Annotated in this window: 175 protein-coding genes, 1 tRNA gene and 1 riboswitch (2 of these 177 cut by a window edge); of the genes, 64 read left to right on the top strand and 112 right to left on the bottom strand. The window is 50.3% G+C overall.

The features are described 5' to 3' along the window. Nucleotides 1-2,722, bottom strand: partial view of a TonB-dependent receptor gene (locus P2H89_RS28855; RefSeq protein WP_275833726.1) — the 5' portion only. The gene continues 401 nt to the left of window position 1, outside the view; 2,722 of the gene's 3,123 nt are visible here — the first part of the coding sequence; its start codon is at nucleotides 2,720-2,722; the stop codon falls past the left edge of the window. Nucleotides 2,723-3,294: 572 nt separating this feature from the next. Here P2H89_RS28855 and P2H89_RS28850 point away from each other — a divergent pair. Continuing rightward, nucleotides 3,295-4,275, top strand: a complete 981-nt coding sequence (locus tag P2H89_RS28850; RefSeq protein ID WP_275833724.1) for a YpdA family putative bacillithiol disulfide reductase — start codon at nucleotides 3,295-3,297, stop codon at nucleotides 4,273-4,275. Nucleotides 4,276-4,288: 13 nt separating this feature from the next. Here the strand turns inward: P2H89_RS28850 and P2H89_RS28845 are convergent, their stop codons facing one another. Together P2H89_RS28845 and pepT are read right to left on the bottom strand one after the other, a co-directional pair. Continuing rightward, a complete protein-coding gene (locus tag P2H89_RS28845) occupies nucleotides 4,289-5,425 on the bottom strand; it encodes an OmpA family protein (RefSeq protein ID WP_275833722.1) in 1,137 nt (378 codons plus the stop codon). A 159-nt stretch (nucleotides 5,426-5,584) separates the two neighbouring features. Next, nucleotides 5,585-6,832, bottom strand: coding sequence for a peptidase T (pepT, locus tag P2H89_RS28840; protein ID WP_275833720.1), 1,248 nt, complete (start codon nucleotides 6,830-6,832; stop codon nucleotides 5,585-5,587). Between the two features lie 30 nt (nucleotides 6,833-6,862). Between pepT and P2H89_RS28835 the strand changes: the two genes are divergently transcribed. Next, complete coding sequence (locus P2H89_RS28835) at nucleotides 6,863-7,729, top strand: CPBP family intramembrane glutamic endopeptidase (protein WP_275833718.1); 867 nt, start codon at nucleotides 6,863-6,865, stop codon at nucleotides 7,727-7,729. Nucleotides 7,730-8,066: 337 nt separating this feature from the next. On the opposite strand, the gene P2H89_RS28830 is transcribed toward P2H89_RS28835, so the two are convergent. Both P2H89_RS28830 and P2H89_RS28825 read right to left on the bottom strand, forming a co-directional pair. Further along, nucleotides 8,067-8,672 carry a hypothetical protein gene (locus tag P2H89_RS28830; RefSeq protein WP_275833717.1) on the bottom strand — a complete coding sequence of 202 codons (606 nt, stop codon included), beginning with the start codon at nucleotides 8,670-8,672 and terminating at the stop codon, nucleotides 8,067-8,069. A 90-nt stretch (nucleotides 8,673-8,762) separates the two neighbouring features. Next, on the bottom strand, nucleotides 8,763-9,215 hold the full coding sequence (locus tag P2H89_RS28825) for a peptidylprolyl isomerase (protein ID WP_275833715.1): 453 nt from the start codon (nucleotides 9,213-9,215) through the stop codon (nucleotides 8,763-8,765). A 179-nt stretch (nucleotides 9,216-9,394) separates the two neighbouring features. On the opposite strand from P2H89_RS28825, the gene P2H89_RS28820 reads away from it, so the two are divergent. Together P2H89_RS28820 and P2H89_RS28815 are read left to right on the top strand one after the other, a co-directional pair. Next, complete coding sequence (locus P2H89_RS28820; RefSeq protein WP_275833713.1) at nucleotides 9,395-10,717, top strand: DUF1343 domain-containing protein; 1,323 nt, start codon at nucleotides 9,395-9,397, stop codon at nucleotides 10,715-10,717. Nucleotides 10,718-10,727: 10 nt separating this feature from the next. After that, nucleotides 10,728-11,717, top strand: coding sequence for a methionyl-tRNA formyltransferase (locus P2H89_RS28815; protein ID WP_275833711.1), 990 nt, complete (start codon nucleotides 10,728-10,730; stop codon nucleotides 11,715-11,717). 73 nt (nucleotides 11,718-11,790) lie between these two features. Here P2H89_RS28815 and P2H89_RS28810 read toward each other — a convergent pair whose 3' ends face one another. Then, nucleotides 11,791-12,951: a LysM peptidoglycan-binding domain-containing protein gene (locus tag P2H89_RS28810; protein WP_275833709.1), complete on the bottom strand. Its 1,161-nt coding sequence runs from the start codon at nucleotides 12,949-12,951 to the stop codon at nucleotides 11,791-11,793. Nucleotides 12,952-12,990: 39 nt separating this feature from the next. Beyond that, on the bottom strand, nucleotides 12,991-14,427 hold the full coding sequence (locus tag P2H89_RS28805) for an RNA methyltransferase (RefSeq protein ID WP_275833707.1): 1,437 nt from the start codon (nucleotides 14,425-14,427) through the stop codon (nucleotides 12,991-12,993). Nucleotides 14,428-14,559: 132 nt separating this feature from the next. On the opposite strand from P2H89_RS28805, the gene P2H89_RS28800 reads away from it, so the two are divergent. Continuing rightward, nucleotides 14,560-15,588: a S41 family peptidase gene (locus P2H89_RS28800; protein ID WP_275833705.1), complete on the top strand. Its 1,029-nt coding sequence runs from the start codon at nucleotides 14,560-14,562 to the stop codon at nucleotides 15,586-15,588. Here P2H89_RS28800 and P2H89_RS28795 read toward each other — a convergent pair. The 7 genes from P2H89_RS28795 to proS all read right to left on the bottom strand — a co-directional run bounded on the left by P2H89_RS28795 (nucleotide 15,581) and on the right by proS (nucleotide 22,049). Next, nucleotides 15,581-16,096, bottom strand: a complete 516-nt coding sequence (locus P2H89_RS28795; protein WP_275833703.1) for a hypothetical protein — start codon at nucleotides 16,094-16,096, stop codon at nucleotides 15,581-15,583. The genes P2H89_RS28800 and P2H89_RS28795 overlap by 8 nt on opposite strands. Before the next feature lie 110 nt (nucleotides 16,097-16,206). Further along, on the bottom strand, nucleotides 16,207-16,719 hold the full coding sequence (locus tag P2H89_RS28790) for a hypothetical protein (protein WP_275833701.1): 513 nt from the start codon (nucleotides 16,717-16,719) through the stop codon (nucleotides 16,207-16,209). Nucleotides 16,720-16,802: 83 nt separating this feature from the next. Beyond that, nucleotides 16,803-17,342, bottom strand: a complete 540-nt coding sequence (locus P2H89_RS28785; protein WP_275833699.1) for a hypothetical protein — start codon at nucleotides 17,340-17,342, stop codon at nucleotides 16,803-16,805. 34 nt (nucleotides 17,343-17,376) lie between these two features. Next, the gene (locus tag P2H89_RS28780; protein ID WP_275833697.1) at nucleotides 17,377-18,903 is read right to left on the bottom strand and encodes an NAD(P)(+) transhydrogenase (Re/Si-specific) subunit beta; all 1,527 of its coding nucleotides are present in this window, start codon (nucleotides 18,901-18,903) and stop codon (nucleotides 17,377-17,379) included. Nucleotides 18,904-18,963: 60 nt separating this feature from the next. Next, entirely contained in the window at nucleotides 18,964-19,275 is a 312-nt protein-coding gene (locus tag P2H89_RS28775) for an NAD(P) transhydrogenase subunit alpha (RefSeq protein ID WP_275833695.1), read from the bottom strand. 25 nt (nucleotides 19,276-19,300) lie between these two features. Then, nucleotides 19,301-20,413, bottom strand: coding sequence for a Re/Si-specific NAD(P)(+) transhydrogenase subunit alpha (locus P2H89_RS28770; RefSeq protein ID WP_275833693.1), 1,113 nt, complete (start codon nucleotides 20,411-20,413; stop codon nucleotides 19,301-19,303). A 157-nt stretch (nucleotides 20,414-20,570) separates the two neighbouring features. Beyond that, nucleotides 20,571-22,049 (bottom strand): proline--tRNA ligase, encoded by a 1,479-nt coding sequence (gene proS / locus P2H89_RS28765; protein WP_275833691.1) that lies wholly within the window; start codon nucleotides 22,047-22,049, stop codon nucleotides 20,571-20,573. A gap of 202 nt (nucleotides 22,050-22,251) precedes the next feature. On the opposite strand from proS, the gene P2H89_RS28760 reads away from it, so the two are divergent. Continuing rightward, nucleotides 22,252-23,118: a hypothetical protein gene (locus tag P2H89_RS28760; RefSeq protein WP_275833689.1), complete on the top strand. Its 867-nt coding sequence runs from the start codon at nucleotides 22,252-22,254 to the stop codon at nucleotides 23,116-23,118. Nucleotides 23,119-23,216: 98 nt separating this feature from the next. Then, on the top strand, nucleotides 23,217-24,794 hold the full coding sequence (locus P2H89_RS28755) for a hypothetical protein (protein WP_275833687.1): 1,578 nt from the start codon (nucleotides 23,217-23,219) through the stop codon (nucleotides 24,792-24,794). 333 nt (nucleotides 24,795-25,127) lie between these two features. Here the strand turns inward: P2H89_RS28755 and miaA are convergent, their stop codons facing one another. The 6 genes from miaA to P2H89_RS28725 all read right to left on the bottom strand — a co-directional run bounded on the left by miaA (nucleotide 25,128) and on the right by P2H89_RS28725 (nucleotide 31,489). Further along, nucleotides 25,128-26,030: a tRNA (adenosine(37)-N6)-dimethylallyltransferase MiaA gene (gene miaA / locus P2H89_RS28750; protein ID WP_275833686.1), complete on the bottom strand. Its 903-nt coding sequence runs from the start codon at nucleotides 26,028-26,030 to the stop codon at nucleotides 25,128-25,130. 74 nt (nucleotides 26,031-26,104) lie between these two features. Then, entirely contained in the window at nucleotides 26,105-26,674 is a 570-nt protein-coding gene (locus P2H89_RS28745; protein WP_275833684.1) for a hypothetical protein, read from the bottom strand. Between the two features lie 140 nt (nucleotides 26,675-26,814). After that, nucleotides 26,815-28,356: an HD domain-containing protein gene (locus tag P2H89_RS28740; protein WP_275833682.1), complete on the bottom strand. Its 1,542-nt coding sequence runs from the start codon at nucleotides 28,354-28,356 to the stop codon at nucleotides 26,815-26,817. Between the two features lie 128 nt (nucleotides 28,357-28,484). Continuing rightward, entirely contained in the window at nucleotides 28,485-29,480 is a 996-nt protein-coding gene (locus tag P2H89_RS28735) for a glycosyltransferase family 9 protein (protein WP_275833680.1), read from the bottom strand. 43 nt (nucleotides 29,481-29,523) lie between these two features. After that, a complete protein-coding gene (locus P2H89_RS28730; RefSeq protein WP_275833678.1) occupies nucleotides 29,524-30,090 on the bottom strand; it encodes an L-threonylcarbamoyladenylate synthase in 567 nt (188 codons plus the stop codon). A 16-nt stretch (nucleotides 30,091-30,106) separates the two neighbouring features. After that, complete coding sequence (locus P2H89_RS28725; RefSeq protein ID WP_275833676.1) at nucleotides 30,107-31,489, bottom strand: hypothetical protein; 1,383 nt, start codon at nucleotides 31,487-31,489, stop codon at nucleotides 30,107-30,109. Between the two features lie 99 nt (nucleotides 31,490-31,588). On the opposite strand from P2H89_RS28725, the gene P2H89_RS28720 reads away from it, so the two are divergent. From P2H89_RS28720 to P2H89_RS28710, 3 genes are all read left to right on the top strand, one after another. Beyond that, entirely contained in the window at nucleotides 31,589-32,401 is an 813-nt protein-coding gene (locus P2H89_RS28720) for a 2,3,4,5-tetrahydropyridine-2,6-dicarboxylate N-succinyltransferase (RefSeq protein ID WP_275833673.1), read from the top strand. Nucleotides 32,402-32,523: 122 nt separating this feature from the next. Then, a complete protein-coding gene (locus P2H89_RS28715; protein WP_275833672.1) occupies nucleotides 32,524-33,453 on the top strand; it encodes a DMT family transporter in 930 nt (309 codons plus the stop codon). Between the two features lie 104 nt (nucleotides 33,454-33,557). Continuing rightward, a tRNA-Leu gene (locus tag P2H89_RS28710) sits at nucleotides 33,558-33,641 on the top strand. Nucleotides 33,642-33,732: 91 nt separating this feature from the next. On the opposite strand, the gene P2H89_RS28705 is transcribed toward P2H89_RS28710, so the two are convergent. Next, nucleotides 33,733-35,067, bottom strand: coding sequence for a heparin lyase I family protein (locus P2H89_RS28705; protein WP_275833670.1), 1,335 nt, complete (start codon nucleotides 35,065-35,067; stop codon nucleotides 33,733-33,735). A gap of 523 nt (nucleotides 35,068-35,590) precedes the next feature. Between P2H89_RS28705 and P2H89_RS28700 the strand changes: the two genes are divergently transcribed. The 5 genes from P2H89_RS28700 (at nucleotide 35,591) to P2H89_RS28680 (ending at nucleotide 40,320) form a co-directional block, all read left to right on the top strand. Continuing rightward, complete coding sequence (locus P2H89_RS28700) at nucleotides 35,591-36,622, top strand: sensor histidine kinase (RefSeq protein ID WP_275833668.1); 1,032 nt, start codon at nucleotides 35,591-35,593, stop codon at nucleotides 36,620-36,622. Continuing rightward, a complete protein-coding gene (locus P2H89_RS28695) occupies nucleotides 36,619-37,386 on the top strand; it encodes a LytTR family DNA-binding domain-containing protein (RefSeq protein ID WP_275833666.1) in 768 nt (255 codons plus the stop codon). The genes P2H89_RS28700 and P2H89_RS28695 overlap by 4 nt, the downstream gene beginning before the upstream one ends. Nucleotides 37,387-37,579: 193 nt before the next feature. Further along, nucleotides 37,580-38,290: a hypothetical protein gene (locus P2H89_RS28690; RefSeq protein WP_275833665.1), complete on the top strand. Its 711-nt coding sequence runs from the start codon at nucleotides 37,580-37,582 to the stop codon at nucleotides 38,288-38,290. A 599-nt stretch (nucleotides 38,291-38,889) separates the two neighbouring features. Then, nucleotides 38,890-39,885 carry a helix-turn-helix domain-containing protein gene (locus tag P2H89_RS28685; protein WP_275833663.1) on the top strand — a complete coding sequence of 332 codons (996 nt, stop codon included), beginning with the start codon at nucleotides 38,890-38,892 and terminating at the stop codon, nucleotides 39,883-39,885. Between the two features lie 132 nt (nucleotides 39,886-40,017). Next, nucleotides 40,018-40,320, top strand: a complete 303-nt coding sequence (locus P2H89_RS28680; protein WP_275833661.1) for a polyhydroxyalkanoic acid system family protein — start codon at nucleotides 40,018-40,020, stop codon at nucleotides 40,318-40,320. A gap of 94 nt (nucleotides 40,321-40,414) precedes the next feature. Here the strand turns inward: P2H89_RS28680 and P2H89_RS28675 are convergent, their stop codons facing one another. The 6 genes from P2H89_RS28675 to P2H89_RS28650 all read right to left on the bottom strand — a co-directional run bounded on the left by P2H89_RS28675 (nucleotide 40,415) and on the right by P2H89_RS28650 (nucleotide 54,692). Beyond that, a complete protein-coding gene (locus P2H89_RS28675) occupies nucleotides 40,415-42,253 on the bottom strand; it encodes a beta-galactosidase family protein (RefSeq protein WP_275833659.1) in 1,839 nt (612 codons plus the stop codon). Between the two features lie 21 nt (nucleotides 42,254-42,274). Then, nucleotides 42,275-43,822: a glycoside hydrolase gene (locus P2H89_RS28670; protein ID WP_275833657.1), complete on the bottom strand. Its 1,548-nt coding sequence runs from the start codon at nucleotides 43,820-43,822 to the stop codon at nucleotides 42,275-42,277. Nucleotides 43,823-43,882: 60 nt separating this feature from the next. Then, nucleotides 43,883-45,358, bottom strand: a complete 1,476-nt coding sequence (locus P2H89_RS28665) for an RICIN domain-containing protein (protein WP_275833655.1) — start codon at nucleotides 45,356-45,358, stop codon at nucleotides 43,883-43,885. A 161-nt stretch (nucleotides 45,359-45,519) separates the two neighbouring features. Further along, entirely contained in the window at nucleotides 45,520-47,217 is a 1,698-nt protein-coding gene (locus P2H89_RS28660; RefSeq protein WP_275833653.1) for a RagB/SusD family nutrient uptake outer membrane protein, read from the bottom strand. Nucleotides 47,218-47,233: 16 nt separating this feature from the next. Further along, nucleotides 47,234-50,326: a TonB-dependent receptor gene (locus tag P2H89_RS28655; protein WP_275833651.1), complete on the bottom strand. Its 3,093-nt coding sequence runs from the start codon at nucleotides 50,324-50,326 to the stop codon at nucleotides 47,234-47,236. Nucleotides 50,327-50,615: 289 nt separating this feature from the next. Next, the gene (locus tag P2H89_RS28650) at nucleotides 50,616-54,692 is read right to left on the bottom strand and encodes a two-component regulator propeller domain-containing protein (RefSeq protein WP_275833649.1); all 4,077 of its coding nucleotides are present in this window, start codon (nucleotides 54,690-54,692) and stop codon (nucleotides 50,616-50,618) included. A gap of 226 nt (nucleotides 54,693-54,918) precedes the next feature. Between P2H89_RS28650 and P2H89_RS28645 the strand changes: the two genes are divergently transcribed. Then, on the top strand, nucleotides 54,919-56,397 hold the full coding sequence (locus P2H89_RS28645; RefSeq protein ID WP_275833647.1) for a serine hydrolase domain-containing protein: 1,479 nt from the start codon (nucleotides 54,919-54,921) through the stop codon (nucleotides 56,395-56,397). Nucleotides 56,398-56,494: 97 nt separating this feature from the next. Here the strand turns inward: P2H89_RS28645 and P2H89_RS28640 are convergent, their stop codons facing one another. From P2H89_RS28640 to P2H89_RS28630, 3 genes are all read right to left on the bottom strand, one after another. Further along, nucleotides 56,495-56,731 (bottom strand): hypothetical protein, encoded by a 237-nt coding sequence (locus tag P2H89_RS28640; RefSeq protein ID WP_275833645.1) that lies wholly within the window; start codon nucleotides 56,729-56,731, stop codon nucleotides 56,495-56,497. A 361-nt stretch (nucleotides 56,732-57,092) separates the two neighbouring features. Beyond that, on the bottom strand, nucleotides 57,093-58,655 hold the full coding sequence (locus P2H89_RS28635; RefSeq protein WP_275833643.1) for a hypothetical protein: 1,563 nt from the start codon (nucleotides 58,653-58,655) through the stop codon (nucleotides 57,093-57,095). A gap of 169 nt (nucleotides 58,656-58,824) precedes the next feature. After that, a complete protein-coding gene (locus tag P2H89_RS28630) occupies nucleotides 58,825-60,369 on the bottom strand; it encodes a hypothetical protein (protein ID WP_275833642.1) in 1,545 nt (514 codons plus the stop codon). 258 nt (nucleotides 60,370-60,627) lie between these two features. On the opposite strand from P2H89_RS28630, the gene P2H89_RS28625 reads away from it, so the two are divergent. The 3 genes from P2H89_RS28625 to P2H89_RS28615 all read left to right on the top strand — a co-directional run bounded on the left by P2H89_RS28625 (nucleotide 60,628) and on the right by P2H89_RS28615 (nucleotide 63,362). Next, nucleotides 60,628-61,629 (top strand): SPFH domain-containing protein, encoded by a 1,002-nt coding sequence (locus tag P2H89_RS28625; protein WP_275833640.1) that lies wholly within the window; start codon nucleotides 60,628-60,630, stop codon nucleotides 61,627-61,629. Nucleotides 61,630-61,750: 121 nt separating this feature from the next. Beyond that, nucleotides 61,751-62,842 (top strand): hypothetical protein, encoded by a 1,092-nt coding sequence (locus tag P2H89_RS28620; RefSeq protein WP_275833638.1) that lies wholly within the window; start codon nucleotides 61,751-61,753, stop codon nucleotides 62,840-62,842. Between the two features lie 43 nt (nucleotides 62,843-62,885). After that, nucleotides 62,886-63,362: an energy transducer TonB gene (locus tag P2H89_RS28615; RefSeq protein WP_275833636.1), complete on the top strand. Its 477-nt coding sequence runs from the start codon at nucleotides 62,886-62,888 to the stop codon at nucleotides 63,360-63,362. A gap of 27 nt (nucleotides 63,363-63,389) precedes the next feature. Here P2H89_RS28615 and P2H89_RS28610 read toward each other — a convergent pair whose 3' ends face one another. The 6 genes from P2H89_RS28610 to P2H89_RS28585 form a co-directional block, all read right to left on the bottom strand. Next, complete coding sequence (locus tag P2H89_RS28610; RefSeq protein ID WP_275833634.1) at nucleotides 63,390-64,352, bottom strand: glycosyl hydrolase family 18 protein; 963 nt, start codon at nucleotides 64,350-64,352, stop codon at nucleotides 63,390-63,392. 16 nt (nucleotides 64,353-64,368) lie between these two features. After that, entirely contained in the window at nucleotides 64,369-65,730 is a 1,362-nt protein-coding gene (locus tag P2H89_RS28605; protein ID WP_275833632.1) for a glycosyl hydrolase family 18 protein, read from the bottom strand. Nucleotides 65,731-65,776: 46 nt separating this feature from the next. Further along, nucleotides 65,777-67,357 (bottom strand): SusD/RagB family nutrient-binding outer membrane lipoprotein, encoded by a 1,581-nt coding sequence (locus P2H89_RS28600; protein ID WP_275833630.1) that lies wholly within the window; start codon nucleotides 67,355-67,357, stop codon nucleotides 65,777-65,779. Nucleotides 67,358-67,387: 30 nt separating this feature from the next. Then, nucleotides 67,388-70,879: a SusC/RagA family TonB-linked outer membrane protein gene (locus P2H89_RS28595; RefSeq protein ID WP_275833628.1), complete on the bottom strand. Its 3,492-nt coding sequence runs from the start codon at nucleotides 70,877-70,879 to the stop codon at nucleotides 67,388-67,390. Nucleotides 70,880-70,905: 26 nt separating this feature from the next. Beyond that, nucleotides 70,906-71,940 (bottom strand): FecR domain-containing protein, encoded by a 1,035-nt coding sequence (locus P2H89_RS28590; protein ID WP_275833626.1) that lies wholly within the window; start codon nucleotides 71,938-71,940, stop codon nucleotides 70,906-70,908. A 236-nt stretch (nucleotides 71,941-72,176) separates the two neighbouring features. Next, nucleotides 72,177-73,103 (bottom strand): AraC family transcriptional regulator, encoded by a 927-nt coding sequence (locus P2H89_RS28585; RefSeq protein WP_275833624.1) that lies wholly within the window; start codon nucleotides 73,101-73,103, stop codon nucleotides 72,177-72,179. 156 nt (nucleotides 73,104-73,259) lie between these two features. Here P2H89_RS28585 and P2H89_RS28580 point away from each other — a divergent pair, with 156 nt between their 5' ends. Together P2H89_RS28580 and P2H89_RS28575 are read left to right on the top strand one after the other, a co-directional pair. Next, nucleotides 73,260-74,792 carry an aldehyde dehydrogenase family protein gene (locus P2H89_RS28580; protein ID WP_275833622.1) on the top strand — a complete coding sequence of 511 codons (1,533 nt, stop codon included), beginning with the start codon at nucleotides 73,260-73,262 and terminating at the stop codon, nucleotides 74,790-74,792. Between the two features lie 72 nt (nucleotides 74,793-74,864). Continuing rightward, the gene (locus P2H89_RS28575; RefSeq protein WP_275833620.1) at nucleotides 74,865-75,248 is read left to right on the top strand and encodes a DUF779 domain-containing protein; all 384 of its coding nucleotides are present in this window, start codon (nucleotides 74,865-74,867) and stop codon (nucleotides 75,246-75,248) included. Nucleotides 75,249-75,308: 60 nt separating this feature from the next. Here P2H89_RS28575 and P2H89_RS28570 read toward each other — a convergent pair whose 3' ends face one another. Next, nucleotides 75,309-75,857 (bottom strand): sigma-70 family RNA polymerase sigma factor, encoded by a 549-nt coding sequence (locus P2H89_RS28570; RefSeq protein ID WP_275833617.1) that lies wholly within the window; start codon nucleotides 75,855-75,857, stop codon nucleotides 75,309-75,311. Nucleotides 75,858-75,934: 77 nt separating this feature from the next. Beyond that, a complete protein-coding gene (locus P2H89_RS28565) occupies nucleotides 75,935-78,544 on the bottom strand; it encodes a glucosidase (RefSeq protein ID WP_275833615.1) in 2,610 nt (869 codons plus the stop codon). 156 nt (nucleotides 78,545-78,700) lie between these two features. Between P2H89_RS28565 and fdhD the strand changes: the two genes are divergently transcribed. Both fdhD and P2H89_RS28555 read left to right on the top strand, forming a co-directional pair. Further along, on the top strand, nucleotides 78,701-79,528 hold the full coding sequence (gene fdhD, locus P2H89_RS28560) for a formate dehydrogenase accessory sulfurtransferase FdhD (protein WP_275833613.1): 828 nt from the start codon (nucleotides 78,701-78,703) through the stop codon (nucleotides 79,526-79,528). Nucleotides 79,529-79,578: 50 nt separating this feature from the next. Beyond that, nucleotides 79,579-81,906, top strand: a complete 2,328-nt coding sequence (locus tag P2H89_RS28555; protein WP_275833611.1) for an FdhF/YdeP family oxidoreductase — start codon at nucleotides 79,579-79,581, stop codon at nucleotides 81,904-81,906. 93 nt (nucleotides 81,907-81,999) lie between these two features. Here the strand turns inward: P2H89_RS28555 and P2H89_RS28550 are convergent, their stop codons facing one another. The 3 genes from P2H89_RS28550 to P2H89_RS28540 all read right to left on the bottom strand — a co-directional run bounded on the left by P2H89_RS28550 (nucleotide 82,000) and on the right by P2H89_RS28540 (nucleotide 83,623). Next, complete coding sequence (locus tag P2H89_RS28550; RefSeq protein ID WP_275833610.1) at nucleotides 82,000-82,422, bottom strand: hypothetical protein; 423 nt, start codon at nucleotides 82,420-82,422, stop codon at nucleotides 82,000-82,002. 8 nt (nucleotides 82,423-82,430) lie between these two features. Further along, nucleotides 82,431-82,964 (bottom strand): YceI family protein, encoded by a 534-nt coding sequence (locus P2H89_RS28545; RefSeq protein WP_275833608.1) that lies wholly within the window; start codon nucleotides 82,962-82,964, stop codon nucleotides 82,431-82,433. 83 nt (nucleotides 82,965-83,047) lie between these two features. Next, nucleotides 83,048-83,623, bottom strand: a complete 576-nt coding sequence (locus tag P2H89_RS28540) for a YceI family protein (protein WP_275833606.1) — start codon at nucleotides 83,621-83,623, stop codon at nucleotides 83,048-83,050. A gap of 141 nt (nucleotides 83,624-83,764) precedes the next feature. On the opposite strand from P2H89_RS28540, the gene P2H89_RS28535 reads away from it, so the two are divergent. The 6 genes from P2H89_RS28535 to P2H89_RS28510 all read left to right on the top strand — a co-directional run bounded on the left by P2H89_RS28535 (nucleotide 83,765) and on the right by P2H89_RS28510 (nucleotide 91,359). Continuing rightward, complete coding sequence (locus P2H89_RS28535) at nucleotides 83,765-84,130, top strand: helix-turn-helix domain-containing protein (protein ID WP_275833604.1); 366 nt, start codon at nucleotides 83,765-83,767, stop codon at nucleotides 84,128-84,130. Nucleotides 84,131-84,175: 45 nt separating this feature from the next. After that, entirely contained in the window at nucleotides 84,176-85,195 is a 1,020-nt protein-coding gene (locus P2H89_RS28530; RefSeq protein ID WP_275833602.1) for a cation diffusion facilitator family transporter, read from the top strand. Nucleotides 85,196-85,244: 49 nt separating this feature from the next. Then, nucleotides 85,245-85,940 (top strand): LytTR family DNA-binding domain-containing protein, encoded by a 696-nt coding sequence (locus tag P2H89_RS28525; RefSeq protein WP_275833600.1) that lies wholly within the window; start codon nucleotides 85,245-85,247, stop codon nucleotides 85,938-85,940. A 399-nt stretch (nucleotides 85,941-86,339) separates the two neighbouring features. After that, complete coding sequence (locus P2H89_RS28520; protein ID WP_275833598.1) at nucleotides 86,340-88,535, top strand: ATP-binding protein; 2,196 nt, start codon at nucleotides 86,340-86,342, stop codon at nucleotides 88,533-88,535. 261 nt (nucleotides 88,536-88,796) lie between these two features. Beyond that, nucleotides 88,797-89,324, top strand: coding sequence for a hypothetical protein (locus tag P2H89_RS28515; RefSeq protein WP_275833596.1), 528 nt, complete (start codon nucleotides 88,797-88,799; stop codon nucleotides 89,322-89,324). A 127-nt stretch (nucleotides 89,325-89,451) separates the two neighbouring features. Then, nucleotides 89,452-91,359 carry an AAA domain-containing protein gene (locus tag P2H89_RS28510; protein ID WP_275833595.1) on the top strand — a complete coding sequence of 636 codons (1,908 nt, stop codon included), beginning with the start codon at nucleotides 89,452-89,454 and terminating at the stop codon, nucleotides 91,357-91,359. An 87-nt stretch (nucleotides 91,360-91,446) separates the two neighbouring features. Here the strand turns inward: P2H89_RS28510 and P2H89_RS28505 are convergent, their stop codons facing one another. From P2H89_RS28505 to P2H89_RS28480, 6 genes are all read right to left on the bottom strand, one after another. Continuing rightward, nucleotides 91,447-92,943 (bottom strand): RagB/SusD family nutrient uptake outer membrane protein, encoded by a 1,497-nt coding sequence (locus P2H89_RS28505; RefSeq protein WP_275833593.1) that lies wholly within the window; start codon nucleotides 92,941-92,943, stop codon nucleotides 91,447-91,449. Nucleotides 92,944-92,962: 19 nt separating this feature from the next. Then, a complete protein-coding gene (locus P2H89_RS28500) occupies nucleotides 92,963-96,343 on the bottom strand; it encodes a TonB-dependent receptor (protein ID WP_275833591.1) in 3,381 nt (1,126 codons plus the stop codon). 7 nt (nucleotides 96,344-96,350) lie between these two features. Further along, entirely contained in the window at nucleotides 96,351-97,298 is a 948-nt protein-coding gene (locus P2H89_RS28495) for a FecR family protein (RefSeq protein ID WP_275833589.1), read from the bottom strand. 71 nt (nucleotides 97,299-97,369) lie between these two features. Continuing rightward, nucleotides 97,370-97,921: a sigma-70 family RNA polymerase sigma factor gene (locus tag P2H89_RS28490; protein WP_275833587.1), complete on the bottom strand. Its 552-nt coding sequence runs from the start codon at nucleotides 97,919-97,921 to the stop codon at nucleotides 97,370-97,372. A gap of 166 nt (nucleotides 97,922-98,087) precedes the next feature. Next, on the bottom strand, nucleotides 98,088-98,930 hold the full coding sequence (locus tag P2H89_RS28485; RefSeq protein ID WP_275833585.1) for a phosphatase PAP2 family protein: 843 nt from the start codon (nucleotides 98,928-98,930) through the stop codon (nucleotides 98,088-98,090). Nucleotides 98,931-99,113: 183 nt separating this feature from the next. Continuing rightward, nucleotides 99,114-101,201 (bottom strand): LTA synthase family protein, encoded by a 2,088-nt coding sequence (locus P2H89_RS28480; protein ID WP_275833583.1) that lies wholly within the window; start codon nucleotides 101,199-101,201, stop codon nucleotides 99,114-99,116. Nucleotides 101,202-101,440: 239 nt separating this feature from the next. Between P2H89_RS28480 and P2H89_RS28475 the strand changes: the two genes are divergently transcribed. Genes P2H89_RS28475 through P2H89_RS28465 form a run of 3 tightly spaced genes read left to right on the top strand, consistent with a single transcriptional unit; the run spans nucleotide 101,441 to nucleotide 103,767 of the window. Continuing rightward, on the top strand, nucleotides 101,441-101,854 hold the full coding sequence (locus P2H89_RS28475) for an EamA family transporter (protein WP_275833581.1): 414 nt from the start codon (nucleotides 101,441-101,443) through the stop codon (nucleotides 101,852-101,854). A 3-nt stretch (nucleotides 101,855-101,857) separates the two neighbouring features. Then, nucleotides 101,858-102,535, top strand: a complete 678-nt coding sequence (locus tag P2H89_RS28470; RefSeq protein ID WP_275833579.1) for a response regulator transcription factor — start codon at nucleotides 101,858-101,860, stop codon at nucleotides 102,533-102,535. Beyond that, a complete protein-coding gene (locus tag P2H89_RS28465) occupies nucleotides 102,532-103,767 on the top strand; it encodes a HAMP domain-containing sensor histidine kinase (RefSeq protein ID WP_275833577.1) in 1,236 nt (411 codons plus the stop codon). The genes P2H89_RS28470 and P2H89_RS28465 overlap by 4 nt, the downstream gene beginning before the upstream one ends. A gap of 244 nt (nucleotides 103,768-104,011) precedes the next feature. On the opposite strand, the gene P2H89_RS28460 is transcribed toward P2H89_RS28465, so the two are convergent. Further along, entirely contained in the window at nucleotides 104,012-105,754 is a 1,743-nt protein-coding gene (locus P2H89_RS28460; protein ID WP_275833575.1) for an IPT/TIG domain-containing protein, read from the bottom strand. A 961-nt stretch (nucleotides 105,755-106,715) separates the two neighbouring features. On the opposite strand from P2H89_RS28460, the gene P2H89_RS28455 reads away from it, so the two are divergent. Together P2H89_RS28455 and P2H89_RS28450 are read left to right on the top strand one after the other, a co-directional pair. Then, nucleotides 106,716-107,324: a hypothetical protein gene (locus tag P2H89_RS28455; protein WP_275833573.1), complete on the top strand. Its 609-nt coding sequence runs from the start codon at nucleotides 106,716-106,718 to the stop codon at nucleotides 107,322-107,324. 92 nt (nucleotides 107,325-107,416) lie between these two features. Continuing rightward, nucleotides 107,417-108,373: a hypothetical protein gene (locus P2H89_RS28450; RefSeq protein WP_275833571.1), complete on the top strand. Its 957-nt coding sequence runs from the start codon at nucleotides 107,417-107,419 to the stop codon at nucleotides 108,371-108,373. 23 nt (nucleotides 108,374-108,396) lie between these two features. Here the strand turns inward: P2H89_RS28450 and P2H89_RS28445 are convergent, their stop codons facing one another. The 5 genes from P2H89_RS28445 to P2H89_RS28425 form a co-directional block, all read right to left on the bottom strand. After that, entirely contained in the window at nucleotides 108,397-109,257 is an 861-nt protein-coding gene (locus P2H89_RS28445; RefSeq protein WP_275833569.1) for a hypothetical protein, read from the bottom strand. Between the two features lie 356 nt (nucleotides 109,258-109,613). Further along, nucleotides 109,614-110,291, bottom strand: coding sequence for an FAD-binding oxidoreductase (locus P2H89_RS28440; RefSeq protein ID WP_275833568.1), 678 nt, complete (start codon nucleotides 110,289-110,291; stop codon nucleotides 109,614-109,616). A 58-nt stretch (nucleotides 110,292-110,349) separates the two neighbouring features. Further along, nucleotides 110,350-111,198, bottom strand: coding sequence for an ATP-binding protein (locus tag P2H89_RS28435; RefSeq protein ID WP_275833566.1), 849 nt, complete (start codon nucleotides 111,196-111,198; stop codon nucleotides 110,350-110,352). A 291-nt stretch (nucleotides 111,199-111,489) separates the two neighbouring features. After that, on the bottom strand, nucleotides 111,490-112,182 hold the full coding sequence (locus tag P2H89_RS28430; RefSeq protein ID WP_275833564.1) for a sulfite oxidase-like oxidoreductase: 693 nt from the start codon (nucleotides 112,180-112,182) through the stop codon (nucleotides 111,490-111,492). Nucleotides 112,183-112,598: 416 nt separating this feature from the next. Next, a complete protein-coding gene (locus P2H89_RS28425; RefSeq protein ID WP_275833562.1) occupies nucleotides 112,599-113,144 on the bottom strand; it encodes a hypothetical protein in 546 nt (181 codons plus the stop codon). Between the two features lie 227 nt (nucleotides 113,145-113,371). On the opposite strand from P2H89_RS28425, the gene P2H89_RS28420 reads away from it, so the two are divergent. After that, complete coding sequence (locus P2H89_RS28420; protein WP_275833561.1) at nucleotides 113,372-117,211, top strand: fibronectin type III domain-containing protein; 3,840 nt, start codon at nucleotides 113,372-113,374, stop codon at nucleotides 117,209-117,211. Nucleotides 117,212-117,288: 77 nt separating this feature from the next. On the opposite strand, the gene P2H89_RS28415 is transcribed toward P2H89_RS28420, so the two are convergent. Together P2H89_RS28415 and P2H89_RS28410 are read right to left on the bottom strand one after the other, a co-directional pair. Further along, on the bottom strand, nucleotides 117,289-118,761 hold the full coding sequence (locus P2H89_RS28415) for a hypothetical protein (protein WP_275833559.1): 1,473 nt from the start codon (nucleotides 118,759-118,761) through the stop codon (nucleotides 117,289-117,291). A gap of 213 nt (nucleotides 118,762-118,974) precedes the next feature. Further along, entirely contained in the window at nucleotides 118,975-120,138 is a 1,164-nt protein-coding gene (locus P2H89_RS28410) for a tetratricopeptide repeat protein (protein ID WP_275833557.1), read from the bottom strand. A 148-nt stretch (nucleotides 120,139-120,286) separates the two neighbouring features. Further along, a riboswitch (TPP riboswitch) is annotated at nucleotides 120,287-120,439 on the top strand. A gap of 61 nt (nucleotides 120,440-120,500) precedes the next feature. Between P2H89_RS28410 and pnuC the strand changes: the two genes are divergently transcribed. From pnuC to P2H89_RS28390, 4 genes are all read left to right on the top strand, one after another. Beyond that, nucleotides 120,501-121,133, top strand: a complete 633-nt coding sequence (gene pnuC, locus P2H89_RS28405; RefSeq protein ID WP_275833554.1) for a nicotinamide riboside transporter PnuC — start codon at nucleotides 120,501-120,503, stop codon at nucleotides 121,131-121,133. 15 nt (nucleotides 121,134-121,148) lie between these two features. Further along, the gene (locus P2H89_RS28400; protein ID WP_275833551.1) at nucleotides 121,149-122,258 is read left to right on the top strand and encodes an acyl-CoA dehydrogenase; all 1,110 of its coding nucleotides are present in this window, start codon (nucleotides 121,149-121,151) and stop codon (nucleotides 122,256-122,258) included. 244 nt (nucleotides 122,259-122,502) lie between these two features. Further along, complete coding sequence (locus P2H89_RS28395) at nucleotides 122,503-125,580, top strand: SusC/RagA family TonB-linked outer membrane protein (protein WP_275833549.1); 3,078 nt, start codon at nucleotides 122,503-122,505, stop codon at nucleotides 125,578-125,580. Between the two features lie 11 nt (nucleotides 125,581-125,591). Then, nucleotides 125,592-127,148, top strand: a complete 1,557-nt coding sequence (locus P2H89_RS28390) for a SusD/RagB family nutrient-binding outer membrane lipoprotein (RefSeq protein ID WP_275833547.1) — start codon at nucleotides 125,592-125,594, stop codon at nucleotides 127,146-127,148. 135 nt (nucleotides 127,149-127,283) lie between these two features. Here P2H89_RS28390 and P2H89_RS28385 read toward each other — a convergent pair whose 3' ends face one another. From P2H89_RS28385 to P2H89_RS28345, 9 genes are all read right to left on the bottom strand, one after another. After that, nucleotides 127,284-130,634 (bottom strand): sugar-binding domain-containing protein, encoded by a 3,351-nt coding sequence (locus P2H89_RS28385; protein ID WP_275833545.1) that lies wholly within the window; start codon nucleotides 130,632-130,634, stop codon nucleotides 127,284-127,286. 125 nt (nucleotides 130,635-130,759) lie between these two features. Then, on the bottom strand, nucleotides 130,760-132,355 hold the full coding sequence (locus P2H89_RS28380; RefSeq protein WP_275833543.1) for a glycoside hydrolase family 43 protein: 1,596 nt from the start codon (nucleotides 132,353-132,355) through the stop codon (nucleotides 130,760-130,762). A 35-nt stretch (nucleotides 132,356-132,390) separates the two neighbouring features. Beyond that, nucleotides 132,391-134,616, bottom strand: a complete 2,226-nt coding sequence (locus tag P2H89_RS28375) for a GH92 family glycosyl hydrolase (protein WP_275833541.1) — start codon at nucleotides 134,614-134,616, stop codon at nucleotides 132,391-132,393. A 10-nt stretch (nucleotides 134,617-134,626) separates the two neighbouring features. Beyond that, the gene (locus tag P2H89_RS28370) at nucleotides 134,627-135,784 is read right to left on the bottom strand and encodes a glycoside hydrolase family 130 protein (RefSeq protein WP_275833539.1); all 1,158 of its coding nucleotides are present in this window, start codon (nucleotides 135,782-135,784) and stop codon (nucleotides 134,627-134,629) included. A gap of 94 nt (nucleotides 135,785-135,878) precedes the next feature. Beyond that, nucleotides 135,879-138,128, bottom strand: coding sequence for a GH92 family glycosyl hydrolase (locus P2H89_RS28365; RefSeq protein WP_275833537.1), 2,250 nt, complete (start codon nucleotides 138,126-138,128; stop codon nucleotides 135,879-135,881). A 14-nt stretch (nucleotides 138,129-138,142) separates the two neighbouring features. Further along, nucleotides 138,143-139,252, bottom strand: coding sequence for a glycoside hydrolase family 99-like domain-containing protein (locus P2H89_RS28360; protein ID WP_275833535.1), 1,110 nt, complete (start codon nucleotides 139,250-139,252; stop codon nucleotides 138,143-138,145). 17 nt (nucleotides 139,253-139,269) lie between these two features. After that, on the bottom strand, nucleotides 139,270-141,066 hold the full coding sequence (locus P2H89_RS28355; protein ID WP_275833533.1) for a SusD/RagB family nutrient-binding outer membrane lipoprotein: 1,797 nt from the start codon (nucleotides 141,064-141,066) through the stop codon (nucleotides 139,270-139,272). A 12-nt stretch (nucleotides 141,067-141,078) separates the two neighbouring features. Next, nucleotides 141,079-144,318: a SusC/RagA family TonB-linked outer membrane protein gene (locus P2H89_RS28350; RefSeq protein ID WP_275833531.1), complete on the bottom strand. Its 3,240-nt coding sequence runs from the start codon at nucleotides 144,316-144,318 to the stop codon at nucleotides 141,079-141,081. Nucleotides 144,319-144,530: 212 nt separating this feature from the next. Continuing rightward, on the bottom strand, nucleotides 144,531-147,167 hold the full coding sequence (locus P2H89_RS28345) for a hypothetical protein (protein WP_275833529.1): 2,637 nt from the start codon (nucleotides 147,165-147,167) through the stop codon (nucleotides 144,531-144,533). Nucleotides 147,168-147,448: 281 nt separating this feature from the next. Between P2H89_RS28345 and P2H89_RS28340 the strand changes: the two genes are divergently transcribed. Continuing rightward, complete coding sequence (locus tag P2H89_RS28340; protein WP_275833527.1) at nucleotides 147,449-147,820, top strand: hypothetical protein; 372 nt, start codon at nucleotides 147,449-147,451, stop codon at nucleotides 147,818-147,820. Nucleotides 147,821-147,850: 30 nt separating this feature from the next. Here P2H89_RS28340 and P2H89_RS28335 read toward each other — a convergent pair whose 3' ends face one another. Beyond that, nucleotides 147,851-148,909, bottom strand: a complete 1,059-nt coding sequence (locus tag P2H89_RS28335) for a response regulator (RefSeq protein ID WP_275833525.1) — start codon at nucleotides 148,907-148,909, stop codon at nucleotides 147,851-147,853. A gap of 140 nt (nucleotides 148,910-149,049) precedes the next feature. Between P2H89_RS28335 and P2H89_RS28330 the strand changes: the two genes are divergently transcribed. From P2H89_RS28330 to P2H89_RS28295, 8 genes are all read left to right on the top strand, one after another. After that, complete coding sequence (locus tag P2H89_RS28330; RefSeq protein WP_275833523.1) at nucleotides 149,050-151,443, top strand: heavy metal translocating P-type ATPase metal-binding domain-containing protein; 2,394 nt, start codon at nucleotides 149,050-149,052, stop codon at nucleotides 151,441-151,443. A gap of 107 nt (nucleotides 151,444-151,550) precedes the next feature. Next, entirely contained in the window at nucleotides 151,551-151,700 is a 150-nt protein-coding gene (gene ccoS / locus P2H89_RS28325) for a cbb3-type cytochrome oxidase assembly protein CcoS (protein ID WP_275833521.1), read from the top strand. 3 nt (nucleotides 151,701-151,703) lie between these two features. Continuing rightward, nucleotides 151,704-153,890 carry a cytochrome-c oxidase, cbb3-type subunit I gene (ccoN, locus tag P2H89_RS28320; protein WP_275833519.1) on the top strand — a complete coding sequence of 729 codons (2,187 nt, stop codon included), beginning with the start codon at nucleotides 151,704-151,706 and terminating at the stop codon, nucleotides 153,888-153,890. A gap of 140 nt (nucleotides 153,891-154,030) precedes the next feature. After that, on the top strand, nucleotides 154,031-154,198 hold the full coding sequence (locus tag P2H89_RS28315; RefSeq protein ID WP_275833517.1) for a CcoQ/FixQ family Cbb3-type cytochrome c oxidase assembly chaperone: 168 nt from the start codon (nucleotides 154,031-154,033) through the stop codon (nucleotides 154,196-154,198). A 9-nt stretch (nucleotides 154,199-154,207) separates the two neighbouring features. Beyond that, complete coding sequence (locus P2H89_RS28310; RefSeq protein ID WP_275833515.1) at nucleotides 154,208-155,413, top strand: cbb3-type cytochrome c oxidase N-terminal domain-containing protein; 1,206 nt, start codon at nucleotides 154,208-154,210, stop codon at nucleotides 155,411-155,413. A gap of 64 nt (nucleotides 155,414-155,477) precedes the next feature. Next, nucleotides 155,478-156,899: a cytochrome c oxidase accessory protein CcoG gene (ccoG, locus tag P2H89_RS28305; RefSeq protein ID WP_275833513.1), complete on the top strand. Its 1,422-nt coding sequence runs from the start codon at nucleotides 155,478-155,480 to the stop codon at nucleotides 156,897-156,899. 69 nt (nucleotides 156,900-156,968) lie between these two features. Beyond that, complete coding sequence (locus tag P2H89_RS28300) at nucleotides 156,969-157,406, top strand: FixH family protein (RefSeq protein ID WP_275833511.1); 438 nt, start codon at nucleotides 156,969-156,971, stop codon at nucleotides 157,404-157,406. Then, nucleotides 157,406-158,113, top strand: coding sequence for a sulfite exporter TauE/SafE family protein (locus tag P2H89_RS28295; RefSeq protein WP_275833509.1), 708 nt, complete (start codon nucleotides 157,406-157,408; stop codon nucleotides 158,111-158,113). The genes P2H89_RS28300 and P2H89_RS28295 overlap by 1 nt, the downstream gene beginning before the upstream one ends. On the opposite strand, the gene P2H89_RS28290 is transcribed toward P2H89_RS28295, so the two are convergent. Further along, the gene (locus P2H89_RS28290; RefSeq protein ID WP_275833507.1) at nucleotides 158,110-159,345 is read right to left on the bottom strand and encodes a PAS domain-containing sensor histidine kinase; all 1,236 of its coding nucleotides are present in this window, start codon (nucleotides 159,343-159,345) and stop codon (nucleotides 158,110-158,112) included. The two genes, P2H89_RS28295 and P2H89_RS28290, sit on opposite strands and share 4 nt — an antisense overlap. A gap of 119 nt (nucleotides 159,346-159,464) precedes the next feature. Further along, the gene (locus P2H89_RS28285) at nucleotides 159,465-159,740 is read right to left on the bottom strand and encodes a hypothetical protein (protein WP_275833505.1); all 276 of its coding nucleotides are present in this window, start codon (nucleotides 159,738-159,740) and stop codon (nucleotides 159,465-159,467) included. A 251-nt stretch (nucleotides 159,741-159,991) separates the two neighbouring features. Between P2H89_RS28285 and P2H89_RS28280 the strand changes: the two genes are divergently transcribed. After that, a complete protein-coding gene (locus P2H89_RS28280) occupies nucleotides 159,992-160,414 on the top strand; it encodes a DUF3788 family protein (RefSeq protein ID WP_275833503.1) in 423 nt (140 codons plus the stop codon). Here the strand turns inward: P2H89_RS28280 and P2H89_RS28275 are convergent. Further along, complete coding sequence (locus P2H89_RS28275; RefSeq protein WP_275833501.1) at nucleotides 160,389-160,892, bottom strand: pyridoxamine 5'-phosphate oxidase family protein; 504 nt, start codon at nucleotides 160,890-160,892, stop codon at nucleotides 160,389-160,391. The genes P2H89_RS28280 and P2H89_RS28275 overlap by 26 nt on opposite strands. A gap of 131 nt (nucleotides 160,893-161,023) precedes the next feature. Between P2H89_RS28275 and P2H89_RS28270 the strand changes: the two genes are divergently transcribed. Continuing rightward, nucleotides 161,024-161,896: a universal stress protein gene (locus P2H89_RS28270; protein ID WP_275833499.1), complete on the top strand. Its 873-nt coding sequence runs from the start codon at nucleotides 161,024-161,026 to the stop codon at nucleotides 161,894-161,896. Nucleotides 161,897-161,978: 82 nt separating this feature from the next. Here P2H89_RS28270 and P2H89_RS28265 read toward each other — a convergent pair whose 3' ends face one another. The 5 genes from P2H89_RS28265 to P2H89_RS28245 all read right to left on the bottom strand — a co-directional run bounded on the left by P2H89_RS28265 (nucleotide 161,979) and on the right by P2H89_RS28245 (nucleotide 171,036). Further along, entirely contained in the window at nucleotides 161,979-162,866 is an 888-nt protein-coding gene (locus P2H89_RS28265; RefSeq protein WP_275833497.1) for an aldo/keto reductase, read from the bottom strand. A gap of 153 nt (nucleotides 162,867-163,019) precedes the next feature. Beyond that, nucleotides 163,020-165,053 carry a monovalent cation:proton antiporter-2 (CPA2) family protein gene (locus tag P2H89_RS28260; RefSeq protein WP_275833495.1) on the bottom strand — a complete coding sequence of 678 codons (2,034 nt, stop codon included), beginning with the start codon at nucleotides 165,051-165,053 and terminating at the stop codon, nucleotides 163,020-163,022. A gap of 65 nt (nucleotides 165,054-165,118) precedes the next feature. After that, nucleotides 165,119-167,974 (bottom strand): hypothetical protein, encoded by a 2,856-nt coding sequence (locus tag P2H89_RS28255; protein WP_275833493.1) that lies wholly within the window; start codon nucleotides 167,972-167,974, stop codon nucleotides 165,119-165,121. A 91-nt stretch (nucleotides 167,975-168,065) separates the two neighbouring features. After that, nucleotides 168,066-169,445, bottom strand: coding sequence for a hypothetical protein (locus P2H89_RS28250; RefSeq protein ID WP_275833491.1), 1,380 nt, complete (start codon nucleotides 169,443-169,445; stop codon nucleotides 168,066-168,068). Between the two features lie 217 nt (nucleotides 169,446-169,662). Next, nucleotides 169,663-171,036, bottom strand: coding sequence for a hypothetical protein (locus P2H89_RS28245; RefSeq protein ID WP_275833489.1), 1,374 nt, complete (start codon nucleotides 171,034-171,036; stop codon nucleotides 169,663-169,665). A gap of 186 nt (nucleotides 171,037-171,222) precedes the next feature. Between P2H89_RS28245 and P2H89_RS28240 the strand changes: the two genes are divergently transcribed. Beyond that, the gene (locus P2H89_RS28240; RefSeq protein WP_275833487.1) at nucleotides 171,223-171,993 is read left to right on the top strand and encodes a hypothetical protein; all 771 of its coding nucleotides are present in this window, start codon (nucleotides 171,223-171,225) and stop codon (nucleotides 171,991-171,993) included. A 28-nt stretch (nucleotides 171,994-172,021) separates the two neighbouring features. Here the strand turns inward: P2H89_RS28240 and P2H89_RS28235 are convergent, their stop codons facing one another. After that, nucleotides 172,022-173,392 carry a hypothetical protein gene (locus P2H89_RS28235; RefSeq protein ID WP_275833485.1) on the bottom strand — a complete coding sequence of 457 codons (1,371 nt, stop codon included), beginning with the start codon at nucleotides 173,390-173,392 and terminating at the stop codon, nucleotides 172,022-172,024. Between the two features lie 257 nt (nucleotides 173,393-173,649). Here P2H89_RS28235 and P2H89_RS28230 point away from each other — a divergent pair, with 257 nt between their 5' ends. Then, nucleotides 173,650-174,054, top strand: a complete 405-nt coding sequence (locus P2H89_RS28230; protein WP_275833482.1) for a DUF1801 domain-containing protein — start codon at nucleotides 173,650-173,652, stop codon at nucleotides 174,052-174,054. A gap of 3 nt (nucleotides 174,055-174,057) precedes the next feature. Here P2H89_RS28230 and P2H89_RS28225 read toward each other — a convergent pair whose 3' ends face one another. From P2H89_RS28225 to P2H89_RS28180, 10 genes are all read right to left on the bottom strand, one after another. Next, on the bottom strand, nucleotides 174,058-174,600 hold the full coding sequence (locus P2H89_RS28225) for a hypothetical protein (RefSeq protein WP_275833480.1): 543 nt from the start codon (nucleotides 174,598-174,600) through the stop codon (nucleotides 174,058-174,060). A 106-nt stretch (nucleotides 174,601-174,706) separates the two neighbouring features. Then, entirely contained in the window at nucleotides 174,707-175,510 is an 804-nt protein-coding gene (locus P2H89_RS28220) for a TerC family protein (RefSeq protein WP_275833478.1), read from the bottom strand. Between the two features lie 11 nt (nucleotides 175,511-175,521). Beyond that, nucleotides 175,522-176,181, bottom strand: coding sequence for a VTT domain-containing protein (locus P2H89_RS28215; protein WP_275833476.1), 660 nt, complete (start codon nucleotides 176,179-176,181; stop codon nucleotides 175,522-175,524). 44 nt (nucleotides 176,182-176,225) lie between these two features. Continuing rightward, nucleotides 176,226-176,546, bottom strand: coding sequence for a zf-TFIIB domain-containing protein (locus P2H89_RS28210; protein WP_275833474.1), 321 nt, complete (start codon nucleotides 176,544-176,546; stop codon nucleotides 176,226-176,228). A 129-nt stretch (nucleotides 176,547-176,675) separates the two neighbouring features. Beyond that, nucleotides 176,676-177,056, bottom strand: coding sequence for a hypothetical protein (locus P2H89_RS28205; RefSeq protein ID WP_275833472.1), 381 nt, complete (start codon nucleotides 177,054-177,056; stop codon nucleotides 176,676-176,678). 79 nt (nucleotides 177,057-177,135) lie between these two features. Continuing rightward, on the bottom strand, nucleotides 177,136-177,708 hold the full coding sequence (locus tag P2H89_RS28200) for a hypothetical protein (RefSeq protein ID WP_275833470.1): 573 nt from the start codon (nucleotides 177,706-177,708) through the stop codon (nucleotides 177,136-177,138). Between the two features lie 82 nt (nucleotides 177,709-177,790). Then, nucleotides 177,791-178,441, bottom strand: a complete 651-nt coding sequence (locus tag P2H89_RS28195; protein WP_275833468.1) for a hypothetical protein — start codon at nucleotides 178,439-178,441, stop codon at nucleotides 177,791-177,793. Between the two features lie 113 nt (nucleotides 178,442-178,554). Further along, complete coding sequence (locus P2H89_RS28190; protein ID WP_275833466.1) at nucleotides 178,555-178,764, bottom strand: hypothetical protein; 210 nt, start codon at nucleotides 178,762-178,764, stop codon at nucleotides 178,555-178,557. Between the two features lie 169 nt (nucleotides 178,765-178,933). Continuing rightward, nucleotides 178,934-179,695, bottom strand: coding sequence for a hypothetical protein (locus P2H89_RS28185; RefSeq protein WP_275833464.1), 762 nt, complete (start codon nucleotides 179,693-179,695; stop codon nucleotides 178,934-178,936). A 78-nt stretch (nucleotides 179,696-179,773) separates the two neighbouring features. Then, nucleotides 179,774-180,544 carry a hypothetical protein gene (locus tag P2H89_RS28180; RefSeq protein ID WP_275833462.1) on the bottom strand — a complete coding sequence of 257 codons (771 nt, stop codon included), beginning with the start codon at nucleotides 180,542-180,544 and terminating at the stop codon, nucleotides 179,774-179,776. Between the two features lie 499 nt (nucleotides 180,545-181,043). Between P2H89_RS28180 and P2H89_RS28175 the strand changes: the two genes are divergently transcribed. The 5 genes from P2H89_RS28175 to P2H89_RS28155 all read left to right on the top strand — a co-directional run bounded on the left by P2H89_RS28175 (nucleotide 181,044) and on the right by P2H89_RS28155 (nucleotide 184,612). Further along, on the top strand, nucleotides 181,044-181,718 hold the full coding sequence (locus P2H89_RS28175; protein WP_275833460.1) for a hypothetical protein: 675 nt from the start codon (nucleotides 181,044-181,046) through the stop codon (nucleotides 181,716-181,718). Between the two features lie 348 nt (nucleotides 181,719-182,066). Next, nucleotides 182,067-182,279: a hypothetical protein gene (locus tag P2H89_RS28170; protein WP_275833458.1), complete on the top strand. Its 213-nt coding sequence runs from the start codon at nucleotides 182,067-182,069 to the stop codon at nucleotides 182,277-182,279. Between the two features lie 416 nt (nucleotides 182,280-182,695). After that, complete coding sequence (locus P2H89_RS28165) at nucleotides 182,696-183,571, top strand: GIY-YIG nuclease family protein (RefSeq protein WP_275833456.1); 876 nt, start codon at nucleotides 182,696-182,698, stop codon at nucleotides 183,569-183,571. A 347-nt stretch (nucleotides 183,572-183,918) separates the two neighbouring features. After that, entirely contained in the window at nucleotides 183,919-184,221 is a 303-nt protein-coding gene (locus P2H89_RS28160) for a hypothetical protein (RefSeq protein WP_275833454.1), read from the top strand. Between the two features lie 73 nt (nucleotides 184,222-184,294). Beyond that, a complete protein-coding gene (locus P2H89_RS28155) occupies nucleotides 184,295-184,612 on the top strand; it encodes a hypothetical protein (protein ID WP_275833452.1) in 318 nt (105 codons plus the stop codon). Between the two features lie 112 nt (nucleotides 184,613-184,724). On the opposite strand, the gene P2H89_RS28150 is transcribed toward P2H89_RS28155, so the two are convergent. From P2H89_RS28150 to P2H89_RS28130, 5 genes are all read right to left on the bottom strand, one after another. Beyond that, entirely contained in the window at nucleotides 184,725-185,378 is a 654-nt protein-coding gene (locus tag P2H89_RS28150; RefSeq protein ID WP_275833450.1) for an NAD(P)-binding domain-containing protein, read from the bottom strand. 100 nt (nucleotides 185,379-185,478) lie between these two features. Further along, nucleotides 185,479-186,099, bottom strand: coding sequence for a Crp/Fnr family transcriptional regulator (locus tag P2H89_RS28145; protein ID WP_275833448.1), 621 nt, complete (start codon nucleotides 186,097-186,099; stop codon nucleotides 185,479-185,481). A 122-nt stretch (nucleotides 186,100-186,221) separates the two neighbouring features. After that, a complete protein-coding gene (locus P2H89_RS28140) occupies nucleotides 186,222-187,742 on the bottom strand; it encodes an arylsulfatase (protein ID WP_275833446.1) in 1,521 nt (506 codons plus the stop codon). 175 nt (nucleotides 187,743-187,917) lie between these two features. Continuing rightward, a complete protein-coding gene (locus P2H89_RS28135; RefSeq protein ID WP_275833444.1) occupies nucleotides 187,918-189,330 on the bottom strand; it encodes a S41 family peptidase in 1,413 nt (470 codons plus the stop codon). 152 nt (nucleotides 189,331-189,482) lie between these two features. Next, the gene (locus tag P2H89_RS28130) at nucleotides 189,483-190,964 is read right to left on the bottom strand and encodes a BACON domain-containing carbohydrate-binding protein (protein WP_275833442.1); all 1,482 of its coding nucleotides are present in this window, start codon (nucleotides 190,962-190,964) and stop codon (nucleotides 189,483-189,485) included. A 244-nt stretch (nucleotides 190,965-191,208) separates the two neighbouring features. Here P2H89_RS28130 and P2H89_RS28125 point away from each other — a divergent pair, with 244 nt between their 5' ends. From P2H89_RS28125 to P2H89_RS28110, 4 genes are all read left to right on the top strand, one after another. Then, on the top strand, nucleotides 191,209-192,288 hold the full coding sequence (locus P2H89_RS28125) for a TlpA disulfide reductase family protein (RefSeq protein ID WP_275833441.1): 1,080 nt from the start codon (nucleotides 191,209-191,211) through the stop codon (nucleotides 192,286-192,288). A gap of 82 nt (nucleotides 192,289-192,370) precedes the next feature. Then, a complete protein-coding gene (locus tag P2H89_RS28120; RefSeq protein ID WP_275833439.1) occupies nucleotides 192,371-192,796 on the top strand; it encodes a hypothetical protein in 426 nt (141 codons plus the stop codon). Nucleotides 192,797-193,046: 250 nt separating this feature from the next. Further along, entirely contained in the window at nucleotides 193,047-193,820 is a 774-nt protein-coding gene (locus tag P2H89_RS28115) for an ankyrin repeat domain-containing protein (protein WP_275833438.1), read from the top strand. Between the two features lie 51 nt (nucleotides 193,821-193,871). Then, nucleotides 193,872-194,375, top strand: a complete 504-nt coding sequence (locus tag P2H89_RS28110) for a DUF2004 domain-containing protein (protein ID WP_275833436.1) — start codon at nucleotides 193,872-193,874, stop codon at nucleotides 194,373-194,375. 101 nt (nucleotides 194,376-194,476) lie between these two features. Here the strand turns inward: P2H89_RS28110 and mgrA are convergent, their stop codons facing one another. From mgrA to P2H89_RS28050, 12 genes are all read right to left on the bottom strand, one after another. Beyond that, the gene (gene mgrA / locus P2H89_RS28105) at nucleotides 194,477-195,469 is read right to left on the bottom strand and encodes an L-glyceraldehyde 3-phosphate reductase (protein ID WP_275833434.1); all 993 of its coding nucleotides are present in this window, start codon (nucleotides 195,467-195,469) and stop codon (nucleotides 194,477-194,479) included. A gap of 95 nt (nucleotides 195,470-195,564) precedes the next feature. Continuing rightward, entirely contained in the window at nucleotides 195,565-196,809 is a 1,245-nt protein-coding gene (locus P2H89_RS28100; protein ID WP_275833432.1) for a TlpA disulfide reductase family protein, read from the bottom strand. A 102-nt stretch (nucleotides 196,810-196,911) separates the two neighbouring features. Beyond that, complete coding sequence (locus P2H89_RS28095) at nucleotides 196,912-198,354, bottom strand: SusD/RagB family nutrient-binding outer membrane lipoprotein (RefSeq protein WP_275833430.1); 1,443 nt, start codon at nucleotides 198,352-198,354, stop codon at nucleotides 196,912-196,914. Nucleotides 198,355-198,365: 11 nt separating this feature from the next. Beyond that, on the bottom strand, nucleotides 198,366-201,536 hold the full coding sequence (locus P2H89_RS28090; RefSeq protein ID WP_275833428.1) for a SusC/RagA family TonB-linked outer membrane protein: 3,171 nt from the start codon (nucleotides 201,534-201,536) through the stop codon (nucleotides 198,366-198,368). Nucleotides 201,537-201,910: 374 nt separating this feature from the next. Continuing rightward, nucleotides 201,911-203,458 (bottom strand): sulfatase-like hydrolase/transferase, encoded by a 1,548-nt coding sequence (locus P2H89_RS28085; protein WP_275833426.1) that lies wholly within the window; start codon nucleotides 203,456-203,458, stop codon nucleotides 201,911-201,913. Nucleotides 203,459-203,462: 4 nt separating this feature from the next. Then, the gene (locus P2H89_RS28080; protein ID WP_275833424.1) at nucleotides 203,463-204,530 is read right to left on the bottom strand and encodes a sterol desaturase family protein; all 1,068 of its coding nucleotides are present in this window, start codon (nucleotides 204,528-204,530) and stop codon (nucleotides 203,463-203,465) included. A 19-nt stretch (nucleotides 204,531-204,549) separates the two neighbouring features. Further along, nucleotides 204,550-204,675 carry a hypothetical protein gene (locus P2H89_RS28075; RefSeq protein ID WP_275833422.1) on the bottom strand — a complete coding sequence of 42 codons (126 nt, stop codon included), beginning with the start codon at nucleotides 204,673-204,675 and terminating at the stop codon, nucleotides 204,550-204,552. A 4-nt stretch (nucleotides 204,676-204,679) separates the two neighbouring features. Then, the gene (locus P2H89_RS28070; RefSeq protein ID WP_275833420.1) at nucleotides 204,680-207,031 is read right to left on the bottom strand and encodes an arylsulfatase; all 2,352 of its coding nucleotides are present in this window, start codon (nucleotides 207,029-207,031) and stop codon (nucleotides 204,680-204,682) included. Nucleotides 207,032-207,076: 45 nt separating this feature from the next. Then, nucleotides 207,077-208,570, bottom strand: coding sequence for a SusD/RagB family nutrient-binding outer membrane lipoprotein (locus P2H89_RS28065; protein WP_275833418.1), 1,494 nt, complete (start codon nucleotides 208,568-208,570; stop codon nucleotides 207,077-207,079). A 17-nt stretch (nucleotides 208,571-208,587) separates the two neighbouring features. Then, a complete protein-coding gene (locus P2H89_RS28060) occupies nucleotides 208,588-211,857 on the bottom strand; it encodes a SusC/RagA family TonB-linked outer membrane protein (protein WP_275833415.1) in 3,270 nt (1,089 codons plus the stop codon). A 478-nt stretch (nucleotides 211,858-212,335) separates the two neighbouring features. Then, nucleotides 212,336-212,818: a hypothetical protein gene (locus P2H89_RS28055; RefSeq protein WP_275833413.1), complete on the bottom strand. Its 483-nt coding sequence runs from the start codon at nucleotides 212,816-212,818 to the stop codon at nucleotides 212,336-212,338. Next, a complete protein-coding gene (locus P2H89_RS28050; protein WP_275833411.1) occupies nucleotides 212,815-213,309 on the bottom strand; it encodes a hypothetical protein in 495 nt (164 codons plus the stop codon). The genes P2H89_RS28055 and P2H89_RS28050 overlap by 4 nt, the downstream gene beginning before the upstream one ends. 366 nt (nucleotides 213,310-213,675) lie before the next feature. On the opposite strand from P2H89_RS28050, the gene P2H89_RS28045 reads away from it, so the two are divergent. Continuing rightward, entirely contained in the window at nucleotides 213,676-214,473 is a 798-nt protein-coding gene (locus P2H89_RS28045) for a hypothetical protein (protein WP_275833409.1), read from the top strand. Here P2H89_RS28045 and P2H89_RS28040 read toward each other — a convergent pair. The 3 genes from P2H89_RS28040 to P2H89_RS28030 all read right to left on the bottom strand — a co-directional run bounded on the left by P2H89_RS28040 (nucleotide 214,470) and on the right by P2H89_RS28030 (nucleotide 218,496). Further along, nucleotides 214,470-215,741, bottom strand: coding sequence for an NAD(P)/FAD-dependent oxidoreductase (locus P2H89_RS28040; RefSeq protein WP_275833407.1), 1,272 nt, complete (start codon nucleotides 215,739-215,741; stop codon nucleotides 214,470-214,472). The two genes, P2H89_RS28045 and P2H89_RS28040, sit on opposite strands and share 4 nt — an antisense overlap. A gap of 54 nt (nucleotides 215,742-215,795) precedes the next feature. Beyond that, complete coding sequence (locus tag P2H89_RS28035; protein WP_275833404.1) at nucleotides 215,796-217,631, bottom strand: alkaline phosphatase; 1,836 nt, start codon at nucleotides 217,629-217,631, stop codon at nucleotides 215,796-215,798. A gap of 76 nt (nucleotides 217,632-217,707) precedes the next feature. Continuing rightward, entirely contained in the window at nucleotides 217,708-218,496 is a 789-nt protein-coding gene (locus P2H89_RS28030; RefSeq protein WP_275833401.1) for a hypothetical protein, read from the bottom strand. A 205-nt stretch (nucleotides 218,497-218,701) separates the two neighbouring features. Between P2H89_RS28030 and P2H89_RS28025 the strand changes: the two genes are divergently transcribed. Continuing rightward, a complete protein-coding gene (locus P2H89_RS28025; RefSeq protein WP_275833399.1) occupies nucleotides 218,702-219,634 on the top strand; it encodes a DUF3078 domain-containing protein in 933 nt (310 codons plus the stop codon). A gap of 72 nt (nucleotides 219,635-219,706) precedes the next feature. After that, the gene (locus P2H89_RS28020; protein WP_275833397.1) at nucleotides 219,707-220,678 is read left to right on the top strand and encodes a glycoside hydrolase family 43 protein; all 972 of its coding nucleotides are present in this window, start codon (nucleotides 219,707-219,709) and stop codon (nucleotides 220,676-220,678) included. A gap of 76 nt (nucleotides 220,679-220,754) precedes the next feature. Here P2H89_RS28020 and P2H89_RS28015 read toward each other — a convergent pair whose 3' ends face one another. The 8 genes from P2H89_RS28015 to P2H89_RS27980 all read right to left on the bottom strand — a co-directional run. After that, nucleotides 220,755-221,258, bottom strand: a complete 504-nt coding sequence (locus tag P2H89_RS28015; RefSeq protein WP_275833395.1) for a DUF4251 domain-containing protein — start codon at nucleotides 221,256-221,258, stop codon at nucleotides 220,755-220,757. A gap of 143 nt (nucleotides 221,259-221,401) precedes the next feature. Beyond that, on the bottom strand, nucleotides 221,402-221,974 hold the full coding sequence (locus tag P2H89_RS28010; protein ID WP_275833393.1) for an RNA polymerase sigma-70 factor: 573 nt from the start codon (nucleotides 221,972-221,974) through the stop codon (nucleotides 221,402-221,404). Between the two features lie 35 nt (nucleotides 221,975-222,009). Next, complete coding sequence (locus P2H89_RS28005) at nucleotides 222,010-222,246, bottom strand: hypothetical protein (RefSeq protein WP_275833390.1); 237 nt, start codon at nucleotides 222,244-222,246, stop codon at nucleotides 222,010-222,012. A gap of 64 nt (nucleotides 222,247-222,310) precedes the next feature. Beyond that, nucleotides 222,311-223,336 (bottom strand): LacI family DNA-binding transcriptional regulator, encoded by a 1,026-nt coding sequence (locus tag P2H89_RS28000; RefSeq protein WP_275833386.1) that lies wholly within the window; start codon nucleotides 223,334-223,336, stop codon nucleotides 222,311-222,313. After that, nucleotides 223,333-224,241, bottom strand: coding sequence for an ROK family protein (locus P2H89_RS27995; RefSeq protein WP_275833383.1), 909 nt, complete (start codon nucleotides 224,239-224,241; stop codon nucleotides 223,333-223,335). The genes P2H89_RS28000 and P2H89_RS27995 overlap by 4 nt, the downstream gene beginning before the upstream one ends. A 57-nt stretch (nucleotides 224,242-224,298) precedes the next feature. Further along, nucleotides 224,299-226,674: a GH92 family glycosyl hydrolase gene (locus P2H89_RS27990; RefSeq protein ID WP_275833380.1), complete on the bottom strand. Its 2,376-nt coding sequence runs from the start codon at nucleotides 226,672-226,674 to the stop codon at nucleotides 224,299-224,301. A 24-nt stretch (nucleotides 226,675-226,698) separates the two neighbouring features. Next, a complete protein-coding gene (locus P2H89_RS27985) occupies nucleotides 226,699-229,416 on the bottom strand; it encodes a glycosyl hydrolase (protein WP_275833377.1) in 2,718 nt (905 codons plus the stop codon). A gap of 37 nt (nucleotides 229,417-229,453) precedes the next feature. Continuing rightward, on the bottom strand, nucleotides 229,454-230,686 hold the 3' portion of the coding sequence (locus P2H89_RS27980) for an SGNH/GDSL hydrolase family protein (RefSeq protein ID WP_275833374.1). The gene runs 174 nt beyond the window's last position; 1,233 of the gene's 1,407 nt are visible here — the last part of the coding sequence; its start codon lies off the right edge, out of view — the gene reads right to left on this strand; it ends in the stop codon at nucleotides 229,454-229,456.

The raw sequence follows: 230,686 nt of genomic DNA, 5'->3' as shown, positions 1-230,686 counted from the left end.
GTGTACCGTTGTACACGTAGAATCCGCCCTGGTAAGTCAGGAGTACATTGAGATCAAATTTCTTGTAGCTGAAGGTATTGTCGAAACCACCGTAGAATTTGGGCGTACTTTGGTAAAGGGTCCTTGCGTCTCTGCCCAGATCGATGGCAGGTGCTGGAGAACCATCTTTCATGTAAGTGTACTTAGCGCCTGTAGGACCAGCGTGATCATACAGCAATCTGTCATTATTGGCATTGACAAATATCCGGCGGCCTGTTTGCGGATCAACACCTTCTGTAGGTATCAGGTAAAGGTAACCAAGCGAATATCCTGGCTTGGTAATATTGACCGTTTCAAGACCAGTAGCATTGGTAACAAAAGGTACGCCGGGCGCCAGCTTCGTTACCATATTCTTATTGGTAGAGAAGTTAAAGGAGGTATTCCAACGGAAGTTTTTGTTGGAAACTGGTGTAGCGTTCAGGGTTACCTCGATGCCTTTGTTGTACATTTCCCCGATGTTCATCAGCGGGCTATTGGGCATACCGGTTGAAGGAGATTGAGAAACGTTCAGCAAAAGTCCGTCGATATCGTTTTTATAATAGGCGAACTCACCGGTGATCTTGTCGTTGAACAAGCCGAATGTGAAACCGATATCCGTTTTCTTACTGGTTTCCCAGGTAAGTTCCTTGTTACCGGCCTGTGAGAATGCCAGCGTTGCCTGACCATTGTAGGTTCCTGCGCTATAGAATGAATAGGAAGCGAAGTTGCCAATACCAGAAATGTTACCACTGGTACCATAGCTGCCACGCAGGCGCAAGCTGTTCACCACTTTGTCAATTCCCAAATTGGTGAAGAATTTTTCCTGGGAGACATCCCAGCCAGCAGACACACTGTAAAAGTTACCATACTCGAGTCCCTCGGCAAAGGCAGAGTAGCCATCGCGCCGGAACGTTCCCGTCAGGAAATACTTTCTGTCGAAGTCATAATTCAGGCGCGAGAAACCGCTCCAGAGATAGTTTTCTCCAATACCCATGCCGGTAGCAGTTTGGTTGAGCCATCCACCTTGCAGGTTGGTATAAAAGGGATCACTTAAGTTGGTACGGTTAATGCCATAGCTCTCCGTATTGGTACCCTGCTGCTCGGTACCTGCGAGCACGGAAATGGTATGCTTATCGAAGAAAGTCTTGTCGTATTGTGCCGTAGTGGTCCACACCCAGCGCTTCATTTTATTGAGCAGGCCGAAAGTAGATCCGCCGGGGTAACCGTCGCCATTGAGCGGAGTAGTGAATCCACGATTATCTACATTGAGATAGTCAATACCGTAGTTGGTGCGGATGGTAAGGTCGGCGATGGGCTTCAACTGAATGTACACATTACCCTGGATGTGATCGTTCTCTGCATTGGAGTAGTTGTGATCGATCAACGGAACCGGGTTATAGAAATTAATCCCTTCCACGTTGTTCATTTTTCCAATAGCGGCTCCACTTACATTATAGGTACCATCATTGTTGTAGGGTGAAATGTTCGGAGGAAGCGCCAGTGCGAGACGGGCCAGACCTGCAGAAGAGAAAGCCTGTCCGGGCAACGAACCGGAGCTGATCGATGCTTTGTTCAGCTCGTTGGAATAGTTCGCATTCAAACCAACCGACAAAATTTTGCTGATGCGGTTATCAACATTAAAGCGAATATTCTTACGATTAAAAGAGTTCTTGATGACGATACCCTGCTGATCGGTATAACCGGCAGAGAAATAATAAGTGGTATTATCGGTACCACCAGACACTGCCACGTTGTGGCTGTGGGAGAAACCATTGCGGTAAGCATAATCATACCAGTCGGTATTGATCGGCTTGCCATCAGGACCATTGGTGGGCAGGAAACCAGGATAGTTGGTAGATTTAGCATTCTTCAGGCCTTCGTTCTTCACCAGCATATATTCGTCGGCATTGAGCATATCCCAAAGCCGGGTAGCTTTTGACACACCAGCCCAGCCATCATAGGTAACTTTTGATTTTCCTCTCTTACCCTTTTTCGTGGTGATCAGCACAACACCATTGGCGCCACGGCTACCATATATAGCGGTAGCAGCCGCATCTTTCAGGATGTCCATGCTCTCGATGTCTGAAGGATTTACGCTTGCCAGGGGGTTGGCAGCAGCATTGGCGCTACTAACGTCACCGGTAAATGTTGGAATTCCATCGATCACGATCAACGGATAGGAGCTCAGGTTGATCGAGTTGGTACCGCGAATGCGGAATACGGGCGGGTTGTTCACCACACCGTTGGGTACCGTGATCTGTACACCTGCTGCGCGGCCACCGAGGGAGGCATCGAAGCTGGGTGCAGGTTTATCGGCGAGTGCCGCACCTTTCACGGTTGTGATATTGGCAGTTACAGATGATTTTTTCTGCGTTCCATAACCTACTACTACGACTTCCTGTAATTCTTTGTCGAGGTTTTTCAAGGATACATCGACGATGTTCTTACTGGTGATCGCGATTTCTGCGGAACCCTGGCCTACTGCGGATATGACCAGCGTTTTAGCCGTTGCAGGCACAGTGATGGAAAAGGCGCCATCTCCATTGGTGGTAGTACCGGTGTTGGTGCCTTTGATAATTACTGATGCGTTGGGGACTGGGCCGCCTTTGTCGTCAGTTACTTTTCCGGTGATCACCCTGGTTTGCGCGAGCAGGGTGCCCGTAAGCAACAACATGGTGATGACAAGTGACAGCGTTTTTCTCATGCTCATTACGTGTTGTATTTAGTATTGGTAAATAAACTTTGCACAATAGGATCGGGCTTTCTACAGGACAAGGATATTCCGTTCCTGCCAGTACATGGCAAGGCAAATACAATCGTAACCGGGCGTGCCGGCTGGTTGCAGCAATCACTGTTTCATGGCTAAATAAAAACGAAGCTTGGGGCAAGTGCAAACGCTGTTATCCGCAGGTGATGGCCTTTGGAAAACAATGTTTCATTGTTCATGGCTAAATAGAAGGTGCCACTCTGTTGAGGAGTGCATGATAGAAATAGAAAAGGTGGGAATACTGTCGGGCGATAGAATTACCCTAAGGAATGATGTTCCTGGCAGTAGATGGTTTACCTCTTCTCATGTGACTGTTAGTTTTCTAATGGGTCGTTATCGAATTGTTAACGATTACATGACACCAAATCTAATGGTCGTGCTGCACAAAAAAAATTTTTTGCTCCTTTAATTATATATATAATTGTGCCGCATATATTAATGATACTACCAAATAGTTACGATAGTATTCGTATTAGAACCGACGAAGCTTTTGCCTGTTATTACTTATTATGGCGCAACATTATTCATTGATCATTGTGGGAGGCGGCCCTATTGGATTGGCTTGCGGCCTCGCAGCTAAGAAGGCTGGAATAGACTATCTCATACTTGAAAAAGGTTGTTTAACGAATTCATTGTTCAACTACCCGTTGAACATGACCTTCTTTTCTACCTCCGAACGCCTGGAGATCGGCGGCATCCCTTTTGTCTCCAATAATGTGAAGCCAACCCGCCCGGAGGCGCTGGAGTATTATCGCCGCGTAACGATCTCTAATCAGTTGTCCGTACACCTGCAGGAAGCCGTCACCAATGTTGAACGGCAGGGCGATCGATACCTAGTTGCCAGTTCGAAAGCAGAATATACAGCCACCCACCTTATTGTTGCTACCGGGTTCTACGATATTCCACTGTATTGCGGTTTTCCGGGCGAAGAGTTGCCGAAGGTGGTACATTATTATAAGGAAGCCCACTTCTATGCCATGCAGAAAGTGGTGGTGGTGGGTGCCAGTAATTCGGCCGTCGATGCGGCTTTGGAGTGCTGGCGAAAAGGCGCCGATGTTACCATGGTGGTGCGCAAGGAAAAGATCGGCGACCGCGTGAAATACTGGGTGAAGCCCGATATCGAGAATCGTATCAAAGAAGGCAGCATCAAAGTGTATTTCAATTCGCAGATAAAAGCCGCACGCCCTACTGAAATAGATATTCAAACTCCTTATGGCGTAGAGACGATCGCCAACGATTATGTGATCGCACTAACGGGTTACCGGCCCAATTTCGATTTCCTGCGTAAGTTGGGCATTCAATTGTCGGATGATGGCCTGCTGCAACCTACTTACAATAATGACACGATGGAAACCAACCTGCCCAATGTATACCTGGCGGGCGTGGTATGCGGGGGCATGAATACCCATGTATGGTTTATCGAGAACTCGCGCGAACATGCCGATAAGATCATCAAGGCCATCGTAGATAAAACGGTCACGCCCGTGTAAGTTGTGGTGGTGCTTACTCCTCTTTGCGGTACACGTAGATCTCCACCCTCCTGTTCTGCTGACGGCCGGCCGGTTTTTTATTGCTGGCTACAGGGTAGCGGTAGGCATATCCCCGCGCTACGACCGGCGCCTGTTTATCATTTAATTTTCCAAGGAGGTACTCTTTGACCGCATTGGCGCGGTTGAGCGACAGCGCTTCATTGTAGGCAAGGGTGCCGATGGTATCGGTGTGCCCACCCACGACCAGCGAATCGATACGCCTGGTATTGAGTTTGTGTGCAAAACTGTCGAGCAGTCCGTAGCTTTTGGAAGTGAGCTGGTAACGTGCGGTAGCGAAATAGATATCGGGTATAATGAGCGTATCGATGTGTTGTTTGGGTGGTGGTATGCGCGTGATCGTTTTGGGTAATGGCCTGCTGACTGGCGGCGTTTTAGTGCGCATGTACACCAGCTTACGCAGGTATTCGTGGCGTTCGTTTTCCAGGTACACTTCGGCTTTCACGCTATCGGCCTGCGCACACAATTGTTCGGCGGGATCGACCGGTTGCAGGGATACGGCATCGAGGAAAAAATAATAGTCGTTGTTGAGATCGGGTGCACCACGAAAGATGTATTCCTTCCTGTTGAAACTGCCAATTGTAAGATACTGTTCATTGCCGGTAGCGGTATAGAGGAGCCGCACTTTTTGCCACTCGCGCGGATCTTCGTATAAGGTATCCAGTGCCTGGGTGGCCCAGAGCTGTGGTTGTAATAATTTAAAGCTCCGTTTCTCAAGCAGGAAATCTGTTTGACTGAACCAGGCGCCTACACTATCAAGTATATCATGCCGTGAGCGAACGTAGAATTGTAACATATACCGGTGGCCAGGCTGCAGTCCACACAAAAGCCGGGTGCGAACAAAGTTATGGGTGCCCTGTTGCAACCGGTTGCCCGATGCCAGCCCCACGAAATGCGTACCCTCCGCGGCTTTTCCGGGGGAGTGGTAATAATAGTTGGCATAAAAGGAATTGGCGATCCAAGCTTCAGGCGCGCAGTTGTGATTGTATTCGGTGCAAAGGTTCTCATCCTCGAAGCTGCCGTTGGCGATGAGGTGCTGCGCCCGGGTGCTCAGGGCGAGCAGGCTGCTGGAGATAAGTAAGGCGAAACGCATAGGTACTGATTGCGTTCATTGATGAAAAGGTACATTCTTTTCATTAATATCCGCTACTTTGTTGACGAAGGCCGCTGCCCAAAGGTTGGGCAGCGGCCTATATTGTTTCGCATTGAGGTGGTCTGTTGCGTTCGTTCTGAAGGTTTCGCAGCAGGTGGCTTATGCTTTTTCTTCCCAGATCATGGCCAGGTGCACGATGGTTTCCATACTCTTCTGCATATCCTGTACACTTACGTATTCATGTTTGCCATGAAAGGCCATTTCGCCGGTAAAAAGGTTTGGACAGGGCAGGCCCATGAACGATAAGCGCGATCCATCGGTGCCGCCGCGGGCGCTCATCTCTATCACCGGTACGCCAGCTCGTGTGATGGCTTCTTTGGCATATTCCGATACCTGCGGATATTGCTCCAGCACTTCCTTCATGTTGCGGTATTGCTCTTTCACTTCAAACTCGGCGCGGGCACCCGGAAATTTACGCAGCGCCAGCTCGAGTTCGTCGCGCAGGGCACTTTCGTAAGCAGCCAGCTTGTGTGTGAAGAAGTCGCGGATGATGAACTGCAGGGTGGCTTTTTCGGTGATGCCTTCCATGTGTACCGGATGTACAAAGCCGTAGCGGTCTTCGGTGGTTTCGGGCGACCAGCCATCTTTCGGCAGTTGCTCGAGGAAGTAAGCTGCTACCTTGACGGCATTGACCAGCTTTCCCTTCGCGTAGCCGGGATGTGCACTCACACCATGAATGGTGATCGTAACGGCATCGGCCGAAAAGGTTTCTGCTTCGTACGATCCGCGTTCACCGCCATCGAGGGTATAGGCAAATTCAGCCCCCAGCTTCTTAATATCTACCCGGTCCACTCCCCTGCCGATCTCTTCATCGGGGGTGAACAATATTTTGATGGTGCCATGTTTGATCCCGGGATGTGTAGTAAGGTAATGGGCCATATCCATGATCACGGCCACACCGGCTTTGTCATCGGCCCCCAGTAAGGTAGTGCCCGATGCGGTGATGATGTCTTCTCCAATCTTTTTACGCAGGTAGGGATGATCGGCGGGAGAGATGATCTGCGTAGGATCATCGGGCAACACGATCTCGCCTCCATTGTAGTTCGTATGTACGATAGGTTTTACATTGGTGCCGGAACAGTCGGGTGCTGTGTCCATATGCGCACAAAAGCAGATGACCGGCACGGATTTATCGGTATTGGCAGGTATGGTGGCATATACGTAGCCATACTCATCGAGGTGAGCATCGGACAGACCCATAGCCAGCAACTCCTGCACCAGCAGGCGCCCGAGCGTTTTTTGCTTCTCGGTAGAGGGGTAGGTATTCGACTGAGGATCACTCTGCGTATCTATCTGCACGTACCTTAAAAATTTTTCCTGTAGGGTGTATTCGTATTTATCGAACATGCCATTGTATTTTTGGCAAGATATACTTTTATGGCATTTAGTTTACGCGATCAACCTTACATTACCCGCGGCTGGGTACGTGCACTTGTTTTTTTTATTGCATATGTTGGTATCTACTTCATGGTGGGCGCTGGTGCAGGCTTTTTGTGGGTGATGAAGATAGGCCCCGAAAACGCCCAGGAGCTGGTTAAGAATCCTTACCCGCTTACCATGACCATCCAGATGATCAGCTGCCTGGCAGTGATCGGGATGGCCCTTGTTTTTCGCCGTGGTGTTGACCGCGCTTCGATCGCCAGCATGGGTTTTACCTGGAAGGGGCACGAACGGGAAGCCGTTGCCGGCTTTTTACTGGGCATTGTGTTGCTGGGTGGTGGCTCCTTGCTGTTGTATGCTACGGGCAATATCGATTGGGTGGATACACAGTTTGCTGCCGGCCCGATGGCTATCGCATTCCTGCTGTTCTTACTGACGGCCTTCAGCGAAGAGATCGCTTTTCGCGGCTACATCCTCAATAATCTCCTTTCTTCTTTCAACAAGTGGATAGCCCTTGGCGCGGCAGCGGTGCTTTTTATGCTGATGCACCTGGGCAATGCCAACCTGACGCCGGTTGCGTTCATCAACCTGCTGGCCGGCGGCGTTTTGCTGGGCATGAACTATGTGTTTGTGCGCAACCTCTGGTTTTCGATCTGCTTTCATTTCAGCTGGAATTTCTTCCAGGGCTCTATCCTGGGATATGAGGTGAGCGGCCTGGGCCTACAAAGCCTGTTCCAGATGGACCGCAAGGACAACCTGCTCCTCACGGGCGGTGCTTTCGGCTTCGAGGGCTCTATCGTTGCGACTGGTCTTTTGGTGCTGGCCATTCTTTTTGTGGCGTACCGGCGTTGGTGGAAGTGGTAATCGCCGTAGTTAAGCTAATAGAAAGCCTACTGTTTGCCGCTGTATATTGTACGGATATTGCCTGCAAACCGCACTGATATCCACTAAGAATGGCACTGGAGTCCTCTGGCCAGTGCACCCCCTGCTATTTTCCGTTGCTGGTAGCATAGCTGTAACGTGCCTATAATCAAGGAGTTTACTACAATTTAGCGTGGATGACGCGAAAACCCCAGTGCCATTCCCAGTGAATACCCACCTTGTATCAAATTAAATGTCAGCTAATTGTGCGGGTTTCAGCTAAATAAAAAGGGCCGCTTTTGGCGGCCCGACCATCTAACTTACTACTATGTGAGATCGTTTATTTTCTCGGTTTGGTGGCCACACGCTTTTTTGGCGCAGGCTTGGGTGCTTCTTCCACTACCGGTTGGGCCTCTACGATCTCGCTGGGTATCACGGTTTTGCCTAGCGGAATGGTGAGGTCGGTGAAAATGGTAGGAAAGATAAACGCCAGGTTTTCGAGCGAATTGTGGCTTACATCGATGAATTTCCAGGTTTTTCCTCCATCAAGCGATTGTCCCACGATATAGGAGGTGATGATCGCTTTTTTGCCATCGATAAAGGTGTTGCGCACTTTTTCAATGACGGACTGCCATTGGTCTACGTCGTTGCGCAGTTCGGTAATGCGCAGGGTTTCGGGCTTTTCTTCCAGTTTGGGTTCATTACGGAAGTACATGGTCACAACGTGTTCTTTGAACTGCTGCGGCCCACCATAGAACTTGATGGCGGATGGATTGGAGAGGTCGGCATAGGATTTCCAATCCTGGTAAAAACTGGCTTTGATAAGGCTTTCTGCAGCTTTTAAGGCATTGCTGGCAGCGAGGGTCGAGTCATTGTCCTGCGCTTGTGTGAATTGCGCACTTACGGACAATACGGATGCAAGGATAGTGGTGTAGATGAGTTTCATAGGTAAATCTTTCAGGCCAAAATATAAAAAAGCCCGGTAAGTTCATACCGGGCTTTTACTATAGTAATTTGCAGTTTCCTGCAGTGTAAATCAAGGCATTATAATGCGCGATCCACCACCGATGGATACCAGTTCAATCTCAAAAATGAGGTCTTCGCCCGCCAGCGGATGGTTGGCATCGAGCGTTACGGTTTCGGGCTTTACGTCGGTGATGACAACGGGGATCACTTGTCCGGATCCATTGGTCATATTGAGGCGCATGCCGAGTTCGGGCACCATATCGGGAGGAAAGTTGGATTTAGGGAACTCTACGAGCATACCGGGGTCTTTGGGACCATAGGCCTGGTCTACTGGGATGTTGATGGTTCTTTTTTCGCCAACTGCCATACCGGTAACACCATTATCGAATCCTGGGATCACAGCGCCACTGCCTACTTCAAATTCGAGGGGATCGCGGCCTTCTGAAGAGTCGAAGGTAGTTCCGTCAGTCAGGCGGCCGTGGTAATGTACTTTTACGGTGTCACCAGCTTTTACTTGTTGCATTATGAATGTATTTTAAAAAGTTATTTGGGCAGTCACCACCTTGTTGCTAATCTGCCGACGAGAACAAAGACCGGTTACTTCGAACAAAGTAACGGGAAAAATTTCAGACAGGGGCAGTTTTTGATGTTATCTTTGAGATTCAAGTACTTAAGGCATACCATAATATATATCAGGTTTTTATGAAGCAATTTCTTCTGTACGGATTGATGGGTGGAGCACTTTTTTGTGCCGCCTGGAGGCCCCTGGTGCAGCCCTCAAATCTAGCTCAGGAGCAAGCGACCAGACAGGCACCGACTGCCGTTACGGCAGACAATATCCTGCCTGGCGCGGAGCGTACCGAACTGTACTTGCCCCGGCTGAAGGGAAAACGGGTGGCGGTGTTTGCTAACCACACTTCAGTGTTGGGTGGGGAGAATATCGTAGATGCCCTGAAGAAAAAGGGCGTAAACATTACGGTGATCTTTGGTCCCGAACATGGGTTCCGCGGCACGGCCGATGCGGGTGAAAAGATCGGCAACTATACGGATGCGGCCACGGGCATCCCGGTGGTGTCGCTGTATGGCAGCAAACTCCGGCCATCGAAAGAAGACCTGGCCAATGCCGATGTGCTGTTGTTCGACATCCAGGACGTAGGTACGCGGTTCTATACTTATATTTCTTCGTTGCAGGAGTTCATGGAGGCAGCCATGGAGAACAATAAACCACTCATCGTGCTCGACCGGCCCAACCCCAATGGGTTTTATGTAGATGGTCCGGTGCTGGATACTGCTTTCCGTTCGTTTGTGGGTATGCAACCGGTGCCCATCGTGTATGGCATGACCATCGGCGAATATGCGTATATGCTGGCGGGTGAGCAGTGGCTGGGCAAAAAGATCAAGGCGCCCATCAATATTCCCGCTTCGCCCGAAAGGGCCGCGATGGTGCAACGAAGGGCGCCTGTAAGCGATCGTTCCTATTCACTCACCATCATTCCCTGTGCCGGCTATACCCACCGCAGTAAATATGTGTTGCCGGTGAAGCCCTCTCCCAACCTACCCACCATTCAATCTATTTACTGGTACGGGTCTACCTGTTTCTTTGAAGGCACGGTGCTGAGCGAAGGTCGCGGAACCGATAAACCTTTCCAGGTATTTGGCCACCCGCTTTTGCCGCAACATTTAGCAAGCTTTACGCCGCGCAGCATGCCGGGAGCCACCAAACCGAAACTGATGGACAAGCTGTGTTATGGATGGGACCTGAGCGGTACGCCGGAACAGGTTTTGCAGCAGGTGGACAATAAGATACAGATCAAATATTTGCTGGAGGCCTACAAGCTGTTTCCGCAAAAGGATTCTTTCTTCCTGAACAAAGGCAACTTCTTCAATAAACTGGCCGGCGGTGATGCGTTGATGCAACAGGTAATTGCTGGTAAAACCGAAGCGGAGATCCGCCAAAGCTGGGAGCCGGCACTGAGCCGTTTCAAGGCTATCAGGAAGAAGTACCTGATCTATAAAACCGATTAATCTAAGTTGTATGAGTGATCTATTAAAAGATACGCGAATCGTTTTTATGGGTACGCCCGAGTTTGCCGTGGCATCGCTCGATGCTTTGGTAAAGGCAGGCGCCCGCATCGTGGGTGTAGTGACGGCACCCGATAAACCCGCAGGCCGGGGCATGAAGATGAATGAGAGTGCGGTAAAGAAATATGCCGTAGAGCATGGGTTGCACCTGTTGCAGCCCGTGAAATTGAAAGACCCTGCTTTCCTGGAAGAGCTGCGCGCCCTGCAGGCCGACCTGCAGATCGTGGTGGCTTTCCGCATGCTGCCCGAGGTCGTGTGGAATATGCCTCCCAAAGGCACCGTTAACCTGCACGGCTCTTTGTTGCCGCAATACCGCGGCGCTGCGCCGATCAACTGGGCCGTGATCAATGGCGAAAAGGTAACCGGTGTTACGACCTTCAAATTGCAGCAGGAGATCGACACCGGTCATATCCTGTTGCAAGACAGTTTTCCCATTGGTGAAGACGACAATGCCGGCGATGTACACGATTATATGAAAGAAGTGGGCGCCAGGCTGCTGGTGAAAACTGTTGAAGGCCTGGCGGCGGGTACCATTGCAGAAAAACCACAGGATGAAGTGGTGAGTGACCTCAATGGCGGCAATGGCGCTGTTGCCAATGTCGATGGAGGAAAAGCCGGCGCCGCACTCAGGCATGCGCCCAAGATATTTACCGAGACCACGAAGATAGACTGGAACAAAACCGTGTATGAGGTGCACAACCTGATCCGCGGTCTGTCGCCCTACCCTGGCGCTTATTCCTATCTGCAGGATAAGACCTTAAAGATCTATCGCTCCAAAAAAGAAATTGCTCCTCCCACCATACCTCCCGGCACGGCCGATACCAACGGCAAAACCTACCTGAAATTTGCCTGTCCCGATGGCTATATCCATGTGCTGGATATTCAGCTGGAGGGTAAGAAACGAATGACGATCGAGGATTTCTTAAGGGGCTACCGGTTTTAGGGGGGGTAACTACTAATAAAAAAGCTGCCGGTGATGCCGGCAGCTTTTTTATTATACAGCAGTAGTGCTACTATTAATATTTTACATCTACATAGAACTTCCCATTTTCGGCGCCCAGTTCGGAGGCAGCGGCATCGCTGAGGCGAATGGTGAGCCCCACGCTTTCTTTCATGTCGGGCAGCTGTCCGAGCACTTTTGCATACACCGTTTTTTGGGTAGAGGAGAATGTCACCTTCACGATGGTTCCGGTAGGCACGTTGTTCATCAGCGCATAATATTTTCCATCTTTCCAACCGCTTGTGCTGCGGAAGATGCCTGCATTACCCGTGGAATTTTTGCCCGATTCAGCAAACTGCGACCGGAAATAACCGCCCTTATGGCTGGCGTTGCTACCGGAAGCAGTAGTAGGTCCGGGTGCCGGCAAACTGTTCACCGGTGCCGATGTATTGCTGGTTGGTGTGGTAGTAGCTGGCGGATTGGTGGATGTGTTGATGACTGGTGTGGTAACCGGTTTTTCTACCGGCTTTTCTGCTGGCTTCTCTACAGGTTTGTCAACGGTTGTGGTAACCGGCTTCTCGGGTGTAGTTACCGGCGGTGTTGACTTGGGCTCTTCGGCCTTTACTATCCCCGTGTTGGTTTCTTTGGGCGTTGTGGTGGCCGGTGTAGTGGTAGCCGGCGTGTTCGCTGCCGGTGTAATGGCCGGAGTTTCGGTTTTCGCTACGGGCGGGGCTGCCGTTACGGCCACGATCTGTTTGGTGCCAGTGGCCGCCAGGGCACTTTGTCCCTGTTTTACTTTTAAATACCCTACGATGATATTCATGCCGGGCTTTACCTGATCATTGGATATATTATTCCATTTTTCGAGGTTGGCGACGGGAACTTTGTTGTGGTTTTGACTGATGCGGTAGAGCCACTCTTTGTCTTGTATGGTGTAATACAGCGGCACAAATACTTCATCTGCGGCCTTTGTACCATCTACCGACACATTGGTGGTGAGCGGTATTTTCAGCGCCTGTCCGATAGACAGTGGCTTATCCATGCTGCTGTTGTTGAAGGGGGCAATTTCTTTGGGACTGGCGTTGTACAGGCGTCCGATGCTATACCAGTTTTCCTTGGCAGCAACGGTGTGCGTGAGGTACAGGGAAGGTGTTGCGCCCTGTACTTTGAGCTGTTGTGCGCCCGCCATACCGGCTGTGAGGACAAAGAGAACAATTAACACTTTGATTTTCAACATAGACTTGAATTTCTTAACCGTGCAAAGATGCAGCATATTTTAATTGTTTCCGCTTTTCAATATCCTCCAGGCGGAAGGATAATAATTATTGATGCGATTGGCGAGTACCTTGATCCAACCCAATGCAATTCCCTGGTATTTTACGAGGGTCCAGCCGGTTTGTGCTGCTTGTATGGTAACTTCTTCGCGCCTTAAATATTGCAGGGCGTTTTCCTTTTTTAACGATACCGCAACAGTTGTGGTTGCGAGCAGCTCGCTGAGGGCCAATGCATGATCAGGTACGAGACTGTTTCCTGCAACCTTCCCAATTATTATACCGGCTTTGCGTAAATACAGGTGTTCGGCCGCTATGTGCAAAGCTTCTTCGAGCGATGCGGGCAAGGCGATGATCATATCACCCTGCTTCCACAATTGTATAGACTGTTGCGGGTTGAGCCAGGGTTGTATGATGGCGGCTTCTGTTTTAGAAACTTTCTGCCATTTCGTTTTTTTAGGTAGCCTGGCTGTATTACCGCTGCCTTCTTTTTTACGAAAGCAGGCGAGGAATAGCCCCTCTCCTTTTACCTGGTCGGGAAAGAAGCGGTAACCGGTCGCTTGCGACACGCTGCTGGTGGTTTCTACGATTCCCCAGGCAGGATCGGTTTGCAGGGGCAGGCTTTCCAGTTCAAATTCCTGCATGAGCCAATCGAGTATGTCTTCGTCTTCTTCCTTTGAATAGGAACAGGTGGAATAGATCAATGTCCCTCCCTCTTTAAGGCATCCAAAGCTATCGGCGAGGATACGCCGTTGGCGCTGGCTGCAAAGTGCCACATTGTGTTCGCTCCATTCCTTTATGGCCTCCTCATCGCGGCGGAACAAGCCGCTGCCACTGCAGGGTGCATCGATCACCAGCACATCGAAAAAGTTCTCGAGCCGGGCAAAATGCGCGGGGTCGTTGTTGGTGACGATGGTGTTGGCGGCGCCCCATTTGGTGAGGTTCTCTTCAAGTATCGCTGCGCGCGATTTGATGACATCATTACTGATGAGCAGGCTACCGGGTGTAATGAGCGATTGCAACAGGGACGATTTTCCTCCGGGCGCGGCACAGAGATCAAGTACCCGGATATCTTTACGCAGATCGGTGGTTTGCTTCAGGGCCTGTTCCAGGAACATGCTGCTGGCTTCCTGTACATAGTAGGCACCGCCGTGCAGGGCGGGGTCGAAGGTAAAGGAAGGTCGTTCAGAGAGATAATAGCCGCTGGTCGTCCAGGGTATGGATGATGCCGTAATGGCGGTATCTTTCAACAACAGCCGAAGTGCGGCGGGAAGTTCTTCATTGTCTGTGGCCCCGGCTTCGGCGTCGACAGCTGCCACACGCAATGGATTGAGGCGAATGGAAGTTACCTGTTTGCCCGATTGGTGCACGGCTTCAAAACTGGTACGGTTGTACCCCTTCACGCCTTCGAGCGATTCCAGTAATGCCGGTGGTAAGTTCAATGCTTGATTTTAATCGGCAAATGTACGGTTGAATCCGCAATTCTGGTAGCCGGTGCAAGGCCCGGCTCATCCCATCTTTATGTAGTTGTACGGGATGAGCATTTCCCTATTTTTGACGCTTAAATCACCCCGATGCGTAACATGCTCTCTGCCCTGGTGGCGATTCTGTTTTTGGGTCAGGTGTCGCTTGCCCAGGTACCTGATAGTGTTCGTTTATTTGTGGATAGTGCACTTACGCTGATGCAAAAACAATCGGTCTTCAGCAGCAAGGTAAACTGGCTTCAGGTGCGCGATTCAGTAGGCATGATTACGCGGAATGCGCGTACGTATGATGATGTTTTTCCGGCGGTGCGTTATGCCTTCAACCAACTGGGCGACCGGCATGGCTTTTTGCTACTGGGCGGTCAGCAATACAAAAATCCTGATCCCGCATTGGCATTCGATACCACGAGGCTTACCGCCAATATCAAACTCGCAGCCAGCAAGGGTCCGCGGATCTATGCCGGTGTGGTGGATAAGCAGTTTACTTATATCTCCATTCCTTTCTTTGGTGGTCAATCGGCCACCGAGGCGCGGGCTTTTGCGCAGCGCATCCAGGATTCGTTGTGCAGGTATACACACACCGGCACCAGGGGTGTCATCATTGATTTACGCTTAAATGCTGGGGGCAATTTGTTTCCGATGGTGGCTGGGGTGGCTAATGTGCTGGGCGCTGGACTGTACAGTGAGGGGGTGGATGCTTCGGGTAAAGTAACGGGTGCCTCGATGGTGAAGCAGGGGGCGGTGGAATGGTACGACTCTATCCCGCTGAAAGCAGAAAGGGGTTGCGGTGACTTATCGAAGTTGCCGGTGGCGTTGATCGTTGGCCCGGTTACGGCCAGTGCGGGAGAAATGATGGCGGTGGCCTTTACGGGCAGGCCCAGGTCGGTCGTGATTGGCGAACCCACCGGCGGGTATGTAACCTCGAACGATGGCCGCTACCTGCCTGGCAAGGGCAATGCGATGGTGCTGGCGATGGAGTATGTGCGCGACCGGAATGGCAAGGCTTATGTGTATGATGTGGTGCCAGGCATCAAAGTAGTGGGCGGAGACGATTACTTTAATCACAGCAAAGATAAAAAGATACAGGCGGCGGTGAAGTGGTTGCGGAAGACTAAGTAAACAGGTCGAAGATTCCTTCGAGGATGCCGAGATCATGCCCGGTTGCGCCAGGGTATTTATTCACATACGCTTCATTGAGCGCTGCAATAAAAGAGATGTGCGACAATCCGATGGCTGCGAAGAACCATACGATATGCTCTTTTTGCAGGAAGCAGTAATACGTACCACGGCATAAGGCCAGCGCCGGCAGTACCACCAGGATGATTAGCAAGGGTAAATAATATCCCCAGAAGAACCATTGAATACGTTGTGTATATTTTAGATACCTCCACACGAGACACTCCACGAACAATACGATAAGGATCGCAGCCAGCAGATAACCGTTCTCTCTAATGTATTCCCTACTCGCTAAATAAACGGGCCGATTGGTCACGGTTGCATACCGATCGTTTATGATCATCGTCACGAATTGGGTGAGGATGAGAAAGATCATGAGCACCAATTGCAGGTCAAGGAAATGCGTTGGCGGAATGGCCAGACCATCGGATGGACCTCGCTTTTTGCGCATTGGATGAAGGGGATTAATGGACTAGAAAAATAGCCATTTTCAAGCCAAGTGACCTTGCCCGGAGAGTTAATATTGACCTAAAATCCTCAAGCTTATGAATAATGGGGCCATTACTGTTCGGCGTAGTCGTTGAGGATGTCGGCGTTTTCGTTGGTAGTGGGCCTGGCAGCCATCTTCCAGTTTTTATGCGCATCGATCCATACAGTTACAAACAATGCATGCGCAATCAACAGGATCGACCAGGCAACGATCTGTTTAATCGTATTCAAAGTGGATTTAACATCAACATTTACGTCGACAAAAGGCATGGACACAGAATAAAGTATCGGTATGAAAACGAGCGCAATGAATATTCCCACCACATGTATTAGCGCCAGCTGCTTTTTTCGAATATGATACCGGTAGCGACAATACACAAAGAGCTCACCTGCCATCAGTAGCAACATACCAGCAACAGTCATTAACTGCGATACAACGATCCGCTGGTAATAGTCACCCAATTCGCCAGAAGCACTTTTCCAAATTGACTGAAGGGAGAGAAACAAAGCTACAGTGGATAGTATCTCAAACGCCAGGATGATGCTTAACCACCAGATGGGAGGAGTGTAGGCTTTTTTAGTCAAAGGGATTATTGGGTTTAGGTCTTGGTAGAAAAATACGCATTTCCGGAACAAAACAAGTGTTAAAGCATTTATTTCCCCTTCTGCTATATTGATTCCGAATAGTCGCTGAGGATCTCGGCTTTTTCCGAAAGGGGTACATCTATCGGTTTGCTTCGCGTTTTCCGGGCCGTTATCAATACAACTACAAAGCATATGTGGCCAATGATTAGGCTTCCCCACATGATGAACTGTTTGTACCTGGCGAACTCGACGGCCGCATCATCAGGTTCGTACACGCCAAACCTTGCGTTGCCTATGGTCAATAATGTCCCTATGACTGGTATCAGCACAAGAACCAGAAATAATGATGCAATGTGGATATGTGCCAAAGGTCTCTTTATTTCCCTAAACCGGATCCTCCAATAAGCGAATGCCTCTGCTGCCAAAAGGAAGATTATTGTAGCCAGACTTATTAATTGCCATTTGAGGAATAGTTGGTAAAACTCTTCTTCGTTGTAATCCCCACCGCTGTCATTTGACCAGAGGTCAATAACGGAATAACCCCACCAAATGGTAAAAACAATTTTAATTGCTATGATAGCTAGTATGTTCCAGACAGGCGTCTTGTAAGGTTTATTGTTCAAATTACGATGGTGGCTTTATGGGAGGTGTTCTTTCCTATAAATTCTTGATCTCCGCGATCAGGTCCTGCAATACCTTCTTGGCATCGCCAAAGAGCATCGAGGTTTTGGGCTGGAAGAAGAGATCATTTTCAATACCGGCATAACCGGGCTTCATACTGCGCTTGTTGACGATCACATTTTTCGCCAGTTCCACATCGAGGATCGGCATTCCGTAAATGGGTGACGCGGGATCGGTTTTGGCAGCAGGGTTCACTACATCGTTGGCACCCAGTACGAGTACAACATCTGTAGTGGCAAACTCTTCATTGGCCTGCTCCATCTCCTGCAGTTTTTCGTAGCTCACATCCGCTTCTGCCAGCAATACGTTCATGTGTCCCGGCATACGGCCCGCCACGGGATGGATGGCATATTTTACAGTCACACCTTTGCTTTCGAGCAGCTTCTCCAGTTCGTGACAGGCATGCTGTGCCTGCGCCACCGCCAGTCCATAACCCGGCACGATCATTACTTTGTGCGCATAGCTCATGATGACGGCTGTATCGCTGAGGGATATTTCTTTGTAGGCGCCTTGTTCCTTCGAGCCACCTCCTCCTCCCCCACCGGTGTTGCCACCACCAAAGGAGCCGATCAGTACATTGAGCAACGACCGGTTCATTGCCTTACACATCAATATCGTGAGCAGGGTACCGGCCGCACCTACGAGGATACCACCGGTAAGCATTACCTTATTATCGTACAGGAAGCCGCCACAAGCTGCGGCCACACCGGTAAACGAATTGAGCAGGGAGATCACCACCGGCATATCGGCCCCGCCAATGGGCATTACGAATAAGATACCGTACAACAACGAAAGTGCCAATACGGTATAGAACATCGTGGTGATGAATGCTATGTTCAATGGTGTCGTTGGTGCATCGTCGACAGGCCCCACACTCATCCTGATCTTATAGATCAGAAAGATTGATAAGCCGACTATTGCTACCAGGATCACCTGGTTTACGATGTGCTGCCCTTTGAAGGCGAAGTCCTTGATTTTTCCATTGAGCTTGCCCCAGGCGATCATACTACCGGCAAACGACACAGAGCCAATGATCAGCCCGGCAAAGATGGTAATGAGTACGCCCGATTGTACGCCCAGCTCCAGTACAGCATTGTCGATCTGGTCGCCGGATTCATAGGCTTCCGTGATGGAATTTTTAAACCCTTCTCCTGCATAATGGCTAAACTCGATGAGTGAGATGAGGGCCGCGCAGGCGCCACCCATTCCGTTGAAAAGGCTCACCATTTCGGGCATGGCGGTCATCTTCACCTTCTTTGCGGCCAGGGTGCCTACAATGGCGCCGATAAGGAGGCCGCCAAAGATCCATCCGTAATTATGCAACTTCGCGCCGGTCTCATCATCCCGATAAAGGAAGATGGTACCGAGTATAGCGAGCGTCATCCCGGCCGCGGCTATCCAGTTGCCTTTACGTGCAGTGGCTGGGTGCGACAACATCTTAAGTCCGATGATAAAGGTGACCGATCCGATAAGATAGATGAGCGTGAGTATACTGAATTCCATAATCCGTTAATTCGTTAATGCCATTGATTGTTGCGCCCTGTTGTCAGCAACACCGGCGCTTTACTTTTTTTTCGACTTGAACATCTCCAGCATCCTGTCGGTCACCACAAAGCCCCCCACCACATTGAGCGTGCCCAATACCACGGCCAGGAATCCGAGGATGAGTGCCGGATAGTTATCGCCTTCGGCTTTGCCCATTACAATGATGGCGCCGATGATCACCACGCCATGTATCGCATTGGCGCCACTCATGAGCGGCGTGTGCAATACGCTGGGCACCCTACCGATCACTTCTATTCCTACGAAGATCATCAGGATCACGATGTATATGATCTGTTGACTATCGGACAACCATTTCAATACTGCTTCCATAGCTGTTGATTTCTGTAGTTAATTGTTATGCTGTGCCTTTTACCCGGTCGTTGACCACGTTGCCGCCATGCGTGATGCAGGCGCCCTTCACGAGGTCATCTTCCCAGTTGAGGTGGATGGCCCCTTCTTTATTGATAATGAGCTGCAGGAAATTCAGGATATTTTTACCGTAGAGCTTACTGGCATCGGCAGGCATGGTGGCAGGCAGGTTGCTATCGCCAATGATGCGCACGCCGTTGACCGTTACCGTTTCATTGTTCTTTGTATACGGTGTATTGCCGCCGGTGGCTGCTGCCAGGTCGACGATGACCGATCCGTTACGCATGGCGCCAATCATAGATTCGGTGATCAGTATCGGTGCTTTTTTGCCAGGTATCTGCGCCGTAGTGACGATGATATCGGCTTTAGCAGCACTTTCGGCTATCTTTTGCTGTTGCTTTTGTTTGTAGTCTTCGCTTTGCTCTACGGCATATCCACCGGCTTTGGAGGCATCGGCCGCTCCTTCCACTTCTACAAATTTAGCTCCCAGGCTCATCACCTCTTCTTTAACTGCAGGCCTCGTATCGAAGACCTCCACAACGGCGCCGAGACGGCGTGCGGTGGCAACGGCCTGGAGGCCTGCCACCCCTGCTCCGAGGATGAGTATTTTGGCCGGAGCGATGCTACCGGCGGCTGTCATGAACATGGGAAAATAACGGCCATAGTGATTAGCAGCTTGCAACACGGCTTTGTAGCCGGCTATATTGGCCTGCGAACTGAGCACATCCATGCTCTGCGCCCGCGTTGTGCGGGGCAACATATCGAGACTGAAGGTAGTAAGTTGCTGACGGGCCCAGTCCTGCATGAGGCCGGGATGGAACAAAGGCTGGTAAACACCTATCAATATTTTCGAGGAAAGTGGATGGGTGTCGGTGAGCTGGTGGATGGATAGCAGGATATCGGCTGCATTCAACACCTCCTGCCGTGTTTTGATGCCGGCGCCGGCTTTGGTATATTCCTGATCGTTGCTCCAGGCTTTTTCTCCTGCCCCCTGCTCTACCAATACCGTAATGCCTTTTTTGGTAAGCGTTGCTACCGCTTCGGGCAGCAGGGATACGCGTGTTTCGGCTGATGATTCTTTTAAAATTCCGATCGTCATACCCATTGTTTGTTCTTTCAAGGTAAGGAAAAATCGGCTTCGGGTATGTAAAGTATTGATGAGTATTTTATTGTGCGGGCATAAAAAAACTGGCCGAGGTATCCTGTGGGGATCACCCTGACCAGTTTATCGTTGTGCGCTATTTCTTATCCGTTTCTTAATAAGCCTGCGCGAAGAACACCCGTTGCTTGCTGGGCTTTCCGCTAAACACGCAAACGCCTTCTTCCTTTTCGCCATCGAGCGGGATGCAACGAATGGTAGCCTTGGTTTGCTCCTTGATCTTCTCTTCGGTTTCGGCTGTGCCATCCCAATGTGCCGAGATAAAGCCACCTTTCTCATTCAGCACTTTCGTGAACTCATCCCAGCTGTTCACTTTCGTGATGTTCTCGTTGCGGAAGTTGAGGGCCTTGTTGTATATAGCCTGCTGAATTTCGGTGAGCAGGTTTACGATATGGTTAGCCAGTCCGTCGAGCGATACGGTTGTTTTTTCGCGGGTATCGCGGCGGGCCAGTTCCACCACATTGTTTTCGAGATCGCGGGCACCCAGGGCGATACGCACCGGCACTCCCTTCATCTCATGCTCGGCAAACTTCCAGCCCGGGCGGGTATTGTCGTTGTTATCGTATTTAACCCGTACACCGGCGGCCTTGAGTTCGGCCATGAGGGCCGTTACCCTGGCATCGATGGGCGCTTTGCTGTCTTCGCCCTTGTAGATGGGAACAATCACCACCTGGAAGGGGGCAATTTTAGGCGGCAGAATGAGCCCTTCGTCGTCGCTGTGCGCCATTACGAGTGCACCGATGAGGCGGGTAGATACGCCCCAGCTGGTGGCCCATACATAATCGAGCTTATTGGTCTTGTCGGAGAATTTTACGTCGAATGCTTTGGCAAAATTTTGTCCGAGGAAGTGCGAAGTACCGGCCTGCAGGGCTTTTCCATCCTGCATGAGGGCCTCGATACAATACGTTTCAACCGCACCGGCGAATCGCTCGCTCTCCGACTTCAGGCCTTTTATCACGGGCAATGCCATCCAGTTCTCCACGAAATCGGCATATACGTGCAGCATTTGTTCTGCTTCGGCAATGGCTTCCTGGGCCGTAGCGTGGGCGGTGTGGCCTTCCTGCCAAAGGAACTCCGCAGTACGCAGGAAGAGGCGGGTACGCATTTCCCAGCGCACTACGTTGGCCCACTGATTGATGAGGATGGGCAGGTCGCGGTACGACTGTATCCAGTTCTTATACGTATTCCAGATGATGGCTTCGCTGGTAGGGCGCACCACGAGTTCTTCTTCGAGCTTAGCCTCGGGATCGACCATGAGGCCGCCTTTTTTATTGGGATCGGACTTCAACCGGTAGTGGGTTACCACGGCGCATTCCTTGGCAAAGCCCTCGGCGTTCTTTTCTTCAGCTTCAAAAAGGCTTTTGGGTACAAAGAGCGGGAAATAAGCGTTGACGTGGCCAGTATCCTTGAACATTTTATCGAGGGCGTCGCGCATGTTTTCCCAGAGGGTGTATCCATATGGTTTTATTACCATACATCCGCGTACAGCCGAATAATCGGCCAGGCCGCCTTTTATGACGAGGTCGTTGTACCATTGCGCATAGTCGGCACTTCTGCTGGTGATCTCTTTGCTCATTTTGTTTGTGTTATAGCGCCCGGTCGGGACAGGAATGTGTTTGAACGACAAAAATCAAGGCTTTCTGGCTGATTTTCATGGTCAACTTTAACAATCCGGCTGCATTTTTTAATGGTCCCAGCCGCCTTTTTATTGTAATTTTATTCTGAAAGAACGCAAAAGTAGCAACTTCACATCGTAAATCATTAAAATAGCCCTAATCATGTCCCGACTTCTACTTTTCACTGCACTTGCAGTAACTGTTTTTACCAGTTGCGGTGTGTACAGGCACGGCGAAACCAAGACACCGGATGACGTGTACTATTCGCCTGCCCGTGGCGGCGGTGCCGCTTATGTGGAAACGGAAAACAAGCGTGACGGTTACTACCGCGCCGACAATTACAACGACAGTTACTCGTACGACGATCGTTGGCTGCGGATGCGGGTGCGCGACCGTTATCGCTGGAGCGCTTTTGACGATTATGACTGGAATGACTGGCGCTACAACAGCTGGAATTACAGTCCGCTCTCCTACGGCTACGGCGCCGGCTACAACCCGTACTATTACAACAATTTCAACTTCTACTTCAACCAGTATTACGCCTGGAACAGCTATTACAACCCGTATTGTCCCGGTATCATTATCGTGAACCCCAAGGGCAACCAGCAGGTGTATAGCAAAGTGCGAGATTTCAACCTGAGCCGGTATACCAACACCAATTACAACAACAGCAACCGCGCACTGAGCGCTTCGAAAACAGGCATGTTCTCGACGGGTGCACCCAGCTACAACAATGCGAATACGCGCAGCACCAATAGCCTGGGCAGCAGCATCAGGAAAGTGTTCTCGAATGGCAACAGCAATTCGGGATCCGGCAGAGGAACTTACTACACACCGGGGTCGAGCGATCGTCCGACGCGTACCTATACGCCCTCGAGCGACAATTCATCGAGCCGTAGCTATACCCCCTCTTCTTCCAGCAGCTCTTCAAGAAGCAGCAGTAGCAGTGGCAGCAGCAGTAGTGGAAGTAGCGGAAGCAGTGGCGGCGGCGGTGGTGGTGTTAGCAGGCCTTCACGCGGTGGCAACTAATATTTGAAAATATTCATGAGAGGAAACAGGATTTAAGATGTCTTGAATTTTGATTCCTCTTTTTTTATACTTCCCCCGATCAATTTGAATTGACACACATGAACAGAAAAATTTACCTCATCGCCGCCTTGTTTGCCGGGCAGCAGGCGGTGGCCCAGACTCCCGAGGATGCGTTGCGCATGAGTTGGAATGTTCCTTCGGGATCGGCCCGTAGTATGGCGATTGGCGGCGCTGTAGGCGCCCTGGGTGGCGAGATCACCAACCTGTGGGTAAACCCCGCAGGCCTGGGTTTCTATAAAACGAGCGAGCTGGTATTGAGTCCCGGACTCACCCTGGCCAGCGCCAAAGGAAGTTTTCGCGGTACGGATGTGAAGTCCGATAACCTCACCCGCTTCAACCTCGGTGCTTCGGGCCTGGTTTTCGGCTACAGCGATCCTTACAGCCGCTGGAGCAGCAAGGCCTTCAGCATAGGCGTAAACCGGGTGGCCAATTTTGCCGGCAGCACCTATTACAAGGGCACCAACGATTACAGTTCCTTTACAGAGCCTTTGGCCAATGAGTTCTATAACTTTTATGTGAATGCCAAGAACCAGAATCCAGGCCGCTATAATAAGGATATCATTAACGATGCACTCAACGATAATTCCATATCGCTGCAGACCAAAATGGCCCTCTATACTTATCTCGTCGACATTGACAGTACAGCCAGTGGCAGCACGGTATTTTCGAGGGCCGAAGACCTGGGTGTAGTGAACCAGGAAAAGCAGGTAACCACCAAGGGAGGCATTACCGAGATCGCCCTGGGCTTTGCTTCGAATATGGACGACAAGCTGTTCCTGGGCATGAGCGTGGGCATCCCCATCGTGAATTATGTTCGCAACAGCACTTTCACTGAATCGGACCCGCTGACCGATCTCAATGACTTCAATTACTCAAGGGTTGAGGAAGAGTATACCTCGAAGGGAGTTGGTTTCAATGCCAAACTGGGTTTGATCTTTAAACCCATCAACAGGCTGAGACTGGGTGTGGCGGTGCATACGCCAAGCCTTTATGCCCTGAAAGAACAGACCAGCCTGAAAATGGTGACCGATGTCGAGAACCTGTTTGGCGCCGGTAAAGGGGTTGACAGTGTACGCTCGGCCGTGTTCCAGAATGGCAGCGACCCTACTTATAAGTATGACATGGTTTCGCCCTGGAAGTTTATGCTGAGCGGCTCTTACGTGTTGCACGAAGTGGAAGATGTATCGGCCCAGCGTGGTTTTATTTCTGCCGATATTGAATATGTAACGTATGGCAGCTCCAAATTCAAAGAAGCCGAAGACAATGGAGAAGCAGAATACTACAAGCAGGTAAGCGATGCCGTAAAGGAACTATACAAAGGCGCTATCAACTTCCGGGTGGGTGGTGAACTGAAGTTCAATACCATCATGACCCGCCTTGGTTTTGCTTACTACGGCAATCCCTACAAAGACAGCGAACTCAAAGCGAATAAGATGAACGTGAGCGGCGGCTTGGGTTACCGCGACCGGGGTATGTGGATCGACCTTACTTATGTGCGTGCGCTTAGCAAAGACAGCGATTTCCCCTACCGCGTAGATGCTCCCCGTGCAAACACCTACGCTACCATTAAAGATCAAACCAGCAATATCATGCTCACGGTGGGCTTCAAGTTATAATAGCCTGTACCGCCTATGCGCGTGATGCGCAAACTCATTTTTTACTTAGTGGATTACCATAATAAAACCCCGCCTGAAAAGGCGGGGTTTGTTTTCAAGGTTCTTTTAAAAACCTTAACCCTTCACTTTAAAAGCCCTCATAGGGGATCTCTACGGATTGCCGGGATTCGCTCCCGGCTGGTTGTTTGGCATTACAAAAGTCGGATATCTTATTAGAATAATTTCACATCCAATTCATCATCTGGTCATAATATTAACAAAATTTACCTTTCGCTAAGTAGTTGACCTTACCCATGCTAATTATCTGCCCAATGATGCAACTTTCCTCTCCATTCAGCGCGTCGCTGCCGCACAAAATTCCTGGACATCCTGTTCATTATTTGGCGAAAACCATTGTGTTTCAACATCTTTCTTAAACCAGGTCAATTGCCGCTTGGCATAATGCCGGGTATTGGTTTTTATGGCTTCCACGGCCTCCGGAAGGCTTTTTTGGCCCCCGAAATAATCAAACAACTCGTTGTATCCCACGGTTTGAAGTGCGTTCAGGTGCTTCCAGGGAAGCAAGGATCGTACCTCTTCCTGCAAACCCTGCGCCATCATGATCTCCACCCGCCGGTTAATATTTTCATAGAGCAAGGGACGGGGGAGGTCGAGTCCAATTTTAACAATCTTGAAGGGGCGTGTTGCCTTATTACCCTGCTGATAGGTCCGGATGGACTGCCCGGTGGCCATTTTCACTTCGAGGGCCCGGATGAGCCGCTGAGGGTTGTGTATTTCGCCGGTACTGTAATACACCGGGTCGAGCTGCGCTACCTGCTGTTGCAACCAGGAGAGGCCCTGCTGTTCATACTGCCGGCTGATCTGTTCACGAACCTCCAGCGATACGGGCGGTATATCATCGAGCCCTTCACAAAATGCTTTTACATATAATCCTGTGCCACCCGTCATAACGGCTACGGGGCGATGCGCGAATATTTGGTTAACGGACTGTAGCGCATATTGTTCGAACACGGCGGCATTGACCTCCTGCTGTATGGAATGTGAATTGATAAAGTAATGGTGCACGCGCGCCAGTTCTTCGGTCGAAGGTTTGGCTACCCCGATGCTCATTTCGCGGAAACACTGCCTCGAATCGGCGGAGATGACCGATGTCTGAAACTGTTCTGCTACGCGGATAGCCAGGGCCGTTTTTCCAACGGCGGTGGGTCCTACAATTACTATACAGGTTGGCTGCATCTTATCCTGTTAACAAAAAGGGAGGTGATCTCCGCTGCTGGACATCACCTCCCCCAATAGGTTGCGGTTCTATGTTAAATTTCTTCGTCCTTGCCTTCTTCGTCGGCTTCTTCACCCAGCCCGAGTCCATCTTCATCATCATCCCCTTCGGTTCCGAATCCTTCGGCGCCGGCCTTGAGATCGTATTTCTCCTCCACTTCAGTGAGCTTATCGCCTACCAGGCCTTTGGTGCCATATTGTGATGGTGCAATACCTTCGGTTTTTGCTACCACCGGATAGTCGAGTTTGGCGTTCTCTTCTTTCGACACATTGATCAACTCCACCAGGAAGCTCCATCCCTTTACAAAATCGTAATTGTAGATGAACTTTTGGTTGGGATCGCGGATCTCGGAGCCAATGGTCGTTTCCTCCATCAGGAGTGGCGTTACTTTGTACGCCTTATCGTATTTGGCCAGCGATATTTCCCTTCCGCGCTGCCAGTGGTCGTTGCTGCGGAAGAAGGTAGCCTGGTGTTTATTATCGAACTCGTAGGCTTTCAGAATGATCTGGTGCAGCTGTAAAAACGATTGGGTATGCTTTACGGCCACATCACGGTAGATGCTATCGTCTTCTTCAAAATATATCCTGAATTTCAGTACAGCCATAGTTGTTTCGTGTTTTTGGGTTTTGGTCCAGCAGTTGTGAAGACTTATGCCAGCTGTTATTGCTCCAAAAGTAATATAATTCCTCTAAACTCTTTTCTTCGCACAACTATCATACCAGCAACCCTTTTAGCGCCTGGTAATTATACGATTGGTTTGAGGCCCATTTCCACAGCAATTTTCATCATAAAATCGTAAGCGGCATCGTAGTTGTTATCAATTTTTCCATCCAGGATCGCTTCCCGGATGGCGTTCTTGATATCTCCCACCTGCCTGCAGGGTGAGAGGCCAAATATTTCCATGATCATTTCGCCGGTGATGGGAGGCTGCCAGTTGCGGATGCGATCTTTCTCTTCCACTTCGTGCAAGCGTTCCTTTACCAATTCGAAATTTTCGAGATAGCGTTTTACTTTCTGCTTGTTTTTGGACGTAATATCGGCACTGCACAGCAACATGAGTGCATCGATATCATCGCCGGCATCGAACAGCAATCGGCGGATAGCTGAATCGGTGATATCCTCCTTGGTAAGGCTGATGGGGCGTAAATGCAATTCGACGAGTTTACGTACGAACCGCATCTTTTCATTCTGCGGTAATTTAAGCCTGGTGAAAATGCGGGGTACCATACGGCCACCAACGACCTCATGGCCGTGGAAGGTCCACCCGTGACCGCCTTCGAATTTCTTGGTAGGCGGCTTGCCGATATCATGCAATAATGCTGCCCAACGCAACCACAGATCGTGCGTGTGCTGGCTGATATTATCGACTACCTGCAGGGTGTGGTAGAAATTATCTTTATGCCCCATTCCATCAACATATTCCGCTCCAACCAGATCAATCATTTGCGGAAAGATGATGTGCAGCAAACCGCTTTTGTACAACAGATCGAGCCCTACTGAAGGACGCGGACTTAACAGAATTTTATTCAACTCGTCGGTAATCCTTTCCTGGGAAATGATGCGTATGCGCTCCACATTGTCTTTGATGGCCTGGAATACGGGTGGATGGATCGTATACCCGAGCTGTGAGGCGAATCGGACGGCCCGCATCATGCGCAACGGATCATCGCTGAAGGTGGTTAACGGATCGAGCGGGGTGCGAATGAGTTTACTTTCCAGATCGGCCAGGCCGTTGAAGGGGTCTATCAGTTTGCCATAGTCGGCCTTGTTAAGGCTGATGGCCATGGCATTGATGGTGAAGTCGCGCCGGTCCTGGTCGTCTTTGATGGTGCCAGGCATTACCTCGGGGTTGCGGCTATGATAGCGGTAACTTTCCTTGCGGGCTCCCACAAATTCTATTTCGAAAGCCGATTCGTCTTTCATTTCCACCGGCATTGGCTCTGCCATTGCCTCCACCTCGTCCTGCGTATGAACATGCTCCTTTACGGCATGTTCGCCGGCATGTACCGCATCTTCTTTCTTGTAGAAGTGTTTTAGTTTGATCTGCGCGGTACCATAGGTTTTGAAGAAGGCTACCGGCGGACGCGGGTTGAACCGGTCAGCTACCCGGTGGGCCAGTTCAATTCCATCGCCTACACAAACGATATCGGCATCCTTCGTATTACGACCTATCAATTTATCACGCACAAAGCCGCCGATAACCCATGCTTCCACGCCGAGATCGGCCGCAGCATGTGCGATCTTATTGAACACAAACAATTCCTTATCGGTACACCGGATATCCATTCGGCAAATGTAAGCAAGATGGAACAAGCGGAAAACTGCCTTTGCAAAAGAAAGGAAGTATTTGTAGCGCAGGGTGCGCCAATCGTATTATACCCGAAGGCCGACATTAAATTGCACCATCGTACCTCCTAGGCAAGGCTGGCCAGCAATTGGGCTTCCTGTATGTTGTGAGCACATTTGAAGTGGCCGAGCGGACAGGTTTTGCGGCCATGCAAGCCACAGGGGCGGCAGGGCAAAGGTTCTTTCACTTCTACGATGAATTGTTTGTCGGACAAGGGTCCAAATCCAAACGAAGGCAGCGTGGAGCAATACACGGCGGTGACCGGTGCATTGACCGATGAAGCGAAATGCATGGGCGCAGAGTCGTTGACGTAATTCATGACCGCCTGCTTCATCAGGGCGGTTGATTGCAGGAAGTTGAGCTTGCCGCAAAGGCTTAGCACCTTGAGGTGGGGCGCTCCTTGCTGTATGTTAGCAGCCAGGTCGGCATCGCCGGGGCCACCCAGCAGGTATACTGTATAGGCCGGTGTTAGCTGGCGCAAAAAAGCGACCCATTTATCAGCAGGGTACTGCTTGGTGAACCATACTGATGCCGGAGAGATGGTGATATAAGGCAATTGCTGATATCCCTTTACCACTTCTTCATCGGCTGGCGAAGGATACAGACGGGGTCTTTCGGGAGGGCCACTGGTGAAATCGCTGATCAGTTCATCGTTCCGCTCTATTTCGTGCAGGGTATGGGTACCATCGCTGATGACATGTTTTATCCTTTTGGTAAAGAACCTGCTGAAAGGATTTTTATCGAAGCCGATGGTCTCTTTAGCGCCTGAAAGGGCCGTGATCAATCCTGTAGCGGCGAAACGTTGTATGTTGATGATCTTATCGTACTGCTTAGCCCGTACGCGCTGCAGAAGATCCCAAAGGCTCTTGTACTTTTTTCCGGATTTTTTCTCCCATATCAGTACTTCCCGTAGATAGGGATGATTTTTCACCAGGCCTTCATTGCCTTTGCGCACCATAAAATCGATCTGCGCCTGTGGATACTGGCGGTGCAGCTTTTCGATGATACCGGTGGCCAGTACAACATCTCCGATAAAGGCGGTTTGAATGACGAGCAATTGCACGGGTGGTTCGCTATTTTGTTGTTATCATCCCTTGTTTCTGCAGTTATGGCCTTATGACAGTTACCTGCCCGCGCTCCCAGCGCACAATGGCCGAAGGAGCTGCAATGGCTGTATCGTCACGCCTATGTCGCACCACATAATCGACCTGTTCTTTGATGGCTTCCGGTATTTCGGCAAATGTGCGGGGGGAAGGTTCTCCGCTGATATTGGCCGAGGTAGACACGATGGGCCTGCGCAGGCGTTTGATGAGGTGTTTACAATAAGTTTCCTGTACGATGCGGATCGCAATGGATCCATCCTGGTTGACGAGGTTATCGGCCAATCCGATCGCCCCCTCATAAATAACAGTAGTGGGTTTCGTTACCCCTTCGAGGTAATCGAAAACGGCCAGGTCGGGGTTGGCTACATATTGCAGGAGGTCGCGCTCATCGGCCAGCAGCACGATCATGCTCTTGGTTTCGGGCCGTTGCTTCAACTCGTATATCCTGCGAACGGCGTCGGCATTGGTGGCATCGCAACCAATGCCCCAGATGGTATCGGTAGGATACAGGATCAACCCACCGCGCTGCAGCACTGCCAGGCCATTTTCCACATCAGTATTAAAATCCATGCTGCAAATGTAGCGGCTAAAAGGCGGCTATGACCAACTTATTGTCTTTTTTATCATAACAGGCATAGTAGTATTTGTTACCGCTCATGATGAGGTTCTCGGCAGCGGCAGAAACGTCGAAGGCCTGATAATCGGGATACGTGTCGGCCCAGTCATTGACGATACCACCGGGTTCGCCCTGGATATGAGTAAGTGTATTATCCTGCAGCAGCGACCGGAATTTTGCAGAGACCGTCCAGGAATTGCTGGAAAACCCACCCATGAACATCATTGAGCCAGTGCCCCCAAAGGAGCCATGGTTATGAACATATGATGCGGTAGCGTAAGAAGCGATGGTCATAATGATGCGGCCGTGCTGATGCAGGGCCATGATAACGGCTTTGCCATTGACCATCTTGCGCAACAGTTGTTTTGTTTTACCGAGCTCCCGGCTGTCATTGGCGCCCAGGACAGCGCCCCCTTCCTGCGTAATAGGTGTGTTACCAAAAACGATCTGCTTGGTTCGGCTGCCTGCCTGGTATTGCTGCAGCACAGCGCCAGATCGTATATCGGAAATTTCAACCTGCAGCGTATCGATGGTAGCCTGCACATAAAATAAGTTATTACCCAGCAGGTAAGAGTTGACGGAGACGGCAGTTTCCACCGGCACCCGGATAACCTGGTGCAGGATATTACGTTCTGCCGTTCTTTGATTGGCCAGGTCGAATATATATGCTTTGGTAGGCTGGCCAGGTTCATCGAGCAGAAGGTAGAGCGTATCGCCCTGTACATAGAGTTTGTTGGGGTTCTGCACCTTTGCGATGGCCGGCTCGCCGGCAGCAAGCATCTTATCGGCATTCATGACCCGCCGGTACAGATTGGCATCTCCCTGCCATTCTTCTTTGTTGAATGTATGGCGGGTGGTGGTATAAGTGCTGTCGCTGGTGATGTCGTAAACCGTCATTTGGGCCGATCTTCTACTGGCGGTTACATAAAGGAAATGGCCCGGACTGTTGACACGCTCTGTTTCTTTTTCTTTTTCCGGATCGAAAGGCAATACTTTTTTATACTGATGGCCTGTAAGGGTATTGTACGAATAAGCATGTATCCCTTTCTCAAAAGACTTTTGCGTAAAGAAGCTCACCAGGTTGCCGGTCATGACGGCGCCCAGCACTTTGTCTTCGGGCCTTCGTTTGAATGCCCAGGACTTCGTTGGCTGCATGTTGGTATCTACAAGCCAGGCGCGCAATGAATCTTTGCTGGTGAGGAAGAGGCAGTGCTGCTTTTGGTCTTTGGAGGAAATGGTATAGAGGTGTTGATCGGCGCCATTCCACCCAACATACGACTCAAAGGTGTACTTCTTTTGGGCATGAAGCGAAAGGGCATGCAAGCACAGGATCAGGATCAATAGGGAACGCATACTTGTCAGGTTTAGGACCGCTAAATATAATAAAAACAGGAATTTTCCCGGGAAATTTAATAGACTAACTATTCAGTAAGTTTGCAAAAAATTGGCAACATGGAATTACAGCAATTGATTGTAGAAGCCTGGGGCAACCGGGAATTATTAAAAGATAATAAATATAGCGAGGCGGTTAAGTCGGTCATCGCAGAAGTGGATAAGGGTTTACTGCGCGTGGCATCCCCCGGCCCCGATGGCTGGACGGTGAATGAATGGGTGAAGCAGGCGATCCTGCTATACTTTGGTATTCAGCAAATGCAGACCTGGACGGTAGGCCCGTTCGAGTTTTACGATAAAATGTTATTGAAAAGCAACTACAAAGACCTGGGCGTAAGGGCTGTACCGCATGCTATTGCACGCCATGGCGCCTATATCGCGCGCAATGTGGTGTTGATGCCCTCTTACGTAAACATCGGTGCTTATGTAGATGAAGGCACGATGGTGGATACCTGGGCTACCGTGGGCAGCTGCGCACAGATCGGCAAGGGCGTGCACCTGAGTGGCGGTGTGGGTATTGGCGGCGTGTTGGAGCCCCTGCAGGCCTCTCCGGTGATCATTGAGGATGGTTGTTTTATCGGCAGCCGTTGTATCGTAGTGGAAGGCGTGATCGTAGAGAAAGAAGCGGTACTGGGCGCCAATGTGGTGCTGACCAAGAGCACGAAGATCATCGACGTGAGCGGTCCGGAGCCCGTTGAATACAAGGGCCGCGTACCGGCACGCAGCGTAGTGATACCCGGTTCTTATACCAAGAAATTCCCTGCCGGCGACTACCAGGTAGGTTGCGCCCTGATCATCGGTCAGCGTAAAGCGAGCACCGATCTCAAGACAAGCCTCAATGATGCGCTGCGCGATTTCAATGTAAGCGTATAATGATTTGAAGCAGGGTTCAGTGCCGACGTCTTCTCCCGACTCCCACTGCCTGCTATCACCACCATAAAAGAATGGCCCTGGTTGCGGGTGATTGCTGCTTGCCGCCAGGGCTTTTTTTGTTGATGAAAGACGTAAAGAAGAACCATACGATCACCTGGGCCGGGTTTGCCATTACCTTATTGGGTTCACTCCTGTTTTCGACAAAGGCCATCATCGTGAAAGTGGCTTTTGCCCATGTGGCGGTAGATGCACTTACGCTGCTCACTTTACGTATGGTGTTCTCGCTGCCTTTTTATTCAGGTGCGGCCTGGGCCGTAAGCCGCAAGAAAGACAATATTCCGCTCACCAAACGACAGTGGACCTATGTGCTGGTGCTGGGCCTCTTTGGTTATTACCTCAGCAGCCTGTTCGACTTCGTGGGTCTGCAATATATATCGGCGGGCCTGGAAAGACTGATCCTCTTCCTCTACCCTACGTTTGCCGTATTGATCAATACATTTGTTTTCAAACAGCCCATACACCGGATGCAGAAGATCGCCCTGCTCCTCACCTACATCGGTATTGGCCTGGCTTATTTTGGTGAACTGCGGATCGATACGCACAACCCCAATTTCTACTTTGGGAGTTTTCTCATCTTTCTCTGTGCAATTACCTATTCGATCTACATTGCCGGAAGCGGGTATGTTATTCCAAAAGTGGGTGCTACCAAATTCACCGCCTATGCGATGCTGGCTGCCACGGCGGGCATATTTATTCACTTCCTGATTGCCGGCAGCTTTAGTGCCCTGCAGCAGGGGGCTGACCTGTGGATGTACGGACTGCTGCTGGCCATCTTTGCCACGGTGATCCCATCGTTCCTGATATCGCTTGGCATGAAGAAGATCGGATCGAACAATGTGGCCATCATTTCCAGTATCGGACCTGTATCGACGATCCTGCAAGCCTACTTCATATTGGGTGAGAGCATCTTTATGGAGCAGATCGCGGGTACGGTATTGGTGATCATTGGTGTGTTGTTAATTGGCTGGAAAAGAGAGACTGCCGTAAAATAATCAACTTCTTTTTTTGTAAAAATGTAATTTACCCTATATTTGCACCCCCGAACACAAAGTCAGCGGTTCGAAAATCGAAAGATCAAGAGCCTAACGACAAACCTGCCCAGGTGGCGAAATTGGTAGACGCACTGTGTTCAGGTCGCAGCGCTCGCAAGGGTGTGCTGGTTCGAATCCAGTCCTGGGCACGCTGAAAAGGCCCCGACGAAAGTCGGGGCTTTTTTGTTTAAGGTTATGACGAGATTGATGATGGGTCCGGGGAAGTAAAAAAGTTCTACTCTACTGAGGCGATACAGCATTGAGATTGGAATTTGCATTACCAATTCTTATTTCATCATAGTAAAGCACCCGTTTACTGGCGGGTGAATAGGATGCCCAACCATCCCATCCCCATTTGTAAATACCTACTTTGAAATAAGGATAAGCTTTATCATTGAATGAATTGGGACCATACAGACTGAATACTTTCACCTTATTCTTCCATACCTCCAGAATGCCATCGCTCTTATAAGAGAATTTGATGTGAAACACCCAGTCGTTCCATTTCATTTTGTCGACCGGGCCGAGGTCAACCTTCTTCTCGCCATCCTTGGTGAGGTTGGTGTTGACTGCCGCGGAGGCCCACATGATGTGCAGGTAATATCGACCATTTATGATGCCGAAAGATACGGGCGGCGAGCGCCAGTTTTCGCCCAGGTTCCAGTCGGGCATGTCATGCCACTGGGCGATCTTTTCTGCGAGCGGATCGGTAACAAAATCGCCTGGCAGGTAATTACTGAAGCCAAACCATTTTTCAGGTTCGGGGAAACTTTTTTGACGGATCTCCGCACGCGAGTATTTGTAGTTGAGTATATCGGCTTTAGTGAGCTCGAACCGGGCCGAATATTTCCCTTTCCTGGCAGGCACTTCGCTGCTGATCTGTAACGACCCGGACCGACAGACCTCCTTTTCCCATTTCTTGAAATCGATGGCGTCTTCGAAGGCAGTAATAATCGCTACATTGTTCCCGGTAGCATTGCCGGTGTTAGTAGAGCCGCCTGGTGTCGTTGCCGATCCCCCGCCAGCAAACTCCATCCAGTTGAAATTCCATCCGGCTGATACAGACTGGATACGCAGGTTTTGCTTTCCTGCGGGCAGGTTAACTGTTGCACTGGCAGTGGCATATACCTGACCACCGGGCGTTGCCGGCAATTGTACAGTAGCCAATACAGTTCCGTCTGGTTTCCTGATCTGCAAACTGCCTCCGGGTCCCGCCACCCTGAAAGACACCTGCTGGCTGCCGGCCGTGGCGAGGTTAACCGGGTACTCCATCCAATCGCCGGCAGAGATATAGCCGACATTCTTACCACCTTCTCTGCATGTTTCGACCTGAACGCCCAACATTTTGGCGTAATCTTCGGCCTCAATGCGCTGGGCTGCTGCCTTTAGCGACGAAGAGGCCGCATCTGTGGCGATGGACTCAATAGCCACGGCGTCAAAGGCACTGTGGGCAGTGCATACATCGTCGATAAAAGGGGAATCGGGATTAAAGGCTACATCATTTTTGTGGCATGACATCCATTGGACCGAAGTGACAATTACTGCAAGGCGCAGTAGTGTTTTGGTTTTGCTCATTGGACATGACTTTAATGTTCTTTAATAAATAGAAATGCCCCGCATGGTATGCGGGGCCGACCCGTCAAGCGAGCAAAACCAGTGCCATTATCCTTTACCTCCAAAGCGGCCACCTTTACCCGGTATGCTCAAGACAACATGAATTGTCCGTTACGGTGTTGCCTGATGGAAAGCATAACCGGGGTAGCCATATTACCTTCCTACCGAATACGCCCTTGGGTTACACCCGGCTTGATCCTCACAATGTCAATTTTACATGAGATACCGGCTCTCCCGCACCAGCACTCGCAGAGAGGCACATTAGCTGTATCAGGTAATCTCATTTTTTCTCACATTTTTTTGCAGCCCGCGCCCCATCCGGGTTTTGCTTTAATCCTTCAGCCCCCTCCCGTCGACACCCCCATCACCCGCCTGGCCTGAAATGTCGAAAACCGGAGCCGAAATGACCTAATTCCAGTTTTAGATGCGTAGGAATGAACGTACATTTCGTATAGCTTAAACTACTTTTACAAAAATAATCACGGTGCTCATCAGCGATAAAAAAGTGAGGCCTTATGGCTATCTGGCATTTGGCTTGCTGTTTTACTGTTTCTTCATGCTCGACATGTTCTTTGCCGCCCCCGTCAAAAACCTGCTGATCAAGACCATTATCGTTACCTGCTTTTTTACGATACTGGTTTGGGAGCCTGTACGCCTGATAGCGCTTTGGGCTCACCGGCGCTGGGGCAGCGCCAGCGAAGCTGTGAAAAAACGAACGATCGTTGCCGCCATACTGGTACCCTATGGATTTATCCTTGGCTTTCTACGCATTTATATTGAAGGATCCCTCCGCATCTGGGGCGTTCAGGTTATGAACATTCCGGTTTACCTGCTGTTCACCGGCATTTCTATGCTCTTCATTCTGCTGGCCATAGTGTGCTACGAAGTCATTTTCTATATACAGCGCTGGCAGACCACCCAACTGGAAGCCAATGAATTGAAAAAGCTCAACCTGCACATGCAATTCGACTCGCTGAAAGTGCAGATCCAACCTCACTTCCTGTTCAATACCTTAAATACCCTGATCGGCCTCATTGAAAGGGACCAACAGAGGGCTATCCACTTTACCGAAGATCTTGCCTATGTTTACCGTTACCTGCTCGAGGCCAACCAGTCTAACATCATCAGCCTCGAAGAGGAATTGAAATTCGTCAAGATCTATTTTTCGCTACTGAAGACCCGTTATCCGGAAGGGCTATTCCTCGAAGACCGCATTGAAGACGCAGCACTCTTTGATGTGCCTCCCTTAAGCCTCCAGTTGCTGATCGAGAATGCGGTAAAGCATAATACCATTACGCGTGCCCACCCCCTCTATATCAACCTATGGCTCGATAAGGGCCAGGAACGGGTCACTGTCCGAAACAATTACCAGCCCAAATACCAGGTGGCGAGATCAGGCCGGGGACTCGAACACATGACAAAGAAATTCGAACTCCTTGCCCTCCCCCCCATTCAAATAGAAAACGACCAACATTATTTTACCGTCAGTTTCCCTGTCATTAAAGCTTCCACATGAATGTACTGATCATCGAAGACGAACAAATGGCTGCACAAAGATTAACGGAAATGCTTAGCGAGCTGGAACCTTCGGCCGAAATTGCCGGCGTACTGGACAGCCTGGAGTCGAGCATTGCGTACCTGAAAAGATCGTCCGACCTGGACCTTATATTTATGGATATCGAGCTGGGCGACGGCCGCAGCCTGGAGATCTTCGACCAGGTGAAAATTGATGTTCCCATCATCTTCATTACAGCCTACCAGGAACATGCGCTGCGGGCCTTCAAGCAAAACAGCATCGATTACCTGTTAAAGCCATTGCACAAGACTGAATTAAAAGCCGCGCTGGAGAAGTTCCACCGTTTGCATAACCGGCAGGATGCTGTTTTACCTCCCAACATGCTTCAACTGCTCAAAGAGATCAACATAGCAGACCAACCCTCCTACAAAGACAGGTTCCTGGCCAAGGCAGGGTCGCGGATGGTAACGGTATCCACCCAGAAGATAGCTTACTTCTACACCAAAGACAGAAGTCAGTTCATCAAAACTTCCGGCAACGAAGACCTGCTCATTGATAAGCCGCTGGACGAGATAGAATCGGAACTGGATGGCAGGCAGTTCTTCCGGGCCAACCGGCAGTTTATCATTAACTATAACCACGTAGAAAAAGTACAGGCCTGGCTAAGCGGTAAACTCAAGGTACAGGTAACTCCAGCCGCCTATGAAGATATTGTCGTAAGCAGGCTGCGCGCCAGTGACTTCAAGAAATGGCTGGGTGACTAGCTTATTGCCACACAGCAGGTCCGCATTTAACATAGACCCCCTATTTCGGACGTACGACAGATCATTCCGGTATTCTGTTCCATCATTTGGAGCGGCCAGCACACTCATGCGCTTACTTCAATTGTCTTAATACCATCACAGGCAGGGAAACCTGTGCCAGCAACCATACGACCATCACCAAATCATTTACCCCATGCGAAGTTTTAAAGGCCTTATGCCTGCACTGTTATTATTTTCATTGATAACTATACACCCTGGTTGCAGTAAAGATGACAAACCCGAAGAAGAGATCAACGAGCAGCCTGGCCATATACCGGGGCTGGGCAACGAAAATGGCGATCCCACCGGTGAACTCTTCAAATTACCCAAGGGAGTTTCCCTGGTAGGACAGATCAAGGGCGCCGAATATTACCGTAGCACTCCTGGCGGCTGCGCTTTTGACGGCAACGGCGGGGAAGTAGTAGTCAAGATCACCCTGCAACGCGATTCCATTGGCGGACCACTTACCGTGGAGTTTCCGCCGGGCCTGATCATCGTATCGGCTTCCGAAGGGTTTCAAAGTGGCTTACTGGTTGAAAGCGTGTTGGTCACTTTGCCTCCGCGGTCACCCGGCTCCGGCGCCCCGCAGTGTACGGCCACGTTATTGCTTTCGTGCCTCAACCTGTTCAAGAAGCCTTCTGAAGATTTTGCTTTCTATAAGTTTGGCCCCGTCACCAATTCTCCGCTGATCAAGGACCTTTTCAAACGACTTGCCCGCAAGAAGATCATGTATAGCGAGTATACCAATAAGGAAGACTGGAAGGAAGCCGCCGAAACTGTGCAGGATGCCATCTGGGGCCTTACCGACGATGATGGACTAAGCGACGACATGCTTCGGTATATCAGCGAACTGCCCAACAAGTAAGATTGCGTCCACAAGGCAGGTAGCTACTCAACGCACCAACTTAACCCTTAAACTGATCGGCCAGCTGACTGAATCAACCACCCCGACCGCAAAAGAAAAAAGGCCGCTTGCGCGGCCTTCAGACCCTGGAAAGGGTCAATTGTCATAGGATAAGGTGCAATCCCTTTCACAAAACAAAAAGGCTTGCGATTCCAAACACTAACAAACTACTAAGACGACTATTCAACTCCCTGCACGACACCGGGGTGCTGTGCGGAAAGTCCATGAAGAAACATGATGTTGGTTGCTTAGCAGGGACCGGTTCTCGGCATCAACTCTTGATTTTATAGAACCGGTCTATGAGGTTACTGATCAACAGGCCGAGTATGATGCCAGTGCACAGGATAAGGATTAACTGCATCGGTTAAGGTTTAAGGGTACAGGTTTAAGGTTAAGGGTCTGCTGTAAGGTTTCAGTGGTAAACACTTTATGTTCCAAAAATCTCATCTGTTTGCCTATATTTGTTCGGAACTATTACGACATAAAAATAGGAACTTTTTGGAACTTATCCCATTATTTTGGGAACTTTGTTTTCCACATTTTACAGCTAATTGATCATCATGGCTTTTGGTAAGGAAATAAAAAGATTGCGCGACGGCATCAACCTGTCGGCCCAGAAACTGGCCGATCTCATTGGCATCGATGCCGAAAGACTCCGTAAGTGGGAACAGAAAGACCTCAACCCCCGCGATGAAGACGTGGCGCGGATTGAACAATATTTTGGCCTTCCCCTTGAAGAGATCATGCAGCTGGAGCATTTAAGAGCCGCCTCTCTGGCGCCGCGCGCCACCACCGACAATACCACGAAGGCCGTACGCCGTATCCTGGAAGCACGGGAATCCAGAGGCCTTACCCAATCGGCCGTCGCCGATCAACTAGCCTCCACCCTGGGGCAAACCTACTCCCTGCGGCAATACCAAAAGATGGAAGCAGGCGAGTTTCCCAAGTTCAAGAAAGAGGTAGTACGGCAGTTGGAAACCATTCTCGGCATTCAACTATACGAACTAATATATGAACAAACACAACCTGCACATGAATCTTTAGACGGCGGCGCTGAAACATCGCTAAGCCACCTCGCCCATCGGCGCAAGCTGAAGACCGAAGAAGACTACGATAGCGACGGTATCATCTACGTTCCTATCGCCGCCCAGGCAGGCTACGCCAGATCACTCGGCAATGAACTTTACCTGCACCAGCTGCAGAAATTCGTACTGCCAGGCTTTCCCTATCGCGGAGAAAAGTACCGCGTATTTGAAGTGAAAGGCGATAGCATGGAACCGGTGTTCAAGGAAGGATATCATCTTATTTGTGAAAGGATAGAACAGGAAGGTTGGCTTCAGATCGCCGAATTCTATGCTTACATCATCGTACTGGAATCGGATATCATCCTGAAACGCCTCGCCTTTAAGGATAAGGAAAACTTTGTAGCGATCAGCGACAATGAGTTCTACAAACAGTTCCTGCTGCCGATGAAGGATATCCGCGAACTGTGGCTGGTAAAACGTAAAATGGATTGGGAGATGGCGCCGGGTAAGAAATACAAGATCGAGATATAACACCGCACGAACTGTCACGGATATCAGGCCCGGCATTTAACAGATGCCGGGCCTGTCTTTTGCAATCAACTCCGAAACTGTCGGTATATTTGCGGCCTAAGCAATTCATTACCGTACTCAAAATTCATATTTATGTCAGCACTTAATCTCAACATACCACACCAGCTTTCGCAGGATGAAGCGCTCAAGCGCATCAAAAGCCTGCTCACCAATCTGAAGGAAGAACAAAAGGACGTGATATCCAATGTAGCTGAGAACTGGCAGGGAGAAAAAGGCGATTTCAGTTTCTCCGCCAAGGGCTTTGACCTGGCCGGTAACATACAGGTAACCCCTTCCAATGTGGAGATCAATGCCGACCTCCCTTTCGCGTTATCATTCTTCAAAGGCATGATCGGGTCGGTAATCACCAACAAAGCCAATGAATTGTTGAAATAGCAGGAACCGTTACGAGTAGCGATCCGCTATTCCATGAATAAAAAATGCGGGCTGATGGATAACCACCAGCCCGCATTTTTATTTTCTCCAAAATCTATTGCACACCATTGCCCGGCGCCAGTACATCCAGCACGGGCTTGCTTAAGCCGGTGAGCTCAGTTTGCCCCGGCGTCAGCAATTCCAACACTACCACTTCATTCTTTCCTTTCTTCAGCCACTCTGCCGGCACATACAATGTTTGCTGCGGACCGATCGACCAATAGCGGCCCAGGTGATGCCCATTGATCCACACACAGCCCTTGCCCCATTGCCGCATATCGAGGTAAGTATCGCCCGTTGCCGCAAGTTCAAACACGCCTTTCCGCAGCACGGGTGCTTCCTTTATTTTCACGGGCTTCGCAAAGCTCAGCTTGTTTACTCCCTCAAACGGTAATGAATACATTTGCCAGCCCAACAGCTCCATACCATTCAGCGACACGCGACTTGTGATGCCTTTCTCGTTCTTCAACAGGTTGGGACCAAAGTTGATGCGCCCCATATTTTCTACGAGTATATCGATGGTGGCTGTACCCGAGGGCAGGTCCACTTCAAGACTATCCTGCTTTTTCCTCCTGTCCAGCACCCCTACCCTTTTTCCATTGATGAACACGATTCCGTAATCGCGCAGCTCTTTAATGCTGAGCATGCCTTTTCTTCCACCCGGCTGTAACGTGCGGTACAGCACAAATCCATAAGCCTGCTTCAACGCTTCGAACGTGAGCGGCCGGGCCGACTTCACCGGAGCCGGCAATACCGAAAAGAGATCTGTTGCATTTGTGAACTTAATAGCCGGCAACGTGATCGAAGGTTTTGCCGCGGGCACTTCGGGCAGGGATTGACCCACAGGCAGATTCTTCTGTATCACCTTTCTGAACTCCAAAAACTTTTGGGTAGCATTGCCAGCCTCATCGAGCGGTGCATCGTAGTCATAACTGCTGATCTGCGGTTCGTAAAAGCTGGTATCATAACAATTGGCCCCATTCATATAACCACGCGTGGTGCCTCCATGGAACATATACATATTGATCGACAATCCTGCCCCCAGCAGCTCATCCAGTTTGCCCGAATAGTCTTCTGCCGGCACCCGGTGATGCTTTTCGCCCCACCAGTCGAACCAGGCCGGATACCACTCTGCCACAAAGAAGGGTCCTTTGCCATCGTGGTATTTACGCACGAGTCCCTTTACCTGCTCGGGCCGGTCGAGCCCATTTACAGCAGGCAGAAAGCCCGGCAGATAACCTTTTGCTACATCTTTCGCCGGATCGCAGGTGTACAGCAAACAATCGAAGCCAGCGTCTACAAACATCTGCTGATTGATCGACAGGTATTCTTTATCGGCTCCATAAGAACCATATTCATTTTCAAACTGCACCATTACGATGTTGCCCCCATGCGTTACCAGGTATGGCGCCAACTGTTTACCTACTTGCTGAATATAGTTCTTATAGGCGGCGAGGTATTGCGGTTCCGTGCTTCTCACCTTCAGCCCTTTAATGTTCTGCAACCAATATGGATAGCCACCAAACTCCCACTCGGCACACACATAGGGACTGGGCCGCAGCACCACCCACAACCCTTCTTCGCGGGCGATCTTTACAAACGCCGCAATATCATGATTGCCGGCAAAATCGTACACCCCCTGTTGTGGTTCGTGCACATTCCAGAACACATAAGTACCGATCGTATTGATGCCCATCGCCTTCGCCATCTTCATTCTATGCCGCCAGGCCTCCCGCGGCACGCGGGGATAATGGATCTCACCCGATATCATCTGGAACGGTTTCCCATCCAGCAGAAAATGCTCATCCCCATACTTAAAATCGTGGGTAGCCTGAGCCGACACCCACTGGTGCATCAATAAAAACACCGTCACGATTACAATCCATTTGCGCATACTCAACGATTCTTTATGTTGTTAGAGATTAAGATCTGATACGAGCGTTACAATAGTTTCGGGCTGAATGGTCAGCGACCCAACGACCCTTTGAGGCGCCAGCTTTTCAGTGGCGCTGGTGGTGTAAGCAACAACCTGCTTAACCGGCCGCGAGGCCTTACCAGTTATCGCTTGCACCCCGATCGATTGAGGCTCTTTGCCTGTATTAACCAACACAACAACTACCTCATTGCTTTTGGATTTGCGATAAGCAGATACCAATAAGGTAGCCGGCGCTCCCGGCAGGCTGGCCTCCACCCGTTGCATACCCGGGCGCACAAAGCGACTGTAATTACCCAGCGCCCAAAGCATCTTGCTATCGGAATAATTACCATCCGTCTTATTCTTATCTATATAGATCAGTCCGTCTTTGTAGTTATAGGCAGAGATCGACAACCACCATTGCCAGGCGGCCGCATTCGCTACTGCGAGATCGGTATGAATGGTACGTGCTACATACAGGGCAGAACGCATACCCGTATCCTTACGGTTACCGCTGATCTCTCCATCATTATCGCCCAGGATACAATATTCCGATTGCCAGAAGGTCAACCCTCTGACAGCGGCTACTTTGTCCGCCAACTCCTTACGCAGTGCCACACCCGTCGCAAATGGCGAGGTACTGAAGTAGCTATGCCCTGCAATGACCGGCGCCACCAGGGGCAAGCCACCCACATAATGCGCACTTTTGGGATCAAATAGATCTGCCAGCTGGTTGCCCTTACCGGGTTTATCATCATCTTTCAACAAGTATTTAAGATGCCCCGCTTCTGCGATCAGCAGTTTTGTCGAAAGGCCGGCTTTTTTCATCTTCGCCGACAACACTTTTACCACGGCAGCGATCTCTTCATTGGTATAGGGACAACCTTCCTGGCCGCCATCGCTCCAATCCCATTGCGGTTCGTTGATGGGACTTAGGTAATCGAAACGAATGCCGGCATGCCGTTGAAGCCCCTTGATCGATTGTACCGTATAGTCGGCAAAGGCTTCGTATTTTGAAGGCTCGATATTGCTAACTCCTTTAACACCGGCAAATGCTTTTCCGTTTTTCGTGTAAGGCACAGGCGGACTGTTATAAAATGCCAGAAAGCTTTTTACCCCTCTTTGCTGTGCAGCTTTCAGGAACCATTGCTGGGCAGCCTGCCGGGTCCAATTGTAATTACCATTGGAATCCAGAAAGGATTCAGCCCGTCGCCATTCGTCGCGGATACCGCTGGCTGCGCCTTGTTGGGTGCTGCCCGCGCCGAGGTTAAAGCGCCACATGGATAAGCCAATTCCTTTAGGCTGTCCATTGGCCGTTGTATCTAGACTAAATAACCAATCGGCTATCTCATTCTTTTTGGCATCGGGCCAGTTGCCGGCAAACTGTGCTGCCCAGGCATCGGAGGCACCGAAGTTGTCGATGGTTTGATACGTTTTCCGGGTATCGATGGTAAGCGTAAGCGATGAACCTGGCTGTTGAGCCATTGCCGCTCCGCTAAACAGGATACAAAAGGAGGACACGAATCGTATTGCTTTCAGATGCTGCATTCTTTGTTATTTATAACTGCCGGCCTGTTGTTCACATGGCCGGCAGTTCGCTAATATACTTTACAGTTGAACAATTTGCCATTGTTGATTTCGTCCGCCACTGTAAGGCCATTGTATAACGGTAGCGCCATTGGTGGTCGACTGTCCGTTCACATCGAGCGACAATCCGCTATTGCGGTTGATGACCTCGAAATAACCGAAGCCCATATCGATGATCTGCCATTGCTGGTTATTACCGCCCCAATAGTCCCATTGCACAATACCTGTTCCGCCGGTGGTGGAACTGCCGTTTACATCGAGCGCTTTATTGCTGTTCCTGTTGATGATGCTATAGTAACCATTTCCCAGGCTGGTGATCTTCCACTGCTGGTTATTGCCGCCCCAGTAATCCCACTGTACGATGGCGCCGCCATTGGCAGTCGATTGCCCGTTTACATCGAGCGACTTATTGCTATTGCGGCAAACGATGCGATACCAGGCCGAGCTGTTGAAACTGCCCGCGGGCTGCGTAATGCTCGTATTGTTCCAGGCAAACTGCAGGCGTGTAAGGCCAGAGGCATTGTTGGTCGTGAGCGTGGTGCCGCTCAACGTCAGCAAACTGTATCCGTCACCATTCCTCAAGCCCGGCCAGTATACACAACCCATACCGCGCGTACGGATACGGTTTGTCATACCCTGAAAATAGGCGATCTCGCGGTCGGTACCAGCCGCCCCCAGGTAGTTCTTACCGTTGGTCGTCGGTATACCAAACTCGGTTACCACGGTACGATCGGGATAGGCCACCGATTCTACGGCAGCTTCCCAATCACCCACGGTGTTGCGGTTGTTATCGAACCAGGTGTAATTGTGATAGGATAGCAGGCAATTCACAAACCGGCTATCGGACCCAACCACGTTCACATCCTGCGCATAACCGGCTCCATCCAACAATACACGCCCATGCGGCACGGACGGATAATTGCTGAGCCAGGTAGCATAAATATTTTTAAGGTCAGTGGCATTGTAACCATGTGGTTCATTGAATGGCTCGAAATAGACCTTGCTATTGCTGCCATACTTGTTCACGATAGCCTGCCACATGTTCCAGAACTGGGCAGTATTATCGATGGTGCCATTGCGTGAGCTGGCCCCTTCCCAATAAGCCAGTATCACATTGAACCCTTTGTTCACCGCCGTGTCGATGGCGCCTGAATAGGCCGTCCACCAGGACTCCAGCACGGTGGGCGGATTCACCGGCATGCGGACGGTGTTGGCGCCGCGTTGCTGAAAGGCATTGATGATGTTGCCGGCTTTCGATTGGGTGGTGGCGTAGTTGTCGGTCGATGACAAGCCGCTGATGACCACCCAGCCATCTTCGAAATTATCATCGGGATCGGCCCAATTGACGCCTTTAATACCGGCTGTACTCGCCAATAAGGCCACCTCTTGCGGCATGGCCGGGTTGGCAGGTTGGTTGGAGGCGGTTTTCTCTGTAAGGTTTTTACTGCACGACGCGAAGGCCAGCAGGATGATCAGATAGCAGGATAAGTGTTTCATTGCAATCGCTTTTATAGATGAAGGTTTAAAAATGATCACACCTGTACAGGGCCGGATGGGTAATAGGAAACCTGCACTACCGATTGGGCAGTAATTGTTTCCGTGGAGAATAAAGAAAGGAGGCGCCCCGTTTTTCAGCACCAGGACGCCCCGCCTTTCTACTAATAATCTGGGTTTTGCTGCAACTTATTACCCGAAGCCTGTATCTCGGCTCTGGGTATGGGCAGCCAGTAATGTTGCTTGAGGAACTTGCGGCCGTCGAGCGCCACTTTGGTGGTATAAGTATAGGTGCTGCCATTTTTGGAGATGGCAATACCATTGGCCGGTTTGTTTTCCGTTACCTCGGCGATCTTCCAGCGGCGCACATCATAGAAGCGATGCTCTTCAAAAGCCAGCTCTACCCTTCTTTCACTGCGGATCAGGTCGCGCAATTGCGCCTGCGATACTGCCCCAACAGCAGGCATGTTCACGCTGGCCCTTGCACGGATCTGGTTCAGGGCCTGGCGGGCCGTGAGCGTTGCGCCGGAAGGCACCACATCCGGACCGTATGCTTCATTGGCCGCTTCGGCGTAGTTGAGCAGCACCTCTGCATACCGCACGTAAATCCATGGTTGAAAGCCCGCATTACCCCAGGGGTTTTGCAAAGGATAGCTATCGTTCATGAACTTCTTGAGGTAATAACCGGTTTTGGAAGTATTCCAGTTATCGGGTCCATCCTTACTGTCTTTACCACCAGGTGTATACGAGTCGATCGTTGCACCGCGGTAGGTAGAACCGTTATACAAAATGGTGAAATAAAAGCGAGGATCACGATTGACATAGGGTTGCGCCGGGTTGTAGCTGGTACCTGCATCGGTGATGGCTGTGCCATCCATCATGCGGTAATCATCTACCAGGTTTTGCATGGGCAGGTTACCACCCCAGCCGCCATAACCGTTGGGACCATTGGCGATCTCCAGGTGTGTATGGTTGGCATTTTTGGTGTACAAACGGGCAAATACGATCTCATTATTGCCGTCGGCATTGAGGAACAGTTTATCATAGCCGTTTTGATAGAGCGTGTATTTGTTCATGGCGATCACTGCCTGCGCTGCAGTGGCAGCATCGGCCCAGGTACCGGTGGCATACAGCGGGCTCGCTGCATACAATAGCAACCTTGCTTTAATAGCCAGGGCAGCACCCTTCGTGGCACGGCCCAGTGGCCAGTTGCCATCATTATCCTTCGGCAGCAAAGCAGCTGCCTGATCCAGTTGCGCTACCGCATAGTCGATGCTCTCCTTGAGGCTGGCCCTTTTGAACAGGGCATCATCCTTCAGGTTATCGTCCAACTGGAGCACTTTATCACCCATCAATACCACGCCACCGTAATTACGGATAAGGTCATGGTACCGGAAGGCCCGGATGAATTGCAGTTCGCCCTTGAGACGATTCTTGCGCGCGTCGCTCATGGTAATGGTCGTTAAGCTATTGAGCGCAATATTGCATTCGCGGATGCTGCGGTAGCTGCGTGGCCAGAGGGTGCCGGCCATCCCCACGTTCTCGGGCGCCAGCAAACCACGTTGGATGGTCCACGTATTATCATCATTGTTGTAGATCGACTCGTCGGTGATGGAGCTCCACATACTGTACTCGAAACCACGTCCAAAACCGGGATCGGTACCATCACCTTCTTTGTCCTGCAGGCGCGCGCCGATGTAGCGGTTCACTACAAAGGCTTCGAAAACGGTGCTATCGGAGAGCACTACCTCCTCGGCCAGCCTGTCGGTAGGCGTTATATCCAGGAAATTCTTCTTACAGGAGAACAGGCAGGCTGATATAGCGGCTGCACCTATTATATGATATATCTTTCTGGTTTGCATCGTTCGTTTTTTAAGGTTAGAAGCGGAGGTTTACGCCCACATTGATGATCCTTTGTTGCGGATAGAACTGCCCGCTGCCGCTGCTTCCTTCCGGATCGTAATCTTTTACTTTGGTAATGGTAAACAGATTGAAGCCGTTTACATAAAACCGTGCTGACTGTATACGCAACGCCGAAAGACCGCGGCCGGAGAGGTTGTATCCCAGCTCCACATTCTTCAAGCGCAGGAAGGAGGCATCGTTCAGCCAGAAGGTATTGTTGTACAATCCACCGTTTACAGACGAGGACGTTCTGGTATCCACCCTTGGATAGCTGCCATTGGGGTTGGTAGGGCTCCAGCGGTTATCGGCCCAGCTGCTGTAGAAATTACCTACCGTGCCCGACTCGGGCAGTACGTACTGGCTCACCTGCGACTGTCCGGCAAATACCGCCGAGAGGTCGAAACTGCGATAACCCAGTTGCAGAATGACGCCATAAGAGATCAATGGAATATTACCGTATTGAGTACGCACCTGATCGTCGGCCGTGATCTTACCATCTTTGTTATAATCTTCATAGATCAGATCGCCGGGCTGGGCATTGGCCAGGTGAGGTGTTTTGTCGATCTCGTCCTGCGTGCGGAAGATGCCAATGGCTTTGTACAGCAGGTAGGTATTGAGGGGCTTACCTGTTTGGCGCTGGTAATCCAGTACACCGGGCGCTTCATCGATGAAATCGATCTTGCTCTTGGCATAGGTAAAGTTGCCGGTGATGCCGTAGTTCCAATCACCTTTGCGCTTATTGTATCCGAGGGTAGCTTCGATACCGTTATTGCTCACTTTGGCAATATTTTCAGAAGGCACCAGCGGATCGGCACCGAAAGGATTCACAATACCTGATATGAATGGAATGGATGCATTCCGGTTGGCCAGGATATTATCGCGTACCTGACGGAAATAAGTGAATTCAAAAAAGAAGTCGTTGAATAAAGTACCCTCGAGGCCGATATCCATTTTACGGGCAGTTTCCCAATGGATCTTTTCATTAGCAAGTTTAATGAGGTCGATACCGGGTACGATCACCGGCCCGTTGCCTGTTTGCACCACGAACTGATTCTTCAAGGTATAGTTAGTGAAGTACTGGAACAAACCCACATTATCATTACCCAGGGCACCATACGATGCACGAAGTTTCAGGTGACGTACAAAGCGCACATCATTGAAGAAGGCCTCTTTCGAAATTCTCCAGCCGGCAGATGCCGAGGGGAAGTAACCGTATTGATTACCGCTGGGGAAGGTGGAAGAACCATCAATACGCATCTGTACATCGAGGAGGTATTTCTCCTGATAATCGTACGACACCTTACCCAGGTAGCTTTTGCGGGTAAAGCTGTAGCTGCTGCCACTGTTGTCGCGATCGGTTGCAGCGGTACCGCCTAGTGATAATTCGGGCGTCAGCACACTCAGGTAATTGATGCGGGATGCCGCGAAATTCTCACGCCTGATCTCACTTTGCTCATACCCTACGAATGTAGAGAGGTTGTGATCGCCGAAGGCACGCTGGTAGTTGAGTTTGATATTATAGGTAGCCTGCGACATATTCTGCTGCGACTCGTTGAGGGTGGCAGCATTGTTGGAACCGCCTACGATGCGCGCATTGTAACCACCGGTTGCTTTGTCGTAGCTGTATAATGTATATGGCGTAGCGAATGCCTTGGAGAATGACCATGATTTATCGAAGGCTGCAAATCCATCGATCGACAATCCCCTTACCCCTGCAATATTGTAGCTGCCTTTCAGGATGCCATTGAATACCTGGGTAGGGTTCTTGTTGATACCGCCTGCATCGGTTGCCATCATCACCGGGTTATTGCCTTCAATACCATTGGAAGGCAATCCATTGGGGTAGCGGGCCGGGATGGTGGAATAGGCACGGTAAATAGAACGGAAGATATCGCCCGCCCCAACAGTGGGGAACTGGCGGTTCTCTTCACGACCCGAGAGATACAGGCTCACCTTGAAATCTTTCGTTACGTTGGCGTCGATGTTGGAGCGGAAGCTGTATTGTTTGTATTTGGTAGCACCATCTTTGTAAAGACCATCCTGGTACAAAGTGCCTGCCGAAAGGAAGTAGCGCACGTTCTCCGAACCACCGGTAATGGAAACGTTGGCCTGGTTTTGCAGGGCCGTATTCTTCAACGTTTCTTTCGTCCAGTCGGTATTGGGATAACTGATGGGATCGCTGCCGTTGCCAAATTTCTGGATCTCTTCGGCACTGTATTGCTGGTTTAAACCACCTGCGCGGTTATTATAGTAAGCTATCTCATTGGCGATGGTAGCGTAAGTAGGCGCATCTGCCATATCGGGCAGGCGCGTAGGCGACGAAAAACCCTGATTGAAGCTGAAGTTGATGACAGGTTTGCCGCTCTTACCGCGCTTGGTCGTAATGAGGATCACCCCATTCGCTGCACGGCTACCATAAATGGCCGCAGAGGCATCCTTCAGTACAGATATACTTTCAATATCATTGGGATTGAGCCGCTCGAGGCCGCCGATCTGTCCGGGCACTCCGTCTACCACGATCAACACATCATTGTTGCCGGTGGTGGCCAGTCCGCGGATATTAAAAGACGAGCCATCATAACCCGGCTCGCCGCTGCGGTTATTGATCACAATCCCCGAAAAGCGGCCGGCGAGCGAGTTCGACAGGTTGGCCTGCGGACTCTTCACCAGGTCGGCCCCTTTTACGACCGAAACGGCGCCGGTCAGGGTGGCCTTCTTTTGGCTATTATACCCCACGACGACCACTTCGCCGAGACTGTTGTTCAATAGTTCGAGGTGCACGTCGAGCGTGGCGGCACCGCTTACAGGCAGTTCCTGTACTTTATAATTTACGTGGGTAAAGACCAGCGTGGCGTTGGCAGGTGCCTGGATTGAAAACTGGCCCTGTTCGTTGCTGACCGCAGTCGTTTGCGATCCTTTTACGGTAACGGTAACGCCAGGCACGGGCGTATCACCGGATTTCACGGATCCGGTTACTGTTTGCTGAGCCCATAAGGAAAGGGAAAATAAGGAACATAGACTACACAGCAGTAGTTTCAGGGGTATACCCTCTGGCAAGAATCGTCTCATAAAACAAGCGATGTTTAGTTTTAAATAGCGTTTACCACAGCGGGCCGGGTCATGAATAGGATGGACATGACTTTCCAGCCTGAATGCTAAGTTAACTGGGAGGAGAGGGGCCTTACGGTGGGCCAGCTGTTAAAATGTGGGGGGTAAATTGTATGATTTGTCACGGGTGGTAAAATGATTACCCTATTGGAAATCAATGAATGACGGAAAGTTCCTGGATCGGACAGGCCAAAACAACCGTTTATTACCTGGTAACCAAATACCAGGCTGTGTGCACCAGACCAGCGGTTTATTGTCCGTCTTCCGGGCGGATAAGATGGTGGTCGCTGTTGAAAGATTGACGGTATTTCTTAATGTATTCCGAAGGGGTCATGCCGAAAAGCTTGACGAACTGCTCCCGGAAATATCGCACGTCGCCGATGCCAACCTGGAAGGCCGCCTGGTTCACGTTCATGTTTTCGCGGATCATGAGCACGGCCGCACGCCTTAGTCGTACCGAGCGGATGAAGGCATTGAGCGACTGGCCGGAGATATGCTTCACTTTGAGGTAGAGGGTTGACCGGCTGAGGCCCATGGCCTTGCAAAACTTCTGGATAGTAAAATCTTCCGTATCGAGGTGCTGCTCTACCACCTCGATACAATGTTGCAGGAACTCCTTGTATTCGGCCGGCACTTTAACCGCCGATTCGCCCAGCGTGATATTATCGAGGAAGAATCGCTGCAGCTGGCTGCGGTTGCGGATGGTGGTCTCTACCCGGGCCAGTAGCAACTGGCTGTCGAACGGTTTGGTAATATAATCATCGGCTCCACCTTCTATGCCTTTCAATTTGGTGTCGGCCGAGGAGGCAGCCGTCAACAGGATCACGGGGATATGCCCCAGTACATCCGACTGCTTCACCTTACGGCAAAGTTCGAGTCCGTCGATGCCGTCCATATTGATATCGCTGATGATGAGGTCGGGCAGGTGTTGATTGGCAAGCTCAAGCCCTTTCATACCATTGTCGGCGACGTACACAAAATACCGATCGCCGAATATATGCTGGAGGTATTCCCGGATCTCTGCATTATCGTCGATCACCAGGACGGTCTTTTTGCCGGTGATCAGTTCTTCGGCCGTTCGGCCTGCGGTGGGTGCTGCCGCAGCTGGTGTTGGCGGCTGGGTCGATTCACCCGCCAGCTCTTCCAGTAACTGGTGGTCGTATTTTGCATCAGCCTCTACCGAGCCGGCCGGTAGGTGTGCCCTGCCTTTTTGCAGGGTAATGGTAAAGGTGGCTCCTTCATTTTCCTTACTGGTCACGGCTACCATACCCTGGTGACTGGTTACAAAATGCTTCACCAGGTAAAGGCCGATGCCGAAACCAGTTTTCTGGGTTCGGCTGCCGTTGGACTGCTGAAACTTTTCGAAGATACTGTCGCGGTCGGCCTCGCGGATTCCGCAGCCACTGTCGCTGATCGAAATGGTGACGGTATTGGCGGTAGGCCTCACGGAGAAACCTATGCTGCCTCCATCGGGTGTAAACTTAAAAGCGTTCGAGAGGAGATTAAAAAGCGCGATCTCTATTTTTTCATAATCAGCATACACCATCACGTCGGGGTCAATCGCCTCGAAATGGTAGTGAATGCGGCGGGCACTGGCCTGCTGCACAAAACATTGGAACACTTCATTGCAGAGACTGCTGATGTTGAGGTGCGCTATTTTAAGCACATCGGTATCGCTACCGGCCTTGCGAAACAATAGCAATTGATCGACCAGGCTCAACAATCGCCGCGCATTGCGGTAGGCCACGGTAAGGTCTACATCCTGCTGCCGGCCCAGCTTTTCCCTGATGGGATTGATAATGAGGGATAGCGGTGTGCGGAACTCATGCGAGATATTGGTGAAGAAGGTGAGTTTTTTCTCTGACAACTCTTTATCTTTCTCATGTTCAAGGTGCGCCAGCCTGATCTCATAGCGTAGCCGCTCCTGCCTGCGTGTGTACCGTATGTATATATAAATAAGACTGAATACCGCCAGCGTATACAATGCGAAGGCCCACCAGCTTCTGTACCAAGGAGGCAGTACGGTTACCTGGAGCAGGGCTGTTTCGGGGCCCCAGCTGCCATCGGGGTTCGATGTTCTTACCAGGAATACATAATCACCTTCCTGCAGGCGCGAGTAGTTGGCAGTTCTGCTGCCCCGCGCATTGTTCCAGGATTTATCCCAGCCCTGCAACAGATAGGTGTATTTTATTTTCTGCGATCCGGAATAATCGAGTGCCAGGAAATCAAGTGCCAGCGCCGCCTTGTCGTATGGAATGGTGATATGGCGGATCGACTCGAGATCACGTGCCGTTATGTACCCATCATGCTCATCCATCGCCTTGTTGTCGATCCTGAGTCCATCGAGGAAAACCGTCGGTGTTGCCTTTTGTGTCGGGATACTATCCGGATGAAAGATATTGAAGCCGCGGATGCCGCCAAATACAAAGTGGCCCGATGACAGGGCAAGGCCCGCATTGAAGCTGAACTGGTTGCTCTGCAAGCCATCCGTTTGGGAAAAGTTGGTGCAGCTCTTGGTAACCGGGTCAAACCGTGCCAGGCCATTATACGTACTGATCCAGCAATTGCCTTTTGCATCTTCCAGCAAACGCAGGATGGTATTGCCCGGCAACCCATCGGTAGTAGTGAATTGTTTGAAGCGACCGGTAGCTTTGTCGAGCAGCAATAATCCGGCGCCCTGGGTGCCTACCCAAAAGTTGCCCCGCCTGTCTTCATGAATGGCGCGAACGGGAAAACCAATATTGTAGAGGCGGTGTTGCTTACGTTCACGGTCGATACGGATCACGGAGGTATAATTGCCTCCCCAAAGATTACCTGCGCGGTCTTCGGCTAAGCATTGCAGGTTAACGATGGATGGGTCAAACAGCTCGAACCGGTTTTCCGCCCGGTTGAAGCGATAGAGGCTGCCATCATTGGTAGCGCCGGCCCAGATATCCTTTTGAGTATCCTGGTACACCAGCCAGGTGTTGTTCTCATAGGCATTTGTTTTGGGATTGAACAGGGTAAAGTGCTCAAACTGCCGGCTGTTGTGCTTTAGCCGGTTAATTGCACCAAACCAGGTAGATACCCAGATATCCTGCTGATCATCTTTAGTAATGCCGGTAATGAAATTACTGCTGATGGCATGGGCATCGCCAGGCTGCCGCTTGTAGGTAGTATATGTATTCTGTTGACGGTTCCAATACCGCAACCCTGCCCCATCGGTGCCGATGTACAGGTTGTGCCGGTCGTCTTCGCAAAACGAAAGGATAAAATTATCGATGGGATTGCTGCTGCCCGCCTGCTGGTAAGTAACCTGGTGAAAAGGCTTGGCCTGCGGTTCAATGACGTTGATACCACCGCGCAGTGTGCCGATCCACATACGTCCGTCGCGGTCTTCCAGTATAGAATAGACCACGTTGCTGTTGATGTAGGGCAATCCGGCAGCCGACTGATGTGGCAAGGCTGTAGCGGCGCCAGGAGGTAACTGGTAAACGCCTGCTCCATCGGTACCTATCCATAATACGTCCCTATGATCGAGCAGCAGGTCTACTACATTACTGCTATTGGGCATCCTGTTGTCTGACAAGGAATTTTTCGATGGCTGAAAGAGGTAAAGGCCGGTGCCCGAACCGATCCACACGTCGCCCTGCTTCGTGGCGCGCAGGCAATAAGCCTGTTGCAAAGCATTGGTGGCGAGGTGCAGTTCCTTTTGCCGGGTATCGTAGCGGAAGAGGCCATGCCCCTGGATGAACACCCAGGCGATATGATGTACAGGGTCGTATTCTATATCGCGCGCATGATAGTTATAAAGGATGCCGGTAGGTGTCAATAAGGGCACCTGGGTGGCGGTGCGGCTTTTGTTTTCGTACAGGAGTAAGCCCGCAAAATGCGATCCGGTCAACATAGCACCATCACCGATATTCGCCATGCAGGTGATCTCCGATTGCATTTTTACCGTTCGGTTCTTTTCGCGATCGATGTACCAGGCGGTGGTAAATTGTTCGGTAAGAGGATTGTAGATATTCAACCCACGCTGGCCGCCTACCCACAACTGGTGTTGGTCATCACCACCGAGAGAATATACGTTGTTGGTTGATAACGAGGTGCTGTCGCCGATCACATTACGGAAAGTGCGAAAGCTATAGCCATCGTAACGGTTGAGCCCGTCGTAAGTACCTATCCAGATAAAGCCCTGGTGATCCTGGTAGAGAGACAAGATGGCGTTGTTGGAAAGGCCCTGCTCGATACCCAGGTAACGTACTGGCAGGTCATTGCCCCTGATCCCTAAACAGGCAAACAGTAAAGCGGTCAACAGCAATGGCAATCTTGGTAGCATCGGTAGCATTGAGTCGTGTATAAGGGCCCTTGCAACAATAGTAATAAAACGCATGCCGGCATACAGAAATTCCGTGTTCAAATTACATTTTTTGGATGGGTCGGCAATGCAATATTGGCCTGCCGGAATGATGCACCGACCAATGGGACGCTATTTTCGACACTTCACCCGGCTTATTGCTTGGTACAAGCCGAATATATAGTAGCATTGGTATTATTCCCCCAAGCAATGCATCATGAAATACCCGATCCAGCTACTCAGCAACACTTTATCAGTTATCGGCTTTCTGCTGGTGCTACAGACTGGCCTGGCGCAGGATAAACTTACTACGAGGTTCGATTCGGTGATGAATGCCTATGACCGGCTGAACTGGAACGCCATGGTGCTCGTGGGCAACACTGATACGATCCTTTATCAGCGGTCAATTGGCTTCAGCAACCGCAACAACCAAACGCCGTTTACCAACCAAACGCTCTTTCACACCGCATCGACCGGAAAGATGTTCACGGCTACCAGGATCATGCAATTGGTAAACGAAGGGAAGATCAACCTTAGCCAGCCTGTAAAGTCGTTGCTACCTCAATGGACTTTGCCCAACCTGGAGCGGATCAACATACATCACCTGCTTACGCATACCTCGGGACTGGCGAGCGCCTGGGATCATCCGGACTATGATTTCAAGAAGAACTACACGCCCGCCCAGGTAAAAAAAATGATGGAAGAAGTGCCGCTGGTGTTCAAGGAGCCGGGCGAAAGATTCTCTTACAGCAATATCGGATATACCTTGCTTGGTGATATCATTGCCCGCTGCGACGGTATGCCTTTCGGGCAGTCCATCAATAAATACATACTCGCGCCGGCAGGCATCACCAACGGCGATTATGCGAATATCACCCATGCCGCCGTTCCTTATTACCAGGTTGGTGCAGGTCGTTTTGTGATAGATGAGGAAATGCTGATCAGTCAACCTCGCCCGGGTGAAGGAGCAGGCGGCTGGATCATGGGGCCAGTTGATCTCTACAAGTTTGTAAAAGCCTACTTGAAGAACACGTACCTCGACAGCAGCGCACAGTCCATGCAGTCCACCGCCAACCATACAGTAGATAGTACAAAAAATAATTACCGCTATGGCTTATCGGTGCTTACCGGCAAGTTTGCCAACTTCCACCTCATTTATGGTCACAATGGTGGCGGTAAAGGCTTTTCGGTGGATGCTTTTTTTGACCCACACTCCAAAATGATCGTGGTGATGGCTTCCAACCAATATGCCAGCAGCTATACCATTTCTCAAAACCTGTTCCGTGTCTTGTATGGCGAACCAATCATTTATCCACGGCACAACTCCACCATCAGGATCATTGAAGGCATGCGCAAACAGGGTAAGGATGTCCTGATCAATCAACCCGACAGTTTCTTTGCGCGCATCAATGTAACGCCCAACGACTACCTGTTCTCCATGACCTATTTCCTGCTCGACCTCGATAAAGACTATGCAGGTGCGGCAGATCTGCTCGCAGTAGGCCGGAGCAAATTTCCGCAGGCGGGATACATGTGGTTCAACAGCGGACTCAATGCTGTAAAGCAACAGCAACCACAAGTTGCCCGGCAGTTCTTCACCAAAGCAAAAGAGATCGGCACTACGGGCAACGACCCTATCCTGGTGGAGCAGGCTTCGGCGGAATTGAAAACGTTGGTAAAGGGAGAGGCCCAATAAAAAAGCATACCTGTAGTAAACCGGCAAGATTGACCAGCTTATTACAGGTATGAATCTATCTTAGGATCTTTGGAACAGTTTACCCGAAACGGTGTAACTATTTTCCATTGATATTGGACAAGTACTTTGCGGCAAAATACCGGGCTTCCTCCTGCAGTATTTGTAACACATCGGGAGGAATATTATCGTTATACTGGGAACTTACATATTTGTACAAACTATTGAAGTCTGTGTGGGCACTTCTCGCTTCGGCGATGGCTTTCATGCGGGAAGTAGTTTGAATGGTTGCAGTCTCCAGGAAACTCTTTACTTCGTTGCTCGTGATTAAACTCATAGGGATAAGCGTTATGCAATGAAATTACTACAATCGGGGGGTTCGCTTTCAGATTAGTGCAATTAATATTTGAAAATACCGTAATTAGGCGGTGTTCGTCCCCCGTAAAAAAAACCGATCCCTCCCCGTTGAACGGAACTTTGGGTCGTTCTGTTTAAGATATCAGGGTATTTTACCTCATTTATTATACTAAACGGCCTACCCTGTTTGACGCATTGATCCTAATGTGTTTACGATACGGCTTACTACTTTCACGGTAGAACATCAGGGATTTATGCCAACTATATCCCGATCTCATTATTAATGAAAAAAAGCAGGGTATCGCGCTGGCGATACCCTGCTTCAATATCCTTCGATTGGCTTATTTCATCCAGGGATAGCGGAACATACGGGGCGGTGGATTATACTGCAAATTCAGTGACCCGTATGTAATCAGGTAGATGGTTTTATTGTCCGCAGAAAAATAGGTGCTGCCGGTATACGCATCGCTGTGTGTTGCCGCCACACTCAGGTCGGCCGACTTCATGATCTGGTTCTTATTGTTGGAGACATATAAGCCATCATTGCTAAGCCCGGTGAAGTAATTGTCCGACCCGGCAAGCGTACCAACTATATTGAAAGATGCATCGAACAAATATTTACCAAACGCAACTTTACCTCCGGCTGCCAAAAGTTTCACATTATCCGACAATCCCCCATTGTTGCTATACTTGTCTTTGAACAGTATGGATGGTGCGCTGCCTGCATTGGTGCGGTACACATACATTGAATCGGGGGTTAAGGGGGCTGCGATCATATAAGTATTTTGGTCGATCGCCCAGCCCGAGTAATCCCCATATTGCGCATTTTGCGGCAATGTATAGGTGGTGCCTGTTGTTACATTCAACTCATAAGCCAGCTTTTGGTACGAATAAATGATCCTGTCGCCCACTACTGCCAGTACGCGGGTGTTGGCAGGTTGATCAAACGAATGGAATGGCTGTATGGCGTGTGAGGTGAGGTCCATCTTAAAAATCTTGATCGTAGGTGTTGAAGTCAATTTGAATACCAACGCATCATCGGTCACCTGCAATAAGCTATTCTCGGAGAAGCTGGCGCGCGCTATAGGTACTTTTTCGGTTTCGAGCGTTTGAGCGTCCGTGATGTGTATGGTATCCTTTTCAATTCCTGTTTTTAAAGTGTACCATTTCATTTTCGTGCGGCTGAAGAGTGGTCCGTTATTACCTGTGCCTGGTACACGGATGCTGGATCCGGCCTCCATTTCAAAACGACCGGAAGTAGTTTCACAATCTTCCTGCGACACGACGATCAATTCATAGGCATACTTGTAATAGTAATTCACCGATAGGTCTTTGAAAGATAGCTCATCTATATTGGTGCTGGATGCTATTTTTTTGCCACGCACATACCTGCGGGGGCTCAATGTATCTGTGCGGGTTACGTACAACTCGTATGCTTTGAAAGAGGCAGGCATTGCCCTGGTCCATTTGACAGTAATGGAAACATCGTCTTTGTCGAACGATATCACAGGTTTTTGCTGCTCACAAACATAAATGGTACGGATCTCTGTCTTGAAAACCTTTTCGGGATACCTGCTATCGATTGCAATGACAAAGATATCGAAGGCCCCCTTTGGCAGCTTACCTACCTTAATGTTCATCTGTCCTCTCTCATTGAGCTTACCTTTTGCCAGCGTATCGGTCCAACTTTTGATCAGATAGTAATCGAGGTGAGAGTAATCATCAACCTTTCCGTTCTCCATATGCGCGTCTACCTCGATTTCTCCCGTACTATTTATGGCCGTATTGTTGAGAGGAAGTTGCAGGATAAACTTTGCACCCTGATCTACGACAGGAGGATCGTCGCCCTTTTTACAACCCAAACTTAATGCCAGCAGTGCGAGGCAGATATAACTTACTTTCATAAATAGGCAGAATTCAGGCAGAAAATTAGACCAAGTCTACCTTTCGGCCAACTTCAGTACATTAAAATATGATATATTTTTAACTTCGATGTATACCCTAAAGCTGCTCTTCTGCAGTAAGATTTATTTTGATATAAGATACCGGCTGGTTATGATATACCGTGTACTGTTATTTTTCCCATGGATAACTATAAAACCGGGGCGCCCTGTTGGGATAGGCCACGGTACTTTTCGTTGTAACGGGGTAGATCGATTTATTATCGGCCGAGAAATAAGTAGTACCAAAACGCACATCGCCGTTGTTGCTCACTACCGAGAAATCAGCAGCGCGGATGATCTGTCCTTTTACGTTGGTTAACAGCGATCCGTCATTGCTGATGCCAGTTAGGGGGTCGCTAAATGCATGAAGCTCGTTGAACGAAGCATCGTACAAACCCACGCCGAGGATCGTTTTCCCTGCAGCCGTGAACATCTCTTCGAATATCGCCTGCTGCTGGTTGTTGTATTTTACTTTGGCCACAATGGTTGGGGCTGCAGCTGCATTACTTCGATACACATAAAAAGAATCGGTGGGTTGCTTCGAAGCCACGAGGTAAGTATTTTGATCGATAGCCCAGGCATTCAACGCCTGTCCCTGCGGCAATGCATATTTATTGCCTGTAGCTGGCTCCAATTCATAGGCAATATCCTGTTGTATAACGACCACCCGATCACCGGCCACTGCTTTCGTAGAAACGGGTCCTGTATGATCAAATTGAAGCAGGGGCTGCACCGCGAGCGTGCCCAGGTCCATGCTTTGTATCTTAATGGTGGGGGTGCGTTCCGATAGTACCAGCAACGCATTGCCGGTTACCTGCAATAAACTATTGTTGACCCCGGTTATGTGATCGATAGCGACTTTACTTTCCGTGGCCAGTGTATGTGCGTCGATCACCAGGATGGTGTCTTTATCGGTACCAGCTTTCAGTTTGTACCACTTCAAATTGGTGCGGGCAAACAGCGGTTTACCATTGTCGGGATCGGGCACCGGAATGCTGAGACCGGCCTCAATGGGCGTACGGTTTGATCCACTCCCGCAGCCATCGGTGGATGCTACCACTACTTCATACGCATATTCGTAATAGAAATCGACGGTGGCGTCGCGATAAGTGGTTTGATCAACATCGGTGATGGACGCCAGTTTTTTGCCACGCACATAAGTACTATAGTTCATGGTATCGGTGCGGGTCACATACACATCGTACGATTTGAACGAGCCGACCATGGCTTTGGTCCATTTTACCGTGATGGAGTTACGGTCTTTTTCGTACGACACGGTAACCGCCGGCTGGTCACATACGTAGACAGCCGCCGTTTCGGTCTTATAGATCTTATCCGGATAACGGCTATCGATCGCAACCGCGTGGATATCGTTGCGACCTTTGGGCAAATTAGCCGCATGGGTGATCATCAACCCCTTTTTATCGAGCTTGCCCCTGGCGATCGTATCGGTTTGGTTATTGATGACATAATAATCGAGGTGTGAATAATCGTCGACCTTACCATCCTTCATATAAGCATCCACTAAAACTTCTACCCCACTTTTAACGTTCGTGTTATTGAAGGGGTGATGCAGAATAAAAGTAGCTGCCTGGTCTACAATTGGTGCTTCGCCATCTTTTTTACAGCCTCCTACGAAAAGGAGCAGGACAGCCCATCGGAAAGTTGCTTTCATATTCAATTGGTAATCTAACGCGAAAATTAGACCAAGTATGCGATCTGTCCAATTTAACCTTATGAAAATCCGGTCAATAGTGCCTGGGCGGGCAAATCACCGCAACCTGGCCTTCAGCCTGTCCTTTGCGCGGGCAAACCGGATTTTACCAATGTGCCACAGCAAACTACACACAACTGCAAATCAATAAATTACGTGAGCTTCTTGTTTTTGTGTAACTTTCCCTACTCTTTAGCAACTAATATTAAAACTTCTTCCATGGGACTGTTCGACTTTATTAAAAATGAGTTTATCGAGGTCATCGACTGGGTGGATGACACCACAGATACGGTGATCTATAAATTTCCCGACAAGGGCAATAAGATCATGAACGGCGCGCAGCTCACCGTGCGGGAATCGCAGGTGGCTGTACTGATGAACGAAGGTGAATTTGGCGACGTGTATATACCCGGCCGCCATGAGCTCACCACGAAGAACATGCCCATCACCACGACCCTCAAGTCGTGGAAATACCTGTTCGACTCTCCTTTTAAAGTTGACATTTTCTATGTAAGTACCAAGCAGTTCACCAACCTGAAATGGGGCACTTCGAACCCGATCATTGTGCGCGACCCCGAGTTCAAGCAGGTGCGCCTGCGTTCTTTTGGTTCCTATACCATGCGGGTGATCGACCCCAAGAAATTCATCAAGGAATTTGCGGGCACCAATCCCTGGGTGCGCATCGAATCGGTGAGCGAGCAATTGCGTAATACGATCATCAGCAGGTTGGCCGAAGGGTTGGCAGAAGCTGGTATTTCAGTATTGGACCTGGCCGCCAATTTCACCGAGATCGGCGAGAAGCTGAAGCCGGTTTTCCAGAAAGAGTTCGACATATGGGGCATCGAGCTGGGGCAGTTCTATATCGAGAATGTTACCCTGCCCGAAGAAGTGGAGAAGATGCTCGACAAAACGACGCAGTTGAATATGCTGAGCGATAAGTTGAATCAGTTTAACCAGATGCAGGGCGGTATCGCCATCGAAAACCTGGCCAACAATCCGGGAGCTGCTGGCACGGCAGGTATTGGAGCTGGTGTTATACTCACCAACCTGTTGCAACAGCAACAACAGCCGGCTGCACAGAACAATACGCCGGTTACCGACCCCAACGAAAAGCAAAAGCTGGTTGACCTGCTGAAGCAGCTGGGCGAATTAAAGGCCCAGGGCATCTTGACGGAAGATGAATTCAACCAGAAGAAAGCAGAGATACTCGGCAAATTATAATGTCAGGACAAGCGGCCGCGCGCCACATGACATTCTACCGGCAGCCGTGGCCGGCGATCCAATGATTTAATCTGGCGGGGCCGGTGGCCCCGCCAGATCTACTACGATACGAAAACAGTTCATGGAACCCACTACAGCTACATCGCCCCTGTTATTATTTCCCTGTCCGGGATGCAATTCGCAATTGTATTTCAGTCCGAAGTCGCAGCAATTGGTATGTGAGCATTGCGGCACCAAGGTAGCCATCGACAAGTCCACCGACCTTATTAAGGAAAACAACCTGCGCCAGCAATTGAACGCCGGCGGCGATGCTTCCGTTACTGTCGAGCAGCTCGTCTACAAATGCACCCGCTGCGGTTCGCAGTCGGCATTTACTTCCGAAACGCCTACTTTCACGTGCAGCTTCTGTAACTATGAAGCGGTGAACCCGGTGGCCTATAAAACGCGGATCATACAACCTTCGGGCATGGTGCCCTTCAAGGTCGATAAGCAGCAATCGCTGGATATTTTCAAGACCTGGATCGGCAAGGGATGGTGGGCGCCGGGTGACCTGAAAGAGATTGCACGGCACGATGCCCTGCACGGCATTTACCTTCCCTTTTGGACCTATGACGCACAAACGAATAGTACCTGGAGTGGTTATGGTGGCCGGTATTATTATGAAACGGAACATTATACGGATAGCAATGGCAACCGGCAAACCCGGCAGGTGCAGCGCACGGAGTGGATATACCGGAGCGGTACGCATGATCATTTCTTTGATGATATCCTGATCGGCGGCGCTACCGAACTTTCGCAAAATGAGTATGAAAGTGTATTTCCTTATCAATTGGAAGAGCTAGTGAACTTTGATGCACAGTACCTATCGGGCTGGAAGGCTGATGTATATGATATCGCGGTGAATGACGGCTACGACAAAGCAGAAGCCATCATGAAAGATTCGATCTATGAGGCCTGTGCCAGTATGTGCCGCATCGATACCTACAAGGGATTGGAGGTAAGCACCTCCTACTCCAACCAAACGTACAAGCATATCTTATTGCCGCTATGGCTTTGTACGTATGCGTATAAGGGCAAGTCGTATCATTTTCTCGTCAACGGACAAACGGGTAAGATACATGGTAAGAAGCCGGTATCGACCACGAAGGTGGTGCTGACGATCCTGGCAGTGATCCTTGTTGTTATCGCGTTTATCGCGATGACTCAAGGGTAAAGGAAGAGTTTGCAGGAACAGGGAAGAAAGTTTACTTTGCGATATGCTTCAACGGTATTTCATATGGGTGCTACCAATATTCTGCCTGGCATTTTCCCAGGACAGAGGGATTGCGCAGGCAGGGGAAGTCGAAAAACCCGCGTGTCCGTTTTATTATCACAAAACACTTAAAAAGAACGTATACACTCAGGTTGAGATCGAGGCAGAATATGAGGGAGGATCGGCGGCCTGGCAACGATACCTGAATAAGCATTTGAAATATCCACAGGAAATGATCGACAATGAAGACCTACAAACTTCCGTATCGGCTACTTGTATAGTAGACACAGATGGTCGTATCATTGGCCCAAAAATCACCAACAAGAGTGACACTTCCGATTACTCCCCGCTCGACAAACATTTTATTCAGATCATCAAGTCGATGCCCAAGTGGGTACCTGCTATTTGCGAAGGCAAAAAAGTAGCTTCGGAAAAAAAGATAATCATCTCTTGTATAAGACTGGAAATAGAAGAACCATAGGCAGGATAATATCGGAAAAACGGGTTCCTACTCCTTCACCCCCTCCTCTATCGCTTTCAACAATGACTTAGGCTGATCTGAGGGCACATCCTGTGTCATCTCCCAGATCATGACACCCTTGAAGCCCTTGCGTTTCGCGTAGACCGTTTTCTCTTTGATGAGGGCCGGACCATTAAATACCACCAGGTTGTGTTCGTTGGTTTCATTGGTGAGAAAAGGAAACCAGTTTACGATGGTGTTGTAGCCTACCTGTTCGCCGAGTCCGCCGGTAGCGCTCTTAAACTTATAGCCATAAAAAGGCAGTCCGATCACCATATTGGCCGTTTTCGTATAGCCTTTGCGCTTCCAGAAATCCACGGCATCGATCACATGCTGAAAGGTAGCATGGTTACCATAAGGACTATCGGCCCAGGAACCCGCCTGGTCATACACCATCAACTGGATCCAATCGGCATACTTCAATGACTTCGCACTATAATACTCCCCACCCCAACCATGCGCCACAGTAGCCACCAGCTGTAGCTTCTTTGCATGTAATTGTTCCGACATCACCTTCATCAACGCTTCAAAATTGGCTGCATTGGTATTGTCGCGGATCATCTCCCAATCCATATCTGCCCCTTGCAATTCATTGTCGATACAAAACTGCACACAGGCCGCCGCAAACCTGGTCCGCCCTTCTTCGGTGGCGGCCATGGCCGGCAAGGTTTCATCCCCTCCGCCACCCAGGCTAATGAAGCGCTGCTTTCCCGCTGCACGCGTTTTGAACTTATCGAATGCAGCCTGTTCCTGTGGACCAAAAGGCAGCAAGCTGCCGTCGGACTTCGCCTTGAGAAAAGCGAAGAATACGTGCGTCAGCTTGCTGTAATCGATGGTGGAGCCGTTGGTCCAGGAAGGCACGTAACCGCCCACCATGAATGATTCGGGCTGGGCTGTACTTTTTGTACAACCTATCAGCAAAAGGAAGGCTATGGTATAAATCGGTCGCATGAAGTCGTTCACCTGATTAATTCAAGATTCTGAATACATTACGGAACAGGGATTTCGAGGTATCGGCTGCATCGCCATCGATGTACCAGCCATACATGCCCTTATAGGCACTCGTTTTAATGAACTCTGCTTTCTGTTTGATCAGCGGTACGCCATTGTAGTAAACACCTTTGGACGCAGTGATTTTTTCTTTGGTGTCGGCGGTTGCATCGATCGCGAGTATGCCTTTATAGGATATATAGTCATAGGCACTCCAGCCTGCGCAGTTACCATTTGCATCCAGCTCATTGTAACGCAATCCGAAGGCCGGGAATCCTACTACTACTTTCGAAGCAGGTACATGGAATTGCGCCCATATATTGGCGGCCGTTTTCATGAAGTCTAATGAAGAAGCCTGTCCCACCGGTGCGCCAGGCCCCACATGCACACCATCTTCAAAGGCGCGCACATTCACCCAATCTACCGGTGAAAGATCCGGGTACTCCCAATGCTGCCAGCCTGCACCGGCTGTAATGGTAATGATAGCATCGGCCGGCAATGCCGTACGCAATTCTTTTACAAACAAACCCAGCGCCGCCAGGTTAGCACTATAGTTGGGAGAACCGTTGAAATCGGTCATCATCACATCTACGCCATCCATCTTGCGGGCCACCACATAATTCTTTACCTGTGTTACGAGGGCAGCACGTTTGGCAGCATCCCGCAACGCCGTTCCCATATCGTCGCTTTCATACAAAGCCCATCCATCCACCGGCGACAGGCGACCAAACAGGGTCAGCAATACGGGTAAGCCCCGTATATGCCCACGCGCCACCAGTTCATCCGCCAATTGATTGGCATTGCCCCTGGTGATATCGAGGGCGCCATCCGAGGTTACTTTACCCACCTGGGCGGCCAGGTGCGTTATGTAATTCCACTTCACATCGGGTCCCGTACCATCGATACTGAGATACCCCATCACCACCTTGTTGAAATTCTTACGCATATAGGTGGCAGGTTTTACGATCACCTGTGAGCTGCGGGTAGAGATATTGCCGTTCAATTCCACTTCAAGCTTAATATTATACTCGCCGCCTGCAGTGGGTGTGAAGTTGAATGTAGTATCGCTCGATTTCACTTCCTCATTCACCTTCCAGCTGATCTTCACCTTGCCCGCTGGAGAATAGGTGATACCACCATATTTGGCTGTTTCCCCCTGGTTAAGGATAATGGCTTGCGGAAAATTCCCCTGGGCATAAAATATACGGGGAAAATCAGCGGGGCCAAATTCAGGGTCATCGGCAATGTCTTTGTTACAGGCAGCCAGCGCGGCTACACAACCGATCATCACGATCAGTGTCAGGTATATGGTGAGTCTTTTATGTTGTATGATACGCATAGTTGTTGGGTTGATGTTTTTCTAATACGTGGGGTGGTAGCCGGGATCAGGGCATATCCCACCATACCCGGTTGTTCCAATCGTCTTTGCCGCCCATGCGGCCAATGGCATCGTTGGCATTGGTGGCATTGAGCGATTTTTCGGAGATGGGATATTCGAGACGCCGGGGCATTTGCTGAGCGTCGGAATAACCGCTTTTGAAACCCGATGGCAACACGGGAAATCCACTCCTGCGTATATTGGCATAGGCTTCGGGACCATTCAGGAAATACAACACCCACAATTGCGTATTGATGATCTGCAACTCTTTACCCGGCGCCAGGCCGTTATCCGCAATAAACTGGTTGATCTGTGCATCGCTGATGGCTGGTGCGCCGGTATATAATCCCAGTTGCTTACAAGCCGCTGTGATACCGTTCTTGTAGTGTTCGGCTGCTGTAACACCCAGTGTAATATTCAGCCTGATGGATGCATCGGCGAGCAGTAACTCGGTCTCGGCATACCCCAGGTGCACGAAAGGCGCATTGGGAGCAATGAGCCAGTTGGCCGTTTGTATGAACTGCTCGTTGTTGGATACCGGTACGTTTTGGGCATCGGGCGTATTGACGTAGATGGTATTCTGCCAGTTGTCCCAGATAAAATCGGCCGGGCGCACGCCAAAAGATCCTACCTGCGCCTTCACCTGCTCAGTGATATCCACCCGCTCGAAGGGCTTAAAGGCTTTATCGAGGTAGTTGCGCGCAATCACATACAACCGCGGATCATTCGTATTCTGCAGGTGGGCAACAAACGCCTGGTTGAGGCGGTAGTATACAAAGTCGCCCTGGTTGAGGGCTGCCGAAAGACCATTTCCCCGCAGGTCGGAGTAATCGTTCTGCACATTATCATGGCGCATGATGCAATTGTCATCGGCCACATTGATGACGCCGGCTGTATAGGCTTTCTGTATCTCTTCTTTTGCTTTGGCAGTATTGCGTTTGGCGATGCGAAGTGCCAGGCGCAGACGGAGCGATGAAGCAAATTTTTTCCACTTGGCTACGCTGCCTTTGTAAAAAGCATCGTTGTTCACCACATCCTGCCCTTCATTGAAGCGCACCATGGCGGTATCGAGCTGTTTGAAGAAATCGGTATAGATATCTTCCTGCTTGTCGTATTTGGGAGCCGACTTCCCCTTGGAATAAGCGGCCGATGCTTCGGTGTAAGGAATATCGCCATACAGGTCGGTGAGGCGGGCGAAGAGGTATACTTTCATCACCCGGCACATGCCGTTGAGGTTTTTAGCGTTGGCCTGGTTACGGGTACGCTCTTCCGCATCGAGTATATTCTTGATCTCGTTCACAAAGTTATCCTCCCACAACAAAGACGCGTAGCGCTCCTGCTTTACATAGAACTGTCCGTATTGATTGGCCCAGGCCCCGCCGATATGGCTGGCGAGGGGCATGGTGAGGATCACGCCCAGCCGTTCCTGCACGTTGAGGTCGCCGGAGAACTTTTGCTGCGTATAACCCAATTGTATGGCCGGATCTAGATTGGAGGATTTGGTGGGATCTGTATTGATATCGCCAAACTTCTTACAGGATGTCACCAACAGCCCTGCAAGACCTATTAAACAGATATACTTTTTCATAACAGTTAAATTGGTATTGGGTAGGTTGGTTTAGAACTTAATATTGAGGTTAAAACCCCAGCTTCTTCTGCCGGGCAATGATCCATACTCCAGGCCCTGACCGTTTCCATTATTATAATTGGAATCCGGATCTACGTTGGGCACCTTCTTATGAATGATGAAGGGGTTGCGGCTCACGACCGATAAGGAGATCCCCTGTGCACTGATCTTGCGTACCAGGCGGGCGGGCAGGTTGTAGGACAGTACGATCTCGCGCAACTTTACATAGGTTGCATCATAGATGAATGGCGCTGCAATCCCTTTATCATCGCCATAATACTGTGGCCAGTACGTATTGGGATCAACGGGTTTCGTGTTGGCCGTATACATCGGTTTGCCTTGCGGGTCGGTACCGGTTTGCACTACTCCCTGCGGTACATATCCTTTTGCATTGCCGGAAGCGAGCCACTCTTCCGGTGTTTTATTGGCTGCCAGTCTTGCTTCTTCCGACTGTATCCACTCCTGCCGGCCGGCGAGCGTCATCTTGTGCTGACCGCGGGTTACAGCAAAGAGATTGGTCATGGAAAAGAGATCGGCCCCTGTCTTCACATCGATCACAGCGGTGAGGGACACGTTCTTATAGCGGAAGGTATTGGTGAGGCCACCTGTCCAATCCCAGGTACCCTTACCTACAGATGTGCGCTCATCGCTGGCCAGGGGATGCAGGGTGGTGGGATCGAGGATGGTTTGCCCATCGGGTGTACGCTGATAATCATAGCCCAACATGGTGCCATAAGGCAGATTGGGTTCGGCAATCACAGAGATGCCCAGCCAGCGTGCATCAGACAGTGTGATGAATGCAACGCCTTCGGCGAGCGACTTCACCACGTTCTTGTTGTGGGCCGCATTGGCTGCTACCTCCCAGGTAAAGTTCTTTGTAACAACCGGTTTGCCGGTTACCAGTATCTCAACCCCTGTATTGGAGATGGTACCGGCATTGATGACACGCGATGCAAATCCGGCGGAGAAGGGTATATTGACATAGTTGATCTGGTCTCTCGAATTTTGGGTGTACCAGGTGAATTCAAGTCCAAGGCGGTTATTGAGGAACTTCATATCGAGGCCTGCCTCTAAGCTACGGGTACGCGTTGGCCGAAGACCGGCATTGGGATTTGCATTATTGGCGATACCGCCAATTACTACAGAGGAGGGTTGCAAAGGATTCAATCCATAGTTCAAACTCAGCTGATAAGGATCGGTATCGTTACCCACTTCGGCGGCAGATGCCCGCACTTTAAAGAAGTTGAGGAAACCGGTCTTCAAATGGGGTATGGCATCCGACACAATAAAAGAAGCTCCCAGCGATGGGTACCAATAGCTGTTATTGGCCGCCGGCAGGGTCGAGGATACATCCCGCCGGATGGTGGCATCGAGGAACAAGTAACCGTGATAACCCAGGCCAAACGTGGAGTAGAATGAATTGGTACGCTTGCGGATATTGGTTTCTGTAACCGTATTTGTTTTGAAACTATTGAACACCACAGCATCCATCACCACCATATTGGTACCCGCTTTGGCGCTGCCGCGGTTGCGGTAAAATTCCATGCTACCGCCTACATTGATGGTTCCGTCGAAATGTCCCAGCGACTTCTTCATCGTTACCAATAGATCGGCAGAGGTGAAGGAGAAGCGTGTATCGGTACCATCCAGCCGGCCGGTGAGGGCGCCGGGCGTAGTGGGCGGACTGAACTTCTCAAACCCGAGATAGGTAAAATCGTTGTTGATACGGCCTTGTATCCCGAGCCAGTACGTAGGATTATAGTTCAATTGCACAATGCTCATGAGCCTGTCTTTTCGCGTGATGTTGCTCATGCGATTGATGACCCAGTAAGGATTCAAATGGTACTGACCACCACCCCACTCTACGTAATTGCCAAACTGGTCCTGGTAGCCTTCCTCAAACACCTTCTGATCGACGTTGTTGGCAAGCCCTACGAAGTTGAACCCGATATTGCTGGGATCATCGGCCAGGCCGGGCCTGTTCTTGACATACTCGTTCATATAAGTAGCACGTACATCGATATTGAGTTTGGTACCGATCTTACTGGTGCCACGCAAGGTGAAGGTGTTGCGGTTGAGATAGCTCTTGGGTACGATATCGTTGTTGTACAGGTTGCTGTAGGAAAAACGGATCGTGCTGGTTTCGTTGCCTCCTGTAATAGCGATATTATTGGCAAAGGTGGTACCGGTGCGGAAGAAGTTCTCGATGTTGTTCTTGACCAACCCGTAGGGAGCCGTACCTCCGTTGAAGGCTGGTATGGTAAGGTTGGGATCGAGCTTGGCCCCGAAGTTGGAGAAGAGGGTATTGCGGGAAACAAGCTGACTGGTAGGGATGCTGCCACTCATGCCCTGCCCGTATTCGTATTGGTTATCTTCTGCGCGGGTGAGCAGGGTTTCAAATGTAGCGGTGGAATTTAATTCAATACCCAGGCTTTTGCGGTTGGCGCCTTTGCGGGTGGTGATCATAATAACCCCGTGGCCTGCCCGGCCTCCATAGAGGGCCGAGGCGGCGGGGCCTTTCAGCACTGAAATAGATTCTATATCGTTGGGATCGATGGCAGAGATGGCATCGCCCAGATCGAAACCCGATGCATACTTATCATTGGTCGTAGCGCCGTAGTTGGAGTTATCCATCGGCACCCCATCCACTACATACAGTGGCTGGTTGTTGCCGGTGATATCGGTGTTACCCCTGATCAATACTTTGGCAGCACTACCGGGGCCACCGGCGGTATTGCTGATGATGAGTCCGGGTACACGTCCTGCAAGCGTATTGATCACGTTGGGATCGCGTGCTTTATCGATCTGCTCCCCTTTTACTTCGCCCACAGCATAGCCAAGCGCTTTCTTTTCTCTTTTGATACCCAGCGAGGTTACCACTACTTCGTTAAGGCTTTTGGCCGATGCGATGAGCGTAACAGTGGCGGGCTCACTCAATGATCCGACGATGTACATTCTATCTTCATAGCCGATAGAGGTAAAAACGAGACGGCTCTGCGCCTGGGCGGGTATCTCGAAATTGCCATCCTTATCCGATACGACGGTCACCTTCAGCCGTTGGTTGCTGATGCTGACGGAGGAGAGCGGTTCACCGCTATCGCTCACGACTTTCCCTTTCAATACCGTATTGATCTCATTACTGCTGTTGGCGATCGATTTAACGGTGACGGTATTGTTCTTTAACTGGTAGGTGAGTCCGGCGAGGGCACAAACTTTATCGAGCAGGTCTTTGAGTTTGTAGCTGGCGGTTTGCAGCGTGATCTTTTTGGTGAGATTGACCTTGCCTGCATCGTAGGCAAAACGTACCCCTGTTTTTTGGGTAATCTCGCTGAAGGCCTTTTCGACAGAAGCGTCGGCAAAGCCGATCTGAAGCGTTGGGTTATCCTGTGTGATGCCTGAAAATGGCAACAGGATAAACAATAGCAAGGCGGTGCTTTTGAGCAAAGGAAGCCCTTTGCCCACAAGTTTGGTTGTGTAGCTCATAAGCAGTTTAATTTAAAGCAGCCAGGTTAAAAGGCGATGTTGACGGTTTGGTTGTTGATCGTGTATTTTAGATCATAGGTAAATTCCAGTGATGATAAGATCGATTCCAGTTGATCGGCTTTGAAAGCTCCGGTGAAACTGATGTCCTTTTTATAGTTGTCGATGACCAGCTTCTTATCGAAATACTCTTCAATAATGTTCTTGACTTGTACCCAGTTGGCATTGTTAAAGACTACCATGCCTTTGGTCCAGTTGATGAGCATGTCCTTATCGTAGGTAGATTTTACAAGTTCCTGTTCGTGGTGATATACGCCTTGCTCATAAGGTACGAGATGAACGGAAGGTTGCCCTTCTACTTCCACAAGTACCTTTCCTGTTAGGAGCGATACGGTGGTAGGCGCGGCATTGGAGGACTGGTGTATATAAAATGATGTACCCAAAGCGGTGGTGCTTACTTTTCCGCTGATAACGGTGAACGGCTTTTCGGGATTGCGGGCTACTTCGAAGAAGGCTGTTCCCGTCAGCAATATTTCTCTCTTATCCTTATTGAAGCCGGGCGCCAGGCTGATAGAGGAATTGCCATTCAGGATCACCTCGCTGCCATCGGGCAAGGTAACTCTTTGAATGTCCTTCTTGGTGGCGGCAAATGCTACAAAGTCTTTCGCGTTGGTGGGTCTTTTGCCGGCTTTCATTAAATACCAGGTAGCGCCGAGTATCAGCAATACGGCGGCTGCGGCTGGCCAGGCGTAGCGCAGGGCAACGGATCGTCTCCGCGTGATGGAGATGGTGTTGCCGCCGGTATCCCTTTGAGCCGCACTATGACTCGTGATCAACTGGCGCAGTTTTTCCTGCTCGGCCTGTTTGTCAACCGGGATAGCCTTTTGCGTGCGCAGGGCAAAAAACAATTCAGTAGCGCGCTGTAATTCGGCCTGCTGTACCTGCCCGGTTGCCAGGCGCTCTTTCCACATTGCCGTATCGGCCTCATTTTGTTGCAACAGGTAGTTGACGAACGATTCGTCGGCCAGGAAATCGGCGGCGGAATAATGCTGGTAATCGGACATACAATGGTTTACAAGGGTTGGAGGCCGGTTGATTCGTGGCCGGCTGGTCGCCCTTTATAGATAAGATACCCGGAGTGGACGGTTTTTACCGCCAGTTAAGGAAGTTTTTTAAAAAAAGTTTGAGGAGCCGGGTGGAAAAACCGAAATGGTACCCGGCCACCTGCCAGGGAAAGCATGTAGCTTCAGTAGTAAAACGCTCCGCAGTGGTATGCTTTAGTGAAGAATAACAGCTGAAATTATTGCTGTATCAGACAGTCCTTATACGCCCGGGGCGTAATGCCTTCCGTTTTCTTGAATAAACGAATGAAATAGTTCACATCGCTAAAGCCACAATGAAAACTCACGTTGCGTATGCTGTTGCGGGGATCGGACAGCATTTGCTTGGCCAGCTTGATCCGTTCATTATTGATGTAATCGAGGGGCGTAAGACCAAGTTGATCTTTAAACCATTTGAAGAACACATTGCGGCTGAGGTAGGCCTTGCGGCTCAGCGCATCTACCGCTATCTTCTCGGGCAGGTGCTCATGAATATAGTTGAGGATATAATGCATGCGATCCTGGTTCCTTTGCGCGCCACTCTCGATGGCTACCTGCTGCATGTGCTGACTTTGCATCAGCCTGATCAGCAATTCCTTCAGTGTAAGGTCGGCAAACACATTCTTGGCTTTATCGCTGCTGCTGCATACCCGGATCAGTTTATTAATGAGACCAGTTACTTCATTGTCGTTGGCGAAATGGTATTGATTGAACTGTAGCTTCCATTCATGTTTCTCTTCTCCAATATTGTAATAGTGATTCATATAGCTCACCGTTTCCTTCACATAGGAAGAATCAACCGCCAGCGCAATGCATTGGGCAGGATTATCTTTCTCAGCCTCGGGAAAATCGATGACCATGGTTTCGTGGGCAGGCACGATGACCGTTTCGCCAGGCAGGTAATCGAAAGCGGGCTGATCGAACAAGTGCATCACCTTCTTCCCCTTCACCATACTGGTGATCACAAAGTCATTGAAGGTGAGCGGTACATGGTATGCGTCCTGGTAGGTTTCGAAAATATTGAGCTCACAATTGTTGAGGTTGAAAATGCGGCGATTCTCCACCAAGGTCTGCAAATACTTTGGGTGAGTAAGATCGATCTTACTGATGTAGTTTCGAATGGGCATCTCACAATCGTTTTACGACTAACAATTTAAGCAACTCCGCAGCGGTCTGCAAAAGAAAAGTACGATCGTGCTATTGTAAAATACGATCGTGGGTGGGGTGTGTTTAATGAAGAGATGATATTCATATTCTTATTTCTAACGATTAAACTTTCCATTATGAGTACTGCCACCACTACTGCGCCTAAATCGACTGTGGCCGCCAGGCCTGCTTTTAAAGACAAATACGAACATTACATTGGAGGTCAATGGATAGCCCCGTCCAGTGGAGAATACTTCGACAATATTTCACCAATAGACGGTAAGGTATTTACCCGCGCTGCCCGGGGCAATGCCAAAGACATTGATCTGGCGATAGATGCAGCAACAGAAGCCTTCAAAACATGGAGCAAAACGGGCGCTTCCTATCGCAGTAACCTGCTGCTGAAGATTGCCCAGGTGATCGAAGATAACCTTGAATACCTGGCGATTGTAGAAACGGTCGACAATGGTAAAGCCATCCGGGAAACCCGGGCCGCCGACCTGCCACTGGTGATCGATCACTTCCGCTACTTCGCCGGCGTGATCCGCAGCGAAGAAGGCACCATCAGCGAACACGATGAAACTACCGTAAGCATTAATTTACACGAACCTATAGGTGTAGTGGGGCAAATTATCCCCTGGAATTTCCCATTGCTGATGGCCACCTGGAAGATCGCTCCTGCGCTGGCTGCCGGCTGTACCGTGGTGGTGAAACCTGCCGAACAAACACCCACCAGCATTATGGTGCTGATGGAACTGGTAGGTGATATTCTGCCCAAGGGTGTCCTGAATATTGTAACCGGTTTTGGCGTTGAGGCGGGCAAGCCCCTTGCTTCTTCTCCACGCGTAAACAAAGTGGCCTTTACCGGCGAAACCACTACCGGCCGTCTCATTATGCAATACGCTTCGGAAAACCTGATCCCGGTTACGATGGAATTGGGTGGTAAGAGTCCGAATATCTTCTTTGCCTCCGTTGCCGATGCAGATGATGAATTTTTCGACAAAGCTGTAGAAGGCGCTGTGATGTTTGCGCTCAATCAGGGCGAAGTATGCACCTGCCCATCGAGGATCCTGGTGCAGGAAAGTATCTATGACGCGTTTATGAGCCGTGTGATACAACGCACCAAGGCGATAAAAATGGGTAACCCGCTCGATGGCACCGTGATGATGGGCGCTCAGGCGAGTGAAGACCAATACAATAAGATATTGAGCTACCTGGATATCGGCAAACAGGAAGGCGCGGAAGTACTGTGTGGCGGCGAAGCCTTTCATCAAAACAGCGGACTGGAACATGGGTATTATATCAAGCCGAGTATTTTCAGGGGCAACAATAAGATGAGGATCTTCCAGGAAGAGATCTTTGGTCCGGTGACGAGTGTTACCACTTTCAAAACAGTAGAAGAAGCGATTGCAATAGCCAACGATACTTTGTACGGTTTAGGGGCTGGTGTGTGGACGCGGGATGCGCATGAACTATACCAGGTGCCGAGAGCCATTCAGGCCGGTCGAGTGTGGGTGAACTGTTATCATGCGTATCCTGCCCATGCGCCGTTTGGAGGGTACAAGAAATCGGGCTTTGGCAGGGAAACCCACAAAATGATGCTAAACCATTACCGGCAAACGAAGAACATGTTGATTTCCTATAGCAAGCAAAAATTGGGTTTCTTCTAAAGTCCGGTTGTTATGAAAAACCTGTGGGAACGGTGGCGCTGTGCTGCCGTTCCTTATTTTAAAACTACACATATGCCTGTTGCCAGAATTTTATCGACGGATAAAGCCAATGACCTCATCGACCGGCTAAGGGTCGATAACGGCCCCCTGATGTTTCACCAGAGTGGTGGATGCTGTGATGGGAGTCAACCCATGTGTTTTCCCGATGGCGAGTTCAGGACCGGCGGCAGCGATGTATGCCTGGGTGAAGTGCATGGTTGCAGGTTTTATATGAGCGCCGACCAGTTTGAATACTGGAAACACACGCAATTGATCCTTGATGTTACGCCCGGCCGTGGCAGCAGCTTTTCGCTGGAGATCCCGTTGGGGGTGCGGTTCTATATTCAATCGAAATTATTTACCGATGAGGAGTTGAAGGACCTGGTTCCTTTGATGACCGAAGGCGCAACCCCGTGAGCGTGATGAGCACCGGTAGCCGCCGCTGAGTCGGATGGCCGGGACGGCTTTCATCAATATCTACTGATCAAACATTCCCCGCAGGGTCTTGATACTTTCATGAATGCTGTTGTATACGGTACGTACGGAGATGTTGAGCTGTTGTGCGATAGCCTCGTAGCTTAGCTCTTCGAGAAAACGCAGGCGCAGGAGTTCCTGCTGCCGGTCGGTGAGCTGACTAAGCAGCCGGGCTGTTCTTGCTTTGGTGGCTTCGTATTCCTGCAGTTCGATCAACGCTTCTTCTACCGAAGCTGTACTGAGCAGCAGTTCTTCGTTGCCGGCTTCGATCGGTACCAGCTTTTGCACTTTCTGCATTTGACGCAGGAGACGATTCTTGTAACAGGCAAATAAATAAGCCCGCGGATGGCGGGTAATGGGAAGTTTGGCCCGATGCGACCAGAGGCTGGCAAAAACAATATTGATGGCATCCTTGCTTTCCTCTGCATGGTTGCACAACCTCATTCCATATTGCAGTAATTCATCATAACTCAATTGATACAGGGCATACAGGGCTTTCTCGTCGCCTGTTCGCAATTGGTCCCATAAAGCAATGTCGGTTGATGAGGTCATAATGTGTACCTCGACTAAAATAATAAATTTCCTTCAACCTGTGCAAGTTTGATGGGATGAAATGACCCGGCCTTATACTATGGGTTGCTCTTCATGATGATGAGATTTGCTACCAGGCCCGTCCAACCGGTTTGGTGTGACGCTCCGAGTCCCTTGCCATTATCGCCGTGAAAGTATTCATGAAACAACAGGTAATCTTTGAAATGCGGATCGGTCTGCATTTTTTCGTGGTTGCCAAACACAGGCCTTCTACCCTGTTCATCGGGCAGGAAAACATTCAGCAAGCGCTTCGCCAGTTCAGTGCCCACTTCCTTTAAGGTTAAATAATGTCCGGAGCCGGTGGGATATTCAATGCGAAAATCGTCGCTGTAATAGAAATGATATTTACGCAGGCTTTCGATGAGGAGGAAATTCATCGGCATCCAGATGGGGCCGCGCCAGTTGGAATTGCCACCGTACATATCGCTATCGCTTTCGCCAGGCACATACTTTACGAACATCTCGGCCCCATTCAGGTTGATGCAATAGGGCTGCTCGCCATACCGTTTGGACAGTGAGCGAATGCCGTAGTCACTCAGGAACTCCGTTTCATCGAGCATACGGGCCAGCAGGCGCTTCATACGGTGACCGCGCAGCAGGCTTAACAAATGCACATCACCCTTTCCTTCTTCGAACCAGCGGGATACGAGCAGGGCCAGATCGGGCCGGTGATCGAGGAACCATTGCATGCGTTCCGCAAATACAGGATTGTTCTTCAAAGTTTCTTCGGTGATCACCTCCACGGCAAAGAGGGGTATGAGGCCTACCATACTCTTGACCTTCATTTTTACGATGCCCTTTCCCTGCATGCGCACCTGATCGTAAAAGAATTCATCGTCTTCATCCCAGAGGCCGGTATGTCCCTTACCCATGCTGGCCATCGCGCCGGCGATGTACAGGAAGTGTTCGAAGAATTTGGTGGCCATGCCTGTGTACGACTTATTGTGCGTGGCCAGCTCCAGCGATATATGGAGCATATTGAGCGCATACATGGCCATCCAGCTGGTGGCATCTGCCTGCTCGGCCGTTACTCCTTCGGGGAGTGGCGCACTGCGGTCGAACACGCCGATATTATCCAGTCCCAGGAATCCTCCTTCGAAGATATTGCTGCCGGCGCGGTCTTTCCGGTTAACCCACCAGGTGAAATTGATGAGCAGCTTGTGGAATAAGGATTCGAGGAACTCGTAGTCCTTTGCCCCTTTGGCCCTGGCATCCTGCCGGAAGACGCGATACACGGCACCTGCATGGATGGGTGGATTGGCATCGCCCAGCGACCATTCGTAGGCCGGCAGCATACCCGATGGGTGCATGTACCACTCTTCGGTGAGCAGTTGCAACTGGTGTTTGGCAAAATCGGGATCTACCATGCCGATGGTTACGCAGTGAAAACCCAGGTCCCAGGCTGCGTACCAGGGGAACTCCCATTTATCAGGTACAGACAGAATATGCTCGTTGTTGACCTGCTTCCAATCGGCATTACGGCCTTTAAGCCTTTCGGATGGAGGCGACGGCATGGCGGGGTCGCCATCGAGCCACTGTTGTACTTTATAGGAATAGAATTGTTTGTTCCATAACATGCCGGCAACGGCCTGGCGATGAATCCGCTTCTCCTCTTCGTCTTTGACATCATTTTGCAGGTGCGCAAAATATTCGTTGGCCTCTTTGATCCGGGCATCGAACAAGTGATCGAAATGCAGAAAAGGATTCTTTTGAGGCCCCGCGCAAAGGCGCAGCCGAAAGGTTTGCGACCCACGGGCGGGTATGCTTACCTCGCAATCGATCGCCGCTTTGGTACCTTCCCGAGCCGGGTTAACCGTTGGTTTGCCGTGCACGATATGATCGTTGATGCCGTCCTTGTAATAAGGCTTCTTGTTATCATAGTTATAGAGGCGCGCAGTATTCGTTTCGTTTTCGCAATACAGGGGCGTGCCCGCTCCCTCATAATACAGGTGCGCCATTTCAATATCCCGGTGCTCGATACCGATGCAGTTGTCGTCGTTTTGGTAGAGGGAGGGCGTGTACTCCTGCCTTCCCCAGCACCAGGTATTGCGGAACCAAACGGTGGGCAGTACGTGCAGGCTGGCTGCTTCCCCACCCCGGTTGTGCACGGTGATCTGTATCAGAATATCGTTGGGATCAGCTTTAACGTATTCCACAAAGACATCGAAATATTTATCCTCGTTAAAGATGCCGGTATCGATGAGTTCAAATTCTTCGTCATGCCGGTTGCGCCGGCCATTTTCGCGTACCAGCCATTCGTACGGGAATTCCTGCTGCGGGTATTTGTACAGCATTTTCATGTACGAATGCGTGGGCGTCGCATCGAGGTAATAGTATATCTCTTTTACATCTTCGCCATGGTTGCCTTCTTTGTTGGTGAGGCCAAAGAAGCGTTCCTTGATACAGGGGTCGCGTTTGTTCCAGAGCGCCAATGAAAAGCATAGCAGCTGGCGGTCGTCGCTGATGCCGGCTATACCTTCCTCCCCCCAGCGCCAGGCGAGACTACGTGCCATATCGTGGGTGGTATAGTTCCAGGCGTCGCCGTTGGCACTATAATCCTCACGCACAGTACCCCATTGCCTGTCGGACACATAAGAGCCCCATTTTTTCCAGGCCAGTAGTGGTAAACGCTGTTGTTCTGCATTCATGGACGAAGTTTTTCCTTGTTGACCGCTTGTATAGGAACAACAAATATACTCCCGGATGCAGTATCCTGCTATTAGAAGATGTTAAGCAGTTGCCATTGTACAAATGCTGGCGATTTGAGGGTTTACTGCTAACTTTCCGGCTTAAAATGTGGCGCTATGAGTATCCAGGCCGTTACTACCTTATCTATCCATAAAGTGCAGTCCGGCGCAGTGACCGCCTCGGATGACCAACTGGCCATCGAGGAGCCGCTGGAAATTCAGCTGGTGCATGGCGCGGAGCGTATTACGCGCAAGGTTTCGGTAACGATGCGTACACCGGGACAAGATGAAGAACTGGCCGCTGGTTTTCTCTTCACGGAAGGCATTATCCGCAACCGTGAGGCCATCGAACATATACCGCCCGTGCTGGCCGGCGCCAACTCCGTGCGGGTATGGTTAAAACCGGATGTTATACCTCACCTGCAACAAACCGATCGTAATTTCTATACTACCTCCAGCTGCGGTGTGTGCGGCAAAGCCAGCATCGACGCCATTAAGACCGTTTCGGCTTTTGTGGACCTTACCGATCAATTGCACATCTGCGCTAACATCCTGCAGGGCCTGCCGGCGCGGCTGCTGCCGCAGCAGGCGGTCTTTGAAAGCACAGGAGGATTACATGCATCCGCCCTGTTTACACCCGGTGGTGATCTGGTATTGCTGCGGGAGGATGTTGGCCGGCACAATGCGCTGGACAAACTGATTGGCACAGCTTTACTGGAAGGCCTGCTTCCTTTAAATAACTATGTACTATTACTGAGCGGCCGGGCCAGTTTTGAATTGATCCAGAAAGCAGCCATGGCGGGCATTAAAGTGGTCGCGGCCGTGGGTGCGCCGTCGAGCCTGGCAGTAGCACTGGCGCGCGAATACGGGATGACCCTCGTAGGCTTTCTACGCCCGGAACGATTCAATATTTACGGTGGCGCCGAACGGATCGATATTGGATAAGGCCGCATTGAAATGTGCGGAAGCTTATTGACCATTGAAAAACTAAGGATATGAGCGACGAGCAACATAAGGTGCCGGGTGCAGAGAACCCGGAATTGTTTACGGGTTTAAAGCTCGGTACTGTAAAAACCAGTGCAGCGGGTGCGACGGCAGTATTACACAGCTTTCAGCAGGTGTTTGGCGAAGCCGGTGTGTTGCGGGGATGGAAGGCCCTGAGCCATTTGAACCAGAAGGGCGGCTTCGATTGCCCCAGTTGCGCCTGGCCCGACCCCGATGATGAACGCAGCGGCATGGCAGAATACTGTGAGAACGGCGCCAAAGCAGTAGCAGAAGAAGCGACTGCCAAAAAGCTGGAGGCTGATTTCTTTGCCCAACATAGTGTGGCCGAACTGGCCGGCCTCACCGATTATGAGATCGGCAGAAAGGGACGTATTGCACAGCCTATGCATCTGCCCAAAGGAGCCACGCATTACCAGCCCATCACCTGGGAGGCTGCCTTCGGTAAGATCGCCTCCGTTCTAAACGACCTCGCTTCCCCCGATGAAGCCATCTTTTATACGTCGGGCCGCACCAGCAATGAAGCGGCTTTTCTTTATCAACTGTTTGTACGTGCCTATGGCACCAACAACCTGCCCGACTGCAGCAATATGTGCCATGAGAGCAGCGGTGTTGCGTTGGGCGAATCGCTGGGCATCGGCAAGGGATCGGTGAAGCTGGAAGACTTTTACGAGGCAGAAGTGATCATGATACTGGGTCAAAACCCAGGCACCAACCATCCCCGGATGTTGACGGCCCTGCAAAAAGCCAAGGCACAGGGGGCACAGATCGTTTCCATCAATCCATTGCCCGAGGCAGGATTAAAGGGCTTCAACAACCCCCAGCAGCTAAAGGGCCTGTTGCATATGGGCACACCGCTTACCGACCTGTTTTTGCCGGTGAAGATCAATGGCGACCTCGCCTTACTGCAGGCCATCGGGAAATTGTTGTTGCAGGCAGAGGAGCGATCGCCCGGCAGCGTATTTGACCATGCATTTATCCGCGATAATACGATCGGCTATGATGCTTTGGTACAACACCTGCGGCAACTGGACATGGACACGTTGGTGAAGGATTGTGGCATCGACCTGCCGCAACTGGAAGAAGTAGCAACCTTGCTGGCCAATAAGCAGCGGATCATTGTATGCTGGGCCATGGGACTCACCCAACATAAGAACGCCGTTGATACGATCAAAGAGATCGCGAACCTGTTGTTACTAAAAGGGAGTATCGGCAAAAAGGGAGCAGGCACCTGCCCGGTGCGAGGCCATAGCAATGTGCAGGGCGACCGCACCATGGGCATCTATGAACAACCCTCACAACGATTCCTTGATTCTATACAAGCCAACTTTGGATTTACCCCACCCCAGCAACATGGATGGGATGTGGTGGATTGCATCAAAGCCATGCACCGCGGAGAAGGCAAGGTATTCTTTGCCATGGGCGGCAACTTTCTTTCCGCTACACCCGATACCCAATTTACAGCGGCAGCGCTACAGAAATGCCGGCTGACGGTGCAGGTATCCACCAAGTTGAACCGGAGTCATTTGGTGCATGGTGAAGAAGCGCTGATTCTACCCTGCCTGGGACGCAGCGATAAGGACATCCTGAACGGGGAGGAACAATTCGTGAGCTGCGAAAACTCGATGGGGGTAGTACAATCTTCAAAAGGCGTGCTGACGCCGGTGTCGGAGCACCTGTTAAGTGAACCGGCGATCGTTTGCCGGTTGGCCAAAGCAACACTTGGCCAGCGAAGCTCCATCGACTGGGACAAGTACCTGGCGCGTTATGATCATATCCGCGAGGATATTGAAAGAACGATACCCGGCTTTGACCGGTATAACGAAAGGGTTAGAGAGCCGGGTGGTTTCTATTTACCCAACTGCAACCGGGAAGGTCAGTTCAATACACAAAGCGGCAAGGCGCATTTCAACATAGCGGTATCGGAACCCTTGGTACTGGCAGCAGGTGAATTGCTGATGATGACGATCCGCAGTCACGATCAATTCAATACGACGATCTACGGGCTCGACGACCGGTACCGGGGCATTTACCATGAACGCCGGGTGGTGCTGATGAACCAGGGAGATATGAATAAATATGGGTTGAAAAGCGAAGATGTTGTAGACCTGATCAATGAGCATGATGGCGTAGAAAGAGTAGCCAGGCAATTTATCGTGGTGCCTTATGCGATCCCGGCTGGCTGCACAGCCACCTATTTCCCCGAGACGAATGTATTGGTGCCCATCAATAGCGTGGCAGAGAAAAGTAATACCCCCACCTCGAAAGCAGTGGTGATCAGGATCAGGAAACATGTTCCGGATACGACGGCACAGCTGTAAGAGACACAAGAACCTACTTAATAAGAAAAGGCTGACCACTGCATGGGTCAGCCTTTTTATTTAATACTCATGTGCCTCTTGTAACCGAATTTATTAAACTCCCGCAGGTTTGTCGTAATCTTTGACAGTCTGCTGAATGAATAATGGCTTGAGGGTAAACCAGGCGAGTGCCGGGAAAAAGTGCATTGGCACGGCCAGGCCGGGGAACAGTTCGGGAAACTCGATGTCGAGGGGAAGCTTTGCCGCAAGCGGTGTGAGGATGCTGGCGAAGCTCAGGATGACGAACACGAAGTTGAAGATCACTTCTCCTTTTCCTTTCATGATCTTGTAAAGGAGCCAGTAACCGATACCTGCCAGCAGGCCACCAATGAGGGTAGCTGCCAGGATCGACACCGTGCTGGTCACTTTTGAGAAGTCGACGCGGGTAGTGCTGAAATACACTTTATCATAGATCAGCGCTGCTACACCGGCGAGGATGCCCGATACTATACCTAATAATAACGCTCTTTTAAACATGCTGCCTTTTATTTTTTAGTAACAGGCACGTACACTTCGATCTTGATCACGCCTGCTGTTCCGGATGCGGGTTTACCGATGCCGAAATCATTGCGGTTAACGTTGAAGGTACCGGAGAACACGGCCTCATTGCCTTTGGGTACAAAAGCGAAGGGGATAGTGATCTCTTTCTTTACACCACGCATTTCCAGCGTTCCGGTGACTTGCCAGCCAGTACCTGCTTTGGCGATCTTGCTGGAATTAAAGACGATCGAGGGGTATTTGGCGGCATCGAACCATTCGGCACCGATGGCGTGCTTGTTCTGCATGCCATTACCCGTATTGATCGACTTAACATCGATCGTCACTGCGAAGTTGGAGGCGGCCAGGTTCTTTTCGTCGAAATTGATGGTACCGGTAAAGGTTTTAAAGATACCGGAAGCATCCTCGCCGGAGAACTTGATACTGTAATCGCTCTTAATGTTCCAGCTGCTGGCTATCGAGAAGGCAAACACTGCTGTTAAGGCCAGCAGTGTTGCGAATGATAATACGATCTTTTTCATCCGTAGTAATTAAGTTTTAATCTGGCCGGAAGATACTGCAAATGTGCTGACCTTCCAGCTGATTTTTATGGTACAAACCCGGATTAGTCTTTGGTGAATTCAAAGTCGCCGTTCAGGGACACTTCATCGGCCAGGGCTGCTGTGGGGAAACCGGTAGCGATACCGAAATCGGAACGTTTGATAACGCCGGTCACTTTAAAACCTACCATTTCCTTCTTGCTTTGGGGGTTTACTGCGTTGCCTACGTGTACGGCATCGAGTTCTACCTTTTTAGTTACGCCATGGAGGGTAAGGTCGCCTACCACTTTGTATTTCTTATCAGCTACTTTCTTGAAGGATGTGCTCTTGAAGGTAAGCTGGGGAAATTTGGCTGCATCGAAGAAATCGGCGCCTTTCAGGTGCTCGTCTCTTTGTCCATTGTCGGTATCGATGCTGGCTATTTCAGCTGTAAGGTCTACAGTAGCATTTTCGAAATCGGCACCGGGTGCATTGATGGTCAATTTGTAATCCTTGAAACTGCCGTTGAAGGTGGCAATACTCATGTGAGTAACGCTGAATCCAAAACGGGAGTGTACATTGTCGATCTTGTAAGAACCTGCAAATGGCAGGGTGAATGATAACAAGGCAATGGCGGCTACGACTGTAATTGCTTTAAACATTGGGTGAATTTTAATGTTCTTTAATAAGGCTTCTTTTCAGATTTGCGACACAAAAGTAGTTACCTTTACTATACAAAAGTAAGCACTATACAAAAGTATACCGGTATACTTTTGTATAGCAATATACAAATATTGCTCAATATGTCGACATTTGAGAAAGAGCTAAAAAATGTTAAAAGCTGCTCTGCCGAATACGTCCTGGCCGTCAATGATACGCTCAACGTATTGAATGGCAAATGGAAACTTCCGATTATCGGAACTTTATTATTTGGTAAGAAAAGATTCCGGGAAATTGAACGCTGCATCCCCAATATTACCTCCCGGATGTTATCCAAAGAACTTAAGGAATTGGAACTGAATGGTATGGTAAAACGAACCGTTTACGACAGTATTCCCGTTTGTGTGGAATATGAGCTCACCAAATCGGGCAAAACGCTCACTTTGGTGCTCGATAGCATGGCCGTATGGGGGCTAAGACACCGGAAAGTTGTCATGACCAATGAATAAGTGTGGTTAAATTGTTTTCACTTTGTATTAACAAACAATGATCTTTTGAGCCAGCCTCCAAACCATAATCACGGACATTCGCACCAACATGAGCACAGCCATCCTTCTCCCGGGCTGGCAGGTCATGTGCATGGTGAACATGAGCATGGAGCAAGTTGTACGCACGGCGCTCATGAACACGGAGTAGGCCTGCATGTGCACCCGGTGGTAAAGAACATGCGGGTAGCGTTAATACTGAACAGTGTATTTACGGTGATCGAATTTATTGGGGGCGTTTATACCAATTCGGTGGCGATCATTTCCGATGCCATACATGATTTGGGAGATACCGTTGCGATCGCTGCGGCCCTTGTGCTGGAAAAGCAATCGAGCAAAGGACGCACGGCGATGTTCAGCTATGGCAAGCGAAGGTTTTCGATCCTGGCGGCTTTCCTCACATCCCTAATACTGATCATTGGAGCAGTTATCATTTTGCGCGAAGCTATACCGCGCTTCTTTGCGATTGAACCGGTTAAAACCGTGGGTGTATTGTGGCTGGCAGTAGCCGGCATCTTATTCAATGGACTGGCCATCCTGCGATTGCGAACGGGAGAACCACAGTCGCTGAACCAACGGGCGGTCATGCTGCACCTCGTGGAAGATGCTTTGGGATGGATTGCCGTATTGGTGGGCGCCGTGATCATGTATTTCACCCATTGGTTCTGGATCGACCCCTTGTTATCGGTAGGCATTGCCATTTTTGTGCTCTACAATGCTATACGCAATATCATAGCCACCCTCCGGATCTTTCTGCAAGCCGCTCCGGCTTCTGTCGACACGCAGGCGATCGTGAATGAGTTGCTGATGCTGCCCGGCGTACAGGCTGTACACGATGTGCACCTGTGGAGCATGGATGGCGAAAAGAATGTGCTTTCCCTTCATCTTGTAGTTGATAGTTCTATCGACATGCGGGCAGCGGGCAAATTACTACAGCAGGCCCGCGACATCACCTCTGCCCGTAACATTTATCATCCCACCATCCAGGTAGAGCCGGCCGGCATTCATTGCAGCCTGGAAGATTGCTGACGGTTACGGCCACTATTGCAGGCACGCCCAGAATAGTTATATTTAGTATATGAACTGCCTGATCATTGATGACAATAAAATAGCCAGGACTACACTGAAACAATTGGCCAGTCAGGTAAAAGACCTGCAGGTAGAAGGAGAATGCACGAATGCAGTGGAAGCCTGGAACCTGATCCAGGAAAAACCGGTGGACCTGCTGCTCCTCGATATTGAAATGCCAGGCATGAGCGGCCTGGAGCTAATCCGCAACCTGGGCGACAAACGCCCGGTGATCGTTTTTACCACTTCCAAAAAAGAGTATGCTGCAGAGGCCTTCGAGCTGAATGTGGCAGACTATATAGTGAAACCGGTTACCCCGGCCCGTTTCCTGCAGGCGATCGACCGTGTGCGGGAGATACTGGCCAGCAACCAGGAGGTAGTTAATTACACCCCGGACTCCTTTATCTTTTTCCGCGACTCGAATGTGGTGCGCAAGCTGAACCTCGATGAACTCCTCTATGCAGAAGCGATGGGCGATTATGTAAAACTGCATACACCCGGTAAATTTTACGCCATTCATACCACCCTGAAGGCCGTGGAAGAAAGGCTGCCGCCCGGGCAGTTTCTCCGGGTGCACCGCTCTTACATAGTGGCAGTGAGCAAGATAGACACGATACAGGAAGGGGCCCTCATCGTAAACGGCAAGCCTGTACCTGTTGCCGATGCTTACCGGAGTGCACTGAACAAGCGGATGAACATTTTATGAAAAGGTGCCTTTTCAATTCCTTAACAAATAGAGCCCTCTTATAACCCGGAATTTGCCGGACTTTACCGATCGGTTTGTCCGATTCGCCGATTGATTTGACCGGATCGCCGTGTTGCCCTTGGCCGGAAACCGTATCTGGTGCAACTTTACATCAGCAATTCACGCTACACGATTTAGTTCTTTATCTTTTTTTCATAAGCAGTTAGTTTTGGTTTACGGCCCCGGTTTCTACCGGGGCCTGTTTTTTTAGATACCATGAAGTCATTCTCCATTATATTATTCATCGCCGACACCCTGTTACTGATCGGGCTTGTGTTGTTGTACAGGAAGACGGCCCATAGGAGCCGGCACAAGCGTGGTTGACCGTTTTACACTACATTAGCATAATATTCTCCGGTAATGACCAGTAAAAAAATCATCTATTATATACTGGCTGCCTTTATTGCGGGCAACTTACTGTTAATCTACCTGCAATACAATTCTGCAACAAACATCAATGGGTTGATCGATGGCAATGAGCGCCTGCTACAGGAGTTCCGGATCGGCAATGAACTAAGGACCCTGGAAAAAAGCGTTCATGCTATTGAGAACGGCGTATTGCACACCATCAGCTCCAACGACACCGTGAATATCGAAAATATCGAACACCAGGTAACGGAAGCGGAGCGCGACCTGGGCATGTTGCAGAATATCAATGACGATGACAGTACCGTGAAATACATCGATGCGCTGGATTCGCTGGTGCGGATGAAGCTGGCGATCAGTCACCGGATCATCGACACCTTTCACCAGGCGGGCCGCCCTGCCGCAGAGGCATTGTTTGCGACACCGATCAACAAGCGGCTGACGCATGATATCGCCACAACAGCGCATATGATCGACAGCAGCCGCCAGACCTTATTAGCCGTGCTTACAGAAGACATGGACCGGAATGGTCGGGAAGCCCGCACGGCTGGCATGATACTGATCATTGTGGTACTGGTGAGCGGAGCCGTGCTTTTCTGGTTCATCATCAGCAAGATCGGCCAGCAGCAGGAGCTGATCGTGCAACTGGATGCGTCGGAAAAGAAAGTGCGGGAAGCGGCGCGCATCAAGGAAAACTTCATGGCCAATATGAGCCACGAGATACGCACGCCGATGAATGCCATACTGGGCTTCACCAGCTTGTTGCGAAAACGTGAACAGGACCCCATTTCACAGGACTATGTACAGGCCATTCAGCGATCGGGCGATAACCTGCTCACGATCATCAATGATATCCTCGACCTGTCGAAGATAGAAGCGGGCATGATGCGCATCGAGCCCACGCCTTTCAGCGTGCGGGAAATGATGTATTCGGTGGAGACCATGTTTCTCGAAAAGATCCGTGAAAAGGGATTACAGTTCCACACTACTATTGCTGCCGATGTGCCAGACACCCTGCATGGCGATGCCACACGGCTAACGCAGGTACTGGTGAACCTGATCGCCAATGCGGTGAAGTTTACCCAATATGGCTCTATTTCAGTGGATATTACCAATGAAGGCATCAAGGACAATACGATCGCGCTCAGCATCAAGGTAACCGATACCGGTATCGGTATTGAAAAAGACAAGCTGCCTGGCATCTTTGAGCGCTTCAGGCAGGCGGAAGATTCCATTACACGCAAGTATGGAGGCACGGGCCTGGGTCTTTCGATCGTGAAGGACCTGGTGGAATTGCAGGGAGGAAGGATCGAAGTGAGCAGTGAGCCGGATAAAGGCAGTTGCTTTCAATTGATGATCCCCTACAAGATCACCACCGAATCGATTGCCACCAATGGAAAATGGAACTCTCCGTTATCCAGGACCACGGTGCCTTCACATGTCCGCATCCTGGTAGTAGAGGACAATGAGATCAACCAGCAGCTCATGCGGCACTTGCTGGGCTATTGGCAACTGCCATTCGATTTGGCCAGCAATGGGAAGGAAGCCATTGAACGGCTGGAGGCACAGGCTTACGATCTTATTCTCATGGATATCCAGATGCCCGGCATGGATGGATATACGGCTACCGCGCGCATCAGGGACAGCTTACACCTTACCACTCCCATCATTGCAATGACGGCACATGCCCTGGCCGGCGAACGGGAAAAATGCCTGGCTGCCGGGATGAATGAATACATTTCCAAACCGATACAGGAAGAAGAGCTATACCGGCTGATCAATAAATTTACCGGCGGGGGTGAATTGCCAGCACCGGGCAATAAAGCCATGTACCCGGCTTCTCAAAACAACTACCGGCATATCGATCTTGGCTATATGCAGGCCGTAAGCAATGGCAATAAAGATTATGAAAAGACAGTTACAGAACAATTCCTGGAAATGATCCCGGAAGACCTGAAGAGCCTGGAACTTGCGTACTCCCGTAAGGACTTCATCATGATCCGGGTGCTGGCGCACAATATGAAGACCTCGGTGTCGGTGATGGGCCTTACCGAAAAGCTGCAACCTTTCCTGGATGAGCTGGAACGGGACGACCGGGAGGAGGGAGCCATACTGCAAAACATCAAAGCGGTGCAGCATATCTGCATCCCTGCGCTAAAAGAAGCCCGCCATTTTTATTCTACGCTGTAGCACTTCGTTTATTTTATACCAGACAGCTAAACAGTCATTCGGAAAGCAGCCCGGTCTATTGCAATCTTTCGTATTCCTCCTGTCGCCGATCGTTTTTGCCTGTTAGCCGACTCCCGCTTTTCCGGGCTATTCAACAGCTGTAGCTTTATTCCAGCAATTCATTATTACCATTAAAATTTTAGAACAATGAGAACGCTGGTTATTGCCGCTCTGGCATTCATAAGCACAACAAGTGCAGCTCTCGCCCAACCTACTGAAGATTTGGCAAGTTTAAGCAAGGATCCTTCTTCCACTACTCATAATACTGTTGAAACCCGAAAAGAAAAACGCGAGGAGAAACGGGAAGCGCGCAGGGAACTTCGTAAGCTCGAAGGCCCTGCTGTAAGCTACCAATCGAAAGAGCAGTTTGCCATCGACTTTGGCGTGCTGCCAGACGTGACCTGGTCGCGCACCAAATATTTTGATGAAGCGACTTTCGAGAAAGACGGTCAAACGACGACGGCCTACTATGACATCATGAACAACCTGGTAGGTACTACTGCGGTGAAGACATTCTCCGACGTACCGGTAGCCGGGCAACATTATATCCAAAAGAAATACAAGGACTATACCATCGAAAAAGTGATCCTGTTCGACGACAACGAGGCCAACGAGACCGACATGTTGTTGTTTGGCGAACCTTTTGACGATGCGGACAACTATTTTGTAGAACTGCAAAAGGATAACAAGCAGATCATTGTGCGCGTAGACTCCAGCGGCTCGGTTTTCTATTTCACTACACTTAAATAATCAGGGACGGATATAGACGGTAAGGGCCTCCCCGCTTGCGGGGAAGCCCTTTTTCTATGGCCGTCAATCAATTAGCCGCAAAGGGCGGAATGAGCCCTTTAAGGCCGAAGATTGTACCTTTGCGCCCATGGAATATTTCAAGCGCCTGCAGGAATTATTGAAGATCGAGCAGGAAGCAGACAAACAATTGTATCAGCAACAGGCAGCTACCTTATCGGTAAACGAGCGCAGGGCCTATGGCCTGACCTGGTATCCCATCGCTATCCGTGATACGGAAATGACGCGGGGAGACTATATATCGGTTGAGGTGGAGCGCACTACCCACCAGGATATCGTACACCAGCTGCGTTTTGGCGCAGCGGCCGCTCTTTTCTCGAACCACGATCCCAAACAGGATCGTGTAGAAGGTGTGGTCACTTTTCAGGGTGGCAATAAGCTGAAGATCACTTTGCGAGCTGATGAGTTGCCCGACTGGGCACGTGATGGCAAACTCGGCATTGACCTGCTGTTTGACGACAACAGCTACGATGAAATGCAGCAGGCTTTGAAACTCGCTATGGCGCGTAGCGAGAAAAAAGAAGAAGGCCGCCTGATCCAGGTATTGACAGGTGCAAGCGCCCCCGCTTTCGATAAAGAATTCTTTCCCTACCCTATTGCTTCGCTGAATGCTTCGCAACAGGCGGCAGTTCATAAGATAGTATCGGCTACTGATCTCGCCATCGTGCACGGACCTCCCGGCACCGGTAAAACGACTACGCTGGTACAGGCCATCAAGGCCCTCATCAAACACGAACCCCAGCAGATATTGGTAGTGGCTCCCAGCAATGCCGCGGTGGATCTGCTGAGTGAGAAGCTCTCCGATGAGGGCTTGAATGTTTTACGGGTGGGCAATCCGGCACGGGTATCAGAGAAACTGGCTTCGTTGACCCTGGACAGCAAGGCAGCAGAGCACCCCAGTATGAAGGAGATCAAGCGGCTGAAGAAGCAGGCTTCTCAATACAAGGATATGGCGCATAAGTACAAGCGCAGCTTTGGGAAGGCGGAACGGGAGCAGCGCAAGGCGCTCTTCGATGAGGCGCACAAGATCATGAAAGAGGTGGAGAACACCGAACAATACATCACTACCGATCTGTTGTCGAAGGCACAAGTGGTGACAGCCACGCTGGTAGGTGCCAACCACTACACGGTGCGCCACCTGAAATACCGTACGGTAGTGATCGATGAAGCTGGCCAGGCGTTGGAGCCAGCCTGCTGGATACCTATCCTGAAAGGGCAGAAACTGGTGCTGGCGGGCGACCATTGTCAATTACCGCCCACCATTAAATCGGAAGAAGCGGCCCGCAAAGGATTGGCCAATACCCTGCTGGAGAAATGTGTGCAGCTGCATCCCGAAGCGGTAGTGCTGCTGGAAGAGCAATACCGGATGCACGAAACCATCATGGGCTATTCGTCGCAGGTATTTTATGGCAATAAGCTGAGGGCACATGGTTCGGTAGCGAAACACGTGCTGTTCGATGCAGACAAACCACTTGCCTTTATCGATACGGCAGGCTGCGGGTTTGATGAAAAGCAGGACGGCACCAGCACGACCAACCCGGAAGAAGCTGCTTTCCTGTTCAGGCATCTTACCCAACTGGTGGGTGAACTTTCCAAGCAATATGAAGTGGCAAGTTTCCCCAGCATTGCAGTGATCTCTCCCTATAAACAACAAGTGGAACTACTGAAGGAGCAGCTGATCCACTCTCCTACCCTCAAGGAATTGAACGGACGCATTTCGGTCAACACCATCGACAGCTTCCAAGGCCAGGAGCGGGATATTGTCTATATCGGTATGACGCGAAGCAATTCCGACAACAAGATCGGCTTCCTGTCAGATACGAGACGTATGAACGTGGCGATGACCAGGGCCCGCAAAAAGCTGGTGGTGATCGGCGACAGTGCTACCCTTTCACAGCTACCGTTCTATGCTGACTTTATCTCCTATGCGGAACAGCACGACTCCTGGCAAAGTGCCTGGGAGTTTGTGGATGAATAGCAGCTGACAACTATCCATTGTTACATAAAACAAACGCCGGTGGCACTTCTGCTCACCGGCGCTTTCATGTACGGATGCGACGTTCTATTACCAGCCAAAGTTTTGCTTGATGATGCCTCCCCCGTTGTCGATGGCCGACTGAGGCACCGGCCAGATATGGTGGATAGCAGGATCAAAATTCCGGGCGGGCCACACGATCGACCCGTTCAAATGATGGAGCGGCTGCGCATAAGCTGCTTTCGCATCTCCCCATCGTACCAGGTCGAAATGACGATTGGACCATTCGCCTGCCAGTTCACTTCTTCTTTCGCGTTTAAGATTGGCCATGGTGGCATTGGTGAGCGGTGTTAACCCGGCACGCGCCCTTACTTTATTGATCTCGGCATCGGCATTCTTGTTTTGCATGAGCTTTGCTTCGGCCATGATCAGCAACACCTCTGCATAACGCATGAGCGGCACATTGAGGTTGGTAGTGGGATGGTTTCCATCGGGATTCAGCTGCGTGCCGTCTTTATAACCAAATGGCTCCATGTATTTATTGAACTGATAACCGGTGAGACTGTTGGCTGAGCCATACACGACGCTATCGCCCCAGAAGAGGAACTTATCGCCCGTTTTAAGGATGGTCACCTCCCGGCGTTGATCGCCCGGCTCATAGGAATCGTACAGTTCTTTGGTGGGTTGATAGTATCCCCATCCATTGTATTTGCCCCAACCTTTGTTTTCGAGCATTACGCCCGGCAGGATACTTCCCCAACGGGTATTGGACAGGGCCGACCAGATGTATTCGGGCGACCAGTTATTGGCGATGGTAAACGCCTGCTTGAATGGCTTTACCAGGTCGTGCTTATTACTGGCTATGACCAGCGCGGCATATTTTTCGGCATTGGCCCAATCCTTTTTGTACAAGGCCGTCTTAGCCAGGAAGGCCCAGGCAGCGGTTTTGTGGGCGCGGCCATAATCTTCGGGCTTAAGTTCGTTGAAGTAAGGGAGCAGGTCGGCTGCTTTGAGAAGTTCCTGTTCGATGTACGCATAATTGGCGGCAACGTTGGCAGCTCTTGGTATGAGGGTTTCTTCGGGCTTAGTGCGATCTACGATGGGCACGCCCATTTTATCATCGCCATAGTTGTAGGCCAATTGAAAGTACATCAGCCCGCTGAGGAAATAAGCCTCGCCGAGGATGCGCTTTCTGAGGTCTTCGTTCATGGTGATCTTTGGCACATTCAATATGATATCGTTGGCGCGTTTGATCACGATGTAACGCATTTTCCATTGATCGCGGGTGTATGATCCGCCATTGAATGCCTTATTGAAGTTCTTGATATTTTCTGCCTGTGCATTGCTGCGACCGGTGACCATATCGTCGCTGGCATTGATATACCACATGTATCCCCTGCCGTAGAACTCTTCTCCATCAAACTGTTCATATAGGGCATTGGCCGCCTTTACGGCATCGGCTTCGGTTTTCCAGAAGTTACCACTGGTGGGTGTTCCTTCGGGCGTTATGTCGAGGGCAGTTTTGCTACAACCGGCTCCCAGCAAACTTATCAGCAGGGCCGACATTACTATATTTCTGTTACGCATGGTTCTTTTTTGTGCTGGTTTAGAAATTTACATTGAGGCCAAAGAATACGGCGCGGGCCTGCGGATAGCGGCCTTTATCGATGCCAAACTCATCCATCCCCACTTCGGGATCGAACCCGGTATACTTGGTGATCGTGAGTACGTTGTTGCCGGTTACGTACAGGCGCACTGACCGTACCTGCATTTTTTCGGACAGGCGGGCCGGCAGTGTGTAACCGAGGGTAATGTTCTTGATACGGAGATAAGATCCCTTTTCTATGTACCAATCGGAGGTTGTCCCAAAGTTGCCATTGGCATCGCTGTACGATACGCGGGGTATATCAGCATTGGGATTCTGCGGGGTCCAGGCTCCTTTGATGTCATCGAGCATATTGTAACCCTGTATGGCGGCATTGAGGCCGGTAAACTTCAGACCATTGAACAGCTTGTTGCCTTGTACCCCTTGTGCAAACAGGTTAAGGTCGAAATTCTTGTAGGAAGCGTTGAAGCTGATGCCATAGCTGAAATCGGGATAGGCATTGCCAATGTATTCTTTATCGTCGTTGTCGATGGTGCCGTCGCCATCTTTATCGATGAAACGGAGATCGCCGGGTTTTGCATTGGGCTGTATGAGGTTGCCGTCCTTGTTCTTATAGGCATTCACTTCTTCCTGCGATTTGAAAAGGCCGTTGGTGCGGACCACATAATAGCTGTACAATGCTTCGCCGGGTGCAGAACGTACGGGATCGAGGGTGGCACGCACATTGGAATACCCAGTGATGACTGGCAGGTCGTTGGAAAGGGAGAGCAGTTTATTGCTGATGCGGGTGGCACTCACGTTCACTGAATACTGGAAGGCTTTACCGGGTGCGCTGTTGTAGCCCAGGTTGAGTTCGATGCCTTTGTCTTCAGCTTCTCCCGCATTCTTCCAGGCGCCGTCTGATACACCAAGCGTAACAGTAGGAGCAGGCTTCAGCAGCATATCCTGGGTGCGCTTGATGAAATAGTCGGCCGAGAAGGTGATGCGGTTGTTCAGTGCAGCCATGTCTATCCCGATATTGGTTTGTTTGGACTTTGCCCAACGGAGGTTGGGATTGGACAGGCCATTTTGTGCCAGGCCGAATACCTGTACGGGATTTTGTCCGAGGTAAGCCGACACGGTCGACAGCGGTACATTGATGGCTACGTTATCGAGACTGCCGAGGTTACCCAATACGCCATAGCTGCCGCGCAGTTTGAGGTCGCTGAGCCATTTGATGTTGCTCATGAATTTCTCCTGGCTGATGCGCCAGCCTGCTGAAACAGAAGGGTATACCTCCCACCGGTTGTCGGCCCCGAGTTTGGATGTTCCGTCGCGGCGCACGATGGCAGTAAGGAGGTATTTATCCTGGTAATCATAGGTTATTCTCGCTAAGTAGGATATGAGGGCCGATTCGCTTTTGCCGCTACCGGGCTTAAAATAATCCACGGCGTTCTGGAAATAGCGAAGTTCTTCGCGCTCGTCATCGAAATTCTTTACGTTGATGGAATAGGATTCATCCACGTCTTTCTGATAAGTATAGCCGGCTACCGCAGTGATATTGTGTTCACCTGCTATGCTGGTATTGTAATTAAGTGTTTGCTCGGCAAGGATGGTAGAGCCGGGGCCACCGCTTTGAAACAGTTCGTTGCTCAGGTTGCGTTTGCCGGGCTCGAGCACTTTGGGCCTGAACTCTTTCCAGGTCGAGAACCTTTTAGTGATACCCAGGTTGGAGCGGAAATTCAAACCCCGGAGGATACCTATTTCGAGATAGGGGTTGATCACGAATACGTGGGTAGGGTTATGAATATCGATCCGTTGGAGATAAGCGACCGGGTTGATCACATCACCGTAGGAACCAGCCCAGGCTTCGGGAAGTCCGTTGAAGGACCCATCTGCCTTGTAGGGCGTAACGTTGGGTGGATAAAATATGGCCGAGATGATGGCTCCTTCATAGGCGCTGTTGGTATTGGCGCCATTGCCTTTGGTATATTGATACGAAAGGTTCTCACCGATCTTCAACCATTTATTGACGGTGAAAGAGCTGTTCAACCTGAAGTTGAAACGGTCGGTTTGGGTATTGAGCAGGATGGCATCGTTGTGGCGATAACCGAATGACATGTAGTGTACAGATTTATCGCTGCCACCACTTACGCTCACGTTGTAGTCCTGGATGTAGCCTGTACGGAACACTTCATCCATCCAGTTGGTGCGGGTGATGCGCCCATCGGGGTTTTTGGTGGCGTCGAATACATCTTTGCGTGGCTGGCCGGCATTGTCTGCAGCCAGATTGCTGATATCGGCATAGTCGCTGGCATTAAGCGGTTGGAGCTTTTTCCAGGGCGACTGAATTCCATACTTCACATCCACATTGACCTGGCTCCTGTTGGCGCGGCCTTTGCGGGTTGTGACGAGTATAACGCCGCCGGAGGCGCGAGCTCCATAGATGGCAGCAGAGGCATCCTTCAATACGGTCATGGATTCTACATCGGCCGGGTTGGGGGGACCGCCGGGGGTAATGACTCCATCCACTACCCACAATACAGATTCTCCGTTGATACCACCAAGACCACGGATATTGATGCGCGGAGCGACCGTAGGATCGCCGCCCTCGTTCTGCACGACAACCCCGGGCACTTTGCCCTGCAACATTTCGGCGGGATTGTTGAATGACCTTGATTCGGCTTTATCGAGCGGCACTTGCGACACGGCGCCGGTAAGGTGTGTTCTTTTCTGGGTTCCGTATCCTACCACGACCACCTGATCCAGGTAAGTGCTGGCTTTTTCAAGCTGCACTTCCAGTTGCAGATCGTTGCCAACCACCAGCTGGCGCGATTGATAACCCACTATGGAGAACAGCAGCACGGCACTGTTGTTGGGCACTGCTATCGTGAATACACCGGACGCATTGGTGAGCACGCCACCGGGTTGGCCTTGTACAGATACCGAGACTCCCTCGAGAGGATCGTTGCCAGCTCTCACGGTACCGGTCACTTTATGTTGCTGATCACCGGCCGTGGATGTTCCCGGGTCTTCTGCCTGCCCGGACCGGTCGTCGTTTCCCTTGCTGAAGAGTACGATGGTATTGTGTTTCTGTTCTACCCCAAGATCGGTCTGCGACCTGATGAGCCCTAAGAGTTCGTTTACCTCCAGCTTAAAGCCAGCGGGAACGCGGAGGCTGTACTTTTCGATCAACTCCCGGTCGTAGGCAAACCTGACGGGCGATTTGCCGGATAGAGAGTCCAGCAATTTCTTCAGGGGTACTTTCTGACTGGTCGTCGCGGCAGAAGACTGGGCATGTGAGTGCAATGGCATGATGATGCCAGCTATGCCCGTACAGGACAATAAGAGCCCTACCGAAAGCACTTGTGGTGCTTTCGCCAATCGCTTTCTAAGGTTCATATGATGTTTAGTTTAGCTTATCCGTGATATGAATGGTATTGTCGGATTGCGTGAATTGCAGCTGGTGCTCTGCTCCGATAAGGTTAAGTATTTCGAGTAACCCGGATAAGGGGATGTCTTTATTGATGTGTAAATAGATATTATGGGAAGTATGTCTGGTGGTTTCGATAGCCACTTGAACATTATAGTTATTGGTAAGCAACTGGCTGATATCCTGAATGGACGCCCCCGAGAGTATGATATCGCCTTCTATCCATCCTTTTGCTTCCTGACTGGTAATTTTTGTACCGGTGGAGCTATCGGCCATTGCTGAGTAGTGTATGCCCATGCCCGGCGTAAGGACAGCCAACGCAGCAGCTTTGTTGAAAACCTTTACTTTGCCCGTGACGACACTCACTTTTACATCGTTACCGGCGAGCCGCTTAACGGAAAATGAGGTTCCCAATACCTGTGTATATACTTCGTTACAATACACCCGGAAGGGATGCAATGTATCGTGCTGTACTTCGAAGAATGCTTCTCCCTGTTCGAGATACACCGACCTGTTGGCGGCAAAGTTTTTTGCGTACTGCAAACGGGTATTGGCATTGAGCCATACTTTACTGCCATCAGGTAGGGTAAATTGCCGTGTTTCGCGAATGCCACTGGCCAACGGCATTTTTTCTTTGGTGTTGATATTGTAGAATATGGCTGCACCGGTTATTACTATAAAGAGCACCGCAGCATAGCGCCACCAGTTACGGGACATTCGTCTTACAGGCGCTGCTGGCTTGAGCGCCTTTTCAATGTTGCTCCTGATCGATCGCTTAAGGGCTTCTCTTTCTGCTTCGGACTGAAAGGCATATGGATGACCTTTGGCTGCTTCTCCTTCGAGCCAGCGGTGCAGGGCCTGCAACTCTGCTTCGGTGCACGCATTGCGCCTGAATTTTTCCAGCAACTGTTCGGGTGTATCCACTACCTTTTTTATATATGACAGCTGTGGCGGGCCGTTTAACTATCTGCCCGTCGACTTTTTTTAAGAATATTTTAGAACAGGTGGAGGAGGCGCGCACATTGTGCTTTCAGCTTTTTCATTGCCTGGCTGAGTTGATTGCGCACTGTTTGTTCGGAGGTGCCGGTCACGGCGGCTATTTCGGGAATGGTGAGGCCGGAATATTCGGAGAGATAGACTACCTGCTTCATACGGTCGGGCAACTGTTCTACTTCGCGCCTGACCTGCTTTTCATTGTCTTTGGCATTCATCTTCTCCCACACCTCATTGGTTTCGCGGGCCGCGGTTACAACCTGTAGCTTTTGCTGGTAGGTTTTCCGTTTGCTGATAAGATTCAGCATCCTGTTCTTGAGGGCAGTAAACAGGTAGGCTTCGACCGAGGCTGGTATAGCGAGATTTTCCTTATTGGTCCAGAGGTAAATAAACAATTCCTGTACAGCTTCTTTGGCTTCATCGATATCGTTCAAACCACGATAGGCAAACTGGAACAAGGGTTCCCAAAAGCTATTGAACAAGCTATTGAAAGCCTCCTGATCTCCGTTCTTAAAAGCAAGCCAGCAGTCGTTGTATGGTTGGGTGTTTAGCATGGAGCGACCCAAATGTAGTAATCCTGATGAAGGTAGAAATTATTTTCATAATAAGTTTACTTTAAGTCTTGCTTTGCTTCTTCAATGGTTCACCAATAATTAGTGCTGTTCATATAGCTGATCAATTTGCCAATTGTTATAAGAATAGTCAGAAAATATTTTGTTACTATTTAAAGTGGTGAATGAAGGAGATACCCCCTACTCCGTTCTGGTAAAACGGCAATGCTACTGTTGTGGCTTCCTTATGCCTCCCGAATAATCTCTTCACAGTAGGATACAGGTAATAAGCCAGGTCGGTAGAAAGTATTCCTATACCTGCTCCGGCAACCACATCACTCAACCAGTGTTTATTGTTGTACATTCTTAAATAACCGGTGGTAGCGGCCACTGCATATCCTGCTACGCCATACCAGGGTGAGGTATGCCAATATTCCTTGCGCAGGAATTCGGCGGCAGCAAAGGCTGTTGCGGTATGTCCGGAAGGGAATGATGATCTGTCCGACTCATCGGGCCTCCATTGACCACTCATAGACTTGATGCCATGTACGGTAGTAGCCATGATGGCGGTCGACAATCCATATATAATGGTCCGATCGCGGAAGTTGTGTTCGCCTTTTATACCGAATGCATTTAGCCCGTAGACGGCTGCTGCCGGTACAAACTGCAAGTAATTATCAATATGCAATGGACTGTGTGGCGCTTCCTGCCAAAGCTCCTCCCGAATTTGGTAATTGATGGATTTTAGTTCGGGATTACCGAGAGAGGTAATACCATATGTAATGAGCGTTGCGGGCAGGATCAGCATGGTTGCCGGAAAGGGCCGACGGACAGACACGGCCGGCCGGGGCGGCTGTTGATTACCGGTTGTAGAATCCAGGGGGATGCCTGCAGACAACGATGAGGAGGGAAGGTTTTGATTCATGCTACTGAGGCTGTCCATCGTTTGCCCCTCCACCTGTGCATACAGGAACATCAAGGCGAGCATGCCTGCTACTATCCTTCCATTCATGGGTTGCTATTATTAAGGTATGTATGCAGGCTAAGTTCGAGCGGGAATCTGTAGACTTTTTAAAGTATGGGCTGTACAGTGGATCGTTAACAATGAATTATCAGTACATAAGCAGTAAAAGAAAATCCCCTGAAAGAAAACCTGTAGGATCTTCTTTCAGGGGACTTATCGAATGAGGCAGTATTATTCTGATTGCTTTTTATGTTTCAATAGCCAGCTCGTACACTGGTAATAGGCGATGGCCTGCTTTACGAGGCTATCTTCCTGCGGGGTAGCATTGGCATTGCCGGTCGCAAAATCGGGCGTGAACTGTCGGATCGTTTTGACCGGCGATTGTATGACGAGCTTTCCGTTGCGCAAATAGCCGAGGCCCTGGTAGGTGCTGATGAAGGCCCTTTGCCGATCGACGGGCGTGTTCAACACATCCTGTCCGAAGAATTTACTCTTATAATTCAAGCGCAGGATACCGAGTATGGTGGGCGCCACATCGATCTGGGCCGTGAGGTCGTTGACCATCCGGGGCTGCAGGATCTTCGGTGCGTAGATGAGCATGGGTATGTGGTAACCGGTTACTGGCAACTCCACACTTCCGGCACTGCCGGCGCAGTGGTCGGACACGATAACGAATACGGTGTTATCGAACCAGGGCTTGGTTTGTGCTTCTTTCAGGAATTTATTGATGGCGTAGTCGGTATACTTGACGGCCCCTTCCCGTGACTGGGTGGTGGGCGGTATATCGATGCGGCCATCGGGATAGGTATAGGGGCGGTGGTTGGATACCGTCATTACCTGGGTAAAGAATGGCTTACCGGTGGCAGCATTGCTATCGAGGGTATGCAGGGCCAGCGTGAAGAGGTCTTCATCGGCCACGCCCCAGATATTCTCATAGTGCACATCTTTGGGTTTGATAGCAGAGCGGTCTATGACCGTGTAGCCGTTGCCACTGAAGAAGGTTTGCATGTTGTCGAAATAGCTGTACCCGCCATAGATGTATTGGGTAGTATAGCCTTTTGAGCGGAGAACACTGCCGAGGGAGAACATCTTGCCATTATCGGGCCTTTTAACAATACTTTGCCCGGGGGTAGGTGGTATCGACAACGAAAGGGCTTCGAGGCCCCGGACGGTGCGGGTGCCAGATGCATACAGGTTATTGAAGAAAAGGCTGTGTGCTGCCAGCGAGTCGAGATAAGGCGTAATGACTGCCTGGTTGCCGAATGCCTTCATGAATGAACCACTGAGGCTTTCGACACTGATGAGCACTACATTCAGTTTGCGCTCGGGCTCGCTATGTGTAATCTCCCGCTCGATGCTAAAGGGATCGTTGGACGTAAAGCGGGTATTGGGCAGTTGCAATTGCCCGCGAAGGATGTTGAAGGCTGTTTCGTCGGGCAGGGTTTGGTAGAACTGGTAGAAGTTGAGTTCGTTTTGGGTAAAGGCGATGGCAAACTCGAACATGCCGTTCCCGGCGAGGGAATTGGCGTATTCGTTTTTGCTGAACTGCCGCCACTTCTGGGGCAGCCCAATTGCTACGAGCACAGGGAGGGTAAGCAGGGATGCCGCCAGGATCGATCGCTTTTTGAAGGAAAGCGATTGGCCCACGCTATTGCGGACCAGGTGCCGGCTCATAAAGGCGATGCCGATGGCGGTGAGCACGATCACCGACAATATTTTACCCATGGGGTACGACTCCATGATATTGCCCAATACCTCGGTGGTGTACACGAGGTAATCGACGGCAATGAAATTGTAGCGGGAGGAAAATTCCTGCCAGAAGACCCATTCACTCACTGCGTTGATCAGGAGGAGAAAGGTTAAGAAGGTAAACCCAACGAAGAGGGTACCTGTGCGCCAACGCTGGCGGATACGCACCGGCATGAAGTACAGGAACACGTATATAGCCCAGCGCAAGGCGATGTAGATGACTACAGCCATGTGCAGCTGGGGGCTAAAGTCTTTTGGAACGATGTTCGTGAAAAGGAGTAAACTGATCAGTACCGCGAAGAACAGACTGGTTGGCAGTAATAACTTCTTTTTGTAGATAAAGTCGTTCTGGAACCACAGGTGTAATAAAAACGGGATGACGATGAAGCTGGCCACCGCCAGGTCGTACAGGAAACCGATGAAAAAGAGTCCGGTAAACTGACCAAGGGTGATGCCGGAGGACTTGGTGATCATCAGAAGTCCGAGACGGGTTACGGCTGACAAAATGAGGTACAGCCCAATGGTTACCCAAATAATCGAGTAACGATTACGGAATAGCTTGTTATACATGCAATCGAATTTGCGCTGTTGACGGGCGCAGTTGGTTGTTTAGGGGTTATCACCACAAACTTAACAGGTAAATCTGTAGGAATTTTAAAGAAAACGTATAAATAGGTATTTCCCCTATACCAAAGGCCGTAAAAATTTTTATTGTAGCTGCGGGAGGGATTGCAGAACTTTAGAATGTCTTTGGTATTGATGCTTTTTTTTGCGACCGCCTGCCCATTCCGAACTTAAACTTCATGTGTATGTGGAAATATTACGCAGTTCTATCGGCGGTTTTTGCCGCATTGACAGCAATTCTGGCCAAGATGGGTTTGAAGGGGATCAGCGGTAATGTGGCGACAGCCATCCGGACGGTTGTGATCGTATTCATTTCCTGGGGTATCGTGCTGGCTGCTGGAGAATTGAAAGAGGTAAAGCACCTTTCGCGCAACAACCTGCTGTTCCTGATATTGAGTGGGGTGGCTACGGGCCTGTCGTGGATCTTTTACTTCAAGGCGCTGGAAACGGGCCCGGTATCGAAGGTAGCCCCGATCGATAAATTGAGTGTGCCGATCGCCATCGGACTATCGGTATTACTATTGAAAGAAACGATAGACTGGAAAACTGTAACGGGTGCCCTGCTGATCGTAGCAGGCACTTTTATCCTGATACGTTAGCGCATGAAACTACTACTGGTTGAAGACGAGCCTTTATTGATGGAGGAAATGGAGCGCTACCTTTCGGAGCAGGGGTATCGCTGTGAGAAGGCCACCAATTTTGCCGAAGGCGAGGAGAAGATTGCCTTATACGAGTACGATGCCATTGTGCTCGACATCACGCTGCCCGGTGGCAATGGACTGAAGCTGCTTGAACTGTTGAAAAAGCAGCACAAAGAGGCCGGAGTGCTGATCGTATCGGCCAGAGACTCGCTGACCGATAAGCTCGCCGGACTGGGGTTGGGCGCCGATGATTACATCACCAAACCTTTTCACCTCGAAGAGCTGAACGCCCGGGTGAATGCCATCCTTCGCCGCAAATCTTTCAGTGGTCATAACCGCATCCTCATCGATGACCTGGTGATCGATACTACAGCGCAGGAAGTACGTTGGCAGGATGCCGTCATTGCGCTTACCCGCAAGGAATATGAATTATTGCTCTATTTTATCGTAAATAAGAACCGGGTGGTCAGTAAACAGTCGATTGCCGAGCATTTGTGGGGCGACCACTATGACATGGCAGATAATTACGATACTGTTTATGTGCACACGATGAATCTCCGTAAGAAGATCACCGCCTTATCGGGCATAGACTATATCAAAACCGTATATGGCATGGGGTATAAATTTACAGCACCATGAAACTGCTACACCGCACAACGCGCGACTTTCTATCGGCAACGATCATCATTTTGCTGATCACCGGTGTGGGGCTTTACCTGTTGCTGCAGAAGGAAGTTACCGACGAGATGAATGAGCAGCTTGCCTTCCAGGCTTCGCTGGTGAGTGAGCAGGTGGCCACGGGACAAACCCCCGGCTATCCCTTTGCGCAGGTGAACAAGACGCAGGACCCGGTTACTACCAGGCCGGTATATGGAGATACGGTGCTTTATGATAAGGTTCAGCAAAAGCAGGAAGACTATCACTATCTGGATGAAGTGAAGCATATCGGAGGCGAGAACTACCATATCAAAGTGATGACCACCTATATTGGCTGGGGGCAGTACTCAAAAACCATCTTCTATTTATTGCTATCGGCCATCCTGTTACTGGCTGTTTCGGGGGTGGTGATTAATTACTTTTCGAACCGGAAGATCTGGCGGCCGTTCTTTATCAATTTGGAAAGGCTGAAGCAGCATTCAGTTACCTCCCCTGCCCCACTGCAACTGATCGACTCCCCCATCACGGAATTTAAAGAGCTGCAGGTAGCTGTAGAGGATCTTACAACACGGAGCCACCGGGAGTATATGGCGATGCGGGAGTTTACAGAGAACGCTTCGCATGAGATGCAGACGCCCTTGGGTATCATTCAATCGAAACTCGACCGGCTGAGCCAGCTGGAGGTGAGTGAAGAGATGGCCCGGTATATCGTGGAGGCCAAAAGCGGCGTGGAGCGGCTGAATAAAATGAATAAGAGCCTGCTGCTATTGGCGAAGCTGGACAATAAGGCTTTTGAAAGCAAGCAGACGATCGATCTGCGGCTCGTGGTAGCGGAGCACCTGCATATGATGGAGGATCTATTTGCAGCCAAGGGCATTGCGGTCCTGAGCCAGTTGTCGGAAACGACGGTAACCTCGGACCGCTACCTGTGTGAGGTGCTGGTGTCGAACCTGCTGTCAAATACCTTACGTTATACGGAGCAAGGAGGCAAAGTTGGCGTGACGCTGCAACCCAGCGAACTGACGATCAGCAATAGCGGTGAGGCGCTGGATTTTCCAGCCGAGTTCTTATTTGACCGGTTCCGCAAGAGTTCGCGCCATGTGCAATCGACAGGATTGGGGCTCGCAATTGTGCAGCAGATCTGCGAGCTGAACGGCTGGACGATCGGCTACCGGTATGAGGGCGGCGAACATGTGTTCAGTTTACAATTTTAAAGAAGCCCATGTTTATACACCTAACACTTGGTGGCAGTGGCGAGCATGTGTTCAGTTTACGGTCTTGAGGAGCGCTTATCGCAGGACTTATGCAAACCAATTCCGACTTCACCCACCATTCTTTCTTCCACCAAAAATCGGCGCCCCTTCACAACAAAAATGCGCCAACCGCTAAGGTTGACGCATATGAGACATCGCAATGATAACAGCTTACCCCTAAGCTTGAAACCTTCTTTAAATACGTTTATTCTTTGGTGAGTTTTTTGATCTTGTTGTTGCCTGTGTCGGCCACATAAAGATTTCCATTTTTATCGATGGCTATGCCAACCGCTCCACTAAAACGGGCTGCAGACCCAACGCCGTCCACATCGGCCCTGGTCTGGAAGGCATTCCCTGCTATGGTAGTTACTTCTCCAGCTGGTGTCACCATTCTGATAGTGCTATTGTTTTCGTCAGCCACATACATATTATTATCAGCATCAAACACGATGTTATCCGGACTATTGAAGGTTGCCTGATCGGCAGGTCCATCCTCTGCTCCGTAACCTTTTCCGGTAAAGTGAACAAACGCTCCGGTTGATGACTTTTTATAAAACTTACCATTATCATTTGAGAATATGTAAGGAATATTATTCTTATCAACTGCTATACCTATCGGAGAACCAGGTGCTACCGGAAAATCGTAGAATGCTCCTCCGGGTGTAATTTTCCGCACGTTGTCCAAATCAGCCTGTGTTACAAATACATTGTCATCTCCATCTACTGCTACAGAAAAAGGGTTTCCAAGGTAACCGTACCTTTCTATCGTAGTAACTTTACCTGCCGGCGTGATTTTACGTAGGGCAGCCGCCGTATAATGCACGGCATACAGGTTCTTATTTTTATCCATTGTCAGACCAACTATCCTACCAAACGTAGCGTTGGCTGCGATATCGTCATCACTGTTTCCCTCTACCCCACTACCTGCAAACAATTCAATTGAACCGCCTGAGCTTATCTTCTTAATCCTGTATTTCGCCATTTCTGCAACAAACAGGTTGTTGTCGGAATCTACAACCAGTGCGCCGGGTGCATCTAAAACAGCAGCATCGCCGGTTCCTGCAAAGGTGGTTGACCGCCAAACCCATTGATAAGTAAAGCTGACTGGCGCTGCAGTTTTAGCGTTGACCTTAACCACTATATTGCCGCTGCCAGCCTTTGCAGGCACCGTAAGTTCGAGGTGATTGTGTTCAGCCTTCGTTATGGTTGCCGGCTGACCATTGATGGTAACGATATTTTCTTCTTTAACGGGTGAAAAGCCGAGGCCGTCGATAACGACCAGTCCACCGCCTTTAGCGCCCGCTGTTCTGGAGGTAATGACGACATCGGGTTGAAGTTGTTTAAAACCGATATTGGCAAGGGCGGTAGTGCCAAGCGCTTCAGTAAATGAAACGGCTGCTTCGCGTTCCTTTCCAATTTGGTTTTCGATGATGGTAAAGGTAATGGTAGTTGAACCAGCGGCGCCTGCAGTTTTGTCGGCGGCAATCCAGTTCATACCTGCCGGAAGAGTTAGCTTCCAGGCCACGTTCGAAGTGATGACAACTGTTTCCGTCTTTCCGGCTGGATCGGCGGTTACTGTTGTTTTATCGGACAAAATAGAAGGTGCTGAACCCAATTGCTTATAGAGAATTGTTACCGTTGGAACCCCTGTAGCTGTTAAAGATATTGTGCCGGTAACTGGTTCGACAGACGTGTTGGCGGGGTAAACGATCTCCACTTTCGTGTCTCCTTTCCCGCTGGCAGGTGTAGCGGTAACGCCAGTGGGCAACCCACTCAATGACCATTCAACATTGGCAGTAACCTGCAAATACTCTTTGCCAGCTGCGGCGGTGAGGTTGATGGCTGATTTGTCGGCCGTTAATGTGGACGGAGGTGCATCTTTCTTATTACAGGCTGCTAAAAGCAGGATGCAAATACTGAGTAGAGAAAATAGTCGGTTGAACTTCATAGTTTGAATGCTGTTGAAGAACAAAAACGATGACAAGCATTTGCGTATGCAGTGAACTGTTGTGAAACGTTAAATGAAGTGGATGAAGCGTGAGGAACTCTTTGGAATTGGAAAAAACAAAGTTGAGTGTACAGGCAGATTGAGGATTGTTCTTATTGGCCACTGGCGGCCAGAAAATACAAAAGGTCAATTATGACCTATTTATTTTTTACTGAATTGCCTTATTTCCCTATCTTGCTACCGCAAGGCCCAACAGCGCTTCCCTGGCCTGCATGGTAGTATACAAGAACGGCAACGAGCCTACCGCGAGTGAACGGTAGTGACATTTCCCCCGATAAAGAATAGCAAATGTTTGCGCACAGGATTCTGTGTGATCAATCGAAGTATGTTATCCTGAACATGGTACGGGTTATTGGCTTATTGCCAGTACCATCAAATATTGGCTGGCCACGAAGCGGGAACCTTCATTAAAAGCCAGCCATCTATCAACTATGAAAGAATTTACTGTAAACCTGACGGTGTCGGTGAGATTCTTCAGGCGGTTACGGAAGCGTTGTATTGTATCCGCTTTGCGGCTTTCGGTAACCCGCGGGTCATTACTGAATCATTTTTGACCTTATTCGGGTATTTCACTCCTTAACCTTTATGTTTATCCTACACGAAGCCGGTAATTGTACCGGCTTTTTTTGCATACTAACGGGCACCGACCCGACAAACGAGTCGTTTTACCTGAATTATTCGTATGTTAGCCATGTATACTTGCAATACTCTGCCTTGCCCGGCGATGACGAGCTGGCCATATTGTTATTGCCATTATACATAGACCTTTATTTGCCTAATGCCAGGTCATTGACCAGGAGTCATTGCCTTGGCGCGTGTGCTGTGGTTGGATAGTATCTATTTTGCCCAACCCACCACAGGTGCCTGGAGAGGTTGAACGCAGAGCAAATATAGGTCAAATATGACATCTTTCGTCATTTCAATTATATTTTTTAAACTTATTAGGCCCTTGGGCAAAAGAACAAGCAAAAAGAAGGAGATTCCAGACGACAAGCCTCTACTAAAGGAGCTTGTCGAAATTCAACAGCAATTAAAAGATCTGGGATTGACGCTGGCTGCAGCCTCAGCCGCTGTCGGCTGCAATGCCGGCTCGCTTCGCAACAACACAAACCTGCTCACTGAACCCAAAGAAGAAACAATAAAAGCATTATGGCAATACCTGGAGTTTCAAAAATGGGTACATGAGTATTTCAGAAAGAAAGCTCCGGACACAGACTATCTTGCCTACAAGTCGGGCGAAGTCTTGGCCAGCAACATGCTGGTTGAAGAAGTAAGAAATCATCATTCATACATGCGGACATACGTGCAACACCAAATAAATAAAGATTCCCTTACAAATCCGGATTTGGCAAATGCAGCACGTGAAACTCTTGACCGCATTAATAGTGGTTTGGTTCCTGTTAAAAAGAAAACGCTTTCAAAACAACAGCAGAAAAAAATTGCAATCATTAAGGCGGATGGCCCCATCAGGGATGTAACGAACCCCAAAGACCAAAGTAAAAAGAAATAACAAAAACAAAAGGCGGAGCTTTTCGTTACTATTCCGGGTAACCCGTGAATCGATCCATATACACAACCTCTCCCCCATCCTAAACCACCAACATGAAAAAGCGTCTCGGACTGTTCATTTTTGTCTTCCTGCTCACTTTGAAAAGTGTTTTTGCCACCACCTGGGATGAGCCATGGGCCAATCAGGTTATTAAGCAAGCCTCCTCCTTCGTACTGGCAAAGGTCAATTCAACCGATGAAGAAAAGGGAATCAGTATTCAGATCATCAAAACACTTGGCGGCAACGAGCTAAAAGGCTCAATCACGATCACTAATTTTTACCTGCTTACAATTTGCAGTACTTCGGGTGGGCATGGTGCAGAATTCCAAACCTTAGCTTTAGATAGCTGCTATTTCTTCATCAAACAAAATAATAAAGGAGAATATTGCATTGCAACGCCGACCACCGGCTTCGACTATGTCTATGACAGCAGCGTAGCAGCTACCTTCCGGCATAGCTATCATCAGGCTTCAGTGCCTGTGCCAATCTATGAAAAGGTAATGACAGCTATTTTCAACAACTACCACGGGCTTTCATACGACCAACCTTATATGCTGCATTTTGCACAGGAATACCTCACTAAAAAGCCTGCAGGTTTTGGCCCGGATGAATTAAATACATTCTTTTTGCAACACGTGGCATTGGAAAGTATTTGTCATTTAAAGCTTTCCATTCAAGAGCAATTGATATTACCCTTTTTAAAGGACAAAACCAATTTCCACAATCAGATATCTGCAGCAAGGGCCTTAGGTACTATTAATTCTGAAATAAGCAAGAAGGAACTCACGAGCGTTGTGGCCGACACGACAATAAAACCATTCGTTCGGGTAATGTGTGTTTGGGGATTAGCCGACCTCCATCCCGTAGAACTTAAAGCGCAGTTCCAAAAAATAAAAGAAACTGCTTCAGATGAAGCTGATGGGTTTGGTGGTAATATAATGGACCCAAGAGTGTGCACCCATATACCTTCAATAAAAAAGGCCTTGCAAGAACTGGTGGAAAAATTATAATAGACCTCTACCATTTGAAAGCCTTACCCCACCGCCAGAATTTTCGCACTCCCTACATACGGCGCCTGCCGCACATAATCGGCCGCTTCCATGATCCCATAGCAAATGCCTATGGACAGGACCAAAGTAAAATCTGTATCGGGTGGAAGTACGCGCAGGGTAAGTTCAGTATCGATAGCCGGAGAACCTTTCGTTATCGGGTACCAATCGGACTTGAATACTTCGTTGGGAATTTTGTCGTAACCCTGTTGAGAAGGAAAATACCTGATCTTATCGAAGAAAGTCTGATCCGTTGCCGTATCATGTGAGATATTATACGATTGGTCTTTCCTGCCGTCGGGGTAGAGATCAGGCACCATACCCCAGGCCACCACCAACTGGAACATCGCATAATTATGTGGCGTAAATAAATTGATGGCAGGCAGCAGCGCCGGGATCTGCACCCTCGCCGAACCCGTTTCCCGGCTTATGGCATAGTCAACCGGTATACGCACCACGGAATCGAAGAAATTCTTCCGGTTGAGCGGGAAACCTTTAATGATAACCGGATTGACCGACAACCTCACACAACGCTTTCCAAGATTGCCCTTAGTATCGAGCACCTGAACTGCTTTTAGCAAAGCCGCCAGTGGCCCCGAAATATTATAATCGGCCATCGGCAGCTGTGCGTCGAGCACTTTGCGGATCCATTTGCCTGCCGTTGACCGCCCACCAAACTCCGCATTGCTCCGCCGGACCAGGTGTAAATTGGGGTGGGTTTTGATCTTTTCCTTGGAGGGCCCACCTTTCTCCCGCACGACGACACCATCCACTCCACGCATTTTGTAATACGAGAGTCCGCCTAATGAGCCATCCAGCTCATGGGGACCATTCAGCTTTGCCATAATGGAAACTTTTTAGGTTAGTGAATAGCAATCTCACAGACCCTCCATACTACTTCAATATCAAGTTAAAATATTTAATACTAATATAAAAATATTATTATGCAATAATCCCGGAGATATTCCGGATCAATAAGTTGTGGTATATCTCCGGCTAATCTCCCTATTATCTGTGGTATATCTCCGGGATATCTTACCTCCAACCCATAAGACTCTATGCTCTATCTTCGGGTGAGCATAGAGTCAGCTTTTAATCATCAGCGAAGTATACCGCTTTTGCCCGGCACCTGAATGCAGCTAGCAGGAGCGGTAAATATGTGTGGATGCAATTGGGAAGGTAGCTACAATGGAAAGTACCCTTAGAACTGCTCCCGGACCACCTTCTCTTTCGGTGCGCCAAGTTGTATGAGCAGGGCTTCCAGGCCTTCGACCATGGGATCGGGCCCGCAGATATAGAAGTATTGATTGAAGTCGGCTACTTTCTCTTTCAGGTACACTTCATCCACCTTGTGGTTATCATAACCAGCGGCTGCTTCCTGCGTGAGCGTATTGATAAACCGGCTGCCCAGCATCTCCGTAAACTCTTCCTTGAGGATGATATCCTTCACCGTACGATTGGAGAATATTAGCTGATTGTCGCCGAGCTGATTCGTTTTGTGAAGCTGCCTGAGTATGGCAATAAATGGCGTAACCCCGGCCCCACCGGCAATAAACGTGCCCGGCCCCTTGTAATGAATGGCGCCCCATACATCGTGCAGCAGCAATTCATCGCCCGGCTGCAGCTTGCCTAGTTGATTCGTGACCCCATCATGATCGGTGTAAATCTTAATCGTAAACTCGAGCGTGGGCCATTCATTGAGGCTTGTGAAGGTAAAAGGCCGGCGCTCACTCTTCCAATCGGGCTTGTTGATGCTGATCTCCGTTGCCTGTCCGGGGTTGAATTTATACCCTTGCGGCTTTTCGAGCGTAAACCGGCGAACGTTGTGGGTTACATATTCAGCTGCCAGTATTTTAACGATATGCTCTTCTGCTGCCATAGGTATGCTTTTACAGGTTGGTGTCGTAGTTTGATTTCGAGCTACAAAGGTAGGCTACTTAAACCGGCAGATAGTTGTACATATCACTGCTTTTGTTAGCTGTTACACGACTTTCTTCGCCTTGCTGCGGCACTTCTATGTGCACGATGGTGCCTGCGCCCGGTGTGCTTTCAATTATGATCTGCCCGTGGATCATGGCCAGCCGCTTGTTCATACTACTAAGCCCAAGCCCCTTTTCACATTCATGCAATACCTGTGGCTGCGGTATAAATCCCTTTCCGTTGTCGCGCACGGTGATGGAAAGCGATTGCGGTGGATGGTGAAGCTCGATGGCAATATGACTGGCTTCGGCATGCTTGACGATATTGTTGAGCAGTTCCTGGATCACCCTGAAGAGGACCAATTCTATTTCAGGAGTATTTTTGGTCCAACGATCATCGATGCTCAAGCTGGTGGTATACAGGCCTGTCTTTTCCAGGAAATGCAACTGGTGCTCTATACAGGCTGCAAGACCCGCTTCATTAATAAAATCGGTATTAAGCGACTTGGCGATGTAGCGGAGATCCTGTATAGCTTTTGCAATCAGGGCTTTGGATTCAGACAGTTTATTTTCAGTCTCCTCAGGCTTGTGGAGATCGATGGTGTGCATATTGAGTTTGACAAACGTTAGCGCCTGTCCAATATTGTCGTGTATCTCCTGACTGATGTGCTGAAAGGTTTGCTCCTGCAATTCGAGCTGGGTTTTGAGTAACTGCGCTTCCCTTTCTGTTTCGGAAGGCGGAGTGATCGAAAATGGGCGTGTCTTGTTTTTCCGGAAGTGTTTGAGGAGTAATATGAGGCTGACTGTTACACTGACAATAAGTAGTGCAGCAGCAAGCAATACCTCAACGATATCTTTACTGGGCATAGGCGTTTAATAGTTAACAGCTCTTTTTGTGTTAACATGTAAACCTTGTTACAGGCATACACTCATGCACATGGGTAGGCAGCGATACGTTTTCGCAGGAAAAATGGAAACCAAAAAAGGAAGGTGATACTAATACAGAGCCGAAGTAATTTCTACTCTAATATAAGACGTTATTACTATACATTCCAAACGTAGAGCTACGGTTTTTATGCTACAACGATTCATGAAGCTAACAGAGCCACGAAAAATGGCAAATAAATGACTTTCGTCAATCTTTTTTGGCGTCACTTTTCAGGAATAGCGGTCATTACGCCAGGGGTAGGCCGTACTGGAGTACCCCCTTTCTTCCCAAAAACCGAGGACATTGTGTGGAAGAAATTCTATACGGTTAATCCATTTCGATCCTTTCCAGGCATATAACTGCGGCGTGATCATCCTAACGGGTCCTCCATGTTCTTTGGGCAAGGGCTTGCCTTCGAATGTATGTACCAGCAACACATCGGGCTTGAGTGCTTCTTCGAGCGAGAGGTTGGTCGTGTAATCATCGTAGCCATAACAGAGGATGTGTGAGGCTGTTTCTTTGGGTTGTACCAGGGCTGCCAGGTCGAGCAGGCGAACACCGCGCCAGTCCATATCGAGCTTTGACCAGGTAGTGACGCAATGAAAATCGGAGAGGTCGTCGGTTTGGGGAAGTGCCATGAACTCATCCCAATTGAGGGTAACGGGATGCTCTACTTCACCATCCAGGGTAAGGCGCCAATCGCTAAGGGATATTTCGGGCTGAATGCCGAGATCGAGGACGGGCCATTTGTGGGTGACCACCTGACCTACCGGTACTACGGGCATGCCATGGCGGTTGGGATTGCCTTTGCCGAGCGGCTTATTGTCGGACACGGAAGGCGTGTTCTGCATCTTGTCTTCAAAGCGGGCTTTGAGCTTCATGCGCGCCTCTACTACTCTCTTCAGTTTTTCGTTCTCTTCCATGACTGCGGTTTTGATGGTAGACCAAATGGCTAGTGTTGCCGTAGCTGGAACACTCCTATTAAATTTACTGTCATTTTTTGATTCACCCGTCTTTTGTTCAATGCCATACATGATTGCGACAAGAGAATCCATGAGAAATACAAATAAATACCAGCACTACTTCGTTGGCTTACTTTCCACCTTTCGACGCAACCAGTTAAATATGATCCAAAGGATGGCTATCCCCAACAAGTTCACAAGGACGAGCAGATATGTTTTTGGGGGAATAACGTGACTACTGGCAATTGCCAGCAAAAAAAAGAACAGGAGAAACAAAAAGGCTACAATGCATAAGACCTGAAGCACGAGAAATAACAATCGCATAGTTTACTCTTAAAGAATTTTCTGGAGAACATTTGGGTTGGCTGCTGAATCTCCTACTCTGTTATAGGTGCTATGCTATCAATTTGACATTTGCCCGATTTGTTCGCAGTATAAAACCGGAGCGTGCCCGCCAGTGAGACTGCCTGAAAGGTTCCTTTTTGTCCATCGACCGGCTTACACTGCAGCGTGTCTGTTAACCAAAGCTCCGGCTCCTGCGTATAGAGCAGCAGATCATACTCCAGTCCTTCGGGCGGGCCATCGTTCTGATGGCTTTGCTCCAACTCATGGCTCACCGTTTTGAAATACTGCAATTGATCAGCCAAAAATTTATCACTGAAGTATCCTGATGCTTTGAGGTGCTGCTGGTATTTCGCCACACTATCAAAGTTTACCCGGTAATAGCCCGAAATATCGTTGGCCGTTAATGGAGCGAATTGAATATGATTGACGGGATCATAGTTTGCCTTGTACCAGGTTAAGAACTCTTTTGGTGTTGCTGAACAGTCCTGCGTAGCCTGTTTACCGGCAGGTCCGTCGCCGCAAGCAACGGAGGCGATGATTACAATGGCAACAATGATCAGATTTCGTGGGGTTTGCATCTGTTTGAGTTGAGTAAAGGGATACCTAAAAATACAAAAAGGCTGCCTAAAACGGTCAACCTGCTTCGGATGGCGGTTAGGCTTACAAGACATGGCAAGGCTTTCTCAAATCATTCCTGCATTACTCCAGTTCATGCACGGGTGCGTTTTTTGACGCGGTGGTTTCAAGTTCTTTTGCGGGCGAATTGGACTTTTTCTTTTACAACCTTTTTCTATCAAGTTATTTTATGAAATCTATTTTTACCTGCTTTTTATTGTTGATATGCGTAGCGGGCAAGCTGCTGGCCTATAATGGTCCCGGCGTATTAGCTGCCCCTACCAAACCGGCCACGAACGTTACCTTCTCTTCGGTGGATGGCGACCGGATGGCCGTGTTGTGGCAAAAAGGCGACGGCCTTAACCGTATCGTTATTGCCCGCAAAGGCGCCCCTGTTACGGCATTGCCACAAGACGGCATCTATTATACGCCGGGCGCCAAGCTTACCGACGGTTTTGAAATTGCGGATGGTGAATTTGTAGTGTTCAATGGCAGCGGCAACAGCTTTACGCTTACCGGCCTTACGCCCAACAACACCTACCATGTTGCGGTTTTTGAATACAATGGCGCTGGTGCTGCGATCGAATTTCTCCGTACCGACCCGGCGCGTAACAGCAAGCCTACCTTATCGGCCCCTACCGGACAAGCAACCCTGGCGGGTGTTGGCGAGATCATTGGCCATGCCATGAAGGTGAGCTGGAAAAAAGGAAATGGCAGCGGCCGTCTCGTTTTAGCACGCGAGGGCGCTTCTGTAAACGTTAATCCCATTGACCTGGTCAATTATACTGCCAATGCCTCTTTTGAAAAGGGTTCGCAGATCGGCAATGGCAACTATGTTGTTTATGAAGGCAGTGCCGAATCGACCACGGTCGACAACCTGAAACCTGAAACTACTTACCACTTTTCTGTTTTTGAATATGCCGGCAACCAGGGATATGTGTATGCCACAACGAACCCTACGGTTACAACGGGTACTACTTTGCCCAGACCATCGGTACCGGCTACCAAATACACATTTACGAATGTAGAAGGAGACAGGATGACGATTGGCATGGACCGCGGCAATGGTGTTGGCCGCATCATCATTGCAAAGAAAGGCAGCCCTGTTACTGCCCAGCCACAAGATGGCGTTACCTATACTGGCAAAACCGTATTTACGCAAGGTGATATGATCGCCGATGGCGAATATGTGTTATCGACCGGCACTTCCAATTCTATTAATTTAACCGGATTAAGCAAAGGCGAGACCTATTACTTCTCCGTGATTGAATACGATGGTTCCGGTACCGGCATCCGCTATTTTAATGCAGGCGCCCTGACAGGATTCAAAAGCACGGTGAGTGCTCCCACTACCGCTGCTAAAAATATCTTTTTTAGCAATCCTCAGTCGAATGCGGTGACGATCTCCTGGGAAAATGGAGATGGCGACAAACGGCTTGTAGTGTTAAGGAAAACTGATCCTTTGAATGGACTGCCCGTAGACTACAAACTTTATAGCGGCAACTCAACCTATGGCAGTGGTGTGTCTGTTGGTGGCGGCTTCTCCGTCTTCTCCAATACAGGAAGCTCAATCACTGTAACCGGCTTAGCCGGCGGCGCCACGTATCATGTTGCCGTCTTCGAATACAATGGCAGTAGCCAGCCTGTGTACCTGACCGGTAATCATCCAACGGCCTCTTTTACCACCGTGCAGGCACCAACGCAGGCCTCTACGAACATGCAGTTTAGCTATGTAGAGGGTAATCGCCTGAAAGTATCGTGGAACCTGGGGAATGGCAATCGTCGACTTGTGGTTGCGAAAGCAGGAAGTCCTGTTACTTTTAAACCAACCGATAATGAGACTTACCTGCCGAACGCTGCTTTTGGCGATGGTCAATCGGTGGCAGATGGTGAATTTGTAATTTTCAATAGCGCATCCGGGGCAGAAGTTTCCGTGACTAAATTATTGCCTGGCACTACTTATCATTTTACCGTGTTTGATTATAACGCTATCGGCGCTGAGAATTTCTATCTCACGAGCGCTTATTTAAGTGGACAACGTAGCACGCTGAGTGCGCCAACAGGCAATAGTTCGTCCTTAGGATTCCCCACGGTTACCGGCAACTCCATCGCCCTCACCTGGACGAAAGGAACAGGTAATGACCGGTTGATCCTGGCGAAAGCCGGCAGCCCCGTGGATGCTACACCGGCTGATTTTACCGCCTATGCTGCCAACGGTAGTTTTGGTGCAGGTACAAAAATCGGCAACAACAACTTCGTGGTATACAGCAACAGCGGTAATTCTACCACTGTTTATGACCTGTTGCCGGGTACTACTTATTACTTCAAGATCTTTGAATACAATGGAAGCTCGGCCCCGGTGTACCTAACCAGTGGCGCCATCACCGGCAGCAAGACTACCCTCGAACGCCCCAGCACCCCTTCGAGTGCCGTCAATTTTGAAAGCATTGAAGGGAATAAGATGACCGTGACCTGGACTTCGGGCAACGGCACCAAGCGGATCGTGATCGGCAAACTGGGATCGGAAGTACTTTCCCAGCCAATAGATGGCGAAACCTATACCGCCAATGCTGCTTTCGGCAGTGGGCCCAAGATCGCAGATGGTGAATTTATCCTTTACAACGGCCCGACCAATGAAATTTCGGTTACCGGCCTGCAACCTGACAAAACCTACCACTTTGCTGTTTTTGAATATGATGGTACCGGCTCCAATACCCGTTACCTCACCAGCGGCTTCGCCAAAGGTCAGCACGCTACGCTGACCAAGCCCACAGACCAGGCGAAGACTGTGCAATTTTCTTCTATCGGCAGCAACACTGTTAATGTTAACTGGACAAGCGGCAATGGTGATAGCAGGATCGTGATTGGACGCAAGGATGGTCCGGTAAACGTGACGCCGCAAGACCTGATCTCTTACAGTAACAATGCCTCCTTTGGCACTACCAATTCAAAGATCGGCACCGACAATTATGTCGTGTACAAAGGATCTCAAAACAATGTAACGGTCACTAATCTTACCCCTGGCACTACCTACCATTTTGCGGTGTTTGAGTACAACGGCTTTATGGGTCCTGTGTACAATACACAACTGAGCGCCTTCAATGGCGTTACGACCCTTGGACCGCCCACCGACCCTGCAACAGGGATCAAGTTCAAGAACGCCGGCATTGGCACTGCTTTAAGTATTGAATGGGGCAATGGAAGCGGCCAGCAGCGACTGGTACTGGTAAAAGAAGGTAGTGCTGTTGATGCTGCACCAGTGAACAACACGCCTTATATTCCCAACACCTTCTTTGGCAGCGGCGCCCAACTGGGTAATGGTAATTTCGCTGTGCACAGTGGTACCGGAAACAGTGTTACTATCACCAACCTGGATGCAGGCAAGACTTACCACGTTGCCATTTACGAATTCAACCAATTCCCTACCGGTCCATTGTATATGCAAACCGATCCGGCCCGTGCCGTGTTTGCCGGTTTTGCCCTTCCTGTGCGACTGGTGTCCTTTTCGGGCAGTGTGGTGAACGGCGGTGCGCAACTGACCTGGAAAACTTCATCCGAGATCAGCAGCAAGGAGTTTGTTATCGAAAGATCTGCCAACGGTGCCAACTACACTGAAATCGGTAAAGTTGCTGCAAGCGGGAACACAGATCTGGTAAAGACATACTCATTCGAAGACAAGGCTCCCCTTTCTACCAGCTATTACCGCCTGCGGATGGTGGATGAGGATGGCCGCACTGAATTGAGCAAGGTGATCAAACTTTCGCTGAATGGTGCGGGTGCGACTTCGTTGTCCTTGTATCCGACCCGTGCTTCGGCCAAGGTAAATGTATCGATCCAAAGCCAGGTGAAAGAGCGCATTTCCCTGGAGATATTCGATGTGAATGGCCGCCTGACGAAACGCGAACAGCGTGATATTCAGAAAGGCACCAACCTGGTGATGGTGGATGTTGCGGGCCTGAACCAAGGCATCTACGTAATCCATGCCGTGATCGATGGCCAGGTGTTCAATAGCCGGTTTGTAAAAGAATAGTTGTTTTCTCTGCTCATAAACCAAAGGCGTCTCCGGGAGTGGAGGCGCCTTTTTGTTTTGATGCTTTGTTATGTTGGTTATTTTTTCTTCAAGTCTTTATCCCTGATCTTGTTTCCCTGGATAGACCAGGCAAAGTCGAGCTGTACCCTTCCTTTAAAGAAGGATGAGTCCATGCTGATGTATTGATCGCTGGAGTAACCGATGAGGCCATCTTCGGTGGCAAGGCTGTGGCAGGTCATGCAATTCGTTTGAATGCCGAGTGGTTTTCCGGGTATGAGTACACTGCGTATGTTGAAATCCACATTTGGATCTCCCACCGGACCAAGTCCTGCAAATCCTGCTTCGAGATAAGGATTGTATCCTATCATTGGTTTGACCCCTGTATTGGTGCCGCCGTTGATGGGCTGATTGGGCAGTACCATGGTATAGGCACTCACCGCTGCGTAGTGTGCGGCCGCACCGGTGATCTGTAAGGGCCTCAGTTTGCGTGCAAGGAAGGAACTTGGCGAGTAAGGGGTATCGGGATCGGGCGCCCAATAGAATGTTTGCCAGGTCCAGTTGCTGATCTCTTTGGTGGTTACGTGCATGGCTACGAGTATGGCGATATTGCCTGCTTCTGCATTGTTAACCCCTTCGGTGCTGTCGGAGGCATTCATATAGGCGGCCATGGCCGAATCGAGCTTAAAGTGAATGAAGTCGTTGAGGTTGACTTTCGCCGACTCGATATCGGTAGCGGTGGTATCGACCGGGATTACTTTCTTTCCCGGCTTTTGGGTGTTCTTCACATCAACATACACGACTTTGGGCCAGATATTGAATCCATAACCTTGTGCGGAATCGCGCGGGCCGGTCCATACCGGTATTTTCACCAATCCACCTTTTTCTTTACCAACGAAATAAGTGGGCTTGACAGTGATGGCCTTTTGCGGGAATTTAGGAACTGACCCAATGGCACCCTGCACTTTGAATGAATCGAGTACTGATTGCTTGAGGATCTTGTTGGTGGTGGCATAACAGGCTGCGTTGGGATCGTAGGCTACGGTTACCCAAAACTCTTCGGCAGAATCGATCTTTTCGCGGCTCATAGCTCCCTTTGCCATGATGTTGCCGGTAGTGTGAAAACCATGCTCGAACTGATGCGGGAAGTGCAACTGTGCTCGCATCGTTTTGGTAGCCGCACCGGCACAGCCGCTGCTGTCGTTGATGATAAGGTTGCGGATGTCGGTAATACCGAGCCAGGTTTCGAAGGTGCGCAGGGAATCTCCCTGGTACACCTGTCCCGATTGCGCGGTGAGCCCTGCCCAGATGCCCCATACGTGGTTGTAGACACTGGCAGAGTCGTAATTACCCGGAAAGTTTTTGTTGTTCAACCAACTGTAGATGGTGTTGGAATCTTCGGGAAAGTTGAAGCCCGGTACCACGATGGGTAATTCAACGGGTGTGATGGTGTTGACTGTTACGTCGGGTGTTGGTTTTGGATTGCAAAGCGTTGCTAATACGACAACGCCTGACAATGCCATCATAGTGATGATTGCTTTTCTGGTTCTCATTGCAGTTGTTTTAGTCTGTAGTCTGATTAACGGTTATTACTATCCTAAGGTATCAACCTTTCATCAGGCAGGCAAAACATATTGTAGCTTTCCTTAACGTAACTTTGTTAATAAGCAGTATTACGTTGTTCCTTGACCGATTATTACGCAAAACTACTTTTATTGATAAAGATTAATGGCGATTAATGATAGTGGGGATTGAATTTCAGTCCATTATTTTTTTGCACCAGTTTTCCTCCCCCAGCGTTCTTTTACGTAGGCGTAGGCTTTCTTTTCGTCGGCTTCAACGGGTTGGGCGGTTTGCAGGTAGCGGGTATAGTACTGCCGGGCCAGGGTGGGATTTTTGAGCTCTACCTCACAGATGCGGCCGCAATTGTATAATGCAAGCGGGCTTTTGAACAGGTAGTAAGCTGTATCGTAAGCAGCTACTGCTTTTTTGTATTGTTTAGTGGCTTCATAGTTTTCACCATAGGTGAAGTAATACATTTCAGCGGTTTTACTGATGGCCTTTCCCAGACATTGCTCCAGGTATTCATTACTCTTTCCGTAATCTTTCAGCTTGGCATATGACTTCGTAGCATAGTAGTAAACAGCTTCGGTTTCCAATCCGGCAGCAAACATGTATTCGCAAACCCGGATACTTTCTTCATAGTGCTGCAAATTGTAGTAGGCGAGTGTCAACTTGATCAACGGTCCCATATTGATCTCGGCCAACCGCAAAAGACGCTCGCCCGGCACTATTACACTGATGTAGTCTTTTTCCTCATAAGCGCTTCGTATGCGCGTGCGCAGAAAGGATATATTGAGGGAGTCGCGCCCGAGCCCTGTTTCCAACAAGCTATCGGCCTGCCGGTAATCTTTCGTATCGATCAACACTTCCGCCAGCGAAACAAGGTTACGCGGATCCCTCGGTGAGAGGCGGTACGCTTCGTGCAGGAACAGCAGGGCTGTATCTTTCAGCTTCTTGCGACTTAACAATTCACCGAGGCTACGATAATAATTGGCAGTTTGGGGTTGGAGCGTGATTAAACGGGTATAATACTCTATGGCAACATCGGGATCGCGATTATAATATATGGTGGCGAGGTAATGATTGGCCGTAATGTTTGCCGTGTCGTTACTGAACATGCGTTGGTAGCATTGTTTTGCGTCCCGGACATTGTCGGACATATACAGCGCATAGCCGAGTAAGCGCAATGTTTGCTGATCGGTAGAATCGGCTGCCACAATTGGTTGCAGATAAGTGATAGCTTCTTCGTATTGCTGCTCCTGAAAATGGTCCTGCACCCTGTTCTTATCGAAGCTGCCGGTTTGAGACCTGACTACAAGGGATGTCAACCCAACGATGGCTGTAAGCAAGATAGTTTTGCGCTGCATGATTGATCAATTATGGTTTTTCCTCTGCCCTTCTTCACCGTTACTTTTTCCGTTTTGACTGCCTATGATGCAGGAATGAATAATTTCCATACGCAGGGGGAAGATTTTTTTTGAGAAGGGTTTGGGTGGCAGGTGTTATCTTTGCGCTCTACAACTCAAGGGGTGCCTTGTTTCGCCTTCCGGGCGAAACTGAAATCAAGGCTGAGATTATACCCATTGAAAGGATTTGTTGAATATCAATGATTTCTTTCAAGCACCTGATCCGGATAATACCGGCGTAGGGACGAGGCATAACAACTTCCGGCGCATTACGTGTGCGTTGCTCCCTTTGGGCTTGTTGGATCATTTTTAATTTACTGTGTATGACCTTAACGGAATGGTTTATTCTTTTGGGCCAGCAACTGGCGGAAACGCCCCCTATTCAATGGCTGGCACTGGCACTCGGTGTTTCGGAAGTGTTGTTTGCCAAAGCCAACAAGATATGGCTATACCCTACCGGCATTGCAGCCACTGCGCTTTCGATCTTCATCCTCTTTGAAGCAGGTTTATTTGCTGAATGCCTTTTGAACCTGTATTATATAGTGATGAGTGTTTATGGCTGGTGGTATTGGGTGAAAAAGAAAAATGAGCCTCCTGTAAAGATCACCCGCAGCAGCCGCCAGGACTGGATCACGGTTCTATTGATCGTTGTAGTTGGCTTTGTATTGCTGTCGTTTTGCTTACAGCGGTTCACCCCTTCTACTGTACCTTACTGGGATGCCTGGGTGAGCGCCACTGCCTGGGCGGGCATGTGGTTGCTGGCCAAACGTAAGATCGAGAATTGGATCTTATTAAACTTGTCGAATGCATTTGCTATTCCCTTGTTACTCCACAAAGACCTGCCATTGTATGCTGCCCTGACCTTATTCCTGTTTATCGTTGCTGTGTTTGGGTATATTAAATGGAATAAGATCCTCCGTGCTGAGGAGGCTGAACAAAACGTGTCTTTTACTTAATTCTCTTTGTTTACCATGACGAATATCCATCACCCATCGACGATCATTGAACCTGTGCTGTATGGTACCTTGCGCGAATTTGCAGCCGATGCAGAATTGCTGGGACGGTTGCACGATGATCAACTTTCCATTATTTACCAGCAGCGTTGGTTCAATTTCTTTGTACCAGAACGTTTCGGCGGGTTAGGTTTGTCGCTGCCAGAAGCTCTGCGACTGGAAGAAGCCCTTGCCTGGACAGATGGCAGTGTGGGGTGGACGGTAACGTTGTGCAGTGGCGCTAATTGGTTTGCCGGATTCCTGGCCGATTCTGCACGGAACGTGCTTTTTGATAATCGTAAGGCTTGCCTGGCAGGCAGTGGCAAACCATCGGGCGTAGCGCAGATAACCGACGCTGGTTATCTGGTGAGCGGCGAATGGAATTACGCGACCGGCGCAATGCACGCTACTGCGTTTACTACCAACTGCATTATAGAAAAAGATGGCACACCCCTGCAAGATGCTGCAGGAAATCCACTGATCCAGTCTTTCTGGTTTTATACTGACGAAGTTTCCCTTCGCAAGAACTGGCACACGATCGGCATGATCGCAACGGGCAGTCATGGGTTTTCCATTAAGGATGTGCTGGTGCCTTTTGACCGGAGCTTTGTACTGGAGCCCGGCAAGGCGGTGTTGCCTGACCCGGTATTCCACTTTCCCTTTCTGCAATTTGCCGAAGCTACGCTGGCCGTTAACTACAGCGGCATGGCCGTGCGCTTTCTCGACCTGTGCGCTGTTATTTTTGAAGAAAAACTTCAGCGCCCATCTCACAGATTCCTTGCTGAGGCGCCATTGCGCAAGATGTTGCATAACGCTGTGGGGGAACTGGAAACTGCGAGACTACATTTTTATACCGCCATCGACAAAGCCTGGGACTCAATGACCGCGACGGGTTCGGTACCCGCCGGTATGCTGGCCGACATGAGTCACACAAGCCGCCATATGGCCACTATTGCCAGAGAGAAAGTGGATGCATTGTATCCCTTTTGCGGCATTGCTGCTGCTGACCCAACTACTTCGATCAGCCGCGTATGGCGCGATCTTCATACGGCGAGTCAGCACGCTTTGCTGACTTTTCCTGCCTCGTAGTCTACTCTACGTTGTTTTAATTGTATTTTTTCCCTTTTTTTGCTTTTACATCCCGGCGGACATAGTTTGTTGTCCGCCTGTGCAGCAATCGACCTCACTGTTCCGTCTTATTCATATCGCCCCGCTCTGCCTACCGTAGATCGTTTATTTATCAATAAACCACTATACAGGTATGCAACAATTTAACGCAAGCAGGCATGCTTATGCCAGATGGCGCCCTGACAGGCTGCTACAGTATGTTCTTTTGACCATTATCCTCCTACTGGCCGGTGGCTCCGTGGCTACGGCACAAAGCATTCAGGGTACGGTTGTCGACGACAAGAATGCGCCAATTGAAGGTGCTTCTGCGGTTTTAACTCCCGGCAACAGGGGAACTGTTACCAATAAGGATGGCAAATTTACTTATAGCCAGCTTTCGCCGGGTTCCTACAGCGTGGAAGTTTCCTTTATCGGATTCGAGTCGCAAACCAAAGCAGTAACCGTAGGGGCCAGCGGTGTTGCAACCATTAGCTTTTCACTCAAAGCGAGCGAAACGAAAACCGAAGCAGCTGTGGTGGTGACAGCTTTTGGGGTAACGCAACAAAAGCGATCGCTGGGCTATTCTTTACAGGAAGTAAAAGCGCAGGCCATCACCGAATCGCACCAGCCCAACCTGGTGAATGCTTTACAAGGTAAAGTGGCTGGGGTACAGATCACCAATAGCGGTGGCGCGCCGGGGGCTTCCTCTATCATGCTGATCCGCGGCGGTACGTCATTGAGCAGTAATAACCAGCCGCTATATGTGATAGATGGTATTCCGATGGATAATAGCACAGCTGTTACGCAGGGCACTAACCTGGTGGGTCAATCGGCTCCCCCTTCCAACAGAGCTATCGACCTCAATCCGGAGGATGTTCAAAGTGTAACGGTGTTAAAAGGACCTGCTGCAGCTGCCCTGTACGGGTTGCGGGCCGCTTCGGGTGCGGTGATCATCACTACTAAAAAAGGCGCTGCCGGCAAATCGGCCATCAGCTATTCCGGTACCGTTTCCTTCGATCACGTGAACCAGCTGCCCGATATGCAAAGCACCTATAAACAAGGTGAGCAAGGCGTGTACGACCCCGCTGCCATTGGCTCGTGGGGACCGCAATTCAACTCGGGCGAAACCATCTATGATAACCTGGGCAATTTCTTCAAGAGCGGCTTTACGCAGCGACATGATGTTTCTTTTAGCGGCGGTAACGATCGTACCACCTTCTACGCTTCCGGTTCGTACTTCGACCAGGACGGCATTGTGGAGGGAACAGATTTTACCCGCAAATCGTTTAGAGTATCGGCCGACTCGCGGCTGAGCGACAAGTTCAGGGTTGGCGGCGGCGCTACCTATGCACGTACTGACCGGCGTTATGTTTTACAAGGTAAGGGCGTTGCAGAAGCCTCCTCTACCACGACCAGCGGTGGCGGCACCATGCTGGGTGTGATCTTCTGGCCCAAGAATGATGACATGCGCAACTACCTGAACCCGGATGGTTCGCAACGTACGATCGTGGGCACTGATAATCCTTACTGGGGTATCAAGAACAACCCGATCACCGATGACGTGGACCGTTTCATTTTTGTGGGCAATGCGATCTATGATCCCTGGAAGTTCTTAAACATTACCTATCGACTGGGTACCGATTATTACACCGACAATTTCAGCAGCGTCCGTGCTGCGGGCACCAAGATCATTGGGGAAGAAAAAGGGGCGATCTCTCAATCGACCCGGAACAGCCAGATCACCACTTCTACCCTGCTGGTGACCGGTAAGCATACAATTGCCAATGATTTTAACCTGAGCCTGACCCTTGGCAACAACATAGAAGTGTATAGATCACAAACGGAGTATTGGTATGGCCGGAACTTCATCAACCCCACTTTCCCCAGCATCAACAATACCAACACCAATGACCGTACCATTTCGCAAAGCATCCAGAAGCGGCGCATCGTTGGCGTGTTTGGTGATTTCAGTGCTGACTGGAAAGGGATCGTGTTTGTGAATGTGCGTGGCCGTAATGACTGGTCATCGACGTTGCCTGTAACAAATCGTTCCTTCTTTTATCCGGCGGTGAGCACTTCGATAGTAGTGACCGATCTATTGGAAGAGCTGGGTACCAAGGTTACCGGTAAAACTTTCTCCTATGCCAAGATACGGGCCTCCTGGGCACGCGTGGGTAAAGATGCGCCTCCGCATGTGCTGGCTACTACCCTATCGAACGTTACCAATACTTTTACGATCAACCCGCGCGGCTTTATCCTCAACTCCAACGACTACTTTGGTAATCCTTCCTTGCGGCCTGAGTTCACCAACTCCATTGAGCTGGGTGGCGAGGTTCGTTTCCTGGACAACCGGTTGGGTTTTGATCTCACCTATTACCGCACGTTGTCGGACGATCAGATCCTGGCGACCCGTACTCCACCCTCTTCCGGCTCCTTCCTGGCTTACCTGAATGGCGGTTCAATCAGGAACAAGGGTGTTGAGCTGATGGTGAATGGTACTGCTATAAGGCACACTAATTTCAGCTGGCAGATCGACCTGAACCTGGCAAAGAATACGGCAACAGTGGAGTCGTTGCCGGGAAGCCTCGACCGGGTTGAACTTTCTGATGCCTGGGCTGCTGGTAATGTGGCTCAAGGTGCGGCTTTCCTTTATGGAAGTTTGTTTGGTATTAATGGCAACGTTTGGAAACGCGATGCCAAGGGACAATTGTTGTTGGCCAATAACGGATACCCTCAGGTTCAAAGTACTTACCAAAACATCGGCGACCGCAACCCTGATTGGGTGGGTGGCATTACGAATACTTTTACGTATAAAAGCCTTTCGCTGGCGTTTATGTGGGATGTGCGCATTGGCGGCGACATCTATAATGCTACAGAAAACTATCTCGTGCGCTCAGGTCAGAGTCCCAAGACCCTTAACCGCGGCAGCTCGATGGTTTTTGATGGCATCATAGAATCGACCGGCGCGAAGAATACGCAATCCGTACTTCTTGACCAGAACTATTATCAGACTATTTATCCCTTCCACGGTTATGATTTTGTAGAAGACGGCAGCTGGTACCGGCTGCGGTATGCAACACTGACCTACAATTTCCCCCGGAAGCTGCTTGGAAGAACGCCTTTCACGAATGCACAGGTTTCCGTAACGGGTCGCAACCTGATACTGATCACCGATTATTCGGGTGTTGATCCTGAAGTATCGGGCAGTGGCGCCGGCGTAGGCGGTACTGGCTCGTTTGGTTTTGACAACCTCGGCATACCTGCTACGCGCGGTGTGGACATTAGTTTGAAAATAACTCTTTAAATCGTTGCATCATGAACAATATCAAATATGCTTTTCTATATAGCCTTTTAGGAGTTGGCTTACTGGCAGCCTCTTCGTGCGAAAAATTCCTGGACGTGAACACGGATCCTAATAATCCCACAACGATGCCAGCCCACAACCGGTTGATCGGTGCCATCACGACCACCAGTGGCTCGTCGATGTGGCGGGGAGAACGGGAGATTGCAGGCGTTACGCAATATGGTGTAACAAAACTATTGACGGGCACCAACCGAAATGCAGAGACCTGGCGTTTTACGGCCAGTTACTTCTTCTGGCAAAATGCTTATGTGTTCACCATGCCCAACAGCGCAGACCTGATCGTGCTGGGCAAGAAGGAAAACAATCTTCATTTTGCCGGCGCCGGCCAGGTATTGCTGGCTTTGAACCTGGGCATGCTGGCCGACCAGTACGGCTCTATCGTTGCCCGTGACTTTTATGATGGGGAGGCGCAGATCAACCTGTTGCCCAAGATGGAAGATCAGCAATCGGCTTATGCGTATGTAGATTCGTTGCTGGCGGATGCCATTCTAAAATTCGATGGTGCAAATACAACCCCGCTAAACTATAGCGGCGGTGATATCATCTATCAGGGCGATGTGAACAAATGGAAACGGTTTGCTTCCAGTTTGCGGGCGCGCTACCTGAATCACCTATCTAAGAAGGGCAACCTTTATAATGCGGCCAATATCCTGGCTGCCTGCCAGAATGGTTTCAATGCGGATGGTATGGATGCTCAGTTTGCCTACCTAGCGGGCGGTCAGCAAACGGATGAGAATCCCTGGGCGAGCTGGGGAGGTTTTACAGATGCTACCAACCCCCGGTACTTTACCTGGTCGCAGTTCTTTGTGAACATCCTTACCAAGTTTCCGGTTACTGAAACCAGTTACCAGGATCCCCGCATCAGCCGCATTATGAAACCCGCGGCTTCTGATGGACAATATCGTGGCTTGCGACCCGGTGCAGGGCTGGCCGGCGGCATGGATGGCGGTGGTACGTTTACCAATGAAGCCGACTATGGCCCATTCAGCAAAAGTGGTTATTATACGAACGTCACCTCACCGTTCCCCTTCATTACTTATTCGGAAGTGAAGCTGATACAGGCCGAAGCGAGCTTACGTTCGGGCAACAAGGCAGATGCTTTGGCTGCTTACCGCGAAGGCGTGAGTGCCAATATGCGCAAACTGGGTGTTGGCGCTGTTGAGATCGCCGCCTACTGGACTGCCCAGGACGCAGATGGCCTGACTGCTCACTTTGACAATCAGACGCAGGGGTTGAGCCATATCTTCCGGCAGAAATACATTACGCAGTGCCTGAACCCGGAAACCTGGGTGGACATGCGGCGGATGGATTACAGTACGGCGATTTATGGTCCCTCGTTGCGGAGGCCAGCCAATATCAACAATGTGATCTTCGATGTTGGCAATCCGAACCAGTGGATAAGAGGCATGGTGTATGAAACGAATGAGCAGAACCGGAATCCGCAGGCGGTTGGCGATAACTCTGAGAAGTATCGTTTGCTGACCCCGTTGTGGTGGGATACACCATAGCATGCGGTATTAGTTCGTAATTAAGCTGCTGCGGAGTTATTGAAACGATAGCCACGAATTACGGGAGTTATCTACAAATGTAAAAAGGCGGATAATTGCTTATCCGCCTTTTCTATTGTGTTGTTTTGTTGGAGACTATGGTTTTTGCAGGGCGGACTCGAGTTCGGCCAGGAAGTCGGGTTGATTGCAGCTGAGCCTGCCGGCAAACTTCCATTCCCCTCCAAGCTGTATCACTTTTATCAGGAAATGATTCCAGCCCTGGTGCAGCTTGAGTGCTTCCGCTTTTGCTTTTCCGTTGTCGAGATCGCCGGTGCGGATATTGTTGATGATCTGCTTTCCGTTGAGCCAAACCTGCACGGCATCGTCGGCCGCTACTTCCAAATCGACGACGGGTATGTTGGGCTCGATCAGGAGATCGTCCAACGCCCGCGGACTAGACACCCAAAAGCTGAGGTAAGCCACTGCATTGTTTTTGGGTCCGTCGAGTTTGGCTTTGGTGAAATCGACCAGACCACTCTCTTCATACAAGAGATTCCAGGTCTTTCCATGCTGACTCGAAGACTGCTTAATGGTTTCGCAATTGGTGGGGTCGATAAAATTTGTGTTGGCTGCTTCCTGCAACGTGTTGACAGGATAAGCTCCAGCCATCAGCGTGCGAACGATCGTGCCTCCTTTGAGCAATGGCTTGCCTGCATCGCTGCCTGTACCCAGCGGCGCACCGAGGTTGGCCAGTATCATGCGTATTGTTTTCTCCGCTTTCGCCAGGCGGGGCGCTGCGGGCAGGGTGGTTAGCAGCAAGCGTCCCTTGTTCATTGGTGTGGCGATGAGCACGGCCCCTGCCGGTTTGGCTTCCGCTTCGGAGCGGGCTATCATGCCTGTTTTGGCGTATTCGGGTTGTTTATTCCATTTCAACCAGTCTGTTTCGCAGGCAGCAAGCAATACACGGCTTTGCTTTACGATGGGGCCTTCGAGCCCCTGTGTAGTGATCTCGGCCGGGCGCAATTCGGAAAAGTACAGATCGGCGAGGGATATACCTGCTACGATGCCATCAAGACCGTTTGAGGCCGATGGTAGTTGTGATCTTTTGTTTGGCTTCACCAGGGATGTTGAGACACGATTGGTAATGCTGACAGGGGCAGGCAACAAATGATTGAGGGCTTCCTGTTTGTTTTGATCAACGCCCCATATTACTACAGTACCTCCTTTTGATGTAACATTTTCAACTAAGGCTTTGGTTTCGGCGGCCGGCGGATGCGCTCCATCGATGAACAGGAGATCGGGCGTCGTGCTGGATCCTTTTGTAAACAACACACCGGTTTGCTTGAGCTCAGCGGCCAATGTACCTCCGGGGCCAGCTAATACCTGTACTGTTTTTGCGGGTGTTATCGAGGGCAGCACGGGAGCTTCAGGTTTAGCGGTTGTCCACTTCTTTATTTCCTGTTCTTCGCCCGCATCGCGGATAGCATCGAATAAGGGCCAGGTCGTGTATACAGGTAGTTTAGAATCATAGCCAGGATTGAGGGTAGAGCTGTAGGGGCCTAGCCTTTCGGGTTGTACGCCGGGTTGCCCCTCCTTAAAATAAGTAAAATGTATTCCATCCTGCAGGGTGGGCGCTTTTGCTTTATCTGTCATACCAAATGGCTGTGGCCTGAGGCCATACCACACCATATTGAACACACTTTGGTAGATGCCCTTGCGCTCCTTTTGCGCACGAAGTGATTGGTAGGAGGACGCGGCCACCCCTTCCATGCGACCGAGAAAAGACTCATAGGCACGATCTCCATTGGTGGCAGCTACCTGCTCGGGTGTTCCATAGTAAGCGCTACCCGCTTCGCCAACACCCCAGGGCTTCCCGGTTTTGCGGGCACGGTTCATGGCATCGAATCCTCCGTAATGAACGATGTATGTTGGCAGGTTTCCTTCACCATCATCTTCTCCATCGGCGGAGACCCATTGACGGCTGGGATCGAGTTCGCGGCAGATGCCGGCCCATATTCCGTAATATTTCACCAGGGTATCTTTCATGCCCCGCGGATTGCGCATGACGCCCCTTACGATGGGCATTACTTCATTGGATACACTCCAACCAAATACACTGGGGTGGTTGCGATCGCGCAGGATGAGTTCGGCGAGGTGCGTGCGGCTATCCTGCCAATAGGCAGGATCATTCAATTTGGTACCGCCGTCGCTGGCCCATACGGCTGTTTCATCCAACACGAGTATTCCCATTTCATCGGCCACATCGAGGTAAAAGGATGGATAGGGTTGCGCATGCAGACGTACTGCATTCAGCTTTGCATCGCGCATGGCTTTGTACCAGGCTGTGGCGTACCGGCGTGTCATTTGCGGTATGCCGAGGAAATGCCAGGAGTCGCCCCGCATAACGATCTCTTTTCCGTTGAGCATTACGTTTTCGCCCTCCAACGTGAGCTGGCGCCAACCGAAGCGGGTGTATTTCTGATCGATCGGTTTACCATTGGCGCTGGCCTGCACCACCAGTCCGTACAGGTTGGGCGACTCGGGCGACCAATACTTCAGCCGGCCTTTTACTTCAGCGCTGATGACGGCGGTGGCCTGCGCATAGGCTGGCACTTTAACCGTGACGGACTGCATAGACAGAGAGGCTGTGGATGATATATTGTTGGTTGCTTTCAACCAAGGGAATGCTTTTGCTGTGAGGGTTAGGTTGGCTTCCTGATCGGTATTATTAGTAAGCGTGACGGTTGCTTCCAGTTTATCGGCGGCGAGACGCGGGTTGACATACACATCGGACACATGTACGGGCGATAGTGCCAGGACATAAACATCCTGCCAGATGCCAACGATGTGCTGCCCCCAGAAAGACCCGGCCTGGTACGTACGCCTGCCGTAATCGCTGCGCTTATCGAAGAGTGAAGGCTTCCGAATGCCTATCAGTAATTCATTTTCGCTGCCTGGTATTATTGCTTCGGTTATATCAACATTGAATGGAAGAAATATTCCGAAGTGGCTGCCTACCGTTTTGCCATTCACGACGATCTCCGCTTCGCCTGCTACTGCTTCGAAATGCAGCTGAATACGCTGACCTTTCCAATTGGCTGGCACACTGAATTTCTTTTTGAGCCATCCCATTTTGTATTTCTCCCAGGCTGCAGGATAACTGGGATAGGTGCGGAAGTCGCCCCCGAGTCCATCCTTATCAGCAAAGCTGTTGACATTCCAGGGTGAGGGTATTCGAATGGGAATGCTTTCCCAATTGGCGGTAACTGCCGGTAGGGCGGGTACAGGATCGACGCCCTCTCTAAAACCAACCGGCAAGCTGGCCGGCTGAAATTGCCAGTGCCCGTTGAGGCATATCTCCTGACGATAGTTTTTTTCGACTGGTTTTACATAGACCTCCGAGGGAGCAAATGGTTGCTTGTATTCCGTTCGTTGTGCAAGGGTAAGGAGCGGTGGCATGACCAGGAATGCCAGGACCAGCTTCTTCAAGATCTCGTTTTTCTTCATGGGTTGAACGCCTTTTCAAAATGGCAATGTGCAATTAAGCCTGCCAGGCTTAACAGGAGCATTAATTAAGGCTTAACCAGGAAGAAAGATGAAACTTTTCTATTAGTAAGGTGATCTTGTGCGGCTTATTTCTTGTAAGTGATGTTGAACCAGGAGAAGGCAGCGGGTGCATTTGCATCTCCATATTGCAGGATACCGGGGCGTGGGCTACGATCCCAGGGTGGCAGATGGCGGCCATCATAATACAATTGATCGCCGGCTTTGAGTTCGTTCCATTGATCCTTTTCTGCAGACCAATAAAAGCGAAGCTGATATCCCTTTTCTACCTGCATCCGCAGGCGTACCGGGGATTGTAAAACTATCTGATGTGACAGTATTTTTCTTTTATTGTCTTTCACTTCCCAGAGTTGTACGGTATCGCCTGCTATGCCGATACCTACGGCCTGATTGGCATCTCCATATAGCGTGACCCCTTTTAAGGAAGCATTTTTGTTGACCACTTCGGTATTCAGCTCATAATTGCCGGATACCGGACGAACGGTGAGCGCTGTGCCCGTTGGATTGTTGGCGGTGGTATTGCCAGCCAGGTAAAGCGTGCCCTTTTGTGTATTCAATATGGGACTTGTGTGCCTGAAATCCCATTGCCAGTAGAGGGCCAGCTTTGCTGTATTGAAATCGTCGTGAATGTTGCTGTTGAGTTTTTGTGATTTGGCAAAATTGGGCAGCTTGTTGGTAACTGATGGCGATTTGCCCTGCGTGAAGTAGGGCCAGCCGGTGTATTCTTTCCAGTTGAGCTCGTCGAGCATGCCCTGACGACCAGTGAACACATCGTCCTTTTTGCTGTAAGCATGGTAGAGGTAAAAATATTTATTGGGCGCTACTTCTACAAATGTTCCGTGACCGGGGCATTTCCAGGTTTCATTTTCGGCCAGTATGGGATTCTCTTCGAAGTTGGTATAAGGACCTTCTATCGTTGACGCCCTTGCCACGCGTACGTTGTAATCGCAACGGAGTCCACAGCAACCACCTGCCGAATAGAACAGGTAATAATGGTTGTTCCATTTCATGAGTACCTGGCCTTCCATCCCTTTACGTGGTTCATCGCGCAGGAGCATAAAATAATCACTGTCTCTTTTCAGACCGTCGGGCGTGAGCTTACAACCGAGTATTTCGATGGGGCGCTTTTCGAGCCCATAGGCTTTGAACGTGAGGTAGAGTGTACCGTTGTCATTGAGCACATGGGCATCGATAGCTTCTTTTCCGTGTTCGATGATGATACCATGATCGGTGAAACCTTTCAAAGGATCTTTGGTGGTGGCCACGCCGATAAAGGACTGGTTATCGCTTTTTCTCCTTGCCACATAGTACACGTAGAATGTGTTGTTGTGGTAATAGAGTTCCGGCGCCCAAAAGGATCCTACTGTCCAGGCAGGCGTTTTATTAAACACATACCCTACCTGTTTCCAGTTGACCAGATCGGCGGAGGTAAACAAGGGGAAATGCGGCGCCCATTCGGACGATGTACCTGTTGCATAGTAAGTATTGCCCACTTTAATGATAGAAGGATCGGCAAAGTCGCCGGGTATTACTGCGTTGGTGTATTGATCCTTTCGGGTGGTATCGATCGTGTTGGCGATGGTACGGACCGGCGCTGCGAAGGAGGCTACAGCCAGGCAAATAGCAATAATGTGACGGTACATGATCTTTGAGGCTTGGTGCATTTGCTAAGGTAATTGTTTTATGTCACGCTTTACCTTCATTGCCCCCACTGCGTGGATGGTTTATTACCCATAATTATTTTGAGCACTCCCCCTTTGAGCAGGTCACTGTGTTGAAACCATGTATGTGTATATGGCTTCCCGTTCCAGGTAATGCTTTGGATGTAGATATTCTCCGGGGTATTGTTACTTGTTTCTACACTAAACTTCTTTCCACCCGGCAGGCTGATCGTTGCCTTATTGAACAACGGACTGCCAAAAACATATTTCCCTGAGGCAGGATATACCGGATAGAAGCCTAATGATGAGAAGATGTACCAGGCCGACATTTGTCCGCAGTCTTCATTGCCGATGATCCCGTCGGGTTGGTCGTGGTACATTTCTTTCATGATGTAGCGCACTTTTTCGGCTGTTTTGTGTGGTTGCCCCACCATGGTGTATAGGTAGGTGATATGATGGCTGGGTTCGTTGCCGTGTGCATACTGCCCCATGAGCCCCGTGAGATCGACCAGGGCATTGGGATCGTGGGGAGGCACAAGGGTAAAGAAGGTATCAAGCCTTTTGATGAATGTTTCGCGGCCACCCAACAATTGTTGCAGCCCATCTACATCGTGCGGAGCGAGCCAAAGGTATTGCCAGGCATTGCCTTCGGCATAGTCATCGGCCCAGGGCTTGTAACTTTTAACGGCATCGAAGGCGGGTTTCCAGGTTCCGTCTGACAGGCGGCCTTTGAAGAATTGGAAGGCAGGGTCATAATACAGGCGATAGTTCTGCGACCTTTTGGAAAAGTATTCGTAATCATCCTGTTTGTTGAGCGCCTTCGCGAGCAGGGCTATCGAGGCATCGCTGATGCAATACTCCAATGCCCTTGCTACGGCGCGCGACGACTTATCGGAAGGGATGGCTTCCAGGTTCTTTACATATTTCATGCCGAGCGAGTCGGACATGGCTGTGGCCCTGATGGCTTCGTACATCTTATCGACATCGTACCCACGAATCCCTTTGAGGTATGCTTCTGCTATTACCTGCAGGCTGCTGATGCCTACCATGGTACCGGTTTCGTTGCCCATGAGGTGCCAGATGGGCAGGCGCCCCTGTTGCTGATGTATGGCGATCATGCTGTTTACCATATCGCTTACCCGATGCGGATGGGTGATTGTAAACAAGGGATTGGTAGCCCGATAGGTATCCCACAGGGAGAAGACCGAGTAGTTTTGAAATGCCGGTTTGGTGTACACCTTCTTATCGGCACCCCGGTATGCTCCATCGTGATCATTGAACAGGGATGGATTGATCATGGTATGAAAGAGGGCCGTATAGAATATCTTCCTATCCCTGAGGCTATTGGTTTGTATTTGGATGCGGGCCAGCTCGCTGTTCCATTTGCTATCGGCCTGTTTTACCACCTGTTGAAAGTTCCAATGCGGCAGCTCTGCCGTGATATTGGCCAATGCGTTTTCGGCGCTGACCGGTGATATACTTACTTTCAACTGAAGTGTAGTAGGCGCCTTATCGAAACTGATGAGTCCTTTGATGGCTTTTCCTGTTGCACTATCGGATTGCAGGAGTTGTGCATTGTCGTATACGCTGAACTGCTTTAAAGGAATGGCAGACCGTATGGCAAAATACAGCCATTGGTCTTTGGCCCATCCTTTGGAAAAACGACGACCTACCAGTGTGTACTCGTCTATTTTCCTGATATAACTATCTGTCGTTTGATCATTGATCCCTTCTTTGAGATCGATGATAACATGACCGTTAGAACCTGCGGGAAAATGGTATTGGTGAAAGGCAACATGTTCAGTGGCGGTGAGTTCGACCTTAACGTTGTAGTCGTCGAGCTGTACGGTGTAATAGCCCGGGCGCACCTTTTCGGTGCTATGCCTGTACCGGGAAGCATAACCGCTACCGGGTTCTTTTTCTTTTCCCTTGTCGGTTTTAATGGCACCGGTGAAAGGCATCATGAGTACATCGGCAAGGTCGCCAATGCCTGTGCCGCTGAGGTGGGTTTGGGAGAAGCCGATCAATACGCTATCGCCGTAATTGTATCCGGAACACCAATCCCATCCTTTATAGAAATTATTAGGTCCGGGCTGGATGGCTCCGAAAGGTACACTGGCCCCTACGAATACGTGACCATGACCACCGGATCCAATGAGCGGATAGACATATTGCGTATAGGACTGGGCCATTGCCTGGCCGATCGCACTTATGAATAATATACCAAAGATCGTTTTGCGTATTGTCGATTTATACTTCATCATGTTATTGAGATCATTGATTGGGCCGGGGGGCTGCCGGATCATATACAGCGACCGCTACCCGGGAATCGGCACAGCCGTAATAGAGAAACCATTTGTTGTTGAAATAGACGAGCCCCTCAATGAACACTGTACCGGCAGGATATTGTCCACTCTTTTCGAAACTCTCGGAAGGAACCAGAAAAGGTTCATCAGCCCGGGCGATCACTTTAAAAGGATCGCTGGGATCCATCAGCACGCGGCCGGCACAATAACTATTGGGGGTGTATCGCTGATCGCCATTGGCGCCGGCGCTATTCTTTCCATTGTATAAGAGCAGTATCCCTTTTTCGGTAAGCAGGGCGGGTGGTCCGCATTCGGTGAGGTCGCTATCGAAATAGCCTTTCCTGGTTTTGATGACTGCTTTCAGGTTGCCGCTTTCATCGAGTACAGGCTCCCAATTGATGAGATCGGTGGAGGTGGCCATGCTGACCTGTTGCTCGCCCCAATACATCTGGTACTTGCCATTAATCTTCGCAATGACAAGTTTTCCATTCTTTAAGGTTGTTACTATAGATGCAGACTTGGTGGGCATTTCAAAGAACCTGCCACCATGGGCTTTTTTGAAAGCCGGGCCATGTTTGGTCCAGCTGACCAGATCGCGTGAGGTAGCCACTCCGATGCGTGGCACTTTCCGATTCCATTGCGTGTAGAGGATAACGTAGGTACCCTCTTCCGTTACGGCAATGCGGGGATCTTCGCAGCCTCCGGGCCATTCCATTTCTTTCTGGCTATCTTCCGCCGGGTATAATACGGGAGCCGGTCGACGGGTAAATGTGAGGCCGTCACTGCTGGATGCCAATCCGATGCGGGATGTACGAAATCCGATGCCTACTCCGTATTTATCTTCTGCCCGATACAGGACATACAGCTTTCCGTCTTTGGCGATGGCTGCCGGATTGAAGGTATCGTTGGATTCCCAATCGACCGAGCGCTTGTTCATAGGACAGTTGAACCGCGAATTGGAATCGGGGGAGATGACCGGATTAACGCCAGCAGGCCTGACGAAGGTTCCCAATGGCCAATCGTTCTCTTTGGTCTCCTTTTTGTTTTGCGATGAAAGGGTGCCCGTGGCTGTCATGGTCAGCAGCATCCATACGGCAGTACGGAACCGGCTTGCAATCGTTGGCATATTAGCAGGTTGAGTAGTGAAGAATTCGGTGTTCCCGAATTTACTACAATTATCAACTTGCGGGTATGGTTGCTGCCGGCCGTTCATGATGGTGTCAAAACCCTTGTTGTGTTGTGATGCCCCATTTTTTGTTGGGCAGCGGGCCCATTTCGAGCTCAAGGGTTCCGCCGGCCATTAATTGCTTATGTGTAAACCAGGGTGTATCGAGCGATTTTCCATCGAGCTTTGCTTGTTGTATATACTTATTGACAGTGGATGCTTTATTGGCGATGAGTGTAAACTTTTTCCCATTTTTCAGGTTGATGGTCGTTCTTTCGAACAGCGGGCTGCCGATGGTATACACGGGCAATCCGGGTGTTACGGGATAAAAGCCCATGGATGAAAAGACTACGAAGGCCGTCATGCCGCCGCCATCTTCATCACCCGGTATGCCGAAGATATTGTCCTTAAACCAGGTATCGAGCAGGAAGCGAATGCGCTTCTGCGTTTTCCAGGGGCTTTGCGTGTAATTGTACAGGTAGGGAATGTGAAAGCTGGGTTCGTTGCCCATAGAATACTGACCCACATTGCCGGTTGCATCGGGAAAGCTGTACCAAAACACATAACGGCTGCTACCGAGGTTTTCGCGGAATAGTTGATCCAGCTTTTGTTCGAAGGCTGCCGTGCCTCCCAGCAGCTTCTTCAATCCTTCCACATCGTGCTGAACCTGCCATAGGTAGGTCCACCCATTGTTCTCATCATAATAGTCTCTGCCTCCTTTTCCTCCATCGATCTTGGGGTTGATGTTGACCCAATTACCAGCTGAATCTTTGGGCATGAAGAGTTGCTCTTTTTCGCTCCACAGGTTTTTGTAATTGTTGCCGCGCGCATTGAATAGCTGGTGATCATCGTTTTTACCGAGTTCTTTGGCCATCTCTCCTACTGCCCAATCGTCGTAGGCTGCGCCCAGTGTTACGGCAACGGCCTGCCTTTTCTCGAATGGATGTACTATTGCTACCGTTTCTTTTTCGCCGGGATGGAGCGCGGGGAAATAGCCTTTGGTGTGGTAAACATCATCGAGCTCACACTTAGGGCCGTTGCGCCAGGGTACGAGGGAGGCTTCGGTGGCGTTCTTTCGCATGCCTTCGTATGCTTTGGGTATATCGAAGTTTCGAAGTCCCTTGCGATAGGCATCGAGAAAGGTGATGGAGGAGTGAAAGCCATTCATGCAGGCGTGGTCACCAAACAACACGGGGAAGGTGGGCATCCACCCGCTTTGGTTGTACATGTGCACGTATGAGTTGAGCATGTCTTCTTCCTGTGCAGGATTCAGGATGGTACGCAGGGGATGGTGTGCGAGGTAGGTATCCCACGACCAGTCGTCGACATAAAAGGGACGCTGTGTGGTGTGCACCTGTTTATCGTAGCCGCTGTAATATTGATTGCCTTCGGTGATATCGACCATGCGTTCGTAGCAACGATAGAGGGCTGAATAGAAGGTTCTCCGCTGTGCGGGTGTGCCGCCCTGCACCTGTATCTGGTTAATGACGCTTGCCCAGGATTTTTCGCCGGCCGCTTTCAATTGTTCGAAGCTGGTGTTGCTTAGTTCCTGTTGGTAATTCTTCTTCGCCTGTTCGGCACTTACGAATGATACCGCATATCTCAACTCTACTTTATTGCTGGCGGCGCCGGAAAACTGAATGGCTGTTTTACCCGGGGAGGTGGCCGCGGCCGGCACCGGACCTAACTGACTGCTTACGATTGTTTGTGCCCGGCCGCTTTGGCTCAACTCTCCATAGAGGTAAATAGTAATATCGTCGTGATAAGTTTCTGTTGCCTGTATCTTGTTACCATCGATGAGTTGCCACCCTCCTGCTCCCTTGTTAAACCGATCGAGCAGCAAGGCTTTTTGTGTTGCCTGTCGGGGAAACTCAAAGCGGAAGATGCCCGCCTTTTTACCGGGCGCAAATTCCACCCTGATCTCTTCATCGACAAGGTAGGTGGTATAATACCAGGGACGTGTTACTTCGAGGTCGTGATCGTAGGTAAGCCTTTCCTTCCAACTGTCTACCGTTAGCGGGCGGCTCCATGGTTTGATGGAAAATGCCTCACCGAGGCGATGAGATACGACGAGCATGGGAAAACTGCTGATCTGATCGTCGAGGTGATCGGCCCTGATGGGGTGCATGCGCATGATCTGGTTGGGCAATTGAACTGTGGGCCTTGTTGGCTGCAACAAGGTACCCACGTTGCCAATTGCAGGATCGATGTAACTGAGATTGGATTGTTGTGCCCTTACCTGTGTGCTTAAAAGGAGCATCAGGCAGGCCTGCCACCAGGTACGGTTTCTTTTTATTGTGATCATCCGGGTACTTGTGATTATTTCTTGAATTGTGAACGGGTTAATTCCAGGTAGCGTTTGCCATAGCTCTGTGCAGGTTCGAGCTGCAGGTCTTCATCCCACTTATTCCATGAATCGATCAATATGAGCCGTGTGTTTTCGCTGGCATTCATCTTGGCTACGTTGCAGAGTTTCTTATACATGTCGCCATTATCGGTGCGCCCCACGATGGGGTTGGTATTGGCCGGGTTGGTAATGGTACCATTGTAGGCGGGGCTGATGGTTGGGATATAATCAATACTCGCCGAGTCTTTAAAGTATTTGCGGGAGTACTGCCAGTTTTGATCCATCATCTGTGGCAACAGGTAGTAGCGATCGTACTGGTTGAGGTTAGAGACGTACGACTGATGGAAGATGGCATCTACACCGCCGCGGTAACGGAAGATGTAGCGGGCGGGAGGTGTCCAACGATCTTGCATGCCTCCGATGTACAACTCAAAGCCCAGGGACTTGAGGCGTGTACGCAGGTTGTTGTATACCACTTTAGCATCGATGGTATAGAGCTGATGGGCATTCATGATGTAGAGCAGTATTTTGCCATTTACCTTCATGTAGTTGGCATCCTGGAACCAGGTGGCGAACTTCTCCACATCTTTACACCACTGATCGAGTCGGGCGGCAGCAGTATCGAGCATATTGGTAGCGCTGAGGCTGTAACTGCCTGGTGAGAAATTGTAAGCCAGCGCAAACTTCATCTTGTTTTCGGTGTTGGCTTCGAGGAAACGGCGCACGAGGACTGAATCGAACCGGAAGTTGTTGAGGTCGCGGCTTACGGAGCGCACCTGGAATACAAAGTAATCAAGTCCGCCGGTACTGGCCGTGTCGATGTGTTTCTTCATGATATCGACCGGTATGTTCCCATTGGGTGATGCATATTTACCAACGGTGGGCATTTCCTTGATATTGGCATTGAAGGCGCCGAAGGAATAGTAGAATGTGCCTACCGTATAATCGGCCGTAACCGGTATTTCTTTTATCTCATAATTGAGAAAGTAATCATCTACGGAGGGGCCATCGTTCTTTTTACAGGAATAGGCCACGCTTGCCAGGATGGCCAGTGTTATTATATGTTGAATGTACTTTTTCATTTTTGCAGCAATTTGAATCAGGGTTTGAATGTTGAGATCAGGGTGTAGGTGATGCCAGCCGTCTTGAGGTCTTCGACATAGTCTCCGTACCATTTTTGCATGTAGCGGGTACTGTAGGCTACCGGCACGTTGTTCCAGTTCTTCGACTCATGCGCCTTCGTAAACTTCAATGGTATGAGCGGGTTGATGTCGTTCTGCAGGCCACCGAGCTTTTGCAAGCCATCCTGGTAACCATCAGGGTTGAGGTTGATGACATTGGTGGGATAGCTGGCGCGCATGGGTATTTCCATCCAGGGGGTGGCCACTACTCCACTGCCCGGATTGGTGTGGGGCGAGAAATCGAAGGTGCGTGTTCTGCGCTGCAGGCACCATACATCAAAGGCCTGGTCGGGGAAATAGTTGATCCATTGCTGTATGTAGATCTTGGATAAGGGGTCGGCGGGTATATCTGCTTTTACGATGCTTACATAGTCGATGAAGCCTATGCCAGCGGTGCCCCATTTGATGCCATCTCTTTGTTTGTAGGCATCGCGTTGTGCATTGCTGATCTTCCAGTAGGCGAAGTTGGCATCGATACCTTCATTGTAGTATTGTTCAGCCGTTTTGGAGCCTCCAAATCCGAGGGCTGCGGCTTCGGCTTTCAACAACTGAGACTCTGCGTAAGAGAGGATGATGAATGGCCTGTCGGGGGCGGTCAATCCTTCGCCGCTGGCCTGCTGCGTCCACCCATAGCCTTTAAGCCGGGAATAGCTGGTGATCTTCACGTTTTGGCCAAGGGGATCGATCAATCCGTTGAGGGCCGACCAGCCCGGTAATTTTGCCGGTGATTTGGGACGGCCAAAGTGCGGTATCCTGTAATCGACCACCCGCAGAGAATCGTCGTTGCGGCTGGGCATGGTATCGCGCAGGAGGTAGCGATCGGCAGCGTTGGCGAGTGGTACTGAATCGTAGTAGGCGTCGAGCCGGGGATCTTTATAGGAACGGAAGTTTACAAACAGGTAATCGTTCAGCGTGGGTGGGTCGAGGGTATAGGAGTTGCGTTTGAAGCGCAGGAAGTGTGGATTTTCATTGCCTATAACATTTTCGTAGAGCATTTTGGTGGTTTCGCTTTCGGCGATGATGGTATTGGCTTCATCGCTCATTACCTCACGGGCGTGCTGCTCAGCCAACTGTGGCAGGTTCTTGCTACAACGCAGCGCAATCTTTAACCGCAGGGTATTGGCGAACTTCTTCCAGTTCACGATGGAGGTTGCGCTTGCACCATAGATGGCATCGTAGGTGAGCCTGTCCTGCGTTTTGGCTACATCGATCTTCGATGCCGCGTCTTTGAGGGTATTGAGTATAAAAGCATACACCGAATCTTCATCATCGAACTTCACCGTAGCGAGGTAATCCCTGTTGTTGGCCTGGGAGCACGGTATGGGGCCGAAGGTGGCTACGAGGTAGGAATACGTGTATGCTTCCCAGATACGGGCTATCTGTATGCGGTTGTTGAAACCGGGATCGGCTCCGAATGTGAGCTTTATTTGATTGATAGGTTCCAATACAAATACATAGGCATTCTGCCACATGCCTCCTTCTTCGCCTCCGTAACGGCTGGTGGCATTGACGAGGTTGGCCATATCCCAATAGCGGGAATAGTTGGCATTGCCCATGAAATCGTTGAGCCGTTTGAATGATCCCTGGAGGGCAGCTTCGGGACTTACTTCGGTGAACTGGGTGAGATCGACGTTCATGTCTTCGAAGTTCTTGGCGCAGGAACTCCAGGTCAACATTGTACTGACTAGTGCTATCGCTATTATTAGTTTTCTCATTGTTGCGGCGTTTTAGAAGTTAACTTTTACATCAAAGCCATACTGTGCGTAGGGGAAGGAACCACCTGACTCTATGCCCTGGGCGTTGCCTGAAGTATTGGCCGATTCGGGATCGATGCCGCGTGGCGTATTGCGGTACAGGAGCCAGAGGTTGCGCCCTACCATGGCGGCGCGCACGCCTTTTACAAAGCCATTCTTAAATACCTTATTCGGAACAGTATAGCCGATCACCAGTTCGGTAAGGCGAATGGCGCTGGCATCGTAGGTGATGGAGTTTACATTATTGAGGGTATAGTCGCCGGCAAGCAGCTGCGGTTCGGCCCAGACGGTGTTGGGTTTGCCTGGGGTCATACGGCCGTTCTTATCCAACACAGCATTGCCATTAGCATCCAACAGTGGGAAATAAGAAAGCGCGTACCTGCGACCCTTCTGCCGGCCATCGGCATAAGGCACGCGTACCGTACCTACCTGCTGGCCGATGCCCATACGCTCATCGCCATTTTCACCCAGGATGAAATTACTGAAGAACCATTCTTCGCGCCCCTCGAGCGATTCGATGGTATTGCCCTGACCGTTGGCGCGGCCATAGGATGCTGAATAGAGGCTACCACCCCATTTCACATTAAAGAGGAAGGAGAGATCGAAGGCTTTGTACCGCATGGTAGATCCGATGGAACCCAACCAATCAGGACGATAGACACCCACATACTTATTAACATCGGGATAGAGGCGTCCGTTGGCCTGCACGAGGATGGTATCGCCAATGTAGTAGGGAGTAGTACCGGTGATTACGCCATAGGGCTTGCCAACTACAGCACTCACGGTTGCCCCGAGGTTGTTGCCGAGACTGAGTGTGGGTACGCCATCTACCAACGACATGACGAGGTTATCATTTTTAGACCAGTTGGCCCGCAGGTCCCAGCTGAAGTTCTTTTTCCTGATCACGTTAACACTGGCGGTGAGCTCGATGCCTTTGTTACGCATTTCGCCGGCATTGACCACCCTTGATTGAAAGCCCGTTTCGTTGGGTGTGTTGGCTGTTATGATCTGGTTGGTACTGTTGGATTGGTAAATGGTGGCGGTTAAGTTTACACGCTGTTTAAACAAGCCCAGCTCAAGACCAATCTCCCTGGAAATTGTTTGCTCGGGCTTGAGGGTGAAATTATTGAGACGAGTTGAATAATTGAAAGTAGGGTTGCCGAGGAAGAGGCCAGCGTTGGACCAGTTGGTGGTAAGGAAGTTGGGTGGTGCGGAGTTACCCACTTTGGCCCAGGAGCCGCGCAGTTTACCATAACTGATGATGTCTTTGTTCTTGAGCAGCTGACTAAATATGAAGCTAAGCCCTACTGAGGGATAGAAATAGGTATTACTTCCTTTGGGCAAGGTGGATGATTTATCGGCACGCGCGGTAGCGTCGAAGTAAATGAGGTCGCGGAAGCCAATGGTTGCGTTGCCATACACTGAACCGATCTGCCGCTTCATAATGCCTTCGGATGCTTTGGGGGTTGTGTTGGCATTAAGGATACTGGGTTTATCATGGACGAGCAGCTTATCAATCCAGGCTTCGCGGATCACCGAATTGAAGGTGGCGAGGTTGGTGGCTGCATTGGCGGTGACCGAGAAATCTTCTCCTACCTTTTTATTGAACTGGAGCATGGCTTCGAAGTTCCAGTTGCGCTCATCCTGCATGCGGTTGGAGAAGAAGCCATCTTTTAGTTTCAGGGAACCAAGCTCGCGGTATTCGTATCCTGAGAAGGTGCCGATATCGCCGGTTGCCTGTCCACGGAGACGCAATCCTTTAGCCAGTTCGATGGTGGTAGTTACGCCACCGATATAGCGGTTGCGAGAGTCCCTGTTCTCGTTCTCATAGAGCATCCAGTAAGGATTTTCGGTATTACCGAAGGCGGCGAGTCCGGGTGCATTGCCATTCGCATCTTTCCAGGGCGTGAAGGCCGACAGGTTGGCGCTGCGGGCGAGGTACACGTAGGCTGCCATGGGACTGGAGGGATTGAGGTTGCGATAGGTGCGGTTCTTCATGTCATCCATCGTGTAGAGCAAGCGCGCATCGATCGTTACTTTATTGCCGAGCTTACGTGTTGCATACAGGTTCAGGTTATGCTTGTTGCGCATGTTCTGGTTTTGCAATACGTCATCGCTTTTGGTGTAAGTATAAGAGAGCCTGAAGGAAGAGACTGCATCGGACTTGCTGATGGCGATGTTGGAGGTATTGGTGAGACTTGATTTATAGAAGTCGGTGACATTGCCGGGTTGCGGACTATATCCCCCCGGCAGCGGCTTGCCCGAGAAATCGTTGTAAGGCTGGCCGAGCATGGGAGCGCCCCAGCTTCTTTCGTTGGTGCCCATGTTGATGGCGCCTGTGCCGGGGAAGAGCTGGTTGGCTCCACCAACGAGGCGACCTCCGCCTCCCTCTCCATATATATTCTGATAGGCGGGAAACTCGGTGATAGTATACCACATCATGTTTTGATTGACGGATATGCCGAGACTCTTATCGCCGGGTTTTCCTTTTTTGGTGGTAACGAGGATGGCGCCGTTGGCAGCCATGGAACCATAAAGCGCTGCGGCGTTGGGCCCCTTGAGCACTTCGATGGATTCTATGTCGTCGGGATTGAGGTCGGCTGCTGTATTGCCATAGTCAAGGCCGTTCCTCTCCGAGATGCTGTTGGCGATGGGTACGCCATCGACCACCCAGAGTGGCTGGTTGTTGCCCGTAATGGAGCCTTCGCCCCGAATGACGACCCTGCTGGAAGAACCCGGCTGCCCGGTGGTGGTTACCTGCAGGCCGGCTACTTTCCCCATCAGTCCGTTTACGATATTCACATCGCGCGCTTCTGTAAGGCGATCGGCATCGACGCTTTGGGATGAATAGGTTACTGATTTTGCTTTCCGGGTGAGACCGAGGGCTGATATGACCACGACCTCATCCATGTTTTCGGCGATGGGCTGCAGGGAAATTTGCACCAGTGGATTGTTGGATGATACCGGTACTTCTTTCCTGGCATAGCCGGAATGGGTGATGATGAGGATGGCGTTGGAGCCGGTTATGTTCACTGCAAAGGACCCATCGGTCCTGGTACTGGTTCCATTGGTAGATCCTTTTACCTGGACGCTGACCCCTGTCATGGGTTTCTTTGCTTCGTCGGTAACAATGCCCCGGATGGAAATGTTTTGGGCGTAGGCTTGGGTGCACATGACCAGGATGGCCATGAGCATGGGGAGGCAAAATCGCATAATCGTTAGTTTAAATATAAAAGCAGTTTGGTGTTTGTTCTTTCATATAGCAATCGTTCGTTATGTGCAGGTACCAGCCCTGCAGTAACCGATGAACATGCGGGCTGGTACCTGCTACAAATGTGCAAGTGCATTAATAATGAATGATTAATAAAAGATTAACCGGGTGTGCGAGCGTAAAAAATTCTTTGTTATGCTGGCATTAAGGGCGGTTATTCACCGATGATGGTGTGGAAGTCGTGTTTAAAGTCTTCTCCATAGAGTGTCTTGTATTCCCTAGCAAAGTTCTCGAAAGCCTTTTTGGCGAGGGAGTGCTTACCCTGGTAAACGAGCGCCTTGCACTGAATGGTCATGGCATCTTCATTGACGGGATCGAAATGGAAGATATCGCCGGCGAGCTTAACGAGGAATTCGGCATCCTGCGATACGGGTATGGTACCGGCGAAGTTGAGATAGGTATCGATGATGTCGTTGGAGACTTCGGCTTTGTAGCTGGCGATCCAGGGATATTCGAGCTGACTGAGGAATCCACCGCGGCCGGTGATGGAGGCAAGCTGGTTGATCTTATCGCGGGTGAGCGCGGTTTTATGCTGCACAATCTGCAGATAGTGCTGGTAATCGAGGTATATGGACGGATCGGTGATCTCTATTTTCCAGGCACCGGTTTCGTTGGAGACCTGGCAGCCGGGGAGTTTTTCGAGGATTGCTTTGAGTTTGGCGATATTGACGGAGCGGTTGTTGCGGGCGCTCTGGGCCGGCTTATCGAACCAGAGTAGTTCGGTGAGTTTATCAGAATGCACGCCTCTGCCCTTGCGGAACGAATGAAGCAGGATGATCAGGAAGAGTTCTTTGAGCAGGGGCGTGAACTGTTTGGTTATATCGGCGCCATCCTGACCGAGCACCTGCATTTCACCAAAGAGGTAAATGGCCTTGGTGAGCGGAGCTTCCGGCAACTGTGTTGTTGAAGCTGTGGGTGCGGGCTGTTGTGTTGGCGTTGCAGGTACCGGACCTGTGGTAACGGGATTTGGACTGGTTCCGATTTGCTGCTGCGAATTGTTAGCGACAATTGGTGCAGCCTGTACCTTGGAGACGGCTTTTCTTTTTCGTTTGCTGTATAGTAGTGCAGCAATTGTGGTGAACACTGCCGCGACGACGCCCCAGGACCACCACGGCCATTTATCGCTTTGACTGGTGATGACCAATGTACCCGGACCGATGGGCGGTGCGGCCAGTGTGTATATATTAATATTATAGGTGCCATTGTTATCGGGCGTGGCCTGCAGTGAGGTTAGGGCTAAGAGCTGCTTGCTCCGGGGGCAATAGTAGAGATCGGAAAAGGAGTTTACGTCGCGGAAAGAATAGGATATGCTATCCCCAACTACCTCATAACCGGGTTTATCCAATGAGCCTTTCAGCAATTGCAGCCGACTGCTATAGCGGTAATTGGGATATACCAATCCATACCAGGTGTTGGCTTTTTCGTCTACGACGAATGAGTTGGCGAATACGACGTCTTCTTTACCGGGTTTTATCTCCAACAGCTTTTTAAAAGTGTGGTGTTCCGCATCGAAGTATACCAAATCGTAATAGCTTTTGGGAGCGAGGATCTGCTGGCCCGATTCGCTTCCGTACCCACCGAGGATGTACAATCCTTTTCCATTGGCTGCCGGAGCTGCTGCTGCGAGGTAACGGGGCAGCAACCGATCGCCGGTGGTGGCGATCCTGCTCCAGGTTTTTGTGGGCAGGTGATAACGGCGTATGGTGTCGCGGTAGCGGAAATGGCCATACCCATTCAGGACGTAGATGGAGGTATCAAATTGACAATAGAACTTATTAAAATGCCAATAATCGGTAACGGGTCCGGCCTGATAATGCTGTTCCCAATCCTTTTTCGCGAAGCTGTAAGTGGTTATAAAGTTGTGATCGAGGTAGATATTGTACAGTGCACCAGTGTTATTTACATAGAGTGATTGGTTGCCACGCAACAGGGTTTGCTGACCTGAGAGGTATGCGCTGGCGTTTACCTCACCCGAAGTGGAGGTTATATTGTACAACGAATCGGCCCCTACCACATAGAGTATTTCCTGGGCGGGATTGAATGCAAAGGACGGTGCACGGCGTACGGTGAGCTGGCGCAAGAGCTTCCATTCGTAGTGTGTATTCTTAATCCAGACGGGGTTGTTGACGGTAGCGTTGGCGCCTTTCTGTGTTTCTAGCCCGGTATTTCCTTCCCGCTCATCGAGGGGCCAATGGTATTTTACCGCGCCGCCGTTGGTGAGTTTTATATCCCTGATCTTCATGGGCGGCACATCGGTTACTTTATGCTGCCGGTAGAGACTGGCGCCTAAAAAGAACTTGTAGCAGTCGCCGGTTTTGAGGCCCAGCTTTTCCTGTGTATAGGTATGCTTGCCGTCGTGTAGCTGCAACCTGTCGTGTTTGAGATCGAATTGCAGGCGGAAATGATTCCATTGACCGAAGAGGCTGGCGGAATCAATAGCGAATGCGATGTTGGTGAAGTTGCCTCCTATCACGAGTCGAAACTGGTTGCCTTCGGGCCGCACATCGTACAGGAGATCGATGTAATCTTTTTCGTTCTTGACTATGCGGAGGATATAACCGAAGAGGTCGCGGCGGCCCGGTAGCAGGCTTATATCGAAGGCCAGCTCAAAGTCGGTACCGGTGCAGAAATCTTTTGCGGGTAGCAGTTCGACAGAGGTCCTTTTATCCTGGTTGACCTCATGGCTGGCGAAACCCAGTCCATAGGACTGTGCCTTCACCTGGGTGATCAAAAGGGTATGGAGCACAGCAAGCAGTATGAGCACGAATATCTTACGCAGTCCCTTATTCATTACAGTTCGTTTGGCAGCATTTACTGTAAATATAGCGGGGGTTGGGTTAATAAAAAAGCGATGGGTTGCCGTAGCAGGTGACTAGCATAAGGTTGTTTGGAGGCCCTGGAAGGGATTGAGCCATAAGGGGATTGGGAGCGAAGCCCCGGGGCGGGACCGGGTGGCCGGGGTGGGTACTGACTAAAATCATTTGCGGGGCGAGCGCAGGTCATGCGGGGTGCTGGCGGGTGGTGCTAGATTTGAGGTTAATAGTCCGAATGACTGTCGCATTAATTAATCATATGATCCTTCATATTCATCCAGAGCGTTTGATCAGCGAGATCCAGCAGGAGTTTAATGATCTTTTTCCTTTCTTAAAGATCGAATTGTTTGCCGGTGAGCATGGTTATCAACAACCTTCTCCATTGGAAAGGAAGTTGCCGCGGCAGTTGCCTATGAAGTTCATTGCCCGCGATATTCCGGCGGGTGACATTGAACTTACGGATTCCATGCGGGTGTTTGAGCTGGAGAACATCTTCCATGAACGTTTTGGCATCAACCTGCAGGTATTTCGCAGAAGCGGGAACCTGTGGTTGGAGACGACCGTTACAGACAGCTGGACACTGAAGCAGCAGAATGAATACGGGCGCGAACTGACGGAGGTAAAGCTCTAGGCCCTTTGGCCGAAGCGCGGCGACCCGTTCCTAATACAACAGGTTCTTCAGCTTTTCGATATCTGCGATGCTGATCTTCCCCTCTTTTATGGTTATGAGCTTCTCTGCCTTGAAATCGCTGAGTGTGCGGATCAATGATTCGGTGGCGGTACCTACGTAGTGGGCAATATCTTCGCGCGATATGTTGATGGCGGCTTTGTCGCCATTGTCTTTGTTGAATTTAAGGTGAATGTCGACCAGGGCTTTGGCCACGCGTTTGCGCAAGGAGCCATAGGCCAGGCTGAGCAGGCGCTCTTCTTTGTCCTGCACGTTTTGCGCGATGAGTTTGATGAAGCGGCTGGCGATGGTGATATCATTGTACACCGATTGCAGGAACTCGTCTTTGGGCACCTGGACCACTTCTGCTTCTTCCAGCACTTCGGCGGTATCGTCGTAGGTGCGGCTTTCAAGCAGGGGCAGGTATCCTATGAAATCGCCCGCTGCATACAGATTGGTGATGTATTCCTTGCCATCTTCATGCTGACGAACCGCTTTAATCTTTCCGGTTTTCAGATAATATAGATACTTCGGTCTTTTGCCTTCGGCGTAAAGGGTTGTCTTCTTTGCGAGATCGAGTGTTTCGTATTGATCGAGCTGCATATTGAGGAGACCTGAACTACGCAGGTCATTGATCATCTCGGTGGCTCCTTTTTCGCCGGTGGCGTACTTGCGCTGGAGAATATCGCTTTTCTTCAACCTGATCTCGATGGCATTGAGGAGCTCTATATCATCGAAAGGTTTGGTGATGTAATCATCGGCGCCCATTTCCATGCCTTTGCGGAAATCACCGCGCTCGGTCTTGGCGGTGAGGAATATAAATGGGATGTGCTCGGTATCGGGATTCTTGCGCACCAGGTGCAATACGCCATAGCCATCGAGCTCGGGCATCATGATGTCGCAGACGATGAGGTCGGGCTTTTCGCGGATGGCGATCTCCACACCCCGTTTACCATTGGGGGCTGTGAGTGTTTTGTACCCGGCCAAAGAAAGTATCTCTGCTATGTTCTCGCGGATATCGTCGTGGTCGTCAATGATGAGCAGTGTATGCATGGGCCTTGTTTTCGGGTACAATAGTAATGACTTTCTGCAAGAATCAGGGTGGTTTTGATGAGAATCAGGTTGTTAATTGATCAATCTCACCTAACAACGGGCCGGTGTGTGGGTACTTTGGCCTGCTTAATTCCTGAACTATGGCTACTACCCACGACAGCGCTTTAAAATGTGCCCATTGCGGCGAAGATTGTACCGACCACAGCTTTCGTATCGAGTCTTTAGCGTTTTGCTGCGCCGGCTGTAAGACGGTTTATCAATTATTGAACCAGCAGGGGCTATGTGCCTACTATGAGTTGAATGAACAGCCAGGCGCTACGCTAAAAGTGGCGGTACGCAAGGATAAGTTTGCTTTTTTAGATGACGATGCTATTGCCCGGCAACTGATCAACTTTCGTGATGACGGGCAAACGCGGATATGTTTTTATTTGCCGCATATTCATTGCAGCTCGTGCCTTTACCTACTGGAGAATCTTCGAAAGCTGCAGGAGGGTGTGCTGTCTTCACGGGTTGATTTTGCCCGCAAGGAAGTTACGATCGCCTTTGACCACAGAATAGTTTCGCTACGGCGGATTGCTGAGCTATTAACGGAGACGGGGTATGAGCCTTATATCAGCTTGGCCGCAATGAAAGGCGCTAAGCCCGGGGTAGACCGGTCACTGATCTACCGGCTGGGGGTAGCTGGCTTTTGTTTTGCGAACATTATGCTGATGAGCTTTCCGGAATATCTGGGACTGGAAAGTGCCGACCGGTCGTTGCAGGGCATGTTCCGGTGGCTGAATTTCATGTTGTCGTTGCCGGTGTTCCTGTACAGTGCCTATCCTTTTTATGCTTCTGCCTGGAAGGGTCTGCGCCACCGGTTCCTCAATATCGATGCGCCGATCGCGCTGGCAGTTGCCATTACTTTTGGCCGTAGTGTGTATGAGGTTGTGACCGGGACAGGATCGGGGTATTTCGATTCAATGACGGGTATTGTCTTCTTTATGCTGGCGGGCAAGGTAGCACAGGATAAAACATACCGGCAGCTGGCTTTTGACAGGGATTATACGTCCTGGTTTCCGGTGGCGGTGAGTGTTTTGAAAGATGAGCAGGAGGTTCCCGTGGCATTGCCCGCTGTGCAGCCTGGTGATACGATGCTGATACATCATGGCGAACTGATCCCTGCGGATGGCATCCTTACCCGTGGCGCGGGATTGATCGATTATAGTTTCGTTACCGGCGAATCGGCACCGGTGGAGAAAGAGATGGGTGAACTGGTGTATGCCGGCGGGCGGCAGCAGGGCGCCAATATAGAGGTGCTGGTTACGCGGGAGGTGGCGCAGAGCTATCTTACCCAATTGTGGAACCAGGATGCCCAACGCAAGAAGAGCGATAAGGACAAAGACTCTTTTGTTCACCTGCTGAGCCAGTTTTTTACGTGGATCGTTTTTTCGATCGCGGGTGTCACTGCTTTGTACTGGTCCTTTGTCGATGCTTCGGTGATCTGGAATGCAGTAACGGCTATTTTGATCGTTGCCTGCCCCTGCGCCTTGTTGCTATCGGGCACGTTCACCAACGGCAATATCCTTCGCATATTGGGCAGGAACCGCTTTTACCTGCGGGATGCGCAGGCGATAGAGGACATTGCTCAGATTGATCATATTGTGTTTGACAAGACAGGCACCCTTACTGCAGTGCAGGATACCGACGTACAGTTTGAAGGCGCCATCCTTACGTTGAAGCAGGAGCAACGCATAGCGGAACTGGCTGCACAAAGCAACCATCCGTTAACGAGGATCATGGCAAGCCGACTGCCCAGGAAATCGGACCTACGGGTTGCTGGCTACCGGGAACACACCGGACTGGGCATTGAAGGATTTGTAAATGGCGTGCTGGTGCAGTTGGGATCGCTGCGTTTTGTGAGCGGAGTGGCACCGGGCCAGGGCATCGCTACACGGGTATATGTAGCTTATGATCGCAGGCCTGTTGGCTATTACACTTTTGTCAATCGTTACCGGGATGGTGTTGCGGATTTGGCTACCCGCTTGCAAAAGAAGTATCCGCTATCGCTGGTGAGCGGCGACAACAATTCGGAAGCACATCGTGTACGTGCTTTGCTGGGCAACAAGGCTGAACTGTTATTCCAGCAACAACCGGCTGACAAACTACATCATATACAATCATTACAAGAGCAGGGCCGGTCGGTGATGATGATCGGAGACGGCCTGAACGATGCGGGTGCGCTGCAGCAAAGCCATGTTGGCATTGCGCTGGCGGAAGACACCAACAATTTTACACCGGCGAGCGATGCTATCCTCGAAGCGAAGCAACTTCCCCTGCTCGACCGGTTCATTCAGTTGTGCAAGGCCAACCGTCGGATCATCATTGCCAGCTTTTGCTTATCTATCCTTTATAACCTCATTGGTATCTATTTCGCGGTGCAGGGTTTATTGTCTCCGATGATCGCGGCCATCCTGATGCCCTCCAGCAGCCTCAGTATTCTTTTGATCACTTATGGTAGCAGCCAGCTCGCTGCGTGGCGGCTGAAGTTGTGATTCGTGGCTTTGCGAAGGTGCACCTGATCAATATCAGTTGATGCGATAATGTATGTCATCTCTATTCCTTGCCGTGCTGGATACTTTTGGGCCGTTAACTTTTCTTTATGACCGTGATCATTTTACTCCTGGCCGCCAGCATTTCCGTCTCCGCCATCTTCCTGGCGGGTTTTATCTGGTGTGTAAGGCACAAGCAATACGACGACGAGTTTTCTCCTCCTGTGAGGATCTTATTTGATGATAAACCCAAAGCATAAATCATGATCGTTAGTGAAAGCACCGCTGCACCGGCACAGCATTTGACCTCTCCTTCCCTGCCGGTAGAAAAGTTCTCGTACGACAACAAGATCGTTAAATGGTTTGCCTATGCGGTCCTTTTCTGGAGCCTGGTGGGCATGCTGGCTGGTTTATGGGCCTCTATTTCTCTTTTTTACCCAGGCATTAATTTGGGACTTCCTGCTACCACCTTTGGCCGTATGCGTCCGGTGCACACCAATGCGGTGATCTTTGCCTTTGTGGGCAATGGCATCTTCATGGGGGTGTATTATTCGTTGCAGCGGTTGTGCAAGGCCCGGATGTTCAGCGATGCGTTGAGTAAAATTCACTTCTGGGGATGGCAGGGTATCATTGTGGCCGGTGCGATCACTTTGTTTGCCGGGTTTACGACGGGTAAGGAATATGCCGAACTGGAATGGCCCATCGACATTGCGATCACGCTGGTGTGGGTGATCTTCGGCATCAATATCTTCGGCACGATCATCAAGAGAAGAGAGAGCCACCTGTACGTTGCGATCTGGTTTTACATTGCTACCTGGGTTACCGTGGCGATGCTGCATATCGTCAACTCTTTTGAACTGCCCATCTCTCTATTTAAAAGCTATAGCTGGTATGCGGGTGTGCAGGATGCGCTGGTGCAATGGTGGTATGGCCACAATGCGGTAGCCTTCTTCCTCACTACGCCTTACCTGGGTTTGATGTACTACTTTCTGCCTAAGGCAGCAAACAGGCCTGTGTACTCGTACCGGCTTTCCATTATTCACTTCTGGGCGTTGATCTTTATTTATATCTGGGCGGGGCCTCACCACCTGTTGTACACCACATTGCCCGACTGGGCTCAATCGCTGGGGGTGGTGTTTTCGGTGATGCTGATTGCGCCGAGCTGGGGTGGTATGCTTAATGGACTCTTCACCCTGCGAGGCGCGTGGGATAAGGTGCGGGAAGATCCTGTACTGAAGTTCCTGGTGGTTGCCATTACCTGTTATGGCATGGCCACTTTTGAAGGCCCCATGCTGAGTTTGAAGAACGTGAATGCGATCTCTCACTTTACCGACTGGACCATTGCACACGTGCATATCGGCGCGCTGGGCTGGAATGGTTTCTTAACCTTCGGCGTGCTGTACTGGATCATTCCGAAGATGTGGAACACTCCCCTGTATTCGAAGAAACTGGCGGGTACGCACTTCTGGATCGGCACGATCGGCATTATCCTCTATGCAATCCCCCTGTACTGGGCGGGTTTTGCGCAGAGCATGATGTGGAAGACTTTCACTGAAGAAGGTCAGCTGAAGTTCCAGTTCCTCGAAACTGTTACCCATGTGATCCCCATGTATGTTACCCGCAGTATTGGCGGCGCGCTGTATATCGTTGGTGCGGTGATCATGGTCTACAACTTACGCAAGACTATTAAACAAGGTTCATTTGTTGCCAATGAAGCAGCTGAGGCGGCCCCTCTTCCCAAAGAGGTAGCTACGCACGGCAAGCAACACTGGCATCGCTGGATCGAGAAGCGGCCCATGCAAATGCTGGTGTTCAGCCTGATCGCGGTGGCAATTGGCGGTATCCTGGAAATGGTGCCTACGTTCCTGGTGAAATCGAATGTGCCTACGCTGAGCAGCGTGAAGCCTTATACGCCACTGGAATTGCATGGCCGTGACATCTATGTGCGTGAGGGTTGCTATACCTGCCACTCGCAAATGGTGCGTCCATTCCGCGATGAGGTGGCTCGATATGGTGAATATTCCAAAGCCGGTGAGTTTGTTTATGACCATCCTTTCCAATGGGGTTCGAAGCGTACGGGTCCTGACCTGGCGCGACTGGGCGGCAAGTACCCCGACAGCTGGCACTATAACCATATGCTGGATCCACAGAGTATGTCGCCGGGATCGATCATGCCTTCTTATGGCTGGTTGCTGGACAATAAGATCGACACGAGCAAAACGCCTGCGATGATCCGTGCGATGCAAACGCTGGGTGTGCCCTACCCTGCTGGATATGACCAGGAGGCGAATAAGGACCTGACGGCACAAGCCGAAAGCATCAAAAAGAGTTTGCAGGCCGAAAAGATCAAGACGAATCACCAACAGGAGATCGTGGCGCTGATCGCATACCTGCAAAGAATGGGTAAAGACATTAAATCTGTACCCAAAGAGGAAACGGCGATCAAGTAAGGCTTGTGCGCCGATGCAGTGACCCTAACATGAAGAGGTGTGACTGTAGGCGAAGCCACGGTAGCCGAGCGAGTGGGTGGCGACAGATTGAGTCGCAGCCAGGAACTAAACCAATACTCTAACAATTAATTCATAGGATCATGAAATTCATTCATTACCTGGAGAAGATCAGCGGTGTGAGCATTTACGGCTTGAGCTCGTTCCTCATTTTCGGCATCTTCTTCTTACTCATGCTGACGTGGGCGCTGAAGGCCGACAAAAATATGATCGACGAGATCAGCCGTATTCCATTGGACCAATCTTTATAACCAACGACCATGAATGCTCTATCTAATCTTCTCAGACGTTCGCGCATCAACCGAAACATGCGTAAAGTAACCATGCTGGCAGGATGCCTTTTTTCCAGTTCTCTTCTTTGGGCGCAACGGCCCGCGCCTGATGCCATGGGCGATCCTTTTGTAGTAACCCTGGTGGTGATCATGGCCCTGCTGGCGTTGATCATCGGGCTGCTGGCCTATGTTGTACTCGGCAGTGCCGAGTTGTACCGGGACAAAGAAAAGCAGGAAGCTGCTCTTTTGCCCCTTGAACCTGAAAAAAAAAGCCAGGGTGTGGCGCCTGTAGTGACTGCCGTTGTGGTGCTGCTTCTAGTGGGCCTGCCTGGCCTGGCGCAGGTGAACAGCATTGACCCCGATGCCGTTGTTGGTTATAAGCTTTCGGACACGGCTTTTTATCTTATGACGGGGGTGATCTTCGTTGAACTGCTGGTGATCGCAGCGTTGTTATACAACCTGCGTGTGCTGTTGGACATCAAAAAGAAAAAAGTATTTGCCACCAATGGCGCTACCGCCAAACCCAAGGAGCATTGGTGGGACAAGATCAATAAGTTCAAACCTGTTGAGCAGGAAGCTGCGATGGATATGGGCCATGAGTATGACGGTATCCGCGAGCTGGACAATCGTTTACCGCCCTGGTGGCTGTATGGTTTCTATGCCTGCATTATTTTTTCGGTGGTGTACCTGTGGCGGTTCCATGTTTCTCATTCGGGTCCATCGAGTGAGGAGGAATATCAACTGGCTGTGAAGGAGGCCGAAGAAAAGAAAGCGGCTTACCTGGTGAAGGCTGCCAATAATGTAGACGAGCATTCGGTGAAACTGATGACCGATGCCAGTGATCTGGCCAATGGCCAGAAGATCTTCGAGACGGCCTGTTTTGCGTGCCATGGCAAGCTGGGTGAGGGTGGTGTGGGGCCCAACCTCACCGACAAGTTCTGGCTGCATGGCGGCAGTGTGCAGGATATTTTCAAGACCATCAAGTATGGTGTACCCGAAAAGGGGATGAAGAGCTGGAAGGATGACTATTCGCCTGCTCAGATCGCTCAGCTTGCGAGTTATATCCATTCGCTGAAGGGCAGCAATCCGCCCAACGGCAAGGCAGCACAGGGTGAGTCAGAGGCTGGTGAAGCAGGTGACGATGCCGGTGCGCAGGAGGCTGCTAAGGTAGCTGTTGATAGCAGCGGCAAATAGGGGCCAATGTTGATCGTAGTGTGGATGGTGACTGGTGCGTTTTATTTCATTCAAGTTATTTATCATGTCGAGTGTGGGAAATATTTCATCTAAAGAAGATCGATCGCAGGATTCGTTCCGCGACCGGTTGTCGACGATGGATGCCAGGGGTAAGCGGCAATGGGTGTATGCCCAACAACCAAAAGGCAAGTTATATAATCTCCGTACCCTGGTGAGTTTGTTCTTCTTTGTGTTATTTGTTGGTCTTCCGTTCATTCATATTGACGGAAGACCTTTGTTTCTTTTCAACATTCCCGATGCGCGGTTCATTCTCTTTGGCAAGGTATTTTGGCCGCAGGACTTTTTCATCTTCGGGCTGACGATGGTGACCTTTGTGATCTTCGTGGTGTTGTTCACCGCTGCCTTTGGCCGGTTGTTTTGTGGCTGGGTGTGTCCGCAAACGGTGTTCATGGAAATGTTGTTTCGGCGGATCGAGTATGCGATCGAAGGAAGTGCTTCATTCCAGAAGCTGCAAAAAGGCAAGCCCTGGACTACGGAGCGCATTGTGCGGCGGGCCTGCAAACACATTGTGTTTTATGTGCTGTCGTTCATTATTGCCAACTTCTTCCTGGCCTATTTTATCGGTGTAAAAGAATTGTATAAGATCATCACCGAGCCGGTGAGTGAACATATTGGTAGTTTATTATCACTCGCCCTGTTCTCAGGCGTATTCTATGCAGTGTACGCGTTCTTCCGTGAGCAGGCTTGTACCGTGGTTTGTCCTTACGGAAGACTGCAGGGCGTGTTGCTGGATAAGAATTCGGTGATCGTTGCGTATGATTACAAGCGTGGCGAGCCAAGGGGCAAGTTCAAAAAGAATGCTACGATCGAGACGGGCGATTGCATTGACTGTATGCAGTGTGTGAAGGTTTGCCCTACAGCGATCGACATCCGCCATGGTACGCAGATGGAATGCGTAGGCTGTACTGCCTGTATCGATGCCTGCAACGCCATGATGGACGCGATCGGCAAGCCCCAGGGGCTGATCCGCTATGCTTCTGAAAATGGCATTGCCAATAAGGAGCCTCTGCGTTACACTACCCGGATGAAACTCTACACCGGCCTGCTTGCCCTGCTGGTGATCGTGCTGGCCGCTTTGTTAATGACGCGGAAAGATATAGATACGACGATCATGCGTACGCCGGGGATGCTGTACCAGGAGCGAGGCACTGATAGCGTTTCGAACCTGTACAATATTAAAGTGGCCAATAAGACCGCGGAGGCCTTTCCGTTGCGGCTGCAACTGGAAGGTGTGCCGGGGCGAATTGAAGTGGTCGGTGGCGGCAGCATTTCAGTGAAAAAAGAAGATGAGGGTTCGGGCACCTTCTTCGTGGTTTTGCCAAAGCAGGTGGTGAAGGAGCGCAAGTCGGCCATAAGGATAGGACTGTATGATGGTGAGCGTCGTATCGATGTGATCAAGACGAACTTCCTGGGACCGGTGGAGTGAGGCGTGTGCCCGTTCGTTAGCGGAAGACCCAGCGGAATGGATCTTATTAATCAATGAAAACTTTCTATTATGAATTGGGGCAATAAACTGATCCTGGTGTTTGTAGCTTTTGGCGGGTTCATGTCGTTTATGGTGTACCGCTGTATGCAGGCGCCGGTGAACCTGGTGGCCAAAGAATATTACCGCGATGAGCTGGCCTATCAACAGGTGATCAATGGACGGACAGCGGCCAATGCGCTGGGAGGACATGTGCGGGTGCAGCAATCGAGCGACTCCATCCTTATTCAATTGCCGGCGGCCATGCAGCAGCAGACTGTGCAGGGTTCGGTTGTTTTTTATTGTGCGGCCGATTCGCGCAGGGACCGTCGCTTCGACCTGGCGGTGAACAATGACGCCTTGCAGGTGCTGAGCCGCGACTCGCTGCTGCCGGGGCGCTATGTTGTAAAAGTTTCCTGGAAGGCAGGTACAGAACAATTCTACGCTGAAGAACCTTTTGCTTTTCAATAATGTGGACGCTCATTACCAGTGGTTTTATTATGGGCTTGTTTGGCAGCCTGCACTGCATTGGCATGTGCGGTCCGCTGGTAATGGCACTTCCGCTTGCGGGACTTTCGCCGGCAAAGCGTTTGCGATCGATCGTATTGTTTCATAGCGGCCGGCTGCTGACCTACTCGACCCTTGGATTGCTCTTTGGCTTAGCCGGCCGCCGGTTTCAACTTGCCGGATGGCAACAGGGTTTCTCGATTTCCCTTGGCATCCTGCTGCTTCTTTTGTTTTCGTTCTCCCTATTTCATAAAGCATTCCTTTCCTCGTTCGCTCCTATCCGGGCTATTCAGCAAAAGATCTCTCAATTAAATATTTTCCTGTGGCGCGCGCCTCACCAGCATGGCTTCTTATTGCTAGGCATGGCCAATGGCCTGTTGCCCTGCGGTATGGTTTACCTGGCAGTAGCGGCGGCACTAACCACCGGTGATGCTGGACTTAGTTCCTTATTTATGTTGTGCTTTGGGCTGGGCACAGCTCCTGCCCTGCTTGGTGTAGGTTATGGCGGACTACGCGTAAAGCTTTCCTTACGTAACCAGTTCAGAAAGGCGGTTCCTTTTGTAATGATGGCGATGGGTATTGTGTTGATCCTTCGTGGTCTTGATCTTAATATTCCCTTTATCAGTCCGCTGTTGCCGGCAGTTCCCGGCGGTGGCGCTTCGTGTCATTAATCTTCCAGTGATTTCAATACGATGGTGACGGTAGTTCCCGCATTGAGTTCGCTCTGCAGGCTGATGGCGCCGTTGAGCAGTTCTACATACCTTTTTACGATATGCAAGCCAAGGCCGGTTCCTTCAATGTTCACCACATTCTTTGCGCGAAAGAAGCTACTGAAGAGGTGTTGCTGATCTTCTTCGGATATGCCCATGCCCTGATCTTTCACGGACAGCCGGAGCTCACCGTTGGCGTTCTGCAGCTGTAACCAGATAGTAGCGCCTTCGGGCGAGAACTTAATGGCATTGCTGAGGAGGTTGATTATTATGTTGCGCAGCAGGCGGCTATCGGTGTGGAAGTTGGACGTTCCTTCGCATGAGGTTTGGATGGTTTGCTGTGGCTTTAGAATGAGGTTCATTTCATCGACCACTTCTGCCAGGAACTCGCGTACATTGAAGGTCACGGCTTCGGCTTTGATGCGTCCTTCTTCGAGTTTGCCGAGCGAGAGGAAGTCTTCCAACAATACATTGAGGTGCTTGACGGAATCGCGGATGCGGCGGATGTGTTTGTCGCGCTTTTCCTGGTCTTCCGATTGGGTGTATTTGCCAATGAGCGAGGCGGATGATAGTACCGTGCTTAACGGCGTGCGGAATTCGTGGGAGGCCATGGAGACAAAGCGTGACTTGATCTCGTTCAGTTCCTTCTCTTTGTTGAGGGCTTCGCTGAGTTCAGTTTGAGAACGTTCGAGTTCCTGCAAGGCTTCGCGCAGGATGAGGGTACGATCTTCGACCTTGGTTTCCAGCTCGGCGTTGAGCTTGCGCATATCTGCCGTGATCTGTTCGAGCTGGGATTTCTGATCGAGGAGTTCCTGCTCGGCTTTTTTGCGGGAAGTGATATCAACGATAAATGCTATAACAAACTGTTCGTCCTTCTGCTTATAATGGCTAAGGCTCACTTCTACCGGGAACTCGCGGCCATTCCGTGTTTTTGCAAAGAGGTCGCGGCCATGGCCCATGGTGCGGTTGGAAGGATGCTTGTAGAATCCCTTCCGGTAGTTCTCATGCTGTCCGTGAAAGCGGCCGGGTATGAGTGTTTCGATGGGCTGGCCAAGCAGTTCATCCTTTTCATACTCGAATAGTTTTGACGCGGCGGGGTTGACGAGCACGATCTCTCCCCTGCTATTGGTGAGCACGATGCCTTCGGTAGCGTATTCGAAAAGTGCGTTTACCTGCCGTTCGTCGGACTCCATGGACCGATATAGTTTTTTTACATACAATAGTCCGACCGTTATGATAATGACTATGATGCTGATGAGTATGCCTATTATCAAGCGCCTATTTTTGCCGGAAATTAAGACAAAACAGGCAGCTATTTTTCAATGAGTATGATATGATCGTATGCTGCCAGCATTCCGCCTGCGACAAACTCCACGTCGCCACCGGCTTTGAGCACTTTTTCCATGACATCGTCCAGCACCTCGAGGCTGGTTGCGTAGTCTTCTTCGATCAATAAAAGTGCCGCCCGGCGATGGGTTGCTGCATTATATACTTCTTTCAGGCCCTTTGATAGTTTTCCGGTGATACTGGCGTCATTCAATTGTTGTAGCAGTTGGTAGTTTTTCTTGCTGGCCAATTCTGGGTTCATGCAACGTATTTAGTTATTATGAATCTCACTGGCCAAGTTGCGGCCTGCCAAACAAAAATAGCCGGGTGCGGCAAGGGAGTTTTATGACATTCATCAAGTGGGGACCTGATCATGATCAGGCTTAACATGTTCGCTGTTTGCTTCCGTTCGTGATAGGGATGCTGCCTTATTTGGGTATAACACTAATTGTAGCGTTTTCGCCACACTATAATGAATGTTCATCCGTTAGAATTATCGCAAAACCCATCGTCTTGTACAGCAGTATTTTCCAGGATCAAGCCAAGAAGCCAGTTCAAAAGCTATTCCGCGAAGCACTGGACACTACGTACGATCAATGGTTGGACATCAGGCAATATGTCTTCCATAACCGGCCGGGGGTGGAAGAGCTGTATCACTACTACAGCAAAGTGGGTTGGCATATAAGGCTTCGGTATCATAAGCGGGTGATCGTGTATTGCATTCCTTATGATGGCTTCTTTGTGATCTTACTGGTGCTGGGTGAGAAGGCGATCGCTGAAGCGATGGAGAGCAGCATCTCCGATGACATGAAAGAAATGCTTCAATTGGCTACTCCGCACAGTGAAGGTCGAAGTTGCTACATCGAGGTAAGGGATGAGCAACCGATCAAGGACATCAAGAAACTTCTCGCTATAAAGCTTTTTCTGAAAGCCTAAATGATGCTTCCCCGGGGCTTTTAGTTCCATTGTTATTTTCAAAGCGGCCGGTCTTTTCCCGGAGATGAATGCGAAAGACCACGCCGTCGATCTCATTGATATCATTGGGCAGGAAGGGCCATTGTGGTGACAGGTGTGTGAGTTGACTGCTGATGACGGGCAACTTTCGATCGACCAATTTCTTCAGTGCCTCCCTGCGCAATTGCTTATCGGTTATTTCTTCATAGGTACCCCAGGCGATGACGCTTTGCCAATTGGCCATATCCCTGAACTGATCTACCTCGAAACATACCTGGGGATTTTTGCGCATGATGGCGAGTTTCATGCCATCTTCCGCGTGGCAATAAATACTGTTTCCATCATAAGCATAACTAATTGGTACTACATAGGTAGTGTTGTTTGCGTGGCAACCAATACGCCCGATCAGCTGACTACCGAGCAGTTCCTCAATCTCTTGTTGCTGTAATTTGCCGAGCATAATTTTTGTATTTACTACAAAGGTGAGGCAATCATTTGTCCTGTTCTATAACAAGGATCAGGCGCCCGGATGAGGTGTATCAATACACTCACCCTGTTGTGGTATTAACTTTATGTAAAACCCAGCCTTATATGCAAACCATTCTTGTCACCACCGATTTTACCAATGCTTCGCACAATGCGCTGTTGTATGGCCTGGGGATGGCCCGGGCTTTCAAAGCGCGCATCATCCTGTTTCATGCTTACCAGCTGCAAGCGATGGCTGTTCCGGATATGGCGACGGTAGTTGTTCCTGAAGAAGCTACCCGGGCAGCGGTGATGGATCGTTTGTCGCAGCACCTGCGTGCCGTTGGCGATGCGGGTATAGACGTGGAGCTATTGGCTGTTGAAGGCCAGGCATCGCGGGCGATCGTACAGGCGGCTGAAGAACGGAAAGCCGACCTGATCATCAGTGGTATGAAGAGCCATAGTAAAACTTTTCGTCAGATCTTCGGCAGTACGGTGACCGACCTGGCCAAACATACCCATACGCCGCTGATCGTAGTGCCGGAAGAGGCGCACTACCAACCGCCCTCCAAGATTGCATTGGCCAGTGATATCGAGCCGGAGACGGATGTGCATACACTGGATGCATTGGCGGAGATCGGCGAGCGTTTTCAGTCGAAGGTGTTTGTGATAAGGGTGATCAGTAACCGATTTGAAGAAGTTTATGAACTGCTACATAAGACTGAGAAACTAAACAGGTTGTCGCGCAAGCTGGAAACCCAATTTACGTACGCACAGAATAAGGATGTGGCCGATGCGCTGAGCTTTTTTGTACAGGCGGAGCGCATCAACCTGCTGGCGATGGTGCCGCACAAACATACGTTGCTGGAGAAATGGTTTTTCAAGAGCACGACGAAAGCAATGATCTTCAAGAGTCCGGTGCCGGTGCTGGTATTGCCGGAGAAGACGGTGCATTACGAGCCGGCGGGCAAGCGGGCCGAGCATCATAGCGGCTTGTAGGTGAACGCGGGATTGTAGGGATAAAAATTACAAAGGGGTTGCTGGCGGATGCCGGCAACCCCTTCTATTATGTTGGACGGCGTTAAACGCCGCGGGATGCATTGTACAGCTCGTACCAATCCTGGTTATCGAGGTCGATGGTAAAGGAGTTGGCGATGTTACGGATCCTTTGTTCGCTGGTGGTGCCGATGAGTGGCAATGCACCCAGCTTCACGAGCCAGGCCACGGCGATCGATTCCAGATCGGCGTTGTACTTCTTTCCAATCTCTTCGAGCTTTGCGCGTACGCGGGCTGCCTTTTCGGAGGTTCCGTTGGCGATTTGACCTGCGGCAAGCGGTGACGATGCCAGCGGTCGCATGTAACGCTGCTTGGAGTAATCTACTTGTCCGTTGTCGAGGGCAGTTGTGTTGAGCAGGTTGAGCTCCACATGGTTGGTTACGATGGGCGTTTTCAGGTAAGAAGCCAGCAGCTGGTGCTGGAATACCGAGAAGTTCACCACACCGATGTTCTTTACCTTGCCCGACTCCTTCAACCTTTGCAGGGTGAGGGCGGTTTCCTCGAGGTTGGAGATGGGATCGAGGTTGTTGAGCAGGAAGATATCGATATAATCGGTGCGTAATTTCTTGAGGGAGCTATCGACACTCTTCAGGATATGTTCTTTGGAGGTGTCGCAATAGCGGATGCGTACATCGGGGCGTGAGGCATGGGGCTCGAGCACGCCACATTTGGTGAAGATGACGAGGTCTTCCCTTTTCACTGATCCGTTTGCGATAACATTTCCAAACAGCTCTTCACAGGCATATCCTCCATATATATCGGCATGATCGAATGTGTTGATACCAAGTTCAAGACAGAGATGGATGGTATTTTCCATCGCTTTGGCCTTATTGTCTACATCCTGCCAACGGTAAAATCCATAGATAGCGGGCGATACCTTGGGTCCGGCGTCACTTAAATAAATCTTTTTCATGTTGTTTAATCGGTTAAGACGGATACGTTATGGGGCGGAAGATAATACATTTCTATCAATTTAGTAGGCTGTGAGCCTGCTTGCTGTGGCAGGCCCGGTTCGTGCCCTTTGAGCAGATGCGTTAACGTCCGGAATGGGCCAGCGGGAGCTACCTTAAGCCGTGCCCGGCGGGTTTTCGTCCTGTTTGCCGGGCGAATGGTGCTCATGTTCGGGGGGGATGCCCGGATCCCAGATGCCGTCGGCGCCGGCTTCGGCCCGTACAGCGAGCATTTCGGCGGACAGGTCGTGTGCAGAAAGATTGCCGGGACCGCCGTCGTGGCCTTCCAGGGCGGCCGCTTCGGTTAGTTCGTGGCGGGGCTCCTGGACGATCCTATCGGCCTGCACGAGCTGGGTGAGCTCTTCCATATTGCGGCGGGCTGCGGTAATGTACTCTTCATCATTTCGGATGGTGGAGAGGTACTTCAGCGCTTTTTCGTCGTGGGTGAAGAAGGTTTTGGCGGCCCTGTCGGCAATGGAAGACGTATACCCCAGCAGCTTCATGGCATCGACCCCGAGGCGAAGACTGGTATCAAGTGTTTCGCGGTAGATGTGCAGCATCCCGGCGTTCATGAGATCATAGGCATCGTAGCGGTTCGTGGAGCGTACTAGCATCTGGAGATTGGGGAAGTGCTTCTTGATGGTCTCTATCACTTCGAGCCGCTTCTTGGGATCGCCAATGGCGATGACGATAACCTTCGCTTTGTGTGCGCCCGCTATCTCAAGCAGGTTGTGGCGGCTGGCATCGCCATAATAGACCTTATAACCTATACGCCGCAGCCAATCGACATTATCGCTATCGGTATCGAGGATGGTGGCGCCTACGTTGTTGGCGCGCAGGAAGCGGCCTACGGTATTGCCAAAGTGACCATAGCCTGCGATGATGACAGGGTTGTTCTCTTCTACGATATCACTTTCCCGGATGGTGGTAGTGAGCATGGAGGTAGTGACGGCACAGAGTCGCGGCACGATGAGCTTTTCATTGGCCAGGGTAACGAGGGGCGTAAGCGCCATACTGATGGCGACGACGGCCATCATGATCTCGCCGGTTTCTTTGCTGAGAATATTTCCCTGCAGGGAGAAACTGATGAGTACGAAGGCGAACTCTCCGATCTGCGCAAGGCCGAAACTAAAGATGGTATTCTGCGCTGTGCTCATCCCAAAGGCTTTTCCCACTACAAATAACACAACGAGTTTAAGCAGGATGACGCCGAGTACCAGGCCAGCTATCATCCAGGGGTGCGGTATGATCAGCCCAAAATTGATGGAGGCGCCTACGGCGATAAAGAATAACCCAAGCAGTAATCCTTTGAAGGGATCGATATCACTTTCGAGTTCGTGGCGGTATTCGCTATTGGCCAGTACGACTCCGGCGAGGAAGGTACCCAGTGCGGGGCTGAGGCCTACGGATGTCATGAGTACGGCGATGCCGACCACCAATAACAAGGCGGTGGCGGTAAACATTTCGCGCATGCCCGTTTTGGCGATGAGGCGAAAGAGCGGGCGTGTGAGGTAGCGGCCTGTTACGATGATGAGTAAAACAGAGCCCAATACCAGGAGTGTTTGCGCCCAGGAAGGAAGTGTACCTGCCAGGCCCGCCTGATGATGTGCCGCAGCTTCTGCTTCGGATAGGTTGGCAGAGAGCAACGGAAAGAGCGCCAGCATGGGGATGACGGCGATATCCTGGAAGAGGAGTACGGAGAAAGATGATTGTCCGGCCGCGGTTTGCATTATTCCTTTTTCCTGTAGCGACTGTAACACGATCGCTGTAGAGGAAAGTGATACGATCATGCCTACTGCGAGTGATTCGCGCCAGCCGATATTGAACAACATGGCGATGCCCGCAACGATGACGGTGGTGAGCACTACCTGCATACCGCCCATGCCGATGATGGAACGACGCAGGTGCCAGAGGCGGGATGGTTCGAGCTCGAGGCCAATGACGAAGAGCATCATCACGACTCCGAATTCGGCGAAGTGCATGAGATCCTGTCCTTCTTTGCCGATGAGCTTGAGGACGGCGGGGCCCATGATGATACCTGCGATGAGGTATCCCAATACGGAACCGAGGCCCAGCCTTTTGGCGATGGGAACCATGATGACGGCCGCTGCCAGGTAGAGCATGGCCTGGAATATGAATGTATCCTGCATACGTTGTGTTTAATGGATTGACGCATGGTATATGCGTTCAACACATACGGCAGGCTTCGTTATCGCTATTTGTTTGTTGTTACCGGCAAGGATGGTGCGATGTACCCGAGGAGGAACAATGCGGTGAGGCCCCATTGAGCGACTGCATTGGTGGAAACGTTTTCGGCTTCCTTTACCGGATTGAGCACCTGCGGACCTTTGAGTGACTGCGTTACCAAATCGGGCCGCCGGATGCCTGCTCCTCCATCGAAAAACTCCTTCCAAGCCCTTGCGGCGAGCCTGTCGTTGTGACCGTGCCGGGCTGCGAAGGCAGTTAACCGGGCATGACCCTGTTGCAAATTTAACTTACTGAGAGCAGTTCCCAATGCGTTACGTTGTTCTTCGGGTGTGGCATTGTAGAGTACGCAATATTGGAGCCATGCCTGGGAAAAAGCCGGATTGTCAGTTAGTGCGACCAATTCTGCGCAAATCTCTGCCAATCCGAACACGGCGGAGAGGTGGGAGGCGTGGGGGCGGCTGTTGGTGACGATATCAAAAGTGCCGGTATCGAGGGTCATGTTGGCGGTGCCGGTAAAGAATCCGTGCGGCTGGGCAGCGATGGTGCGCATGGAATTGAAGAGGCGATCGCGGACTTTGGGATTGTTGGTACGCTCCCACTCGGTGAGCCAGGCAGCGGCGATGGCGCCCCAATCGGTGCCAAAGGATACGCTGGCCTGCGCAGCATTGGTAGCTGCTACCTGCCCTACTTTGCGACCGGGCACGATGTTGCTGAGGGTGCGCACGGCTTCTACCTGTTCGCGCATGAGATCGCCCACACGTTCATCGGCGGTAAGATAATAATAGATGCGGCGGTTGGCCACGGTGGATATGCGCAGCTGCTTGGCGCTGCAGCCCCAGTGCAATACGTTGTGGCGCGAGCCGAGTGGTGCGAAGCGGCCGAGGTGGTGTACATCTACTTCGCCGGTGTGGCGCGTCATGGCTTCGGCAAATCGAAACACGTCGGCCTTGCCGGTATACAGGAAGTAATACCATAACCATAGATCGGTGGAGAGCTCGGAGTTATCCCAGGCGAATCCACCGACATCGTATTTCCAGACATGGCGATCCCGATCGTAGGAGTGCATGACATCGCCATAGTTCCAATAGCCGTACCAGGCCCGTTGATCTACTTCGAGCTGGTATTGGCTGAAGTAATCTTCAAGCTGCTGTTTGATTGCCTGTATGCGGGGCTCATTATTGGCGGGTTGATTCCAGTTGAGTGCGAATACACCAGCTTCAGCGTAGCGTGTGGGCGCGCAGGTGAGTTGTGGTGGTTGCTGCAGGCTTGCGGCCAGGTTGGCCAGCTGCTCGTTGGAGGGTGTGGCGGCGAGCACATGCAATTGCAGTTCGCTGGTGCGGGCCACGCCTACGGGTGTGCCGAAGCCGGGCTCGTAATCTTCATAGGTTATTTCAAGTCCCTCGAGTTGCTCTTTATAGGTATCCTGCTTCATGCCGTCGTGGTAGAAGCGGAGGTCCATGGGTGATGCTTTGGGCGCCCAGAGCCAGGCGGTGAGGGTGGCATATTGCGTGTGCGCGTTCCGTATATCCAATTGTGCCGGATACGACTGCCAGCAATTGCGGATGCCGATGGCGATGCCGCCGGTGGGTGTGCCGAGGAAGGCCATGCCATCGGAACGGGTACCCTGGGCAGATTGTATCCATCCATATCCCTGTCGTGTACGTTTCTGTATATTGAAAGAATTGGGTGAGGATTGAAACAAGGTATAATCGCCGAAGGCAGGAATGTATTGCAGGCGTTGTGCTACGGCAGCGGGCATTTCACTATTGGGTGGTGTGGCGAGGCCTTTTGTCTGGGCATCTGTGAAGGGCTTGCCGGGATCGCGGCGAAGGCCGGTGAGACCGCGGACTGCTTCTGCAAAGACGCCTTTATCATGACCGACGAATCGGATGTGGCGATCGTGCAACTCATCTTTAAGCGGAACGGTGAATCGAATGCCGAGGCCGCTGATGAAATCCTGTTGTTCGTTGCCATCGAAGGTGATGGTGTGCAGGATACGGATGCTATCGCTACCCTGGAAGAAATAGAAGCGAATGACGAAAGGTAGCCAAGGGCGGTGTGGTTCGCCAGTCCGGCGCGGCGGCATGTTGTAATGTTGTTCTGCCGTATGCTTCCAGGGGGTGGGTGTATGGCGGCCGGTGATCTTTACCACGGTGCGGATGGGGCCGTTTTGTTCGAGCGTAACTGCATCTATAGTGCCCGAAAATTCCTGGGTTATGGTTGTACCGGTTTGGTTGTCGGGATCGGTGCTATTAAGTAGTATGAGCTTACCTTCTTCAGCAATTGTCTGTTTACCAAGCGAGAGGGTGCTGATGAGTGTTGTGCCCTTTTTATTGATGACGGCGGTGATGAGGCCGGTATTGACGGTAATGCTACTGGCTGTTTCAGTGGCGAGCGGCTTTGCTTCGGGTGCATTGCCGCTGGTTGTTAGTTGCAGGGCGCCTTGTGGCGGTTGCTGCCAGGCTGTAGCGTGACCGGTCCATTTGAGGGTTCCATCGGGCCAGTATGCGAGGGGCCAGGATTGGAGCGGCAGGGCTTCTCCGTTGACTTGCTGCAGGGAGAAGTTGGTGTTGGGATCGACGGCGCCTTGTGGCCAGGGGGTTCCCCAGGTGGTGGCACCGGCCTGTGCGGGCGCGGCTACATCGAGCCACTGGAGGGGAACGGGGTGCGGTACGAGGGATTTAGCGACGGTGTTTGCTGTTGTGTTGTCAGTAGTGGCGTTGCCGTTGGTGGCTGTATTGCTGGCGGTTGCTGTGTTGCTATTGGCAAAGGCCGACAAGTTATTGAGCAGGGGCCATCCGGCTGCGAGCGTGATGGTTTTCTTTACAAAATGGCGGCGGGTGCTGGCAGGCTTCTTCTTCATCGTTAGGTAATTTGAAAGGCCCCGGGTTGTGCGGAGCCTTTCAAATGTATTGTGTGGACGATGAATGACTGTCCTGCTTTGTCTGGTTGTGTTATGACTGGCGCCTGATGCGAAATTGCACACCGACCGTTATGGGGTCGAATTTACAACCGGTGGTGTTGGGTTTTTCCTGGTAAAGCGTACCGGCCCATTTACCTTCCACTATTTCACCCGGTGCAGCAAAGCGGGTAATGTGGACGCTGCTGGACGAATACTTCGCTACAGCTACGCCGCTCTGTAACTCGCAGTAAGTACTGTTTGCTTCGATATAGGTGCCACCGGAAACATAACTGAACAAGACCGTTGCTTTCCCATTTCCGGATTCAGCCTGTCCACAGGGATACACTCCTGCTGCCTGCGCACCTACCGTAAAATCAATATCCATGTGCAGCTCTGAGCTGGCTGCAAAGATGGTGGTTTGACCAAAGTGTGTTGCCACCGTGAGCCCATCGGTGAACAGGTAGTCCTGCCCTTTGAACGTGAGAACGGCATAGGTTTCGGGCACCAGCTTCATTGTTTTGCGCAGGACGAGCGGACCTGGTTTGCGTTTACCACCGGGCGCAGAAGGATCAGCTATTGGTTCGGCACCTTCGAGGGTTACCTCAATTACAACCTCTCTTGCTGCTGTGACCTCTGTGGGGGCCGTGTATTCGGCTTCGCTATCGAACTTGTTGCCATTTTTCATCCCTAGCACCGTTCCACCGCCTGTCACGACCTTCCAATCTTTTACCGTGGTGACGTAGCCACCCAGTACTGGGCTGTACGTATTTTCTTTGCCCCGATCGAATTCGGAGGTTATATAAGTTTCCATCGGCTCCAACATGTCGTTGTGGCTGCTGGAAAGTGCTACCTGAAGGCCCAGTTTAAACTTTACCTTTTCGCCTGCGAAGACTACGTCTTTATTGGAAAACAACTCGAACTGCTCGTAGTATACGTAATCACTGAAGTGGGTTGCCTGGACGGTGAGGGTATGGGCCCTTTTATCGAGTGCGGAAGGAACTGCTTTCCACCCTCCCGTTTCATCCTGATAGGCAACCTGGAGAATATCTTCGGCTCCACTGGTGATTTCGGCAGGATCATATTGCATGACAACGATCACTGGTCTGGAAAAGGTCGTTACTGCGGGAAGCAGCCTGAAAGCGTTCCTGAAGTTCTTGCCCTGACGGAAGGTATTCTCAACAGGTTGTATGCTAAAAGTTTGGTTGGCTGTGACAGCACCTGCGGGAACTATGATCTTCAACTTTCCGTCAGCGGTAGTAAGCTCTCCCCCTTGCACGCCTATGCTGGCAGATACGAGCGGGCCGGTGGGGTCGCCCTGGCCTGTGACTACTATATCACTGGGAATTTCGTCCTTTTGGGGCTCGTTACCGGGTTTGCGGCATGCTGTGACCAGCAGACTACCCAACAGCACGAGGCTGAGCATTTTAGACATACGATCGTTTTTTGGCATAAAGCTATCGGGTGGCCGGTTAATAATAAACGGAACAGGATCTAACTGAGGGAAAGGGACGCTGAGCTGCTCTTTGTTATAGTTGGCATTTTCCGTGCAGGCGCCCTGATATGGATCGCTCCGAACAATGGGCGCTCAGCTTATATATAGAGAGAGGCCCGGTTTATGCCGGGCCTCTTTATACCTATTGTATGGAGCACTATTGCTTCCGAATCATGTAGAATTTTATACCAACATCAGCGCCGTAAAACTGGCATCCGTTTGTATTGGGAATTTGTTGGTATAGGGCTCCTGACCAGGTACCTTCTAACGGTTGGCCTATTGCCCCCAACCGCGTAATGTTGAGGGTTCCGGATGAGTATAGGGGATTGGTTTGATTATTTTGAGATTCACAATAACCGGATGTAAGTAATACCGCATTATCGGTACCACTGGTATAAGAGAGGTTAACCCATGCATTTCCATTATTTGCCTGCATCTCTCCACAAGAATACCCCCCTGGGACTGTGGCGCCAACATTGACAATAAAACTAATTTTTCCATTGTCATTGGATGCCGCTACGTATGTTTGCCCATTTGCAGAAGTGGCACTGACGCCAGCTTTTAACCAATGCTCTACTCCATTTATCGTAACTAACGCAATATCTTTGGGTATTACCGTGATCGTTTTATGTATAATAAGTTTGCCAAGCTTACTGAAACCGCCTGGCGCCCATGGATCTGGTATGTCCTTATCACCCTCGAGGGTAACTTCGATTGTGACATTTTTTGGCCCATTGACCTGATCGGGCGCGGTGTATTCTGCTTCGCTATTGAGCCCATTTACACTACTCTTGCCAACGACGGAGCCCGGTCCTTCATATACCCTCCATCCTTTCACAACATCCACATAATGTGAAGTAATAGAGAAATAGTGATTTTCCCCGCCCCGATCAAATTCAGTAGTAACATAAGGCACAAGTGGCGACATTACATTATCGTTTTCACTGAGCTGGTGGCCAAGTTTAAACTTCACCTTTTCTCCAACAAGGACTGTATCCTTATTGGAGAATAATTTAAACAAGTCATAGAATTCGAAACAGCTAAAGTGCGTTGTTTCGACCGTGAGGGTATGGTTTGTTTTATTAAGTGCAGCAGGAATAGTTTTCCAAACTCCTGTCGCATCCTGGGTAGCTACCCTCAAGAGATGCTCGGCCCCAGTTGTAATATCAGTGGGATCGTACTGCATGACCACCGTAACAGGCTTGCTAAAGGTGGCACCTTCAGGCAGGAGTTTATAGGAATTCGTTGCTTTGATACTATTGTTTACAGTTGCTTCTACAGGCTGTATGCTAAAAGTTTGGTTGGTGGAGACAGCTCCAGCGGGCACGATGATCTTCAACTTTCCATCGGCGGTAGCAAGCTGTCCTCCCTGCGCGCCAATTGTGGCAGTGACGGCCGGACCTATGGGAGGTTTCAGCGCAGTAACCAGTGGCTTTGAGGGCACTTCTTCTATTTGGGCCTTGTTGTCCTTTTTGTGGCAGGCCGACAAGAAGACACCCGCCATTAGCACAAAGCTTAGCATTTTATGCATACGGTCGTTTTGGGAGTAAAGCTATCGGCAGCCGGGGGATATATGACCGGGAGATGATCAAGATGATGGAACGGAATGCTGAAATGATCTCGGCTACCGTTGACAGGTATTTATGTGGCGCGGGCTTTGACTTGCAGCGATGTAAAAAAATGACTACTTTAATGCTTCACCCTAACCTCCTTGCATATGGGCTACAACAGCTCACTGATCACCATCAACAACCTGCCTGCGGAGCCTGTAAGCGACCGCGTTATCCTGGAACATATCGGGCTTGGAGATTATGAAGCTGACGGCGTTGCACATGGACTGAACTTATGCCCGGGCTGGCAGACCATCTGGATAGGCTATTATAATCATCACCTGGTGCTGGCGGATGATTGTACACTTACCGGGAAGCTGGACTATTACCAGGACTTTGAGAGCCTGCTACCCTACGAGGCCGGCCTGACCAGGTTGTTTCCACATTCGGAAATCCTGACGACGGCCTGCGCCAGTGCTGCCAATGCCAACTATTACAGCCTGGTAAAAGAAGGCCAAAGGTTGCGGTATAAGTGTATTGCGAGTGGCTATGACAGGGTTGAATACGGAGTCAGGCTGCCAGAGGAAGAAGCCATCTATGCTTCTTCATCGATGGTAAATGGTGAATTGCTGTTCAAGAACAAGCAGGGCGATTATGAATATACAGAGGAATGCCTGATGGAAGATTTTACGTTTGGCGTGGCAAGGCGGCATTTGGGTGTAACGCTGCATATGGATGTGGCAGAAGACCTGTATGTACATACGGAGTTCCGGAAATACAGAAAACCGAAGGAGGCTGCAGCACTCAATGACCTGACAGGGGATACTGCGATTCCGCCAGTGCCTGCTCCTCCTGTTCCAAAACAGAACACGCCGCCGGTCTCCAATGGCAAGGGCTGGCTCGGCGGCGTGCTGCGAAAGCTGGGATTAAAAAAGTAGGCGTTCGTGACGGTTCAGCCTAATCTATTTATTGCAGCCGCTTGACGTAAAAACGTGCGGTGAGGTTTTTAGCTTCGTACTGACATTCGCCAGCATTGGGTTTTTGAACGTACACGGGGCCGGACCAGGTTCCTTCGATCATTCCGCCGACTGGCCCCAAACGGGTGATGTTGAGGGTTCCGCCTGAATATTTAGGGACAGATCCACTTCCTTCCATTACACAATAATTCGTTGCAGCTACGACCGTGTTACCTCCGGAGACATCATAACTAACGGCAATAAATGCTTTACCACTGCCTGGTCCAGTTTTACCGCAAGAATACCCTCCTGTACTTATGGCGCCCACATTGAGGGAGAAGCTCATATTTACATTTCCGTTTGAGCTACCGACCGACGTTTGCCCATTTTCGGCGGCACCATACGCGCCATCATTGAGCCAGTACTCTTTTCCGTCGAAAGTAAGGAAGACTGAACTTTCGGGTACGAGTGTGATCGTTTTTTGTATGATGAGCCTGCCGAGCTTCCGCATTCCACCTGGTACTGAAGGATCGGGGATAGGCACGTTTCCATCGAGCGTTGCTTCGATAATGACTTCCTTTGGGCTTTCGATCTTTGCGGGCGCCTGGTATTGGGCATCTCCATCAATACCGTAGCCGTTGTTTTTCGCTACGATTGTGCCTCCCCCATCAACAACTCTCCATGACACTGCCGTTACCTGTGATCTTGTAATAGGCAAATAGGCATTCCCTTTGCCATTGTCAAATTCGGGATCTATATATGGGACAAGCGGCGCAAGCATGCCGTCATCCGTGGCATTCTGATAGCCGATCTTAAACATCACTTTTTCACCTGCCAATGCTGCTACTTCATTGGAAAATAATTCGAACTGATCATAGAAGTCGAAGTCGCTGAAATGGGTAGTTTGTACTGTAAGTGTGTGTGCGGCTTTGTCAAGTGCCGTGGGCAGGGGTTTCCAGGTGCCGGTTGCATCCTGGGTGGCTACCTGCAGAATATCCTCTACTCCTTTAGTGATCTCGGCAGGATCGTATTGGATGACGACGGTTACGGGCTTACTGAGGGTGGTGCCTTCGGGATAGAGCCGGAAGGAGCGGTTGGTTGGTTTGCCGGGGCGAAAGGTACTCTCCACCGGTTGTATGCCGAAGTTTTGCGCCGTTGTGACTGCTCCGGCTGGTACGATGATCTTCATGCGCCCATCGGCCGTAGCGAGCTGACCGCCCTGCGCGCCGATGCTGGCCGACACGAGCGGGCCTGTGGCGGCTCCGTGCGGCGTGATCATTGGCTGGGTTGCTATGTCATCCTTATCGTCTGCTTTGTTGTTCTTGCTGCAGGAAACAATGAGTATAGCTCCGAAAAGCAAGGTGCTTAGCATTTTTCGCATGTAAGGTTAGCATTATTTGACCTAAAACTATCCGTGCGGTGGTGGGGAGGCGGGGTTAGTTTGTATGAAATGCTCAAATGCGGGACTGAAATGCCTGATGAGGCGGTTGGTCATTGTCTGGATTATACCTGATTGCCGGTGGATGGCAGGGGTTTTAAAATTGTCGCAAAGGACCTCGAATTAGTCGCACCCGGCCGGCCGTCCCTTGCTTGACTATCGTAGCTTTATAGGGATTCTTCACCGTAAACATATTTGCTATGGCTACCATGAGTAAAGTTGCCCCGGACATCGATACTTATATCGCTTCGTTTCCGAAGGAGGTGCAAGCGGCGTTGCAATCGTTGCGACGCACGGTGCGTGAGATTGCGCCGGGTGCGGAAGAAGCGATCCGCTATGCCATGCCGGCGTTTATCCTCAACGGGCACCTGGCACTGTTTGCCGCTTTCAAAAACCATATTGGCTTTTACCCGGCCCCTACGGGCGTGAAGGCTTTTGAAAAAGACCTGGCGGGTTATAAGACAGGGCGGGGATCTGTGCAGTTTCCACTGGATAAGCCTATGCCGCTGGAGCTGGTGAAAAAGATGGTGAAATATCAGCTGAAGAAGAATGCGGAGAAGGGGAAAGCTTCAGGCTCCTTGGGAAAGAAGGCGGCGAAGGCATAAAACTCAATCACTATTTTTCCGGTCTTCAATCTTCGTAAAAACAAAAATACTCAGGAGTATAGGCGCCAGATAGCGGCCATTGGCTTCAATGGTACCAACTCTTTCGATGTAAGGCCCCCAAATACTATCCTGAGGTGGCGGGTGGCTGAATGTACAGTCCATCCATTTGTCGTGGCCCGAACTCATTGTATAACCGCCCCAATACGACGCAGACCGGGCTTCCAATTCTCTGGGTGTCATTTCCCGTACTATCCACTCCTCTTCGTTTAGCAAGAATACGAAAGGACTTTCCTCGTACCGGTACCCTGGCTTGTAATAATTGCCTACTGTCGTTTCTGTTCCTGGATCCACAAATACTATATCCGTCGCACTATACCAAGGTGCGACATCCCTTATCTCGATCGTTGTATCGTTATACTTAATAAAAGTGCGCTTACCAGACGAGCAGTACTCGCCTACGAGCACACCTTCTTCAAATAGTTGGTATACGGTGCACTTTTTACCGTCTATTTTTACGCCTGTTGTGTGGGTTAGTTTTAGGGTCATATCTGCGAAGCGGGGAAATGGGGATTTGCCGGCAAGATAGTATGCCTAAACGAAAACGGCAAGTCTGGGTAGACTTGCCGCTATTTACGGAGTTAAGACTTAATAATTACTTATTATCCTGTCCGGGGGTGTCGCCGGGCGTATTGAGCTGGATATTCTGCTGCTTGCCGCGCAACCTGATGTTGAGCATTTCCACCCCCAATGAGAAGGCCAAACAGGAGTAAATGATGCTCTTGGCTACTTCCTGGTGGAAGCCGCCCGCTACCAGCACTACCCCAATCACTACGAGGAACGACAGGGCCAGCATTTGCAAAGTAGGCTGCTTGTTGATGACGCGGGTTACCGGTCCGGCGAAGAGCATCATCACCCCAATAGAAACGATCACCGCGATGATCATGATGAGTACATTCTCTACCAGGCCCACCGCTGTAAGGATGGAATCGAACGAGAACACGGCATCGACCAATATAATCTGCAAGAGTATGGAGGATACGGAATTGCCTCCCTTGATCTGTTTCTGATGTTCATCTCCCTCCCTCTTTACCAGCTTGTGATGTATTTCGAGGGTACTTTTTACGATGAGGAAGATACCCCCGGCAATGAGTATAAGGTCTTTCCAACTAAGGTCGAGCGGTCCGTCGCTGAGGCCCCTTACGTGAGGCAGGGTGAGGACTGGCTCTTTGAGTCCGATGATCCAGTTGATGGATAATAGCAGCAATACGCGAAACACCATGGCCAGGAGCAGCCCGGTGTTGCGCGCTTTGCGTTGTTTCTCCAGCGGCAGTTTACCTGCCACGATTGAAATGAATATGATGTTATCGATACCCAATACGATCTCCAGAAAGCAAAGCGTAACGAGGCTTATCCAGACGGCGGGATCGGCGAAATTGGGAATTATAAAATCGGGCATAATTGGTTGGTTTATCGTTCCACCGGCACGGGCTGTTTCTTTCTACGGGCGGCGATCATTTTGATGGCTACCGGCGCTGTGGTGAGGACCACAATACCGATAATGACCTTATCGAGGTTGTCTTGTACCCAGGCGTTTTCGCCAAGCAGGAAGCCGGCGGTAACGATGGACCCTGACCAGGCCAGTGCTCCGATGATATTGAACAGGGAGAACTTACCCGGGTTCATCTTGACCATGCCGGCCACGATGGGTGCAAAGGTACGGACGATGGGCAGGAAGCGCGCGATGATGATGGCGGCCCCTCCCCTCTTGGTGTAAAAATCCTGTGCCTGCACCAGGTACTTCTTTTTAAAGATCCAGGTGTCGCGCCGTTTCATGAGGTACTCGCCGGATCGTTTCCCGAACCAATAACCGACATAATTGCCTACTATGGCCGCCGCAGCGATGAGCAGTACCCAATACAGCAGGTGCAATATGGGGGCCGCGTCGGCGCCGACAGTTTGTGCGATGATCATACCGGCAATGAAAAGCAGGGTATCGCCCGGCAGGAAGAAGCCGGCGAAGAGCCCTGTTTCGGCAAATATGATGAACACCACTATGTAGAGGCCTCCGTGGGCCATGATCCATGCAGGGTTGGTGAGGTTATGGAACAATTCCAGCCAGGTGGACATATTTCTCTTTGTTTTAAGTTTTTGCTATTGGTGACATTTCGTTGTTAGTCGAAATCGAACAGATCGCCCAGGAAACCTTTCTTTTTACGCTGGTTATAGGGCTGCTGCTGTTTATAGTGATCGTCGCGGTACTTATGGTCGTCATCGTAACGCTTGTGGTGATAATTCTGTTCGTTTTGTTGCTGACTTTGTTGCTGACTTTGCTGGTTGGGCTGTGCGCCTTTGGATCTTTCTTCTACATAGTCGAGCATTTTGTCGAGCTCGCCTTTATCGAGCCAGACGCCGCGGCACTGCGGGCAATAATCTATTTCTATGTTGTGCCTTTCGGTCATGAGCAAGGTTTCGTTGCAATGGGGACATTTCATGATTCAGTGAATTTGCGTGGTAGTTAGCGTGCATTGTGTGTTGTGCCTTGGGTGTTGACAGTTGCAACAATAAGGCTGCGTGCCTCCGGATGGAGGTAGCTGCGGGGGAATGCCTATGGGCTTACTGAATCAAAATGGTTTGTAGCGGAAGAGGAACCTGTAGTAGGCAGGACGCATGAGGGCGCCTGGACCGTGGGTACCTACGTGTGGGGAAGCGAGTGCTTCGATGGTGTATGTTGTCTTTGGAACAAAGGGGGAATAACGGTTGACGACCCTGATCCGGGGCGCTTTGCGCTCCGCATGGTGGAGTTCGTTATTGGCTCCTGCGGATTCCTGGGCTTCGGCCGGGGTAGCGGGCTGGTGCCCAGCCCAATGGACCAATATTGCCTGCTGGAACAGGGAATCGGCAGCGGAGGCGGAGGACGCGGAGAGCATCAACAGGGCGCTCAGCACCCACAAGGAAGTACGGAGTATCAATTGTTTAGCTCTATTTTTGACTGTTGCCTTCATGCCGTTTGTACGCGTTGCCGCAGGCGCGAAAATAGTCAAAAATATGTTGGGTTTCTGTTAAAGGGGAAGGGGTGCGATTTTAGCGGTTTTGGTTGATATAGGCCTCTATTTTCTGAATGAGTGCATATAGCTTTGTTTGCAGGTTGGATTCGTAATAAATGTTCTTTTTGCCATTGCCGTCGTCTTTGATAGTAAGATAGTAATTGGGTATGTGCTTTTTCACCTCTCCCCTGTCAGTTTTGAGGATCAATTCGTAGTAACCGTGGTGAGAGATAATTTGTATCTCCGTTTCCTCCACGAGTTTATCGCCGCGCATAATGGTCTTTTTGCTAAAGGTGGGAAGTTGTATTTCTTCGACTTTCAACGAATCTGCATTAGCTAGAAAATAACCGACGAGGTTGCCGGCAGGCAATTCGGTTGGTTGCGCGGTTCCACAAAAGTCAAACCGCTGAACAAAGTGCCGACCCTGCTTTTGAAAGAAGAGATACCGAGTTGCCTCCTTTTTACAGGTATCCTTACTTAGGATAAAAAAACCGACGTAGCCGGCTGTGTAGATGACTGCCGTGTCGATACCCTTGCGTTTTATTTCTTCCTGCACATTTGTGAATACACGATCCTGGGCAATGGCGCTGCCGCTCAGCATCGAGCTCATAATCGCCAGCAGGATTATGGATCTATAATAAAATGGGGACATAAAGGACTTTGGTTAATTTAAAGCTGTTGACTTCAGGTTGCTAAAACCAGTCATACGTTATCTCTGGTACGGCGGACACAAAGGGAACCCATTCGAACTCATGTTTTGCCACGAGATCAATGACCCTCTTCAAAAGCATATAGCGCTTTGTGCTAATATTCCTTTTATAATACTCGTTCTTCTTCCCATCCCATTTCAATTTTTCGATTGAATAGGTGGGTATCCGGTGGTTTGCGATTGTATCAGCGGAGGGCCAGGCCAATTCGTAGTACGAATAATGGTCGACCAGCGGCCAGTCTATTTCCTGCAATTGCGGACGGCTGCTCCCTTTTTTGAATACATTAATGGTGCCTGTTATCAGGCGATCTTTCTCTATTACCTCCTTTTGGGAGAAAAAGTAACTTACGGGATTGTCTGCGAACAATACTTTAGGTACATAGGTCATTCTCTCATCGAAACGCTGTATCTGGTAGATACCGTTCTTCTTCGAAAAGAGGTACCAGGTGCCATTTTTATACGCTGATTCATAACCGACCCAGCTCAATCTAAAAATAATAGCGGAGTCAATATCCTGGCGTGAAATCTCCCGCCTGAGGCGATCATAGCCATATTGTTGGGCAAAAGCGCCGGACGAGGAAGCCAGCCATATTATAGCAAACAGGAAAAGCGTTTTGGGGTAATTGTGGGGCATGGGGGTGCGCGGGTTAGCCGCTGGTATAAATATACCCTGCAATCGTTGATCTTTTTCATAAACAAAGATTAAATACAGTTAGCGATTTCGGTTTATACGAACCGGTACGAAGATCAGACCCAACCGAGGCGAAAGGCCACCTCTTCGATGGGCAGGTTTACAAATTCAAAGAAATGGGGAAAGGGAATGGGCTTTCTTTGCTGCAGTCCATATGCTATTCTTACTGCTCTTCTATTACGTAAAGCCTGCCGGTCGCCGACGCCATAAAATGTCTTAAAGTCTTCAGTGTTGAGTTTGCGGTATTTAAACTGTTCTGGACACATACTCCTACATTTTTGTGGTTAATAAAAATGGTTTGTGACTCAAAAAGGAAAGGCGGGAAAGATTGATCCGATGGAGTATGTTTGGTTGGGATGTACGCGTAGCTATCTATAAGATTCCATCTTCACACGATTCCATAAAATATTTTCAACTTTTTTTTCCGGGCCGGGGCTAGTGGACGTCTATGACCGTGAGCGAGCCGGGAGCAACCGACTCTTTGAGTCTACTTTGACCGTTTACATAACCATACCACTGGATTCCGAGGGCGATAACCTGCACCAAATGGCCTTCCGTTTTTGGAGGGATGGATAGAGAGCAAGCTGATACCTGTAAGCGCTTTATGGGAAAGCAGGTTGTTTTAGCGGCCGTGAGCGTGCCCGTAAATACAATTGGATCCAAGATGGCACTCATCAGCCATATTCTTGCATGGCTGACGTTGGCCGGAGGCTTCAAATAGTATGCGGGCACAAAGGCAGGTACTTCTATTGAAAGGCTACCCTTATGCGTATTGGGGTTAATTGAAAATGGCAGGGTGCAAACTTCTTCGAAACGAGCTGTTTCGTTGAACTCAAAACCGATAAGCTCGGCCAGGTTTTCTGTCATTAGTATCCCACTGCCAAAAATATTGGATTCATCGGCCATCAATGCGCGGTTTATGATGCCAGTGAGCTGTCCCGACTTGCATTTTATGCCGAGGGGTTTGCTGCAGGCAGTCAGTAAGGCTTGCGCAAACTTCACTGCTCTACCAAATTGTGCAGCGAGGAGCCGGGAATTATAGAACCTGGGATCGTTCTTTACCTGATCGCGGGTTAGGCCGACTTTGCGTACGTCATAATGACCCTCTTTGGGTATAAAGGCATAGCCGGGCAGGTATTTTCGCGGCAAGCGTTTAGGCTCACGATCTGCCTTTGGCTCGTTATTCTTCTTTTTCATGACTTTTCATTTTGAGCTGTTTTAAACAGGGGGCCGGACGAACCGGCCCCTTTTGTGGTGTTCCCTTGCGGGCTGCCTTTACCCACCGGATGCGGGTGGTGTATCGATCGCGAGGATCTGCAGGGCATTCTGCTTTTTGGTATTGGGATATACCTTGTTGTTGACCATCTTCATGAACTCGACCCCGAGAATGACGACGATGGGCTGCGTGGACGCTGCCGGCAGGGTAAGTGCCAGCGTGGTTACTGCACCCTCGTTGTTATCGTGCGGCAAATTGGGCGTTGACAGCCGGAAGCTGAAGCTGGCGCCAGTGGAGAAATCCAACGCAGCTGCGGCGGCGAACAGGCGGTAGTGCGTGACACCTCCTGCCGGGGCCGCTACCCGCTCCTGCGGGATGAGCGCGGGGACGGTTACATTGACCTGACCGGTTGCACGATTGGCCGTTGCTGTGAAGGGTACCCTTACTGTAGATGAGAGGGGTACGCCGAGGTTGAAATCGAACCCATCGAGCAGGCCCATATTGCCGGACTGCACCTGGCGGTAACCATAGTCATTGACCGCATCGGCCTGGAGGGCGGCGATCATGGTTTGGGTGAGGCGACTGATCATGCGATTGTCGGACGCTTTGAAGATCTCGTTGGAGAAGGCTTCGCGGAGTATACGACTGGCATTGCCACCGGTGGCGAACTCGAGGTTATTAAGGCGCACCTGCTCGTAGTTGGGATCATTCTTCAATTTATCGGCATTGAAGAGCGCCTTCTTTTGGGCCATGTAGCCATCCTGTGTTTTGGAGAAAACGAGGTCATCGACAGACCCTTTAAGCTTTATCAATCCTATTTGCTTAGGCATAACTTTAATTTTTACTTGTTAATGAATAATAGAAAGGGTGGTTGCCCGCGAAGCAACCGGTATGAACAGACTTTCCCTGTGCGGAGGGGGCGCCAGCTGCCCTACCGCTTTTAGAGAAAGAGTATCATTTTAAAAAGTTGTGCTATTTATACGGGACCGGTACGGGTGCGGTACGGATCGGGTACGGGAGCGAGTGGGAACCGGTGCCTTCAAACTGTTTGACGGAGGATCTTATGCCACCTGACTATTTCCTGACTGCTGATCTTTTACTGTTGCTATAACCTTGTACTGCAAACGTAGGATAATTGAAAGGGTGTTTGCAAATTTTTGAGATGGTATTTTGGAGCATGTCAGGTTATGTCATGACATGTCATGACATAACCTGACATGGGCAAAATCAGGTGCACGAAAATTAGGAAATGGGGTATGCGATGTTGTAGGTTTGTTATGTGCAAGACGAACAACAAACAATATTCATCACTCTATTTAATGACATTTTATGAAAGCAATTGTCATCAACTTAAAAGAAAAGCAAGAGGTAACATTGCAAGAAGCAGGTCGGGAAGAATTTGGCCGACTCTGTGAAGCGACCGGCTTAATACATACCTGCTTAAGGCCGGTGATCTATGAAGACACGAAGGCCTTGAACCGGGGAGCGTTGGTGAAGCAGCTGGCCCGGATACAGAAAACGGATATGCATAATAACTATGGAGAGCGAACGGTGGAAAATGGCGACCTCACGTTGCTGGAAGGGCATGAACTGGGCGGACGGAAGTCTGTACACCAGGTGAGCTATATGAAGTTTGAAGGGGATATCAATGGCAGTACCGGCATTTGCTGGGTGAAAGTGCCTGCGCTGCGCCCTTTGATAGACCTGCATACGGAGCGGGCGGCTACGCATGTGCGATTTGTAGCCTGTGCGGCCAGCTTTGACTTTGCGCGGAAGACCTTTGAGCGGAATGTCGTTTACTCCAACTACCTGTCGCTCGATGAGGAGCACCCGGAAATTAACCTGCCGGTGATGGTGAAGGTGCTGGATGGAAAACCTCTCCTATTGTTCTTTGGGCTGGGTTTTTACCAGTGCGTTAATGGGCGTTATCACCTGAGTTTATCGAACGGGGGGATGATGCTGCAATGCCTGAAAACGGCCAGGGGTGAAGCGGAACCTTCATGATATGCCCTGACGACTTCGACTATCTTTCTCCTTACATAATTGCAACCTGTGTGGGACCGGCCGGACTGCCAGGGTTGTGATCGGCAACGTTGCCGGGGCTTTGACTAGTGGCCCCTCTCCTCTTCACTACGGGTTTACTCCTTTTGCCAAAATACTAAAAATCGGTGCGCCCTGCCTGGCGCAGAGCAACCACCCGGTGTACAACGGGCTGGACGACCATGCCAGCTGGTTTGTAATGACCTGCCCTGGGCGGCCACCAACGGGGATGATTCCCTACCCACCGGCAATCGGCGTAGCCTGTAGTGATTTTTCTATAAATCTATTGTTCAACTTTAAACGTATGTAACTATGGGTATTCAAGAAAGACTTCAATCGCCTACACCGCCCTTCTTTTCGAAGTTGCGGAACTGGGGGCTGATACTGGCGGCGGCCAGTGCTGCGATCCTTACCACACCGGTAGTATTGCCGGCGATTGTGGTGAAGGTAGCAGGCTACCTGGCAGTGGCCGGAACAGTAGCCAGCACCGTGAGCCAGGCGGTTGTAGACAACCAGAAGCACTAGGATTCAATATAGGTTCTAAATGGTTAATGGGGCAACCCCGTCCGTGAGGGCGGGGTTTTTTGGTGGGAGCGCGAACAATTTTCGACCAATTATTTCAGTTGAATATCTGATTAACATATAGAAGACTCGATGAGCCATTGCGCATTTGACAAAAATCAATTAACTCGCCGACCGTAAATAATTATTTTTAGCCAATGTCATACATCGTGGGGGACCATCATAAATGTAGAATAATAAAAAAAGGAACTTCAAACACATTTGAATCTAGATGCAACTTGCCTATATTTAGTAGTTGCAGCGATAATTTTGCATGCAGATTTCACTAATCGTTACTAAAACAAGGTAAACGTTTGTAATCTTATTCCCGTGCCATCTCCAATGATTGGAATGGTTGCAGGCACTGTAAACACAAATTCATGAAATTCGGAAAGACAATAAAACTATTCTTGCTTGATGGTGATTCTAATGGAAGAATTACCTGCGAACTATCAAACTGGACAGGTAAAGCCTACAGAATTCCAAGAAATAAAGTGAAAGATTCCATAGACCGAGAAGACCTAGCAAGCACAGGTGTTTACTTACTTTTTGGTAAAGACGAAGATTTCAATGACCTTGTATATATTGGAGAAGGTGAGGAAGTTTTAAAAAGGATTATTCAGCACCTACCACAAAAAGACTTCTGGCATGAAACAATTGTGTTTGTTAGCAAAGACGAAAATTTGAACAAAGCACATATTAAGTATTTAGAAAATCGACTTTACGATACCGCAATTACTGCAAACAGATATAAAATTCTAAATAGCGCTGTACCCACAAGGTCATCAATATCAGAGTCTGATCAGGCCGAAATGGAAGAATATCTAGAAAACATCAAGCTCCTTGTAAATACACTTGGACATAAGGTTTTTGAAGAAAAACGTGAGGCGCAACCAAAGCAAATAATTCAAAAAGACATATTTTTTATAAAAGCGGCCCGGGGCGCTGATGCGCAAGGAAAATCAACATCGGATGGTTTTGTCGTTTTCAAGGGATCAAAGGCCGCGATGACAACCGTCCCATCTATTACTCCATCTTTCTTAAGATTACGGCAAAGATTAATTGAAGAGGAAGTGCTTATAGAAAACGGCGAATCTTACGAATTTTCTGAAGACTATGTTTTTTCAAGTCCTTCAACCGCGGCCGTGATGGTAATGGGACGCAATGCAAATGGATTGGAGGAATGGAAATTATCAAACGGAACAACGCTAAAAGACTTTGAAGTACTTAATATTAACAAGACCAGCCAAACTTAAGTAAACTATGACAGTGACGACAAACTCATTCTAAACTCTTCTTGTTGGCTACTTGCGATCAGGACGTCACCTATAAATAAACCTGGAAGGCTATTTACTTCGCCTAGCATTTAACTAACCGCAAGATTCCCGGCACTCCATACGAAAAACTTTCCATACTTCCACTGGGCGATCGCACAAGGGATATTCGAAATATTTTCTGCAGCTTTGTAGAAGTCGATCGAAACGATTTTTCCGCTAACAGTTCGCAAGGTGTGACTCAAGCTTTTTTACGCATGCACCGACCTCGCGAGAACCAGATCACCCAACCACAGCGCTGAGCTTTTTTCACAATTAATCCTTTACTCATGAGTAAGAAAATGCTTCAACGCTACAAAAAAGCCAATCGCCTCCAGGTACTATCCAAAGAAGAAAAACAAAATCCCCAAATCGTTATCGATGCCTTCTTCGACGGCTTTCACCTCAAAGAAGTTCGCAAAGAAATGTGGAACTGGCTATGCAGCGCCCTCGGTAACCAGAACTCCTGGCACGAAACAGGTTTCGAACGCGGCAACCTGCTCTTCCTTTACGAAAACCTACAGAAGCTCGCAGAAGCCGCCTACATCCTCCACCAACAAGAACAGCACAAAAAGAAAAAGCCGGGGCAATGATCCATCGCCCCCGCCCTATTGTTTGTATGCCCTGCCTGTTTCGTCTTTTAATCCACCACCTCAAGCTACTGCCATGAAATTCCAGATTGCTGTAGTACAAAACGGCAAAAACATCTTCGACATCGACATGACTCCCCTTCGCAAACCAGCAGACATTACCCGCGTGTTTGACCTGCTGGTCCAAAAGTTTCCCGCCAGCGAAGGCTTCTACCCCATTATTACCGTTACCACCACCGAATTCAGTCTGCTCCCCGCCAATGAGGTTACCGACGCCCTCCAAAATGACGCCCTCCCTGACTACCTTATGAAGATCAAGAAAAGTGAAGAGAAAAATGAGCGCTTTTCGAAAGCGTTCTATGATTACTTCAAATCAACCGTGCACCTGCCTTAGCAACAACCCCGCCATTTTGGGACGGGGCTGTTGCCTGCTATACAGATTTGAAGGTTGATTCCGTTTCGGTAATCCGAAGAAATTCTTCTTTACTTTATGGAGTCACTTTGAACTAAATCTTTACCTCGGCCTCAGCCAGGGTAACGGTTTTGCCCAATGCTCCAAACTCATGCAGGTCGCCAAATACCTCTATCCGAATAGACTGATCGATGGCACCCACCCGCAATGGCTCAAACCCACTGTCTTTTATCAATTCCTCTACGATGGAGTTAACGCCCGATTGATCGGTTGTGTAAAACAACACCGCTTTATCCGGCTGCTGAAACGCTACATGCTCCAGCGATGCTGCAGCCAATGTTCCAAACGCCTTCACCAGCTTTGCCCCTTTGGGCAATACCGCCTTGTTGACCTGCCCCGCAGACTGACTGGCCTCAATTATCTTTTTAAACCCACCGTTTTCATCGGGCGCAATAGGATTGGAGGGATCAATGATGACCTTCCCTTCGAGTTCAGCCTCGTATTGCTTCAGCAATTCTGCGATGACCGGAAACCATACCGCGAAGATCACGATCTCTGCCTCCTTAATGGCGGCAGGTATTGACAAAGGCGTGGTAAGTGTGCCCAATTGCTGCGCCAGCTGCCTTGACTTTTCCTCTTTGCGATCTGCAATAATAACCGGGCGGCCACCTTTCACCAGATTGGCTGCTACTACCTTTCCTATATTGCCAAGACCAATGACTGCGACTTTTGTTTTTGTAGTTGACATCACTTTTTCTTTTGTTGTTAAGAATTATTTGTAATGCAAACTTCCGACGAAAAGCAGGTGCGGTCCAATGACCTGGTTTAAGAAATAGCCTTGATCCAGTTTAAGATTTTGAGGGCTTTTTGGCGTTCTTTTTCCGGTTGCGCAGCCGGCTCAGGAATTCGGGCGTGATGCCCAAATAAGAAGCTATTTGAACCTGAGAAAGTCTGTTTACCAAATGCGGGTATACATCGAGAAATGACTGGTAGCGCTCCTCAGCCGTGGAGCTGATGTTTTGCAGGAGACGCTCCTGTAAGCGCACAAAACTGTTTTCGATCAGCACCCTGAATATGCGATCAAACTTTGGCGCTGCCGTATATAATTGGATAAGGTCTTCGCGATTGATCTGCAACACGACCGTATCTTCCAGTGCATCGATATTCAAGGTGGAAGGTTTGAGGCCATGGAAACTGCCTAAATCAAGTATCCAATAATTATCTGTGGCGAATTGAAGTATATGGGTGTTCCCCTTTTCATCGATCTTATACATTCTCAAACAGCCGCGCACTACAAAATAAAATTGCGTGCAGACATCCCCTTCCTGCAATACATATTGGCGCTTCCTGAATAGCCGGGGATGAAACTTTTCGGCCACCAGTTCCTTCTCCTTTTTAACCAAAGGGATGAGGCCATTGAAATAACCGAGCAGTGGTTCAATTGACTCCAGGTAGGTTTCTCGTTTCATGTATAGGCGACTTACCCGAAAGGTAGTTCAATATCGGCATTGAACGATCACCCCAAATAACATGGAGCACAGCGCTAGCCGAAGCCGCCTCTGTGCTCCAATGTACTCAACTATTCGAAATTTTAGTTACGCCTGGGCTCACTCATCTTCTGCATGATCTCATCCAAATTGAATGAGGCTGGCTTTTGCCGCGGCGGAAATTCCCTAAACGTGCTGAGCCACTTGGCCACCAGGGCCTGCGCCCCATACATCATCGGCGCACGCTCCACCATCCACATATTGTACAGAATCGACTTATCGCCCCGCTCGAACGGGTCGGCCAACAGATCGAACGTCTTCGGAAAACGGAGCTTGTCAAACCCCTTCGACCATACTTCTATCCCTTCATGGTTTTGCTCTATGAACACCAACTTCCAACGATCGTACCGGATGCCGAATATATCGCCATCATCGCTCCAATATAAAAACTCCCTACGGGGTGACTCTTTCACTTCTCCCTTGAAGAAAGGCAGCATATTGTAACCATCGAGGTGCACCTTCACGGTTTTGGTTTGCAGCTTATAACCTGTTAATGTTTTGGCCACTACATTGGCATCGCCAGCCGCCGCACACAATGTCGGCAACACATCTTCGTGCGAAAATATCTCGTTGTAAATAGTGCCCGCTTTAATTACCCCAGGCCATTTGATCAAGGTAGGCACCCGATAACCACCTTCCCAATTGGTGGCCTTTTCGCCGCGGAAGGGTGTACTTCCACCATCGGGCCAGGACATCAACTCGGCACCATTGTCGGTTGTATAAATAATGATCGTATTCTCTGCTATGCCCAATTCATCTACTTTCTTCAACAGCTTTCCCACATTATCGTCGTGCTCCGTCATCCCATCCGCCTGCAGCCCCAATCCTGTTTTGCCTTCGTACTGCGCACTCAAATGCGTAAATACGTGCATGCGTGTGGAATTGTAATAACAGAGGAATGGCTTATTGGCTTTCGTTTGCCGGTCCATGAAATTAATGGCAGCGACTGTAAACTCTTCATCGACGGTTTCCATCCTTTTCTTGGTTAACGGACCAGTGTCTTCAATTTTTCCGTCGGCCGATGACCTGATCACGCCACGGGGGCCAAACTTTTTCTTGAAGTCTGGGGATTTGGGATAATCAGGATTCTCCGGTTCTTCCTCCGCATTGAGGTGATACAGGTTACCAAAAAATTCATCGAACCCGTGTTTGGTGGGCAGGAACTCATCCTTATCGCCCAGGTGGTTCTTCCCGAACTGACCCGTTGCATAACCCAACACCTTCAGGTATTCGGCTATCGTGGGATCCTGATCGCGCAGGCCTATATCGGCCCCGGGCATGCCCACCTTGGTGAGTCCCGTACGAATGGGCGACTGCCCCGTTAGAAACGCGGCCCTACCGGCTGTACAGCTTTGCTGTCCATACCAGGTATTGAACTTACCTCCCTCCTGGGCTATGCGGTCAATATTGGGCGTTTTAAAACCCATCATGCCCTGGTTGTAACAGCTGGGATTGAACCAGCCTATATCGTCGCCCATGATGATCAAGATGTTAGGCTTCTTTTGGGCAAATGCGGTGGTGCATGCCGCCAAAAGCGGCACGAGCAACAAACGAGACTTCTTCATTTTTATACAGTTACGTTAGTACGATATGAGACTATCCTCAACGTTACCCCTCAAGACACCGTTGGATGTGCTAATCCGCCAACCCGGGGGATCGATCAATTTACCTGAAGCCTGTTTGGTGCAACAAAAAAGCCCGCTGCCTGGTGCAGCGGGCTGAAAATTTGGTATTATTTATTTAAGAGTGTAACCAATTAACGGCGGCCTGCAGCGTCTCGTCTTCTCCACCTGGCTTTTCGTTCACAAACACATCGGGCTGTATTCCTGTAAAATCCTTTTCATTGCCATTGGCCCGTACGAACATTTTTACTGGCGCTGTTGCGATGACGTGTGTGCGAGGAAGCATGAAAGGGAATATTTCGCCAAAATCGTTTCCGGGCTCGGCTGTAGGCTGACCAAATACGGTAGCCAGTTGATAATCTTTAATGGTATTGGCCAGCATGTTGGCACTGGAGAATGTTGAAGGGCCAATCAACAGGGCAGTTTTGCCGGTAAAGCGGTATTGCTGACTATCGGGTGTAGTAAGTGCATCGACCTTAAAACTATAGACGCTACCATTTTTCTCGTTCTGGAAAGGGAAATTTTCATTGCGCAGTGTTGCCATTGCCCTGGCATGGCTGCTGATCTTGTACTTTACTGCACTGACGTTTCTATATGGTTTACCGGTGAAATAGCTAATGAGCAGCTCACCCAGTGCAAAATCGCCTCCACCATTCTTCCTGATATCCACTACCAAGCCTGCTGCCTTACGCTCCTGTATGATCTTAAAACTACTATCCAGGAACGCCGCAAACTTCTCTTTATGGGATCGGTCCATGTCGTTGAACTCTATCACCGCGATGTTGCCGGGCTCGAACTTCAGCAAAAAGGGCTCGGGACGCAGGATAGACCGAGAAAGCACTTTGGTAATGCTATCTGCCTCGCTCCGGGAGAATCCATCAACCGAATAGCGCAGCGTATCGCTGCCTTGCAAGGCTACGATCTCAAAAGGGCTCTTGATATCATCCATAAACAGCAGCTTCCGGATGGCGTCTTTTACGGATACTTTTTTCCAGGCTTCAAGTCCACCGTAGTAGCGCGAGTACTTTTTGATGAGATCAATTGACTTGTGACCGTTGATGGAAAGTATTGTACTACCCGGTTCCAACTTGGGTGTTCTTTTACTTAGATCGACTTCGACTACAAAACCCTCGCTATTGATGCCACGCATAAAATAGGGGAATCGTTTTGACTGCCACACATAGAGACTATCCGTGACGGGGTCGGCCGCTAAGCCGAGGTGGCCTTCATTGAGCGAGGCAGCCAGTGTACTGATGAGCAATGTGGCCTTACGGTGCTCGAAGGAATCGGGCAATTGAGCCAACAAGCGGGTGGCCAGGCTTTGCAATGCTTTTTTTGTCGTTGCGTGGTAGAGGTTGACATGGCTTTCTTCCATGACCTGCATCCAGTATTTGATGTCCTGTGCCAGATCGGCCTTGCGGATCTTCTTCTGTGCGAATGCGGACGAAGACTGCTTGTAATACAATATTTTGGGTTGCGCCTGGATCGCGGTCATCGAGACCAATAGCAGCAGGGTGGTGAGCCATTTCATATGGTGAAGGTCGGGTTTTGAAGGTTAGCATTGTACCGCATATCTATGTGGTATTGAGGCATCGTAAAAAATAACCCCGCCTTCTGCAGGCAGAAAGCGGGGCCCCGTGTTAAGAATTGCCGGGCCTACGTGCTCCCGGCAAGAAGTTTGGGTTATTGTCTTGTGAGTTTACGAACGGCGTCGTTGCCATTATCGGCGATATACAGGTCTCCATTAAGTTTATCGTAGTGAAGATGTGTTGGTGCCTTGTATTTTGCAGCGGTTCCAATACCATCTTCGACCCCTGCGCTGCTACCGGCGATGGTAGTCACGACATTACCACCCGTGATCATTTTGATCTTATGATTGTTTTGATCGGCAATAAACAAGGTATCGCCATTGCCATGCGCTATGCCAAAAGGCGAATACAATTTTGCTGCAGTACCTGCGCCGTCGCCATCACCCTGCATGCCGCCGGCTACGACACTTAATACGCCATTGCTGAGTTTAAGCACCCTGTGCTGTGCATTATCGGTGAGATACAGATCGTTATTGGGCGCCAGCGAAAGCCCATTTATTTTGATATCACCCATGCCACCGTCGTCAGAAGCAAAGCTTCTATGTGTTTCTGCACCAGTATTATCAAACCTCACCAGGTTTCTGCCAGACCAATCTGTTACGTAGAATAGCTTTTTATCGGCAGAAGCCGTAATTACAGCCGGATAAATTGCCTTTGAAAATGTTTTAAACGTTGACACACTACCCGTTGGTGTAACCTGACGTATCACTCCGTTGTTAATATCAGCCACGAGCACATCTCCTAACTCTGACATGGCTAAACCTCCCGGATAATAGAACAATGCTTTTGAGCCATCTGTGTTGTCATTAAATCCGGCCACATGTGAGATACTTCCTGCCAACACAGCACTTGTCCCTGGACTAAATTTTGAAATGGTATGTAAACCAAAATTACCGGTATATACGGTTCCATTATCTGATACGGTAATTCCATACGCGCCATAAGCACCATACAAGGATGTTGTCATCCACACCCAATTGTATTTCACTACCGGGCTCTCCGCAGTTTGCGCGGCTACCTTTACCACGATCTTACCTTCGCCTGCCTTGAGCGGAACTTCCACTTTTAGTTTATTGTGCTGCGCCTCCTTTACAAGGGCCGCTTTACCATTTACGGTCACTGTATTTTCGGCAAGTACAGTAGAGAAACCTTTCCCCTCTATGGTAATGATTTGTGCACCCGCTACCTGGGTTGGTACTGCTGTAATCGCCAGGGTTGTTTCCTGTTGTTTTACAGCGATCGTAACGGCCGGAGCCTGAGCGTCGACAGCATTTAATGTGAGGTTTGCCGTACGATTGGTGCTTGTGGGGTTTTCCTGCACGGTAATTTTGAGGGCAGTTTCTCCTGCTTCGCCAACCGTACGATCTATTGTAAGCCACTCCACTTCGGCAGGAACGGTTATTTTCCAGGCGACATTGGCTTTGAGCGTGATGGTTTCGGAACCGCCAGCCGTCGCTATAACGACTTCCTTTTTGCTGGCATCGACGTATGGCTTTGCTTCCTTTTTACAAGCCACGAAGCCGGCCATAACGGCCATCATCAGGACTATAAACAATTGGACCCGGGGTATGCGCATATTGGTATTTTGGTGCTTGAACGCGGCCGAAGGGCTATTCATGCAAGGAACAGGCACCAACCCCATTTCAAGATGCCTGAACTGGCACCAGTCCGGATGCATTGAACTGGCCCCGACCTAAGATTTCGTTAAAACACCCTTGTGTCGGATGTAATTTTCGGACAAACCGATGAGCAGCCTTATCTTAGTAAGACATCCTACCCCGTTAGTGTTTAGCTTTCACTTTCAACCCTTACCATATTGTATGCAGCAACTTTTACTTGCCTTCGTTTTTACGGTCAGTTCTTTTGGGGCTACTGCGCAAAAGATCAATTATCAAATTACGGGGACCGTTGAGCGGGTTACCGGCTCGAAGAAAATCACTTTATCGGTTCGCGGGGAGGATAAAACCACAAAGATTGCAGACGACGGCAGTTTCTCTTTTTCGGGCACGCTGGACAAAGCCGGAGAAGCTCATATCTCCACCGAAACGTCGACTATCATTTTCATCTGGCTGGACGAAGGAAACTTAGTCATGAATTTTGCCGAATGGAAAATGAACGGACGCTGCCTCCTTCGCACGACCCATGTTTCCGGGAATGACGACAGTTACCTTTACTTCACCAAAACGCTCATTACGCGAGACCCGATCATCCCGACTTCGCAGGAGGAGTATGCCACTCTTGCTCAAAAAAAGTATTACGCTTACCTCGATAGCCTGATGACGGCCAAACCGAACTCAAAAGTGCTGGTTCACCATATCCGTTTCTTCAGCAAGCAGCTAGGCGAAGTAAATACCGGTAAACTATACAACAGGCTTCCAGAAAGTGAGCAAATGACCGATGCCGGGGCTTTAATCCGGAACTACCTGGCCCAGCGTACGGCTTTGAAAGTTGGCTCCACCTTTCCCGACTTCGAATTGTCCGACGTTGACGGCAAGCCGTTTAAAATTTCCTCCATCAAGGCCTCTTATATTCTCGTGGACTTTTGGGATAGTCACTGCGGGCCCTGCCGCGTTGCCCACAAGGAAAACAAAGTCATGAAGGGTAAATTCAATGACCCACGCTTTGAGATCGTGAGCATTTCGGTTGATACCAAGAAACACGAATGGCTGAAGGCTTTAAAAGATCAGGACCTGCCGTGGCCGCAAGCCGTAGACCTGAAAGGTTTTGAAAGCGATATCGCCAAGCACATTCAACTCAATGCCATTCCCTTTTCGGTTTTACTGGATGGCAATATGAAGATCATTGGGGTGGGTATGGATGACGGCAGCCTGGAGCCGACGCTGGCTAAACTGATGGGCTATAAGATGGGGCCCGACAAAAACGAAAAGATCGCTCAGTAATAGTAGACTGACGACCGATTTTGGGTGCACTGACTTTTGACAAGCAATATGGCATTCCTCAAAATATGCTATATTGCCTGCTATGGTGAACCTTGACATTTATACCGATACTATTCTCGATTTCATTCACTCCTCCACGGAAAGGTTTACCAGTGAACATGCACAGCCTTCATCTATCGGAATTTACTGTTGCCCCTGGGCCGGGTGGCTCACCATCAACTTTAACCTACATAAGTCTCCCGAAGAGACGGGCAATAACTGTCCGGATTTTGAATTCGTGGAATATGCTGTTCTCGACCTGGCTGCGTGGCAATTGGAATACGAACAGGATGAACCCGAATTCTGGACTTCGGGTAGCAAAGCCTCGTATGACGAAGAAAAGGGCGATGTCACTATTAACAGCATCGTTTTTTCGTTTCTAGCGCCCCTGATGCCTTATGTAAAAAAACGGCATCCGCAACCCGTTCTGCTTCAACTACTGGACAGTGAGTATGCATCTGTCTATTAATTTTCAATAATTACCTATCTTTTTTCATTGCAGGTAGTATTACCTATACTGCAGGTGTTAACCATACGATTTTACGGATCAAGACACGCGGGTTCTGCCTGAGCTGGGCGCACACTTCCCGGGCGGCCCCAAATTCAATCCCCGACTACATTTCAGCTCCTTTTTGCTTTAAAATATTTATCGTGGTGGACCGTTTGTAATGGCATCAACCGAAGATGACCGTTATTCATCCTATTACCAAACCACAACTATGGCAAAAAATTTGACCCTGGAGCGTGCTCAGCAGGCTTTGTTATCGCATCAATTTGAAGAAGCCCATTCCTTATTCAATAAACTGATCGAAAAGCACCCTACTGATCCGCAACTTTATTCGTGGAGAGCCCAGGCCCTTATTCAACTGAACCTGCATAGCGCAGCAGAATCGGATATCGATAAAGCGCTCAGCCTTGAGAAAGATGTTACGAAAAGAAAGGAAATCGCCGACTTTCTAAAAAGCCTGCAGGATGAAATTGCCTATATGGGCGCCGAGCCCCTGAAACCATATTGCACTTCTTTATATAAAGCTGCCGTAGCTGGCGACTTACAGCAGGTAAAGACCCTGATTGAAAAAGGGGCAGATAAAGAACAAGGGCAAAACGCGCGAAACTCAAATTGCAGCCCGCTCATGATTGCTGCAGAAATGGGACACCTGGAGATCGTTGAGTGGTTGTTGGATGCCGGTGCAGACATTGAATCGAAGGTGGATACGAATTTGTGGGACGGTCCGCGGTTTTGGACTCCGCTGATGAAGGCTTCCCATAAGAAACACCGGGCTATTGTTGAGTTACTGGTGAGCAGAGGCGCAGACGTTCACTTTGTAGATAATGTAGGCTGGGGCACGGTGCGCGCTGCGTTGGTAGACCCCGGTACGAAAGACTGGGAGGCCGCAGAAGACCTGGCCCGCTGGCTCATGAACAAAGGCGCGCCCATAACGGAACATGCGCAGAAGATTTTGGGTAAGATCGAGGGGTATAGGAAGAAATAGGCTTTTTTTTATCATAGTTGTATCTTGGGGCACGTTTAAACACTCTCAACTATGAGCGAATACCAAATCCTTTATTTTGGCACTGTCAATGCCCTTAATACCAACGACCGGTATGATGCCAGTACGAACATCGACGGCTACCCCGTTTCACTAGACCTCCATTTTGATGAAAGACAATTAGCAGCCGGCCTCGACACTACCATCAATCAGTTCCTGGAAAAGATCGCTGCGTTTCATGAAGCGCATAGAGCCGTTTTGCGCGATGACTATGATGCCGATGGCGAAGCCCTGGACTATATCCGCTTCTTTCTGGACGAACTGGGTCCGCGTGACTTGCGCAGGATGCTCGGCGACCAATTCGACAACCTATCGGCCCCTATCCAATTGCTGGGCAAACTGCAACCGGTAAGGATTGGCATATACCCCGATGCCGAAGGCGGCTTTTTGGCCATTTTCGACTACTCGCTGGCCATCAACGGCCGGCCCAGCCAACAGGTGCTGGCGATTGAAACTGATGAACAGGGTGAGGTGTTGAATATCGTGTGGGAGAGTTGAGTAGCCCGAAGCAAGCATCCTTCAATACTATTAATATAAAAGCGGTGACCGCATTGTCTGTTACAGACGGCGATCACCGCTTTTAAATTATATACACGGACCTACTTCAATATCTTCTCTATTCGCTCCAGCTCATCGCTGGTAAATGGCTTGCTTTTGATGCACTGCAATGAATCGGCCAACTGTGCCGGGCTGCTGGCCCCGATCAACACAGATGTTACCCGATCATCTTTCAACAACCAGGCCAGCGCCATTTGCGCCAGTGACTGATTGCGCTGCACCGCTATTTCATTCAGCTGCTGTATCTGACCAACGCGCTGCGGCGTTACTTCTTCTTCCTTGAGGAAGCCATGCGCCTTGGCTGCGCGAGAATCGGCTGGTATGCCCTTGAGGTATTTATTGGTGAGCAGCCCCTGTGCCAATGGCGAGAAGGGTATACAACCCACTCCTTCTTCTCCCAGCACATCGAGCAACCCCTCCTCTACCCAACGAACAAACATGGAATACTTAGGCTGGTGTATCAGACAAGGCGTTCCCATTTCGCGCAACAGAGTAATTGCTTTACGCGCCTCGTCGGCCGGGTAATTAGAGATGCCCACATACAGGGCTTTGCCCTGCCGCACGATAAGATCGAGTGCGCCCATGGTTTCTTCGAGCGGTGTATTGGGATCGGGCCGGTGATGGTAAAAGATATCTACATAATCGAGCCCCATGCGCTTAAGACTTTGATCGAGACTGGCCACCAGGTATTTTTTGGAGCCCCAGTCTCCATAAGGACCGGCCCACATGGTATACCCGGCTTTGGATGAAATGATCAGTTCATCTCGGTAGCCGGCGAAGTCTTCTTTGAGGATCTTACCAAAGTTCTCTTCGGCTGATCCGGGAGGTGGTCCGTAGTTGTTGGCCAGGTCGAAATGGGTGATCCCATTATCGAATGCGAGGCGCAGGATGGCCCTTGAATTTTCGAGCACATCCACGTGCCCGAAATTGTGCCAGAGCCCGAGTGATATGGCAGGCAATTGAATGCCGCTTTTTCCGCAGCGGCGGTATTGCATTTGTTCGTAACGATTAACGGCTGGTTGATAAGTACTCATAGAGTACCAAAATAAGAAGAAAATGGCAAAGAAAAACCCTTTTGTCAATGCCCGTGAGCGGATGACAAAAGGGTTGTATAGATGGATTGAGTGCGTTACTCTTCTGTGAGCAATTCATTGATGAGCCCTTCAAACTCCTTCTTGAACTCTTCATGGTGTTGCCCGGTTGCCGGCCCATCATAACCGGTATGTATTTTCCTTACGTTACCTTTCTTATCAATAAAAATGGTAGTAGGGAATCCCTGCAGGGGCTCTATCTGCGGCAGTGTTTTCTCCGTACGCTTTGGATCGGATACCGCTGCTGTAGTAACCAGGAAGGGATAGTTTACGCCCAGTCGCTTTTGGAAGGTAGCCAGTGCTGTTTTAGACTTCTCGAAATCGGTGGAACGTTCGTATGCCAGTCCGACCACTTCTACGCCTCTTTGCTTGTTCTTCTTGTAATAGTCGACCAGGAATTTTGTTTCGTCCATACAATTGGGGCACCAGGAACCCAGTATCTGGATCACGACCACTTTGTTCTTAAACCGATCATCGGCTATGCCTATTTGCTCGCCCGTGGTGGCAGGGAAGCGGAAATTGAGCTTGTTTTCGCCGGCGCGCAACTTTACTGCAGAGAACCCATCAGGCAGTTTTGCATTGGCATCTTTGTTGGCCACCCAGGCTTCTTTGCCGGCTCCGCCTGCATAGAAGGTTGCCTGCGTTATGGTGCTGTCGTTATCGAGCTTTGCCTTGAACAGGTACACGTGGCTGCCATCGAATGCCGACAGGCGCAGGGTATCTTTCTCAATGCCCCCTTCCAGATAACGATAGTCGCCGGTTGGCGTGAGGAAGGTGCCGGTCACTTTTCCATTGACGCCCTGCTGAAACTCACCCACTGCCTTGGAGGCGTCTTTGCCTTCGCCGAAGGTTACATCCCAACGGCCGGCTACCTTGTATTTGGTTTTGGGCGATATGGGATAGCGCTCCTTGTTGCCGGGCAGGGCAAAGAAGGGTATCTCAAAACGACGTTCTCCGCTTATCTTGATGTACTTGCCTTCGAGGCTGCCATTGCTCTTGATGACCGTTGCAAAATGCGCATCGAAGAACGGCATGCTGATCCACAGGGAATCGCCCTGCTGGCGAATATCATCGACCAGCAAGCGCTCGGAGGCATTCAGCACATACAGTACTTTCTTGCCGTTAACAGGCTTTACTTCGAAATTGAACACGATCTGCTCCCCATCGGGCCGCTGTATGACCCCTTTCCAGGTGCCGGGCTTCAGTTCTGCATTCTTTACCGGAGCCGCTTGTGTAGCACCTGCGAATGCGATGAGGCTTGCTATCAGTAATAACTTCTTCATACTTCTTTTGGTAAGTCGTTTATCTATTGCATAAGACGCCATTAAGGCGTCTTAGCATTATCGAATCTTCGAATTTATTCTTTTTTCCTGTGCGGCGCTAGTCTAATACCTATCGTACCACAATTTGGTTACCAGATTATCTGTTCCCTGGTTATCGATGGCTTTTTTGTAATTGTCACCATTGAGCGCCTGCTCGGAACCAGGATAAATGAACCGTACTGGTATCTTTCCATCGAGCGTACCGGCCGCCCCTGCTGTGAGCTGGGGATAGTCGAGCCTTCTCCACTCAGCAAACGCTTCAAGACCCTGACCGAAGAGCGCGATCCACTTTTGCTCACCGATCGACTTCTTAAAGTTGCCGGCATCGAACGCGACTGTTGCCTGTGCCGTATAGTTGCCGATCACCGTGGCATCGGTAATGCCATACTGGTTGAAAGACGCTTTGATGGCCTGCTTGTAAAGATCTTCGGCGTTCTCTGTTGTGAACTGCCTCGCCGCCGCTTCGGCCCGGGAAAACAATACTTCTGCATAACTCTGGATCACCGCTGGTGCTGTGGCCGCATAAAAGTAAGATCCGGGCTTAGACGTTTTGGCGAACCCCAGGTTATTGGCATCGCTGTTGGTGAGGCCGCTGGGTACGCCGACGTAGTTAGTAACAGTTTGATCGGTTGGTTTGTTGGCGAAGATGGGAAGACGGGGATCATTGAGCGCATAGAGTTTGTCGACCAGGGTTTTACCTATTCTAAAATCATCTCTTGTATCGAACCACGCGCCAACGGGGTTTTGCTGAGGCGGTGTCGTGTACGCAAAGCGGGCAGCTTCGTCTACAGTAGCGATGAGTCCACCCGCATTATTTAACACTTCATTGATAACCTCTTTGGCTTTTTCGGATTCGCGGTCGGCGATGCGCAGGGCAATCCGGAGGCGCAAGGCGTTGGCAAACTTCTTCCAACGGTCAATTTTACCACCGTATATGATATCACCGGCTATGGTTCCGGCAGTGGCATTCAGGTTGTTGCCGGCAGCCTTCAACTCATCGAGTAAGCCAAAATAGACATCTTTCTGGGTATTGTATTCCGGCGTAAAATAGGTGCTGAGGTTACCTGCCTGCTGGTAAGGAATGTTACCATACGCATCGGCGAGCAGGCTAAATACCCAGGACCGCAGGATGGTGGCCACGGCCTTGTAATTGGCGTTGGCTTTTCCATCGGGCAGCTTTATGATGGCATTGAGGTTGGTGATGCTGGTAGCATACCCTGTATTCCACAGCGACGTAAAGCTGCTATTAGTGAAGATATACCTGTCGGGCTCGGTATACTGTATTTTGGCCCAGTGCTGTATGATGAGCAGGGTGCTGTTGAAATTGTTATCGGCTCCCCAATATACATCAGCCGTTAATTTCTGTGCGGCGGTGAGCAGGTAATCCGGCTGCGGATTCTCGGCCGCATTGGGATTCTTATTGATCTCCGTAAGGTCCTTTTTGCAGGAGGCAGCCACGCTGAGGGTGAATGCTGCGAGCAGGAGCCTGTATATATGCTTTGTCATGATCGTTCTGTTTAGAATTTTACGTTGATGTTGAAGCCATAGCTGCGCGTGGTGGGCAGGGTAAGGTCTTCCAAACCTTGTGCATTGCCGCTGGTGAAGGCCGTTTCCGGATCGATATTGGGCACATCCTTATGGATGATCCAAAGGTTGCGGCCTACGAGGCTGATGGTGGCGCCGGTGAGTCCGATCTTTTTGATCCAGTTGCGGGGGATATTGTAACCGAACTTCAGCTCGCGGAACTTCACATACGATGCGCTGTACACATATTCCTCTTCGATGTTGCGGGATGCTTTGTAATACTGTGAGGCTGGAATGATGGTTGTGTTGGCAGCACCGGCCTGGGTAACTCCTTTATAGATCATACCATCTTCATACACTGCTTCTCCGTTGGGTGCGGCGCCACCTTTGGGCAGGGCCACTGTTCCTTTGGACTTATCATTATTGGGATAGTAGTAGTTCAAGCCTCCATGATCGGCATCGCGGCCGGGCAGGGTGAGCGCGAGCACGCCGGTATAGCTACCTGTTGAGTTGGTGCCTGCAAAGAGCGATCCGCCAATGCTGGCATCGATGAGGAAGGAAAGATTGAACTGCTTATAGGTAAAGCTGTTGGTAATGCCTCCGATCCAATCGGGGGTGTATTTACCCAACACTTTCTTGGTAGGGCTGGCCAGTGGGATGCCGCTGTTGTTTACAACAATATTACCATTTGCATCGCGCAGGTAAGCATTACCAAACAGGGTGCCGTAGGCCTTACCCACGGTAGCCAGCACCTGCAGGTTGCGGTAAGTTCCGAGCACATAGTTCTTCAGGGTTTGCGCTTCATCGAGGTACTCGAGCTTGCTGCGGTTGGCTGCATAGTTGAGGTCGATATCCCAGCGGAAGTCTTTCAACTTAACCGGGGTGATGCCTAATTGCAGTTCAATCCCCTTGTTATTGATCTTACCGGCATTGAGCAGTTTTTGGGTATAACCGGTGGTAGAGCTTACATCTACGCGGAGGATCTGATCGACGCTGTTGGTATTGTACAAACTCGCATCGATGCGAACGCGGTTATTGAACAAAGCCGCCTCTATGCCAATTTCAGTTGAATTGGTGCTTTCGGATTTGAGGTTGGGATTGAGGTCAACGCCGCTGGTCGTTAACTGCGGATTGCCATTGTAAGGTGCGTTGAAATTGTAGGTATTGATGAGCTGATAGGGATCGGCATCGGCACCTACTTCGGACCAACCACCGCGCACCTTCAGGAAGCTGAGGACATTGCTCTTGATATCAAGGGCATCTGTTAACACCACACTGGCGTTGACAGATGGGTAGAAATAAGACAGGTTTTGACTGGGCAAGGTAGATGACCGGTCATTACGGGCTGTGAGGTTAAGGAAGGCCCAGTTGCGGTAACCCAGCTGTGCTGATGCATAGGCACTGTATACCCGCAGCTTCGAATAATAATTGGAGGAGATGAGCGGATCGCGAGAATTGGTGAGCGTGTATACGCCCGCTACTGCCAGACGGGGCGCCTGCTGATCGTTCTCTTCATATGTTTTGGTGCGTACGTTGCCACCGGCCAGTACATCGAGCGTGAAGTCGCTGCCGATCTCCCTGTTATAACGCAGGGTTGCTTCGGTATTGTTCTCGTTTACGATGTAGTTGGTTTCCTGGTAAGAACCGAAGGGTGTTCCATTGGTGCCGTAGGCGATCTTCGATTTACGCTTATCATTGTAGTAATCGCTACCGGTGCGGAAGTTAAAGGAGAGTCCGTCGGTGATGTCATAGGTAAGGTTAAGATTACCGATGAAGCGATTGCGGCGCTGGCTTACGGTATTTTCATATGCCACCCAGTATGGGTTGCTGTAGTAACTATTGTTCCAGTTGAAGGTGTTGCCGTTGGCATCTTTGTAATTGCGCAGCTGGTTGATATCGACCTGGCGACCGAACCAGGTAAACTGCAGCATGGTGCTGGTTGCACGACGGCCGCCTGCGCCTGGCAGGTTGGGCGCATCGGTTACGATGTAATTGGCACCGACGCCGAGTTTCAGTTTGGGCGCTACTTCGAATGTTCCGTTGAAGGATACATTGTTTTTACCCGCTTCGCTATTGGGTACTATGCCCCATTGCTTTTCATTGTTGAATGATACGCGGTAATTGTATTTATCGCCGGCGCCATCGAGGGAGATGCTGTTGCTGAGCAACACACCAGTCTTGAAGTAATCCTTCACATTATCAGGGTGCGCTACAAAGGGAACAGGCACGCCGTTGGAATAGAATTGCGGTATGAGGCGGCCATCGAGTTTTGGACCCCAGCTTTCATCGACCCCATCGTTGATACCACCGCCTTTACCATCCACATAGCTGAACTTGCCTTCGGCACCCTGACCAAATACATTCTGATACCCGGGCAGGATGTTGACGCTGGAGAAAGTAGTATTGGAGTTGAGCGTTACCCCAATTCCATTGCGGCTTTTACCGGTCTTTGTTTTGATGAGGATAACGCCATGGGCAGCGCGTGAGCCATAGAGGGCTGCTGCGTTGGGGCCTTTCAGCACACTTATGTTCTCAATATCTTCGGAGTTGAGGTCGGCGATGGCATTGCGGTAATCGCGTGAGCCACCGGCTCCCAGTTGCGAGTTATCGACCGGAACGCCATCTACGATAAAGAGTGGCTGGTTGTTGTTGGCAATAGAAGTTTCTCCACGGATCACTATACGGGATGATCCCATATCGCCCTGTGTATTGGTGACGCGGACACCGGCTATTTTACCGGCCAGTGCGTTGACCACGTTGGCTTCTTTAGCTTCGGAGATATCTTTTGCTTTCAACTCCTGGGTTGCGTAACCCAATGATTTCTTTTGCTTGGATATACCGAGTGCCGTTACCACGACTGCATCGAGCGAATTGTCCGTGGCTGACAGCCATACGGTAATGCTTTCGCGCAAGGTATCGGCTTTGGCCTGTTGTGTGGCATAACCGATGTAAGAAAAGGTGAGCAGTGTATTGGTTGATACTGCGATGGAGAAGTTTCCACCAGCGTCGGTGCTGGCAGCAACTCCCGATGCCTGTACGGTGACCCCGTTGAGCGGCTGGTTGCCACTTTTATCGAGTACCGTGCCCCGGATGATGCGCGTTTGCGCTGTGAGGGCAACAGGCAATGCAATAATGATAGCCCAGAGGGCAATGATCCTCTTCATTGTATTGTATGATTGAGTGTAAATGTGTAAGATGTTGGCAAAAGGAGGCCTGACCGGCTTTGTTTTCGCAGCGGGGCGCCTTTATGGCCATGTGGGTACTGTGCTGTTCTTAGCAGCACTTTACCTTTTCGTATGTCAGCTGATTAGCAACAGCAACAACAACGAGCAATACTGTAAGACGGGATGTTCGAATGAAAGGAGTGTTTCAGTCGTGCAGTCAGTAAAGTCATCAACGCAGGCATCTGTCTCATGGTATACACTTTTTAACCTTTGGCTGGTAAGCAGATCGTGATATGCACACAAAGATATGGGCGTAAAATATTACGCCCAAAATTAATTCCTACCATTTTAGTAGGGTTGTAAAAGTCAACCGGTTAGATAGGAAAATAATATCCGGCATCGGCGAGTTCGCCTATTACTTCACTGCGCAATGATGGCCAGCGCGGCTTTGCGAGCTGCTTTTCCCATTGTTTTAGGGCTGTTTGCAATTCCTTTATTTTAGCGGGGTTAGCGGCTGACTGATCGTGTTGTTCGCCCGGATCACTAGCGAGATCGTACAACAATACTTTGTTGTTGCGCTCATTGATGTAGAGCTTCCAATCGCCTTTGCGTACCGCTTTCGAATAACCATTGCGCCAATACAGCGTTTCGTGCGGACGTGCTGTGTTGGCCTTATTGACATAGGGCACGAGGTCAACGCCATCATAGATGCGATCGGCAGGCAAAGACACTCCCGCTGCCTGTACTGCCGTAGCGAATATATCGAGGTTGCTGACCGGGTAATCGTAGGTTGCGCCCGCTTTGATCTTTGCCGGATACTTTGCCAACAGCGGCACTCTTATGCCTCCTTCGAAATGACTGAGCTTTCCGCCTTTGAGCGGTGCATTGCTCATTTGATTGGTGTAAGAGGCGCCACCGTTGTCGCTACCAAAGAAGATGATCGTATTTTCTTCGAGACCTTCCTGCTTCAGCTTATTAACAATACGTCCTACTGCTTCATCGAGTGATGCGATCATGGCTAGGTAGATGCGTTCGGTAGTATCGGTGGTGCTAGTGATCTTATCGAAGTCGGCCTTCTTTGCCTGGAATGGATCGTGCGGCGCATTGAAGGGCACATACAGGAAGAAGGGGTCCTGCTTGTGCTGATCGATAAAGCCGACGGCTTCCTCCCCTATCCGATCGGTGATGTAGGCTGTTTCTTCCACGATCTGCCCATTGCGGGTAATTTGAATGGAACCTTCGCGGCGGGTGAGCTTTGACTGCGCTGTGTGAAAGTGATATGACTTTGTGAGGATATTGGGATCCTGCACGCTGGCATAGATAGTACCCCAGGTGAGGGTGCCGTAGTAATAATCGAATCCACGCTTCCAGGGCTGCAGCCCATCGGCTTCGCCTACATGCCATTTACCGATGGCGCCGGTTGCATAACCTGCCTGCTTGAACAACTGGCCAATGAGCAGCTCCGATTCGGGGATGCCTTTGCGCAGCGCTTTGTAGCCAGCAGTATCTACCTTTTCTGCCACCGCTTTGCGGGCTACGGCATCGACCCTAATCTTCTCTATCAGTTCGGGATCGGTTACTGCGACCGACTGTAATTCGGGCACCAGGAATTCGGCTCCGAATCGCTGCTGGTAACGGCCAGTGAGCAAGCCCACCCTGGAGGGCGAGCAGATAGGCGCCGTGGCATAGGCCTGTGTGAACTTTACTCCTCCATTACCGATCGCATCGATATTGGGGGTTTGCACTTTTTTGTTGCCATAGGTTGATAACTGGTTCCACCCAAGGTCATCGGCATAGATGATGATAACGTTGGGGCGTGTTTTGGTCGCTTTTGCGGGCTGCGTTTGCTGTGCCTGCCCCATAAGGGCCGGCACGATGCAAAGCAGCGACATGGACAGCTTATGAAAAGAGTACTTGCTCATAGTTTTATGCGGTGGTTGTTTGTGGTATAATATCGTGGGTGGTTGCTTCGGGCAGGTCGCCCACTTCGGGGCCATTGGCTGCGAGTTCGCTTCCTTCTTTCTTCGATTTGAATACCGGCCACAGGAACTGGGCATACCATTCTTCGTGCTGATAATGCTTGATCCCGTACGACGCCGGATACTTGCGCGTGATGATGCCGGTGCCAAAGAAGATATCCCACAGGAAGAACATATTGCCGAAGTTGCCTTTGTAGTGCCCTACCCCATCGCCCGATGTATCCGCATGGTGCGCATGATGCGTTGCCGGTGTGGAGATGAGGCGTTCCATGACCCAGCCGATGGGCTTAAGCCATTTGACGGTATAAAATGGCTTATCCCATTTTATGCTGGAGTGTGCTCCGGTGGTGATGAGCGATTTGATGGCGGTTACAAATAATGCCGGATAGCCGAGCCCCAGATAGGTTAAGGTTGTGGTGAGGTATATCTGAGAAAAGAAGATGGTGTAGATGATGTTTTGCCGGCTGGCCATGGCCATGCCCATATAAGGCGCCGAGTGGTGTGTGCGATGGAATCGCCAGAGCCAGGATACCTGGTGGTGCAGACGATGGTACCAGTATTGCGTGAGATCGTCGGCCACGGCGATGATGAGAAATCCCCACCAGAAGGGTATCCACTCAAAGACTCCCTTTGCGCCGGGCAGCAATACCGGCAGGAACTTTAAGCCAAAGTAAGCGATGACAGGCCGCACGACGATCTTGGGCACGATGAAGCAAACGATATCGAGTATGCGTTCGTTCTTCGTCCACTTGTTCTCGTACAGGCCGATAAAAAACTCCGCCAACCCTACTACCACCATTATGGTGGGGAGGCCCCAGGTGTTCAGGTTCTTAAATACCTTTTCAAGGATAGCGGGCATACGAAATGGCAGTTCGCCTGTGGCTACCCCCTGCCAGGGTTTGCTATCGGTTATTGCCAGCCAGGCGAACATAAGCACCACAGGGGTGATGTAAATGAACAGGCTAATGATGCCATCGCGCCTGATGTTTGCAGCTGTGTTTTTTTCGTTGCTCATAACTTATGTGTTTAACGATTTACAATCTGTTGACGATTTGCCAGGCGAGCCAGATACCACCGGCGATGAGGGCCAGCGGTATCAGCACGAGGATGACGCCTACGGTTATTTTGCGGATGAGGAGATATACATCTGACAGTGTCAAGGTGTTAGAATTTAATTCTGTGATCGACTATGATGCGGTGCAGGATGCCGGTGAATACGAATGGTGATTGGTATTGTGGCGATACCGGTGAAGCGTTGTCGCGCCCCACATCCACTCCTTCATCATAAGGAAGTATGGTAGCATCGGCCTTGGTGATCTTGCGCTCTGCCACCTTCACATCATTGATATACAGCGCTTCTGTGCCCGCAGGATCGGTGAGGTCTTTTGCCGGCACATAATCAAGATCGTAGCGCAGGATGGCTTTGCCGGTGGGCAGTGGCTGGGTTGACTCGAGGTACACCAGCTTCCCATTGTTGTTGTGCGCGACTTTGAGTTTACCCTGCTGTACATAAAACGTGAGGCCCGTAAAGCGACCGCCCGCGGCCAGCAATACGCCTTCGTTTGAAGCGCTTGTTATTTCCACTTCTGCCTTTAGCGTAAATGAATGCTGGTAGAAGGATGGCGCGGCCCTTGACGGAAGTTGTGTAACGCCGGGATACAGGATTGCCTGAATGCGGGTATCGAAAGGCCCTTTGGTTAAGGTGGCGAAATTGCGGGCACTGGTATCGCCCAACAGCGGATAGAGATTGTATTTAATGGCTTCTTCTTCGAAGAGCGCCTGCAGTTGCTGCAGCTTGGCCGGCTGTGATGCGGCCAGATCGCGCTGCTCATTGAAGTCTTCGTTGAGGTTGTACAGCTCCCATTTGTCGAGGGCGAATGATTTGCCCGACTGGTGGTATACCTGTGCTTTCCATCCATCCTGGTAAATGGCGCGGGCGCCGGATATTTCGTAGTACTGTACATGGTGCCTGCCGGGCGCTGCCGGGTTGGCGATGGTATAAGCCAGACTAGTGCCTTCGAGGCTATCCTGCTGATAGCCATTGATCACTTTGGGCACAGTGAGCCCGGCGATATCCAGCACCGTAGGCGTTACACTGTTTACATGCGAATACTGTGTACGGATGCCGCGCTCTTTGATGCCTTTGGGGTAAAAGATGATGAGCGGATTGCGGGTGCCGCCTTCGCTGTTGGCATCCTGCTTGAGGTAGCGGAATGGCGTGTTGGCTGCCTGGGCCCATCCGGCCGGATAGTTGGGTCCGGACTTGGCACTACCTATTTCGTCGTAGCGCTTAGCGATCTCTGCGATGCGGTCTTCATACTTTTCCGTGTGCACGCTGCCGTCGATGTATTCATTGATGCCGATGGCATGGCCGGTGAGTCCGCCCTCTTTGCTGGCGCCGTTGTCACCAATGATCAATACGATGAGTGTATTGTCGAGTTGTTTGATCTCTTTCAGGTAATTCACCAGGCGACCTACTTCGTAATCGGTATGGGTGAGAAAACCTGCGTAAGCTTCGAAGAATCGGGCGAACACTTTCTTCTCTATTGCAGAGAGCGAATCCCATGGCTTTACACCGGGGTTGCGTACCGGCAGGGTTACGTTCTTCGGCACAATGCCTAATTCCTTTTGCCGGGCGAGTACCGCTTCGCGGTATTTATCCCATCCTGCATCAAAACGGCCTTTGTACTTGTCGATCCACTGCCTGTCGACCTGGTGCGGACCATGGGTTGCGCCGGGCGTGAGGTAAAGAAAGAAAGGTTTGTTGGGGGCCGCAGATTTTTGTCCGGCTATATACTCAATCGCCTTATCAACGAGCGCGGTGGTAAGGTGTTTGCCTTTAAGATCGGGCTCTATCTTCTGCGTGTTCTCCCAAAGCATGGGTGTGTACTGATCGGTTTCGCCGGCCATGAAGCCATAGAAATGATCGAATCCACGGCCGGTGGGCCACCTGTTGAAGGGGCCTGCCGGTGTGAGGTCGGGTGTAGGGGTGACATGCCATTTACCCACAGCAAATGTGTTGTACCCATTTTCGCGCAGTATCTCTGCGGCTGTTCCTTTCTCGAAGGGGATGTATCCGTTGTGACCGGGCACATCAACGGCCGCATCGATGACCGTATTCACATTGACCGAATGGTGATTGCGGCCGGTGAGCAGGGAGGCACGTGTGGGCGAGCAGATGGCGGTAGTGTGAAAATTGGTGTAGCGCAGTCCGTTGTTGGCGAGACTATCGAAGGTGGGTGTTTCCACCAATCCGCCGAAGGCGCTGCTGGCTCCGAACCCTACATCATCGAGCAATACATATACAATATTCGGTGCCCCGGCTGGTGCTACGGGGTTAAATACGGTATTACCTATTTTGGTTTCGGCGATCGTTTTGCCCACTTTTCCTTTGAAAGGAGGCACAGGACTGTGCTGCGAAATAGCTGGTAGTGCGGTAGCAGTTACCACCGACAGCAGCACCGCGAGTTTCCTCGCGGGCCGCTGCAGGTGTTGGCTGTTTATTATATGCTGCATGAATTGTTGCGTTGATGGTGTTTGAGATGATTGAGAGTTTTGCGGCTATTGATCCCACCAGAGTTTAGGCTGCTGATAGGTGGAGTTGGCCGGCGTGTTCTTATTCAGCGACTGCTCTCTTTGCGGGTACGGGATACGGCGGGGTATCTGGCCGGCCGGGTTGGCGCTGTGTGTGGCATTGGCCGCCAATGGTATGGCGGGATATCCGGTACGCCGGTAATCGCTCCATACTTCGGGCTGCAGAAAGAGGGCGATGTACTTTTGCGTGATGATGGTTTCCAGGTCTTTCGTGGCATTGCCGGTAAGTGTTGCCTTGGCCGTTATGTACTCCGCTTGTTTTTGCGGTGTTGCATAGGCATCGCCTGTTCCGCTGATCACTTTAGCGAACGATGCTTTCACCGCTGCCTCGAGTGCTGTTTGCGCCAATGGATCGGCGGGATTGAGGATGCTCCTTGCTTCTGCCTCGAGGAACTTAGCTTCGGAATAGCTGATGAGGATAACCGGTGCCGTGGCAGCTCCGTAGTAGCTTCCGATGCGCGAGAAGGCGCCGGGCACACCGGGTGCACTGCCCCGGTAGGTAGTGCCGCTGGAGGGCGTTGCAAAATAGGCCCTGCGCGGATCTACGTTTTGACCTTCGGGTGTGGTGGGTGCATCGGTGACCTTATTGCCGTTGAGCAGGTTGACGAAGGAAGCGCCCAACCCGATCCAGCCCGGACGGTAGGTGTTTTGCTGATAATAGGGGTTGGCGTTGGTGGCGGATGATCCGAATACCACCTGAGCATCGGCGGCATTGCTGGGTACGCCGCGATACACGCCTGCATTGTACAAAGCAGCCAATACCTGCTTTGCGGCTTCCTGCGGATTGGCCTTGCTGAGGTGGATGGCGTAACGTGCTTTCAACGTGTAGGCCGTGGCGAGCCAGTTGGCGATATTGCCTTTGAAGATAACATCATCTGTAAAAGGCGTTGCGCCGAGGTTGGCGCTCACCGGCTTTGATAGTTCGGTGATGGCGGTATCGAGCTGCGCCTGGAGGTCTTTATAGATATCGGCCTGCCCATCGTATTTGGGATTGGTAACGCTGTTGCCATTGAGCGCTTCTTTGTAAGGTATGTCTCCAAACAAATCGGTAAGCGTGCCATAACTGTACGCTGTGAGCACCCGTGCAATGCCACTATAGTAGGGCAATTGCTGCGCCGTGGCAGTACGCTGTACGATCTGCAATTCATCGAGCACGTTGGTATAGAAGTTGGCCCACGATGAGTTGAAATATCCGGGCGAGGTGGTATAGTTGTCAAATGACGCCGCATCGCCGTTGGCGCCGGCCACCTGTTGTATATAGATGTTGGCTACCAGGCCGGCATCTACGCCCAGCGAAAATCCGAGCACCACTTCGGCTCCGGTTAGTACCGCACTGACCGATACTTCGGAGGATGCGTTGGGGTTGTTGTTGGTATCTGTGAGATCGCAGCCTGCCAGCGTGATCACGGATGCTGCCAGAACGCTACGTTTCAATATATTGGTAATACTACTCTTTTTCATGTTCGGAATGTTTGCCTTTAGAATGTGATGTTCAATGCTGCCCCCAGGCTGTGTGTGTTGGGGGTGGTCCAGAAGTCGATGCCTGAATAGTTGGTGAGCCCATTGCGGGTGCCGAGATCGGGATCGCTACCGGTGTAGTTGGTGGCGAGCAGGAAATTGCGCGCCGTCAGCGTAACGCTGGCCGCAGATATCTTCAATGGTTTGAGCCAGTTTGCCGGCAGGTCGTAACTAAGGTTTACATCTTTCAGCTTGATCCAATGGAGATCGTGTTCTACATACAGCCCCTGGATGCTGAAGGTTTGACGGTACCATGCCTGCGACAACTCAGCAGGTATGGTGTTGGTTTCTCCTTTTGTGGCGGTTACCCCTTCAAACACGGTTTTGGTTCCGCGGGCGGCAGTAGAGGCATCTACCCCATTGAACACCATTTGAAGCCGGGGCGCATTGAATATATCGAAGCCGAAGCGGCCATCGAGGAGGAATGAGAATGTGAAGGCACCAGCCTTGAACTCATTACGAAGGCCGACGCTGAAATCGGGATTAGGATCACCTATGCGCGTAAAGGCGGTATTGACGACAGGATACCCATAATTGGAGCTACCTGCATTGTCGTCGATAATAACCTTGCCGGCGGCATTGCGTTTTACATCAATGCCATAGAACACGCCATAGGGATCACCGGCTTGTCCGCGTGCTTCCATCCAGATACCACCAAGACTTACGTTGGTAATATCGTCTGTGATGTACTTCACCTTACTGATGTTTTTGGAGAAGATGGCTGTCGCGTTCCAGCTCAGGTTCTTCTTGCGGATCAATTGCTGCTGTAAGGACGCTTCTATGCCCCGGTTGATGATATTGCCCGCGTTGGCGAGTGTAAACTGCGCTCCGGTGGCATATGGTAGAGAAACAGGAATGATCTGATCCTTACTGCTGTTGTAATAATACACGGCATCGAGGATGGTGCGGCTTTTGTTGAAGTGCAGTTCGGTGCCGACCTCATAGGTACTGATGCGCTCGGGCTTAAGGTTGGGGTTACCGATGGTGGAACTGAAGCTAAGGCCCTGCTGTCCGTTGAACGGAAAGCTAAGCGCGCTTTGGATCCATCCACCTGTGGAGGTTGTATTGAAATAGGTAAGCAGCGAATAGGGATCGGCATCATTACCCACCTGGGCAGCTGTAACACGCAGCTTACCGAAATTGAATATGGGACTGGCGATACGGAAGGCATCGGTAAAGATAAAGCTGGCGCCTGCAGAGGGATAGAAGAAGGAGTTCTTTCCTTTAGCGAGTGTGGAGGTCCACTCGTTGCGTCCGGTGAGCTCCAGGAACAACCATTTCTTATAATCCAGTTTCAGGTCGGCGTAGCCGGCCACGAGCTTCCGCTCAATGGTGTAGTCCACAGCCTGTACGGATGCTGCGTTGGAAATATTGAAGTTGCCGGGAATGGTAAGCCCATCGCCCCTTGTATTGACCTGGTTCTTGAATGAGCTGTAATAATTGTAACCAGCCACTACACTAAGGTCGAGATCGTTGGTAAGCTCGTGGCGTGAGGTGAGGAGGATGTCGAGGTTATTGTCCCGGCGCTGGAACACTACATCGTTAACGGTACCGGTTGCTATGCCCGAGGTGCCGCGGCTGAATGCACCTTTCCGAACATCGGTATAATTATCGATGCCATAACGGGCAGTCGCTTTGAGCCAGCTGTTGATGTCGTAGTTGCCTTCTACAAATGTGATGAAGCGATTATTCTGGTCGCTTTGTGGATTCATATTAAGCGACCAATAGGGATTATCCCAACCGATGCCATTCGCGAATGAGCGGCTGTCGCCCCATGGCTTGGCCGCTGTAGCGGGGAGTTTGTAGGACTCAGGATGTTTCCAGGGCTCATCGTACCCATTGGTGATATCGAAATTGACGGCTGAGTTGATAAGGGCCCGCATGGAATTGGTGTTGAAGCCACCCATGAGTGCGCGGTTGTGGGCGCCATCCTGGATATAGTTGATACCGCCTGATAGCTTGAAGGCTTCATTGATGGTGTAGTCTCCGTTGAACCGGAAGGTGTGGCGATAAAAATCGGTTGTGGGAACGATGCCGGTTTGCTTGAGGTTGCCATAAGAGAAATAATAACCTGCATTGCCGGTGTTGCCGTAGAGACTGATGTTGTGATCGGAGGTATAGCCGTTCACAAAGAAGTTATCGATGTTGTTGTAACGGTTAACAGGTTTGCCATTGGAGAGCGGGTTGCTTTTACCGACGATAGCTCCGTTCTTATCGAAGTTGCTGGCCTGGTTGCTGTAGGTGAGCGTATCGATGAGGGCGCCCCAGTTCTCATCGGAACCAGCTGTGCCCGGTACCACATAAGAGCCTCCGATGCCATTGGAGAAGCTGGTTTGACGTGGCTGCATGCGGCGGTTGATGCGATCGACCGTAAAGGAGCCACTGTAATTGACGGCGAACTTTTTACTGGTGAGTGCACTGCCTCTTTTCGTATTGACCACTACCGCGCCGTTGGATGCCCGGATGCCGTACAAGGCAGCCGCTGCAGGGCCTTTCAACACGGTGATGGAGGCGATATCATTGGCATTGATATCGATGCCCCGGTTGGAGGGTGTGGCGAGTGAGTTGCCGTTGGTGATATTGGTGCGGATATCCTGTATGGAATTGTCTACCGGGATGCCATCCAATATAAAGAGCGGTGCATTGCTGCCCAACAGGGAGCTATTGCCCCTGATCTTTACCGTAGAAGAGCCACCCGGTGAGCCGCCGGAATTACTGATCTGCACACCCGCGATGCGCCCGCTGAGGGCTGCGACAATGTTGGCTTCGCGCGATTGGACGAGTTCTTTTCCTTTTACTTCCGATACGCTGTAGCTGAGGGCTTTGGCCGCCCGCTTGATGCCTACGGCGGTTACCACTACTTCATCGAGCCTGCTGTTGCCAGGCTGGAGGGATATCTCCGTATATTCATTGGTTACATTGATCTCGCGGGCCGTATAGCCTACATAAGATATCTGTAAGGTTACGGGTAGCCGCTGCCCGGTGAGGAAGGTAAATTTGCCATCGGGGCCAGTTATTACTTCGTGTGTAGTTCCTGCTATGTGTACTGTAGCGCCTGCCAGGGGTGTTGCTGATCGATCTTCCACCACTTTCCCGCCGAAAGTGATGTTGCGCACGGGTCCTTTTTCTGCACCGGTTGTGCGTATGGTATCGTTGCGTTGCTGAGCAGTTACATTGTTAAAAAACAATGCAGCGGGAAGGAGGACCATCCAATTGAAAGCCTTCTTCATTATCTTTGTTTTGGTTATTTTAAAAATGAGGCAGTCATTCAGCTATCTGATAGCTGTTATGATTCATTACCTGAAGCCTTGTTTTACGGGCCGGAGCTGCTGGAACAGTCTTCGGCCCACTTTATTTTATGTACCTATAGCAAGGACGCTGGAACATCGTTTGCTACAGAGTTGACTGTAACGAACTAAGATGTATCAGGAATCATACAATGATTTTAATGTTTTAGGTGGAAAACTTTGAGTTTGAGAAGTACGGTAAGGGGAGGCAAGGGAATCGCGGGAAGGATCAGCAACAACAAGTGCTGCTACAACAAGAATGTGTATGTTTCTTACCCAGGTGCATTATTCCAGTGTTTTGGTGCCGACGCGAAGCTTATTTATTGGTAAAGGAATTGTTTCCTGTAAGCTTCCGGAGTTACAAGGTTACAGCCTTTTTATTAGTCCACCAAAATTATAGGTTATTATTTTTACTCCCCCATTACCGGCGACCAGATTGTATTTGCTCTTCTTTGTGTTGCATTTGTTTTACCTCACTGCGTGCTTCGTAGAACTTGATGGCAAAATAAATAAGGAAGGCCAGGGCGATCTTGGCGACAATAAAAAGGATGAGCACTACGATGCGCCAGTTCTTATGCACCCTGATGTGTGTGGAGGAAACTTCGTACGCGGGTATGAAATTACTACTTCCATTGGAGGTATGAGAAGAGCCACCGTTGCCATTAGTACGTGGTATGGGCATCCGGTTGATGAAGTCGTTGTATTCCCTGCGGGTTTTGGATGGCGGGGGCACGGACTGATTGGTAGCGAAGGTTTCTACCTGTATTTCGAATTCGGCAAGCGCCTGCTGTAATGGGGGATGCTGGAGCAATAGCTTCTCAAACTCCGCTCTTTCGTCAGCGGAGGCTACGCCCAATACATAAGCCTCAACAATACCACTACGTATGTACGTATCTATGTTCACTGTAGGTTTTTTTGCAGGATGATGAGGCTTTCTTTCAAAAGCCGGCTTATCTCCTGCACGGTTTTATTCATCTTGATAGCTACTTCTTCTTTTGCGCCGCCGTTCAGGAACATTTCCTGGAATACGGTGCGTTGCTCTTCTGTTGCGTTGCGTAACAAGGTGAGGTAATAGGCATTTTTCGGTTGCCCGTTGTTTGCATGCCCGTTCACCTCCAGGCCGTTCTTCTTCTTATAGTCCAGTATCAGCTTTCTGGCTTCAACCTGCATCCAGCAATACACACTCAGCGTGGCATCGCAGGCTTCATCGAGGCGACCAGCCAGGTTGGTAAATATCTGAGTTAACACTTTCTCTGCCTCGGACGGATCGGGAATAAATTGCAGTACATAGCCGTAGAGCATGGAGCTATAGTTGCTATACAGGTAGTCGATCGCAGGTTCAACGCCCACACTGAGTTTGGATCTTAGCGTCTCTTTAATAATGAGGGTTTCCAAAGTTCATAATGGTTTTCACGACAACTATTTTCATAGGCCGGTTTTCATGTTGAAAATAAGTAATATTGGCTAACTGCGTCAATCTTTTTTTGTCGATCTGACACTGTCAATTGACTGTAATGTAACGGATTAGCATAAAGCCAGGAATGAGCCGCTGTGGGCAGCCTGTTTTATACCCATTTCCCCTGATGGCTGGTGCAGGGTCAAGTGCGGGTATAGCCGCATTTTTGGCGACCCCGCTCCTGAATGTCATCGCCCAATAGTTCAATTCATCCACCGAATTTGCGGTTTTATAGTGTTGTACTAGCCTCCGGGCCCTGCCACCGGTATTTTTACGGTCGTATAACTCTTTAACAATCGTATGTCATGAAAAAGAAACACTATTGCTGGATGTTGTGCCTTATAGCTGTTGGCACCATGGCCTTTACGGCCTATAAGAATGTTCTCGATCAGTTGCGGATAGCCGAAGACGAGGCCAAGGATTATATATTCGGGAACTTTAAAGTGGGCGACCTGTCGTTTCCCCGTACTTCGGCCCTGAAAGCCCTGGCTACCGGCCAGCGGGCGAGTACCGTGAAGGAACTGGGCGACTATATCCGTAAATATGTCAACTCGGCCGAATTTGCCCAGGCGTACAAGGAAGCGCGTGATGCCGCGAAACCAGCCGACCCGGCTGACAAGGCCTCCAAACTTAAGACGAGGATCGAGGAACTGGAAAGGGATATCAAGACCGCGCAAGAGGATATGAAAAGTGCTACGGGCGATATGAAGAAGCTTTACGAAGCTACCTTGACCATGCAGAAAGAGGAACTGGCTGCTTTAAAAGATCCCAAGCACCCCAAGCATAAGATGTATTTGCAGGATGTGGACGATGCCGGCTTTGGCGATGATGGCGATCAACACAAACAGGCGGTTAAAGATTTTGAACACGACTGGCCTGCTACCGTGAAAGACCTGGTGAAAATAAGACTGAAGGAATTCCTCGCGTTTACGGCTGATATTGACTTTAGTGCCAAGCTGGTAGAGAAAGGCGGCCGGATGCGCTTTGCCGATCCGAAGCTGGAAGCGAAAGATGAAGCCTGGAAACGTTGTTTCCGCAGCGGAAAAGAAACGATCGCGGCTGCGCGGGCTTACGCACAGCAGTGGTTGAAGGAATTGAATTAAAGAGGGTCGCAGGCCCTGCGGGCGGCTGCAAGGCCGCTGGCCAGGGCCGCTTCTACCGTACCCGGACTGGCCCCTTCGTAGAGCGCTTCGCCGGCGAAATAGAGCGTATTGGCGACGGGTTGCTGTAGCAACTGGCGGGCAGCCTTGGAGGTGAGTGTATCCCAGGAATAGCCACCACGCGCCCAGGGATCGGTTCCCCAGTCGGTTATTTGCCAGGCTACCAATTGTTGCTCCAGAAATATGAGTGGCAGTCCAAATATGCCGGCCAATGAATAGAGGGCATATTGCAACATCTTTTCGGGGGATGTTTGGGTGAAGGAGATGGCCTGCGGGCCATTGATCCAACCCGTGAGTAATGGCGCCGGATGGGGATGTTGCGTCCACCAGGTGGGGAAGATCTCTTCGCTGAACACGAAGCCCAGTTCCTTTTCATATTCGAGCCAGAAGGCTTGTTTAAACTCCAGACTGGCTTTGATGACCGGACTGAAACCTATTTGCCGGAATGCCTCCATTTGATCTTTGATTGCCGGCAGGAACCTGATACTGCTACTCTCCTGCTGCCAGAGGCCCAGCGGCAAAGTAAGAATCACCTTATTGGCCATGAATACTCTCCCATCGGATGCTACTGCCTCTACAGTACCCTGCTGCCAGCGTATTTCCTGTACCGGTGTATTGAAGTATAACAGACAACGCTGGCGTACGCATTGGGTGAGCAGGTAATCGGTGAGCTTCTCGTATCCACCCATGATGTGGTATTGCTCTTCTTCGTCTTCCTGCTCCCACTCTTCCCGCAGCGACAGGACACTGGCGCGGTCAATATCGGCCCCATCGTACCCTTCAGCAAACCTTTTCACCGAACGGCGCAATGCCTCGTAACGATCTGCGGCAAAATAGCGGTTCAGGAATTCCCGTACGGTGATATCTTCCTTTACATCCTGCAACCGCTCCATCAGGGTATCCCATCCATCGACAAAGTTGTGCTGGCGTTGCCAGCGGCCTTTCTCCACTTCGACCATTCTACCACCAACGGGCGTATAAATAATCCCAGCTTCTTCCAGTAACTGTAAGGTAATCGGGAGTTTGCCGTGGATAAATTCGGCGCCCGTTTCGATAGGTATGCTGTAACCCAACGGCTGCAGCGTATGCATGCGGCCGCCGGCCCGGTGGCGGGCTTCGAGGATGGTGACGGCGTGGCCCCGGGCCGACAATTCGCGGGCGGCCATGAGGCCGGCGGCCCCTGCACCGATGATCAGGACGGATGTTGCCATGGTGTTGTTGAATATGGGGTACGCTGCAAAATTACGGCCAACAGCCGTTATTGCCTAGCGGGCAACGGCTGACGCCTGAATGCCCAACGCCTGCATAATCTTGCTGAACAGGGCGGTGTTCTCATACACACCGGCAAAGAGGTCCGATTGTGGTCCGTAAGCAAATACGGGTACCGGTATCGCCGTGTGATCTTCTGTAGCAAACTGTACGGCTGTATTTCCTTCGGTATAGTTGCCATCCATGAGCGATACGCCACCTGTTTCGTGATCGGCTGTGACGATAACGAGGGTTTCGCCATTGGTATCGGCAAATTCCATGGCCCGCCCCACCAGTTGATCGAGGTCCATCACTTCCGTGGCCAGCCAGGGCAAATTGTTGTCGTGCGCACCATGATCGACCTGTGCGCCCTCTGCCATCAGGAAAAAGCCTGCCTTATTTTTTGAGAGTATGCTTACTGAACGATCGAAGGCTTGCTGCAACCAGGCACCCCTCCCCTTCAACATCGACAAACGGGCACGTTCATCGGCTACGATCCATTTGCCGGTTGTATTGGCAGGCACGCTATCGATGGTCCGTACAAGACTAAAGCCATTCTGTTTGAGAGAAGCTTCTGCTGCCGGGGTAAGACTCTTATTGCCAGCGCCCATCAGAAGCTGTACCGGTGCACCGGCCAAATCGGCGAACATGCCTGCACCAGCACTGCGCTCGGATTGATGACCATAGAAGGCTGCCGGCGTGGCATCGGCCATATCACCGGAGGTGATAAGCCCGGTTCGCATTCCCTTAGGCTGGATATAGTCTGGTATTTGCTTCAGCGCAACACCTGTATGATCAACTCCCACGGCGCGGTTATTGGTCTTTTGGCCGGTTGAGAGCGCCGTAGCGCCGGGAGCTGAATCGGTTATATAGTTATCGAAAGAGCTGGTTTTGGACAAACCCACTTTGCGCATATTGAATACATTGAGGCGCCCTTTATTGGCAGTGTAACCGGTATACCAATGCGCCAATCCTGTTCCATCACCAATGAGCAGGATCACGTTCTTCACTTTTTTATTGACCCCATCTGTTTTATAAGTGGGTTTATAAAGTTCATAGGCTTTGTCGCTCCGGTACGTGGTACGCTGGAGCTTTTTAAGAAAGGCTCCCATTTCGGCAATGCGATCGGTATTGAGGTAATCGACCTTCAACTTCATCAGGTGGTACCAGGCGTTGATGTTATCGGGGGTTGCCCAGAACCGCACGGGCTTGCCTAGAGCATGTGCTGCGTTGACCAGCTTTTCCAGGGTGTCCTGCTCTTTTGCCACGAGACGCCCTTTGCCGTTCCAGGCTGTGAACTTGTGGAAGTCGGCACTTAGCAGGGCGATCTTTTCAAGCGCAGAAGCAGGATAAGCTTTGCCCAGATTGCCATCGAACCAGATATAAGCGGGATACCGGTGCCAGGTGGAGGAATCGGGCCGGCTGCCAGAGATGACGAAACGAATATTGGCGTTATTGGATAAAACGGGGTATTGTTTCAATACAGCGGCTACCTTTCCGAGCGTAGGCACAGCCTCTGTTTTGAGATCGATGAGCAACTGCAGTTGCTTCGCGTGATCGGCATATGGAAAGCCCTGGTTTTGCCCTACTGCCTTTGAGAGGGGCGCCAGGTAAAGGCTTTCGAATGTAGGGTCGATGCCGGGCCGGGCTTTGTCGTGGGACACCCAAAGGGTATCATTGATCAGGTGCAGGTCGGCTTCCATCGATCCAAATCCTTCATTCCAGGCGGCAAAAAACGGATGCGGGTTTTCATAATCATTGTGAGAATGGGCATTGGCTGTGGTATAGACCGCAGGTTGGGCCATGGCCATACTGCTGCTGACTATGCACAAACAAAGGAGTAGTTTTTTCATACCGGGAAGTTAATGAGACCGGCGCAAGTTACAGCTACTCCCAGGGCCTTTGATGGCTTCCTGCATTAATAATTTATTATGAAAGGCTTTTGGTGCGATGGTGCCTGAGCCCGATGCGTGCATTGCGGGCCGCGGCAATGATGGTTAGGATGATCGCTGTGATGGCAACATACATGGCGGTTTGGGCTACTGCCTCTTCGCGGTTTTGCAGGGCAACAAAGATGGCGTACGACGCCCAGGCCACGACGGCAGGATACAGGTAATCGCGGAAGCGGATGCTGATGTACAGGGATAGCAGTATGGTGATGCCGAGCAAGACTTTGGCCCAGGAGGCATCGCTGATGCCGGCCCCATCCCAACCAATGGATTCCAGCCATAGTGAGATATTGGCTATTGTGGCCACGCTGATCCAACCTAAAAATATGGATGATGGCACCATGAGCCATTTGCTATGGTGCTGCGCCCATATGCCCAGCTGACTACGTAGAAAAAACAGGATACCACTTACGAGCATGATGAGTATGATGCCTACACTTAACAATATCAAATCGTACCGGAATACGATCTGCCACAACAGTCCCAAAAGATTGATGAGGATGACAGGCACCGCCAGGTGATCATACAAGGTCTTGTCTTTTTGACGCGGCATGATCTGCACGATGGCGTAGATGACAAAGGAAGCATAAATGAGCCCCCAGATGGCAAACGCATACCCGGCTGGCACAAACAGGTTGTCGTACCGGCGGGTTACCTGCGCTACCGTTGGCTGACCGAGGCCGAGCCTCTCCATGGATGAGCTGACAACCACATTGATGAGTACTGCGAGGAAGGTTGTCCAACGAAGGATTGTGTTGGGCGTTTTCATGGATCTGTTTTGGGCTTATTTCATAAGAACCATGCCAGCGGGCCTGCAGGCGGAGCTGGCACCCGATCGGTGCCTATCCTGTACAAGACGAGGAGCATATGGTGGGGCAGAACCGGAAATGTTGGCATAAAACACCTGTCACGTTCATTATCAATGTGTTTTGGCAACTTTTTTGTGGAGGAGGCAGTTTTTCAAATCATACGCTATGAAATATGCTTTTCTGCTGCTGCTATTTTGCAGCCTGCGCCTCTCTGCTCAAGATAAAACGGTTCAAGGCTTAAGGAGTGAGGGCAGCCGTACCATCAGCAAAAACAACGCCGACACCAGTAAACGCACCTGGAAAACCGGTGGCACTTTCAACCTCAATGTAAACCAGGGTGCTTTAAGCAACTGGGCTGCGGGTGGTGACAAATTTTCTTTGTCACTGACTTCTTTGCTGAACCTGTTTGGTCATTACAAACATGGACGCCATTCGTGGGACAACAGCATCGATCTCGCGTATGGCATGGTCAATACCACCAGTCTTGGCCAGCGAAAATCGGACGACCGCATTGATCTTGTTTCCAAGTATGGCTATGAGTTGGATAAGAAATGGTACCTGAGTAGCCTTGTCAATTTCAGGAGCCAGTTTACAAAGGGTTTTGCCTACCCTACAGACAGCACGAAAGTGCTGACCTCTAATTTCCTGGCGCCGGGCTATGTTGTTTTGTCTTTGGGTATGGACTATAAACCAGTGGATGGTTTCTCTTTGTTCATGTCGCCCATCACTGCCCGCTGGGTGATCGTGCAAAATGATTCACTGGCTTCTATCGGCGCTTTTGGTGTTGACAGCGGCAAAAATGTAAAAATGGAGGTGGGTGCCTATGCTTCCGTAAACTGGAGCAAGAACATTACGCCTACCACTTCTTACAAAACAAGGCTGGAACTTTTCTCCAATTACCGGCACGATCCCTTCAATGTCGATATCTTCTGGACCAATGTCATTGCGGTTAAAGTGACCAAACTGATCAATATGAACCTTTCGGTTGATTTGATCTATGACAACGATGTGCCTACGGTGCAGGATGAAGGCAAAGCGGGCGGACCGAAGCCCCAGATCAAAGAGTTGATGGGCGTGGGTTTTGTCTACAAGTTTTAAGCCTCTCTTAACGTCTGATACGTCTATTATAACCGCTGCGCATTATATTGCAGCCTTATCAATTTTATGCACATGAAATATTGGTTAATGGCGGGTTTGGTGCTTACGGGCCTGGCGGCCGGCGCTCAGGCCAAAAAGACTTCCGGGAACCCTATCGTTGAAGGCTGGTATGCCGACCCTGAAGGAACTATCATTAATAAGAACTACTGGGTATTCCCTACCTATTCAGATAAATATGAAAAGCAGGTGTTTATGGACGCCTTCTCCTCACCCGACCTGGTGAACTGGACCAAGCATCCGCGCATCGTTGATACTGCTTCCGTGAAATGGGCGAAGAAAGCCATGTGGGCGCCTGCTATTGTGGAGAAAGACAAAAAGTTCTACCTTTTCTTTTCAGCCAATGATATTCAAAACAATAACGAGGAAGGCGGTATTGGCGTAGCTGTTTCGGACCAGCCCCAAGGTCCTTTCATTGACCTGATTGGTAAACCTTTGCTGGATAAATTTCATAACGGTGCACAGCCCATCGACCAGTTCGTGTTTCATGACAAAGACGGTCAGTACTACATGATCTATGGCGGTTGGAGACATTGCAATATCGTGAAGCTGAAGAACGACTTTACCGCGATCCTTCCCTTTGCCGACGGCAGCACCTTCAAAGAAATTACGCCGAAGGGATACGTAGAAGGTCCGTTCATGTTCATCCGCGACAACAAGTATTATTTCATGTGGTCGGAAGGTGGCTGGGGTGGCCCCAATTATAAAGTGGCCTATGCGATCAGCAATTCGCCTTTCGGACCCTTTGAGCGTATTGGCACCATCCTCCAGCAGGATTCGACCGTGGCTACCGGCGCAGGGCACCACTCTGTTATACAGGTGCCTGGTAAAGATGAATGGTATATCGTATATCACCGTCGTCCGCTGGGAGAAACAGCAGCCAATCACCGGGTTACCTGCATCGACAAAATGGTTTTCGATAAAGACGGACTGATACAGCCGGTAAAGATCACTTTTGAAGGCGTCAAGAAGAGCAAGCTGAAATAAGCTTTTTCACTATGAACAAATAAAAGGGCCGCTGGTGACAGCGGCCTTTTGCATTTATGCAGTAAATGTTTTGCGGTTACCGGCGTTCCGATACCGACCCATTGAAGGAAATGGGAGTACGGTTGGTGCTGGTTACCTGCAGGGTGGCTGAGCCATTGGTGAATATCGTCAGGAAAAACTGTTGCACATCGCTTACGTCGCCTGGCTTGATCGTTACCTGCCAGCCTTTTTTGACCTCTTCGAGCTTGTAATCAAACTTCGTAGAGTTGAATTGTATACCTCCTTTACTGGGATCGATGGGTGCGGTGTACGAGCGGCCGAAGTAGGGCAGATCGGATATGATGGTATCCTTGCTCACCTTCACAGTATATTCGGAGGTAAGCTGCACGGTGCGGCCGCGCATGGGGTTGGCGCTTTGTGGTTTGAAGACATAGCGTTGCGATTCGACCATCGCTTTTACCTGTGCTGCCTTTTCGGCTTTCTTATCGGCTTTGGTATCCTGTGCCTTCACGGAAGTAAATGCGCCGGCACTCACCACCATGACCATGATCATCATCCTGGTCCATTGTATTGCTTTCATAACCGTTATGAGTTTTAAGCATGAAGAATATATAGCAATTTACGCCAATATCATTTCATGCGAACGGGCAGCAATACGGAGCCGTGGATTTTTAACGCGGTGTTCTATCCGCTTAAAGGAATTGTTAACAGGAAGGTGTGCTATTACGCATTCCAGGTATAGTCGCGCAGGTTGTTGCGCAATATGCGGAGGGCCTTTCCGATATGCTTTTCGACGGTGCTTACCGAGATGTTCATGCCCAGGGATATGTCTTTATTCGACAGGTTCTGCTCTCTGCTGAGGAGAAAGGCTTCCCGACATTTATCCGGCAGGGAACTTAACACCTGGCCAATGCGGTTGTTGAGTTCGCGGGCCTCGCAATACGCTGCCGAATCGTTTTTGCACTGCTCGTTTAAAAAAATCTCCTTGCGGGCAGAAGAACGTGTAAACTCATCCCGGAACACGTTCAACACCTTGAATTTGAGGGCCTGATAGAGATATGCTTTGAGAGAAACGGTGATATCGAGGGTATGCCTTTTCTGGTAGAGACTAACGAAGATGTCCTGTATGATGTCTTCTGCTTTCTGGCGCGACTGCAGGCGGCGGTAGGCAGCATCGATGAGGTCGCTCCAATAGCGGTTGTAAAGCTCTTCGAATGCTTTAATATCATCCTTTTTCACCAGCTGAAATAGCTGTGAATCGGCAAGGTTCGCATAAAGCAAGGGCGTGCAGGGCATGCAAATCGTATTATGGGTATAAACTTATAAAAATATCAAACAACTACTAAGAAAAGTTTATGCTTTTGAAAGGAAAGGTTTTTGGTGATGGATAAGAATAGGCGTTCGCGCATGGCCTCCTGATCGACCCCGTTCATTTGCTGCAGCAAGGCGGGGTTTTGCTCACATGACCGGTACCACTCTTCGAACAACAGGGCTTCTTCTCCTGTGTTCCAATCGTTGTGTACCCGGTCGGTCAATGGGCATAGCTTTTTCGCTTCCATGTAGGTCATTCCAGCTATTGTACCGTAAGGCGGCGACTACCGCCATCTCGTTCAAAAATATTTTTTTGGGGTATCAGGTGGAGCCCCGTACCACCAGGCGGGCGGGCTGTAACACCTGTAGATCGGTGGGAGGCACATCGGTTAGCGGGTCTTGCTCGAATTGCCTGATGAGCAATTGCATGGCCGTGTGGGCGATTTGGTCGACGGGTTGCTTGACGATGGTGATGCCGGGCGAGTACAGGCGAAAGATATCATGGTCATCGAAGCAGATAACGGCCAGCTGGCGGGGTATTTCGATGCCGAGGTGCTTGATGGCTTCGAGGCCATATACGCCGGCATAGTTGGTGGCAAAGAATATCGCATCCAGTTGTGGATTGGCTGCCAGGAATTGCTCTATCTGCACCACGGCCTCTTCGGGCTTGCAGTGGTAATCGAGCTGCAGGATATGCCCTTCTTCTACCGGCAGCCCATTTTCGCACAAGGCTGCTTCGTAAGCCTGCCTGCGCTGGTGCATCTGGATCTGATCGAGGCGAACGGTGACGTAGGCGACGCGGCGGTATCCCTTTTCCAGCAGGTGGTCCATGGCCATGCGCGCTCCCTGGTAGTTATCAACCAGCACATGCGGGAGATCCACATCGGGAAAATAGCGATCCATCAATACGACGGGCTTTTTTTGCTCTACCAGCTTGCACACTTCTGCCCGCATACCTGCCGTGGGCGTGATCAGGAATCCATCCACCTGCCGCTGCATGAACATGCGGATGCGCTCGCGCGCTTTTTCTTCATTATTCTCCGTGCTGCAATAAAGTACTTTGTACCCGATACTATCCGCTTCCTCTTCAATGATCTTGGCCAGGGCGGCGAAGAACACATTGGAGATATCCTCTACAATGAGGCCCAGCACCCTTGTTTTGCCGGTGCGCAGACTTACTGCGGTATGATTGGGCTGATAACCCATATCGTCGGCAATGATGCGAACCCTTTGCGCCAGCTGATCACTGATGCGTGATTCTTTCGCCTTGCCATTGAGTACGGCAGAAACGGTAGAAGGCGCCACGCCGGCTTTGCCGGCTATATCTTTCAGGGTTACATTTTTCATAGCGGCGAACCAATCGTTTTTTGTTTGTGGACAGGCAAGGCTATTTCGAGACCTGCAGTAGCCGCGCCGATCAGGGCAGCCTGCTCGCCCAGTATAGCCGGCTGTACCGGACTATGTATGCCGGCTGCCTGCAGGCTGCTGTTCAATGCCTGCTCAAAGTAACCAAAAGCCTGCGCTATATTGCCGCCAATGACTATTTGATCAATTGACCGGTTGCCTATTGCTTCCGCCAGGAAAGTGCCGAGGTTGATGCCAAACTCATCGAATATGCGCTGCATGATAAATTCTTCCGGGGTATTCAATAACTGTTTAACACCCTCGATGTCTTGGCCGGTGAGTTCGTGGTAGCGTTGTACAAACCAGCGCGAGGAGAGATAGTCTTCCGCTATGCCATTTTTATAAGGCCGGTTCCACCAGGCGGCATCTATTGCTTTGTCATTTGTGTAGATGGCACTCCCCAGGCCTGTGCCGAGTGTAATGCCAACAACGTATCGAAACCCTTTGCCTGCGCCAGCATACACTTCTCCCTGCAAAAAGCAGGCTGCATCGTTGGTAAGCGTGATGGCCTGCGGCGCTATGGATAGTTTCGCGGCCAGCAATTCTTTTACATTCAGACCATACAGTGCATCGTACTTGTGCTGGTCTTTGATGAGGCTGATGCCTGTCTCGTAATCGAAGGGACCCGGCATTGCGATGCCCAATCTTGCAGGAAACGATGGCTGCCCGGCAAAGCAGGCGGTTATAACGGCACTCCAGCCGTCTATAATGGCTGTTGCAGTGCCACCGGGGTGTACGGCATTTCTTTGCCAGGTAGACGGTATGATGGCGCCGGTGTCCGGATTGATCAATGCTGCTGTTATGTGCGACCCACCGATATCAACTCCTGCCAGAATAGTTTGGTTCATACTCGTATAGTCACTTTGCCTCCTGTGTGCCGCTATTCTGCCGGAGGCATCTCCTGCCTAATTACCCCATTGTTTATTGGGAGATGGCCCCATTTCCAATTGAAGCACACCACCTTTTACAAGCTGTTCATGCGTAATATAACATTGCGTGTAAGGCTTTCCGTTCAGCCTGGCGCTTTGGATATAGATGTTTTGCGGTGAATTGTTGCGGGCAATGATGGTGAAGTTCTTTCCAGCGGCATACTGCGGATCGAGGCGGATGCTGATCTTATTGAATACCGGGCTGGTGATCTCATAACGGGTATCGCCGGGACAAATGGGATGAAGTCCGCTGGCTGCCAACACATACCAGGCCGACATTTGCCCTACATCTTCATTGCCCACCAGTCCTTCTACTGAATTTTTATAGGCACGCTGACAGATGGAGCGCGTCCATTGCTGGGTGAGCCAGGGGGCCTGTAGCCTGTTGAACAAAAAGGGTACATGGTGTACCGGTTCATTCGCGTGGTTGTAATAGTTGTTCCACATCATATTCTCCGGTACCCGCTCGAAGAAAGTAGTAAGGTCGGCCAGCACTTTTTCGCGGCCACCCATCAGCTCTACCATTCCCGGCACATCGTGCGGCACAAACCATCCCTGCTGGTAGGGGTTGGCTTCCATGCATCCATACCATTCCTTCAGGCGGCCTTCTTCGGGCCAGGGTTCAAAACTGCCATCCTCTTTGCGCGGGCGGAACCATTGCCTGCCGCCATCGAATATATTCCTGTACGACTGGCTGCGTTGCCCGTATTTTTGTTCGGCATCGCGGTTGCCGAGCATGCCGGCCATCTTGGCCGTAGCCCATTCCGTGTAAGCATATTCGAGTGTATAGGATATCGAAAGTCCACCGCCTACGTAGCCACGCTCTCCATTGCCGAATTTCTCACTCGAGTTGATCGCATACGTGAGCGCTTTAGGGGCATTGTAGTTGCGAATCCCTTTTGCGTAAGCATCAGTTAGTACCGAGATGGCGGGATTGCCCAACATACACCCGCTATAGGCATTGAAGAATTCCCACCGTTCGAAGTATTGATTGTTCGTTTGATCGGCCAGCTCAACCAGTGAGTTGACCATATCATTGACTACAACGGGGTTGATGATAGTTTGTAAAGGCATCTGGCTCCTAAATACATCCCATCCGCTAAACACGGTGCGTTTGGTAAAGGCCTTGGTGCTGTGCGTTTTTCCATCGCCGCCAGGATATTGGCCATCCACATCGGCCATCGCCCGCGGATCGATCATGGTATGGTAGAGGGCTGTATAGTACACTGCTTTTTCGTCGTCACCGGCACCTTCCACACTCAATTTGCTGAGCGCGGTATTCCAACGCGTGCGGGCGGCAGTACGCAGGTTATCGAAGTTCCAGTCTTTGATCTCTGCCTGCAGGTTCTTCTTAGCTCCTTCCATGCTCACAAGCGAGATGCCTGTTTTCATCAGTACAACTTCATTGGCTTTGGTAGCAAATTCGGTGAAAAAGCCGAGGTGCTTTGCCTGCTGTTCTTTTACGCCGGTCAGTATGGCGGCATCGGCCACTCTTTGCTGGTACGCTTCACTTTCAATGTTCTCGCGCTTGCGTTTCCAATCGGCCGGTATATCGGCACTCCACACGCCATACTTTTTGAGTGGCTTGCTGAACTGTGCGTAGAAATAAACAGTGTAGTTGGCCTTGCCGTTGCCATTGCCCCAGCCGCCACCATCGGGTGTGCATTGCATCCATCCCTGAATGGTGTAGTCGTCGATCACTTTAATGTATTGCTGCGTCGATGTACCCCCTACCCTGCGGGCCAGGTCTATCTGAATGCGCGATTGCTGGTGTGCAGGAAAAGTAAAACGGATCATGCCGCTGTGCGGCGCTGCGGTGAGCTCGGTCTTAATATTATGCTCGGTTAGCTTTACACTATAATATCCGGCGGCTGCTTTTTCGCTGTCTTTATCATAAGTGGAACGATATCCTTTTTCGGGAGCCGCTTCTTTACCCGCCACGGTTTGCAAGGCACCGGTGGTGGGCATCACGAGGAGGTTGCCCAGGTCGCCGTACCAGCCCACCCCGCTCATTTGTGTAAAGGCAAAACCTTCGATGGTGGTATGTTCGTAACTGTAGCCCGATCCATTGTCGCCGCCGGTGATGGTATTGGGGCTCACCTGTACCATGCCAAAGGGCGTAGTGGCGCCGGGAAACGTTTTACCCAGTCCATGATATACGCCCGCTTTGCCCGTACTGGTACTGGCGCCAATGAATGGATTCACGTAATCTGCCGGCTGCTTTTGCGTCGTAGCGCTTGCCGATGATCTTTTCTTCTGTTGCGCAGAGACAGCCTGAATCGCATTCGGGCTTTGTTGGGCTGTTCCTGTTAAATGACAAAGTATCGTTGCTGCCAAGAGTGCATATTTCATGCTGCAATGCTTTTGCTTGTTGGTTTAATTTACACTGTTGTAAATCCGGATGGTGCGAATGCCAAACCGCGGCGCTGTGACCAGGAAAGACACCATGCCGTTTTCATTTTTCCTTATTGCAAGTGAAGAAAGGGCGGTACCATCCAGGTTCTCCAGACTGGCCGATACTGCCGGAGCCTGTAAATATACTGTAACAGCACTATCGGAAGAAGCGGCATTGTACAAGCGGATAAGCCAGTCATTGCCATCGATGGTCATGGTACTGATCTCCCAGCCAGCTTTGTCAAGACGAACGAGACTTTTCGATGAAGCGTTCGCCTGTAGAAGCGCCACCTTCTTGTTACCTGACTGCGTGGCGTTCACTTGCGTGGCCACTTTCCTGTTGACTGTCTGCATGGTGTTCAACTGTGTGGCCATTGCCTTCGTGTTTGCGCCCGCTGTAGCTCCCTGCGCGATGGATACCTGCAAGGGTTCGCTGCGCCGGGCTCTTTCCGACTCCAGACGGGCTGCATCCCACGCACCTGCATGCGGAAGCAATGAATAGTTAATGACGGTAGGGCCATCGAGCACATAATTTCGTCCCCACAGTCCTTTGCCGGCATATTGTACCACGAGCGATAGCGGCTGACCTTTTCCATGCGCATAAGCGGTAGTATGATCGGTAAAGAGCGCCATTCCCAGTTGCTCCTGTCGATCGACCACATCGACCCAATGCAGCACAATGTTATTCCTGATACTATCCCAGGTGGTAAAAAACGTATTCTCCAGCCGACTGGCCGTTACATCGAACGGCGCATTCTTATAGATCTTTTCACCGGCCAGTGCTACCGGAAAGCTAAGCAGCAGCTTATCCCGATCGTCGTAGAACGCTTTGCGGTAGTCTTCTGCCTTGTATCCATCGGTTTGCTTATAGTCATTGCCAATGGTGGTGTGCTTTTGCCAATCGATGTGCAGGGAGCAATCGATGCGTGGCTCCCCCTGCACCAGCGTAATGAGCTGATAGTATGGATGGCCGGCCAGGGTACCACTGATCTTTGCTTTGATGCGCAGCGGCCCATTTTCAAGTATCGTTATGATGGCGGGCTGCCGATCGGTGGACTGAATGCCGCCGGTTTCGGGAAAATTGCCGCGCATGCCGTTAAAGGATTGCGATGCGCCTGCTTTTATCCATTCTTTGTTTTGGAGCTGTTTACTGATGAGACTGATGATCGCACCTCCAAGCGCAGGGTTGATGGTTAGGCGGTACAGATCGGTCTCCAGGACATACAATTCATTACGCCGGGTAATGGCAGCCCCCTTTGTAGAAAGGCTGTGATGGCTGAAGTTAAAACTACTATAGCCGGCAGCCGGTACGGCTGCTTTGAAGAGCAGTTCTTTATGGCCGGTGCTGTCGTTGGTAACCAACTGTACCGGCAGCGATTGCCGGCCGCTTTGTAAGGAAAGGCCAGAAGGGGGGAATGGACTGCCGGCTGGCAGGGAAAAGCTTACCAATTCATTCCTGTCAACTGCTGTAGTATTGTACACTGTTATACCGGAGGGTGCCGCCAACTGTTGTTTGGCCGCCGCCACTATGCTGTCGCAGATCCTTTCTGTTGCCGCTGTCCAGTTGCGTACTTTATCGGCCCAGGTATCTCCTCTCCTGCCGTTGTAAGGAACGATCCAGCAATCGTGGTGCTGCGCCAGCAACAAATTCTGCCAGGCTTCGTCGAAGGCTTCCTGCGGCCAAACGAATGTTGCGCCGCCTGCAGCTTTGTTGCGCGACCCGCTGATCACTGCCATGGCAGCCAGCTTCTCCGCCATTACCAGCTTATCTTCTGCACGGCGTACTTGCCGCGCAATGCGTTGCAGCACCTGTGCACCCCAAACCAGGCTCACCTGAATATCTTCCTGCGTCAATCTCCAATCGGTAGCTAGTATAGGATTGGCGATGCGCTCGAAGTAGTTACGCCAGGTAGTGTATTGCGACCTGGCCGTATCGTTCTTACTGCTCAGCCAGGGACCATTGCGCCAGCCTGCATCCTGCAAGGTCATGCCCACCGGATGTTGAATACCCTGATCGAGCGCCGCTTTTATATAAGCCGGACTATTGATCCAGGCCGTGGTTTGCCAGGTTGACTTTGGCTCCAATGCTTCTGTAGCGTACCGTGGCACGGTGCGCAGGCTGCTTCCATCGGGCCCTATCCAATTCACGAGTTCGCCACCAAAGGCACGCGTATACCCACCCCAGCAGGTGTTGGGATTCTTGAGCGAGGCGTATTTAAAGCCAAAAGCCGTAAGCACCTGTGGTAAGGCACTGGTGAAACATGGTTCCTCTGTAGAGTAGGTGGTAAATGTTATTCCGGGAAAATGCTCCCGCAGTTTTTTGATGCCATAGCTGAATTGGCGGATGAGGCTTTCGCCTGATCCAGTATAGAGATAGCTTTGTCCGTATCCGGGATTCACGTATTCAACGCGGCTTTCCCGGGCAGGAGCCGCCATATACTTGCGGAGGGCTGCATAGGCGACACTGTCATCGGCCTTCACCGCATCCCAGGTTACCGGTTCAATTTCCAGGTTGATCTTCCACTGCGGATTGAGCCGCAATTGGTCGATCACAAAGCTGGTGTATCCTTTTGGGTAGTGCCCCCAGATACCACCGTGGTATCCGTCGATGAACCAGGCCTGCTGTGCAAAAAGCGGCAGGCTACTCCCCGCCATCAATAAGGTGAGGAATAGCCTGCCGGTAATGATATGTTTAACCATGAAGGTTGGTTATGGTAATTGTTGGGTACGCGATGGCTTAGTTCGCCAGTTTGATAATACACTTCCTGGTCTTCGGTTGATTGATGCTGTAGATGGTGCTCACCAGCAATTCGATCTGTTTTTCCCAGGTAGCACGGATCGCCGGCATACGCGAGCGGGAATAGTTGTCGAGGTTACCGCGGATCCAGCCATTGCCCTTTGATAGTTCCTGCACGGTATCCATCGTATTGACATCGTCTTTATTGAGCAGTCCGCGCTCTTTGAGCACATTGAACTCCATCCAGGCATGCATGCGGAACCTTCTTTCCAATTCCCAGCGCTCCTCATTGAGCAACATAACAGCTGTTGCCTGCTGGTATTGGGGTGTTCTGCTGATCTCGGCCAGGTTGATGCCTTCGGCCCACTGAGCGCCGCTCCAACTTCCTACTGGTTCTCCATCAATCTGCAAGGTATACTGTTTGTCTGTTTGCAATCCTTTTACCGTGAATACCTCCCTGTTGAACTCCTGCGTAAAAGGAACAATATTCACTACCTCCGACTGGCGGGTGGTAGCTCCCCAGCCGCGGGGCATGGTATCGAGCGGATAGGGCAATGCTTTGGCGAGGTAATTGAACTGCACGGCCGACGGTGTAACACTCAGTGCAGTAACCGTGCTATTGCCGGTACGCTGCACTTTCTTCTGCTGCGCATCGATCACTACATCGGCCACTTCTTTATTGGAAAATCCCTGGGCTTTCAGGAACAGGTAGGCCATCACCATATGCCCATCCTGCCCCGGGTGCACACGGTCGCCACCGCAGATGGTAAAGGTAGAGTCCTTTTGCTGGAACTGTTGATTGATGGCCGTCATGGGCCGGTTGAAATCGAAGAACGTCCAGTTATTCTTTTTTGCCGCTGCTTCCTGGAATTCGGCAACTTTTAGCATGGCCTTGCTTTTACCGGGATAGTAGTTGCCCTTGCCTTTTACGGTTTCATCGTAAGGCGATGATGCCATCAATATTTTACGCACAGCAGGCAGCGCCTGTAATTTCTTTTCTATCTGCTGGTAACTTTCAAAAGATGTTTGTACTGCTTTCGCCGCCATTTCATCGGCGCCGGGACGCAGGTACTCGAAATACTTCGTATCGTTCATGCCAAAGGTGAGCGCAATCACCGTTGGCTTCTTTGGTAACACATCTCCTTCGAAACGGCTGTTGATCTGCGCAGCCACATCGCCGCCGATCCCCGCATTGAACACATCGATGCGTTGTTTGGGAAAACGAGTCATGTA

Origin of the sequence: Paraflavitalea sp. CAU 1676 (genome assembly GCF_029223285.1) — a bacterium.
Taxonomy (GTDB): domain Bacteria; phylum Bacteroidota; class Bacteroidia; order Chitinophagales; family Chitinophagaceae; genus Paraflavitalea.
This window is presented reverse-complemented; position numbering and strand designations above follow the sequence as displayed.

Coding starts and splice junctions, on each gene's coding strand:
- P2H89_RS28640 (WP_275833645.1), bottom strand. CDS start 56,731: ATGAGTTTAATCACGAGCAACGAAGTAAAGAGTTTCCTGGAGACTGCA.
- P2H89_RS28465 (WP_275833577.1), top strand. CDS start 102,532: ATGAAACTGCTACACCGCACAACGCGCGACTTTCTATCGGCAACGATC.
- P2H89_RS28675 (WP_275833659.1), bottom strand. CDS start 42,253: ATGCGCAAATGGATTGTAATCGTGACGGTGTTTTTATTGATGCACCAG.
- P2H89_RS28830 (WP_275833717.1), bottom strand. CDS start 8,672: ATGAAACTCATCTACACCACTATCCTTGCATCCGTATTGTCCGTAAGT.
- P2H89_RS28030 (WP_275833401.1), bottom strand. CDS start 218,496: ATGAAAACGCCCAACACAATCCTTCGTTGGACAACCTTCCTCGCAGTA.
- P2H89_RS28220 (WP_275833478.1), bottom strand. CDS start 175,510: ATGCCCGATTTTATAATTCCCAATTTCGCCGATCCCGCCGTCTGGATA.
- P2H89_RS28310 (WP_275833515.1), top strand. CDS start 154,208: ATGAATGCTCTATCTAATCTTCTCAGACGTTCGCGCATCAACCGAAAC.
- P2H89_RS28415 (WP_275833559.1), bottom strand. CDS start 118,761: ATGAGAACCAGAAAAGCAATCATCACTATGATGGCATTGTCAGGCGTT.
- P2H89_RS28215 (WP_275833476.1), bottom strand. CDS start 176,181: ATGTCCACCTGGCTGGAATTGTTCCATAACCTCACCAACCCTGCATGG.
- P2H89_RS27990 (WP_275833380.1), bottom strand. CDS start 226,674: ATGAAATATGCACTCTTGGCAGCAACGATACTTTGTCATTTAACAGGA.
- P2H89_RS28455 (WP_275833573.1), top strand. CDS start 106,716: ATGACATCTTTCGTCATTTCAATTATATTTTTTAAACTTATTAGGCCC.
- P2H89_RS28645 (WP_275833647.1), top strand. CDS start 54,919: ATGAAATACCCGATCCAGCTACTCAGCAACACTTTATCAGTTATCGGC.
- P2H89_RS28475 (WP_275833581.1), top strand. CDS start 101,441: ATGTGGAAATATTACGCAGTTCTATCGGCGGTTTTTGCCGCATTGACA.
- P2H89_RS28565 (WP_275833615.1), bottom strand. CDS start 78,544: ATGAATGCAGAACAACAGCGTTTACCACTACTGGCCTGGAAAAAATGG.
- P2H89_RS28505 (WP_275833593.1), bottom strand. CDS start 92,943: ATGCGTAACAGAAATATAGTAATGTCGGCCCTGCTGATAAGTTTGCTG.
- P2H89_RS28490 (WP_275833587.1), bottom strand. CDS start 97,921: ATGCTAAACACCCAACCATACAACGACTGCTGGCTTGCTTTTAAGAAC.
- P2H89_RS28535 (WP_275833604.1), top strand. CDS start 83,765: ATGTCGACATTTGAGAAAGAGCTAAAAAATGTTAAAAGCTGCTCTGCC.
- P2H89_RS28190 (WP_275833466.1), bottom strand. CDS start 178,764: ATGTGTCCAGAACAGTTTAAATACCGCAAACTCAACACTGAAGACTTT.
- P2H89_RS28845 (WP_275833722.1), bottom strand. CDS start 5,425: ATGCGTTTCGCCTTACTTATCTCCAGCAGCCTGCTCGCCCTGAGCACC.
- P2H89_RS28115 (WP_275833438.1), top strand. CDS start 193,047: ATGGCAAAAAATTTGACCCTGGAGCGTGCTCAGCAGGCTTTGTTATCG.
- P2H89_RS28250 (WP_275833491.1), bottom strand. CDS start 169,445: ATGTCTAAAATGCTCAGCCTCGTGCTGTTGGGTAGTCTGCTGGTCACA.
- P2H89_RS28660 (WP_275833653.1), bottom strand. CDS start 47,217: ATGCAAACCAGAAAGATATATCATATAATAGGTGCAGCCGCTATATCA.
- P2H89_RS28585 (WP_275833624.1), bottom strand. CDS start 73,103: ATGCCCATTCGAAACTACATCAGTAAGATCGATCTTACTCACCCAAAG.
- P2H89_RS28225 (WP_275833480.1), bottom strand. CDS start 174,600: ATGACCCTAAAACTAACCCACACAACAGGCGTAAAAATAGACGGTAAA.
- P2H89_RS28420 (WP_275833561.1), top strand. CDS start 113,372: ATGAAATCTATTTTTACCTGCTTTTTATTGTTGATATGCGTAGCGGGC.
- P2H89_RS27985 (WP_275833377.1), bottom strand. CDS start 229,416: ATGGTTAAACATATCATTACCGGCAGGCTATTCCTCACCTTATTGATG.
- P2H89_RS28520 (WP_275833598.1), top strand. CDS start 86,340: ATGACCAGTAAAAAAATCATCTATTATATACTGGCTGCCTTTATTGCG.
- P2H89_RS28730 (WP_275833678.1), bottom strand. CDS start 30,090: ATGGATTTTAATACTGATGTGGAAAATGGCCTGGCAGTGCTGCAGCGC.
- P2H89_RS28610 (WP_275833634.1), bottom strand. CDS start 64,352: ATGCGACCGATTTATACCATAGCCTTCCTTTTGCTGATAGGTTGTACA.
- P2H89_RS28360 (WP_275833535.1), bottom strand. CDS start 139,252: ATGAAAAAGTACATTCAACATATAATAACACTGGCCATCCTGGCAAGC.
- P2H89_RS28170 (WP_275833458.1), top strand. CDS start 182,067: ATGGGTATTCAAGAAAGACTTCAATCGCCTACACCGCCCTTCTTTTCG.
- P2H89_RS28590 (WP_275833626.1), bottom strand. CDS start 71,940: ATGTCCGATTACCAGCATTATTCCGCCGCCGATTTCCTGGCCGACGAA.
- P2H89_RS28290 (WP_275833507.1), bottom strand. CDS start 159,345: ATGGAGTCCGACGAACGGCAGGTAAACGCACTTTTCGAATACGCTACC.
- P2H89_RS28375 (WP_275833541.1), bottom strand. CDS start 134,616: ATGATGAAGTATAAATCGACAATACGCAAAACGATCTTTGGTATATTA.
- P2H89_RS28850 (WP_275833724.1), top strand. CDS start 3,295: ATGGCGCAACATTATTCATTGATCATTGTGGGAGGCGGCCCTATTGGA.
- P2H89_RS28200 (WP_275833470.1), bottom strand. CDS start 177,708: ATGAGCTCGATGCTGAGCGGCAGCGCCATTGCCCAGGATCGTGTATTC.
- P2H89_RS28285 (WP_275833505.1), bottom strand. CDS start 159,740: ATGAACCCAGAATTGGCCAGCAAGAAAAACTACCAACTGCTACAACAA.
- P2H89_RS28130 (WP_275833442.1), bottom strand. CDS start 190,964: ATGCGCATACCCCGGGTCCAATTGTTTATAGTCCTGATGATGGCCGTT.
- P2H89_RS28715 (WP_275833672.1), top strand. CDS start 32,524: ATGAAAGACGTAAAGAAGAACCATACGATCACCTGGGCCGGGTTTGCC.
- P2H89_RS28525 (WP_275833600.1), top strand. CDS start 85,245: ATGAACTGCCTGATCATTGATGACAATAAAATAGCCAGGACTACACTG.
- P2H89_RS28035 (WP_275833404.1), bottom strand. CDS start 217,631: ATGAAAAAACTACTCCTTTGTTTGTGCATAGTCAGCAGCAGTATGGCC.
- pnuC (WP_275833554.1), top strand. CDS start 120,501: ATGACCTTAACGGAATGGTTTATTCTTTTGGGCCAGCAACTGGCGGAA.
- P2H89_RS27995 (WP_275833383.1), bottom strand. CDS start 224,241: ATGAACCAAACTATTCTGGCAGGAGTTGATATCGGTGGGTCGCACATA.
- P2H89_RS28125 (WP_275833441.1), top strand. CDS start 191,209: ATGCAGCAACTTTTACTTGCCTTCGTTTTTACGGTCAGTTCTTTTGGG.
- P2H89_RS28635 (WP_275833643.1), bottom strand. CDS start 58,655: ATGAAAGTAAGTTATATCTGCCTCGCACTGCTGGCATTAAGTTTGGGT.
- P2H89_RS28315 (WP_275833517.1), top strand. CDS start 154,031: ATGAAATTCATTCATTACCTGGAGAAGATCAGCGGTGTGAGCATTTAC.
- P2H89_RS28575 (WP_275833620.1), top strand. CDS start 74,865: ATGCCTGTTGCCAGAATTTTATCGACGGATAAAGCCAATGACCTCATC.
- P2H89_RS28100 (WP_275833432.1), bottom strand. CDS start 196,809: ATGAAGAAGTTATTACTGATAGCAAGCCTCATCGCATTCGCAGGTGCT.
- P2H89_RS28025 (WP_275833399.1), top strand. CDS start 218,702: ATGAAATATGCTTTTCTGCTGCTGCTATTTTGCAGCCTGCGCCTCTCT.
- P2H89_RS28270 (WP_275833499.1), top strand. CDS start 161,024: ATGCAAACCATTCTTGTCACCACCGATTTTACCAATGCTTCGCACAAT.
- P2H89_RS28045 (WP_275833409.1), top strand. CDS start 213,676: ATGAAAAAGAAACACTATTGCTGGATGTTGTGCCTTATAGCTGTTGGC.
- P2H89_RS28080 (WP_275833424.1), bottom strand. CDS start 204,530: ATGAGCAACGAAAAAAACACAGCTGCAAACATCAGGCGCGATGGCATC.
- P2H89_RS28670 (WP_275833657.1), bottom strand. CDS start 43,822: ATGCAGCATCTGAAAGCAATACGATTCGTGTCCTCCTTTTGTATCCTG.
- P2H89_RS28685 (WP_275833663.1), top strand. CDS start 38,890: ATGGCTTTTGGTAAGGAAATAAAAAGATTGCGCGACGGCATCAACCTG.
- P2H89_RS28620 (WP_275833638.1), top strand. CDS start 61,751: ATGGAACCCACTACAGCTACATCGCCCCTGTTATTATTTCCCTGTCCG.
- P2H89_RS28265 (WP_275833497.1), bottom strand. CDS start 162,866: ATGAAAAAGATTTATTTAAGTGACGCCGGACCCAAGGTATCGCCCGCT.
- P2H89_RS28005 (WP_275833390.1), bottom strand. CDS start 222,246: ATGACCTACATGGAAGCGAAAAAGCTATGCCCATTGACCGACCGGGTA.
- P2H89_RS28340 (WP_275833527.1), top strand. CDS start 147,449: ATGATCCTTCATATTCATCCAGAGCGTTTGATCAGCGAGATCCAGCAG.
- P2H89_RS28795 (WP_275833703.1), bottom strand. CDS start 16,096: ATGCGCAAAAAGCGAGGTCCATCCGATGGTCTGGCCATTCCGCCAACG.
- P2H89_RS28580 (WP_275833622.1), top strand. CDS start 73,260: ATGAGTACTGCCACCACTACTGCGCCTAAATCGACTGTGGCCGCCAGG.
- P2H89_RS28550 (WP_275833610.1), bottom strand. CDS start 82,422: ATGTTTAAAAGAGCGTTATTATTAGGTATAGTATCGGGCATCCTCGCC.
- P2H89_RS28835 (WP_275833718.1), top strand. CDS start 6,863: ATGGCATTTAGTTTACGCGATCAACCTTACATTACCCGCGGCTGGGTA.
- ccoS (WP_275833521.1), top strand. CDS start 151,551: ATGACCGTGATCATTTTACTCCTGGCCGCCAGCATTTCCGTCTCCGCC.
- P2H89_RS28760 (WP_275833689.1), top strand. CDS start 22,252: ATGTCCCGACTTCTACTTTTCACTGCACTTGCAGTAACTGTTTTTACC.
- P2H89_RS28070 (WP_275833420.1), bottom strand. CDS start 207,031: ATGCAGCATATAATAAACAGCCAACACCTGCAGCGGCCCGCGAGGAAA.
- P2H89_RS28705 (WP_275833670.1), bottom strand. CDS start 35,067: ATGAGCAAAACCAAAACACTACTGCGCCTTGCAGTAATTGTCACTTCG.
- P2H89_RS28745 (WP_275833684.1), bottom strand. CDS start 26,674: ATGGCTGTACTGAAATTCAGGATATATTTTGAAGAAGACGATAGCATC.
- P2H89_RS28040 (WP_275833407.1), bottom strand. CDS start 215,741: ATGGCAACATCCGTCCTGATCATCGGTGCAGGGGCCGCCGGCCTCATG.
- P2H89_RS28720 (WP_275833673.1), top strand. CDS start 31,589: ATGGAATTACAGCAATTGATTGTAGAAGCCTGGGGCAACCGGGAATTA.
- P2H89_RS28650 (WP_275833649.1), bottom strand. CDS start 54,692: ATGCTACCGATGCTACCAAGATTGCCATTGCTGTTGACCGCTTTACTG.
- ccoG (WP_275833513.1), top strand. CDS start 155,478: ATGTCGAGTGTGGGAAATATTTCATCTAAAGAAGATCGATCGCAGGAT.
- P2H89_RS28230 (WP_275833482.1), top strand. CDS start 173,650: ATGGCTACCATGAGTAAAGTTGCCCCGGACATCGATACTTATATCGCT.
- P2H89_RS28000 (WP_275833386.1), bottom strand. CDS start 223,336: ATGAAAAATGTAACCCTGAAAGATATAGCCGGCAAAGCCGGCGTGGCG.
- P2H89_RS28195 (WP_275833468.1), bottom strand. CDS start 178,441: ATGCCCCACAATTACCCCAAAACGCTTTTCCTGTTTGCTATAATATGG.
- P2H89_RS28245 (WP_275833489.1), bottom strand. CDS start 171,036: ATGCATAAAATGCTAAGCTTTGTGCTAATGGCGGGTGTCTTCTTGTCG.
- P2H89_RS28500 (WP_275833591.1), bottom strand. CDS start 96,343: ATGAACCTTAGAAAGCGATTGGCGAAAGCACCACAAGTGCTTTCGGTA.
- P2H89_RS28540 (WP_275833606.1), bottom strand. CDS start 83,623: ATGTTTAAAGCAATTACAGTCGTAGCCGCCATTGCCTTGTTATCATTC.
- P2H89_RS28150 (WP_275833450.1), bottom strand. CDS start 185,378: ATGTCAACTACAAAAACAAAAGTCGCAGTCATTGGTCTTGGCAATATA.
- P2H89_RS28570 (WP_275833617.1), bottom strand. CDS start 75,857: ATGACCTCATCAACCGACATTGCTTTATGGGACCAATTGCGAACAGGC.
- P2H89_RS28095 (WP_275833430.1), bottom strand. CDS start 198,354: ATGACAAAGCATATATACAGGCTCCTGCTCGCAGCATTCACCCTCAGC.
- P2H89_RS28140 (WP_275833446.1), bottom strand. CDS start 187,742: ATGAAGAAGTCTCGTTTGTTGCTCGTGCCGCTTTTGGCGGCATGCACC.
- proS (WP_275833691.1), bottom strand. CDS start 22,049: ATGAGCAAAGAGATCACCAGCAGAAGTGCCGACTATGCGCAATGGTAC.
- P2H89_RS28600 (WP_275833630.1), bottom strand. CDS start 67,357: ATGAAAAAGTATATCTGTTTAATAGGTCTTGCAGGGCTGTTGGTGACA.
- P2H89_RS28235 (WP_275833485.1), bottom strand. CDS start 173,392: ATGCGAAAAATGCTAAGCACCTTGCTTTTCGGAGCTATACTCATTGTT.
- P2H89_RS28510 (WP_275833595.1), top strand. CDS start 89,452: ATGGAATATTTCAAGCGCCTGCAGGAATTATTGAAGATCGAGCAGGAA.
- P2H89_RS28485 (WP_275833585.1), bottom strand. CDS start 98,930: ATGAATGGAAGGATAGTAGCAGGCATGCTCGCCTTGATGTTCCTGTAT.
- P2H89_RS28370 (WP_275833539.1), bottom strand. CDS start 135,784: ATGCCAACGATTGCAAGCCGGTTCCGTACTGCCGTATGGATGCTGCTG.
- P2H89_RS28450 (WP_275833571.1), top strand. CDS start 107,417: ATGAAAAAGCGTCTCGGACTGTTCATTTTTGTCTTCCTGCTCACTTTG.
- P2H89_RS28810 (WP_275833709.1), bottom strand. CDS start 12,951: ATGTTGAAAATCAAAGTGTTAATTGTTCTCTTTGTCCTCACAGCCGGT.
- P2H89_RS28770 (WP_275833693.1), bottom strand. CDS start 20,413: ATGACGATCGGAATTTTAAAAGAATCATCAGCCGAAACACGCGTATCC.
- P2H89_RS28240 (WP_275833487.1), top strand. CDS start 171,223: ATGGGCTACAACAGCTCACTGATCACCATCAACAACCTGCCTGCGGAG.
- P2H89_RS28295 (WP_275833509.1), top strand. CDS start 157,406: ATGTGGACGCTCATTACCAGTGGTTTTATTATGGGCTTGTTTGGCAGC.
- P2H89_RS28555 (WP_275833611.1), top strand. CDS start 79,579: ATGAGCGACGAGCAACATAAGGTGCCGGGTGCAGAGAACCCGGAATTG.
- P2H89_RS28010 (WP_275833393.1), bottom strand. CDS start 221,974: ATGCCCTGCACGCCCTTGCTTTATGCGAACCTTGCCGATTCACAGCTA.
- P2H89_RS28605 (WP_275833632.1), bottom strand. CDS start 65,730: ATGCGTATCATACAACATAAAAGACTCACCATATACCTGACACTGATC.
- P2H89_RS28775 (WP_275833695.1), bottom strand. CDS start 19,275: ATGGAAGCAGTATTGAAATGGTTGTCCGATAGTCAACAGATCATATAC.
- P2H89_RS28020 (WP_275833397.1), top strand. CDS start 219,707: ATGAAATATTGGTTAATGGCGGGTTTGGTGCTTACGGGCCTGGCGGCC.
- P2H89_RS28065 (WP_275833418.1), bottom strand. CDS start 208,570: ATGAAAAAGAGTAGTATTACCAATATATTGAAACGTAGCGTTCTGGCA.
- P2H89_RS28385 (WP_275833545.1), bottom strand. CDS start 130,634: ATGAAGAAAAACGAGATCTTGAAGAAGCTGGTCCTGGCATTCCTGGTC.
- fdhD (WP_275833613.1), top strand. CDS start 78,701: ATGAGTATCCAGGCCGTTACTACCTTATCTATCCATAAAGTGCAGTCC.
- P2H89_RS28780 (WP_275833697.1), bottom strand. CDS start 18,903: ATGGAATTCAGTATACTCACGCTCATCTATCTTATCGGATCGGTCACC.
- P2H89_RS28380 (WP_275833543.1), bottom strand. CDS start 132,355: ATGCACCAAGCCTCAAAGATCATGTACCGTCACATTATTGCTATTTGC.
- P2H89_RS28665 (WP_275833655.1), bottom strand. CDS start 45,358: ATGAAACACTTATCCTGCTATCTGATCATCCTGCTGGCCTTCGCGTCG.
- P2H89_RS28120 (WP_275833439.1), top strand. CDS start 192,371: ATGGTGAACCTTGACATTTATACCGATACTATTCTCGATTTCATTCAC.
- P2H89_RS28355 (WP_275833533.1), bottom strand. CDS start 141,066: ATGAGAAAACTAATAATAGCGATAGCACTAGTCAGTACAATGTTGACC.
- P2H89_RS28440 (WP_275833568.1), bottom strand. CDS start 110,291: ATGGCAGCAGAAGAGCATATCGTTAAAATACTGGCAGCTGAATATGTA.
- P2H89_RS28390 (WP_275833547.1), top strand. CDS start 125,592: ATGAACAATATCAAATATGCTTTTCTATATAGCCTTTTAGGAGTTGGC.
- P2H89_RS28110 (WP_275833436.1), top strand. CDS start 193,872: ATGAGCGAATACCAAATCCTTTATTTTGGCACTGTCAATGCCCTTAAT.
- P2H89_RS28820 (WP_275833713.1), top strand. CDS start 9,395: ATGAAGCAATTTCTTCTGTACGGATTGATGGGTGGAGCACTTTTTTGT.
- P2H89_RS28090 (WP_275833428.1), bottom strand. CDS start 201,536: ATGAAGAGGATCATTGCCCTCTGGGCTATCATTATTGCATTGCCTGTT.
- P2H89_RS28165 (WP_275833456.1), top strand. CDS start 182,696: ATGAAATTCGGAAAGACAATAAAACTATTCTTGCTTGATGGTGATTCT.
- P2H89_RS28435 (WP_275833566.1), bottom strand. CDS start 111,198: ATGCCCAGTAAAGATATCGTTGAGGTATTGCTTGCTGCTGCACTACTT.
- P2H89_RS28740 (WP_275833682.1), bottom strand. CDS start 28,356: ATGGATATCCGGTGTACCGATAAGGAATTGTTTGTGTTCAATAAGATC.
- P2H89_RS28400 (WP_275833551.1), top strand. CDS start 121,149: ATGACGAATATCCATCACCCATCGACGATCATTGAACCTGTGCTGTAT.
- P2H89_RS28365 (WP_275833537.1), bottom strand. CDS start 138,128: ATGATCACAATAAAAAGAAACCGTACCTGGTGGCAGGCCTGCCTGATG.
- P2H89_RS28260 (WP_275833495.1), bottom strand. CDS start 165,053: ATGCAGGATACATTCATATTCCAGGCCATGCTCTACCTGGCAGCGGCC.
- P2H89_RS28630 (WP_275833642.1), bottom strand. CDS start 60,369: ATGAAAGCAACTTTCCGATGGGCTGTCCTGCTCCTTTTCGTAGGAGGC.
- P2H89_RS28825 (WP_275833715.1), bottom strand. CDS start 9,215: ATGCAACAAGTAAAAGCTGGTGACACCGTAAAAGTACATTACCACGGC.
- P2H89_RS28800 (WP_275833705.1), top strand. CDS start 14,560: ATGCGTAACATGCTCTCTGCCCTGGTGGCGATTCTGTTTTTGGGTCAG.
- P2H89_RS28615 (WP_275833636.1), top strand. CDS start 62,886: ATGCTTCAACGGTATTTCATATGGGTGCTACCAATATTCTGCCTGGCA.
- P2H89_RS28410 (WP_275833557.1), bottom strand. CDS start 120,138: ATGCAGCGCAAAACTATCTTGCTTACAGCCATCGTTGGGTTGACATCC.
- P2H89_RS28680 (WP_275833661.1), top strand. CDS start 40,018: ATGTCAGCACTTAATCTCAACATACCACACCAGCTTTCGCAGGATGAA.
- P2H89_RS28545 (WP_275833608.1), bottom strand. CDS start 82,964: ATGAAAAAGATCGTATTATCATTCGCAACACTGCTGGCCTTAACAGCA.
- P2H89_RS28345 (WP_275833529.1), bottom strand. CDS start 147,167: ATGAATAAGGGACTGCGTAAGATATTCGTGCTCATACTGCTTGCTGTG.
- miaA (WP_275833686.1), bottom strand. CDS start 26,030: ATGCAGCCAACCTGTATAGTAATTGTAGGACCCACCGCCGTTGGAAAA.
- P2H89_RS28185 (WP_275833464.1), bottom strand. CDS start 179,695: ATGAAAAAGAAGAATAACGAGCCAAAGGCAGATCGTGAGCCTAAACGC.
- P2H89_RS28175 (WP_275833460.1), top strand. CDS start 181,044: ATGAAAGCAATTGTCATCAACTTAAAAGAAAAGCAAGAGGTAACATTG.
- pepT (WP_275833720.1), bottom strand. CDS start 6,832: ATGTTCGATAAATACGAATACACCCTACAGGAAAAATTTTTAAGGTAC.
- P2H89_RS28300 (WP_275833511.1), top strand. CDS start 156,969: ATGAATTGGGGCAATAAACTGATCCTGGTGTTTGTAGCTTTTGGCGGG.
- P2H89_RS28085 (WP_275833426.1), bottom strand. CDS start 203,458: ATGAGCAAGTACTCTTTTCATAAGCTGTCCATGTCGCTGCTTTGCATC.
- P2H89_RS28205 (WP_275833472.1), bottom strand. CDS start 177,056: ATGAAGGCAACAGTCAAAAATAGAGCTAAACAATTGATACTCCGTACT.
- P2H89_RS28430 (WP_275833564.1), bottom strand. CDS start 112,182: ATGGAAGAGAACGAAAAACTGAAGAGAGTAGTAGAGGCGCGCATGAAG.
- P2H89_RS28655 (WP_275833651.1), bottom strand. CDS start 50,326: ATGAGACGATTCTTGCCAGAGGGTATACCCCTGAAACTACTGCTGTGT.
- P2H89_RS28445 (WP_275833569.1), bottom strand. CDS start 109,257: ATGGCAAAGCTGAATGGTCCCCATGAGCTGGATGGCTCATTAGGCGGA.
- ccoN (WP_275833519.1), top strand. CDS start 151,704: ATGATCGTTAGTGAAAGCACCGCTGCACCGGCACAGCATTTGACCTCT.
- P2H89_RS28255 (WP_275833493.1), bottom strand. CDS start 167,974: ATGAAGAAGAAGCCTGCCAGCACCCGCCGCCATTTTGTAAAGAAAACC.
- P2H89_RS28145 (WP_275833448.1), bottom strand. CDS start 186,099: ATGAAACGAGAAACCTACCTGGAGTCAATTGAACCACTGCTCGGTTAT.
- P2H89_RS28135 (WP_275833444.1), bottom strand. CDS start 189,330: ATGAAATGGCTCACCACCCTGCTGCTATTGGTCTCGATGACCGCGATC.
- P2H89_RS28625 (WP_275833640.1), top strand. CDS start 60,628: ATGGGACTGTTCGACTTTATTAAAAATGAGTTTATCGAGGTCATCGAC.
- P2H89_RS28350 (WP_275833531.1), bottom strand. CDS start 144,318: ATGCGATTTTGCCTCCCCATGCTCATGGCCATCCTGGTCATGTGCACC.
- P2H89_RS28470 (WP_275833579.1), top strand. CDS start 101,858: ATGAAACTACTACTGGTTGAAGACGAGCCTTTATTGATGGAGGAAATG.
- P2H89_RS28755 (WP_275833687.1), top strand. CDS start 23,217: ATGAACAGAAAAATTTACCTCATCGCCGCCTTGTTTGCCGGGCAGCAG.
- P2H89_RS28425 (WP_275833562.1), bottom strand. CDS start 113,144: ATGCAAACCCCACGAAATCTGATCATTGTTGCCATTGTAATCATCGCC.
- P2H89_RS28480 (WP_275833583.1), bottom strand. CDS start 101,201: ATGTATAACAAGCTATTCCGTAATCGTTACTCGATTATTTGGGTAACC.
- mgrA (WP_275833434.1), bottom strand. CDS start 195,469: ATGAGTACTTATCAACCAGCCGTTAATCGTTACGAACAAATGCAATAC.
- P2H89_RS28725 (WP_275833676.1), bottom strand. CDS start 31,489: ATGCGTTCCCTATTGATCCTGATCCTGTGCTTGCATGCCCTTTCGCTT.
- P2H89_RS28595 (WP_275833628.1), bottom strand. CDS start 70,879: ATGAGCTACACAACCAAACTTGTGGGCAAAGGGCTTCCTTTGCTCAAA.
- P2H89_RS28335 (WP_275833525.1), bottom strand. CDS start 148,909: ATGCATACACTGCTCATCATTGACGACCACGACGATATCCGCGAGAAC.
- P2H89_RS28330 (WP_275833523.1), top strand. CDS start 149,050: ATGGCTACTACCCACGACAGCGCTTTAAAATGTGCCCATTGCGGCGAA.
- P2H89_RS28155 (WP_275833452.1), top strand. CDS start 184,295: ATGAAATTCCAGATTGCTGTAGTACAAAACGGCAAAAACATCTTCGAC.
- P2H89_RS28460 (WP_275833575.1), bottom strand. CDS start 105,754: ATGAAGTTCAACCGACTATTTTCTCTACTCAGTATTTGCATCCTGCTT.
- P2H89_RS28015 (WP_275833395.1), bottom strand. CDS start 221,258: ATGAAAGCAATACAATGGACCAGGATGATGATCATGGTCATGGTGGTG.
- P2H89_RS28180 (WP_275833462.1), bottom strand. CDS start 180,544: ATGCCTAAGCAAATAGGATTGATAAAGCTTAAAGGGTCTGTCGATGAC.
- P2H89_RS28815 (WP_275833711.1), top strand. CDS start 10,728: ATGAGTGATCTATTAAAAGATACGCGAATCGTTTTTATGGGTACGCCC.
- P2H89_RS28160 (WP_275833454.1), top strand. CDS start 183,919: ATGAGTAAGAAAATGCTTCAACGCTACAAAAAAGCCAATCGCCTCCAG.
- P2H89_RS28690 (WP_275833665.1), top strand. CDS start 37,580: ATGCGAAGTTTTAAAGGCCTTATGCCTGCACTGTTATTATTTTCATTG.
- P2H89_RS28210 (WP_275833474.1), bottom strand. CDS start 176,546: ATGAAATGTCCCCATTGCAACGAAACCTTGCTCATGACCGAAAGGCAC.
- P2H89_RS28695 (WP_275833666.1), top strand. CDS start 36,619: ATGAATGTACTGATCATCGAAGACGAACAAATGGCTGCACAAAGATTA.
- P2H89_RS28060 (WP_275833415.1), bottom strand. CDS start 211,857: ATGAAGAAGGCTTTCAATTGGATGGTCCTCCTTCCCGCTGCATTGTTT.
- P2H89_RS28275 (WP_275833501.1), bottom strand. CDS start 160,892: ATGCTCGGCAAATTACAGCAACAAGAGATTGAGGAACTGCTCGGTAGT.